Below are 222,279 nucleotides of genomic sequence, written 5' to 3'. Positions count from 1 at the left end.
TCTTCCAGACGACGAGCCGGGACCTCGACCCGCAGCTCCACATCCACAACGCCGTCCTGAACCGGGTGGTGTGCGTCGACGGTGAGGTGCGGACCCTCGACAGTCAGGCCATCCACCGGCACAAGCAGGGCGCCGGGACGATCGGCGAGCGGGTCATGGAGGAGGCGCTGACCCGGAAGCTCGGGGTGAAGTGGCGGATGCGCGCTGACGGGGTCGCCCGGGAGGTGGTCGGCGTCGACCAGGAGATCATGGACATGTTCTCCTCCCGCACCTCGAAGATCACGAAGAAGTTGGCCGAGAAGATCAGCCGCTTCCGTGAGCAGGTCGGCCGCGACCCGAACCCGCTGGAAGTGGACCGGCTGCGCCGCCAGTCGAGCATGGCGACCCGCCGGGCGAAGTCCCACGAGGCGGAGTCGAAGGAAGAACAGTTGGACCGGTGGGCGGACAAGCTTCACGAGAAGGTGGTGGGCGGTCTGCACAAGGTGGCCCGCACGGTCGGCGGTCACGCCGCCGGCCCGGCCGCCGAGGAGTGGTCGCCGTCCGGGGTGATCGCCGAAGCGGTCGCCGCGTGCCAGCAGGCGCAGCCGACGTTCTCCCGGTCCGAGCTGATCCGGCAGGTGCTGCTGGCGCTGCCCGACAACCTGGGCGGGCTGACCGGCGCGCAGGTGACCGCGCTGGCGGAGAAGCTGGCCGACGAGGCGCTGGCCAACGACGACCTGGTGGTGCCGGTGACCGGCCGGCAGGTGACCGCCGAGGTGCCCGACGACCTGAAGGTGGCCAGCGGGCGCAGCTCGTACGCCTCCCCGTCGGGAACCCGATACGCCACCCGCGGTCATGTTGTCGCCGAGCAGGCGTTGCGGCGGGCCGCGGTGAAGCGCGGCGCCCACCAGCTCGACGCCGTTGACGTCGACTTGTGGCTGGCCACCGACGAGATGGGGCGGATGCTCGGCGACGACCAGGCCGCCGCGGTGCGCGGACTGCTCACCTCCGGCGCGCGGGTGTCGGTGCTGTCCGCGCCGGCCGGCACCGGCAAGTCGTTCACCGTCGGCGCCGCCGCCAAGGCGCTAGCCGACATCGACGGCGGGCGGGTGTTCGGGTTGGCCACCTCGCAGATCGCTACGGAGGTGCTGGCCGACGACGGGGTGACCGCGATGAACACCACCCGCTGGCTGGCCGCGCAGGATCGGCTGGCCTCCGGGAAGGCTACGGCCGATGACATGCGGTGGGCGCTCAACGACAACGACATCGTGGTGGTCGACGAGGCCAGCATGGTGGACACGGCCGACATGGACCGGATCCGGGAGTACGTGGAACACCGGAAGGCACGGCTGCTGCTCGCCGGTGACCCGCACCAGCTCGCATCCGTTGGGGCGGGCGGTGCGATGGGGATGCTGGCCGAGGGTGTCGCGGAGACGTACACGCTGACGGAGGTTCGCCGGTTCGCCGCCGGGTGGGAGGCGCGGGCGTCGCTGCGGCTGCGCGACGGTGACGCGTCGGTTCTCGACGAGTACGACCGGCACGGCCGGATCCTGGACTGCGGAACCATGGAGGCGGCCACCAACTCGGCGGCCCGCGCCTACCTGGGTGACACGCTGGCCGGGCTGCGGTCGCTGGTGGTGTGCCCGACGAACGAGGCGGCATCGGTGGCGTCGGCGACGGTACGGGACCACCTGGTCGCGTTGGGCCGGGTCGCCGCGGACGGGGTGGCGTTGGCCCGGGATGGCGGCAACCTCGCCGGGGTCGGCGATGTGGTGATGGCCCGCCGCAACAACTGGTCGCGGGGGGTGGTGAACCGCCGCCGCTACATCGTGGAGCAGGTGCACGCCGACGGGTCGATGGTCGTCGTCGAGGAGGGCGGCGACACCCGCCGCACGCTGCCGGCCGAGTACGTGCAGGAGCATGTGGTGCTCGGCTACGCGGGCACCGTCCACGCGGCGCAGGGCGTCACGGTCGACACCTGCCACGGCGTCACCGACGGGTCGATGTCGCTGGAGGCGCAATACGTGGCGATGACCCGAGGCAAGCAGGGCAACACGATGCACGTGGCCACGTACGCGGAGGGAGGCGACAAGTCCACCGGCGAGGTTCACGAGGACGGCCGGCGGGACGCCACGGCGGTGCTGGGTGACGCGTTCGAGCGGGACGCCGCCGACGAGCGGGCCGCCCTGTCGCAGAACCGCGACGACGCCGACCGGGTGAAGTCGATGCACGCGATTCACGCCCAGCGGGAAGAGGCGATCCGGCTGGTGGGGCGCACCCGCGTGGAGGGGTGGTTGGACGAGCTGGCCGCCGACGACGTGATCACGGCGGAGGAGCGGGCCGCGTTCGCCGCCGACCAGGGGACCGAGCAGTTGTCGCGGCTGCTGCGGGTGGTGGAGCAGGCCGGCCGTGACCCGCGGGCCGCGCTGCGGGAGGCGGTGGAGGGTAAGCCGCTGGCCGGTGCCCGGTCGGTCGCGCAGGTGGTTCACCACCGGGTTGACACCGCGCACCGGGCGGACGGGCTGTCGCCGGTGCCGGGTGCGGCGGACATGGTGCCCGACGGGCTGTCGGAGCAGTGGCAGACGTACCTGGGTGAACTGTCGGAGGCGGCGGAGGATCGGCGCCGGGAGTTGGGTGGGATCGTCGCCGAGGAGCAGCCGCAGTGGGCGGTGGAGGCGTTCGGCCCGGTGCCGGACGACCTGGTCGAGCGGATGGAGTGGGAGCACCGGGCCGGCCAGGTGGCCGCCTACCGGGAGGCGTGCCAGTTCGAGGAGGAGGCGGTGCTGCTGCCCCCGTCGCCGGGGATCTCGTCGACGGAGAAGCGGGCCGCCTGGCATGAGGCGTGGCGCGCTGCCGGCCGGCCGGAGGCGGGGAAGGAGGAGCAGGATCTGTCGGACGGTGCGCTGCGGATCCGGGTGAAGGCGTGGCAGCGGGAGCAGGAGTGGGCGCCGCAGTACGTGGACGCGGAGCTGCGGTCGACCGGGCAGGAGGCGGCCCGGCATCGGCAGGACGCGGCGCTGCTGAAGGCGCAGGCTGAGGCTGCTGTCGACGAGGTGGAGCGGGCGCGGCTGCTGGCCGAGGCGGAGGAGAAGCAGGCGCTTGCCGAGGTGCTGGCCGACGTTGAGCAGGGCCTGGAGGAGGCAGCGGACGCGCGGGCGGAGTGGTTCCTGGAGGTCGCGGCCACGCGGGAGGCCGCGGAGCGGGCCGAGGCGGAGTTGGCCGCGCGAGGTCGGGACGTCGGCGGCGAGGAGGACCGGGTGACGGCTGAGGAGTGGCTGGCCGTGCACGCGGAGGCGATGGCGGCGGAGGATCCGCACCGGGAGGTAACGGAGCGGGACCTGGTTGAGGAGCCGGCGGTCGAGCACGTCGACCAGGCGGAGACGGGGCAGATGGTCGACGAGGTGGCCGAGGTCGAGCCGGCGGTGGAGATGCCGCGCGGTGTGCCGACCCCGGCGGAGACGGCAGCCGCGGTCGCCGCCGCCCGGCTGGCGATGGCGGAGATGGCGGAGCGGCGAAGCGCCGAAGCCGCCCACGCCGAGGCCACCCGGCAGGCCGACGCCGAACGTGCCGCACGCGAGGCGGCGTGGCTGGCCGAGCAGCGGGACACCGAGCAGACCCGCACCGCCGAGGCGGGCGCCGCCCTCAAGATCAGATAGTGATAATATCATTATCTGATCTTGAGCTAGGAAACCCTGGCCCCGGCACACAGCAAACCGCCCCCGGACCGTGAAGGCCGGGGGCGGTTTCGTGTCTGCGGTCAGGACGCGGCGCGCATCCGACCTGTCGGCTCCAGCGGCAGTTCGTCGGTGTAGCCGATCGCGTAGCGCAGCATCCGGTACACGCCCCGCGCCCACTCCCCTTCCGGGGTGCCCGCACGGCGCATCACCGTACCGGCGCGCATCATGTCCTCGGCGATCTGCACCCGGGTTGCCGTGGCCTCCACGTCGGGGCGCATCGGTGGGTGCGGGGTGTGGCCGCACACCCACCAGCCGGCGGCGACCATGCCACCCACCCACGCGTGCCCGGGGTCGCGGCGCCACTCTTCGGCGCACACGTCGACTGCGGCCAAGAATTCGGCGACTGGCCGGCCGAGCGCACCGGCAGGAATGTTGGCGGCCATTCTCTGAGGGTCGCACAGCGGTGTGACATCGTTCAACGTCGACAGGCCGACAGGAGGCGACGGCTACTCGCCTTCGACCGGGCCGGTGACGTACACGCCTTTGCCCTGGTGGCCCTCGACGATGCCTTCCGAACGGAGCACCAGCATGGCGTTACGAACGGCGGTGACGCTGACCCCGTACTGGGCCTGAAGTTGGCTCATGCTGGGCAGTTGATCACCGGGTGACAGTTCACCGGCGGTGATCTTCGCTTTGATGTCGGCGATGATCCGGGTGTACAGCGGTTCTCGGGGCACGGCGTTCTCCCTGCTTGGCGGCACGCCGATCAGACCATGCGGGTTCTCACCGATCAAGCTCATGGGGTCCATAGTGCCCTTAGTCGTTGACTGAGGGCACCTAGTGCCCTACGTTGCGTTTTGAGGGTCCTGCTTGGCGGCGGGCTCTCGTCCCCGGGCAGACCGGGAACAGGCCGGGGTGGACGTCCACCCCGGCCTGCCGCGTTTTACGCCGACGCACGGAGGACCGAACCGAGATGGAAACCCCTGTCGCCTCGACAACGACACCCACCCCCCAGTCCCTGCTCGCCGACCTCGACATCGTCAACGACGCCCTGTGGTTGCTCGTCGACGGAAGCGACGGTGACGGCTGGAACCGCGACGGCCTCGCCTACCTGCGCGAGCACGACCTGCCAGCGGACACGACCCGCCAGCAGGTTGAGGACCGGCACGACGCGGCGATCACCCGGCTGCGCGACTACATGCTGGGGCTGCGGTGATGGGCCGGCTGTTGTCCCTGTTGTGGCCGCCGTACCGGCGTCGAGTGGAGGCACGCCGCCGACTGATACGCATGGTGGGTGACGCCCAGCAGCGACGCGAACAGGAATGGGCGCGGCGCCGTTTGCTCGCCGCGGCGACCCCGGCGTCTCTCGCGGCGCATCAGGCGGCGGCCCGCCGGGCGTTGGCCGACCAGCAGGCGCGTCCCTGGACTGAGCTGTGACCGCGCCGACCGCCCAGCAGATCAGCGCATGGCAGCAGCGCCTCACCGAACACACCTCGGTCAACGGCCGATGCCCGAAGTGCGAGACGGCAGGCCGGTGTTGGACGTGGGCGCAGGCGTTCGCGGACCTCGTCACCCACGGGCAAGCCCCGGCCACGCCGCCAGCCGCCGACCGGTAGACGCAAGAAACCGCCCCGCCTGCCTCCCGGGGAGTTGGGAGGTAGGCGGGGCGTTGGCTTTACCGCAAGGCCAGGTAGGGCGCGCTACGCGATCCGGCGCATCTGCAACGTCGAACCGGCCTTGATCGTGGCCGACGTGCCCGCCGCCGCAGTGCCCTGCGCAAAGTTGATGTAGAGCGTTCCGGCGCTAGCACCCATTATCAGGGTGCCGCGGAAGAGGGCGAGTAGCTGGTTAGCGCCCGCCCCACCGATGATGAAATTGTTGTTGTAGACCGGATTCGCATACGCAGTCGGGCGAAGGTCGCCGTAAACACTCGTCGCCGCCGTATCAAGCGCGATCATGCCCCAGGTCATAGTCGCGCCCGCAGGAAAGTTGAGGCCGCAGCGGAAGTCGCCCGCCGCCGTCGCCTCGTAGATGAGCATGAGTTCGACGTCGTACTCGGCCCCGGCCAGCGCGGGCAGGGAAAGCTGCGAGTCGATGACCAAGGTCGTGGAATTGGTCACCGACTGGTCGGAAGTCTTACGCACAATCATCGGGGAAAGCGCGTTGAGGCGGGCCGGGGTCAACCGCATACCCGACTGGATCAAGTTCGCCATTCGGGACCTCCTTCACAACGAGACAATGGCGGGCTGCCACACGTCCACTTCGACACCGGACGGCCATGAACGGGCCACGTTGTTGACCGCCCGGCCGCCCGCAGCAACCGTGGCGCTCTGCGGTGAGGTGGTGCCGCTGATCGCGGACAGGCGCACCCGTTCGCCGCCCACCCGAATGTCCAGCGGAAAGTCGGCCGGGTCGGTCGTCCACAACCCGTTGGCGGACGTGCTGGCGATCTGCAGCGTGGTGGCCGTCGCCGTGATCGACGCCGCCAGGGTGGAGCCGTCAGCAGCGGCCCGCTGGTCGCCGTCAGCCACCGCCACATCCCACGGCTCTGCGCGGCCAGGCACCACCTGCACCAGCCACTGGCGTGGGCCGATCGTCTCCGTCCAACCCTCCACCAGCCGGTCGATCGGATCCGGGCGGTGCTGAGCCGGCGGGTTGGTGCGGACGATCCGGGATCCGACCCGGCAGGACAGCCACCCGTCGACCAGGTCCGGGTTCGCCGCCAAGTCGATGGGGAACGTCGACTCTTGCAGGTCAAGATCCTTGGTGAGGTGCACCTGCCAGCCGGCCCGGTCGAGCAGGTCGGAGTCGTCGAGCAGGTTCAACTCCAGCGAGTCTTCGTACACGCCGCGGCGTTGGCTGTCGGCGTCGTCGGCGGTGGCGGAGGAACCACCGCGGCGGGCGACCGTCCACCGGTTGCGGATCGTCTCGTCGTCGTATGACGGTTTCAGTACGCCGCCACCAGCCCCGGTGACCCGGTACGTGGCCAGGTCGACGGTGAGGGCAACGGGCGGGTTGTAGCGGGCCGCCCGCGGCTTGTAGGCGACGCCGAACCCGTACTCCGTCAGCAGGCCCTGGTCGGCTTCGGCGCACTCCTGCACCAGGTTCATCCACGTCGCTGTCGGCTGGGGGCCCATCCTGGTGATGGAGTCGGCGGGCAGGCTGAGGGTCGACGTCTGGAAGTCGATGCCGTCCTCGGCGCACAGCCGCGCCAGCCGCAGGTGCGCGGCCTCACGGTTCCAGGGCAGGACGTCCGGGCCGGACAGGGTTGTCCCGTACACGTCGACGTTGTCGACCCACTGCTGGGCCGCCGGGGTGGCGGTAGGCCACAAGGTGAGGTGACCCATGGGTACGGGTTCGGTGGCGGTGACGCCGGTGGAGTTGCCGATGATGGCCGTCGGCCCGCCGACCGTGCCCGCGACGGAGGCGGTGGCGGCGAGGGACCGGCCGAAGTACATCTTGACGGTGATGTTGCTGCCGGCCTGGGCGACGGTGACACCCCACGCGCCGAACCGCTGCCCGGAGCCGCCGTTGATGTACGTCTCGGTGCCGGCGGCGTTGTACGCCTTCAGGTTCCAGTTCAGGGTGCCGCCGACGTTGAAGAAGATGTACCGCCAGCGCACGAAGCTGCCGCCGGGAGTCAGCCACTCCAGCAGGATCAGGTCGCCGAGGTGCGTCGCCTGCGTCACCGAGGCGGTGAAGCCGATGGCGTACTGCCCAGAGGTGGTGCACAGCGCCGTCGCGGCCGGCGGCACGGACGCGGTGAGCCGGCCACCGCCGGACAGGTCCGGCAGCGGGTAGCTGCCGATCGCCGCGTTACCGCCGGACGTGCCCACCGCCAGCTCCGCGAACTTCACCACCCCGTCGGCGACCATCGGCAGGTGGCCGGGGACAGCCGACGCGGCCTGGTTGGCGTCGCCGCCGTCCTCCCCCGGCCAGTAGGCGGCCGGGCTGCTCGTCAGCGTCGACCGGTACATGGCCGACCGGGCCGGCTGGACGCCCTGGGTGCGGCGCCGCAGGATCCCCGACGCGGTGACCCGGATGATGGAGTCGGAGCCGCCGCTGCTGCTGGTGATGTAGTCCGGCTGCCACTGGTCGGCGAACCCCGCGAACCGGTCCACCCGGGCGGCGTAGTTGCGGTGGTAGGCGTAGACGGGCAGCGTGTTCGTGTTGCCCGGGACCACCCACGACTGCGTTCCGGTCGCCCCGGCGGTGGTGATGTTGTCGTCGACGGCGGTGAGCTGCCAGCCGGGCGGTTCGGCGCCTGCCGGGTTCCACACCTTCAGCGCCAGTTTCGTGCCGACCACCTGGGCGCGGATTCGCAGGTAGCTGTTTGCGGCGTAGGTGACCCCGGGCAGCGGGTCGAGCACCGCCAGGTCGGTGAACGTCGACCCGGCGCAGCGGCTGATCTTCAGCATGACGGCTGTGCCGCCCGACTTCATTTCGGCGCGCAGCCAGTAGTAGTCGGTGCCGTTGAACCGGAACATCAGGCCCGTCACCAGCGCCGCCCCGGTGAGCAGCGCCGACGGGGCGACGTCGACGACCTGCTCGCAGTCGATCAGGGACACGCCGAGGGTGGTGCGGCGGATCACGTTGGTGGCCGCATGCGTATGCCGGCCAGCCCCACCTGTCACCGCATAGTTGGACACGGCGCCGGAGCCGGTGGTCCACGCCTGCCCGCTGTCCGCGCTGCCCCACCCGTTGGACGCCGACCGGCCGAACGTGTCCTCCGCCCACCGCAGGCGCACCCGCAGCGGGGTTCCCAGGTCCACGTTCGGCCAGTACGGCGACAGGGGGTGCAGCGGCGTCAACGCGGCGTCGGTGTTGAGCAGGTCAACCGAGCAGGTGCCCGGTGACACCTGCCCGGTCGGGGAGGTTTTCCCGGCCCGCAAGGTGATCGGTTCGCTGGTGAGCCGGTCGGACAGGTTCGCCCACGACCAGGTCCCCGGGTCGGCGGCGAGGTTCGCGCCGAACGCCGCCTCCACCTCGACCGGCAGGTCACGGTCATCCGGCCACACCGGCGCTCACCTCACCTTCCTGCCGCGAGCGCCGGTGTGGCCGCCCGCCCGAACGCGGCATTGGCGTCTCCGCCGTGGTAGACGCGCACGTTGTCCCGCAGCCAGCGGATGAACGAGTCGGGGGCGTCGCCGCCGAACACCACCGTCGGCGCGGCCGGCGCCGGGGTGGCGGCGGCGGTCCGCGCCCACGCTCCGGAAGCCGGGTCGAGGGCGACGCTCGCCGAGGTGCCGGCGATGACGTCGGTGACCTCGCCGAGCTGCCCGCGCAGCAGCGGCACCTGGTCGGAGATGCCGGCCACCAGGCCGGTCATGATGGCCTGGCCGGCGGGACGCAGCAGCACCTTGTCTCGGTCGTACGGGCCCTTCCAGTCGGGGATCTTGTCCGACACGAACTGGAGAAGACCCTCCAACTGGGGGACCTTCTCCCGGATGCCGCGGATCAGCCCGTCGATCAGGGCGCGGCCGGCCCGCAGCAGCGTCGACCCGAGGTCGCCGAGCGCGCGGACGGCCTTTCCGGGCAGCTCGTGCACCATGCGGATCGCGGTGGCGATCAGCGCGGAAACCGCCGTCATCACGACCGGCTGGGCGCGGCGCCACACTGCGGCCAGCATGTCGGGCAGCGCCCGCAGCGCGGCGACCGCCCGGCCCGGGAAGGTGATCAGGTTGTTGATCCACGCGCCGATCGCCTGACCGAGCGCGTAACCGACCTTCCCGGCCATCTCCACGAACTTGCCCTGTACCTTGCCGGGCAGCTCGGTCAGGGCGGTGGCGAACCGCTCCGGCAGCCCGGCGAAGTAGATGATGACCTCGTCCCACCGCTGCTGCGCGGTGGCCTTGATCTGCTCCCACGCAGCCGACAGGGCCTGCTTCCAGGCGCTGATCTTGTCGATCCAGCCTTGGACCTTGTCCACCCAGCCGGCCACCGTCATGACCGTGTCGCCGAGCTGAACGGCGGCGTCCTTGACTCCTTCGATGAAGTCGCGGATCTTCTGCTGGTTCTGCGGGTCCTTGAACCAGGCGGCCAGGTCGTCGAGACCGGCCTTCAACGCCTCCCACGGGCTGTTCGTGGTGTCCTGCTCCCCGAACAGGATCGTCATGACGGAGCCGAAGATGCTGAAAATGTCGCGGCCCATGTCGATCAGGTCGCTGAAGATTTCCCCGGCCCGGTTGAAGAAGCTGTCCAGCTCACCGGACTTGTCGAGGCGGGCAATCCACGCCGAGAAGTCTTCGATCAGCTTGCCCAGCTCGTCGCCCACCCGCTCGATGAACGGGCCGGCGGCGCGAGCCAGCCGACCGAACGCGTCGATCAGCGGACCCGACACGGCCTCACCGATACGGCTGAGCGCCTTGCGGGCGGACTCCGCCCCGGCGGCGATGTTGTCGATGAACGACTTCTGCGACAGGGAACTCGCGGCCCGCTTCGCCAGCGAGTTGAACGTGTCCGCGTACGACCCGAGAGTCGCCTTCAACTGCGGGAACCACACGGTGGCCAGCCGCTTGACGGTGTCCCCGAGCCCGGCGAACAGCCGCTGCTGCACCGACAGCCGCAGATCCTCGAACGCCGGCTTCAGGCTCTTGACCTTGTCGACGAAATCCTGCGCGGCCGGCGCCAGCCGCATCAGCTCCTGCGCGGCACCGCCACCGCCCCCGCCGGCCGGCTTCTCCTGCGCGGCCTGCAACGCCTCCTGCGCCGACAGCAACTGCTCCTGCGCGGCGGTGACACCCTCGATGGCGTCCCGCTGACGCTTCATCGCGTCCTGGACCTGCTCGGACCCGTCCACGCCGACCTTCGCCGACTTGGCCTGCTCGGCGGTCAGATCCTCGGTGGCGTCCTTGGCGTCCTCCACACCGAGCAGGGCCTGCCGGTAGGCGAGGTCGGCGCGCTCGATCTCGGCGACGTTGCCCTTGCGGCGAGCCTCACTCAGGTCAGCCTCCGCGTCGCGGACGCGGAGAGCCGCCTCTTCCTCGTCGAGGCGTGCCCGCTTCACCGACCGGTTCAGGTCCTGAAGCCGCTCCACCTCGGAAGCGCGGGCGCGGGTGACGGCGTTCTGCGCCTCCACAACCTCCCGCTGGGCGCGGGCCAGGGACCGCTGGGCGGACTCCACCCCGCGGGTGGCCTGCGCGACCTGACGCGCCTGCGCGGCCAGGTTGACGCCGGCACCGCCACCGGACGAGCCGGCCTCTTGGAACGCGTCGGAAATACCCATGAAGCCGATGGCCAGGGCGCCGATGGCGGCGGCGGCACCGGCGGCGATTCCGGGCAGCGATCCGAGGATGCCGCCGAGCAGGTACACCCCGGACACGGAGAAGCTGGCCGCCGCCGCCAGGCCGAGCAGCGCGGTAACGAGCCCGGAAATGCTGCTGAGCATGCTGCTCGCGGCGCCGGTGACCGTGGACGCGCCGCTGGCGAGCGTGGACAGGATCCCGCCGATGCCCTTCAGCGCCCCGGTGGCGAGCCGGCTGCCGTCGACGTCGACCTTCAGCTTGATCGGCGGGGCTGCCCGCTCGGCGACGCGGGCCGCCGTGCGGGCTTCGCTCGCCGCCTCGGCCGGGTCAACGTCAACCTTGATGTTGGCCTTGACCTGGTCGGAGGCTTGCTGCACGAGGGCACGCAGGTTGGTCTCGTACTGGGCGCGGCCGGCCGGTTCCGTCGGAATGTCGGCGCTGATCTGCGACTCGATCGACGCGATTTGCGCGGCCAGCTCGGAACGGAGAACGGCGGTGTCCGCGCCGACGGGGATCTCCGCGTTGATCTGCTTGGCCAGCGCGCCCAGGTCCCGCTTGACCTGCTGCTGGAAGTCCGCCATCAGCGGGTCCAGCTTGGTCTTCACCTTCGGTCGCCGGTTCTCCGGCACGGGCACCTCGTCCGGGATCGACTTCTCGTCGAAGTCCGGTCGCACCGGCAGCTTGATCGGCCGGTTGCCGAGAGCGGCGGCGATCTCCTTGTCGAGGTTGGAAGACGCGAACTCCTTCGCGATCTCCTTCTGAAGGTTGCGGGCGAACCCCTTCGCGGAGGGGATGACCGCCACGTACGCGGTGCCGACCTCAGTGGACACGGCGATCACCCCCCGCGGTTCAGCAGGCCCAGTCGTTGCAGTCGGCCCACGTACTCGCGGCGCCGCTTCTCGGCGCGCGGGTCGGGACGTTTGATCGGCTTCGGTTTCGGGCCCTTACCGCCGCCGCGCTGCCAGTTCGCCCCGGCGAGCAGGTCGACGACCACGGCCAGCAGGTGATCGGTGATCGACCACCTGGCGGCGTCGCCGTTCACCGCCAGGCCGAACGGCGAGCTGGCCGGCAGATGCCGGATGTAGACCAGTAGCTGCCGTGCGCTCAGCGCGCCCGTGAAGAGGTGCGCGATCCGGACCCCCGGGTAGTGCGCTGCGAGGGCGGCTTCGACGGCCCCGCCGTGCTCCCGGAGGAGGCGGGCGAGGCCGCGGATTCCCCCTCGGTCAGCCCGTTGAACTTCAGCCACCGGGTGAACAGGGCGGTCATCGCGGCGATCGGCTGCGGCAGCTCGTCGAACTCGTCGGCCTGCTCGTCGCCCATGCCCATGCGGAACGCCTTGCGGATGGCCTGAAGGTCACCTTCGTTGGCCAGCTCGACGACCCGCCAGTCCACGCCGGTCATGTGCGCGAGGGTCCATTCGCGGCCCTGGTAGGTGAACCGCATCGGTTCGTGTGTCGCCTCCGCGGCGACCGCGTCGAGGTCGAAAACCTCAGTCATGGTTGGTGCTCCTTGCGTGCGGGCTTGGCGGGCTTGAAGCACCGGCGGACCCGAAGCCCGTACACGGGTCCGCCGGTGCAGTCACAGGGTTAGGGCGTCTTCAGGTCCTCGTCGGCGTAGTACCGGTAAGCGACGACCCCGGAGTTGTCGACGTAGGCCGAGAGGGTCCACTCGTAGACCGTCACGTTCTCCGCCGACCACACGACCTCGCCCCGCTCGGTGATCTCCGCCTTCGGCAGGTAGATGCGCTGCACCCGGTCCGTGCCGTCGGTGCCGTGCAGCACCCACGCGCGCACGTCCGTCGCCGGCGGCTTCTCGGCGACCGTGGCGCCCTCGGCGGTGCGGGTGATCGTGGAGCCGGGGAACTGAAGCCCCAGCGTCATCAGGTTCGTCTCGGCGGCGGCGAACGTGAACGTCTTCGTGAACTGGCCGGGGATCCGGCGGGCCAGGGCGTTGCCCTGCCAGATGAAGATGTCGGTCCGGTCCTGGCTGGTGGCCTCGGTGATGCCGTCGGACGAGATGGCACCCACCGCGAGGAACCCGGCGGCCAGGGCGGTGGTCGCGTTCGTGGGGGCGGTGATGGTGCCCGGCGTGGTCCGGTCGTGGGTGTAGACGCCGCCGTCGGTGTAGGCGCGGATCAGGTCGATATCGACCGCCATGGTGAACTCCTTCGGGCATGGTGACGGCCCGGCGGTCGATCGCCGGGTGGACTGGTGCGGGCTTAGTCAGGTGGCGCGGCCACGCATGCCGACCTCAACGGCCAGTTGCGTGATGACCCGGGCCGTGTCGGCGGGATCGGGCACGTTCGCGGGGCCGCCGAACGTGGCAACCCGGTAGCAGGCGACCGGGGTCGGCCAGCCGGGGATCGTCACCGCCTGGCCGCGCATGGCGCGCAGCAGCGCCCACACCACCTGGGCGAGCGCCTGCCTGTTCAACTCGTCGCCGGTGCTGCCGGTCGAATACCACACCTGCGCTTGCAGGCGGGGCGCGTCGGCCACCTGGTGCAGTTCGGTACCGCCCAGTCGGCGGATCCGCACGTACCGGCCGGGGCTGGTTCCCGGCGGCACCTTCGTTCCAACGGTCACACCGGAGGCGTAAGGCTCCGGCCGTTCGGCGAGGCGGGCGCGCAGCCACGTCACCGCCACCAGTTCGGCGTCCGGGTACAGGGCAACGGCGTCCATCAGGCGTCCTTGGCGGCGTCGATGGACGAGGTGAGCACCCCATGCTTGGCCTCAACCGCAGCCCCGGAAGGGTGGTCGAGGGTGACGTACGTGCGGGCGCGGGTGCCCTTGCCGGTGGTGTTGACCGTGACCGGCAGTTCAACGTCACCGGGTACACCGTCGACGCGGATACCGGCGGCGCGGACCTTCTCGGCGACAGCCTCACCCTTGGCGTGCAAAACCTCCTGCACGCCGACGGAGCGCAGCACCTCGCCGATACCTTCCCGGCTGTGCTTGAAGCGGACGCGGATGGCCACCGGGTTACCCCTCCGTCCGGCGCAGCAGCGCCTCCACATGCCTCAGCCGGCCGGTCGGCGACGGCCACCGCTGCGGATCGCCGTCGACGTCGTACACAGCCCCGGCGTGTTCCACCCGGTCGGTGGCCCGCAGGTCAATGCCGTGCGGGGCGAACAGCCGCCAGCGGGTGGTGACGGCCTCCCGGTCGAGGACGTAATCCTCGGCCGGGATCGGCTGGAGTCGGCAGCCGCCCACATCGGTGCGCGTCGGGCTGGCCCAGTCGGGCGTCTCATTGCCGTACCCGTCGTCGACGAGCTGGGCGCGCAGCACGGTGATGGTGTCGCGGTGGTAGCTGATCATGCCGGGTTCGCGATCCGGTACCGGCGGTCGAGCAGCCGCAACTCCAGGTCGGTCAGCGCCAAGGTGAGCGGGGCGCCGTTCTGCGTCGCGTACGACACGGACTCGCCGCCGGACGCCTCCCGGGCCACACCGGACGGGTTGGCCATGGCGCGAGCCGCCGCCCCGCACACCACCGCGGCAAGTTCCGGCGGGGTGGCGGCGTAGCCGTGGCTGATCTGCACCTCGACACCGCGCAGCGCGGACGTCCACGGGGCGGCCCGCCACAGGTAGCCGGCCTCCGACCACTGCACGCCGGCCACGTCCACGTCGACGCCGCGCTCTTTCAGGGACACCACGTCTAGCAGACGCATCGTCGGTAGTGCCAGAACCTGACTACCAGAACCGTCGACCGTGACGGTGTCGTCAGCGATCGGGGTGATGTGCCAGCCGCAGTGACTGCGGATCTCGGCGCTGACCATGTCGATCAGCAGTTGCGCGGTGGCCGCGTCCTCGGCGTTCAGGTCGGCTTGCCGCCAGGCGGCGAATTGCTCCAAGGTCACCAGCGGCACCGCGTCACCTCACAAGCTCGGTCGGGTCACCGCGACGGCCACCGGCCGGGGCGTGGACACGGCAGTCGGTCGGACGGCCGGGGTGGTGAAGGGCCGGTGGATGATCTGCCCTGGCATGCCTGTGGTTGGGCTACTGAGGGCAACGGACACGGCCAGGCCGTCGACGGTGGCGGCGGTAGCCCATGCTGCGGTCGGATCGCCGACCTCGACGGGGATGAGAACCGCGTCTGGGGTCACCGCCGCAGCCCCGACTGCGGGGCTTCCGGTCTGCACGGCGGCGGTCAGGCCGCCCGGGGCGAGCGTCGTCGACCAGCCAACGGCCGGGGCGCCGATGTTGACCGGCAACGCCACACCGTCGGGTGCCAGCGGCAGCGCCCACCCGGCGGCCGGTGAGCCGACCGATATCGGCACCGTCAGGCCATCCGGTGACGGCACCACACCCAGCAGCGACGGGCTACCTGGCGCCACCGGCACGGTGAGGCCGGCCGGCGCCACGGTGGCCGACCACCCCACGGAGGGGCTGCCAGCAGCAGCAGGCACGGTCAGCCCGGCCGGGGCCGCCGATCCCGCCCAGCCGGCGGCCGGGCTGCCGGGAGCGACCGGAACGGACAGCCCCGGCGGGGCGGCCGAGGTTGCCCACGACGCGCCGGGCGAGCCGACCGCCACCGGCACGGTCACACCGGCCGGGCCGGCAACCAGCGCGCCACTGACGGCAGGGGCGCCGACTGTGGCGGGAACACTCACCCCGGCCGGTGCTGAGGTCAGCGCGGCGGAGACGGCAGGCGACCCGACAGCGGCCGGAACAGGCAAGCCCGACGGCGCCACCGTGGCGCCGACCGATGCTGCGGTCAACTCGACCAGCACACCGACCATCGACCCGGTCACGTCCGAACCGACCGTCTCGCCGCCGTAGCTACCGGCCGAGCCGATCAGGCGGTATGCGGCGTGCATCCGCACATTCGCGGATCCCGTCGAGCGGGACGTCGCGTGATCGATTACCTCGGTGTACGCGACGTTCGGGGACAGGTTGGTGGGGATCGTCCCGGACGCCACCCGGACGTGTGCGGCCTCCACCAGCGCCGAGCCGGCCGCCACGCCGGTCAGGGTCGGCAGGGTCACCGACGTGCCCGAGGCGGTCGCGGTCGCGGCCTGGGCGACGCCGGACGCGTCCCGGTAGGCCGTCATCGTCCAGCCGCCGGTCATCGCCCCGTTGATGGAGATCGTGGGGGCGGTGTCCCCGGCTTGCAGCACCCGATACCAGCCGTAGGCGCGGCTGTTCGCGCCCTCCGTCACCGGCCACGACACCCCAGGTAGCAGCGTCCAGCCTGCCGGCGTCGACATGTTCAACGACCCACCGGACAGGTGACCCACCAGCACCGCCAGGTCACCGGCAGCCCACCCGGACGGCAGCGTGGTCACGAGACTGTTCGAGGTGCCGGCAGCCGTATTGCCCGGGGTGGAGACGCCGACAAAGGAGACCGCCACGACGACCCCCCCGGACCCGTCAACCGACCTTGAGAATCTTCGGGTTGCTGGCAGGCCAGGTGACCGTCACCGTGCCGGTGCCCGGCTGGATCGGCAGACCGGTGCCCGAGTCGAACCAGGCGATCAGCCGCTGCGAGCCGGCCGCCACGTCGGCGCCGCCCGCAGCCGCGCTCGACTGGTAGACGAGCAGACCGTGGTCGTTCGCGTTGGCAGTGGCCGAGATGGTGGTGTCATCGGCGTCGAACACGCCGCCCGTCACCGTCTTCCCGGTCAGGGCGGCCGACGTGCCGTTGATGGTGCCGCCCGCCCCGGTCACGTCGGAGACGTGCCGGTGAGTGGCAGTGAACGTGTAGCCGCGCACCAAAGCGACCTTGACGGTGGCCGTGTCGAGGTCGATCGACCCGTCCAGGATGCCCTCCGTGAACGGCGTGTAGTAGCCGTTCGCCATCAGGCTTCCCGGGACTTGTTGGCCGGGGTGCGACCCTTGTTGGCGGCGGTGCGGGACTTCCCGGCGGGCTGCTCGCTGCCCTGCTCGGCGTCGGCCTGGTCGTCGACCAGCTCGGCATCCGGGTACAGCTTGGCGTCGGCGTCGGCCTGGTCGTCGACCAGCTCGGCATCCGGGTACAGCTTGGCGTCGGCGTCGTTCAGCTTCAGCACGGTCGGGTAGCCGTTCTGGACGACGTTGTACTTGCGGACCTGGCCCATGGCTTGGTCCCTCCTGTTCGGAATGTCGACGGGGTTGCAGGTGGCCGGCGGGCCGCAGGCGGCATGGTTGGCGCCGCAGATTGGGCAGCCGCCGGCCACCGCGCGGAGGAGCATCAGGGGGCGATGACGCCAGCGGTGCGCAGCGCAGCCAGCGCGGCGTTGAGCTTCGTCCGCAGCGCCGACACGTCGGCGCGCAGCGCGTCGTACTCCGCCTTCGTCGGCGCCGAGCCGGCCGCCACCACGGAGGTGAGCGCGGCGGCGTCGGCGACAGCGGCGGCCCGCTTGCCCGCCCGCTGCCCGCCCTTCGCCGGATCGAGGTATGCCATGGTCAGCCCCCTATCAGGCGGTCAGGTCGATCTCGACGAACGCGTTCGGCTGGAGCACACCGAACGCGGCGCGCATCTCGCCGAGGATCGCCACCAGGTTCCGGATGAAGAAGTCGGCGTGGGAGTCGGTGACGCTGATGTTCGCCTGCTCCCGGTCCCACAGGACCGCCTTGCGCCAGTCGCCGACGTACGCGACACCGGACGGCACCGCCTCGCACTCCACGACCGGCAGACCCCACAGGGTCGGCTGGCCGAGACGCTGCGGGCCACCGAAGTAGTAGCGGTTCTCGTTGTCCTGGAGCAGGTCGATGGCCTCCCAGTCCGCCGGGTTCATCACGTAGGCGGTCGGGATGCTGCGGCCGACGGTCCGAACCTTCGTCCGGGCCTTGCGGGTGGTGGTAAGCAGGTCGCTGTCCCACGCCTGAGACTGGGTGCCGGACACGTTGGCGATGCCGTCGAAGTTTTCGCCGGTGCCGTCGCCGTTCATGATCTGGTCTTCCAGCTCCTCCTCCAGGCCGTAGCGGAGGAACTGGTCGATCAGCGTGCGGACCTGCCCGGCGTCGGCGAGCGCCCGCTTGGTGGCCGGCAGCCAGTGGGCGATCGTCTTCACCGACGTGGTGACCTTCGCCAGCGTCATCGCCGACTCCGGCTTGTACCCGCCGCCGGCCGCGTTGACGAGCGCGCCCGCGCCGCCCGGGGCGGTCGGGGCCGCCGAGCTGGTGGCCTCCGCGACCGGGGCCGCGTTGTTGGTCGTCGACGCGACCCGCACGTACTCGACGGTGTCCGACGTGGTGTTGCCGGTCGTGACGAGCTGCCGCAGGGTCAGCGGACGCTGGAAGGCGTCCAGGCCGACCTGAAGGCCGATGTTGTCGTTGACGACCATCGCGCCGGCCGACGAGTCGGACACGCCGGTGACGAGAGCCTTCGCGCCGAACGGGTCCGACTGGATCCGCTGACGGTCCGAGAATCGGCCGTTCGTCGCCTGGGAGAGCAGGCTCTTGTACGACGCCGACTTGACGAACGCCTGGCCCACCGTCTCGCCCTTGCGGGGAGTCCACAGACCCTCGGTCGGCCGGTCGGCGCCCTTGGCCGCGCCCGGCTCGAAGCTGATGCCGTCGCCCAGCGCGCCGAGCTGCGCCGTCAGGTCACTGTCGGCCTGCGCCTGGTCGATGCGACTCTTGATGCCGTTGGCCTTGGTCACCGCGTCGGTGACCGCGGCCCGCTCGTCGTCGTTGAGGTCGCGGCCCTCGGCCTGCGCCTTCGCGGCGAGGTCCCGCGCCGGGGTCAGGGTGTCGGCCAGCTCCTTACGGAGCCGCTCCATCAGTGCGGTGCTCATGATGTGGTGTTCCTCCGCAGTAGGTCAGTCGAGGCCGTACGCGAGCGCGTCGACCTGGAGTGACAGCAGGACGGAGGCGGGGCTCAGGGTGGGCTCGATCGACTTGGCCTGCGCCGGCACGGTGGCGGGCGGGGGCTCCTCGTCGACGGCGGCCGGACCAGGCTTGGCCTTGACGCTGTCGTTGGCGTGCCCGCAGGTCGGGCACAGACCGCTCTTGGCGGCCACCAGGTCGGTGGCCGCGTTCATGCCGAGCAGCGTCGGCCCCACCTCGAAGAGGTCGAGGTCGCGCAGCTCCAACACCTTCTCGCCGTCACGCTCACCCCAGGCGGCGTCAACGACGTCGTACGAGAAGCTGAATTGCTTGACCCGGCGGCCCTTCAGCAGCCGGTGAACCTTCCCGGCGCGGGGCTCATCCATGTCGAGCTGCCCGCGCACCCACAGACCGCCGTGGCCGCGCAGCTTCTCCGGCAGCCGCTCATCGCCGGCCAGCAGCTCCACCGCGTCGAGCAGGTAACCGATGTGCGAGTCCGGGTCGCCGATCTGGTGCGACCAGATCACCGGGATGGGGTCGCCGCTGGCCTTCCACGCCGCGAGGGAGCGGGAGAACGCGCCCGGCATCACCACGTCGCCGCCGTGGTCGACGTTGCCGAACACGGACACGATCGCCTCGAACTGGCCGGGCTCCAGGCCGTCCTGCTCGCCGGCAGCCTTGATGTGCGCTGCGAACGCCTTAGTCTTCATCGTCGTCCTCCACCGCAATCTCCAGCTCGCACTGGCATCCGGCCACCTCGTCGACACTGAGAGCCGCGTCCGCGGGCCACTTCGCGCCGTTGCTGAACTTCGCCTCCAGCTCGACGGTCTGCTCATGCATGACCGCGTGCGTGGGCCGCGGGTTGTCGCTGGTCACCAGCCACGTCTTCGTGGCGCGGCGGCCGGTCTGCTTGACCGCCTCCTCCGACGCGAACCCGGAAGCGGCGGTCACCGCGGCGGTGGCCACCTCCGGGGCGCGGTGCGACTGGGCGACGTCGAACACGTGGGTGACTTCGGCGGCCGGGTCGTCGGCGTCCAGGGCGTCGACGAGCTGCCGGCGGGTCACCTCGTTCACCGAGGCGGCGACCCGCTCGGCGACGGCACGCTGAAACGGCACGGTGCGCGGCTCGTCGTAGTCGACGGTCAGGCCGAGCGCCCGCAGGATCTTCTCCGCGACCGCGCGGGCTGCGTCCAACGCCAGCGTCAGCAGTTCCGCCGCCAGCTCCCGGTTCCACCGGTCGGCATCCCACACGTCGCCGATGGACGCCTTCGCCCCGCGCGCCTTCGCCGCACCCAGCCGGGAGCGCACCGCCGCCGACTGCCGGCCGAAGAACACCCGCAGCGTTTCGGCGCCTTCGTTGTCGTACACGGTCGGGGCGCGGCCCTTGACCCGCACCGGCCGAGCCTTGCTGCCCCGCAGCGCGGGAAGCAGCGCCGACTTCGGCGGCGGGGCGGTGTCGCGCGGGCTGGCCAGGCCACCGGTGATGACGTTCAGCGGCACGATCAGCTCGTCCGCGCCGTCGATGTGCGGCAGGTTGCTCCGCGCCCGAGCCTCGTCGCGGGTCATCCACGGACCACCCACCGCGGCCTGAAGCTGCGCCGCCTGCTCCTCGAACGAGCCTTGCAGCTTCTCCCCGATGTTGAACTCGACGTACACCGTGCGGCCGGCGGCGAGATCCGGGGCGAGCTGAAGGCCGATCTCCTGCTCGATCTCCGCGCACCACGGGCCGAGCGTGTCCTGGTACAGGCCCTTGTGCTGCTCCCGGATGTTGGAGAACGTGGCGTGGTCGAGGATCCCGACCAGCGGCGGCGCGATGTGATATGCCGCCGCCACCTCCTCCCGCGTCAACTTCCGGGACTCCACATACTGGGCGTCACGCGGGTTGATGCCGGCCTGAACGAACGTCATGCCGTCTTCCAGGATCGGCGTGCCGCCGGCCTGCGGGCCGTCACCCGTGTACTGGGCCTGCCACTCCGACTTGAACCGGCTCCGGGCCGTGTCACCCCAGGGGGCCGCGTCGGCGGGCCGCTGCAAATACCCGGAGATCCGGGCACCGTTCGACCACATCTGCTCTCGCCAGTGCGCCGCCGCGTACTCGTCGGCGAGTACCTGCCGCAGCGACTCGATCGGCGAGCAGCCGTTGTGTGCGTCATCCGGGTTGTAGCCGCGGAAGTGCACGATCTCCGTGCGGTCAACGTCGAGGTAGCCGCGCGACCCGTGGATCCGGTACTGGTCCGGGTCGCTCCACTCCGGGCCGATCGGTTCCACCCGCCACGGCTGCAACCTCCGCAGCCCGACCGGCTCGCCGCCCTCCGCCCGCAGCTTCACCCAGTAGGCGTCGTCGTACACCGCCTTGTCTGACACCAGCGCGTTGATCAGCCGGTACGTCGTCGTCGACGGGTTCGGGCGGGCCAGGATCCGCGCCAACGGGTGATCGGCGATCCGACGCCGGTCGTTGTCGCCCATCCGCTCGAACGTGTGCAGGCCGAGCTGCGCAAGGTTCCGGGCCAGGAAACTGATCACCGTGCGGACCGCCGGCTGCGTCCGGTACAGGGCGCCGTACGTCAGCGTCGTGGACCGGTTGAGGGCGGTGCCGTACGACGGCCACCCCGACCGCAGGTCACCCTGCCCCTCGATGGCGCGCAGAGAGCCGCCGGAGACGACGAACGCCACGTCAGCCCACCACCTGAATGAAGTCGATGCGGTGCCGCGGCACGATCACCCGGCCGTCGACGGCCACCGGCTCCTGACCCTGCCGGGCCAGATGCGCCCCGGACAGGACGACCTGCCACGGCCACGACAGCCGGCGCTCGCCCATCAGGGCCCGCCCGTCGAGCAGGTTGACGACCACCTTGCGGCGGCGCACAGCGAACACCACGCACCCCCGTCAGGGTTAGACGACCATCAGGCCGCGGTCGGAGTCTTCGTAGGCGGACCGGCGCGGCTTCGGCCGGTTGTTGGCCCGGTCCAGCGCCTGCACGGCGGCCACCACGCCGTCGATCTTTTCCCCGGAGCGCGCCTTGTCGGGCTTGACGTTGCCGGCCGCGTCCATGGACACCGTCAGGTTGTCGATGCACCAGCGGGTAAGCGGGTTGCCGCCGTGCCGGTACTTGCCCTCCCGCAGCACCCGCAGCAGTTCCTTCGTAGGCGGCGACATGGAGATGAACCCCTGCCGCATCTTCACCATCTCGGCGCCGTCGTCGGTGAGCTGGTTGACCAACTGGGTGGCGTTCCACGGGTCGTACGCGATCTCCCGCACACCGAACCGGGCACGGTCCTCGTTGATCTGGTGCCGGATGAAGTCGTAGTCCACGACATCCCCGGGGGTGGTGCGTAGCCACCCCTGACGCACCCACACGCTGGCCAGGCCGGCGGTGCGCTCGTCGAGACGGCGAATGTTGTCCTCCGGCGTCCAGTACCGCCAGATCACGTCGTGCGACCCGTCGGCCGCGGGGAAGTCCAGCGCCAGCGCGCACAGGTCGCTCGTCGCCGCCAGGTCCAGGCCGCCGTAACACTCCCGGCCGCGCATCGCGTCCTCGCTGACGTGCGTGGCGTTGACCGGCCGGTCCCACACGTCTAGCTCGATGTACTTGGTGGTCTGCTTGGTGCGGATACCGAGGTGCAGACGCTGGAAGCTCGCCAGATCGGCCGGGGATTCCTTCGCGGTGGCCGCCTTCGACGCCAGGTAGGCGCGGGACACCGACAGCCCGTAGCCCGGGTTCGCGGCCTTCCACGTCTTCTCGTCGAACGGGTCCGCGTCGCGGGACACACCGAACACAACCCCGTACATCGTCGGGTTCCGCCTGCTGGTGCCCTTCGCCTGCTTCTCGATCAGTTCCCGTCGCTGGGCGTAGACGGTGTCCTGCCGGCCGTCGTCGGCGGTGGTGATGATCAGCACCAGCGGTTGCGTGCGGGCGCCCGTGCCCGTCTCGACCGCCTCCAGCACGTCCTTCGTCCGGTGCACGTGCAGCTCGTCGACGTTCGCGGCGTGCACGTTCGCGCCGTGCAGCAGGTCACCCACCGACGCGACAACCTGAAGATACGAGCCGGTCGCGGGCTGCTCGATGATGTCCCGCTTCGCGACCACACCGCCGCGGTGCAACGCCGTCGACGCCTGGGCGATCTGCTTCAGCGGGCCGAACGCGTGCCGGGCCTGATCCTTCGACGCCGCCACGGTGAACACCTGGGCGCCGGCTTCACCGTCGGCGAACGCCAAATACATCATCAGCCGCGCGCCGAGACTGGTTTTCCCGTTCTTGCGGGGCAGCTCGACGAACACGTACTGCGCGATCCGGCTCAACTCGCCGTCGTCGTTCGGCGCCACCCACCCGAACACCGGGGCGATGATGTACGCCACCTGCCAGGCGTCCGGCTCGAACGGGCGGCCCGCCCACTTGCCCTGCGTGTGAGGCAGCAGCCGCAACGCCCGGATCACCTTGTCGACCCGCTCCGGGTCGAACAGGGCACCCTTCACGGTGCGCGGCTCCGGCGTGCGAACCAGCGGCCGGCACTCCGGGATCTCGTACCCGCGCTCCCGCAGGTACCACTGCACCTCCGGAGAGAGGTCAGCCGACGTTCGTCTGGAACGGGTTCGCGTCGCCGTCACTGTCGGGCTCCTTCGCCACTGGCGTCCTGGCCCGCGCGACGAACGACATGCCCAACTGGGCGGCGTACTTCAAGAACAGGTCCGACTGGGACCGGAACTCCGCGCCCGCCGGGTTCTTCTTCACGCCCCCATGCGCCGGGTCCTCCACCACCACCCGGCCGCCCGACAGCGCATCCGACGCCTGCCGAGCCGCCAGGAAATGCCGCAACGCCAACTCGATCGTCGGGCCGTCCACCTGGGCGAGCAGCCCCGCCTCATCGAGCTTCGGCACCAGCTCATCCCACAACGCCCGCAAATCCGGGTCGTCCGGGAAACCGGCCGGCGGCGTCGGCGCCACCGGCGCGACCGTCTCCGCCGCGGTGCCAGCAACCTCACCGTCACGCACCGGCCGCAGATGCGACGGGATCTTCAGCGGGCCACGAACACCCATCACGCCACCTCACAAACGGTCGAAACGGACAGCGGGGTGCGCTTCACCACCGGCGCGGTGTCCCCCCGGGGTGGGGTGAGGGATTGCGACTCCCCCTCCCCCGGGGGCGGAGCAGCGCGACAGCGCCTTGCGCGATGAACACCGCGGCGAGGGCGATGAGGACGATGGCGCCGTCGTGGGTCCACGCGTCGGCGGCTGCGGCCAGGGCCAGGATGGTGGCGACTCCGGCGAGGAACGCGGCGGCGAGGGCGGTGGGCAGCGGCCGGGTGATGCGGGCTAGCCAGGTCACTGCTGTTCCCCTCGGCGGGCGGCCTGGGATTGGGCGGCGGTCTGGTCGGCGTGGCAGGGCGGGCAGAGGGCGCGGAGCCGGTGCCAGTCGTACCGTTCGGCGTCGGTGGTGAAGCCGCCTTCATGGTGCACTTCGGCTGCCAGGCGTCCGCATCCGTGCTCGCAGAGGCCACCGTTGCGGTCGAGGTTGGCGTCGAGCTTGGACTGTCGCAGGCGTCGCCAGCGTCGGGTGGAGCCGCCGGCCCACGAGTCGGGTTTGCGGGTCCACGCTTGGTCGCAGGTGGGGCAGGGGCCGGGTGGGATGGTTTGCCGGCAGCGGGTGCAGATGCGTTTGGTTCGGGTGGGCATGGTCACCGTCCCCTGGTGCGCGGACACCCCGGGAGCCGTGGGGCTCGACCGGGGTGTGGACGCAGTTCACCTAACGCATCAGTGTGTGATCATCGTACCTCGCGTCGGGTCGGGTGGCTAGCTCGACGGTTGCCCCGTCAACTACCCGGTAGTAGGTGGTTCCGGTTCGGGGTCCGGGCACCCGTAGGGCGGGCAGCATGCCGTGGAGCCGGTCGCGGGGGTTGCGGGAGCGACGGGCCCAGTCGCGTACCCGGTCGGCGGTGATGGGCCGTTCCGGGCTGGTGAGTAGGGCGGCGAGCTGCCCGGCGGTACCGTACTGGTTGCCGTACTGGTCGCGGGGCAGCGCGGCGGCGAGGCTCACGCGCATGTGGCGTCCACTTCCGTGGCGGTGAGGTCGAGGGTGTTTCGCGCCCAGGCGGCCGGCCAGATGTGGACGGTCCGCTTCACCCGGATGTCCATGCCGCAGCCGCACGTGTCGCCGAGGCAGACGCAGCCGGCGGCGCAGATAACCGGCCACGCCGAGCTGTCGGGCGCGCTGGTGCGCGCGCGCAGCATTCGCACCCCGCAGCCGGGGCAGGGCGGGTTTCCGGGGATGGGCCAGTGGTCGTCGCCGAGGCGGAGCGTGCGGCGGAGCGCCCGGTCGGCGCGGTCGAGGTAGCCGGCCACCTCGTCGGCGGTGTTCGGGTCAGCGGCGGGGACCAGCCGGCTAATGACGGCCAGGGCGGGGCCGGTGGGCATGGGCGTGTTGCGGGTGGCGGAGGCGAGCAGCCACCACGCCTGGTCGACGTTCGCGCGAACTTCGTCGATGGTGCGGGCGGTGTGCGCGTGGTGGTCGACGTCGGCGGTGACGGTGTCGCCGATGGGGTCGCCGTGTCCTCCGGCGGATGTGCGGTTGCCCCAGATCGGGGAGCGGATGCCGTCGCGGGTGTCGTCGCCGGTGTTGGTGTCGCGGGCGGCGGCCCAGGCGCGGCGCAGCGACCAGCAGTTGGCGGCGGCCCACAGGTTGGAGGGGTGGTGGTTCATCGCGTCTCCCGGCGGTGCGGTGGGGCTGCTGGAAGGGCACCCACACTGTGGGTATCCCGGCGGACCGCGTCTCCCGGCGGTGGGGCCGGCGAGTGTTGTTCCGGTCGTGGGGCGGTAGGGTGTCGGCACCCTTCCTGCGTAGGGGCACCGGTCGGCCAGGCACTGTGGTGTCTGGCCGACCGTCGTTTCAGGCCCCGCGTGGTGAAGACCCTGGGGCGCTGCCCCAGACCCCGGCCAACGCTGCTGCGAGGGGTGGAAGTGCGGTGGGGTTCCCGCATTACGCCGGCACCCAAGGGCAACCACACAGACACCAGGGCCGCAAGGGACACCCCACCCTTGCAACCCTGGCGCCTGCGCGGTCGGGTTTCACCTGCCGGCGCAACGCGAGAACCAAGGTTGGTGGGTGGTGGCGTGCCGCCACGCGGCACGGACCGGGTCACGGTGCCGTCACGGCGTGACGGGCAGCCAACTCCTGAGGGGTGAAGCCGAGGTCGGCGGCGCAGTCGGGGCCGATGCCCGCGGCTTTCGACGCGGCGGTGGTGAGCTTGCGTCCGCACCAGCCGCACCGGCCGGCAATGAGGCCGTGTTCGCGGCGCCACCGTCGGGATCTGCGGCGAGCTGGTCAACGTCGCGGCGCATCTGCTCGGAGTCGAGGTAGGCGTGCGGTCCGGGCTGGCGGGCGATGGCGTCGTCGTGGCCGGGCTGCGGGGTGAGGGTGGCGAACGCCAACGTCTGTTTGCCGCGCTTGCTGTCGCGGTGGAACAGCCGGTGTCCAATGTGCTGCCCGTCGTGCCGGATGGGCAGGGCGTAGTAGCCGGCGGGCAGGTCGGTCCACTGGGTCACGGCGTCACCGTCTGGGTGTCACGGTCGGCCTGGTGGTCGGCGTGTTTGGCGTTGATGGCGTCGACGAGGACGGCGGCGAGCCGGTACATGTGCGCCAGGCCGGGGTCGTACCAGCAGGCGGTGTCGATCACCTGGGGGACGAGGCTGAGGGCGGCGGAGGTGGAGAAGCAGCCGGGGCTGCGCGTGCACTGCCGGAAGGTGCCGCGGTCGAGCTGCCCGATTTCGCGGCGGAGCCGTTCCCGGTTCTTGATTTCCTCGTGGGCGATGGCCTGGTCGGCGTCGTTGGCGGTGGTGAGCTGGTGGCGGCGTGCCTCGATCCAGCGGGTGAGGGCGGCCCGCATGTGGGGGTAGGCGGTGTTCCAGTGGTGGGCGATGGTGTGGGCGGTGTCGGTGTCGATGCGGGTGTCGTGGCTGCGGATGTCGGCGACGGTGAGCATCGGTTCCTCCGGTTCGGTTCTCGTGCTACGGGGGGTTAGTTCGCGGGTTTGTTCGCGGGTTTGTTCGCGGTTAGTTCGCGGTTGGTGCGTAGCGCCGGAAGGGGTGCCGGCCTGCGGGTTTGCGTCTCGGGTGGGGGGTTAGTTCGCTAGTTCGCTTAGTTCGCGGGTTGGTCGGCTGAAGGGGCACCCCGAGGGAAGAAGGTATAGATATCTATCTATATTTAGTTCCTACGTGTTAGGGACCTCCTCCCTCTCTCTCGACCCCTGGCCTGCGAACTAAGCGAACTAAGCGAAGTAACCCCGCCCCATTCGGTGAATCCGCAGGTCAGCCGCCGTTCCGTGCCCCCCTGCCGGCTGCGAACTATCGGCGAACTAACGCGCGAACTAACCCCCCGTCCGGTAGTAGTGGGTCGCCGGGCGGCCACCATTCGGTCCGGGCACCTGCTTCACCCCGTAGCCGCCGTGCGCCAGCAACTTCTCCAGCAGTTGGTCAAGCTCGGTCTTGGTCTTGTGCCGCTGGAACAGCTCCACCGAGATGGCCTTGCGGGGGCGGCCGGTGCCCTCCGCCTCGTTGATGAACTCCATGAGCCGGCCGAGGTCCCGGTCGCCGGACGCGGACCCGAACACGTACCGAGTGCCGGCCTCGACGTAGTCCCACGCGGCCAGCGCCGCCTCGACGTGTTCGACGTCGACGGTGAGCATCCCGTCCAGCAGGGCATAGATGACCGACAGCCGGGCGCTGTTGGCATGCCAACGGGCGAGCAGCGACTTCACCGGCGACTCGGCCTGGCCGCGGCGCTCATCGAACCGGCGGTGGTACTCGGCCACCCACAGGTCCCGTGCTGCCGCCGTCCGGGTCAGTTCCGCCTTCCCCTGGCAGTGCCGGTGCAGGCCGGTGGTGACCTCGTGGAGGCGGTCGCCGAACGCCCGGACCTCGCCGTCGGGTGGCGCCGACCCCTCCGGGAGCACCTTGCTCATCTTGGAGGCGACGACCATGAACCGGTTGGCCAAGCCGTTCGCCACGTCGGTGGCGGTCAGCTTGGCGACCAGTTCGGCGGGGGTGACCTGCGGGGTGATGACGACGTGCGCCCCGGTGGCCTTGACGGGCGACCCGGAAGTCATCGACTGGAGGACGCCGTCGTCGTACGCCTCCCGCAGGGTGCCGGAGAGGCTGTTGCCCTCCCGCCGGGACTTCTCCAGCACGGAAGCGAACTCCGGGGCGTCGACCCACAGCCGCTTGTCGTGGACGCCTTCGTCGTAGCCGGGCTCGTCGGGGTTGTCGCCGTTGGCGTCGCGGACGGCTCGGATTAACCCCTCGCCGGTGGACAGGCCGGTGGCCGTGTTGTTCTCCAGGAAGTGGTTGTCGAAGTCGCGCCAGAACGACTTGATGACTGCAAGGGCGGTGCCCTTGGCACCGGTGGCGGTCTCGCCGGTGATGACGGGCCACACCTTGGGGGCGTGGCGGGTGTTGCCTCCGGCGATCCAGTAGCCGGGGCCGAACCGGCAGCCAGCGGTGGCGAGGAAGACGTGGAGGACGGCGGCGGGGTCGGCCTCGGTGTGCGGGTCGTACATGGCGACGAACTGCCCGGGGAGCCCCTGGAGGGCGGCGGAGTCCAGGGTGGGCCAGGTGGGGCCGTTCGTCTTGCTGCTGCCGTTCATGTCGCCCTCTGCGCTTCCCGGCTGCCGGCCGGCGGGGTTGGTGTGCGTGGTCTGCTCGCCGGCCGCCGCGGGGATGGCCAGGGGCGGCCAGTGCGGGTTGTCGACGTTGGCGCCGGGCCACGCGCGGGTGTCGTACTGGTTGTTCACGCAACGCTCCAGAGGTGCCGCCGCGGCTTGGCGGGCTGCGCCCAGTAGTTGGGGTCGCCGTTCGGCGGGTTCACGTGGCTGCCGTCGGAGGTGCGCGGGCAGGGGCACGGCCAGATGCCCTGGACAGCCTTCGGGTCGGTGACGGTGCCGGGTGCGTTGACGGGCGGCCACGTCGGGTCGTCGAGGCGCAGCGGGTACGGCTGCCGGTTCTCTTCCCGGAACCGGTCGTGTGCCCGGCGGGCGAGGTCGGCCTGCGCGATCTGCACTGCCTCACGCATGGTCCCCGCCTCGGAGCCGCCGAGCGCATACCGCAGGTGGGCGTGCACTTCGGCGTAGGCGGCCTCCTCACCGGCGTCGTACCCGGCGGCGTGACCGGCCCGGTAGGCGAGGTCGACGGCCACCTGGTCGTCGTGCTGCCCGCCGGTGTCGACATTGAGGGCGAGAGCGAGCAGGTAGGCGACCTGCCCGGCGGTGTACGTCTCCTGCCCGCTGGTGAGGGCGGTGATGGCGCGGGCGGTGACGTCCGGGTCGAGATGGGTCACCGGACACCCCCGGCGGTGAGGAGGCTGCCGCGGATCTCGTCGACCAGGCGGAGCGCGGCGGCGAGGTGTCCGGTGCAGAGGACCAGTTCGGCGTTGGGGTCGGCGGCCTCACCGGTGCACCGGTTGACGCCGCGGTGCGCGTGGACGTCGAGGTAGCGGCAGCGGACGGCCCGGGTGGTGTTCACGCCGCCTCCCGCAGGGTGTTCGCCACGGTGAGGCCGGTGCGGGCGGCGTAGTCGGGCAGCCACTCGTCGGCCTCCGGCGACCGGCGCGTCTCGAACTTGCCGGCCAGGTCGGGTTCCTGCGCCATCAGCAGCCGGCTGTAGTACGGCCGCCAGTTGTTGTTCAGGACCCAGGTGTCGCCGTCGGTGCGCAGGCCAAGTTCCCAGCGGGCGCGCTCGTAGAGGGCGGGGAAGCCGATCTTCCGGCCGGAGGTGCGGCGGTCCCAGTCGCGAGCGAGCCACCGCAGCGTCTTGTAGACGGCCGGGTTCGCGTCGTGGAACCGCTCGAACTGCTCGGCGACGGTGGCGCCCTGGTCGATGCTGTCGGGCTGCTCGGCGGCGCGGGCGGCGATGGTGTCGAGCAGGTCGAACAGGTTGTCCGGCTGCTCGTCGGGGGTGTGCTGTACGTTCATAGTGCGGTTCCTTCGGATGGGCCGGCCGGGGCTTTGGGGGTGCTGGCCGGGTCGTTCGTCTTTTTGCTGCTGCTGTCGGTCAGGACGCGCGGCTGTCCAGCCAGGCGTCCACGTCGGTCCACCGCCAGCGGAGGCTGCGGCCGACCTTCGACGCCTTCGGGGCGCGGCCCATGTGGCGCATCTGAAGCAGTGCGGGCACGGACACCTGGAGGTAATCGGCGACCTCCTCCGTGGTGGCCAGGCGCCGACGCTCCTTCACCTCGATCATGGTTCTCCCTTGTCGAACTTGGGTCAGTGGTGACCCAAACGGGGGCATGGTGACCCACGCATCCGATCATGCCACTTCATGGATCTGGGGCGCAAGTGACTTGATGTGAGCTTTCGTGATGCGTATGGTTCGCTCATGACCCAGCCCGCAGAACGCGTCGGCCAAGCCGTCGCCGAACTCCGTCGCCTACGCGGCTACACCACCCGCAGCCTGTCCGACCGCCTCGCCGAGCTGGGCTGCCGTATCCCCGCGTCCAGCATCTCCAAGGTGGAGGTCGGCAAGCGCACCGTTGACCCGAACGAGCTGGTGGCGCTGGCCATCGCGTTGAGGACCACCCCGAACCGGCTGCTGTTCGGCCCGCACGCCGGCATCAACGCCGTCGCCCTCACCCCCGAGGTCGCCACCACCGGGCACCGGGCGTGGGCGTGGGCGAACGCCGAATTCCCTCTCACGAGCACCTACCCGCGCGACATGCCCGCCATCGAGGTGTCCGAAGACTTCGCGCGTCACGCGCTGCCGGTCGACTTCCGGCTCCGGCGGTCACATCCCGCCGCCCGCGCAGCCCGCAGGCTCGCCGCGTTGGTCGACAACCTGGTCATGTTCCTCACCACCGACGGCGCGGACACCCCGTGGGACTTCCTGCCCGTGCCCGGCGACACCACCACGTTCCGGCGCCGCGACCCGGCGCTCGGCCGCGACCAGTTGGAGCTGGTCGACGTCGACCCGGCTGCGGTCGTCGCCCAGGCGCTCACCCGCACGGAGCGGGAAGTGCACGACCTGCTGGAGGAGGCCGGTGGAGTGTCGGGTGAGACGGCGGAGGACGGGAAGGCGTAACCTCACCGGTGGTTCGGTGACCCTGGGGCGCGCGGCCTGCTACGGCGGGCAGCGCGCCCCAGCTTCGTCTACCAGGGGGAGCACGTGGCGACGGTGAGCAAGGACCCATCCAGGGTGAAGACTCCGTGGGTCTGCCGGTGGCGTGATGAGGCGGGCGTCCAGCGGAAGCACGGATTCACCCGCAAGGTGGACGCCGACCGGTTCCGCGCCGAGATCGAGCACAAGCTGAACACCGGGCAGTACGTCGACCCGCAGGCCGGCAGGGTCACCTTCCGGGTGTACGCCGAGCGGTGGCGGGAGTCCGCGGTGCACCGGCCGAACACCGCGATCCGAACCAAGTCTCAGCTTCACCACCACGTGTATCCGCGCATCGGTGACCGGCCGATCGCCGCGGTCCGGTTCGGGGAGCTTCAGGCGCTGGTGACGAGTCTCCCCCTGGCGCCGTCGTCAGTACGGCCGGTGTGGGGCACGGTGCGGGCCATCTTCAAGGCGGCCATGCGGGACCGGGCGATCGGCCACGACCCGTGCGTGGGGGTGAAGCTGCCTGAGCTGCCGCACGACGAGGTGGTGCCGCTGACCCTCGACCAGGTGGACGCGCTCGCCGCCGCGCTGCCGGGCCGGTACCGCCGGCTCATCGAAGCGGACGCGGCGACCGGGCTGCGGCAGGGCGAGATGTTCGGGCTGGAGGTGCGGGCGCTGCGGGTGGCCGATCAGGAGCTGGTCGTCGACCAGCAGGTGCAGCCGGCCGCCGGCCGCGAGGTGGTGGTGTGCCCGGTGAAGAACCGGCACAGCCGGCGGACGGTGCCGATCGGCCAGGTGGGTGTCGACATCTTCACGGCTCACCTGAAGGCGTACCCGCCGCAGGAGGTTGAGGTGCTGGACACGACGGGGAAGCGTCCGGTGCGCCGGAAGGCGAGGTTCATCTTCGCGGATGAGGAGGGCGGGCCGTTGCACCGGAACACCTTCAACGACGAGGTGTTGGGGCCGGCGCGGCGGGCGGCGGGGATGCCGGAGGTGACGTTTCACGATCTGCGGCACTGCTTCGCGTCGCTGCTGATCCGGAACGGTCTGAGTCCGAAGGTGGTGGCGCAGATGTTGGGTCACGCCGACGCGTCGCGGACACTGAAGGTGTACGCGCACCTCTGGCCGGATGACGATGACCGGGCGCGCGGGGCGATCGACGAGGCTTTCCGCGCACACCGCCAACCACCGGCATAGCTTCCCGCATAACTTCCCGCTTGACTTCCAGCATCACCCCGGGTACGGTCTATTCATGAGCAACGACGACAAGGTGCGGGAGAACCGGCTTCGCCGGGCTGCCGCGCGGCAGGGCCTGGCCCTGTCACGGTCCCGGAGGCGCGACCCTCGCGCCCTGGACTTCGGCCGGTACTGGCTTTCCCGCGACGGGGTCATGGAGTCCGACCCCGCCGGGATCAGTCTCGACGAGGTCGAGACGTTCCTTCTGGGCACGCCGACGGCTGGTGTGCCCACGTAGTGCCCAATCTGGGGCGAGCGATCAACAAAACAGGAGGTCAAAGGCCATATAGCCTCACCACTAGCTATTTGGCGTTGAAGTAGTTCGCCTCCGGGTGGTGCACCACGATCGCGTCGGTGGCCTGCTCCGGCACGAGCTGGAACTCCTCCGACAACTGCACGCCGATCCGCTCCGCGCCGAGCAACTGCACCACCTTCGCCCGGTCCTCCAGGTCCGGGCAGGCCGGATAGCCGAACGCGTACCGGCAGCCGCGGTAGTCGTTGCGCAGCAGGCCGGCCAGGTCGGCCGGGTCGTCGTCGGCGACCGTGCCACCGCCCGGCAGCACCAGCTCCGACCGGACACGCCGGTGCCAGTATTCCGCGAGCGCCTCGGTGAGCTGCACCGACAGGCCGTGCACCTCCAGGTAGTCGCGGTACTCGTTCGCGGCGAACATCTTCGCCGTGTACTCACTGATCGGCTGCCCCACGGTGACCAACTGCAACGCCACCACGTCCAACTGGTCCCCCTTCGGGCGGAAGAAGTCCGCCAGGCACAGCCGACGCTCCTGCCGCTGCCGCGGGAAGGAGAACCGGGCCCGCTCGCTGTGCCCGTTCTCGTCCAGCACCACCAGGTCGTTGCCCTCGGCGTACGCCGGGAAGTAGCCGTACACCACGGCCGCCTCCAACACCTGGTCGGCGATCAGCCGATCCAGCCAGTACCGCAAGCGGGGCCGACCCTCGGTCTCCACCAACTCCTCGTACGTCGGGCCGGTGCCGCCCCGGGCACCGCGCAGCCCCCACTGCCCCAGGAACGTGGCCCGCTCGTCGAGCAGCGCCGCGTAGTCGGCCAGCGGCACGCCCTTGACCACCCGGGTGCCGAGGAACGGCGGCGTGGGCACCGCCACCTCCACCGCCACGTCCGAGCGGACCGAGGCGTCGTCCAGCTCGGGCAACGCCTCACGCACCTGCGCGCGCTGCCGCTCCCGACGCTCCCGGCGGGCCGCCAGCGCGGCCTCCCGCTCCGGGTCCACCACCGGCGCGCCGCCCCGCTTCGCGGTCATCACCCGGTCCATCAGCGACAGACCCTCGAACGCGTCCCGGGCGTAGTGCACCTGACCCGGGTAGATCGACCGCAGGTCGTCCTCGACGTACGCCCGGGTCAGCGCCGCCCCGCCGAGCAGCACCGGCCAGCGCTCGGCGACGCCGCGCGACGCCATCTCGGCCAGGTTCTCCTTCATGATGACCGTGCTCTTGACCAGCAGCCCGGACATGCCGATGGCGTCGGCCCGGTGCTCCTCGGCCGCGTCGAGGATCGCGTTGATCGGCTGCTTGATGCCGATGTTGACCACGTCGTAGCCGTTGTTGGACAGGATGATGTCGACCAGGTTCTTGCCGATGTCGTGCACGTCGCCCTTCACGGTGGCGAGCACGATCCGGCCCTTGCCGTCGTCGTCGGCCTTCTCCATGTGCGGCTCCAGGTAGGCCACCGCGGTCTTCATCACCTCGGCGGACTGGAGCACGAACGGCAACTGCATCTGGCCCGAGCCGAACAGTTCGCCGACCACCTTCATGCCGTCCAGCAGCAGGTCGTTGATGATGGACAGCGGCGTGCGACCCTCGGCCATCGCGGTGTCCAGGTCGGCCTCCAGGCCGTTGCGCTCGCCGTCGATGATGCGCCGCTTGAGGCGCTCCTCCAACGGCAGCGCGGCCAGCTCCTCGGCCCGGGTGGCGCGCGCCGACGCGGCGTCGACGCCCTCGAACGCCTCGATGAACCGCTGCACCGGGTCGTAGCCCTCGCGGCGGCGGTCGTAGACCAGGTCCAGCGCCACCTCGCGCTGCTCGTCCGGGATCCGCGACATCGGCAGGATCTTGCTGGCGTGCACGATGGCCGAACTCAGACCGGCCTGGACGCACTCGTGCAGGAACACCGAGTTGAGCACCTGCCGGGCCGCCGGGTTGAGCCCGAACGAGACGTTCGAGATGCCGGCGGTGAAGTTCACCCCCGGGTACCGGGCGACGATCTCCCGGATCGCCTCGATCGTCTCGATGCCGTCGCGGCGCGTCTCCTCCTGCCCGGTGGCGATCGGGAACGTCAGCGCGTCGATGAGGATGTCCTCCCGGCGCATCCCCCAGCGGCCGGTCAGGTCGTCGATCAGCCGGCTGGCCACCCGGACCTTCCACTCCCGGGTACGCGCCTGGCCCTCCTCGTCGATGAGCAGCGCCACCACGGCGGCGCCGTGCTCCTTCACCACCGGCATGACCCGCGCGTAGCGGGAGTCGGGGCCGTCGCCGTCCTCGAAGTTGACGGAGTTGACCACGCACCGGCCGCCGAGCATCTCCAGCCCTGCCTCGATCACCGCCGGCTCGGTGGAGTCCAGCACGATCGGCAGCGTGGACGCGGTGGCGAACCGGCCGGCCAGCTCCCGCATGTCCTGCGTGCCGTCCCGGCCGACGTAGTCGACGCAGAGGTCGAGCAGGTGGGAACCGTCGCGGGCCTGGTTGCGGGCGATCTCCACGCAGGCCTGCCAGTCGCCGGCGAGCATCGCCTCGCGGAACGCCTTCGAGCCGTTGGCGTTGGTCCGCTCCCCCACCATCAGGACGCTGGCGTCCTGCGCGAACGGCACGTGGTGGTAGATCGAGGAGACGCCCGCCTCCGGCTCCGGCGCCCGGGCCGAGGGGCGCCGCCCGCCGAGCCGCTCCACCAGCACCCGGATGTGCTCCGGCGTGGTGCCGCAGCAGCCGCCGATCAGGCCCACGCCGTAGTCGTCGACGAACTGCTCCAGCGCGTCGGCCATCTCCTCCGGGCCGAGCGGGAAGTACGCCCCGTCGGCGGTCAGCACCGGCAGGCCGGCGTTCGGCATCACGGACACCGGGATGCGCGAGTGCCGGGACAGGTAGCGCAGGTGCTCACCCATCTCGGCCGGGCCGGTGGAGCAGTTGAGGCCGATCAGGTCGACGCCGAGCGGCTCGATCGCGGTGAGCGCCGCGCCGATCTCGCTGCCCAGCAGCATGGTGCCGGTGGTCTCCACGGCCACCTGGCAGATGATCGGCACGTCCCGGCCGGCGGCGTCGCGGGCCCGCTTCGAGCCGACCACCGCGGCCTTGACCTGGAGCAGGTCCTGACAGGTCTCGATGATCAACGCGTCGGCCCCGCCGGCGATCAGACCGGCGGCGTTCTCCTGGTACGCGTCGCGCAGCGAGGCGTACGGCGCGTGCCCCAGCGTGGGCAGCTTGGTGCCGGGGCCCATCGAGCCGAGCACGAACCGGGGCCGCTCCGGCGTCGTGTACGCGTCGGCGGCCTCACGCGCGATCCGCGCGGCGGCCTCGGACAGCTCCCGGATTCGCTCGGCGATGCCGTACTCGGCGAGGTTCGGCAGGTTCGCGCCGAACGTGTTGGTCTCCACGCAGTCCGCGCCGGCCGCCAGGTACGCCTCGTGCACGCCACGGACCACGTCCGGCCGGGTGACGTTGAGGATCTCGTTGCAGCCCTCGAGGCCGTCGAAGTCGTCGATGGTGAGGTCGGCGGCCTGGAGCATCGTCCCCATGGCCCCGTCGGCGATGAGGATCCGGTCCGCCAGCAGGTCGCGCAACGAAGTAGCCACCCGGTCAGGCTAGTGCGCCGAGCGACGCCATAGTCACTCCCATCACGCCATCCCACATAATGTCGGCCGGATCACCGCGTACCTTTCATCCGGTTCGGCCGGGTGGTCCGGCCGAGTGACCGGCGCGGCCGACGGGCCGGCTCCAGCGGCGACACGTAGGCTGGCGGACGTGAAGGACATCAGGGACGCGACCGTGCGACGGGGCGGCACCGCTCCCGACGAGCAGGGTGAGGTGACGGCGTGACCGAGTTCGACGGGCTGCCGGTTCTGCGCTCACCGGTCGCGATCGCGGCCTTCGAGGGCTGGAACGACGCCGCGGACGCCTCCACCGCCGCCGTGGAGCACCTCGAACAGGTCTGGCAGGCCCGGCAGGTGACCGAGTTGGACCCGGAGGACTTCTACGACTTCCAGGTGAGCCGGCCGACCATCACCATGGCCGACGGGGAGACCCGCCGGGTCGAGTGGCCCACCACCCGGTTCATGGTGGCCAGCCCGGAGGGCACCGAGCGGGACGTGGTGCTGATCCGCGGCATCGAGCCGAGCATGCGCTGGCGCACGTTCTGCGAACAGGTGCTGGAGATCTGCCACAGCCTGGAGGTCGAGCGGGTGGTGCTGCTCGGCGCGTTGCTGGCCGACGTGCCGTACACCCGGCCGTTGCCGATCAGCGGCAGCGCGTCCGACGCCGACGCGGCCAAGCGCTACCAGCTCACCCCCACCCGCTACGACGGGCCGACCGGCATCGTCGGGGTGCTGCACGACGCGTGCACCCGGGCCGAGGTCGACGCCGTGTCGTTCTGGGTGCACGTGCCGCACTACGCCAACAACCCGCCGTGCCCGAAGGCGACGCTGGCGCTGCTGCACCGCGTCGAGGAGGTGCTCGACCTGCCGGTGCCGATGGCCGACCTGGCCGAGGAGGCCGCCGAGTGGGAGCAGCGGGTGCGCAGCGCCGCCGAACAGGACGCCGAGCTCGGTGAGTACGTGCGTGAGCTGGAGGAACGCGTCGGCGACGCGGGCATCACGCCGTTGACCGGGGACGAGATCGCGCAGGAGTTCGAGAAGTACCTGCGCCGTCGGGGCGGTTCCGCCGGGCCCACCGCGGGTTCCTGGTAGCGGGTTCGTTCGAAGGCCGGGTCCCCCGTGGGCCCGGCCTTTTCGTGTGTTCGGGGTGGCGGCGTCACGTCCGGTAGGGCATCCTAGGAACCTAGCTGTTCTGAGGAGGCGGACATGCAGATCAACCCCGGCGCGGCCGAGTTCCCGCACCGGCAGATCGCCGCGCAGCTCAAGGACCGGGTGCGGCGCGGCGACTGGGCGCCGGGCGAGCGACTGCCGTCCATCCCGGCCATCGCCGAGCTGTTCGGCGTGGCCAAGCAGACCGTCCAGCGCGCCGTCGACCAGCTCCGGGTCGAGGGCATCCTGATCACCAAACCGGGCTCCGGCACGTACGTCCGGGGCACCCGCCGCCGGCTCAACCGCCTGGCCCGGGGCCGGTACGGCGGCTTCCGCGGCTACCACACCGACCTGGCCGCCCGGTACCGCCAGCAGCTCGTCTCCGTCGGTCGCGCCGCCGCCCCGCCGGAGGTCGCCGACGCGTTCGGCGTCGCCGACGGCACCGAGCTGCTCTGCCGGCGGCACCTGGTCCGCACCGAGGACTCCCCGGTCGAGGTCGGCGCGTCCTGGTTCCTGCCCGCCGACGCCGCCGGCAGCTCACTGGAACGGGCCGAGGCGTTCGGCCGGCCGCTCTACCAGGAGGCCGAGGAGGCCACCGGCCGCCGCTACGTCACCGCGACGGACACCATCAGCGCCCGCCAGCCCAGCCGGGAGGAGGCGGAGATCCTCCAGATCCGCCCGGACACGCCGGTGCTGCACCTGCTGCACGTCGCGTACGACGAGCGGCGCAAACCGATCGAGGTCGCCCAGGCCACCTGGCCGGGCCCGATGACCACGCTCACCGAGGAGTACAAGATCCCCGCCCCGGTCCCCGACCCCAGCCCCGACCCGGGCCTCGTCCTCGGCTGATCCGCCCGATGGGGTGGTGAGAAGGGGCCCTGTCTATACCGGAGGCGTTAACCGGGGGCCCCTCCTTACACGCGGATGCCGAGGAGGGCGTCGAGCGCGTCGGCGAACAGGGCGGGGGCGGACGGGTCGTCGGGGGCGCCGGCCAGCGTCCGGGCGGCCCAGGTGTCGGCTGTGGCCAGTGCGCCCGGGGTGTCGAGGTCGTCGGCGAGGCGGGCGCGTAGCTCGGTCAGGAACGCCTCGCCCGACGGGCCGGACGGCGCGGCGGCGGCCCGCCGCCAGCGGGCCAGCCGCTCGTGCGCCTCGACGAGCAGCTCGTCGGTCCAGGACCGGTCGGTGCGGTAGTGGCCGGCGAGCAGGGCCAGCCGCACCGCCATCGGGTCGACCCGGTCGGCGCGCAGCCGGGACACGAAGACCAGGTTGCCCTTGGACTTCGACATCTTCTCGCCGTCCAGGCCGATCATGCCGGCGTGCACGTAGTGGTCGGCGAACGGCGCCGCGCCGGTCAGCCGCTCGGCGTGCGCCGCGGAGCACTCGTGGTGCGGGAAGATCAGGTCGTTGCCGCCGCCCTGCACGGAGATCCGGTCGCCGAGCAGGTTCAGCGCGATGACGGCGCACTCGATGTGCCAACCGGGACGGCCGGGGCCGAGGTCGCCGCCGGGCCAGGACGGCTCGCCCTCGCGGGCGCCGCGCCACAGCAGCGGGTCGAGCGGGTCCCGCTTGCCGGCGCGGTCCGGGTCGCCGCCACGCTCCGGGAAGATCTCCCGCATCTGCGCCCGGGACAGGTTGGACTCGTAGCCGAACGTGCCGGTGGCGGAGATGTCGAAGTAGACGTCGCCGGTGCCGTCGTCGAGCCGGTAGGCCGCGCCGTCCTTGAGCAGCACGAGCACCCGGTCGGCGATGTCCGGGATCGACTCGACCGCGCCGACGTAGTGCGCCGGCGGGATGATGCGCAGCGACTCCATGTCCTCGCGGAACAGCGCCGTCTCCCGCATGGCCAGGACCTTCCAGTCCTCGCCGTCGCGCTCGGCGCGCTCCAGCAGCGGGTCGTCGATGTCGGTGACGTTCTGCACGTACCGCACGGTCAGGCCGGCGTCGCGCCACATCCGCTGCACCAGATCGAACGTGATCATGGTGGCGGCGTGCCCGAGGTGGGTGGCGTCGTACGGGGTGATGCCACAGACGTACAGCGTGGCGACGCCGTCGGGCCGGGAGGGGTGGACGCCCTGCCGCGCCGAGTCGTACAACCTCAGCGGCACGCCTTCACCGGGCAGCCGTGGCACCTCGTGTCCCGTCCAAGACTCCATGACCGCCAGCCTAACGATCCGTCAGGCGCTCGGGTGCCACCCCTCGGGTGATCAACACGACACCGGTTCACATCGGCGGCCAGGGCATGGCCGGCCACTCCTCCGGCGGCAGCGGGAACCGGCCGTCGGCCCGCAGACGCTCCACCCGGGCCGCGACCGCCGCGACCTCGCCGAGCGTGAGGTGCTCGGCCAGCTCCTCGCCGAGCGCGCCGTCGAGCCGGCCGGCCAGCGCGTCGAGCATCTCCACCGCGTCCGGCGGGAGCAGGCGGCCCGCCCACCCCCAGAGCACCGTGCGCAGCTTCTCCTCGACGTGGAAGCTGACGCCGTGGTCCACGCCGTAGATGCGGTCGTCGGCGCCGACGAGCACGTGCCCGCCCTTGCGGTCGGCGTTGTTGATCACCGCGTCGAGCACGGCCAGCCGGGCCAGCCGCGGGTCGTCGGCGTGCGCCAGCGCGTACGCCGCCCCGTCGTCGTCACGGGCCGCGGCGATCGGGAACCAGCGCGGCGGCACCGACTCGGCCGGGACGAAGCCGACAAGCGGCTCGGCGTCCGCCGGCTCGTCGATCCAGAGCTGGCAGGAGCCGGGGCCGAACGGGCCGTCGCGCAGCACGGTCGGCGGCACCAGGTCCCACCCGGTGGCCCGGGAGACCAGGTAGGCGGCCACTTCCCGGCCGGCGAGCGTGCCGTCCGGGAAATCCCAGAGCGGGCGCTCGCCACGGACCGGCTTGTAGACACAGTGCGCGGTGGTCTCGCCGAGCGCGACCGCGCCGCGCAGCGTGGCGTTGGAGGCGTCGACCAGCCGCCCCTCCAGGGTCAGCTCGCCGTCGGTCAGCAGCCGCAGCGCCTGCGCGACGTCCTGTCGGGGTTGCAGCTCCGACGAGGTCACCGGTGATAGCCGTTGTGCCGGGGGCAGAGGTGACCGGCCGGGTCGAGCGGCTGGCCGCAGAGCGGGCAGGGCGGCCGGCCGGCGTTGACCACCCGCTTGGCGCGCTCGATGAACTCGCGGGTCGCCTCGGGGGTCAGCCGCACCCGGAGCCGGTCGAGGTCGTCGTCGGGCTCGTCCGGCTCCTCGTCGATCTCGACCTCGTCGGTCTCCGCGTCGCCCAGCTCGACCTCGGCCTCCGCCTCGCCCACGGCGATCGCCTCGATCACCACGGTGGCGGTGTCCACGTCGAACGCCAGGCCGAGCGTGCCGACCCGGAACTCCTCGTCGACCGGGGTGTCGAGCGGTTCGTTGTCGCCCAGCACCACCGGAGCGGCCTCCGGCAGCTTCACCCCGAACCGGCGTTGCGCCTCGGAGAGCAGCTCCTCCAGCTTCTCGGCGAGCAGCGACACCTGGACCTTCTCCAGCGCGACGCTGACCAGCCGGCCGCCGCCACGCGCCTGGAGGAAGAAGGTGCGCTCCCCCGGCGGGCCGACCGTTCCGGCGACGAACCGCTCCGGCGGCTCGAACGCGTGCACCTGGTGCGTCATACCCACGACCCTATCCGGAGCGCGGAAGCACCGCGCAGCCCACCGACGCCGAATCCGCCCAGAGCGCAACACGCCGGGCCGCCGCGGCCGGCCGGCTCACCGCGCTGCCCCCGCGCCGCCGCCCACCGCCGCGTCCGACCCGGTCGCCCGCACCGCCCGCCGGCGCCGCTTGCGCGGCGGCGGGACCAGCGTCGACAGGTCGCCGCCGGTGTCGTTGAGCCGCACCAGGAACGGCCGCAGCGGCGTGTAGCGGATCGCCGTGACCGACGCCGGGTCGGCCACGATCCGCTGGAAGAGATCCAGGTGTACGCCGAGCGCGTCGGCCACGATCGCCTTGATCACGTCGCCGTGGCTGCACGCCAGCCAGACCGCCTCGGGCCCGTGCTCCGCCGTGACGCGCGCGTCCCACGCTCGCACCGCCGCGACCGCCCGCGCGGACATCGCCGCCATCGACTCGCCCTCCGGGAAGGCGGCGGCGCTGGGGTGCTGCTGCACCACCGGCCAGAGCGGCTCCTTCGCCAGCTTCTTCAGCGCCTGCCCCTCCCAGGCGCCGTAGCCGCACTCGATCAGGCCCTCCTCGACCACCGGCTCGACGCCGGGCAACGCCAGGTCGAGGGTCTGCCGGCAGCGGATCAGCGGGCTGCTCACCACCGCCGCGAGCGGCAACCCGGCGAGGCGCCCGCCGACGGCCGCGGCCTGGGCCCGGCCGGTGTCGTCCAGCTCGACCGGTTGCCGGCCGGCCAGGCCGCCGTCGGCGTTCGCGGTGGTCCGGCCGTGTCGCAAGAGCAGAAGGGTCGCCACGCTGACCACCCTAGGCCGTACCCACCCCCAACAGCCGACCCACCACCGCCCCACCCACCCACCCACCGCCGCCGCCGCGGTGATCATGAGGTTGACGGTGACGAAACGGACACCGCGCGCCGCCAACCTCATGGTCACCGGGGCGGATGGGGCGTTTGGGGTGGGTGTCCGGTTCGGGGGTGGTGGGTGACACCCGTCGGGCGGAATCGGCGGGGGGTGGGGGGCGTTGTAACCGGGTGAACGGCCGCGCAGCTGTCCCGCCCCGGGCAGACCCCGGGAATGACGGTGGGGCGCCGGTCGTTGCACCCGGTTCGGCAGCCACGACGAGGCCCCCGCCCCGTGGCCCGGCCGGATCCCCCGAGACGAGCGCCTGACGGTGCCACGCACCCCACCCGGTGCGTCGACCCCCGAACGGAGCCCCCATGAACACCATGCTGCGCAAGAGCATCCTCGGTATCGCCGGTCTGACCGTCGCCGGTGGCCTGGCCGCCGGCCCGCTGAACCACCAGGACACCACGCCCACCCCGCGCGAGAGCGCCGTGGCCGTGCAGACGAAGCTCGACACCGCCGCGCTCATCCCGCACGGCGTGCAGGGCGCCCAGTCCCGCATCGACCTCGACGACGAGCAGACCGCCAACGTCAAGGCGATCATCGCCGCCACCAAGAAGGCCGGCATGGACGAGCGCGCCGCGGTCGTCTCCATCGCCACCGCCCTGCAGGAGTCGAAGCTGGAGAACCTCGGCCACCTCGGCGACCGCAACGACCACGACTCGCAGGGCCTGTTCCAGCAGCGCCCGTCCTCCGGGTGGGGCACGGTCGAGCAGATCACCGACCCCGAGTACGCCACCCTGGCCTTCCTCAAGGGCCTCAAGCAGGTCGACGGTTGGCAGGACATGCCGCTGACCCAGGCGGCGCAGACCGTCCAGGTCAGCGCCTACCCCGACCACTACGCGCAGTGGGAGCAGCAGGCCGCCGACCTCGTCGCCGCGCACTGGAACAGCTGACACCGCGAAGGCCGGCACCCCGGGCGGGGTGCCGGCCTTCGGCGTCCGTCGGAATCAGGTGGCGCTGATCGTGTCGGTGAGCAGCAGGCAGAGCACCAGCGTGCCGAGCGCCACCCGGTAGATCACGAACAGGTAGAGCGTGTGGTGCGCGACATAGCGCAGCAGCCAGGCGATGGCCGCGTACCCGATGGCGAACGCGATCAGCGTGGCCACCACCATCTGGGCCACGCTCGGCGCGGCGGTGCCCGGCGCGGACGGCTCGAAGACGTCCGGCAGGCTGAACACGCCGGAGATCACCACGGCGGGAATGGCCAGCAGGAACGAGTAGCGGGCCGCGGTCTCCCGGGTGAGGTTGAGGAACAGGCCGACGGTCAGCGTGCCACCGGACCGGGAGACGCCGGGGATGAGCGCCATCGCCTGCCCCAGCCCCATCGCCACGCCGTCACGCATCCGGAAGTTCTCCAGCGTGCGGGTCTGCCGCCCCCAGTACTCGGCGAACGCGAGCACCAGGGCGAAGAAGATCAACGTGAAGGAGATGAGGTAGAGGTTGCGGCCGGCGGTGCGGATCTGGTCCTTGAAGAGCAGCCCGAGGATCCCGATCGGGATCGTGCCGACGATGACGTACCAGCCCATCCGGTAGTCGAGGCTGGAGCGCACCGAACGGTCCACCAGGCCCAGGCACCAGGTCCGGACGATCCGCCAGATGTCCTTGAAGAAGTAGATCAGCACCGCGGCCTCGGTGCCGAGCTGGGTCACCGCGGTGAACGACGCGCCCGCGTCGCGGCCGAAGAAGATCGCCGAGGTGATCCGCAGGTGGCCGGAGGACGACACCGGCAGGAACTCCGTCAGCCCCTGGACGACGCCCAGGACGATGGCCTCGATCCAGGTCACTCGCCGACCCCGGACAGGTCGAGGGCCTCGGCGACGGTACGCAGCGTCTGCACGCCGCTGTCCCGGTCGGCCACGAACAGCGTCACCGACAGCGTGGTCACGCCGGCGGCGGCGTACTCCCGCATCCGCTCGGCGATGCGCTCCTTCGGGCCGAGCAGCGACGTCCGGTCGATGAACTCCATCGGCACCGCGGCGGCGGCGTCGCGCTGCCGCTTGGCCAGGTAGAGATCCTGCACCTCGCGGGCCGCGTCGCCGTAGCCCATCCGGGTGGCGAGCTGGTTGTAGAAGTTCTGCTTCCGGCTGCCCATCCCGCCCACGTAGAGCGCGGCGTACCAGCGGACCAGCTCGGCGCAGGTGGCGACGTCGTCGCCGACCACCACCGGCACGGACGGCACCACGTCGAAGCCGGCCAGCTCCTTGCCGGCGGCGGCCCGCCCGGCCCGGACCGAGGCGAGCTGCTCCTCGGCGAACTCCGGGGCGTAGAAGACGGCCAGCCAGCCGTCGGCGATCTCGCCGGCCAGCTCCAGGTTCTTCGGACCGACCGCGGCCAGGTAGATCGGGATGTGCGCGCGCGGCGGATGGAAGCCCAGCCGCAGCGCCTTGCCCGGGCCGTCCGGCAGCGGCAGCGTGTAGTGCTCGCCGTCGTAGGCGACCTCCTTGCGGGCCACCGCGAGCTTGACGATGTCGACGTACTCCCGGGTGCGGGCCAGCGGCTTGGCGAACCGCACGCCGTGCCAGCCCTCGGAGACCTGCGGGCCGGAGACGCCCAGGCCGAGCCGGAACCGGCCGCCGGAGAGCGCGTCGATGGTGGTCGCGGTCATCGCGGTCATCGCCGGGGTGCGGGCCGGGATCTGCATGACCGCGGAGCCCAGGTCGATCCGCTCCGTCTGCCCGGCCATCCAGGCCAGCATGCTCGGCGAGTCGGAGCCGTACGCCTCCGCGGTCCACACCACCGAGTAGCCGAGGCGGTCCGCCTCCTGGGCGAGCGCCAGGTGGTCGGCGGGCGTGCTCCACGCCGTCTGGTATCCGAGGCTGAGCCCGAGTCGCATGATCCTCCCACCGTCCGCACCACAGGTCGCATCAGGTTACGCAATGCCGGTGGGGCCACCGACGACCGGCTCGCCCGAACACGTCACACCCGCCTGCGGTCGCGCGGGAAGTTGACTGCGGCGAGGATATCCGTGACGCCGGCTTCGAAATAAGGTTCACGCATGCAACAGCGACCGCTCGGCCGAAGCGGGCTGGCGGTTTCGCGGCTCGCGCTCGGCACCATGACCTGGGGACGGGACACCGACGCCGACGACGCGGCCGCCCAGCTGAAGAGCTACCTCGACGCGGGTGGCAACCTCGTCGACACCGCCGACGTGTTCGCCGACGGCGACGCCGAGTCGGTGATCGGCTCCCTGCTGGGCAGCCTGGTGGACCGCGACGAGCTGCTCATCGCCACCAAGGCGGGGCTGCGGCCGGGCAGCGGCCGACGCCGGGACGGCTCGCGCGGGCACCTGCTGCGCACGCTCGACGCGTCGCTGCGCCGGCTCGGCACCGACCACGTGGACCTGTGGCAGGCGCACGGGTACGACCCGGACACGCCCCTGGAGGAGACGCTCGCCGCGCTGGACCACGCGGTGTCCAGCGGCCGGGCCCGGTACGTCGGTGTGTCGAACTTCTCCGGCTGGCAGACCGCCCGGGCCGCCGCCTGGCAGGCCGCCTGGCCGGGGCGCGCCCCGGTGGTCGCCGCCCAGGTGGAGTATTCGCTCCTGGAGCGCGGCATCGAGCGCGAGGTGCTGCCGGCCTGCGCCGAGATGGGGCTGGGCGTGCTGCCCTGGTCGCCGCTGGGCCGGGGGGTGCTCACCGGCAAGTACCGCAACGGCCGCCCGGCGGACTCGCGGGCGGTGTCGCCGCACTTCGACCGGTTCGTCGGCAGGTACCTGGAACCCCGCTGCTCCAGCATCGTGGAGGCGGTGGCGATCGCCGCCGGCGGGCTCGGCGTGTCGCCGCTGGAGGTGGCGCTGGCCTGGATCCGGGACCGGCCGGGCGTGACCGCGCCGATCCTCGGCGCGCGCACGGTCGGGCAGCTCCTCGGCGCGCTCCAGGTGGAACGGATGACGCTGCCGGACGAGATCGTCACGGCGTTGGACGACGTCTCCGCGGTGCCGATCGGGTATCCGGAGCGGGACGGCTGACCGGTCGCCGGCGGCGGCGGGCGACCGGGGTCACCGTCCGGGGGTGGCGGAGCGCCGCCGGGCTGGGCAGCATGGATGCCATGGACTACGAGTACGCGCCGCTGCGGTTGCCTTCGAATGTCGATCGGTTGACCGCCGCGGCGCAACTGGCGATCCAGGCGGAGTTCTCCGGTTGGGAGTTGGCCCGGGTGCGGCTCTACCGGGACGGCACCCGGCAGGTGATGCTGCGACGCCGGGTGGTGAACAAGCCGCAGCCCGGCCTGTCGTACTGAGCCGGGCCGCCCCCGAGGCCGCGCCGTGCGGTGCGGCCCCGGGGCGAACACGGCCTAGTGGGCGTGGTCGTGCTCCTCGTCGACCTCCAGGAACGGGTGCTCGTCGAGCCGGCCGACCAGCCGGTCGTCGACGGCCGGCTGGAACGGGCCGACCGGGTCGTCGTCGTCGAACGACTCCAGGTCGACCGGGGTGCCGACCTCGCTGACCATGACCACGCCGTCGAGCGGCTCCAGTTCCGGCACGTCGAGCGCGGACAGCGAGCCGTCGCCGCTCTGCAACAGCTCCAGCACCGCCTCGCCGACGCCCTCGACCGGCGCCGGCTCGTCCTCCTCCGGGGTGCCCTCCCGGCGGGCCGCCTCGGCGACCCGGAGCAGCGCCGCGACGCTGGGGACCCGGTAGTCGCGGCGCTGCCGCACCGAGATCACCCGGGGGTGCGGGTCGGTGGGCTCGCCGCCCTCGACCGCGCCGAAGCGCTCGTCGGCCTCGTCCGGGTCGATCGACTCGACGTCCCAGGGCGTCACCTCGCCGAACGCGTCGAGCAACCGCTCGTCGTAGGCGAAGGAGGCGTTGTTCAACGCGACGTACGCCTGCCAGACGGCGTCGTCGTCGATCCGGCCCTGGGCGGCCCGGACGGCGGCCAGGTGGGCGCGGGCCGCGTCGATCACCCGCTCGAGGGCGGCGTCCAGCTCACCGTGCTGGTCGGTCATGTGAGGCAGTCCCTTCGCGATGGGGGCAGGTTCCGCGCCGACGGCGCCGCGGCGGGCGCGGTCAGCAGTTGCGGAGGAAGCGGTCGAGAACCCGCACGCCGAACTGTAGTCCGTCCAGCGGAACCCGCTCGTCGATGCCGTGGAACAGGCCGGAGAAATTGAGGTCGGCCGGCAGCCGCAGCGGCGCGAACCCGAAGCAGCGGATGCCGAGTTGGGAGAACGCCTTGGCGTCGGTGCCGCCGGAGAGCATGTACGGCACCGGGTGCGCGCCCGGGTCCTCGGCGCGCAGCGCGGCGGACATCTGCGCCACCAGGTCCCCGTCGAACGTGGTCTCCAGGGCCGGCTGGCGCTGCACGTACTCGATCGCGATGTCCGGCCCGACCAGCTCCCGCAACTGCCGTTCCAGCTCCTCGCTCTGCCCGGGCAGGCTGCGGCAGTCGATGGTGGCGGTGGCCCGGCCGGGGATGACGTTGTCCTTGTAGCCGGCGGCCAGCCGGGTCGGGTTGGCGGTGTTGCGGATCGTCGCGCCGATGATGTTCGCGATCGGGCCGAGCTTGGCGATCGCGGTCTCCGGGTCGTCCGGGTCGATCTCGATGCCGAGCACGTCGGAGACCTCGGCCAGGAACGCGCGTACGGTGTCGGTCATCACCACCGGGAAGCGGTGCCGGCCGATCCGGGCGACCGCCTCGGCGAGCGCGGTCACCGCGTTGTCGTCGTGCATCATCGAGCCGTGGCCGGGCCGCCCCCGGGCGTGCAGGCGCAGCCAGTCGATGCCCTTCTCGGCGGTCTCGATCAGGTAGAGCCGGCGCTGCTCGTCGACCGAGTAGGAGAAGCCGCCCACCTCGCCGATCGCCTCGGTGCAGCCGTCGAACAGGCCCCGGTGGCGCTGGGCCAGGAAGTGCGCGCCGTAGTCGCTGCCGGCCTCCTCGTCGGCGGTGAGGGCGAGCACGATGTCGCGGCGGGGCCGGACGCCGGCGCGCTGCCAGTCGCGCACCACGGCCAGCACCATGGCGTCGAAGTCCTTCATGTCGATCGCGCCGCGGCCCCACAGGTAGCCGTCGCGGATCTCGCCGGAGAACGGGTGCACCGACCACTCGTCGGGGTCGGCGGGCACCACGTCGAGGTGGCCGTGCACCAGCAGCGCGTCCCGGTCGGGCTCGGTGCCGGGGATGCGGGCGACCAGGTTGGCCCGCCCGGGCGCCGACTCGTGGATCTCGGCGGCCACGCCGACCTCGGCGAGCTTCTCCGCGACGTACTCCGCCGCGCGCCGCTCCCCCACGCTGGTGTCGTTGTCCCCGGTGTTGGTGGTGTCGATGCGCAGCAGGTCCCGGCAGAGGTCCACGACCTCGTCGGTGGGCTCGGGTGAGGCGGAGGTCGTCATCGCTTCCTTATACCAGTCGGACCGGTCGCGTCGGCCGGCGCGGTGCGGCCCGGTTTCGCCCGACGCGCGGCAGGGTAACGCCGAACATCGATTCCGGCCACCACGATTCCGGCCACCCACGAGGAGGGCACCATGACCGTCCCCCTGCCGCCGCTCCCACCCGCCGCCGACGACCGGTACCGGCCGGGTGGGCGGAGCCTGGCCGACCTCGTGGACGCCGAGCACCGCACGCTGCTCGACCTGGCCGACCGGGTGACCGACGCCGGGCTGGACCCGGCCGACCGCGCTCGGGTGCTGGACGTGCTGACCGCCGCGGTGTCGCGGCACCTCTCCGCCGAGGAGCAGTACCTCTTCCCCGCCGCCCGGGCCGCGGTGCCGGAGAGCGCCGAGCTGGTCACCCGGGAGATCGAGGCGGACGCCGCGCTGCTGACCGCGTTGAAAGGGCTGTCCGGTCCGGACGACGCGGCGCTGGCCGACGTGGCGGAGCGGGTCCGCCGGCACGTCAGCCGGGTGGCCGCGCTGGTCACGCCGCTGCGCGAGGTGGCCAGCGACGCCGAGTTGATCCGGTTGGGCAACCGGTGGGAGATCGCGGAGGAGGCGGCGCCCACCCGGCCGCACCCGGGCACCCCGGCCACGCCGCCGTGGAACAAGATCGTCGAGCCGGCGGTGGGGGTGCTGGACAAGGTGCGCGACGCGGTCAGCGGACGGCGGACCCGCCTGGCCGACCTGGAGCCCCGCCGGGAGGCCTGAGCCGATCCGCCCCTTCCCGGACACCCGTTCGTGGTCCTACCGTCACCGTATGAATCTGGAGCTGCGACACCTGCGGGTGGTCTGCGCGATCGCCGAGACGGGGAGCGTCACCAAGGCGGCGTCCCTACTCGGGTTGGCCCAGCCGGCGCTGACCGCCCAGCTCCAGCGGATCGAGCGGGTCCTCGGCGGGCCGCTGTTCGAACGGGACCGCCGGGGCGCCCGGCCCACCGCGCTGGGTGAGCTGGTGCTGGACCGGGCCCGGGTGCTGCTGCCGGCGATGAAGGGCCTGCAGGACGAGGCGGCCCGGCTGGCCGGCGCGGGCGACCCGCTGCGCCGCTACCGGTTCGGCGGGGTGAACAGCCCGATCCTGGGCCGGCTGGTGCACCGGCTCGCCGCCGAGCGCTCCGACGCGCAGATCTCCACGTACGCGTCGTGGTCGGTGGACGAGCTGGCCCAGTTGGTGGCCGGGGGTCGGCTCGACTTCGCCCTGGCCGGGGTGTGCGGGGACGCCACGCCGTCGCCGGTGTTCGGGTTGAGCTGGCGGGAGGTGGCCGTCGACCCGGTCTTCGTGCTGCTGCCGCAGACCCATCCGCTGGCCGCCCGCGACGAGATCGACCTGCTCGACCTGCGCCGGGAGCAGTGGGTGGCCGCGCCGGGCGACGGCTGCTTCGGCGACTGCTTCGCCGCCGCGTGCGCGCGCGCCGGCTTCACCCCCCGCAAGGTGTACGAGGCGGACGTGCGGGCCGCGCTGGACCTGGTGGACGCGGGCACCGCGGTGGCGCTGTGCCAGGCCACCTTCCGTCCGGTGGCGGGGCTGGTGACCCGCCGGCTGGCCGGGGTGCCGCTGCGTTGGCGGTTGCTGTTCGGCTGGCATCCGGAGGCGCCGGCCGCGGTGGTGGCCGAGCCGGTGCTGGAGCAGGCGGTGGCGGCGTACACCGACGCGTTGGCCAACCATCCGGACTATCTGGGCTGGCTGTTGGGCCATCCGGACTTCGGCGTGCAGCCCACCGGCACCGGTGGGGTGCGAACCGCCTGAACGCGGGTATCACCGGCGGCATGACTGATCTGTATCCGGCCGCCGACCAGCGGGAACTGCTGCGTCAGGCGGCTGCCGCGCACACCGCCGCCGCCGCCGACGTCGAGGCGTTCCTGCGCCGGCTGCCCGAGGTGCCGGACCCGGCGGACGTCACCGAGTACGCCACCCTGCTCAGCCGGGAGGAGCGGGCGCGGACGGACCGGCAGGCCGCGGCCGACGCCGCCGGCCTGGAACTGCCCAGCATGGAGTCCGAGTAGGCCGTACCCGGTCGGCCCGGGCGGGCGGGGTGTCCGCCCGGGCATCCGGCGACGGGTCAGCGTTCCACCAGCACGTCGTGGCCGAGGTCGAGCAGCGCGTGCCGCCACTCGTCGTCGGCGGCGCCCCGGTCCGGCCGGTCGGCGGCGAGTTCCCGGATCCGGGTGATCGCCTCGCGCATCACCTCGATGTCCTCCGGGGTCAGGTCCACCTTGCGCTTGCGCAGCACGGCGAGGATCTGCCGGCCGGGTTCGGGCAGGTCCAGGTCGGGGTCCGGGCCGAACGCCTCCTCCCCCGACCCGCGGGTCAACAGCCACTGCCGTAGCTGTTCGGAGGGAACGTTCACCTCGGCGTGGAAGTCGTCCCAGATGATCTCGACCTCGGGGTCGAGTCGCGCCTCGCGTACCATCACGCCTCCTCTCCCGGCGGCGGCCCGGACGGTTCCGGCTCGCCCTCGCCGCTCGGTGTCTGCGGGGTCAGTCCCTCCGGTGGCACCCGGACCCGGGACGGGTTCGCCGTCGGCGGCGCCTCGATCGGTTCACCGGCCGCGGCGTCCTCCCGGGTCTCCTCGGGTTCGGTCATGTCCGCCCTCCGATCCTTGCGCCCGTCCCCTCACCGGGGATGGGAGGTGGTGGCGGCCGAGTAGCCGCGCTCACCGGCGGACACGTCGAGGACGAGCTGGTCGTCGCGGGCGTCGACGGTGACCTTCTGCCCCGGCGAGATCTCGTTCTCCAGCAGCATCCGGGACAGCCGGTTGTCGAGTTCGCGCTGGATCACCCGGCGCAGCGGACGGGCCCCGAACTCCGGCTGGTAGCCGTGCTCGGCGAGCCAGTCGACGCCGGCGGTGCTGATCTCGACCTGGATGTCCTGGGCGTGCAGCCGGCGGCGGGTCTCCTCCAGCAGCAGGCCGGTGATCTCCCGGAGCTGCTCGGCCTCCAGCCGCTGGAAGATGATCACCTCGTCGATCCGGTTGAGGAACTCCGGGCGGAAGTTCTCCTGGAGCCGGCGCATCAGCCGGTCCCGCAGCTCGGTGGACTCCTGCTCGCCCGGCTCGCCGGTGGCGAACCCGACCGTGCGCTGGGTGCCGGTGATCAGCTCGGAACCGAGGTTGCTGGTCATGATCAGGACGGTGTTCTTGAAGTTCACGGTGCGGCCCTGGCTGTCGGTGAGCCGGCCGTCGTCGAGCACCTGGAGCAGGATGTTGAACACATCGGGGTGCGCCTTCTCGATCTCGTCGAGCAGCACCACCGCGTACGGGCGACGGCGGACCGCCTCGGTGAGCTGGCCGGCCTCCTCGTAGCCGACGTAGCCGGGCGGGGCGCCGACCAGCCGGCTGACGGTGTGCCGCTCCTGGAACTCGCTCATGTCCACCCGGACCATCCGGTCCGCCTCGCCGAACAGCGCCTCGGCGAGCGCGCGGGCCAGCTCGGTCTTGCCGACACCGGTGGGGCCGAGGAACAGGAAGCTGCCCATCGGCCGGTTCGGGTCGGCCAGGCCGGTACGCGAGCGCCGGACCGCCTCGGCGACCGCGCCGACCGCGTCGTCCTGCCCGATCACCTTCTGGTGCAGGTGCCCCTCCAGGCGCAGCAGCCGGTCGCGTTCCTCCTCGGTGAGCTGGGTGACCGGGATGCCGGTGGCGCGGGACACCACCTCGGCGATCTCCTTCGGCCCGACCTCCGGCACGTGGTTGGGCCCCTCGTCGCCGCGGGCGCGACGGATCTGGTCCTCCAGCTCGGCGAGCCTGTCGCGCAGCGAGGAGGCCCGTTCGTACTGCTCGTCGGAGACCGCCTGCTCCTTGTCCCGGCGCACCTCGTCGAGCTGCTGTTCCAGGTCGCGGACGTCGGAGGCGGGGGTGCGGGTGCGCAGCCGTACCCGGGCGCCGGCCTGGTCGATCAGGTCGATCGCCTTGTCCGGCAGGAACCGGTCGGTGACGTACCGGTCGGAGAGCTCGGCGGCGGCGACCAGCGCCTCGTCGGTGAACCGGACCTGGTGGTGCGCCTCGTAGCGGTCGCGCAGGCCGCGCAGGATGGCGACGGTGTCCTCGACGCCCGGCTCGGGCACCAGCACCGGCTGGAAGCGGCGGGCCAGGGCGGCGTCCTTCTCGATGGTGCGCCGGTACTCGTCGAGCGTGGTCGCGCCGATCACCCGCAGCTCGCCGCGGGCGAGCGCCGGCTTGAGCATGTTGGACGCGTCCATCCCGCCCTCGCTGCCGGCGCCGCCGGCCCCGACCAGCGTGTGGATCTCGTCCAGGAAGATGATCAGTTCCTCGCGGTGGGCCCGGATCTCGTCGATCACCTTCTTCAGGCGTTCCTCGAAGTCGCCCCGGTAGCGGGTGCCGGCGACCAGGCCGGAGAGGTCGAGCTGGATGACCCGCTTGCCGATCAGGGTCTGCGGCACGTCGCCGTCGCAGATCCGCTCCGCGAGGCCCTCCACGATGGCGGTCTTGCCGACGCCGGCCTCACCGATCAGCACCGGGTTGTTCTTGGTGCGCCGGGACAGGATCTCCACCGCCTGCTCGATCTCGTCGGCGCGGCCGATCACCGGGTCGATCTGGTCCAGCCGGGCCAGCTCGGTGAGGTCCTGCCCGTACTGGTCGAGGGTGGGCGTGCCGCGGTCCGGACGCGGGCCGCCGGCGGCACCGCGCTCGGCGCTGGCCGCCTGCAACGACTCCGGCTGGATCCGGCCGGCGGCCAGCATCCGGCCGGCCGGCGACTCCGGGTTGAGCGGCAGCGCCATCAGGATGTGCTCGGGGCCGATGTAGTTGGCGCCCATCGCGCGGGAGAGCTGGTGGGCGTCGAGCAGCGCCCGTTTCGCGGCCGGGGTGAGCGACAGGTTCGGTGGCACCTCGCCGCCGGGCGCGCCCCCCTCGGCGCGTCCGCCCAGCGCGTTGACCAGCGCGTCCGGGTCGGCGCCGGCGCGGCGGACCAGGTCCCGCAGCGGCTCACGCTGCAACGCGGCCCAGAGCAGGTGGTCGGTGTCCAGGTCGTTGCTGTGCTTCTGGGCGGCCCGCCGGGCCGCGTCGGCCAGCATCTCCCGGGCGTCGGCGGTCATCAGGCGGGTGATGTCCACCCGGTGGGCCGGCCGGCGACCGCCCTCGCCCCGACCGAAGTACCGGGCCAGGAACTCGTCCCACGGGTCGTTGCCGAAGTCGCCGGGTCCCATCATGTTTCGTCCTCCGCAGTCGGTCGGCACGACCGGGACGCGGCACGCGCGGCACGGTCGGCGGTGGCTACCCGGCGGTGTGCGCGACAAACGCCCGCGGATGGCAGGCTGGGCGGATGGAGAGCAGACCGCTGCTGGTGGTGGACGGCGCGAACGTGGTGGGCTCCCGGCCGGACGGCTGGTGGCGCGACCGGGCCGGCGCGGCGGTGCGGCTGCGCGACGCGCTGGCCCCGCTGGCCGGCGTCGGCGTGCCGCCGGAGCTGCCGCCGCCGGTGCAGGTGGTGCTGGTGGTGGAGGGCGCGGCCCGGCACGTGGCGCCGACGCCCGGGGTCGACGTGGTGTCCGCGGCCGGGTCCGGCGACGACACCGTGGTGGAGCTGGTCGCCGCCGCGCCGCAGCGCCGGCGGGTGGTGGTCACCGCGGACCGGGAGCTGCGGGCCCGGGTCAGCGCGCTGGGGGCGGAGGTACGCGGCCCGCGCTGGCTGGGCCGCTGACGCCCCGAGTCCCGTCAACGGGACCAGGCCGACCGCCGGCGGGACCGCCGACCCGGCCCCTGCCCGGCCTTCCCGCACGTCAGGGCCGCAATCGGACACCCGGGCAGGAACGGCGCGAGGGTGGATGTTCGCCCACCGGATGGGATGGGTTGTAATGGAGATCTCCCCTGCCCCCAGGAGGTCCTTGTGGCGAGCGTCGCCGAGCTGAAGGCCGCCATCGATGTCGCTCTCCAGCAGATCGGTGACGGCCAGACAGCGGTGCAGGCGGCCGGCGAGAAGCTGGCCGAGGCGCAGCAGACCCTGGCCGGCGCGCTGGAGGGCAGCGGCCACGAGACCGTCGAGGCGGCCCAGGCCTCGCTGACCCAGGCCAGCCAGGAGCTGGAGGAGTGCCTCGCCGCGACACTGGTGGCGGTGGAGCAGGCACAGCTCTACGTCGCGACGCTCTGAAGGGCCGGCCGTGTCCATCGTCGAGGACATCGGCGCGCAGGTCCGCGCCGCCGCCGAGGAGCTGCCGCTGGCGCAGCTCGCCGCCGCGCTGGAGAAGCTCGGCCAGGCGCAGGAACGGCTGCGCTGGGTGCGCCAGGAGTCGGCCGACCCGATGGGCGTGCCGGAGCTGACCGCCGCCACCGAGCACGCCGAGACCGCCGGCTACGCGCTGCGCGTGGCCCAGGAGCAGCTCAGCGCGTACCTGGCCGCGATCGGGCTGGCCGCCGACGGCGCGCCGGCCGCGACGTCGGGCGAGCGGCGGCCCCGGCACGACGCGCCACGCGGCGAGGCGACGCCCGCGCCCGGCCCGGCGCCCGACCCGGGCGAGCAACCGGCGGTACGCCGCTGGTGGGCGGTGCGGGTGGCGGAGCTGACCGGCGGGCGGGAGGGCGCGCCGGACGAGCCGGACGAGCGCGTCGAGAACGCCCACGAGCTGCTGCGCCGGGTGGTGGTCGGCATCCGCTCCGGCGACCGGGACCGGCTGCACGCCGAACTGCGGCGGGCCCACGCCGACGTCGGGCTGGGGCTGGCCGCGATCGCCCCGCCGATGCTGCGCGACCTGGCCGGCGAGCTGCTCGGCCACCCGCCCCGCGCGGACGACCTGGCCCGGCTGCGCCGCGAGCTGGACGGGCGGGTCCACGACCTGCTGCCCGGGCTGCCGCCGGCGGTGCTGGACACGCTGCTGACCCGGATCTGCCGGATGCCCCCGCCGCGCCGCGACGACGGGCAGGAGCAGCCGCACGCGGCCGACCCGGCGGTCACCGCCGGGGTGCTCACCGGCGTACTGCTCGACCGGCTCGGCCGGGACCTGCCGAAGGACACCGAGGAACGGGAGCCGTCGCGTGGCTGACGTCCGCGCCCAACTGGTGACGCGGGTCCGGGGCATGCTCTCCGAGGCCCTGGGCGCCACCCGGAACCGGCTCACCGCCGCCGAGGCGGAGCTGGCCGCCGGCCGGGAACGACTGGCCCGCACCCGGCGCGCCGCCGCGGCGGTGCCCGGCCGGGTCGGCGCGGCCCGCGACCGGCGGCTCGCCGAGATCGACGCCCGGCACACCGCCCGCCTGGCCGAGCTGGCACGCCGCGCCGCCGCCGCGGCCCAGCGGGAGGCGCCCGGCGCGGCGTCCGCGCCCTGGGACCGGTGGACGGTCACCCCCGCCGGCCGGGCCGAGCCGCCGGGCGCGGTCCGGATCGGCACGGTACGCATCACCGGCGCCGAACCGGTGCCGGCGCTGGTCCCACTGCTCGACGCCGGGCACGCGCACCTGGCCGGCGGCGACCGGGACGGCCTCGCCGCGGTGGTGCCCGCGCTGCTGCTGCGCTCCGTCGGCCGGGCCGACCCGGGCGCGGTCCGGCTGCACGGGTACGACCCGGAGCACCTGGGCGGCGGCCTGGCCGGGTTCGCGCCCCTGGGCACCGCCGGCCTGCTCACGTTCGTCGGCCCGGGTGGGCTGGGCCGGCTGCTGGACGACCTGGTGGAGCAGATCCGCCGGATCAACGCCACGGTGCTGGCCGGCGAGTACGCGTCCCTGCGGGAGCTGGCCGCCGCCACCGGCCGGCGACCGGAGCCGTGGCGGGTGGCGGTGCTGCTCGGCGGCGACGAGCTGTCCCGGCACGAGCGCGGCCAGCTCGACCGGGTGGTCCGTACCGGGGCCGCGTGCGGGGTGCACCTGGTGGTCCGCGGCATCGACCTGCCCGACGACCCGACCGTCACCCGGATCGTGGTGGACCCGGACGACGCCCGCATCGCCGGGCTGCCGGTGGTGCTCGACGCCCCGCCACCGCCCACGCTGGTCACCGAGACCTGCCGGACGGTCGCCTCCCGGGTCGCCGCCGGCCCGCCGCCGACGCCGTTCACCGATCTGCTGCCCCCGCCGGACGACTACTGGCGGGAGGACTCGGCGCACGGGCTCACCGCGCCGATCGGCGAGGGCCCGCACGGACGGCCGGTGCTGCTGACGCTCGGCGACTACCCGCCGCACGCGTTGATCGGCGGCCCGTCCGGCACCGGCAAGACGAACCTGATCTTCGCGTGGATCGGCGCGCTCGCCGCCCGCTACTCCCCCGCCGAGCTGGAGTTCTATCTGCTCGACTTCAAGGAGGGGGTGTCCTTCGCCCGGTTCGCCCAGGGTCGGCGCGACCCGAGCTGGCTGCCGCACATGCGGCTGGTCGGCATCAACGTCAACACCGACCGGGAGTTCGGCCTGGCGCTGCTGCGGTTCCTCGCCGAGGAGCTGCGCCGGCGGGCCGACGCGGCGAAGAAGCACGAGGTCACCAAGCTGGCCGAGCTGCGGGCGGTGGACCCGACCGGGCACTGGCCGCGGATCGTCGCGGTGGTCGACGAGTTCCAGGCGCTGCTCGCCGGCCGGGACGTGGTCGCCCGGGAGGCCGCCGACCTGCTGGAGGACCTGGCCCGGCGGGGTCGCTCGCAGGGCATCCACCTGGTGCTCGCCTCTCAGGACGTGCGCGGCATCGAGGCGCTCTGGGGCCGGCCCGCGCTGGTCGCCCAGTTCACCCTCCGGATCGCGCTGCCGAAGGCGCTGCGCATCCTGGCCGAACGCAACGACGCCGCGCAGTCGCTGCCCCGACACCACGCCGTGGTCAACGCCGAGTCCGGCCTGACCGAGGGCAACGAGGTGGCCCGCATCCCGTCGGCGAGCGACTGGGAGACCTGGAGCGAGCTGCAACACCGGCTGTGGCGGATGCGCCCGCAGGACGCCGCGCCGGCCCGGCTCTTCGACGGCGACGCGATCCCCCGGCTGGCCGAGGCGCCGGACTTCCGTGCCCTGACCGCGCCGGAGCAGGGCGCGCCGCGCAGTCCGGTGGCGCTGCTCGGCGAGATCATCGACGTGCAGTCGCGCTCGGCGGCGCTGCGGCTGCCCCGCGCGCCGGGCCGTAACCTGGCCGTGCTGGGCACCCGGGTGGACGAGGCGTGCGCGGTGCTCGACGCCGCCGCCCGCTCGTTGGCCCGGCAGCACCCGCCCGGCGCCGCCCGGTTCTCCATCGCCTGCCTCGACCCGGACGCCGACCCGGCCGCCCGCGCGCTCTACGAGGACCTGGCCGGCGACGCCTCCTGGTACGACGAGGAGACGGTCGCCGAGCTGATGGCCGAGGTGGGTGACGGGCTGGGCGCGCCGGGCACCCCGCGTACCCCGCACTTCCTGCTGCTGTACGCGGTGGACGCGGCGGCCGGCGCGCTGGCCGGCAAGGCCGGCGCCCGGACCGGGCTGGAGCAGCTGCGCCGCATCCTGCACGACGGGCCGGAGCGGCGGACCCACGTGCTGGCCTGGTGGCGCGGCGTGGCCCGGATGCGGGCCGACCTGGGCGGCGCCGGCGCGCGCACGGACCAGATCGGCGCGTGGGTGGCGCTCGACGTGCAGGGCGGCGAGCTGGGCTCGTCGCTCTACCCGGGCAGCGGCGGGCCGGACTGGTATCCCCGACCGTGGCGCGGTCTCTACTTCGACCGCGCGGTGCACCGCACCGGACAGGTGATCATCCCTTATGGTCCCTCCCGATGAACGAACCGGTCTCCAGTGAGACGTACCCTGCCCAGATCCGCCGACTCGCCGAGTTGACCGCCCGGGTGGCCGCCCAGCGGGCCGAGGCGCACACCTGGTACGCCCAACAGGTCGCCGCCGCCGAGCGGGCGGTGGCCGAGGCGGCCGAGCAGGTCCGGCTCGCCGAGGCGGAGCTGGCCGACGCCCAGCGGATGGTGGACCGGGTGGACGGCGAGGTGACCCACCTGTGGGCGCAGCTACGGGCCCGGCTCGGCGGCGGCACGCGGCGGCTGGGCGACCCGCCCGGCCCGGTACGGGACGCCGCCGGTGACCCGGTGCCGCTGCTGCGCGGCGTACGGGAGCTGCTGGACCGCACCGGGACGCCGGGCGAGTTGCCCGGCTCGGTGAACCCGCTGCTGATCGCGTGCGGGGTCGGCGGCGCGCTGGTGGCGTTCCTGCTGGGGACCGGGGCGCGGGCGCTGGGCGCCGGCTCGGGCGGTGACCTGGCGGTCGGCCTGCCGGTGCTGGCGTTGGTGGTGACGCTGCTCGGCCCGCTGGTGGGGCTGGCGCCGGCCCGCCTGCTGGCCGACCGCCGGCACGCGGTGCTGACCCCCCGCCCGATGATCCTGGTGGCCGCCAGCGGCCTGGCCACCACGCTGCTCCTGCTGACGGTCACCTACACCCGCTGACCGCCCACCTCGGTGATCATGAGGTTGGCGGCGCGACACGCCGTCGCGGGGCCGGCCAACCTCATGATCACCGAGGTGGGTCAGGCCGGGACCAGGACCGCTTCCTTGAGCAGGCGGCGGGTGAGGACCAGGCGGTCGGCGTCGTCGTCCAGGCCGGGCAGGTCGCGCACCCGGGTGGGTGCGCCGGTGAGCAGCGCGCGCAGCGCCGGCTCGCAGGTGCCGGGCAGCGTGAGCGTGCGGTCGGTCAGGCGCAGCGCGACCGTGCCGGCGTCGGTCCGGGTGAGCTGCCAGCGCAGGCCCTCCCGGAGCGCGACCCGGCTGTCCGGGACGAGCCGGGCCAGCGCGTCGGCCTGCGCGAGAGGGCGGATCGGGGCCGGTCGGGCGGCCGGCCACACCCGCGAGCGCAGCCGCGCGGCCACCGCCGCCGGGTCGGCCCGCAGCAGCCAGTCGCGCAGCGCCTCGACGGTCTCGGTGAGTTCCGGCTCGATCGCGTCCGGGTCGGCCAGGTCGAGACCGAACGGCAGGCCGGCGCGCAGCCGGGCGTCCTCGGCGGCCAGGGCCAGCAGCTCCTCCACCATGGCGTACCGGGTCAGCGCCCGGATGCCCACGGTCAGGTGCAGCGAACTGGACTCCTGCGCCTGGGCGCTGTGCAGCCAGCCGCGCGGCAGGTAGAGCGCGTCGCCCGGCTCCAGCACCACGTCCAGCGCGGGTCGGCCGTCGGCGGTGGCGGCGACCTCGTCGGCCCGGCCGCCCCACGGCTGGCGCTCCAGCGGGTCGGCGAGCACCGGCGGGTGGATGCGCCAGTGCTTGCGGCCGTCGACCTGGAGCACGAACACGTCGTGGGTGTCGTAGTGGGTGGCGAAGCCCTGGCTGCCGGCCGGCGTCAGGTAGGCGTTTACCTGCAACGGCTGGGCCAGCGCCGCGCCCAGGTCGCGGGCCAGGTCGACGATCGCCGGCCAGGTGCGGTGCAGGCCCTGGAGCACCAGCGTGGCGCCGTCGGCGTAGAGCGCCAGCACCTTCTCGTCCAGCACCTGGTCGCCGATCTCGGCGCCGGCGCCACCGCCGCCGGTGTACCGCGCCGCCGGCACGAGCTGGCCGTCCTTGGCGACCCGCAGGAACGGGGTACGCAGGCCGCGGCGGCTGAGCAGCTCGTCGGCGTCGGCGGGGCTGAGCAGGTCGGTGAAGCCGTCCGGGTTGGGCAGGTCGGCGGCCCGGGAGAGCAGCGGGCTGCGCCCCCAGTGGTCGGCGGCGAACTTGGCCGGCTCGACCGCCACGCAGCGGGCCAACGCCGCGTCGGCGGAGGACGAACCCGCCGGGTGGCCGTGGCCACCCGGCGGGTCGACGTGCGTGCGGCTCATCGGTCAGGCGCTGCCGTCGGCGCCACCGTCGTGCTGACCCGGGGTCGCGCCGCCGTCGGCCGGACCCTCCGCGCCACCGTCCGCGCCACCGTCGTGCTGACCCGGAGTGGCACCGCCGTCGGCCGGACCCTCCGCGCCACCGTCCGCGCCACCGTCGTGCTGACCCGGGGTCGCACCGCCGTCGGCCGGACCCTCCGCGCCACCGTCCGCGCCACCGTCGTGCTGACCCGGAGTCGCACCGCCGTCGGCCGGGCCCTCCAGGCCGCTGCCGCCGCTGGTCTGGATGTCGTCGTCGTTCAAAGCCATGGGTGCTCCCTCGGTGTGCCGCCCCGCGTGTTCCCGGGGTCCGTGTGCAGCGGGTGGTACCCCACGTCCGATCGTCTCTAACCCCACCGTAGACGCCCGAACCCGGGCGCACGGACGGTTCGCGTTCAAGGCGTCGCCCCGGACGCCGACGGCCCGCCCCGCCGAGGGGGCGGAACGGACCGGGGTGGGGCCGGCTCAGGGAATGAGCTGAGCCAGGTCCCGCGGCATGGCGGACTTCACGTCCTGCCACTCGCCCTGCGTGACGTGCCGGCGCAGCGTGTCCAGCACCACCTGCACCACCCGCTGCGGGCCGCCCGACACGTCGTACGGGAAGCCCTGCCGGACCTCGTAGAGGAAGTCGTCGCGGTTGAGTTTGATCGGCACGTTCTCCGGCTGCCAGCCGTCGAAGTAGATGCCGCGCAGCAGCACCGGCAACTGCTGGGCGAACTCGGCGCTCTCCGGCACCGGCAACCGGTCGCGCAGCAGGTGCAGCACGGTGCGCAGGGCCGCGTACGACTGGTTGCGGCGCTCCGGCGGCCAGCCGTACGCCGACTCGATCTCCTTCAGGATCACGTTCGTCTTGTCCAGCGAGGACTCGAACGCGGACATCAGCTGCTCAGCCATCGGGCTCACCCCCGGGTGTCGGTCTCCCAGCGTCGGTCGTCGGCGCGTCGCGGTGGACCGCTGGGCCCTCGCCACAGCCGGGTCGGGCTGAACCGGCCGGGCCGCCCACCCCGCTCCGGCGGCACGTCGGCTTTGCCGACCACGTGCAGGACGCCGCCGCGGCGTCGATCCGCCACCACCCGTACCGTCATGACCCCACCTCCTCGTCGGGGCGCGCGGGCCGGTGCGTCCGCGCGCACCGTCCATGCTGTGCGGCGGCCGGGTGAGCCGTCCTCACCCGGAGCGGGTGAGTGCGCGGAACCTCAGGCCGCGCGTCGCTCGCGGGTCTGCTTGCAGGCCACGCAGGAGGTGGCCGACGGGAAGATCTCCAGCCGTTCCACCGGGATCGGCGCGGCGCAGCCCTCGCAGAAGCCGTACGTGCCCTCGTCGAGTCGGGCCAACGCGCGCTCGAACTGGGCCCGCCGGTCCAGGATGGTGCGCAGCAGCGACTGTGCGGTGTCCCGCTCGGCGGTCTTGGTGCCGCTGTCGGCCTGGTCGTCGCCGGCGGTGTCGCCGACCTCGACCAGCCGCAGCACCTGACTCTGCATCACGGCCTGGTCGTACTCCGCGGTCAGCTCGTCGTACCGGGACCGCAGGGACTGCCGGATCTGGTCGGCCTCCGCCTGGGAGCGGCCCGTGGCTGTCGTGTCGTGGACGAGCATCGCTGCCTGCCTTTCCTGCGGCTCGACCCGGCCCTGCGGCGATGCCGACGGCCCGGTCCGAACGGGAACGCACGGGCGAGGTCGCCCGTGCTCTGTGAGCCGGGCGATTACCCCTGCCTCCGGCGGGCCAAACCGGAGATTTCCTGGCACTTTCCCGTGAGTTCGAACCGCCTGGTCAGGCCCGTTCCACGAGCGCCGGGTGGCGCGGGTCGTCGGCGCGGACCACCACGTCGGCGAAGGAAGCCGGGTCGACCTCGTCGGCGTAGCGGGCGAACGCCGGCAGCGTCCAGCGCCACGCCGGGTCGGTGCGCCGGGCCAGCGCCGCCGGGGAGAGCACCAGGTGCACGGCGACGTCGAACGCCAGCGTGCCGCCGAGCAGCAACGCGCCACTGACCAGGACCACCCCGCCGGCCGGCAGATCCTGGTACGCGGCCCGGCTGGCCCGGTCCGCGTCGGCGTCCCAGAGCGACGGCAGCACCCGGCCGGTGCCGTCCGGGCCGGCCGGGTCGAGCACCTCGCGGCGCAGGCCCGGCTCGTCGAGCCACCCCTCGTAGTACGCGTCCGGGTTGGTGCGGCCCTGCTCCAGGCGGACCGAGGCGGGGCGGAGGAAGTCGGCGGCGCGGACGTGCAGGGCTGGCCGGCCGGCGGCGCGCAGCGGGTCGACGAGCGCGGCGGCGAGCGCGTCCGGCCCGGCGGCGGGCGGCCCGTCGACGGCCACCCGCAACCGGCCGGACGCCTCGGTGCGGGCGAGGCGGCCGGTCAGCTCGGCGACGAGCCGGTCGGGGCTGATCGGGCGGACGCGCATCCGTCCATCCTGCCCGGCTGGCGGCGTCGGTCCACCACCGGTTCGCGTCCGGGCGGTCGGGGCTCCGTCCGGTGCGCGGTCGACGGTGGCGGGCGCGGTGGTCAGCCGGTGCGGTCGATGGTCACCCGGGCGTCGTCGGCGAGCCGGTAGCCGACGCCGTAGACGGTGGTGACCAGCGGGACGTCCACCCCGACCTTGCCGCGCAGCCGACGCACGTGCACGTCGACGGTGCGGACGCCGGCGTGCTCGTACCCCCAGACCGCGTTGAGCAGTTGCAGCCGGGTGAACACCCGGCGCGGGTGGGCGACCAGGTGCAGCAGCAGGTCGAACTCCAGGCGGGTCAGCGGCAGCGGCTCGCCGTCGCGCAGCACCGACCGGGAGGACGCCAGGATGTGCAGCGTCGTGATGGTCGGGGCCAGCGGACGGGCCGGGCTGCGCCCGGCCGGCACGTCGGGTCGGCGGTCCGCGCCGGCGGGGCCGGTGCTGACCACCGCGTCGCCGCGTTCGAGCAGCTCGCGGGCCGCGTCGAGGAGCCTGCGGGCGGCCGGGGTGAGCGACTCCTCGCAGGCCAGCGGGATGTTGAGGGTGACGGTGAGCACGGGGGTGGCGGCGGCGTTGGCGGGGCGACGCTGGCCGCCGGGCGGACGGCCGGGGACCGCGGGTTGGGACGTATGCCATCCGGCGCGCGACGAGGCGGGGCTGACCGACATGGTCCTCCTTGGCTGGTCCGGGTATCTCCCCACGGCCCGGGACGCCGCTTCATCGATGCTTCCCGGCGCTTGTGCGAGGGTCAAGGGGCCACTGCGTTGCATGAATGTGACAATTGGCGAACACATCGGAGCCGAGTGCTCGCTCTGCGTACGAGGTCCGTTGATTACAGCAGAGCGACGACACGCGCCGGTACGGGGGGTCCCCGGCCCGTTCACAATGGCGGGTGCGACGGCGACGTGAACGCGGCGCACCCGGATTCCGGGTGCGCCGCGGGTCGGTCCGGGCCGGTTCAGGCGTCGCGGTCCACCTCGATCGGGGCGTCGTCGGCGAGCCGGTACCCGACGCCGTAGACGGTGGTCACCAGCGGCGTGTCCGGGCCGAACTTGGCCCGTAGACGCCGGACGTGGACGTCCACGGTGCGGGCCACCGCGTGCTCGTAGCCCCAGACGTTGCTGAGCAGTTGCAGCCGGGTGAAGACCCGGCGCGGGTGCTCGGCGAGGAAGAGCAGCAGATCGAACTCGATCCGGGTCAGGCCGACCTCGACGCCGCCGTGCCGGACCCGGCGGGTGCCGGTGAGCAGGCGTATCCCGTCCGACCCGGTGGCCGGCGACGCCGGCGTCGGCTCGGCCGGTGGCGCGGGGACGCGACGCAGGTCGAGCACGGCCCGGGCGGCCCGGTGCTCGTCCGGCCGGACCAGCCCTTCCCCGGAGGCGGCCAGCTCGTCCAGCAGGTCGGCCAGCCGGGCCAGGCCGGGCGTGAGCGGGCCGGCGCTCAGGTCGAGCGTGATGGTCAGGGTCGGTGCGGTACGCGGCCTGGGCGCCGGCGCCCGGTCGGGGCGGCCGGTGCGGGCCGGACGGGTGTTGAGGGCGACGACGGACATGGGAGCCTCCTGTGCGGGCGGTCGCCCCGCCCCGCCGGGTGCGGCGGGACGGTCAGCGGAGCGCCCGGCCGGCGGTGACCGGGGGCGCGGTGGACGAGGGTCGGGGCGGCGGGGTGGGGCCGAGGGTGGGCAGGCCGGCGATGCGCCAGGCCGCGAAGCCACCGGCCACGTCGGTGGCGCGGTGCAGGCCGAGGTCCTGGAGGGCGGCGGCGGCCAGCGACGAGGTGTAGCCCTCCTGGCAGAGGACGACCACCGGTACGTCGTAGTCGACCGCCTGCGGCAGCCGGGCCGCGCACCGCGGGTCGAAGCGCCACTCCAGGACGTTGCGCTCGACGGTGAGCGCGCCGGGCACGGTGCCGTGCGCGGCCCGCTGGCCGGCCGGGCGGATGTCGACGAGCAGCGCGCCGCCCCGGTGGGCGAGGTGCGCCTGCTCGGGGTCGAGGCGACGCAGCCGGGCGCGGGCGGCGGCGAGGATCTCGTCGATGCCGCGCGAGCCGGACGGAGGGACCGGACAGCTCTCGGCGGGGGCGGGGTTCTGCGCCATGGTGGCGTCCTTCCGTTCGGCGGGAATCGGGGGCGGGGTCGCCGGGCTCACCAGGCGACGCCGGCCTCGGCCACCTCGGCGACCCGGAGCCGGCCGGCGTCGAGGTGGTAGCGGGTCATCCGGCTCAGCGCGGGCCGGTAGACGTGCACGCTGACCGCCGGCTCGGCGGAGCGGTTGGTGACCTGGTGCACGTGCCGGGCGCCGAAGCGCCGGCCGGCGCCGGCGGCGAGGCGGTGCGGACGCAGCCGGCCACCGCTGACCGTCTCCTCGACGAGCACGCCGGCGACGACCAGGAAGGCGCCGGACGAACCACCGTGGTCGTGCAGGTCGGTGCCCTGTCCGGGCAGCCAGCTCAGCGCCCACACCTCGTACGCGGCGTCGGCGTGCAGCCGCGCGTACCACCGTTCGGACCGGTCGAAGCACAGCGGCACCGGCCAGCCGGTCGGGTCGACCCAACGGGCGGCGACGGTGAGCAGGTCGGTCGGGTCGGAGCTGGTCATCGGCGGAGCGTCCTCACGGTGCGAAGCGGAGCGTGCTCACACACTTTAGACGGCAAACCCTATAGGTTTAGTAGGTAATACCACATGGCGGGACGCGGTCAGCGCAGCACCGGCGGCTCCACCCGGTAGCTCCCCCGCCGGGTGCGGCTTGAAGTGCCCCAGCAGCCACCCCGCGTCGGTCGCCCCGTCCACCGCCGCGTTGCCCACGTACACCCGATCGTCCATGTCGCCCTCCCGTGCCGGCTGGGCAAGCTACCAGGCGACGCCGGCCGCGACGCCCTAACCTGGGCGGGTGCCCGACGAACTGGACGCCGAGACCGTCGCCTTCGCCCACCGGATGTTCGACCTGGCCCGCGCCGGCGAGACCGCGGAACTGGCGGCCAACGTGGACGCGGGACTGCCGGTCAACCTGACCAACGCCAAGGGCGACACGCTGCTGATCCTGGCCGCCTACCATGCCCGGCCGGAGACCGTGGCCGCGTTGCTCGACCGTGGCGCCGACCCGGACCGGGTCAACGACCGGGGGCAGACCGCGTTGGCCGCGGCCGTGTTCCGGCAGAACGCGGCGGCGGTCCGGGCGCTGCTCGACGCCGGTGCCGACCCGGACCACGGCGCCCCCTCGGCGGTGGAGACCGCCCGGTTCTTCACGCTGCCGGAGATGCTGACGCAGCTCGGGCGCGACTGAGCACCCGGGCCCGCCGCGCGGGGCGTATACAGGTGCGGTGGAGGATCCCGTACCCGAGCAGATGCGCACCGCGGCCACGGCGCTGCTGGCGGCGCTGGACGAGCCGGCCCGGCGACGCGCCCGGCACGAGTTCGACGACGAGCCGGCCCGCCGATGGCTGGAGTACCGGCCCCGGCCCCGGCCCGGCGTCCCGGTCGCCGACCTCGACGTCGCCGCCCGCAAGGCCGCCCACCGGCTGCTCGCCACCGCGCTCAGCCCCGCCGCGTACGCGCAGGCCATGGCCGTGGTGGCGCTCGAAGAGGTGCTGGACCGGGCGGAGGGCTGGCGGCGCGGCCGGCACAGCGGTGACTACTGGGTGGCGATCTTCGGCGACCCGGCCCGCGATGACCGCTGGGCGTGGCGGTTCGAGGGGCACCACCTGTCGGTGAGCATGACGGTCGCCGACGACCGGGTCTCCCCCGCCCCGATCTTCCTCGGCGCGAACCCGGCCACCGTGCGGCACGCCGGCCGCCCGGTCTCCCGGCCGCTGGGCCCGGAGGAGGACCTGGCCCGCGAGCTGCTGGACGCGCTCGGTCCCGGCGGACGGGCCGCCGCGGTGATCGCCGAGGAGGCCCCGGCCGACATCATCAGCGCCACCCGGGCCACCGCGCCCGGCCGGCTCGACCCGCTCGGCGTGCCCCGGGGCCGGCTCGGGCCGACCGGGCGCGCGTTGCTCGACCGCCTGGTCGCGCTCTACCTCGACCGGCTCCCGGCCGACCTGGCCGCCCGGGAGGCGGCCCGGCTCGACGGCGGCGAGCTGCACTTCGCCTGGGCCGGGCCGGTGGAGCCGGGCCGGCGGCACTACTACCGGGTGCAGGGCGACGACCTGCTGATCGAGTACGACAACACCACCGACGACGGCAACCACGCGCACACCGTGCTGCGCCGCCCGGCCGGTGACTTCGGCGCCGACGTGCTGGCCGCGCACCACGCCGCCGCGCACCGCCCGGTCACCGGCGACACGCCTCGATGAGGAACCGCCGGGCGTGGGCCACGAACGGCCCCTCGGTCCGGATCCGCTCGTCCAGCCGGCGCAGCGCGGCCCGGTGCCGGTCGACGGTGAAGCCGGGCACGGTCCAGACCACCTTGCGCAGGAACCAGGCCACCGCGCCGATGTCCTGGAAGACGGTACGCAGCGTGGCGGTCCGCAGGTCCACCACGGTCAGTCCGGCGGCCTCGGCGGAGGCGACCGCGTGCTCCGGATGGCGGTGCTCCGGTGGCGGCAGCGGCCCGAGGATCGCCTCGCTGAGTTCCCGGACCGTGCCGGGGCCGATCTGCTGGGAGAGGAAGCTGCCGCCGGGGCGCAGCACCCGGGCCACCTCGTCCCACCGGGTGTCCACCGGGTGCCGGCTGACCACCAGGTCGAACGCCGCGTCGCGGAACGGCAGCGGCGGCCGGTCGCCGACCCGGACGACGTGACCACCGACGCGGCTCAGGTTGCGCCGGGCCACCGGCACGTTCGGCGGCCAGGCCTCGGTGGCGACCAGCAGCGGTGGCGGCGCGGACGCCGCCTCGGCCAGCACCTCGCCGCCGCCGGTGTCGATGTCCAGGGCGGCGTCGACGGCCGCCAGCCGGGCCCCGACGAGACGGGCGTAGCCCCACGGCGGGCGCTCCTCGGTGGCCCGCCCGGCCAGCCAGGAGAAGCCCCATCCCTCGATCGGCGCCGCTTCGGCCTCGGCGACCAGTTCGTCGAACCCGCGTTCGGAAACCATGGGCCCGAGCCTGCCGCCGATCGACGACGGCCGGCAACGCGATTTCCGTGCCCGGCTCCGATCTCCGGAGGCCCGCCTGTTCGGATTCGCGCCGCCCGACGCCCGCAATCGTGACGGCGCTGCCGGCGGCGCTGTTACACAGCGTCACAGCCCAGGAAAGACAAGACCCTGTGCACGGTATGCCTCCTGGTCATATTTATGACCAGGAGGCATACCGGTTTCGCCTCGTCCACTCTCCCCGCCGCGACACGCCCGGGAGCGCCCCACCGAAATCATGGAGGCGAGGGCTCGGCGGTGGTCAGAAGGGGCGCGGACGGACGATCTCGACGGTGGCCCCGGGGATCGTCTCCAGGCCGGTCGGCTCGGCGGCTCGGCCCCGGTCGGACTGCTGCATCAGCCGCGCGCCCAGGCCCACCCCGACCGCGCCCACCGCCAGCGCCACCAGCTCGGTGGCGAGCTGGCCACCTGTCGCGCCGCGCTGCGGCGCGTGCGCCCGGATCAGGCAGGTGAGCAGGAACATCGCCGCCATCACGGCGTTGACCAGGTTGAACGTGATGGCGGTCCGGTTGGCGCGGCCGATCCGCACGTCCCACAGGTCGACCAGCCCGGCGACCGTGGCGAGCCCGGCGGCGACCAGCGCGGCGACCGCCGTCCAGTAGCCCACCTCGCCGAGGAAGGCCGGACCGCCCGCCACGTCGGCCAGGTCGAACACCGCGGCGCTGACGAAGAGCCCGAACGGGAACGTCACCAGCATCGGTTGAATGGGGTGCCCCTGCACCCGAAGTCGGCTCTCCATCGCGTCCTCCCCACGTCGGCGCGGCTCACCAGTCCAGGGTGCTACCCGACCCCCCGTGGGGCGAAACGACTGTCGGTCAGTTGTCCCGGGGACGGGAGACGGTGAGCACCAGCCGCTCGGCCACCTCGCGCAGCGGGATGTCCAACGAGGAGGCGGCGCTGCGGAGCACACCCAGCGCCTCCGCGGCGGGACAGCCGCGTTGCGTCATGATCACGCCGACGGCCTGCCCGATCACGCCCTCGGCCAGCAACGCGCCGTCGAGCTGGCCGGCCCGGGCGACCGCCCGCTCGCGGTCGCGGACCGCGGCGAGCAGCAGGCCGGCGTGCTCGGCGAGCAGCATCGCGGTGAGCTGGTGACTCGGCGTGAGCGCGCCGGGCGCCGACGCGTACAGGTTGATCGCGCCGATGACCTGCTCGTCCACGTCGACCGGCGCGGAGATCACGCCGTGCACGCCGAGCGCGCGGGCGCGGATGCTCCAGGTCGGCCAGCGCGACTCCTCCGCCAGCCCGCCCGCGATGATCATCTCACGGCGGCGGATCGCGGTCAGGGCCGGCGTGTCCGGGCCGTGCCGCAGGTCGTCCAGCTCGGCGTACCGCGGGTCGGAGGCGGCCACCCCGGCGGGCTCGCCGGCGCGCAGCGCGGTGAAGCCGCAGCAGTCCACGCCGGGCACCGCGTCCCGGGCGATCCGGACCAGGCGGTCCAGCGCCTCGTCGAACTCCGCGACACCGATCAGGCCGGCGGTCAGCTCGCGCAGCAGCGCGGCGGTCTCCAGCACGCCCAGGTCGTCGGTCATGGGTAGACGGGTGTCGAGGTTCACCGCACCACGGCCCCCACCGCCCCCGCGTCCGTCCACGCGGTGTTCCCGTCCGGCGCCGTTGCCTGTGCCATGTTCGTCCTCTCGTCGACCGAGCCTCGGCCTACTACCCCCGCCGGCCGACCTCGAAACCGCGCAAAAGGGCCCCTTCCGGCCGTACCCGACCGGAGGGGCCCTGCGCACCGGGTCAGCGGGACCCGGAGATGAGCCGCCGGCCCACCGAGGCGATCAGCCGGTCCAGCTCCGAGCCGAACGGGTTGTCGTGCACGAGGTACGTCCAGGTGGCGCTCGGCCGCACCAGCTTCGACGCGTCCGGCTCCCACCCCTCGTCGAACTCGGTCTCCTCGAACGTGGCGATGGTGCGCGTCTCGATCTCCGGCATCAACGCGTTGAACGCCGGCACCGCGCTGCGGTGGAACTCGTCGAGCGGGTCGAGCCGGCCCAGCGCCCGCAGGTGCACGCCCTCCCGCACCTCGGACAGCTCGGCCAGGTGCTCGGCCCAGAGCCGGTCCAGGTGGTAGAGCGCGATCGAACGGGACACCTCGGCGAGCAGGTCCTCGTCCATCTCGCCGGCCTTCTCCGGCACCCGCTCCAACAGCATCAGCGCGGCGATGTCGGTGGTCAGCAGCCGCTCCCGCCGCTCGGCGAGCGCCTTGCGCTGCTGCTCGATCACGTGGCTGTAGCGCCAGGTGTTGCGGTGGATCTCGTGGTTGACGCCCTCGGCGACCCGCTGGGCGTGCTCGACCGCGTAGTCCACCTGCGGGTCGGTGACCAGGCCGTCGGCGTTCATCCGGGGCGACGCCGGCACGGTGTCGCCGGCGTGCCGGACGACCAGGTCGTCCTCCAGGCTGACGAAGAAGACCGACCCGCCCGGGTCGCCCTGCCGGCCGGCCCGGCCGCGGAGCTGGTCGTCGACCCGGCGACTGTCGTGCCGGCCGCTGCCGATCACGTAGAGGCCGCCCAACTCGGCGACCCGCTCCTGGTCGGACTGGTCGCTGCCGCCGAGCCGGATGTCGACACCCCGGCCGGCCATCTGGGTGGAGACCGTCACCGCGCCGTACGCGCCGGCCTCGGCGATGATGCCGGCCTCCTCGTCGTCGTTCTTGGCGTTGAGCACCACGCACGGCACGTCGGCGGCGCGCAGCGCGGCGGCCAGCCCCTCGGACTCCTTCACGTCGAGCGTGCCGACCAGCACCGGCCGCCCCGCTCGGTGGCAGCGCGTGATCTCGTCGACCAGCGCCTCCTCCTTCTCGGCGCGGGTGGCGTAGATCCGGTCCGGCTCGTCCTCCCGGACGCACGGGGTGTTCGGCGGGATCACCGCCACCTCGAGGCCGAAGAACTCCCGGAGCTGGTCGCCGACGAGCACCGCGGTCGCGGTCATCCCGCAGACGGTCGGGTAGAGCGCGATGTACGCCTGCACGGTGACGGTGCCCAACACCTCGCCCTCGGCGCTGGCGTCCAGCCCCTCCTTCGCCTCGACCGCGGCCTGGAGCCCGTCCGGCCAACGGCGGCGCTGCGCGACCCGGCCGCGCATCTCGTCGATCAGCTCGACCGAGTCGTCCCGCACGATGTAGTCGACGTCGCGGTGCAGCAGCGCGTGCGCGTGCAGCGCCACGTTCACCGCGGAAAGCTGCCCGACGTGCTCCTCGTCGTACAGGTCGATGCCGCCGAGCTTCGCCTCGACCGTGGCCAGGCCGACCGAGGTGAAGGCGACGCTGCGGCCGTCCTCGGCCACCGTGTAGTGCCTGCCCTTGCGCAGGCCGCGCACCAGCGCCGCGGCGGCGTGCACCGGGTCCTGCTCGCCGGGGACCGCGCCGGCGAGCACCATCGGCACCCGCGCCTCGTCGATCAGGATCGAGTCGGCCTCGTCCACGATCGCGGTCTTCAGCGGCGGCTGCACCCGCTCGGCCACGTCGGTGGCGAGCTGGTCGCGCAGGTAGTCGAAGCCGGCCTCGCTGACCGACACGTAGGTGACGTCGCAGCGGTACGCGGCGCGGCGCTCCTCCGGGGTGGACGCCTCGTTGACCCACCCGACGGTGAGCCCGAGCAGCGTGTAGACCGGCTGCATCCACTCGGCGTCGCGGCGGGCCAGGTAGTCGTTGACGGTGAGCACGTGCACCGGGCCGTTGCCGAGCCGGACATGCCCGTACGCGGCGACGGTCGCGGTGAGCGTCTTGCCCTCACCGGTGGCCATCTCGGCGACCTTGCCGGAGAGCAACGCCATGGCGCCGAGCAGCTGCACGTCGTAGGGGCGCTGATCGAGCCCGCGGCGGGCCGCCTCGCGGCCGATCGCGCAGATCTCCTCGTACTTCTCGGCCCGACCGGCGGCCTCGGTCAGCTCGGCGTCGGAGAGCTGCTCCAGCTCCGCCTCGCGGGACTCGATCGCCGGCAGCAGCTTCTCCAGCGGGGCCAGGTCGACCGTCGTCCCCGGGCGCTGGAGAAACCGGCGGAACCTGGTCTTGAACCGTTGCGACACACCCATGAGCCGCAACGGTACGCGAACCGGAGCCGATTGTGAGCCCCGCCCACCGCCGGAGCCGGACCGTGTCCGAAAATCACCGGCCCGACCGGTTCCCGACCGTCCGGGCGGATCAGGCCACGAGCAGTTGGTGGGTGGCCAGCTCCCGGTAGAGCGGGCTGGTGGTGGTCAACTCGTCGTGGGTGCCGACCGCCACCACCCGGCCGCCGTCGAGCACCACGATCTGGTCGGCGTCCACCACCGTGGAGAGCCGGTGCGCCACGATCAGCAGAGTACGGCGCACCGCCACCGCGTCGATCGCCCGCCGCAGCGCCGCCTCGTTGCGGGCGTCGAGGTTGCTGGTCGGCTCGTCGAGCAGCAGCACCGGCGGCCCGGCCAGCAGCGCCCGGGCGATGGCCAGCCGCTGCCGCTCCCCGCCGGAGAGCAGCACGCCGCCCTCCCCCACCTGCACGTCCAGCCCGTCCGCGGTCCGGTCGGCGAGGTGGCCCAGGTTGACCTCGTCGAGCACCGCGCGCAGCCGGTCGTCGGTGGCGCCGGGCGTGGAGATCAGCAGGTTGTCCCGTAGCGTGCCGGCGAGCACCGGCGCCTCCTGCTCCACGTAGCCGAGCCGGGCGCGCAGCGCGTCCCGGGGCAGCTCCCGCACGTCCACGCCGTCCAGGCGCACCGCGCCCTCGCCCGCCTCGTAGAAACGCTCGACGAGCGCCAGCAGGGTGGACTTACCGGCGCCGGACGGACCCACCAGGGCGGTGCGGGTGCCGGCCGGCACCGTGAAGCTCACCTCGTGCAGCACCGGCGGGCCACCGGGATAACCGAAGCCGACCCGGTCGAACTCCACCCGGGCCGGCGCGGCGGCGGCCGGCACGTCCACCCGCCCGGGCCGGTCGCCGGCGCTCTCGCCCGGCACGGTGAGGATCTCCTCGATCCGGGCCAGCGCGCCCAGCCCGCTCTGCAACTGGGTGTACGCGTGCACCGCCTGGCCCAGCGGCAGCACCAGGAAGAACAGGAACATCACGAACGCGACCAGGTCGCCCACGCTGATCGCCCCGGCCGCCACGCGCGCCCCGCCCACCGCCAGCACCAGCAGGAACGCGCCCTGCACGGTGACCGCGCTGACCGGTCCCACCACCGCCTGGGCGCGGGCCACCCGCTGCCCGGCGTCGTACGCCGCGGTCGCGCTCGCCACCACCGTGCCGGTCTCCCGCTCCTCGGCGCGGCTGGCCCGGATGGTCCGGGCCGCGGAGATGGCCCGCTCGACGGCGGAGGTCATCTCGCCGACCCGTTCCTGGGCGTGGCGGGACAGCCCGCGCACCCGGCGGGCGACCGTGACGGCGAAGCCCACGCCGACCGCGACCGACGCCAGCGTCACCCCGAACAGCAGCGGGTCCAGCAGCACCATGGCGGTGCCGGCGCCGAGGACCATCACCGCCCCGGTGACGGTCTCGAAGAGGCCGGACGTGACCACCGCCCGCAGCAACGTGGTGTCGGCGCCCACCCGGGACAGCAGGTCGCCGGTGCGGCGCCGGTCGTACTCGGCGATCGGCAGGCGCAGCAGGTGGCCGGCGAGCCGCCGCCGGAGGCCCAGCACGAGCCCTTCGGCGGTGCGTTGCAACAGGTAGTCGCGGAGCCCACCGAGCATCGCGCCGACCAGCACCAGCGCGACCAGTGCCACCACCAGCGTGGTGGCCGGGCGGTCGGCGGTGATCCGGTCCAGCACGGTGCGGGTGAGCAGCGGTTGGGCCAGCGCGGCGGCGGCCCCGGTGAGCGACAACGCGCCCACCGCGACGAGGGTGCCGCGGTGGGCGCGCAGGTAGGGCAGCAGAGCGGCGAGTCCCGGCGTCGGGCCGGCGTCGGCGGTCATCACCGAACGGTAGCCGGGCACCGCACCGGGTTCGGCCGGGGTCGTGCCCCGGGGTCAGCCGGTCAGCACCACCTGGAGCTCCGAGCGGCGACGCTCGGCCAGGTCGGTGAGCAGCGCCGGCGCCTCGTCCAGCGGCACCACCGCGGAGACGAGATGCTTGCGGATCTGGTCGCCGTACTGGCGCAGCAGCTCCACCGTCTCCGCGGAGAGCCGCTCCCGGTCCCAGGTCGGGGCCAGCCCGCGCGGCACCCGGCCGATCTGCGCGCAGCGCAGCGACAGTCCGTTGTGGTGGAACTCCTCGCCGAGCCGGACCGCGTCCGCGCCGCCCTGGTAGAACGCCAGGTCGATCACCGTGCCCTGGGGCCGCAGCAGCCGCAGCGCGAGCTGCAACGCCCAGTCCTGGCCGCGGCACTGGAAGACCACGTCCGCGCCGCGGTCCCCGGCGGCGTGGTTCCACCGCGTCTTGAGCACCATGGCCGGGTCGTCCGCCTCCGGGTCGAGCGTCTCCAGGCCGAGCGCCTCGGCCACCTGCCGGCGGGCCGGGGTGGGGTCCACCACGACCACCGAGGCGGCCCCGTGGCGGCGCGCGAACAGCGCGGTGAGCAGCGCGACCACGCCGCTGCCGACCACCGCCACCCGGCGGCCACGGACCCCGTCGCCAAGCGTCCGGACGTCGGTGCCGCACAGGTCGGCGGCGGCGTGCAGCAGGCCGTTGGCGCAGATCGGCCCCATGTGCGCCACGTAGACGCCGAGCAGCGGATCGAGGTCGTCGGGCAGCGGCACGAACCGTTCGGCGACCGGATCGGCCACCCAGCCGCTGCGGTGCCCGTACGTCATCGCGCCGACCGTGCCCACCGCGACCGCCGGGGTCCGGCTCTCCACCACGCGGCCGACCTGCATGTAGCCGAGCCGGGTCACCGGGTACGGGGTGCTCGCCCCGCCCGGCTGGAACAGGCCGAGACCGGCGTTCCAGGTGACGTGCAGGTACGGGTTGGTGCCCTTGACGTAGCTCAGCTCGGTGCCGGCGGAGACGCCGCTGTAGAGCGTCTCCACCCGGAACGTGCCCTCGCGCAGCTCGGGCGCGTCCTGCTCGACCAGCTCGACCCGGCCCGGGCCGCTGACCACCACCACCCGGTCACGCATCGACTGTCACCCCCGCGTCGGCCACCGCGGCGGTGAGCCGGGTCGCCGGGCCGGTCGGCAGCGCCACCGGCCGGCCGGTCCGCGCCGACTCGGCCACCGCGAGTGCCAGCCGTTGGGTGCGCAGCGCCTCGGCGTACGGGACGCGGACGTCGTCGCCGACGCCGCGGACCGCGTCGACGAACGCCCGGTCGACGGCGACCCGCGCGTCGTCCGGGTCGGCGGGCACGTGCCGCTCGCCGTCCGCGTCCCGGATCGTCAGGCCGTCCTCGGCCAGCGACAGCGCCAGCCCGTCGGCGAGGATCTCCAGGCCGGCCCGGTGCTTCCAGGTGAGCACGCAGGCCGCGGCGAGCGTGCCGACCGCGCCGGAGGCGAACCGCAGCGTGGCCGCGGTCACCGAGTCGATGTCGGCGCCGTCGACCGGCGGCGGGGTGCCGTCGCCGTACGCGGTCACCTCGGTGACCTCGCCGACCAGCACCCGGATCAGGTCGAGCACGTGCGCGGCCTGCTCCACCACCGGACCACCGGACCGCTCCCGCCGCGCCCACCAGGCCACCGGCGGCACCTTGTCCAGCCAGGCCCCGTTGACCATCCGCACCGGACGGTCGGCGAGCAGCCGCCGGGCCTCCTCCACCACGCGCAGGTAGCGCCAGTGGTGGCCGACGCCGGTGCGCAGCCCGCGCTGCTCCACCAGCGCGGCGACCCGCTCGGCCGTCTCCAGGTCGACCGCGACCGGCTTCTCCACGAACATCGGCACGCCGGCGGCGATCACCGCCTCCTCGGCCGGGCCGTGCGCGAACGGCGGCACGCAGACGTACACCGCGTCCGGGCCGGCGGCGAGCAGCTCGGCCACGTCGGCGAAGACCCGGCCGCCGTACGTGCCGGCGAGCGCCTCCGCCGCCTCCGGCGCGACATCCGTCACGCCGAGTAGTTCCACGTCCTCGAAGCCCGTGAGCACCCGGGCATGGCGTTGCGCCACCCCACCGGCCCCGACCAGTCCCACCCGCATCCTGCCGCCCTCTCGCCGTGACTGAAAGACTGCGGACAGCACTCCCCCCGGCGCCGACGCGGCAAACGCGACCTCGCGCGCAACGTGACGTTCATCCCCGTGATCACACCATTGGGCAGGATCGGTTAGCGCGGGTTCAGAACTGGGAAACACATACTTGCGATTCCGCAACCAATGGGGGGTGCCCGTGCGGGAATCAGATTCGATCGTCTCACCTGTGGTGGAGGCGTGGGCCACGTACCGCACCAGTGCGGCCGACGACTGGCCGGCCGACCGGCTGGTCCGGGCCAAGGGAACCAGCCGGGTCAGCGTGGTGCTGCCGGCGCGCAACGAGGAGGCCACGGTCGGCGCGATCGTGTCGACCATCCGCGAGCACCTGATGGACCGCGTGCCGCTCGTCGACGAGCTGATCGTGGTCGACTCCCGGTCCACCGACCGGACCGCCCAGGTGGCCCGCGCGGCCGGCGCCGAGGTGGTGGGGCAGGACGCGATGACGCGCGGGTTGCCGCGGCTCACCGGCAAGGGCGACGCGCTGTGGGCCGGGCTGGCCGCGGCCGAGGGGGACGTGGTCGCGTTCGTCGACGCCGACCTGCGCGAGTTCCGGCCGCACTTCGTCACCGGGCTGCTCGGGCCGCTGCTCACCGACCCCAGCGTGGAGTTCGTCAAGGGCTTCTACCACCGGCCGCTGATCGGTGCCACCGGGGTCGAGCCCGACGGTGGCGGCCGGGTGACGGAGCTGATGGCCCGGCCGCTGCTCAACCTGTTCTGGCCGGATCTGGCCGGCTTCGTACAGCCGTTGGCCGGCGAGTACGCGGGCCGCCGCACCGTGCTGGAGCGGGTGCCGTTCGTCACCGGGTACGGCGTCGAGACGGCGATGCTCATCGACCTGCTGGAGCTGGTCGGGCTGGACGCGCTGGCCCAGGTCGACCTGGGCGAGCGCAAGCACCGGCACCAGGACACCGCCGCGCTGGGCCGGATGTCGGCGCAGATCATGCTGACCGCCTGGTCCCGGCTCCAGCGGCGCGGCTGGGCGGCGCCCGGGACGATGCCGACCCCGCAGCTCACCCAGTTCCGTCGGGGCGGCTCGGAGGCGCTGCCCAACCTGGACCGGGAGATCGTGGTCAACGACGTCTCGGTCGAGGAACGCCCGCCGCTGGCCCAGTTGCGGCACCGCGTCCCGCGCCGCCGGGTCGCCGCGTGAATCCGACAGCCGAGAGAAGAGGCAGCGCATGACGCTCACCGTGCTGATGAACGCCGGGCCGTGGCTGTCCGTGCCGCCGCCCGGGTACGGCGGGATCGAGAACGTGGTGGCCACGCTGGTGCCGGAGCTGCGCCGCCTCGGCGTACGGGTGGTGCTCGCCTCGGTGGAGAGCAGCACGCTGCCGGTCGACGAGAAGATCGCGGTCTTCCCGGACGGGCAGTTCCACGCGTTGCAGCGGCCGTACAACCAGGTCTGCGGCGTGTCCCAGGCGCACCTGGCGCACGTGGTGCGGGCGGTGCACGCCCGCGACGACATCGACCTGGTGCACGACCACGTGGAGGCGGTCGGGCTGGCCACGCTGGCCGCGATGGGCCCGGACGCGCCGCCGGTGCTGCACACCCTGCACTGGGACCTGGCCAAGCATCCGGAGCTGTACGGCAACCTCGACGGCGGTGACCGGGTGCGGGTCAACGGGGTGTCGGCCTCGCAGCTCGCCCGCGCTCCCCGCGCGCTGCGGGAGCACTCGGTCGGCCACGTGCACCTGTCCACCCCGCTGGCGGTCGACGCGGACCGCCGTCCGGCGACGCCCAAGGGCGACCACGTGGTGATCCTCGGCCGGATCAACCCGGGGAAGGGACAGGACCTGGGCGCCCGGCTGGCCCGGGAGGCCGGCTTCCGGCTGGTGCTGGCCGGCCCGGTCGGGCCGTACCACCGCCCGGAGGACCTCGCCGCGGCCGGCGACGAGGCGCGGCAGAACCCGGACGTGCGGTTCTTCCACGACCACGTCGCCCCGTACGTCGACGGTGACCGGGTGCGCTGGGTCGGCACGGTGGCCGGGCAGGAGCGCGACGACCTGGTCGCCTCCGCGCGCGCGTCGTTGTTCCCGCTGCGCTGGGAGGAGCCGGGCGGCACCGCGGTGGTCGAGTCCCTGTCGCTGGGCACGCCCGTGGTGGCCACCTCGCGGGGCTGCCTGCCGGAGCTGATCGAGCACGGCCGCACCGGCCTGCTCACCGCCGACGAGGACGAGCTGGGCGACCTGGTGCTCGCCGCCGGCCGGCTCGACGCCGACGAGTGCCGGCGCGAGGCGGCCGACCGGTTCACCCCGGCCCGGATGGCCGAGCGTTACGTCGCGCTCTACGACCGGGTCCGCCAGGGCGCCGCACGACCGTTGCAGCCCGCCTGATCGGCGTCACCCCGCCGGCCCGGCCGCCCTCCCGTGGCCGGGCCGGCGTTTTGCCACCGGTGGGCCGGCGTGGCCCGGCCTTCGGCGCGGGTGGCCTGGCGTTCGGCGCGGGGCGTCGGCGTTTGCCGCCGGTGGGCGGGGGAAACCGTCGGCTTCCCCGCGGTGGCGAGGAGGCCGGCGTGACGAACTCGATGGCGCACTCCCGGGCGCGGCGCAACCCGGCCGACGGCCGGGCGCCGGTGCGCCGGGCCGCCTCCGGCGTCGCGGTGCTCCTGCTGCTGCTCGGCGTGCTGGGCTTCGTGCCCGGCGTCACCAGTTCCTTCGCCGACCTGCGGTTCGCCGGTCCGGCGTCCGGCGCCCGACTGCTCGGGCTGTTCCAGGTGTCGGTGGTGCAGAACGTCGTCCACCTGGCGTTCGGCGTCGCCGGCCTGCTGCTGTCCCGGACGGTCCCCGGCGCCCGCGCGTTCCTGCTCGGCGGCGGCGCGGTCTACCTGGTGCTCTGGCTGTTCGGCCTGGCCGTCGACCGGCGGACCGAGGCGAACGTGCTGGCGGTGAACGGCGCCGACACCTGGCTGCACCTGCTGCTCGGCGCCGCCATGCTGACGCTGGCCCTGCTCGCCCGCCGCCGCACCCACCGCTGACCCCGCGCCCGTCCCGCCGCGGCTGCGGTCCCCACCCACCCCCGACACCCCCACGCAGATTCACGGAAAGAGGGGCTATCCGGCGTCGGATAGCCCCTCTTTCCGTGAATCTGCAGCCCGCTGAGGGCGGGCGGGGGCGGGCGGCGGCGGGCCGGATGGCCGGTTTCGGTGGTTCGGACGGCGGGTACGTCGGTAGCCTCCCGACGAGTTGGAAACGAGGGCCCGATGTCGACCCGGATCAGGTGCGAGGTCCGCGACGAGTCCCCGGTCACCGTCGTACGGCTGGCCGGGCTGCTCGACCTGGGCACGATGCGTGCGGTGCACGAGGTGCTGGACCGCTGCCTCGTCGCGCAACCGGACGCGCTCGTGGTCGACCTGGAGGAGATCGACGTCACCGACCCGCTGGCGCTGTCCGTGTTCGCGGCGGCGGCCCGGCGGGCGGCCGACTGGCCGGCGGTGCCGATGGTGCTCTCCGCCCCGCCCCGGGAGACCGCCGCCTGGCTGAACGAGACCACCGCCTGCCGGGTGGTGCCGGTGCGCCGGGACTGTGCGGAGGCGACGGCGCTGGCCGGCACCGCGGCGGCACCCCGGCTGCGGGCCCGGCTGGAGCCGGTCGCCGGGGCCTGCCGGCGGGCCCGGGAGCTGGTCACCGAGGCGTGCGGCCGGTGGAACGTGCCGGAGCTGGCCGGGCCGGCCTCGCTGGTGCTCAGCGAGCTGGTCGGCAACGTGGTCCGGCACGCCGGCACGCCGATGCACGTCACGCTGACGCTGCGCCGACCGTACCTGCGGGTGGCGGTGATGGACGGCAGTCCCGCCGAGGCGTACGCGGCGACCGGCCGTGATCCCCGCGCGGAGGGCGGCCGGGGGCTGATGCTGGTGCGGGAGCTGACCCAGCGTTGGGGCAGCACGCCGGTCGGCGCCGGCAAGGTCGTCTGGGCCATGCTCCCGGCGAACTGACCGAATTCTCCGCTCTCGCCTGGTTTCATGGGTAGCGGGGACGGGTACGCGCGCCCGTCCTGTCTGTCGTCACCTGGGGTGAGATGCCATGCCCAAGCGAGTAGTCACGGATCCGGCACACGACCGCGGGCCGGCGATCCTCGCGCCGGCCCGGTTCGGCGGATATCCCGGCCCGGTCCGGGAGGCGGTGAAGGGCAACTCGCTGTGGCGGTTGCTGCGCACCACCGACGCCAAGTTGATCGGCCTGCTCTACCTGGGCACGTCGTTCGCGTACTTCATCATCGGCGGCTTCATGGCGATGCTGATCCGCGCCGAGCTGGCCCGGCCGGGGATGCAACTGCTCTCCCCCGAGCAGTACAACCAGATGTTCACCATGCACGGCACGATCATGCTGCTGCTGTTCGCGACGCCGATGGTGTTCGGGTTCGGCAACTACCTGGTGCCGTTGCAGATCGGCGCGCCGGACGTGGCGTTCCCCCGGCTCAACGCGTTCGCGTACTGGCTCTACTTCTTCGGCGCGGCCATCACGGTGGGCGGGTTCTTCACGCCGCAGGGCTCGGCGGACTTCGGCTGGACCGCGTACACGCCGCTGAGCACCGCGCAGCACTCGCCCGGGGTCGGCGCGAACATGTGGGTGGTCGGGCTGGCCGTCTCCGGTCTGGGCACGATCCTCGGCGCGGTCAACATGATCACCACGATCCTGACCCTGCGCGCGCCCGGCATGACCATGTTCCGGATGCCGATCTTCACCTGGAACCTGCTGCTCACCAGCGTGCTGGTGATCTTCGTGTTCCCGCTGCTGGCGGCCGCGCTGTTCGCGCTCGCCTCGGACCGGATCCTGCACTCGCACGTCTACGATCCGACCACCGGCGGGCCGATGCTGTGGCAGCACCTGTTCTGGTTCTTCGGGCACCCCGAGGTCTACATCATCGCGCTGCCGTTCTTCGGCATCATCACCGAGATCATCCCGGTCTTCTCCCGCAAGCCGATCTTCGGCTACACCGGGCTGGTGCTCGCCACGCTCGCCATCACGGTGCTGTCGATGGCGGTCTGGGCGCACCACATGTTCGCCACCGGCCAGGTGCTGCTGCCGTTCTTCAGCATCCTGAGCTACCTGATCGCGGTGCCGACCGGGGTGAAGTTCTTCAACTGGATCGGCACCATGTGGAAGGGACAGCTCACGTTCGAGACGCCGATGCTGTTCGCCGTCGGCTTCCTGGTCACGTTCCTGCTCGGCGGCCTGACCGGCGTGCTGCTGGCCAGCCCGCCGGTCGACTTCCACGTCACCGACTCGTACTTCGTGGTGGCGCACTTCCACTACGTGCTCTTCGGCACCATCGTGTTCGCCGCGTTCGGCGGCATCTACTTCTGGTTCCCGAAGATGACCGGCCGGCTGCTCGACGAGCGGCTGGGCAAGATGCACTTCTGGACCATGTTCCTCGGCTTCCACGCCACGTTCCTGGTGCAGCACTGGCTCGGCAACGAGGGCATGCCCCGCCGGTACGCCGACTACCTGCCCACCGACGGCTTCACCGGGCTCAACGAGATCTCCACCGTCGGGTCGTTCGTGCTCGGCGCGTCCACGCTGTTCTTCATCTACAACGTCTGGAAGTCCTGGCGGTACGGCGCGTTGGTCACCGTGGACGACCCGTGGGGGTTCGGCAACTCGCTGGAGTGGGCCACCACCTGCCCGCCGCCGCTGCGCAACTTCGACCGGATGCCCCGGATCCGCTCGGAACGGCCGGCGTTCGACGCCAAGTACGGCCCGCTCGTCTCCGACCTCGGCCGCGACCTGCCGCAGCGGACCACCAAGCCGCCGCAGAGTCTCGCCGAGGAGTTCCACCACGTGCGGTACGCGAAGGAGTCGCCGGCCGCCGAGGGCGCGCACGGGGCCCGGGAGGCCGTCGAGTACCAGCCCGCGCCGCAGTCCGGCGCCCGGCCGGTGGTGGTGCCGGAGCCCGAGGACGTACGCCGCCCCAGCTTCGAGGAGACCGACGAGCCGGAGGAGACGATCCTCGGCGCCCCGCGCGAGGACCAGCCGAACGAGAGGTGGCGGCACCCGCGCGGCCACGGCGACACCCCCGACAACTGAAAGGAGGGGCCCCCTGTTGACGCCTCCGGCAGAGCAGGGGCCCCGCTCAACACCACGGATGCCGCGCACCGTGCCGGCCCGTCGTCGTCGACGGGCCGGCATGTGGCGTGCGGCAGCTCAGTCGGCGGCGGGCAGGCCGGCGGCGGTGAGCGAGCGGCGTACCGCGGGCTGCACCCGGGTCAGCCGCAACGGCACCCCGGTCCGGGCGGCGGCGTCCCGGCCGGCCATCAGCGCGGCGATCCCGCCGGCGTCGAAGCCGCCCGCGCCCACCAGGTCGACCACCACCTCGCGGGGTTGCCCGGTGACCGCCTCCAGCACCGCCCGGCGCAACTGGTCCGCGCCGGCCCGGTCCACCTCGCCGCCGACCTCGACGACCACCCGGTCGCCGTTCTGCCGCACCGAGATCCGGGACCTGGCCGGCTCCGCCTCGGCCGTGCCGTTCTGCCAGGGCTGCGGGGCGTCGGCGAGCATCGCCTGGCGCAGCCAGGTCAGCGCCCGGGACAGCAGCCGGGACACGTGCATCTGGGAGATGCCGAACCGGGCCGCGATCTCGGCCTGGGTCTGGTTGCCGTAGAAGCGCATGGCGAGGATCCGCCGCTCCCGCCAGGGCAGTCGGTGCAGCAGGCCGCTGACCGTGACCCGGTCGTCGACCGACTCCAGCGCGTTGTCGGACTCGCCGACCAGGTCACCGAACTCGGCCGAGCTCTCGCCGCCGACCGGCGCGTTGAGCGAGGCCGGGCTGTAGCCGGCCGCCGACTCCAGCGCGGCGAGGATCTCCTCCTCCGGCGTCTCCAGCCGCTCGGCCAGTTCGGCGACCGACGGGGCCCGGGACAGCTCGCTGGTCAGCGTCGCGGTCGCCTGCCCCACCTCGAGGATCAGGTCGCGCAGCCGGCGTGGCACGTGCACGCCCCAGGTGCGGTCACGGAAGTGTCGTTTGATCTCACCGACGATGGTGATCGCCGCGTACGCGGTGAACGAGCCGCGCTCCGGGTCGTACCGGTCGACGGCGTTGACCAGGCCGAGGCGGGCGACCTGTTCCAGGTCCTCCAACGGCTCCCCGCGACCCCGGTACCGGCGGGCCAGCCGCCCGGCGAACGGCAACGCGAAGCGGACCAGGTCGTCCCGTGCCTCCTGCCGCCGCTCGGGTGGCAGCCCCTCGATCCGGGCCGCGTACGCGAGCGCCGCCGCGTCGAGGTCCTCCAGACCCCGGTCGGTGGTCGGTGGGGTGGGTGTGGTGGTCTGTCCGAACATCCGCGCCTCCCTCGCCGAAGATCCCCCGCCCGGCCGGAACCGGTTGCGCACGTGGTCAAGCCACGTCCCGGGTGAGGAAGTTGGTTACGTGACGGATACGTCGGAAGCGGTGGCTGCCCGCCGCGCGGCGTCGTGGCCGGGTCGCGGCGAGCGGTCTTCCCGCTCCGTAGGTACTCAATCACGGACCGTCGGTTCGCGAGGATGTTTCGCCAGGTTGGCCGGCGGGCCGTGCCCGTCGGCGTGGTGGCCCGCGCTCAGCAGACCAGCAGGCCCTGGTGGGCGCCCGCGTCCCGGAGCGCGGCGAGCGCCTCCGCCATCGGCATCGGCGGCGGCGCGGGCAGGTCGCAGGGCTGGTTGCGCAACACCTCCGTGGCACGTCGGGTCGGTACCGAGGTGACCGGGTAACCGCGGGCCGTGCCCCGGTCCAGGGCGCGCCGCCGGCGCCCGAAGCCGGCCACCGCCAGCCACTGGGACAGGCCGGCGAGCGCCGGCGAACGCAGGCCGGGCGGTTCCGGCAGCACGTCCACCGAGCTGAACGGCTCACTGCCGGCGAGCCACCACTCGGCGCCCTGCACCCGGCGCCGGGTGGCGTTCTCGCACCAGTAGGGCACCAGGCCGGCGCGCAGCACCTGTCCCGGGTCGAGCAGCCGGCCGCACTCCACCACCAGCCGGTCCCCGGTCTTGCCGGCCCGGCGCAGCCAGCGTCGGTAGAGGTCCGCGGTGGCCGCGCTCAGCGCGTCCGGCTGCGGCACGACCACCCGGTGCAGCGGGTGGCCCCGGGTGTCGCCCCACTCCCGGGCGCCGTGCTCGAAACCGGACTCCACGCCGTGTTCGGCGAACGCCGCCGACGCCGTGACCTCCGGGGCGCGCCAGCGTGTCTCGTCACCGCCGGCCGCGCGCAGCACGTGGCGCAGCGCCGGGGCGTCCGGGTGGAAGTCGACCGGGTCGAGGCCGCTGGCCGGGCAGCCGGCCTGGAAGCTGTGGCCGCCGCCGTCGTCCCGCACCGGCCACGTACGCGCGTCGTGCAACAGCAGCACCGGCGCGGCCGGCTCCAGCCGGTCGGCCAGGAACCGCGCGTACGCCTCGGGCAGAGTCCGCCAGCGGACCGCGAGCGTGACCGCGGCGCCGACCGCCACGCCCCGGCTGGCCGGGCAGTGCACCTGCCGCACGTGCACCCGGGGGTTGCCGCCGAGCAGCCGGCCGGCCAGCGCGGCACCGTGGTCGAGCGCGGCGTCCGGGCGGTCCACCGCGCCCCGGCCCCACTGCCCGGCGAGTTCGAAGCCGGCGGGCAGCCAGGGCACGCCGAGCGCCACCGCGAGGTGGGCCGCGGCCCCGTGCGGCGAGCCGAGCACCGCCCCGGGCCAGCGCCGGCCCGGGTACTGGGCGACGAACCAGTCGGCCACCCGCTCGGCGTCGACGCGGGCGACCTGGGCGGCGGTGAGCGCCGCCCGACCGGCCGCGCGGCCGGCGGCGACGCGCCGTACCGCCTCCGGGGCCCCGCCGAGCCGGGACAGCGAGCCGGCGTGACCGAGGTCGCCGCAGTCGTCGCCGCGCAGCGCCCGGGCCGTCGCGGCGACCAGGATCCGGGCCGCGCTGCCCGCCGCGACCGCCCGGTCACCGGGCAACGTGGTCCCGGCCGCCGGTCCGCGCTCGACTCGTTCGCTCACCACGCGGGCCGGCTTCCCGTCCGTCTGGGGTCTAAACGGGTCATCTCCCCACGCGCCGGACCAATCCCCGGTCGGGTGCCGTCGCGCCGCTCCCCCGCCGCCACGGGCGCAACGGCACGCCGGGTGCGGGTTTGGGCCGCGGCGGGACGGGCACTGCACCGCGCATGCCCGACGACCAGAGCGCCCCGGCGGCGACCATCACCCCGTACCGGGACGGACCGCTGCTGGTGCGCGGCGACTTCGCACTGGTCACGCCGGAGGGCGAGCCGATCGAGGCACGCCGGGGCACGGTGGCGCTGTGCCGCTGCGGCAAGAGCGCGATCAAGCCGTTCTGCGACGGCACCCACAAGGTCGCCGACTTCCGCGCCCCCTGATCCACCGCGGATGGCTCAGGGTCGCAGTGCCCCACCCGGGTCCGGCTAGACGAGGTCCTCGGCGGCGATGGCCTCGGTCTGGATCACCCGGTCCCGCACCCGCCGGGCCGCGTCGCCGTCCGTCATCAGGCCGCGCAGGTCGGCCAGCGCCGGCTCGGGCACGTTCAGCGGCACGGCCGGGTCCACCACCGCCTCCAGCACGCTGGGCCGGTCCGCGGCGAGCACCTCGTCCCAGGCCGGTCCGATCAGGTCCGGCCGGTCCACCCGGACGCCGTGCAGCCCGAGCAGCCGGGCCCATCCGGCGTACGGCACGTCGGGTCGCCGGTCGCCCGGCGTACGCCCGCCGCCCACGCCGGACTGGTCACGGTTGTTCAGCACCAGCACGACCAGCCGGGGGTCCGGCCACTCCGTCCAGTGGTGCGCCACGGTGATCAGCTCGGCCAGGCCGTTGAGCTGCATCGCGCCGTCGCCGAGCAGCGCCAGCACCGGCTGGTCCGGCCAGGCCAGCTTGGCGGCCACCGCGTACGGCAACGCGCATCCCATCGAGCCGAGCGTGCCGCAGAGCCGGGCCTGCACCCCCGGCGGCAGTTCCAGGTGGCGGGCGTACCAGTAGATGACCGAGCCGACGTCGACGGCGACCGCCGCGCGCTGCGGCAGCCGGGCGGACAGCTCCCGGAGCACGAGCTGCGGGTTGAGCGGCTCGGCCGGGGCGGCGGCGCGGTCGGCGGCGACCACCCGCCAGCGGTCCACCGCGCTCTCCACCACGCCGCGCCACTGCGCGTGGGGCCGTTCCGCCACCCGGGACAGCAGCGCCCGCAGCGTCTCGGCGGCGTCGCCTACCAGGGGCACGTCGACCGGGTAGCGGGCGCCGATTCGCCGGCCGTCGATGTCGATCTGGATGGTGCGCACCTGGCCGGGCAGCGGGAACCAGTCGGTCCACGGATCGTTCGTGCCGACCAGCAGCAGCGTGTCGCAGCCGCCCATGAGCTGGGCGGCGGCGGTGGTGCCGACCTCGCCGAGCACGCCGGTGTGGAACGGCAGCCGCTCGTCCAGCACCGGCTTGCCGAGCAGCGACGTGGCCACGCCCGCGCCGAGCCGGTCGGCGAGCGCGACGACCTCGCCGGCCGCGCCGTGCGCCCCCTGGCCGACCAGCACGGCCACCCGCTGGCCGGTGCTGAGCAGCGAGGCGGCGGCGTCCAGGTCGGCGTCGTGCGGCAGCACCCGGGCCAGCGGCTCGCCGGGCGTCGCGGTGATGACGCCGGCGGTCGGTGGCAGCCGGTCGGGCACGGGCGTCACCTGCAACGCCCGGGGCAGCACCACGCAGGTCGGGCTGCGGGTCGCCGCCGCGGTCCGGAACGCCTGGTCCAGCAGCGCCGGCACCTGGTCGGGCGTGCGGCCGTACCGGACGAACTGGTTGCACACGTCGCCGAAGAGGCGGCTCAGCCCGATCTCCTCGTGCGCCCCGCCGAGCGGGCCGCTGACGTCCTCCCCGATGATCGCCACCACCGGCTTGCTGTCCAGCTTCGCGTCGTAGAGGCCGTTGAGCAGGTGCACCGCGCTGGGCCCCTGGGTGGCCAGGCACACCCCGATCCCGCCGGTGAACTTGGCGTGGCCGGTGGCCATGAACGCGGCGGTCTCCTCGTGCCGGGCCGGCACGAACGCCGGATCGCCGCCGGCGTCGTCGAGCGCGGCCAGCAGCGGGTCGAGCGCCGCGCCGGCATAGCCGAAGACGCGCGGCACCCGCCAGGCCCGTAGCCGCTCGACCACCAGGTCGGCGACGGTACGGTCAGCCATCGTCCCGCCCCGGGGTGCCGGCGTCGACGTACCGCAGCACCGCGCCGACCCCGTCGGTCAGTTCCGGCGCCTCCTCCGGCGCGAGCACGGTCAGCTCCGCGTCGGTGCCGATCAGCGCGCGCAGCAGCGCGGCGTCGGCGCGTACCTTCTGCGGGTCGGCCACCGACATGTCGGCCAGCTGTGCCGGGTCGGTGGCGATCTCGGTCGGCTCGGGGCCGACCCACAGCTCGCCGTCGGCGGACGCGTCGTCGACGATCAGCATGGTGTCGACCTGGTTGCGTTGCAGCGCGGCGACCACCGCGTCGAGCCCGGCGCCGACGTCCTCCTGCACGCCGAACCGGTCCAGCGCGGCGGCGATCCGCCGGTCGGCGACCTCGGCGACGGTCTGCACGGTGAGGTCGTCCATCAGCGTGTCCTCGGCGCCACCGGCCCGGGAGCCGGCGTCGGTGCGGACCAGCACGTCCTGCCAGCGTTCCGGGAGCTGAGCGGCGATCATGCCGGTGGCCCGGATGTCGCCGGCCACCACGACCACGTCGGCGCCGACGCGGTCGGCCAGCTCGGCGGTGGCCGCGGCGGCGTCGCCGGCGTTGTGGTGCCACGCCTCCATGGCGGCCCGCTGGTAGCGGGACTGTGACCAGCCGCCGGGCTGCACCCGGCGCACCTGGCGGCTCTGTCGGCCCGTCACCTGGGCCCGCCGGGGCACCCCGCCTGCGCTGACCGCCATCGCGTCGGCGCCGGTGCGGTCGGCCAGCACCCGCACCCAGGCGACCTGCTCGCCGCGCTGGGCGACAAGCGGCATGGTGTGCGGCAGCGCGGCCCAGGTGGCCAGGTCGCGCAGCGGCGGCGCGGAGAGGTACTCGGTGAGCACCACCCGGCCCCGGCTGGCGAAGACCGCGATGCCGTAGTCGCCGGGCATCGGCTGGTGCCGGCGGACCACCTCCTCCACCGCCTCGACGGTGACCTGATCGGCGCCCTGGGCCAGCAGGTCCCCCTTCAGGGCCCGCCAGCGCAGGTCGACCTGTGGGCGCGAGTCGTGGGTGTCCCGGGAGGCGTCCAGATACACCGAACACCAGGGCCCGGGACGGTCGTAGAGCGGGCGCAGGAAGGACAGCTGCATGCTCGACCCCTTTCCAGCTCGGCCGCACGGATACCCGCGCCCCGGCCGATGTCACCTTCCGGTCCGCCGGGCGTGACCGTTCGTTCATTCACGTCGTTCAACCTGAAGGGCCGATACCATCTGTGCACGGAACGGAACTCTCGGTGGTGAACATGGACACGGAGCTACACACCCGACGCGTCGTCCGTCCGACGGAGCGCATCGTCACCGGGCGGCTGGTCCGGCTGATGGAGGGGTACGCCCGCGAGGTACGCGTCGGCCAGCCGGTGCTGGTCACGGTGTTGACCGCGGCGGGGGTGGTGGGGCTGCTGCTACGGGTGGTCCGCGCGTTGCTCAGCAGCGGCGGTGGCGGCGCGAAGCGCAGCTTCAAGGACCTGAAGAAGGGGCCCGAGTTCCTGGTCACCCCGGTCCGGGTGCGCGACGCCGCGGACCGGCTGGTCGAGGTCGAACTGCACGGCCACCTGCCGCAGAGCGCGCTGCACCCCGGCGACCACGTGCAGCTCACGCTGCGCCCGCAGCGCGACGCGGACCTGCCGCCCCGGATCGAGCGGATCGTCAACCTGACCACCGGTCAGCTGCTCACCCCGCGTACCGCGACGCTCTGGTCGCACCTGGGCCCGGCGCTGCTGCTCCAGGCCACCCTCGGCCTGGTCCTGGTGCTCGGCGTCGCCGCCTGCTCCGCCCTGACGTGAAAGGAGGGGCCCCCTCTTAACGTCTGCGGTAGAGGCGGGGCCCCCTCTTAACCACCGACATTCGCGAGCGGACGCTCGGCGGGAGCGGGGGCGTCGAGCAACCCGCGGCGGCGCGCCCAGCGCTCGAACAGCACGGTGGCGAACGGCGGCACCGCGCTGGCCAGCGCCAGCCCGGTCCACACCAGCGACCAACGTCGCCGTCGGGCCACCACGAGGACCAGCAGCCCGTACGCGACGAAGAGCGCGCCGTGGATCGGGCCGAACACCTGCACGCCGAGTTCGTTGCGCGGCGGCCCGTACTTGACCGCCATGCCGGCCAGCAGCGCCGCCCAGGAGCACGCCTCGGCGATCGCCGCCCACACGAACGCCCGGATCCACCCGTCGCGCATCACTCAACTCCTTCTCCGTCGCGGCGGCCATGGTAGCCGGCCCGCCTGGCGACGAACTGTTAAGCGGGGCCCCCGCCTATGCAGAAGGCGTTAAAAGGGGGCCCGTCCTTCACTCCGCAGGATGAGTGGGGGTGGTTCGGGGTACAGAAAAGGTTCCTTAGACCTTTTCCTGACCCGTCACTCCGTGCGAGGTTGGGAAGACCAACGGTGACAAGGTGGTGACCATGGGCGAAGACGTCGGCGCACGCACCTTCAGCCGGGAGGATCGGGCCCGCTACCGGGAGAAGGTCCGGCGCTGTCTGGACGTCTTCGCCGAGATGCTGCGCGAGTCCCGGTTCGACGTGGAGCGGCCGATGACCGGCCTGGAGATCGAGCTGAACCTGGTCGACGAACGCTTCGACCCGGCGATGCGCAACGCCGACGTACTGGCGGCGATCGCCGACGAGGCGTTCCAGACCGAGCTGGGCCAGTTCAACGTGGAGATCAACGTGGCGCCGCGCCGGCTCACCGGCACCGGCACCGCCCAGTTCGAGGAGCACGTGCGGGCCAGCCTCAACGCCGCCGAGGAGAAGGCCCGGACGGTCGGCGCGCACATGGTGATGATCGGTGTCCTGCCGACGCTGCGCCCGGAGCACCTGACCGCCGACTCGCTCTCCGCCAACCCCCGGTACGCGTTGCTCAACGAGCAGATCTTCGCCGCCCGTGGGGAGGACCTGCCGATCGCGATCAGCGGGGTGGAGCGGCTGGCCACCACCGCCGACACCATCACGCCGGAGGCGGCCTGCACCAGCACCCAGTTCCACCTCCAGGTCAGCCCGGCGCAGTTCGCCGACTACTGGAACGCCGCCCAGGCGATCGCCGGCATCCAGGTGGCACTCGGCGCGAACTCCCCGCTGTTCTTCGGCCGGGAGCTGTGGCGGGAGACCCGCATCCCGCTGTTCCAACAGGCCACCGACACCCGGGCGGAAGAGATAAAAGCCCAGGGGGTACGCCCGCGGGTGTGGTTCGGGGAGCGCTGGATCACCTCGGTGTTCGACCTGTTCGAGGAGAACGTGCGCTACTTCCCGGCGCTGCTGCCGGTGTGCGACCCGGAGGACCCGGCGGCGACGCTGGCCAGCGGCGGCGTGCCGAAACTCGCCGAGTTGCGCCTGCACAACGGCACCATCTACCGCTGGAACCGGCCGGTCTACGACGTGTCGCGCGGGCGTCCGCACCTGCGGGTGGAGAACCGGGTGCTGCCGGCCGGCCCGACCGTGCTGGACACGGTGGCCAACGGCGCCTTCTACTTCGGACTGGTCCGGGCGCTGGCCGAGTCGGACCGTCCGCTCTGGTCGCAGATGTCGTTCAGCGCCGCCGAGGAGAACTTCAACGCCTGCGCCCGGCACGGCATCGACGCCCAGGTGTTCTGGCCGGGCCTGGGCTACCTGCCGGTGACCGAGCTGGTGCTGCGCAGGCTGCTGCCGATCGCCCATCACGGCCTGGACCGGTGGGGCCTCGACCCGGCCGAGCGGGACCGGCTGCTCGGCATCGTCGAGCAGCGCTGCCTGACCGGCCGCAACGGCGCGACCTGGCAGGTGGAGACGCTGCACCGGCTGGAGTCCGCCGACCACCTGGACCGGCCGGCCGCGCTGCGCGAGGTGGTCCGCCACTACGTCGACCTGATGCACAGCAACCGCCCGGTGCACGAGTGGCCGATCCCCTGACGGGGTTCGGAGCCGTCCCCCGGTCACCGGGGGACGGCCCGCAGGCGGCCTACGCGGTCGCGCAGATCGCGTACGACGTCAGGTTCCAGGTGCCGGCGAACGCGTCCTCCTCGTAGGCGCCGGACGGCCTCAGCCGGAGACAGCGACGAAGACCAGCGCGCCGAGCGCGGCCAGCGGCAACGCCACCGTCGCCGCGAGCAACCGGGTCCGGGCGGCGCGGGCGACGAACAGGACCACGAGCGCGGCGAGCACGAGGTCGATGGCCACGTTCCACCAGGCGCCGGGGTAGTAGCCGGTGCGGGCCCGGTCGGCGAAGCGCAGCGCCTCCTCGACGAACACGGCCGCCGGCAGCGCGGTCGCCACCACCCGCCGCCACCCGGACGACCGGGCCCAGACACCGGCGACGCCGAACACCACGCCCGCGAGCACCCCGGACGCCATCCAGAGCAACGAGGTGGGCGCGGTGATCACAGCCAGGTCGTCACCCTGGAGCAGCGCCGCCGCCAGGTAGTAGCTGGGCACGGCGACGACCAGCAGGACCACGCCCGCCACGGCCGCCCGCAGCTCGCCCGCCCGGACCCACCAGCCGAGCGCGAACGCGGCGACCGCCCAGGTGGCGGTGGAGTTGCCGAGTTCGGCGAGCGGATACGGCACCCTCGTGATCCAGACGAAGTCGAGGAAGCCGAGCAGGAAACCGGCGAGGGGGGCGACGAGCGCCAGGATGCGACGGGTGGGCGGCATGCCGGCGAGCATACTCGGTATGCAGTCAGCGTATCGCGGCCAGGGTCGCCGCCGCGGCACCGGCCACCAGCGCGTCGTCCGGCGTCGCGTTCCGGTCGGCCCGGGTGGTGAGCACCGCCAGCACGATCGGCGCGGCGTTCGGCGGCCACACCACGGCGATGTCGTTTCGGGTGCCGTACCCGCCGGTGCCGCTCTTGTCCGCGACCCGCCATCCGGCCGGCGCGCCGGCCCGGACCAGGGCCGCCCCGGTGGTGCTGCTCCGCATCCAGTCGAGCAGCACCGCCCGGTCCGGCGGCGGCAGCACGTCGCCCAGCGCGTACGCCCGCAGGGAACCGACCAGCGCGCGGGGGGTGCTGGTGTCGCGGACGTCGCCCGGCGCGGCCTCGTTGAGGTCCGGCTCCGTGCGGGCGGGGTCGGTGACCCGGTCGCCGACGCCCCGCAACGCACGCTCGAACCCGGCCGGGCCGCCGAGTTCGGCGAACATCAGGTTGCCGGCGGTGTTGTCGCTGTGCCGCACCGCCGCCTCGGCGACCGCCCGCAGCGTCATCCCGGACCCGACGTGCCGCTCGGTGACCGGCGAGTACGACACCAGGTCCGCCCGCCGGTAACGCACCACCCGGTCCAGGTCGGCGTCGGACGCGGCGGCCAGCAACGCGCCGGCCGCGAGCGCCTTGCACGTCGACGCGTACGCGAACCGTTCGTCGGCCCGGTGGGCCAGCGTGCGGCCGGTGCCGGTGTCGACCGCGTAGACGCCGATCCGCGCGCCGAACCGCCGTTCCAGCGCGGCGAGTTCCCCGGGCACCGGAACCGGGGCACCCGTCGACGCGCCGGGAGCCGTGCTGGCGGCGGGAGCCGTGCTGGCGCGGGGCGCGGGCGGGGTGGACGTGCAGCCGGCCAGGAGGACGATCGCGAGCGCCGCCGCTGCCCGCCGAACGTGCTTCATGGTGCTCCTCTCCACGCCGGCACACCGGCGGCGTCGACCGTCCTCAGGCGGGGGCGCACCGCTGACGCAGCGTGGGCACGCCGGGCCCGGTCAGGTCATCGCAGTATGCCGCCCGGCCGGCCATCGCCATGGTCAGTGCCAGCGTGGTGCCGCTGACCAGTGGGCCGGCGCCGGCGGCGAACGGTCCGTCGGTGGCCGCCACCCGCAGCCCTCGGATGGCGCTGCGTCCGCTCACGGTGAAGTCCCGACCGGCGAAGAAACGGGCGACCGGCGTCACGGCCTCGACCGGCGGCGTACGGCCGAGCCCGAGCGGTCGCCGGATGTCCTGGGCGTGCACGACCACCTCACCGAGCCACGCCTCGGTCGGGCCGAACGTGGACGTGGTGCTGCGGATGATCCGACGGAACCGGTCGAGCGTCTCCGCCGGGTCGGCGCCCCGGTGCTCGGCCAGGCGACGGTCGTTGTGCTTGTCGAAGTCGAAGCGCGCGCCCAGCACGCTGGCCACCCAGCGGGCCCGGCCGACGCTCGCCGCCGCGGTCAGGTGCGCGACCACCTGCTCCACCGTCCACCGGCCGCACAGCGAACGGTGCGCCCACCGCGCCGCGTCGAGCCCGGCCAGGTCGTCGGCGAGGGCGGCCCGCTCGGCGTGCGCGAGCGCCCACAACTCGTCCCGGCTCAGCGTGTCGGACATGAAAACCCCCAGTTGTCGGCCCCGTCCCCGCTCAGACCGCCCCCGTCCGGCGAACTCATCGCTCCGCCGCCTCGCCGCCGCCTCGCCCTCTCATCGATCTTGGAGTTGTGGTGCCAGGAAAAGCGTCGCATGTCGGCTTTGCGAACCACCACAACTCCAAGATCGGCGCGAACCCGTTCACCGGGTCAGGGTGGCGGTGCGCCCGGGCGTCACGCGCCCCCGCCTACCTCGCCGACGGCTCACCGCCGCCGGGCCGCGCGGGCCGGACGGGAGCCGACCTCGGGCGGGGCGTCTGAGTCGAATCTGCTCTCAGCTCCACAGGGCCGCGGGCGGCAAAGTCATGCCTCCCGCTGCCGTGAGCCGGTCGGACCACGCTCGGGCGCGCGACCGCCAACGGGCACCACGCCGACAGACGTCAGAGCGCGACGATCGCCGCGCTCTCCGCCGGCAGCTCGATGCCGCCGCGCATCACCGTGGCGCCCTCGGAGGAGGCGAGCAGCACCCGGCGTACCGCCCCGGGCAGGTTCACCCGCTGCGGTCGCTCCGCCAGGTTGGCCACCACCAGCGTGTCGCCACGTCGCACCACCAGGAACTGGTCGCCGTGGCGCACCTCGACCCGGTGCAGCCGCGGGTCGGACAGGTCCGGGCAGGACTTGCGCAACGCGATCAGCCGCCGATGGAACTCGTACATCTCGCGGTGGTCGGGCTTGTCCAGCTCGGCCCAGTCCAGCCGGGACCGCAGGAACGTCTGCGGGTCCTGCGGGTCGGGCACGTCGTCGGTGGCCCATCCGTGGTCGGCGAACTCGCGTCGGCGGCCGGTGGCGACCGCGACCGCCAGCTCCGGCTCGGGGTGGCTGGTGAAGAACTGCCACGGCGTGGTCGCGGCCCACTCCTCGCCCATGAAGAGCATCGGGGTGAACGGCGCGGTCATCAGCAGCGTGGCGCCGACCCGCAGCATCCCGGTCGAGAGCGTGGCGGAGATCCGGTCGCCGGTGGCCCGGTTGCCGATCTGGTCGTGGTTCTGCAGGTAGGCGACGAACCGGTGGCCGGGCGTGCGCTGCCGGTCGACCGGACGGCCGTGGCTGCGGTTGCGGAAGCTGGACCAGGTGCCGGCGTGGAAGAACGCGCCGGTCAGCACGTCGGTGAGGCACTCCAGCGAGCCGAAGTCGCCGTAGTAGCCCTGCCGCTCGCCGGTGAGCAGCGTGTGCAGCGCGTGGTGGGCGTCGTCGTTCCACTGGGCGTGCAGGCCGTAGCCGCCGGACTCGCGCGGCGTGATCAGCGTCGGGTCGTTCAGGTCGGACTCGGCGATCAGCGACAGCGGCCGGCCCAGCGCGGTCGACAGCGACTCGACCTCGACCGCCACCTCCTCCAGCCAGTGGGTGGCCCGGCCGTCCGGCATCGCGTGCACGGCGTCCAGCCGCAGCCCGTCGACGTGGTAGTCGCGCAGCCACATCAGCACGCTGTCGACGATGTAGCGGCGCACACCGTCGGAGTGCGGGCCGTCCAGGTTGACCGTGCGGCCCCAGGTGTTGCTCTGCTCGGTGAGGTACGGCGCGAAGCGCGGCGCGTAGGCCCCGGAGGGCCCGAAATGGTTGTAGACGACGTCGAGGATCACCCCCAGCCCTCGGGCGTGGGCGGCGTCCACGAACCGTTTCAGGCCGTCCGGCCCGCCGTAGGGCTCGTGCGGGGCGTACCAGCAGACGCCGTCGTAACCCCAGTTGTGCTCGCCGTTGAACGCGTTCACCGGCAGCAGCTCGACCAGGTCGACGCCGAGCTCCACCAGGTGGTCGAGCCGGGCGATGGCGCCGTCGAACGTGCCCTCCGGGGTGAACGTGCCGATGTGCAGCTCGTACAGCACGCTGCCGGGCAACTGCCGGCCGGTCCACGCGGTGTCGGTCCAGGGGAACGCCGCGTGGTCGTACACCCGGCTGGGGCCGTGCACACCGGCCGGCTGCCAGGCCGACCTCGGGTCCGGCAGCGCCTGCTCGTCGTCGTCGAGCAGGAACGCGTAGTCGGCGCCCGGCCCGGCGTCGGGCGCCTCGACCCGCCACCAGCCGTCCGGCCCTGGACGCATGTCGTGGTCGGCCACGCCGGGCAGACGCAACCGCACCCGGGCGGCCTCGGGCGCCCACACCGTGAACTCGGTCATGCGGCGGCCTCCGCTGGGTCGGTGGGTGCGAGGAGGGCGACGGGACAGGTGCTCAACAGATCTTCCAGGAGCACCTCCTCACCACTGTAGACCCGGCCGGTGAACACGTCGGTCACCTGATGAACGGGAAGTGACAACGTCGTGCCCCGCCAGCCGCCGTCGCGGACCAGCCGCACCGGCAGCCGGGTGGCCACCGCGATCGCGCCGCCCCGGTCGAACGCCACCGCGTGCGCGGCGGCCGGGCCACGCGCCGGCACCGGCCGGTAGCCGGTGAACAGCTCCGGCCGGTCGCGGCGCAGCCGCAGCGTGCGGGAGACCACGAGCAGCTTGGCCGCGCCGTCCGCGGCCACCGTCGGCTGCCAGCCGGCGTCGAGCCGGGCCAGCAGCTCCCGACGTACGGCGAAGTCGACCGGGCGGCGGTTGTCCGGGTCGACCAGGGAGTTCTCCCACAGCTCGGTGCCCTGGTAGGTGTCCGGCACGCCGGGCATGGCGAGCTGCACCAGCTTCTGCCCGAGCGCGTTGGACCAGCCGGCCGGCGTGATCTCGTCGACGAACGCGGTGATCTGGGCGTGCAGCTCCGGGTCGTCGTACATCCGGTCGACCAGGGCGTGCATCTCGTGCTCGAAGGCCGGGTCGGGGTCGGCCCAGCTCGTGCTGACCGACGCCTCGCGGGCGGCCTTCTCGGCGTACCCGTGCAGTCGGTCCCGGTCGAGCGGCCAGGCCCCGACGGCGGTCTGCCAGAGCAGGTGGGCCAGCGCCGGGTCGGCCAGCGGCGCCCGGGACATCCAGTCGGTGACCCGGTCGGCCCACCGGCCGGGCAGCTCGCTGAGCACCGCGAGCCGGGCGCGGACGTCCTCGCCGCGCTTGGTGTCGTGGGTGGAGAGCGCGGTCATGCTCGCCGGCCAGCGCACCTGGCGGGCGGCGGCGAACCGGTGCAGCTCGGCCGGCGGCACGCCGAAGTGGGCCGGGCTGCCGCCCACCTCGTTGAGCGCGACGAACCGGCTCCACCGGTAGTAGGCGGTGTCCTCCACGCCCTTGGCCATCACCGCGCCGGTCAGCTGCGGGAACCGGGCGGCCAGCTCGTGGCCGGGGTCCCGGAGCCGGGCGGTGACCTGGTCCAGCACGGCGGTCAGGTCGGGCCGGCGGCGGCCGGCCTCGCTGCGGGCGGCGGCCAGGTGCCGGGCCCCCTCCGGCGGATAGCCGCGGTAGACCGGGAAGCAGGCGGCCAGCTCCGCGAGGGCGTCCCGGACCTGCTGGCGGGGCAACTCGGGCACGAGTGCGGCGAGGCGGGTCAGCTCGGCGGCGAGCAGCCGGGTGGCGGCCTCCAGCTTGGTGCCGTGGGTCAGGTCCTCCCAGGAGGTGTGCCGGCCGGTGAGCCGCCCGTCGAGCGCGGTGAAGTCCGGCTCGGCGGCCGGGTCGACGAAGAGGCCGGACACGGCGGCCAGCGCGTCGTAGCCGGTGGTGCCGTCGACCGGCCAGTCCGGCAGGTCCTCGCCGTACTCCAGGATCTTCTCCACCACCAGCCAGCGGTCCGGCGCGGCGGCGCGCAACCGGGCCAGGTAGCCGGCCGGGTCGCGCAGCCCGTCCGGGTGGTCCACCCGGATGCCGTCGACGTCCCCGGCGTCGGACCAGCGCAGGATCTCCGCGTGGGTGGCGTCGAAGACCGCCGGGTCCTCCACCCGCAGGCCGGCCAGGTCGGAGACGGCGAAGAACCGGCGGTACGTCAGCTCGGTGTCGCCGCGCCGCCAGTCCACCAGCTCGTAGTGCTGCCGGTCGTGCACCTCGCGGGGCGTGCCGTCGCCGGTGCCGTCCGCGATCGGGAAGCGGTGCTCGTGGTAGCGCAGCTCCCCGTCGACCAGCTTGAGGTCGTCCAGCGCGTCGGGGGCGTCGGCGAGCACCGGCAGCAGCAGCCGGCCGCGGTCCCAGTCGATGTCGAACCAGTCCGCGTACGCCGAGTCCCGCCCGGCCCGCAGCACGTCCCACCAGGCCGGGTTGGCCGCCGGCCGGGCCACCCCGGCGTGGTTCGGCACGATGTCCACGACCAGGCCCAGCCCGGCCGCGCGCAGCGCCCGGACCAGGCGTTGCCGACCGGCCTCGCCGCCCAGCTCCGGGTTGACCGCCCGGTGGTCGACCACGTCGTAGCCGTGCTGCGAGCCGGGGGTGGCGGTGAGCAGCGGCGCGGTGTAGAGGTGGGTGACGCCGAGCGTGGCCAGGTAGTCGACCAGCTCGGCGGTGGCGTCCAGGTCGAAGCCGGGCCGCACCTGGACGCGGTAGGTCGAACGGGGGGTGTCGGGCATGGTCAGGGCGTCCTCTCCAGGACCAGCAGCGAGCGGTCCGGCACGCACACCGTGCCACCCGCCTCGACCACTGTCGTCTTCTCCGGATCCGGTTCCGCGGTGCTGATCACCAGCTCCCACCGGGGCCCGAACTCCTCCCCGGGCATCGTGAAGTCCAACGCCGCGTCGTGCGCGTTGAACAGCAGCAGGAAGGAGCTGTCCCGGTGGCGTTGGCCGTACTGGCCGCGCTCCGGGATGCCGTCGCCGTTGACGAACAGGGCCACCGAGCGGCCGAAGTCGTTGCCCCAGTCCTCGCCGGTCATCTCCCGGCCGTCCGGGGTGTACCAGGCCAGGTCGGGCAGGCCGGAGCCGGCGGCCCGACCGCCGACCGGCAGCCCGGTGAAGAACCGCCGACGGCGGAACACCTGGTGGCGGTTGCGGAAGTCGGTGAGCCGCCGCACGAACGTGAGCAGCTCGTCGTCGGCCCGTGCCCAGTCCACCCAGGCCAGCTCGCTGTCCTGGCAGTAGGCGTTGTTGTTGCCGTGCTGGGTGCGGCCCAGCTCGTCGCCGTGGCCGAGCATCGGCACGCCCTGGGACAGGATCAGCGTGGCCAGGAAGTTGCGCCGCTGCCGCTCCCGCAGCGCGCGTACGCCCGGGTCGTCGGTGTCGCCCTCGACGCCGCAGTTCCAGGAGCGGTTGTGGCTCTCCCCGTCCCGGTTCTCCTCGCCGTTGGCCTCGTTGTGCTTGTCGTTGTACGACACCAGGTCGGTGAGCGTGAACCCGTCGTGGCAGGTGACGAAGTTGATGCTGTGGAACGGGCGGCGGCCGTCGTCCTGGTAGAGGTCGGCGGAGCCGGAGATGCGGGACGCGAACTCGGCGAGCGTGGCCGGCTCGCCGCGCCAGAAGTCGCGGACCGTGTCGCGGTACTTTCCGTTCCACTCGGTCCACTGCGGCGGGAAGTTGCCCACCTGGTAGCCGCCGGGGCCGATGTCCCACGGCTCGGCGATCAGCTTGACCCGGCCGACCACCGGGTCCTGCTGCACCACCTCGAAGAACGTGGAGAGGCGGTCCACCTCGTAGAACTCGCGGGCCAGCGTGGCGGCCAGGTCGAAGCGGAAGCCGTCGACGTGCATCTCGGTGACCCAGTAGCGCAGCGAATCCATGATCAGTTGCAGCGAGTGCGGGCTGCGCACGTTCAGGCTGTTGCCGGTGCCGGTGTAGTCGACGAAGTAGCGCCGATCCTCCTCGGACAGCCGGTAGTAGCTCGGCGTGTCGATGCCCTTGAAGCTCAGCGACGGCCCGAGGTGGTTGCCCTCGGCGGTGTGGTTGTAGACCACGTCGAGGATGACCTCGATGCCGGCGGCGTGCAGCGCCTTGACCATGCCGCGGAACTCCTGCACCTGCTGGCCGAGCCGGCCCAGCGCGGAGTAGCCGTGGTGCGGGGCGAAGAAGCCGATGGTGTTGTAGCCCCAGTAGTTGCGCAGCCCCAGGTCGGCCAGGCGGTGGTCGTGCACGAACTCGTGCACCGGCATCAGCTCGACCGCGGTCACCCCGAGTTGCTTGAAGTGCTCGATCATCACCGGCGAGGCGATCGCCGCGTACGTGCCGCGCAGCTCCTCCGGGATGTCCGGGTGGCGCATGGTCAGCCCGCGCACGTGCGCCTCGTAGATGACCGAGTGGTGGTACGGGGTGCGCGGCGGCTTGTCGTTGCCCCAGTCGAAGTACGGGTTCACCACCACCGACTTCGGCATGAACGGCGCCGAGTCGGTGGTGTTCATCCGGTCCGGGTCGCCGCCCACCTCGTAGTCGTAGACCGCCGGGTCCCAGGAGACCTCGCCGTCGACCGCCTTCGCGTACGGGTCGAGCAGCAGCTTGTGCGGGTTGCACCGCACCCCGTCGGCCGGGTCCCACCGGCCGTGCACCCGGAAGCCGTACCGCTGGCCGGGCTCGACGCCGGGAATGTAGGCGTGCCAGACGTACGCGTCGACCTCGCGCAGCTCGACCCGGCGCTCGGTGCCGATGTCCCACTCGTCGAACAGACAGAGCTCGACCCGCTCCGCCACCTCGGAGAAGATCGCGAAGTTGGTGCCCATTCCGTCGTAGGTGGCGCCGAGGGGGTAGCTCTCGCCCGGCCAGACCTGCATGTCGCTCCTTCGGCCCATGATCGTCAGCGCGCCGGACGGGCGGCCGGCGCGCACGCCGTTGATGCCCCGCCGTACCCGCCGCCAATCCACCCGTTCGGACGGTAACCGAAAGGTTCTGGTGTCGTCCGTCACGATCGACCGTTTCGAGGTGCGGGTTCGCGCCGGATGGACTTTCCTTGACCGCGGACGCGCGCCCGCGCGTGTCCACCCGGCCGCTCGGCCATCCCCCACCACCGCCCCACCGCCGCCACCGATGCCGGCGTGTCCCACCCTGCATGGACGGAGAACGACACGTGACCACTCTGCGGGTCGGCGCGCCTACCGCCACCGCGACGGACCGGCTCCACCGGCCCACCCTCACCTCCCGCCCGACCGTGCCGCCGCAATCCGGCGCCGCGTCCCGGAAGCGGCGCATCCTGATGCTGTCGTGGGAGTACCCGCCGGTGCTCGTCGGTGGCCTCGGCCGCCACGTGCACGCGCTCTCCGTCGCCCTGGCCGCCGCCGGGCACGAGGTCACCGTGGTCACCCGGCACGCCGAGGGCGCGCCGCTGGAGGAGTACGCCGACGGCGTGCGCGTCGTCCGCGCCGCCGAGGACCCGGTCACCTTCCCGCTCGCCACCGGGTCGCTGCTGGCCTGGACCATGGCGTTCAACCACACGCTCACCCGGGCCGCGCTGCGCGCCGCCGAGTCCGGCGCGTACGACGTGATCCACGCCCACGACTGGCTGGTCGCGCACACCGCCATGACGCTGCGCGAGCACCTGGACGTGCCGCTGGTGACCACCATCCACGCCACCGAGGCGGGCCGGCACCAGGGCTGGCTGCCCGAGGAGATGAACCGCACCATCCACGGCGTCGAGCAGTGGCTGGCCAGCGAGTCCGGCCGGGTGATCGTCTGCTCCGGCTACATGCGCGACGAGGTCGGCGCGCTGTTCGGCGTGGACCCGGCCCGGGTCGACGTGGTGCCCAACGGCGTCGAGCCGCACCGCTGGCGGGTGCCCGCCTCGGCGGTCGCCGCCGCCCGGACCCGCTTCGCCGCCGACGGGCCGCTTGTCACGTTCGCCGGTCGGCTGGTCTACGAGAAGGGCGTGCAGCACCTGCTGGCCGGGCTGCCCCGGCTGCGGGACCGGCACCCCGGGCTGCGCGCGGTGATCGTCGGCGACGGGCCGTACAAGGCGGAGCTGGAGTCCGAGGTGCACCGGCTCGGGCTGGGCGACACGGTCAGCATGCCCGGGTTCCTCGGCGGCACCGACCTGCCCGCGGTGATGGCCGCCTCGGACTGCTTCGCGGTGCCCAGCATCTACGAGCCGTTCGGCATGGTCGCGCTGGAGGGCGCCGCCGCGGGCGCGCCGCTGGCGGTGTCGCGTACCGGTGGGCTGGCCGAGATCGTCGAACCGGGCGTCACCGGGATGACGTTCGCCCCGCAGGACCCGGACGGGCTGGCCGAGGCGGTGCACGCGCTGCTCTCCGACACCGACCGGGCCCGCGCGCTGGCCCGCCGGGCCCGCGCCATGGTGCACGAGCGGTACGGCTGGTCGGCGATCGCGTCCCGCACGGCCGCCGCGTACGCCGCCGCGATCGCCGGCGACCCGGCGTTCACCGCCGCCCGCACCGAGCAGCGGATGGCCGCCGGCCGCACCCTCCCCCCTCTCCCCGCCGGCAACCTCCTCACCGCCGCCGGCCTGAGGTGAAAGGCGGGGGCCCCGCTTAACGCTTTTGGTAGAGGCGGGGGCCCCGCTTAACAGCCGCGCCCACCCGAGCACGCGAAAGGCCGCCGACCCGTGCGGGTCGGCGGCCTCACTCGTCGACGGTGTTAAGCAGGGGCCCCGCCTATACCAAAAGCGTTAAGCGGGGCCCCCTCCTTACACCGTCAGCGGTTGGCGGCGGGGACGTAGTCGCGCTCCGGGGCGCCGGTGTAGATCTGCCGCGGGCGACCGATCTTGGTCTCCGGGTCGTTGATCATCTCGCGCCACTGGGCGATCCAGCCGGGCAGCCGGCCCAGCGCGAACAGCACCGTGAACATCTTCGTCGGGAAACCCATGGCCTTGTAGATCAGGCCGGTGTAGAAGTCCACGTTCGGGTAGAGCCGCCGGGAGACGAAGAAGTCGTCGGCGAGCGCGATCTCCTCCAGCTGCATCGCGAGGTCCAGCAGCGGGTCCGGCTTGGCCATCCGGCCGAGCACGTCCTGGGCGGCCTTCTTCACGATCGCGGCGCGCGGGTCGTAGTTCTTGTAGACCCGGTGGCCGAAGCCCATCAGCTTCACGCCGTCCTGCTTGTCCTTCACCTTCTGCACGAAGGAGCGGACGTCGCCGCCGTCGGCCTGGATCTTCTGGAGCATCTCCAGCACGGCCTGGTTGGCGCCGCCGTGCAGCGGGCCGAACAGCGCGTTCACGCCGGCCGAGACGGAGGCGAACAGGTTGGCGTTGCTGGAGCCGACCAGCCGCACGGTCGAGGTGGAGCAGTTCTGCTCGTGGTCGGCGTGCAGGACGAACAGCATGTCCAGCACGCGGGCGACGACCGGGTCGACCTCGTACTGCTCGGCGGGCACGCCGAACGTCATCCGGAGGAAGTTCTCGACGTAGCCGAGCGAGTTGTCCGGGTACAGCAGCGGCTGGCCGATCGACTTCTTGTAGGCGTACGAGGCGATGGTGGGGACCTTCGCCATCAGCCGCACCATGGACATCTCGACGTGCTCGGAGTCGAACGGGTCCAGGCTGTCCTGGTAGAACGTCGAGATGGCGCTGACGGCCGAGGAGAGCACCGCCATCGGGTGCGCGTCGCGGGGGAAACCGTCGAAGAAGCGACGCATCTCCTCGTGCAGCAGCGAGTGCCGCCGGATCCGCTCGCTGAACTCGGTGAGCTCCGTCTGGGACGGCAGCTCGCCGTAGATCAGCAGGTAGGAGACCTCCAGGAAGGAGGACTTCTCGGCCAACTGGTCGATCGGGTAGCCGCGGTACCGCAGGATGCCCGCGTCACCGTCGATGTAGGTGATCGCGGACGAGCAGGACGCGGTGTTGACGAAACCGGGGTCGTACGTGGTCATCCCGGTTTCCTTGAGCAGCTTGCTCACCCCGATCCCGGCGGGGCCCTCGACCGCGGACTGCACCGGCATCGACAGCTGCCCACCGGGGTGGTCGAGCTTGACTTCCGTCATCTGTTCCTCGCTTCGCCGGCAAGATCTTCGTTGAATTGCCTTCGCTTCTACCGTAATCACGGTATGGGGGACAACGCTCGGCATGGTTTCGCAGGTGAGGTATGCGTCACTGATTCCCGACTTGCCGGGGCGGAAACCGGCCTCGGGGCCGGTCAGGACAGGTCGAGCCGCCGCGGCGTCCCGCCGGCGTCGAGGCGGTACAGGTCGAGCCGGTTGGCGCCGGCGGCGAAGATCCGGTCGTCGGGGAGGAACGCGGCGAACCGCCGGCCGCCGGCGTCCCGGGGCACCACCGGCACCACGGCGCCGACCGTGCCGTTGACCGCCACCGCGAGCCGGGTGCCGTCCGGCACGGTGTCGGGCACGGTGCCCCAGACCAGCGCCGGCAGCCCCCGCGCCGGGTCGACCGCGGCGAACGCGGCCCGGTTCGCGACCGTGGCCGTGCCGCCGGGGGGCGCGCCGGAGAGCCGCGTGCCGACCAACGGGTCGACGGCCGGCAGCGGCACCGGTGCGGGCACCCCGCCGGTGATCGTCACCGGCTGGCCGGGCCGGTCGTAGAAGCGCTTGTCGGCCCGCGCGCGGGGGGCGGCCCTGGCCGGGACGCCGTCCATCCGCCAGGGCACCCGGACGTGGGTCTCGTCGGCGATGGTGGGCAGCAGGTCGACGTGTTCCCAGTTGCGGTCGTCGACCCGGCCGGCCCGCTGGCCGGGCTCCTTGACGAACATCGGCACCCAGGCCACCTCGTTCGCGGCGTGGGTGATGGCGTCCATCCCCCGGCCCTGCCAGTCCCGGCGGAAGCTCACCCCGTGGTCCGCGGTGACCAGCACCAGCGCCTGGTCGTAGAGGCCGGTGGCGCGCAGCGTGCGCAGCGTCTCGCCGATCAGCCGGTCGGTGTAGCCGAGCTGGGCCAGGTGCCGGGCGCGGGCCACGTCCACCCAGCCGACGCCGTCGTTGGGCAGGTCCTCCGGCGCGTCGTAGTGCGCCCCGGACGGCAGGTACGCCCACGGTGAGTGCGGCATCAGCAGGTGCAGGAAGTGCAGCGTGGGACGGTCGGCGGGGCGCAGCCCGGCGAGGAACGAGGTGAACCGGGCCGGCTGGTTGTCGTCGAGCGTGTCCCAGCGGAACTTCGGGTCGTCGGGCACCGGTTCGGCGGCGTCCAGCCCGGCCTCGGCCGCGGTCTGCTCCCGGTACGAGTCCTCCGGGTCGACCCGGCTGTCCACCGGCGCGGTGAGCTGGCGCAGCAGCTTGCCGCTCTCCCGGGTCAGCACGCCGATCCCCTGCTGCGGGCTGGCCGGCTGCTCGCAGCGGCTGGGCGGGCAGAGCCGGGTGATGCTCTCCTCGGCCTTGATCTGGTAGAGGCCGCCGAGCGCGGTGAACAGGTTGTCCGGATACTGCGAGTAGTGCGGCGCCACGGCCCGGTCCGGGTAGCGGCCGGTGAGCATGGCCGGCAGCGCGTAGGGCGTCCAGCCGCTGACGCCGGTGGCGTTGCGGTACCACGTCGACCCGGCGGCCAGCGCGGCGAAGTTCGGGTAGCGGGCGGCGTCGATCCGCCCGTCCGGGCCGAGCAGCGAGACCAGCGGCAGCTCGTCCAGCACGATCATGACCACCGGCGGGTGGCTGCCCGCGCCGGCCGTGCCGGCGGCGCCACCGTCGCCGCGGGGCAGCACCACCGCCGAGGCCGGCGACGCGAACAGGAACAGTCCGACGAAGACCACCGGGCCGGCCGCGGCCACCCGCAGCACCCGGCGCAGCGCCCGCCACCGCCGGTGCGCGACCGCCGCGAGCGCGCCGGCCCCGCCGGCCACCACCAGCAGCGGTACGCCCCGAAGCGGCGTCAGGTGGCGGCCCACCTGGATCGCGAGCGCGGCGAGCAGCAGCCCGACCAGCACGGTGTGCACCGCCGACCGGGTGACCCGGCCGCCGAGCAGCGCCAGTGCGCCGAGCGCCGCGAACGGCAGCGTGGGCGCCAGCGCGACCAGCGCGACCAGGAGCAGCACGTCGGCCCGGGAGGCGCGGTGGAACAGGAAGAAGTCGGGGCTGCGACCGAGCACGTCCAGCAGCGGCTGGGTGACCACGAGGCCGACCAGCGCCGTCACCTCGGCCAGTCGCGCCGCCTCGGCCCGCCACGGGCCCCGCCGCCGGGGCGCGTCGATGCCGGCCGGACGGTCCCGTGGTGGGGCGAGGGTGTCCTCAGCCACCCACCACCACCTGGTAGAGCGTGCGGGTGCCGGAGGGCAGCTCGGCGCGCGCCACCACCCGCCCGCGCCGGGCCAGCAGCGCCTCGAACGCGTCCCGCCGGTAGTCGGGGAAGAGGCCGTCCGGCTTGTTGGCCAGCAGCCGGCGGGCCATCGGGTCGTCCGGGTGGACGAACTCCACCACCAGGCTGCCGCCGGGCTCGGTGAGCGCGGCGAGCTGGTCGAGCACGTCGGGCAGCGGCACGTTCCGGCCGATCGCCAGGTGGTGCACCAGGGCCAGGGCGAGCACCAGGTCGGCGCGCGCCCGGTCGACGAACGCGCCCCGCTCGACGCCGCGCCAGCCGCCGCCCGGCGACGGATCGGCCAGGTCCATCACCAGCGGCAGGATCCGCCCCTCGCCCTCGTCGCGCAGCGCGCGGTAGAGCGCGTCGACCACGCCCGGGTCCTGCTCGACGGCGACCACGTACGCGGCGTGTCGGGCCGCGATGCGGGCGTACCGGCCGTCGTTGGCGCCCAGGTCCAACGCCGAGTGCGGGGCGGTGGCGGACACCGCCCGGTCGACGAAGTCCTCCTTGGCCTGCCGGTCCGGCACCGAGTACGCGCAGGTGCGCTGGTAGTCCGCCCAGTGGCTGTCGCCGGGCCGGTGGTCGAGCCGGCGGACCAGTCGGGTCAGCCCGCGTACGGTGGCCAGGGCCAGCTCGCGGGAGAACCCGGCGGCGCGGAGCTGGGCGCGGACGTCGCTGCTGCTGGCGTCCGCGTGGCGGGCCTGCATCGCGCCGTGCAGGTGCACGTGGGTGGGCACCCCGGCCCGCCAGCGGCGGGTGCCGGCGAACAGGCGGCGCATCTGGTCCGGCTCGACGCCGTCGATCCGGGCCCGCAGGAACGGCTGGAAGTCCAGCCCGAGGTGGGCCTGGATGAGCAGCGGGTAGAGCAGCGTCTGGCAGAACTGCCGGTAGCCGGCCCAGGGTTCGCCGTCGCGCAGCGCCTCGAACGAGCCGACGTCGATGAACACCGGCCGGGCGCCGCGCCACTGCACGTTGTAGGCCGACCCGTCCTTGGTGGTGAAGCCGGCCGCCAGCGCGGCGCGCAGCACGTCCAGGTGCAGCAACGCCGCGTCGCGCAGCATCGCGTACGACCACTCGTAGGGGTGGGAGACGAACGGGATGCGGTCGTGCCGCAGCACCGCGGCCCAGGGCACGTCGACCGGGGTCGGGACGAGTTCCTCGGTGCCGACCAGGTGGCCGGCGGCGGTGAGGTCGCGGAAGAGGTCGCTGGCGGACAGCGCCCGCCAGTCCCGGGCGGACCGCTCGTCGAGGCCGCGCAGCACCTCCCCGGCCCGGTGGAAGACCCGGTTGCCGGGGTCCCGGAAGGAGCCGGGTTCGACACGGACGCCGGTGTCGGGAACCGTCATGCCCGTCAGCCCTGGTCGGTGGGCTGGCGACGGAACCGGGTCACCAGGCGCCGCCAGTAGAGCTTGGCGGCCACGGCCACTCCGGCCACCCCGCCGACCACCGCCTGCACGATGAGACTGCCGGATCCCGCGTCCAGGTAGGCCAGGTGCGTCACGGCTGCTTTCCTTCCCTCGCCGGTCATCGGAGCACCGCCCGGAACGCGAGCTTTACTCCTCAACGCCGGGCTTGTTCCCTACGGTACGCGCCTGTCCGGACACGCGCGGCCACACCGGGCACTCCTCCCCCGTCCGATCCGTTCAAGACGGGCCGGCCCGGGGCCGCCTACCGTGGCGGCATGACACCGCAGTTCGATCTCGTCGGGACCGTCGTCACCGACATGGCCCGCACCCTCGACTTCTACCGCCGGCTGGGGCTGCCGATCCCGGCCGACGCCGAGACGGAACCGCACGTCGAGGTCACCCTCCCCACCGGGGTACGGCTGGCCTGGGACACCGTCGACACCATCCGCGGCTTCCATCCCGGCTTCACGCCGCCCGCCGGCAGCCCGCGGATGAGCCTGGCCTTCCGCTGCGCCGACCCGGCCGAGGTGGACCGCTGGTACGCCGAGCTGACCGCCGCCGGCCACCACGGGGAACTGCCGCCGTGGGACGCGGTCTGGGGCCAGCGGTACGCGGTCCTGCACGATCCGGACGGCAACGGCGTGGACCTGTTCGCACCGCTGCCGACCGGCTGACCGCACGCGCCCGCCGTCGCCGGACGACGGTGCGGCGACCCGGTCGGGCCGCGCGTCGGCGCGCTCCGGAACCGCCGCTCAGTCGGGAGGCGGGGTGAGCAGCACGGTCCGGAACCGCCGCTCAGTCGGGAGGTGCTGTGAGCAGCCGGGTCGGTGGGACTCCGGTCAGCTCGCGCACGTCGCGGGTGAGGTGGGCCTGGTCGGCGTACCCGGATCGCGCGGCGACCTCGGCGAGCGGCACGCCGCGCCGGGCCAGGTCCAGCGCGCGGCGCATGCGCAGGATGCGGGCCAGCGTCTTCGGGCCGTACCCGAAGAGGGCCCGGCTGCGCCGGTGCAGCGCCCGCGCGCCGAGGCCGACCTCGGCGGCGGTCGCCGCGACCGTGGCCCCGGCGGCCAGCCGGGCGGCCACGTGCGCGCCGAGCGGGTCGGGCCCACCGGCCGCCCGCAGCCGCGCCCGCGCCACCTCCTCCAGGATCGCGGCGCCGGCGTCCGACCAGTCGGCGGCGCACCGCGCACCGCCCGGGTCGATGGCCGCCCGGATCCGTTCGGCCGGCTCCACGGCGGCGCGGCCCCACAGGTCGGCGAGCGGGACGCGGCGGTCCCGCACCTCCTCGGCGGGCACCCCGAACACGGCCGGGCCGACGCCCGGCGGCAGGCGCAGCCCGATCCACCGCTCCCCCGGCGCCGACCACGACACCTGGGCCACCCGGTCCGGCCCGGCCACCAGCAGCCCGGCCCGACTGGACCAGAGCAGGTCCAGACACCCGTCCGGCAGCACGCGGACCGGCCCGGTGCCGGACGAGTCACTCACCCACCGTACCGCCGCCGGAATCCCCACCGCCGCCCGTTCCCGGTACATCCGTCCACCCTGCCACCCACCGTCGATCATGAGGTTGGCGGCAGGCACCGCGGCGTGTCGCGGCGGCCAACCTCATGATCGACGAGGTGCGGGTCAGGGGCGGTGGTGCAGCGCCAGGCGGAGCAGGAGGAATCGCAGCGCGGTGGCGGCCAGGTTGGCCGCCACCAGGACGGCCAGCTCGACGGCGCGCGGCGGGACCGTGACGGCGTGCAGGACGGCCAGCGAGCCGCTGGTCAGGGCCAGGCCGAGCGCGAACGCGAGCAGCCCCTGGAGGTGGTGCCGGCCGGCGTGGCGGCGGCCGGTGACGCCGAACGTGATCCGGCGGTTGGCCGCCGTGTTCGCCACCGCGGTCAGCAGCAACGCCAGCAGGTTCGCCGGTTGCGCGCCGAGCGGGCCGCGGGCCAGCAGGAAGAGCACCAGGTACGCGAGCGTGCTGGCCACCCCCACCGCGGCGAAGCGGACGAGCTGGCCGGGCAGCCCGACCGGCACCTGGGCCGGGGGCGCCGGCAGCGGCGCCCGGCCGAGCTGGGCGCGCAGCCGGGCCAGCGGCAACGCGCCGGTGACCAGCGCCCGGACCAGCCGCCCGATGCCGCGCAGGTCGGCCAGGGCGGTGGCGACGATGTCGACCCGGCTGTCCGGGTCGTCCACCCAGTCCACCGGCACCTCGTGGATCCGCAGCCCGGCCCGCTGGGCGAGCACCAGCAGCTCGGTGTCGAAGAACCAGCCGGTGTCCTGGACCAGCGGCAGCAGCTCGGCCGCCACGTCGGCGCGGATCGCCTTGAACCCGCACTGCGCGTCGGAGAAACGCACCGCCAGCGTGCCGCGCAGCAGCAGGTTGTAGCCGCGGGAGATCACCTCCCGCTTGGCGCCCCGGACCACCCGGCTGGTGCGGGCCAGCCGGGTGCCGATGGCCAGATCGGAGTGGCCGGACAGCAGTGGCGCGACGAGCGGCAGCAGCGCGGCCAGGTCGGTCGAGAGGTCCACGTCCAGGTACGCCAGCACCGGCGCCGGCGACACCGACCAGGCGGCCCGCAGCGCCCGGCCCCGGCCCTTCTCCGCCAGGTGCAGCACACCGACCTCGGGCAGCTCGGCGGCGAGCGCCTCGGCCACCGCCAGGGTGCCGTCGGAGCTGGCGTTGTCGGCCACCGTGATCCGGAACGGGTACGGGAACTGGGCGGTCAGGTACGCGTGCAGCCGCCGGACGCAGGGGCCGAGGTCGACCTCCTCGTTGTGGACCGGGACCACCACGTCCAGCACCGCGCCCTCGGCGGTGGGCCGGGCCTGCACGGCGGCCCGGGGCTCCGGCATGAGGATCATGGATCAGCCCTGCTTTCCGCTGCTCAGGTCGTACACGGTCACCCCGTCGACGGTGGTCGCGGTGAAGTTCTCGGCGACCCAGGCGGCGATCTCGGTCGACGCGCTGCTGCCGCCGTTGGCCCGGAACCCGCCGCCGCCGAGGAACCAGTGGATCCGGCCGTCGGCCACGTACCGCTGGAACTCGGCGAGCGTCGGCGACGGGTCGCTGCCGTTGAAGCCGCCGATCGGCATCACCGGCTCGCCGGTGGCGAGCTGGTAGCCGGAGGCGTTGTTCGAGCCGATCGTGGCCGCGACCCAGGTGTAGTCCTCGGCGTCGGCCTTGAGCAGCGCCGTCATCTCGGCGCTCGGCTCGCGCGCGTCGAGCAGTCCGCCCATGCCGCCGCCGCGTTGCCCGCGCCCGCCGCGCTGACCGGTACCGCCGTCCGGACCGGTCCCACCGTCCGGACCGGTCCCGCCGTCCGGACCGGTCCCGCTGTTCGGTCCGGCACCGCTGTTCGGTCCGCCGGGAGTGCCGGGCGCCTGGCCGCCGTCGGGGAAACCCGGGAACGCGCCGTTCTGGCCGCCCGGGAAACCCGGGAACTGACCGTTCCCGCCGCCCGGGAAGCCGGGGAACGCGCCGCCGGGGAACTCCCCGCCGCCCGGCATCCGCCCGCCGGGGAAGCCGCCCCGGCCGCCCGGCCCGAAGCCACCCGCCACCTCGGGGCCCGCGCTCGGGATCGAGCCGGTGTGCGGGGTCGCCGCGGTCTGCACCGCGTACGCGGCCGGCCCGGCCACTCCCACCGCCATCCCCAGCGCCGCCACCCCGGTCACCACCCCGCGCGTCCACCACCGGCCCGCCCGGCCCGAGGTGACCAAGGAGTTCGCGTCATCGTGCGGCGCCCTGGCCGACCCGAAGTCCTTGATCACCGGGAGGTCGAGGAGCGCCAGGAGGACGGCGGCGGTCAGGCCGGTCGCCAGCACGGTCGGGCGCAGCCAGGGCTGCCAGTCGGGGCTGCGGCCGAGCAGGCGCCAGGACCACCAGGCGGTGACCGCCAACGCGCCGGCCAGCACCAGCGTGGCGGCGTATCCGCGCCAGCGGGCCCAGGCCGGGACGCGCCCGGCCGGGGCGTGGCCGGCGGCGGACCGGGTGGGCGTCGTGCGGGCCTGCCAGAGCTGGGTGACCCCGATGCCGACCAGGGCGCCGACGGCGGGCGCCAGCGCGACCGTGTAGTAGGCGTGGAAGATGCCGGACATGAAGCTGAAGATCAACCCGGTGACCAGCAACCAGCCGCCCCAGAGCAGCAGGCCGGCCCGCCGCCGGTCGGTACGCGCCGCCCGCCCGGCCAGCCACAGGCCGGCCACCAGCAGGATCAGCGCGGCCGGCAGCAGCCAGGAGATCTGCCCGCCGACCTCGGTGTCGAACATCCGCAGCAGACCCGTCTGGCCGGAGAACGGTCCGCCGCCCCCACCGCCCGGCCGGCCGCCCCCGCCGACGCTGCCCACCTCGTCGCCGGTGATCCGGCCCAGGCCGTTGTACCCGAGCGTCAGCTCCAGGATGCTGTTGTGCTGCGAGCCGCCGATGTACGGGCGGGCGCTCGCCGGCACCAGCTCCACGACCGCCACCCACCAGCCGGCGGAGACCAGCACCGCCAGCCCGGCCAGCAGCAGTTGCCGGATCCGCCGGCCGAGTCCGGTCGGCGCGGCCAGCAGGTGGACGACGGCGAACACCGGGATCACCAGGAACGCCTGGAGCATCTTGGTGAGGAAGCCGAGGCCGACCAGCACGCCGGCCAGCGCGATCCACCGGGTGCTCGCGGTCTCCACCGCCCGGACCGTGGCGTACGCGGCGGCCAGCAGCAGGAACACCAGCAACGCGTCGGGGTTGTTGAACCGGTACATCAACGTGGCCACCGGCGTGAGCGCCAGCACCGCGCCGGCGAGCAGGCCGGCCGCCGGGCCGTACCAGCGGCGGACGGTCGCGTACAGCACGGCGACCGAGGCGACGCCGAGCAGCGCCTGCGGCACCAGGATCGACCAGCTGCTCAGCCCGAAGACGCGTACCGACAGCGCCATCAGCCAGAGCGAGGCCGGCGTCTTGTCCACGGTGATCGAGTTGGCCGCGTCCGAGGAGCCGTAGAAGAACGCCTGCCAGCTCTCCGAGCCGGCCTGCGCGGCGGCCGAGTAGAACGCGTTGCCCCAGCCGGAGGCGCCCAGTCCCCACAGGTAGAGCAGGCCGGTGGCAACCAGCAGGCCGAACAGGGCCGGACGCGCCCAGCGCGGGTCGTGGCCGGGCGGGTCCGCCGCGGTGGGGGCCGACTCCGGTACGGGGGTGGGGGCCGGCCCGGTCGCGGACGGTCCACCCGTCGGCGCGGTCAGCAGGCTCTCGGTTCTGTCCATGCCGGCAAGCCTCGAAGGGCCCGCTGACCCACCCCCGTGAACGACCTATGCGTCCGCTGTGGATCCCGGCAGCCAGACGGTGAACGCGGTGTGGCCGGGGCGGCTGGCCACCTCGACCCGGCCGTGGTGAGCCTCCACCACGGCGGCGACGATGGCCAGCCCCAGGCCGGTGCTGCCGTGCGCGCGGGAGCGGGAGCTGTCGCCGCGGGCGAACCGTTCGAACACCTCCGGTTGCAGCTCGGCCGGGACGCCCGGCCCGTCGTCGGTGACCCGCAGCTCCACGCCGCCCGGGGCGGGGGACAGCCGGGTGGTGACGGTGGTGCCGGCCGGGGTGTGCACCCGCGCGTTGGCGAGCAGGTTCGTCAGCACCTGGTGCAGGCGGTGGCCGTCGCCGGTGACGGTGAGCGGCTCGTCCGGCAGGTCGAGCTGCCAGTGGTGCTCCGGGCCGGCCACGTGCGCGTCGCTGACCGCGTTGACCGCCATGGCGGTCAGGTCGACCGGCTCGGCGGCCAGCGGTCGGCCGGAGTCCAGCCGGGCGAGCAGCAGCAGGTCGTCCACGAGGCTGGTCATCCGGGTGCTCTCCGACTCGACCCGGCGCAACGCGTGCGCCACGTCCGGTGGCACCTCCTGCCGGCCGCGCCGGGCCACCTCCGCGTACCCCCGGATGGCGGCCAGCGGCGTCCGCAGCTCGTGGCTGGCGTCGGCGACGAACTGGCGTACCCGGGTCTCGCTGGCCTGCCGGGCGGCGAGCGCGGCGGCGACGTGGCCGAGCATCCGGTTGAGCGCGCCCCCGACCTGCCCGACCTCGGTGCGCGGGTCGGTGTCGGCGGCCGGCACCCGGACCGACAGCGCCACCTCGCCCCGGTCCAGCGGCAGCTCGGCGACCCGGGCCGCGGTGGCCGCGACCCGGTTCAGCGGCCGCAACGTGCCCCGGACGATCAGCGCGCCGAGGCCACCGGCGATGACCAGGCCGGCGCCGATCACCCCGGCCTGGGCGACGGCCATCCACATGACCGTCTCGTCGACCTCGGACAGCGGGATGGCGAAGACGAGGACGTCGCCGTCGGGCATCTGCCGGGCCACCGCCCGGTAGTCACCGCGCCCGGCGAGCGCGACCGTGCGCGGCGCGTCGTCGGGGCGGAGCCGGGCCAGCGGCGCCACCTCCCCCACCGGCACCGCGGCCGGTTGCGTGGCCGCCTGCCGGAACGCCAGGTCGACCTGCCCGTCGACGACCCGCGCCGCCACGGACTCGGCCGGGTAGCCGGGCGGGAACCCCGGACGGAAGGTGCTCGGTCGCTCCTGCGGCAGCTCGAACGGCGAGGGTTGCCGCACGTGCCGGCGGGACTCGCCGCCGGTGAGCTGGTCGTCGATCCGCCCGACCAGGAAGTGTCGCAGCGCGACCGTGGTCAGGCCGCCGATGCCGACGCTGACCAGCGCCAGCAGCGCCACCACGGAGAGCACCAGGCGGCGGCGCAGCGACCAGCCGGCCAGCCGGCGACGCAGCCGACCGCCGTGGTCACTCCGCGGGCTTGAGGACATAGCCCGCGCCGCGCAGCGTATGGATCATGGGCGCGCGACCCGCGTCGATCTTCTTGCGCAGGTACGAGATGTACAGCTCGACCACGTTGGCCTGGCCGCCGAAATCGTAGTTCCAGACCCGGTCGAGGATCTGCGCCTTGCTGAGCACCCGGCGCGGGTTGCGCATCAGGTAGCGCAGCAGCTCGAACTCGGTGGCGGTGAGCGTGATCAGGGCGTCGCCGCGGCGCACCTCGTGGCTGTCCTCGTCGAGGCTGAGGTCACCGACGGTCAGCACCGCCTCCTCCCGGGCGGCGACCGCGAACCCGGAGCGGCGCAGCAGGGCGCGCAGCCGGGCGATCACCTCCTCCAGGCTGAACGGCTTGGTGACGTAGTCGTCGCCGCCGACGGTGAGCCCGGCGACGCGCTCCTCCACCGCGTCCCGGGCGGTCAGGAACAGCACCGGCACGCTCGGCGACTGCTCGCGCAGGCGGCGCAGCACCTGGAAGCCGTCCAGGTCGGGCAGCATCACGTCGAGCACCACGGCGTCCGGCCGGAACTGGCGGGCCGCGCTGATCGCCGACATCCCGTTGCCGGCGGTGGTGACCTGCCAGCCCTCGTAGCGCAGGGCCATCGAGAGCAGGTCGGTGAGCGTCGGCTCGTCGTCCACCACCAGCACGCGCACCGGCTCGCCGTCCGGTCGGCGTAGCTCGATCCGGCCCTGCGCGGCCTGCCCGTTCATGACCATGCTCCCCATCGTGGGCGCGCCGACTGTACCGGCGCTGTCCCGTTCCTGTGTACCAGCTGTGCGGGGCTCCCGGTGGTCGATCGAGGCTTCCCCGGCGGGCTACCCGGTGGTAACTTGCCGGCATGTCCATCGACGGTGGTCCCACCGGCCGGTTGGCCGGCCGGGTGGTGCTGGTGACCGGGGCGGCCCGGGGCATCGGCGCGCACACCGCCCGGCTCGCCGCGGCCCGGGGCGCACGGCTCTCGCTGGTCGGGCTGGAACCCGACCGGCTCGCCGCGCTCGCCGCCGAGCTGGGCCCCGGGCACGCCTGGTTCACCGCCGACGTCACCGACCAGGCCGCCCTCGCCCGGGCGGTCGACGGGACGGTCGCCGCGCTCGGCGGGATCGACGCGGTGGTGGCCAACGCCGGGGTGGCGAACCGGGGCACCATCGCCGTCGGCGACGTCGAGGCGCTGGTGCACACCGTCCAGGTCAACCTGGTGGGCGTGATGCGGACGGCGGCGGCGACGGTGCCGGCCCTGATCGACCGCGGCGGCTACCTGCTGATCGTCTCGTCGGCGGCGGCGTTCGCCGCGCTGCCGGGCATGGCCGCCTACTGCGCCTCCAAGGCCGGCGTCGAACACTTCGGCACCGCGATCCGGCTGGAGCTGGCGCACCGCGGGGTGGCCGTGGGCACCGCCCATCCGTCCTGGGTGGACACCGACCTGGTCCGGGAGGCGCGCGCCGACCTGCCGGCGTTCGACACCGCACTGGCGAAACTGCCCTGGCCGATGCGGCGCACCACCACGGTGGCCGAGTGCGCCGAGGCGTTCGTCCGGGCGATCGAGCGCCGCAGCCGCCGCGTCTACGTGCCGCGGGCGGTCGGCGCGGTGCAGGCGGTGCGGTCGCTGCTGGTCAGCCCGCTGGCCGACCGCCTGGTGGGGCGCACCGCCCGGGTCACCGTGCCGTTGATCGAGGAGCAGGCCCGGGCGCTCGGCCGGGGTTTCGGGGTGAGCACGCCGCAGGTCCGGCCGTGACCGCCCCGGTGGAGGTGGTCTTCGAGCGGCGCGGCGCCGGGCCGGCGCTGGTGCTGCTGCACGGCATCGGCCACCACGGCGGCGCCTGGCTGCCGGTGCTGGACCGGCTCGCCGGGACGCACGACGTGATCGCCGTCGACCTGCCCGGCTTCGGCCGCTCCCCGGTGCCCGCCGCCGGCCTGCCCGCCGACATGCCCGGGCTGGTGGCCGGCATGGTGGAACTCTTCGCCGCGCTCGGGCTGGACCGGCCGCACGTGGCCGGCAACAGCCTCGGTGGGGCGATCGCGCTGGAGCTGGCCGCCACCGGCGCGGTCGCCTCGGCCACCGCGCTGTCGCCGGCCGGCTTCTGCACCGCACGCGAGCTGCGCTGGGCGCTCACCGTGCTCAGCCTGCACCGCAGCGCGGCCCGGCTGCCCGAGCCGGTGCTGCGTCACCTGTTCGCCGCGCCGGCGCTGCGGGCCCTGGCGATGGGCATGATCCTGGCCCGGCCGGACCGGTTGACGCCCGACGTGGCGCTCGCGGACGCCCGCGCGCTGCGCCGGGCACGCGCGTTCCGCGCCGTCGCCCGGGCCGGCCGGGGGTACGCGTTCGCCGGCACACCCGCCGTCCCGGTGACGGTGGCGTGGGGCACCCGGGACCGGATCCTGCCCTACCGACAGGCGGCGCTGGCCCGCACCCGACTGCCCGCCGCCCGGCACCTGGACCTGCCCGGCTGCGGGCACGTGCCGATGCACGACGACCCGGAGCTGGTCGCCTCGGTCATCCTCGGCACCACCGGCGTCCGGCCGGGCTGAACCCGTCCGCGCCGCCGCCTCCGGCACGTCGCCGCCTCACTCGGTGGCGCCGAACGGGTCGGTGCGCACGTAGCGCATCGTCCAGCCCTCCGGGCCGGCCCGGTCACCCCGCTCGTAGAGATGGTCCGCCACGTCGGTGGGCGGCTGCTCGGGGAGGCGCAGGATCCACCGGCGCGGCGGCGCGCCGTCGGGATCCGCCGGCAGGTCCCGGGCCACGTCGTCGGCCGGACCGCCGATGAACCGTACGCGCACCAGCGCCACCGCTCACTCTCCGTTCCCGCGTCGACACTCCCGCTCGCGAAGCTACCCCGCCGACCGGGCCGCTCCCGGCGGTTTGCACAGCTCGGAGCCCGGGTAGCGGGTCCGGGGGGACCGGACGAGAACAGGGAGTGGTCGATGAGGACGCTGGGCGGGCGGTACGAGCTCGAACAGCGCGCGGCCGTGGGCGGCATGTCGGAGGTGTGGCGGGCACACGACCGGGTGCTGGACCGGACCGTCGCGATCAAGCTGATCTCGCCGGGGCTGGACGGCGACGCCGGTTCGGTGGAACGGATCCAGGCCGAGGCCCGCTCGGCGGCGCGACTGGTCCACCCGAACGTGGCCAGCGTGCACGACTTCGGCACCGCCACGCTGCCGGACGGCCGGCCGGTGCCCTACATCGTGATGGAGCTGGCCGAGGGCGAGACGCTCGCCGCGCACCTGCGCGCCGGCCCGCTGGACTGGCGTATCGCGGTGCGGGTCTGCGCCGAGGTGTGCGCCGCGCTGGCCGCCGCGCACGGGCACGGCATCGTGCACCGGGACGTGAAGCCGGCGAACGTGATCCTCACCCCGTCCGGCGTGAAGGTGCTCGACTTCGGCATCGCCACCCCGGCCGGCGCCCCCGACCACACCCCGGAGGGGGTCGTGGTGGGCACCCCGGCGTACCTCGCCCCGGAGCAGCTCGACCGGCAGCCGGCCACCCCGGCCGCCGACATGTACGCGCTCGGCGTGCTGCTCTACTACTGCCTGAGCGGCCGGCTGCCGTACGACGCCGCCAGCACCAGCCAACTGCTCGGCGCGCGTCGCCGCCTGCCGCCCCGGCCGCTGCCGGAGGTCCCCGGGCTGCCGGCCGAGGTGGCCGAGCTGTGCGAGCGTTGCCTGGACTCCGACCCCGCCGCGCGGCCGACCAGCCCGATGGCCGCGCTGCTGCTGGCCGAGGCGGTCGACGCCCGCATCTACGTGCCGATGACCGTGGTGCTGCCCCGGCAGCGGATCGGCGAGACCTCGCCGTGGACCGGGCGGGCCGCCGCCGAGGCGACCGAGGCGATGGCCCTGGACGCCGCCACGAGCGGGCGGATCCGCTGAGCGTACTGCGGTTTCGCCCGTCGGCGGCCGGGAACGCGGGCCGGTGAGTGACGGGAGGAACGCGATGCCGGATCCGAGTTCCTGGCTGGCCGAGACGGCCACGGCGACCGCGGCGGGCGGTCACGTACGCACCGACGACGGCGGTCTGTCCTCCGCCCTGGCGTCCCCGCTGGCGCCGCACTGCTCCGGCCTGACGCCGGAGCAGTTGTTGGCCGCCGCGTTCGCCTCCTGCCTGCACCACGCCGCGGTGGAGGCGGCCGGCGAGATCACCGACGAGGCGCACACCGTGCAGGTGACCGCCGAGGCGAAGCTGGGTCGCGACGACGACGGCCGCTACCGGGCCGACGTGCACGCCGAGATCTCCTCGGCCGGGCTCAGCCGGGACCAGTTGGCCGAGTTGGTCGCGTACGCCGACCGGCTCTGGCCGTTCTCCAGCGGTGACCCGAGCCGGCACCGGCTCACGGTCACCCCGGCCGAGAACGGCCGCCACTGAGCGCCCGGCTCACCATCGGAAGCCGGCGGTCACCGCGCGGTGGTCGGTGTCCGGCGTGTGCACCACGCCGGCGGCGGTCGGGGTGAGCCCCCGGTAGAGCACGTGGTCCGGGCGGGTCACCGGCACCTCCGCCGGCCAGGTGAAGCCGAAGCCCTGCCCGGCCTCGGCCTGCGCGTTGCCGAGCAGTCGGGTCAGCGGGTCGAAGACCCGGTCGGTGGTGGCGGTGTTCAGGTCGCCGAGCACCACCAGTCGATCGGCCGGGTCGGCACGGACGGCGCGGGCCAGCGCCGCCACCGTCTCGTCGCGGGTGGTGGTGTGGCCGGCGCGGGCGGAGCCGAGGTGGACGACGTACACGGTCAGGTCGCCCTGCGGGGCGGCCACCACGGCGCGCAGCGCGCGGTCCCAGCCCAGGCCGGTGTCCACGCCGCGCGTCTCGCGGATCGGCCAGCGGCTCCACAGCGCCACGGTGGAGACGGCCGTCCGGTGCGGGTAGCGGCCGGCCAGCACGGGCGCGATCCGCTCCCCGTCGGCGACCTCCTGCAACCCGATCAGGTCCGGGGCGTCGGCGGCCAGCGCGCCGACGGTGGCGGCCGGGTCGGGGTTGCCGGCCCGCAGGTTCTGGCTGGCCACCCGCACCGCGGTCCCGTCGGCGCCGGCCGCCGGGGGCAGCCAGGCCCGGCCGAAGAGCCCGGCCCAGACCAGCGCCGGCACCAGCACGGCGAGCAGCGCGCGGCGGGAGCGGCGCAGCAGCGCCGCGAGCCCGAGCAGGGGTACGCCGAGACCGAGCAGCGGGGTGGCGCTGTCCACCAGGCTGCCCAGGCCGTGCACGTTGGGCACCGCCCGGTGCCCGACCAGGAGCACGGTGAGCAGCACGGCGCAGGAAACGATGATCAGGCCCCGCCGTCCCCGCCGGCCGGCGGGCTCACCGGCGGCCCGGTCGTCGACCATCTGCTCCGTCACCGTCGGAATCGTATCGAGCGCCCGGGCGACCGGTGCGCCGGATTCCGGTACCCGCACCGGCCCCGGGACGGTGGTGGGTGGAGACGGCCGGCCTCGGCGGGTCGGAGTCGATCACGTGGCCGGGCGACCGGCGGCTCCTCCCCCGATCGGAGGAGGTCGCCACGACACGACGCGCTGGCCGCCGCGCGCCCGGATCATCCCGTCGAATCCGTCACGACCGACTTGACGGAGACCAGAGGTTCGACAGTTTGGTGATCCACTGACGGTTATGCCGCAGCGGATTCCGGCAAACTGTGGCGCATGCCACCAACCACCCCGATGGCAAGCGCCGAGAAGCTGCCTAGCCTCGGCGGGTGCATCCCGACCACCGCGCCCCCCAGTCATCGCCCGCGAACCGCCCGGTTGGCCGAACGATCGACCCGGCATCGGCCGAACGGCGAGTGGGACGGCACCGCGCCCCGGAGCCGCCCCGGCGCGGCGCGGCCCGCTCCGTCCCCGGCCGGATCGCGGTGGCCACCGGCGTCACCTGCTGCCTCGGCCTGATCGGCGTGGCCGGCGTCGGCGAGGCCGCCCCGCCGACCGTGGAGGTACGCGAGGCGCTCGCCGACCGGGTCGCCGTCGAGCAGCGCGCCTCCCGCGACTTCACCCGGGCGGCGCCGCCCGCCGTCGTCCCGGCCTCGCCCGTCCCGGTCGCCACGCCGAGCCCGACGCCGGCCCGGAAGCAGCCACCGCGGAAGGTGGTCCGCCCGAAGCACCCGCGTCCCGTCGCCGGCCTGGACCAGCGGCAGATGGACAACGCGAAGGCCATCGTCGACGTCGGCCGGGACATGCGCCTGCCGCGCCGGGCGATGGTGGTGGCGGTGGCCACCGCCATGCAGGAGAGCGACCTGTACAACCTGGCCAGCGACGTGCTGCCCGAGTCGTTCGGCCAGCCGCACCAGGGCAGCGGCTCCGACCACGACTCGGTCGGACTGTTCCAGCAGCGCCCGAGCAGCGGGTGGGGCACGGTCGCCGAACTCATGCGACCGGCGTACGCGGCCCGGGCGTTCTACGCCGCGCTGGCCGACGTGCCGGGCTGGGCGGACATGAGCGTCACCGGCGCGGCCCAGGCGGTGCAGATCTCCGCGTTCCCCGACGCGTACGCGAAGCACGAGAAGCGGGCCACCACGGTGGTGGCGGCGCTGTCCTGAGGCCCGGAGCGTCGTCTCACCGGCCGGCGGCGGCGGTGGGGGTGTCGGCGGGCACCCGGGCGCCGGAGAGGATCTCGTCGACCCGGGCCTCGCGGCGGCGGCGGGCCAGCAGCGCGGCCTCGAACTCGCGGCGTGCCCGCAGCGCCTCCGCGTACGCCTCCTCCCGCACCAGGCGGGCCTCCTCGCGGGCGGCGTCCAGCTCGGCGCGCGCCCGGGCCACCAGGTCGGCGGCCTCCCGTTCGGCGGCTTCCCGCTCAGCGGCCGACGGGCCGGCCGGGACGTCGGCGTCCGACGGGCCGGCCGGACCAGGCCGGTCGGCCGGCGCGGCGCGGCGGCGCAGATAGTCGCAGAGGTGCCCGGCGTCCAGCCGGATCCGGTCCCACTCCCGGCCTGCCCCCGCGACGCCCTCCGCACGCGCCGCCAGCCGGCGCAGCCGGAGATCCAGCTCGTCCAGGCAGGCATCCACCTGACGCCGGTCGTAACCGGCCTCCACCACCGAGAACCTCATGCTGTCGCCCCCCAGGCAGCCGGCGTGCGTCCCCCACCTGACGATCCTGCGGGGCGGGCCGGACCGCCGGCGGCCGTTCACCGGAAATGTTCAGCATCCGGACACCGGGACGCGCGGGTTGTCAGGAGTGCTTGGGGAGCACGACCACCCGGCCGAAGAACTCGTCGATGCGGCGCACCACGTCGTTGAAGTCGTCCAGGTCGATCGGCTTGGTCACGTACGCGTTGGCCTGGAGCGTGTAGCTGCTCACCACGTCCGTGTCGGCGTTCGAGGTGGTCAGCACCACGATCGGGATGCTCCGGAGGTTCTCGTCCCGCTTGACCTCGCCGAGCACCTGCCGCCCGTCCATCCGGGGCATGTTGAGGTCGAGCAGGATGACGTCCGGTCGCTGCGCCCCGGTGTGCCGGCCCTCGCGACGGAGGAACTCCATCGCCTCCTCGCCGTCGGCGACCACGTCGATGACCTTCTCGACGTCCGACTCCTCGAGGGCCTCCTCGATCATCAGGACGTCGCCCGGGTCGTCGTCCACCACCAGGATGCGGACCGGGCTCGGACTGGGCTGACCCATGGGGCTACCTGCTTCGTCTCGGGGAGGGCACCGGCCGCGCGGCCGGACGCTGGGCGGGAAATCTATCCGATCAGGAGCCGGCCGACCGCGTCGGGTCGGCCGTGTCACGGTCGTGGCGCAGCACCTCGGCCAGCCCGGTCACCTGAAGCACCCGGGCCACCCGGCCGGTCGCCCCGGTGAGCCGAAGCCAACCACCGTCGGCGGCGACGAGATTGTCTCCACGGACGAAGGCAGCGATGCCCGTCGAGTCGCAGAACGTCAGCTCGGTGAGGTCGAGCAGCAACTCGCGGCGGCCGTCGGCGACCAGCCGGTCGATCTCGGCGGTCAACTCCCCGGCCGTGCTCAGGTCCAGTTCACCGGCGAGCCGGAGGCAGGTGACGCCCTGGTCCCAACGGGCGGACGTGACGGTGAACGTCACCGTGGCCCCTCTCTCGCTCCCACCGCAGGCGAATCCTTGCAGTGCAGCAAGTATAGGGGGCGTTCGGCCCGATCCGGATCAGCGGCCCGCCGTCGCCGCCACCCGGCCGCCCACCACGGCCCGCCCCCGCTCCAGGAAACCGGCCGCGCGGGGGAAGTCCCGCAGTTGCTGTCCATAGTGGTCGAGCGTGACGCCGACCGCGTTCGCCGGCACACCGCGGCTGACCAGGATCTCCACCAACCACTCGACGAACTCGGCGAACAGCGTCCCGTCGTCCACGTAGAGCGCGGCGGCCAGGAAGTCGACGATGTAGCCCAGGTCGCCCACGGTCGAGTCGAGCTGCGCCGGCGTGTAGTCGACCACCGCCGGCACCCGCTCGCGCAGGTCGGCGAGCGCGCTGTCGATCAGCTCGCCCCGCCGCTTGACCAGGCTGGCGTACTCGTCGTCGGCGAGGTGGTCCAGCTGTGCGGGCGGCGTCGCGCGCAGCGCCCGGTCGTCGGCGACCAGGTCGGCCGCGGCCGGCGCGTCCGGCGCCCACGCCACGCCGAGCACCCGCGCCCAGCGGCCGTCCACGCCGAACCCGCGCCCGCCCACCACCACCGGCACGTCGGACCGGCGGCACGCCTCGATCATCCGGTGCGCGTGCGGCAGTCGCATCGGCAGCGCGCAGGCCAGGGCCACCGCGTCGGCGTCGTACCGGTGCAGGTAGGACACCAGGTGCGCGGCCGGCACGCTGGCCCCGAGAAAGACCACCTGCCAGCCGCGCAGCCGCAGCACCTCGGCGACCAGCCGGGCCGGCAACGCGTGCCACTCACCGTCCATGCAGGCCATCACGATCCGGCCGCGGGTCACGCGCGGATCGGCGTACGCGGCGACCGCCGCCACCACCCGCTCGCTGATGTGGGTGGCGGCGTGCTCCTGCGCCACGCTCCACTCGTTGCGCGCCCACCGCTCGCCCACCTCGGCCTGCGCCGGGGCGACCAGGTCGAGCAGCACCCGCTCGGCCGGCACGCCCGCCTCCAGCAGCCCTCGGGCGACCGCCACCGCACCCTGTTCGTCGGCCTCGGCCAGGCACTCCAGATAGCCGGCGAACGCGTGCGCCGGGCCGGCTGCGGTGGTCGTCGCGGTCACTCGGGCAGCTCCCTCGTCGGTTCGGCGCTCGTCGGGCCGGGCACCGCGTGCAGGTGGCGGGACGCGCGGCCGGCCGCACCGGTCGCCCGCAGCGCCAGCACCGCGATGTCGTCGTGGTCGCCGTGGGCGAGCCAGTCGCAGGTCACCTGCTCGACCCGCTCGGCCAGCGCCGGGGCGGGCATCCGGTGACAGCCGGTCACGGCGGTGAGCAGCCGGTCCGCGCCGAACTGCTCGTCGCCGCGCCACCCGCCCCGCGCCTCGGTCACGCCGTCGCTGTAGAGCAGGCAGGTCTCGCCCGGCGCCAGGTGCACGGTGGCCTCGCCGATCCGCGGGTCCGGCACCACGCCGATCAGCATGCCGCTCAACGGCACCACCTCGACCTCGCCGGAGGCGCGCAACACCAGCGGCGGCAGGTGACCGCCCCCGGCCAGCGTCAGCGTCAGCCCGCCGTCGCGGTGCGGCCGGGCCACCCCGAGCACCATGGTGGCGAACCGGCCCTGCCCGTGGGCCTGGGTGGTCTCCAGCAACGCGTCGTTGAGCAGCTTCAGCAACCGCCCCGGCTGCGTCTCCACCCGGTGCAACGCGTGCAGGCACTGACGGAGCTGGCCGGTGAAGACGGCCGCCTCCACGCCCTTGCCCGACACGTCGCCGAGAAAGAAGACCGAGCCACCGTCGGGCAGCCGGTGCGAGCCGTAGAAGTCGCCGCCGATGCGCAGACCGGCCTGCGCCGGCCGGTACGCCGTGCCCCACTGCACGCCCGAGGCCTCCGCCGGCTCGACCGGCACCAGACTGGCCTGCAACGTGTCGGCGACCTCGGCCTGGTCGCGGTACAGCATGGCGGTGGTCAGCGCCGCGCCGGCCCGGGCCGCGAACGCGCGCACCAGGTCGATGTCGGCCTCGTCGTACCAGCGGCCGGCCCGGCGCGCCACCAGCAGCACGCCGACCGGTTCGTCCCGGCCCGGCAGCGGCACCACCCGGGCGGTGGCGCCGGTCACGTCCAGGCCGGGTAGCCAGCCCGCCTCGGCGGCCTGCTCGACGAGCCAGTCCAGCGCGTGCGGCTCGGTCCCGGCGAGACCGGCCTCGATGGCCGCGGGCAGTGCGGCGGCGGGCAGCACACCGCTGTCCACGGCGGGTACCTCGTCCTCGGCGCGTACCGCCCGCCACCAGCGGGCCCGGCCGGAACGCGGGGCCAGCACCAGCACCGCCACGTCGGCCACCGTGGGCACCGCCAGCCGCGCCACCGCGGCGGCGGCCCGGTCGGGGTGCAACGGATTGCCGAGCTTCTCGCCGACCACGGCGAGGAACAACGAGCGGGCCCGCTCGGCGAGCAGGGCGTCGGCCCGGCTGACGCTCTCGGTGACGTCCTCCACGTACCAGCAACGCCGGGCGTGGGAGAGCGCGACCGGGCGCAGTCGCAGCCGCCGGTCGTGGTGGGTGAACTCGACCCGACCGTCGCCGCCCAGCGCCGCGACGCCGGCGGCGGCGAGCACCTCGCCCGGCACGACCTCGGGCACCAGCCGCTCCGCGACCGGGCTCACGTGCCGCACCACGCCGTCGGCGTCGCAGACGATGAGACCCTCACGGAAGTGCTCCACGACCTCGGACCAGTCGGGGACGACCGGCGCGTCGTGGTCGGGGGCCAGCGGTGGGAGCGCAGACGTCGTGGGAGCGTCGGCGGACCACACCCGAGCCCGGTCGGCACTCGGCGTGGAGATCCGTCCGTCGCCCGGGTCGGAACCCCTGACGTCGGCAGCAGTCACCAGCTGAGCCCACTCTCCTCGTCGACATCGGCGGAGCGCCGCAAGTGGCGCGTGTGGTCATATCTCGCCTCCCCACCCTACGCCGGTATGCCCGCGGCGCCACTCGACGACGGCCCTGGCCCGCGAGCACACGACGAGCGCCCCGGCGGTGGGGTTGTTACGATCCGGGCGTCCCTGCCAGACCGGCAGCCTGCGGAAAGGCGTGATGGTGGTTCCTCAACGGAGAAAGCCCGAAGCGACGCCGCTGAGCATCTCCGTGGACCGTTCCGACCCGGACGCCCCGGTCGTCCGCGTCGGCGGTGACCTGGCCTACGCCACCGCGACGCCGCTGCGCGCCGAGATCGACCGCCTGCTCGCCGCGGGTCCCGCCCGGCTGGTGCTGGACTTCGGTGACCTGGTCTTCCTGGACAGCACCGGCCTGTCGGTGATCGTGCACGCCTGGCGCGAGGGGCAGCAGGCCGGCACCGGCATCGAGCTCCGGGCGGTCCCGCGCTTCCTGGCGACCATCCTCGACATGACCGGCGTGACGGGTCTGCTGGACCGCCGGCCGGCCGACGGCCGGGCATCCGGTTCCACCGCGTCCGCCTGACCCCGGAGGTTTCCCGACCACCGGCGGCTGGGAACATGGTCCTGTGCTCTCCCCGCTGTTGACCATCGAGGTGGACCGGCCCGACGCCGGCTCCGCCCGCCTCCGGCTGGCCGGCGAGCTGGACTTCGACACCGCGCCGGAACTCGTCGAGGCCGCCGCCCGGCTGCGCCGCGACGGCCACCAGGAGCTGTGGCTCGACTTCACCGACGTGACGCTCTGCGACTCCTCCGGCCTGAGCGCGCTGGTGCTGATCCACCGCGCCGGCACCGGCGCGATCCACCTGCGCGGCGTGAACGCGCAGATCCGACAGCTGCTGGACCGCACCGGGCTGGCCGAGCTGCTCACCGCCCCGCCGCAAACGGCGGCCGGCGGCGCCCGCGAGGTGGGCTGACCGACCCGCGTCGCGCCCCGGGCAGGGGGCGGCCCCCGACCCTGGGACCAGGGGCCGGGGGCCTGGAGGAAAGCTCAGACGACGGGCACCACGGCCGGCCGGCGGGGAGCGCCGTCACGCGGCTCCCCCACCGCCGACGAGTCGACGTCCTCCGGCACACCGGAATCAGGCGTCTGGAACAGGTAACGGACGAAATCTCCGGCGCCGTCGTCGTCCGCGCCGGGCCACTGCCCGACGCAGTCGACGCCGACCACCTCGCGTCCACCGCCGTCCGCGCCCTCCAGCAGCGCCCAGAGGGTCACCGGATAGCAGCGGGTGACCTCCGGGCCGACGCGCCAGCGGGCGTACCAACCGGGACGAGCGGGGACGATCTCCACGATCCGTTTCATGACGACCTGCCCTTCCGCGTGCGTCGGAAGTTGTCCGGTCCGCCCCGATCGTGCGACGCCATCGGGTGACCGCCCCTCACCCGCAGCGAATGAAGCTCCTCGCCCCGCCGGACGTCGTTAGCTTCCCGGCGGCACCGGGAAGGCGACCGGCGCAAGCGCAACCGACCAGGAACGAGGTGCGACGATGCGCAAGCAGATGGAGGGCGACAACCAGCGCCGCCGGGCCCTCGCCCGCCAGGCCCGGGAGCAGGGCCGGCGACCCAGCCAGACCGGCGCCAGCCTGAGCGCGTCCAAGCAGGTCACCTCGCTGGACCAGCACGAGCGGTCCGGCCCGCCGCCGGCCGGTCGACACAAGCCGGACAGCACGCGGGGTGGGCCGGCGCCGCCCGCGGTCGGGGTGGCGGAGCGACCGCGACCGCTGCCGGACCCGCCGTCCGGCCGGGGTGTCCCACGGGGCTACCGGGACCTCGTCGACGACGTGAGCCGGCGCGCCGGCGTCGACTTCGCCGAGGCGAAGGTCGCGGCGGAGGCCACCGTGCTGGCCCTGGCCTGGGCGCTCGACGAGGCGGAGCGGGAACGGCTGCTCGCGGCCGTGCCGGTGAAGCTGCACGACGTGGTCCCGGTGGACGGCATCGAACGGCGGCAGGACCTGCCGGGCTTCCTGGCCGAGGTCGGGCGGCGCAGCCGGCTCACCCCGGAACAGGCGCGCTACCAGGCGGAGGCGACCCTGGCCGCGCTCGCGGACGCGGACGCCGAACTGGTCGGGTCGTTGCGCGTACCCGACGGGTTGCGGGACCTGCTCGGACCGGCCGACTACGGCGGCGGTCTGGTGGGCGCCAGCTCCGCCACCGCCCCGCTGACCGAGTCGGAGCTACGCGACGCGCTCGCCACGCTGCCGTACTGGTCCAGTGACCGGCGCTCGCTGGTGCGCACCATCGAGTTGCCCGGCGGCAACCTGGACCGGGTGCTGGACCGGCTGGACCGGCTCCGGGCCGAGGGCGGGCGCGGCCCGCAGATCGGCCGGCCGGACCCGGACAACGCGGTGCTCACCGTCCGGACCCAGCAGACCGACGGCGTCACCACCGCGGACGTGGCCCTGGCCCACCGCGTCGACGACGCCATCGACGAGGCCGGCGCCGGCATGGCCGCCGGCTGACCCGCAAGGAGGGGCCCCCGCTTAACGCCTCCGGTAGAGGCGGGGGCCCCGCCCAACACGGCACGCGCGCCGGTAGCGTGCCGAAGGTGGAGAGCGACACCGAGGTGTTGGAGATCGTCGTCGACCCGGCCCGCCCCACCGGGCGTACGCTGCTCGCCGACGGGGTCGAACAGTCCTACGTGGACGTCGCCGACGCTCGTCACCTGCACTTCGAGTACGTGCGGCGGATCGCCACGGTGATCGACCTGAGCGCCCCGCCCGGGCAGCCGGTGACCGCCCTGCACCTGGGCGGCGGCGCGCTCACGCTGCCCCGCTGGCTGGCCGCCACCCGGCCCGGTTCGGCGCAGCGGGTGGTCGAACGCGATCCCGGCGTGGTCGAGCTGGTCCGCCGGAAGCTGCCGCCGCTGCCGCCCGAGGTGGTGGTCACGCTGGGCGACGCCCGCGACGCGGTGACCGGGGCGCCGGACGCCGCCTACGACGTGGTGGTGGGCGACGTCTACCGGGCGGCCCGGATGCCCGCGCACGTGGCGGCCCTCGAGTTCGCCGCCGAGGTGGCCCGGGTACTCCGTCCGGACGGCGTCTACCTGGTGAACCTGACCGACCTGCCGCCGCTGGCGCACACCAGGGCGCAGGTGGCCACGCTGCGCGCCGTCTTCGCCGAGGTGTGCCTGCTCACCGACCGGCGGATGCTGCGCGGCCGGCGCTACGGCAACGTGGTGCTCGCCGGCGTGCTCCGGCCGGGGCGACTGCCGGTACGCCGGCTCGCCGCGCGGGTCGCCGGTGACCCGGTGCCCGGCACCGTGCTGCACGCGGCGGCACTCGACACGTTCGCCGCGGACGCCTGGCCGGTCACCGACGCCGACCTGGGGTGAGCCCTCGGGCCTTCCCACCGGCAGGGCGGAGCCGCGCCGGATGACCGACCCGACCCGGGGTGAGCCCCGGGTTTCTCCACCGGCAGGGCGGGTAGCCGCGCCGGATGAGCGTCGCCGACGACCGGTCCACCGCCCGCCGGACGGTGATCGTGATCGGTCTGGTGCTGGCCACCGTGGTCGGGTTGGCGCTGGTCTGGGCGACCCGTCGGGTGCTCGTCTGGGGCCTGGTCGCGGCGTTCCTCGCGGTCGCGCTCAAGCCGCTCGTCGACCGGCTGGAGCGTCGGGTGCACCGGCGGGCGCTGGCCACCCTGCTGGTTTTCCTGGCCACGTTCGTGCTGCTCGCGGCGTTGGGCACGATGATCGTCCTGCCGTTGGTGGACGAGCTGGGCCGGCTCGCCGACCGGGTGCCGGAGCTGGTGCACGACGCCCAGGCCGGGCGGGGACCGATCGGCCGGCTGCTGGACCGCCTGCACCTGCTCCGGTACGCCGAACCCGGACAGTTGCGCCGCTACGGCTCCCGGCTCGGCGAGCCGACCGTCGGGCTGGTCCGGGGCGTGGCGCAGGCCGTCGCCGCGTTGGTCACGGTGGTGGTGCTGGCGTACCTGATGGTGCTGGAGGCGCCGCGGATCGTGGCGACGACGCTGCGGCTGGTCGGGGACGGCCCGGCCGAGCGGCTGCGGCGCATCGGGCGGGACTCCTCCCGGATCGTCACCGGCTACCTGAGCGGGAACCTGGTGATCAGCCTGATCTGCGGCGGCCTGACCTTCGTGGTGCTGCTCCTGCTCGGGGTGCCGTTCGCCGCGGTGATCGCGCTGGTGGTCGCCGTGTTCGACCTGATCCCGCTGGTCGGGGCCACGTTGGGCGCGATCGTCGCGGCCGGCGCGGGCTTCGCGAAATCCCCCACCGCCGGCGTCGTGGTGCTGGTCTTCTTCGTGGTCTACCAGCAGGTGGAGAACCATCTGCTGCAACCGGTGATCATGGCCCGCGCGGTCCGGCTGAACCCGTTGACGGTGCTGGTCAGCGTGCTGCTGGCGGCCGAACTGGCCGGTCTGGTCGGCGCGTTGCTGGCGATCCCGGCGGCCGGCGTCGTGCAGGTGCTGCTGCGCGAGTTCGTCCCGGCCGGGCGGCTGGCACTGGGCACCCCGGCCGACGGCACGGGCGCCGCCGACGGCACGGGCGCCGCCGACGGCACGGGCGCCGCCGACGGCACGGGCGCCGCCGAGGGCATGGCCCAGGCCGACGGTGCGCCGGGCGAGCACAAGGAGCCGGCCGGCGGGCCGGATCCCGTGGCGCGGGACCGGCCGCCGGCCGGCGGATGAGCTTGCGGGTGTCAGGGCCGGCGGACCAGCTCCGGCGACTCGCTCTCCAGCGGCACCGCGTTGGCCGGTACGAGGCCGAGCTGCACGGCCGGCCGGGGCAGCGTCGCGTCGAGCGCCCAGTCCGCGGCGACGCGGGGCCGGTTGCCGGGCATCGCCAACAGGTGGTAGCCGCGGGTGACCGCCTTGGCCGGCAGGCCGGACAGCGGCACGTGCAGCGGGTTGGCCGCCGCGTCCTTGCCGCCCAGGTCCACCACCCAGCCCAGGTCGTGGTGCTGGTAGGACTTGCGGGTGCCCTGCCCGTACGAGGCGGCGATGTTGTGCGCGGCCAGCTTGCCCTGCCGCTGGGCGTGCTGCGCGGTCATCGCGCACACCTGCCCGGGGCGGGTCGGGTCCGGGACGGCGGCGGCGTCGCCGCAGGCGAACACCTCCGGGTACCCGGGGACGTTGAGGAACTCGTCCACCACCAACCGCCCCTTCTCGGTGCGCAGGCCCAGTTCGGCCACGAACGGGTCCGGGCGCACCCCGACGCACCAGATGAGGCTGCACGTGGGCACGTACTCGCCGTCGGTGAGCATCACGCCGTCCGGGGTGGCCTCACCGACCGAGGTGCCCATCCGCACGTCCACGCCACGGCGGCGCAGCACCCGGTCGGCGGTGACGGACATCCGCCGGTCCAGTTCGGGCAGCACGCGCGGGGCGACGTCGAGCAGCATCCAGCGGGGCCGGACCTTCAGGTGCGGGCGCTGGGCCACCAGCCGGTCGGTGAACAACTGGCCGTGGGCGGCGACCTCGGTGCCGGTGTAGCCGGCGCCGACCACCACGAACGTGGTGCGGGCCCGCTGCTCGGCCGGGTCGTCGGTCAGCTCGGCCAGCTCGACCTGCCGGACCACGTGGTCGTGCAGGTAGAGCGCCTCGGGCAGGCCACGGAAGCCGTGCGCGTACTCGGTGACCCCGGGGATGGGCAGCAGCTTGTTGACGCTGCCGACGGAGAGGATCAGCCGGTCGTACGCGAGCTGGCCGTGCTCGCCCTCGGCGGAGCGGTAGCCGACCCAGCGGTTCTGGAGATCCACCCGGTCGGCCTCGCCGACCACCACCCGGACGCCGTCGAGCGTGCCGGCGAGCGGCACCGAGATCCGGGTCGGCTCGACCACGCCGGCCGCGACCTCGGGCAGCAGCGGCAGGTAGAGGAAGTAGTCGGTCGTGTTCAGCAGGACGATCTCGGCCCGGTCGCGGGCCAGCCGGCGCAACGTCTTGGCCGCGTGGTACCCGGCGAACCCGGCCCCCACGATCACCACACGTGGTTTCGTCATGTCTGCTGCCGTTCCCGGGCAGACCTCCGACAAACGTCCCGGTCAATCCATCCACGGTGAACGATATGGACATTCCTCGTGATCGGCGCGAGGATGCCGGGATGGGAAACCACGAGACCGCCGAGGGCCGACCCACGAGGTCGAGCCGGCGTACCTTCCTCACCGCCTCGGCCGCGGCCACCGCCGCCGCCGTCGCGACGCCGCTCGCCGCGAGCCCGGCGGTAGCGGGGACCGACGCGCCGCGTGGTCCGGGGCGGCCGGCCCGGCCGCAGCCGCCGGACCGCGAGCTGACCGCGCTGCTGCGCGAGATCGACCGGGCCCGGATCGAGGCCACCGTCCGCCGTCTGGCCGCGTTCGGCACCCGGCACACGCTCTCCAGCCAGACCGATCCGGTACGCGGCATCGGCGCCGCCCGGGACTGGATCCACGCCCAACTGACCGGGTACGCCGCCGCCTCCGCCGGCCGGATGACCGTGGCACTCCAGTCGTACGTGCAGGAGCCCGCCTCCCGGATCCCGACCGCCACCACCATCACCAACGTGGTGGCCACGCTGCGCGGCGACGTCACGCCCGAGCGGGTGTACGTGATCACCGGCCACTACGACTCCCGCGCCACCGACGTGATGGACGCGGTCAGCGACGCGCCGGGCGCCGACGACGACGCGTCCGGCGTGGCCGTGGTGCTGGAGCTGGCCCGGGTGCTGGCGAGCCGGCGCACCGAGGCGACGATCGTGCTCGCCGCCGTCGCCGGCGAGGAGCAGGGCCTGTACGGCTCGGCGTACCTGGCCGGCCGGTTGAAGGCGGCCGGCGTGGACGTGCAGGGCATGTTCAGCAACGACATCGTCGGCAGCAGCACCGCCGACGACGGCACCCGTGACCCGCGGACCGTGCGGCTGTTCGCCGAGGGCGTGCCGACCGCCGAGACGCCGGCCGAGGCGAGCGTGCGGCAGTCCGTCGGCGGCGAGAACGACTCCCCGTCCCGGCAGCTCGCCCGGTTCGTCACCGACGTGGCGGACCACGGCGTGACCGGGATGGACGTCCGGGTGATCTACCGGCGGGACCGCTACCTGCGCGGCAGCGACCACATCTCGTTCCTGCGGGAGGGCTGGCCGGCCGGCCGGTTCACCGAGCCCGCCGAGGACTTCGCCCACCAGCACCAGGACGTCCGGGTGGTCGACGGTGTGCAGTACGGCGACCTGCCGGAGTTCTGCGACTTCGACTACATCACCCGGGTGGCCCGGGTGAACGGCGCGGCGCTGTGGTCGCTCGCCCAGGCCCCGGGCACGCCGAAGGGCGTCACCGTGGTCACCACGAACCTGACCAACGACACCACGCTGCGCTGGCAGCGCGGCCCCGAACCGGACCTGGCCGGCTACGAGGTGGTGTGGCGGGAGACCACGGCCGCCGAGTGGCAGAAGGTGCTGGCGGTCGGTGACGTCACCGAGGTGACGATCGACCTGTCCAAGGACAACGTGTTCTTCGGCGTACGCGCGGTGGACCGGGCCGGGCACCGCAGCCCGGTCGCGTTCCCGAAGCCGGGAAGCTGAGACGCCGTCCGGTCAGGGTGTCGGCGGGGCCGTGATCGCCCAGCGCTCGTGGTCCCGCCACGCGCCGTCCACGAACAGGTAGTCCGGGGAGAACCCCTCCAGCCGGAACCCGAGGCGGCGGGCCAGTCGCTTCGACGGCGCGTTGCCGGGCTGGATGTTCGCCTCCAACCGGTGCAGCCCGAGCGCGCCGAACGCGTGCGCGATCACCAGCCGCACCCCGGCCGAGGCGTGCCCGGTGCCCGCGTACGGGCGGAATGCGGCGTAGCCGAGGTAGCCGCCGCGCAGCGCGCCCCGCACGATGCCGCCGATGTTCGCGTACCCGGCGATCGCACCGCTGGCCCGGTCGCAGAACAGGAAGCCGGAGGTGTCCTGCCGGCGGATCCGGCGCAGGTACGCGGCGTACCGTTCGGCGTCGTCCGGTGCGGTCAGCCACGGGTGGTGCAGGTCGCGGCTGCGCCGGGCGGCGGCCACGAACTCCGCCTCGTCGCCGGGCCGGGGGCGGCGGATCGCGACGCGGCCGTCACTACGCAGGTATCTCACGAGGCACCACTCTCACCCATCCGCCACCCACATCCCCACCCGGTGTCTGATTTGTGGGGATATGGGGTGGCGGGGGTCACCGGCGCGGCGGAATCGGGGCCGGGGGGGCGGGCGTTGTACCGGGCAGACCGCGGGCCAACCGGCCACCCCGTGGCCCCGCCCGTGCCGGCATCCGGGCCCCGCGCAGGCACCCTCGTCCGCCGGCCGGGCCTGTCCCGAGACGTCCCCCGCACGCGGTACCCGCCGCGTCTTCCCCCTGGGAGGCAACCATCATGGCTACCACCCTGCTGCGCAAGACCGTGCTGACCGCTGCCGGCATCGCCGCGACCGCCGGTGGCGTCGCCGGCCCCGCCATCGCCGCCCACGCCGCCCCCACCGGCCCGACCAGCGCCGTGGTGACCGACCGCAAGGGTCACGGCGAGCGGGAACTGGACGTGCGTTACGAAGCCCAGCCCAACTTCTACTTCTGCGGCCCCGCCGCCGCCCGCAACGCGCTGTCCGTGCAGGGCAAGGACATCGACGTGCAGACCATGGCCGAGGAGATGGGCACCACCGAGGCCGGCACCAACAGCATCAACGACATCACCCCCGTGCTGAACAAGGAGACCGGCGCCAAGGACGCCTACAAGTCGGTCGAGATCAGCACGCCCAAGGCCGACGACAAGCAGACCGACAAGCTGCGCGCCGACGTCGTCCGCACCGTCGACGCCGGCCGGGCCGTGGTCGCCAACATCGCCGGCACCGCCACCGACACGGACGGCAACACCCACTCCTTCGAGGGCGGGCACTACATCAGCGTCATCGGCTACCGCGACGACGGCAGGACCGTCACCATCGCCGACAGCGCCGACCCGACCATGGCCTCCTACCGGATGAGCATCGACAACCTCGCCGACTGGATCGCCACCCGCGGCTACAGCACCAGCTGAGCAACACCCGAACGGGCCCGACCCCCACGCACCGGGGGTCGGGCCCGTTCGGCGTATCCAACGGCTGCCTGCCGGTCATCTGGCCGTCACGTCGGTGTCGTCACCCGGACCGGTCGCTCCACCACGCTCGGTCGCGTCGGACCAGCCGCGCGACCAACGGAGGATCAGCTGTGGCAGTCGAGGAGGCGACGGACCGCCCACCGACCACCCGACCCGACGTGAGCGTGGTCGTGCCGGTCTACAACACGCTCCGCTACCTGCGGCCCTGCCTCGACTCGCTGCTGCGGCAGACCATCGGGCCCGACCGGATGGAGATCGTGGCGGTGGACGACGGGTCCACCGACGGCAGCGGTCGCCTGCTGGACCGGCTCGCCGCCCGGCACCCCGGCACGCTGCGGGTGGTCCACCAGGCCAACTCGGGCGGCCCGGCCGCGCCCTGCAACCGAGGGCTGGAGCTGGCCACCGGCCGGTACGTCTTCTTCCTCGGCTCGGACGACCGGCTCGGCCCCGAGGCGCTGGAACGACTGGTCGCCGCCGCCGACCGGTACGGCTCCGACGTGGTGCTCGGCAAGGTCGTCGGCGTCAACGGCCGGCACGTCTTCGCCGACGTGTTCGCCGCCGGCAACGCGGTCGACGTGAGCCTGTTCGACTCGGCGCTGCCCTGGTCGCTGGCGAACACCAAGCTGTTCCGCCGCGACCTCGTCGACCGGCTCGGGCTGCGGTTCCCCGAGGACATGCCGGTCCTCAGCGACCAGCCGTTCACGCTGGCGGCCTGCTACCACGCCCGCCGGATCTCGGTGCTCGCCGACTACGACTACTACCACGCGGTACGCCGGCTGGACGCCCGCAACATCACCTACCACAGCCGGGTCGACCAGCGGCTGGTCAGCGTGGAACGGCTGTTCGCGTTCGTCGCCGACCTGATCCCGGCCGGCGAGCGTCGGGACGCCGTGCTGAGCCGGCACGTCGGGCTGGAGCTGGCCCACCTGGTCGGCGACGACTTCCGCCGGCTGGACCGGGCCACCCAGGAACGGGTCCACGCGACGGTCCGTCGGCTGGTCGACCAGCATGTCACCGACGGGGTCCGCAACCGGCTCGACATCGAGGCCCGGCTGCGTCTGGGCGCGGTGACCGGCGGCGGCGTCGACGAGTTGCTGGCGGTCATCGCGCAGGACACCGACCGGGGCGTACCGGCGACGGTGGTGGCGGCCGGGCGGTGGCACGCCGGCTACCCGGGTGCCCCGGCGGCGTGGACCGACGTCACCGACGTCCGCGCCGACTGGCTGGCCCGGCTGGACACCGTCGAGGTGAGCTGGGTCGACGGGCGCACCGTGACGGTGACCGCGCGCAGCCCGTACCCCCGGTTCGCCGCGGAGGCCGGGCCGGTCCGGCTGGTGGCGGGCCCGGTCGCCGGGACCACCCGGCTGGACGCCACCGACCCGACCGGGCGGACCGTGCGCACCGACTTCCCGGTCGACCGGCTCCTCGCCGCCAGCGCGGCCAGCGGCCAACGGCATCCGGTCCGCGCCGACGTGGACGGCGGGTACGGCCGCGGCGGCGCGCCGGTCCGGGCGCCCCGACTGGCCGCCGGCCGGCCCCGGCTGCTGCGGCACGGCGCCCGGCTGTACGGGGTGGCCGCGACCGTCGATCCGCGCAACGGGCAGCTCGTCCTGTCGGTGGTGCCGGTGACCGTGGGGCAGCTCGTCAGTCGGGTACGACGTCGCCTTACCGGCGCGACACGGCCGGCGGGCGCGCCGCCCCGGCCCGGGGTGGTCCCGGCGGGGAGCGTCCCCGAACGCGCGGGCCACCACGCCGAACCCGCGCCGGCGAAGCTGGACCACCTGACCGTCGCGTCCTGAGGCCGGCCGCGTCCGGTCAGGGGGCGGGGCGGAGGCGCTGCTCCAGCGGCATGGGAACCTGGAGGTACGTGGTGCCGCGCAGGTCCAGCCAGGCCCGCTCCGGCGCGCGGACCAGGCGCACCATCACGCCGGTGCACGCCGGGCACCGCCCGACCAGGCCGGGGGCGTGCGAGTAGACGTGCAGGCCGGCCATCGGACCGGTCATGCCGCAGGTGTCGCACCGCCCGGTGGTGGCGCTCAGGTCGACCGCGAGGAGTTCCCGCAGCGGTCCGTCGAGCATGTTGCCGTCCAGGTAGGACAGTTCCGTCATGCGCCCTCCTCGGGTCGTCAGCCGGTCGGGCCGAACCGTTCGGTCCGCACCCGCCGCGTCGGATGGCCGAGCCCCACCAGCAGGTCGGCCACGGTCTCCACGAATCCGGTCGGACCGCAGACGTAACAGAGCGGCTCCAACGCCGGCGGCCAGCCGTGACTGTTCACGTCGGCCAGCCCGATCCGGTGCGGCTCGCCCCGCCAGCCCTCGGGCGCCCGCCGGGTGTAGACGTACGCGACGTCCAGGCCCTGGTCGTCGCGGGCCCGGCGGCGCAGCTCGTCGGCGTAGATCACGTCGTCCGCGGTCCGTACCGAGTAGATGAGCCGGAACGGCGTCCGGCTGCCGGCCGCCCGGCGGGCCCGGATCATCGCCATCAACGGCACCACCCCGGAACCGCCGGCCACCAGCAGCACCGGCGCGGCCCCGTCGGTCCGCCAGACGAACCAACCGCCGACCGGGCCGCGGACCTCCACCGGGTCGCCCTCGGCGTACGTGTCGACCAGGTACGGCGACACCTCGCCGTCGGTCACCCGCTGCACGGTCACCTCGATCCGCCCGTCCTGCGCCGGGCCGGCGAGCGAGTACGAGCGGGCCGCCTGGTAGCCGTCGGCGGCGGTCAGCCGCAGGTCGACGTGCTGGCCGGGCAGGTGCCCGGGCCAACCGGGCACGTCCAGCACCAGTGTCTGGGCGGTCGCCGTCTCGACCCGCCGCTCGACCAGCCGGGCCACCCGCCAGGTCAGCGGCGCCGCCCGGCCGCCGGCGGTCGGCGCGGTCACCTCAGTCGCCCTGGTAGCGCTGCTCGCGCCACGGGTCGCCGTAGTCGTGGTAACCGGCCGTCTCCCAGAAACCGGGCCGGTCGTCGACGAGCAGCCGGATGCCGCGCACCCACTTGGCGGACTTCCACAGGTAGAGGTGCGGCACGAGCAGCCGGGCCGGGCCGCCGTGCTCGGCGGGCAGCGGGCGCCCGTCGTACGTGTGCACCACCCAGGCCCGCCCGCCGCGCAGGTCGTCCAGGGGCAGGTTGGTGGTGTAGCCGCCGTACGAGTGCGCCAGCGCGTGGCGCGCGTCGGTGTCCACGCCGTCGAGCAGCGTGTCCAGCGAGACGCCCTGCCAGGTGGTGCCGAGCTTGGACCAGCGGGTGACGCAGTGCAGGTCCACCGTCGGCGTGTCCTGCGGCAGGCGCATCAGCTCGTCCCAGGACCAGCGGTGTTCCGCGCCGGTCTCGCTGGTCAGCACGAACTCCCAGGTGTCGGGCGCCACGCGCGGCGTCGGGCCGGCGGAGAGCACCGGGAAGTCCTCGGTGAGGTACTGCCCCGGTGGCAGGTCCGGCGCGGACGAACGGGGCCGGCCCTGAAATCCCGGCGACACGATTCCCACCCGTCAGTCCTACCACCCCGGCCGCGACCGCACACCGCTTCCCGGGGCAACGCGTCAGGCGGGGCCACCGCCCTGCGTCTCGTGCACGACGGCGCGGTCGCCGTCGCCGCTGCCCCGGGTGGCGCGGAGGCTGGTGATGGTGACGATCACCAGGACTCCGATGATCACGCCGAGCGAGGCCAGCGTCGGGATCTCCGGCACGCCCTTCCAGATGCCGTGCGCCCAGTGCAGGCCGAGCTTGATCCCGATGAACGCCAGGATGACGGCGAGCCCGTAGCTGAGGTGCACCAGCCGGCTGAGCGCCGCGTGCAGCACGAAGTAGAGCGCGCGCAGGCCCAGCAGCGCGAACGCGTTGGTGGCGAAGACCAGGTACGGGTCCTCGGTGATGCCGTAGACGGCGGGCACCGAGTCGACCGCGAAGACGATGTCGGTGGCCAGCACCGCGACCACGACCAGCGCGAACGGGGTGAGCGCCCGCCGGCCGTGCTGCCGGATGGTCATCCGGGTGCCGTGGTATTCCTCGACCACCGGCATGACCTTGCGCAGCAGCCGCACGGACCGCATCTTGTTGATGTCGACCTCCTGCTCGTGCCCGGAGAGGGCGTCGCGCAGCAGCTTGACCGCGGTGGCGATCAGGATCAGCGCGAAGAGCAGGAAGGCGAAGTCGAGCGTCTGGAGGGCGGCGGCGCCGAGCGCGATGAAGATCGCGCGCAGCACCAGCGCGCCGGCGATGCCGTAGAGCAGCACCCGCTGGGCGAGCACGGCGGGCACCGCGAACGCGGCCAGCAGCAGCATGAAGACGAACAGGTTGTCGACCGAGAGCGACTTCTCGACCAGGTAACCGGTGAGGTACTCGACGCCCTGCTGGCTGCCGTAGCGGGACCAGATCCACGCGCCGAACGCCAGCGGCAGGGCGATGTAGAAGGCCGACCAGCCGAGCGCCTCCCGGATGGAGACCTCGTGCGGCTTGCGGGTGACCAGGAAGTCCAGCACCAGCAGCGCGAGCACGCCGGCGATCGTCACCGCCCACAGCGTGGGCGTGCCCACCGACGACAGGCCGGCGGCGGACAGGTAGGACACTTCGGTCATGGGGCCTCCTCGAACACCGTGTCATGTTCGAGGTCTCCTTCACCCACGGTTTCGTGGGCAACCACCCGAGGCTCGCCCCCGGGGCTCGCCGTACTGACCGGAATGGTTCGTGGGAAGTACTCCCCTCGCGGTTCCAAGGCTAGGCCACCCGGAGCCGGACGCCAAGTCGAGGCCCGGATGATTGCCCTGGTCAACCGCTGTACGGGCGGTCGGGGCCGTGGCGTGCCGGGGTCCGGAGCCCTAGGGTGACGCGGGTGACCAACACCGGACCGCTGACCGGCGTGCGGGTGATCGAGCTGGCCGGCATCGGCCCGGGGCCGTTCGCCGCCATGATGCTTGCCGACCTGGGCGCGGACGTGGTCCGGGTGGACCGGGTGGGCGGCGGCGGGTTCGGCGCGTTCCCCGGCGACCTGCTGAACCGCAACCGGCGCTCGATCGCGCTGGACCTCAAGCACCCGGACGGCCGGGAGCTGCTGCTGTCCCTGGTGGCCGGCGCGGACGCGCTGGTGGAGGGTTTCCGGCCGGGGGTGGCCGAGCGGCTCGGTCTCGGCCCGCAGGAGTGCCTCGCCGCCAACCCGCGCCTGGTGTACGGGCGGATGACCGGCTGGGGGCAGGACGGGCCGCTCGCCCGGACCGCCGGCCACGACATCGACTACCTGGCGCTGACCGGCGCGCTGCACGGGGTGGGCCGGGCCGGCGAGCGTCCGGTGCCGCCGATGAACCTGCTCGGCGACTTCGGCGGCGGCGGCATGATGCTGGCGCTGGGCGTGGTCGCGGCCGTGTACGCGGTCCGCGGCGGCGCGCCCGGCCAGGTGGTCGACGCGGCCATCGTGGACGGCGTCTCGGTGCTGGCCACCCAGATCCACGCGCTGCGCGGCCTCGGCCTGTGGCAGGACCCGCGAGGCGGAAACCTGCTCGACGGCGGCGCGCCGTTCTACGACACGTACGAGTGCGCCGACGGGCGCTACGTGGCGGTGGGCGCGTTGGAGCCGCAGTTCTACGCCGAACTGGTCCGGCTCACCGGTTTCCCGCTGGACGGCGACGACGCGCCGGACCGCGACGACCCGGCGAACTGGCCGGCGTTGCGGGCGGCCTGGGCGCGGCTGTTCCGGACCCGGACCCGGGACGAGTGGGCGGAGCTGCTGGCCGGCACGGACGCCTGCGTGGCGCCGGTGCTCGACTGGGCGGAGGCGCCCCGGCATCCGCATCTGGCCGCCCGGGACGTCTTCGTCGCGCCGGACGGCGTCGTGCAGCCGGCCCCGGCGCCACGCTTCTCGGCCACGCCGACCGCGGTCCGCCGCCCGCCGCCGCGACCGGGCGAGCACACCGACGAGGTGCTGGCCGACGCCGGCGTGGACCCCGCCCGGATCGCCGCGCTGCGCGCCGCCGGCGCGGTCGGCTGAGCAGGCGCCGCGCGAGCCGCGACGCCTCACTCTTCGCAACTGTCGCCGTGGTCACCCTCCGTTGCCCCGCGGCACGGGCGGCAGGTGCAGCCGCTGGCCCCTTTGCTCTGCAGCCATCAGCGCATCGGGGCCGTGAGCTGGTCGCGAAGTGTTCCCGTGCGGCGGACGATCGAGCCGGCGTGGTTACTCCAGGTGTGGGATGCGCCCATGGCTGCAGAGCAAAGGCGGTTCCGGGTGACCGCGCCGGCCCGGCCGTCGTGACGGACGGTATCCACCTTCGGCGCGGACCGGATCCAGCGTGGGCCCACGCCTGCCATTGCCGGCCAACGCCAGCCAACGCCAGCCAACGCCGGCCCCGGGACGGCGTCAGCGCCGGCGGGTGGTGGCGGGCGCGAGCGCCGGCTCCACCAGGTCCCGGTAGTCCCGGGGCAACTGCACCACCACGTCGGCGAACTCGCCACCGCTGATCGCCTCGCGCAGCGTGGCGAACACCGCCCGCGTCGCGCCCCGGGCGGTGTTCTCGTCGCAGCCGGCCCGGCGGGCGACCCGGGCGACGAACTCGACCGCCCCGAAGCGTTCGGCCGCCTCGGTGTGCGGCTGCGGGTTGAGCGCCCCCCGCAGCGGCTTCGGCAGTTGCGCGGCGAGGTCCAGCACCTCGCCGCCGGTCAGCCGCTCGGCCAGCGTCCCCAGCGTGGCGGCGGTGAGCGTCGCGGCCCGGTCCTCGGCGGTGCCGGTGCGTCCGGCGACCCGGGCCACGAACATGTGGTGGTCCATCGGTGGTACCCCCTTCGGTGCGCGCAGGGCGGCTACCCGTCCGGGCGCGACGGAAACCGCGGGAGATCGGGCGTGAGCCGCCACGTTGCGGGTAACCGCCGCGCGGTCACGACCCCGACGACTGGCGCGAGGAGCCCGACCCATGGCGAGCTATTCGGACGTCCTTGAGTACCTGTCCGCGCTGGACTACCCGGCCGGGAAGAACGACGTCATCCGCGAGGCGGAACGGGAGGGCGCGCCACCCGACGTGTTGCGGGCGTTGCGCGCGTTGCCGCCGGTGGACTACGCCAACGGCACCGAGGTGGCGCGGTCGGCCGGGATCGACGCGGCCCCCGAGGTCAGCCGGTCGCAGCGGGCCGCCCAGGCCCGGGACGACCATTCCCGCGTCTCGCAGCACGTGCGCCGCATCTGAGCCCGTCCGGCGCCGCCCGGTCGCGTCGCGGCCGGGCGCGACGCCGTGCGCGGCGGCGCGGCGGTTCACCGGGCAGCGGGGGTCCGGCGACAGGCGGGCGCCCCGGGTCACGAACCGCGACCTGGGGCGCCACGCAACACCTGGCCCTGACGGTGCGCGCCCGAACCGGGTCGCGATCACCAGGCGGTGGATGTTCGCCCGAACCGGGCGATCATCACTGCCACGATCATCATACGACGAGCCATCAGCCGAACGGGTGAGATTCCGGAAAGTGTGTCCGGGGGCACGTGCCTCAGCCGCGGACCCCGCCGCTGCGGTCGCGGGCCTTGAGCCGGGTGGTGGGCAGCGCGGGCGCGGGCAGCGGAGGGGCGGCGTCGTCGGCGACCGTGCCGAACCGGCGACCGGCCATCCAGTCCTCCCGCGCGGCGGCGACCTCCTCATGCGAGCGACCGACGAAGTTCCACCACATCACCAGCGGCTCGTCGAACGGCGCGCCGCCGAGCAGCAGCAGCCGGCTGCCCGGCGCGGCGCGTACCGTCAACGCCGTCCGGCCGGCGCCCAGGTAGAGCAGCGCCCCCGGGGCGAACGCCACCCCGTCGGCCTCGGCCGAGCCGGACATCGCCAGCAGCCCGTACTCGAAGTCGGGGCGCAACCGCAGCGTGGCCGCCGCCGGACCGCGCGCCTCGAGCTGCGCGCCGAGCAGCGGAGTGTGCGCGACGGCCGGTGAGCGTTCCCCGCCGAACTCCCCGACGAGCAGCGTCAGCTCCAGGTCGCCGTCGCGCCACCGGGGCAGCTCGGCGTGGTGGGCGAAGTCCGGGTCGCCGGCCCGGGCCGGGTCGGGCAGCGCGACCCAGAGCTGCACGCCGTGCATCAGCGGCGGGTGGACCAGCGGTGAGCGCTCCGAGTGGGCGATGCCCCGGCCGGAGGTCATCACGTTGAGCTGGCCGGGGCGGATCGGTTGCACGTTGCCGAGGCTGTCCCGGTGCAGGATCTCGCCGTCGAGCAGCCAGGTGACGGTCTGGAGGCCGGTGTGCGGGTGCGGCGGCACCTCCATGCCGGGCCGCTGCGCCACGTCGTCCGGGCCGAAGTGGTCGACGAAGCACCACGCGCCGATCATCCGCCGCTGGCGCTGCGGCAGCAGCCGACGAACCGTGGTGTAGCGGCCGAGCGGGACGTCGTGGCCGGGCAGCAGCACGCTGCCCGGGTCGGTGGCGCCGACGCCGGGTGGGAGCGTCTGCGCGGGCAACGATTCGGTACGGTCCACCGCCCGAACTGTACGCTCAGTCCGCGGTGACGCTCACCGCGTTCGCGCCGGCCACCAGGTCGAGGTAGAGCCGGTCCGCCGCCCGGTCCCAGCCCGGTGAGCTGACCACGTCCCCGGCGGCGATGCCGGCGCGGCGCTCGTCGTACACGGCCAGCGAGCCGGCGCCGGACGCCACCCGCACCCGGGCCGGTGGCCCACCCGGCACGGTCACCGTCAGCTCGCTGACCCCGCCGGTCATCCGCACGGTGAGCGTGCCGTCGAGCGGGGGCAACCGCAACCGGGTACGCGACGCGCCGCCGATCAGCTCGATCCCGGCGAGCCGGGCCGCGCCCAGGTCGAGCCGCTGCTCACGCACGCCGCCGACGAGTCGTACCCGCCAGGTCAGCCGGGCGTTGAGCACCACCTCGACGGCGGCCGGCCCGGCGCGGCCGTTCTCGACGATCCGCAGCCGGACCCGGTCGCCGTCCACCCGCGGGCGGGGCGTCACGCCGGCGTCGTCCGGCGCGCCGATCCGGTACAGGTCGTCGCCCAGGTCGGCGGCCCGCAGCGTGAAACTGGTGAGGCCGTCGACCAGCTCGAAGTCGGCCCGCCTTCGGTCCCCGCGCGGCGCGGTGAGCGTCTCGGTGGCGGCCACCTCGGCGCCGCCGACACCGCCGGAGCCGCCCGGGTCGGCGGCCGGCGAGGGCGGCGGGCCGCCGGAGAAGACCACCCCGAGACGGGCCGGATTGGACAGCGTCACCGCGACCGCCACCGCGCCCAGCACGACCACCAGCACGGCGGCGGCGGACAGCCAGCGGGCGGCGCCGGACCACCGTGTGTCGGGCAGGTCAGCGTCGTCCCCGGATGCCGTCATGGTCGTCCCCTCTCGCCGGTCCCCACCGGGTCATACGTCTCCGTTTCCGCCACGGTTCATTCCGGCGGCCACGGTGGCGGGACGGGTCGACCGAGCGACCGGTCAGTGATTGACAGTCCTCAACCTCGGGCCTAGGTTCAGGTCGCTACCGGCCGGTAGGCATCCGTCCCGCCCGCCGCCCCGCGCTCCGGGGCGGCACCCGTCCCCGGGGAGCAGCGATGCAGACCTCACCCACCCGCCGGCTGCTCGCCGCCGGCGCCGCGCTCGCGCTCGCGCTCGGTCTGGTCGGCGCGGCGCCCGCGCACGCCGCCGGCCACGACGACGGCAGCCAGCCGCTGCCCGGCTACACCATCGTCAACCCGCCGCTGCCGCCGCTGGTCGTGGACGGCGCCGCCACCACCGTCCGGCAGGGCGTGCACGCGCACGCCGGCTACGTCGTCGAGGTCCCGGCGAAGTGGAACGGCGACCTGGTGATGTGGGCGCACGGCTACCGCGGCCAGGGCACCGAACTCTCCCCCGAGCCGCCCGCGTTCGACCTGCGGCAGCGCCTGCTGTCCCAGGGGTACGCCTGGGCGTCCTCCTCGTACGACCGCAACGGCTACGACGTCCGCTCCGGCGTGCTCGGCACCCGGGCCCTCGCCGACCTGTTCGCCCGCACCGTGCGACGGCCGCACCGGGTGCTCATCGCCGGCGTCTCCCTCGGCGGGCACGTCATCGGCCGCTCGCTGGAGCAGTACCCGGGCTACTACGCCGGCGCGCTGCCGATGTGCGGGGTGCTCGGCGACCAGGAGCTGTTCGACTACCTGCTCGACTACAACCTGGTCGCGCAGGCGCTGACCGGCGTGCGCGCCTACCCACCGCCGGCCGACTACCTGACGAACGCGGTCCCCCGCATCCAGGTGGCGACCGGGCTGGCCGGCCTCACGCCCACCGGCCCGGACACCACCAACGCGCTCGGCAGGCAGCTGCGCGCGGTCACCGTGGCCCGCTCCGGCGGCGTCCGGCCGGGCGCCGACGCGGCGTTCGCGGTGTGGAAGGACTTCCTGTTCGGCATCGCCACCACCAACGGCGGCGACTCCCCCGCCCAGCGGCCCGGCCAGCTCGCCACGAACCTGTTCACCAGGTACGCCCCGAACCAGCCAGTGGACCTGAACGCCACCGTGCAGCGGGTCGCGCCGGAGAACCTCCGGCAGCGGCTCTCCCCCGGGCTGACCGAGGTGCCCCGGATCGCCGGCCGCCCCACCGTGCCGGTGCTCAGCCTGCACGGCCTCGGTGACCTCTTCGTGCCGTTCCGGATGGAGCAGGCGTACGCCCGCGACGTGGCCCGGCACGGCCGGTCCCGGCTGCTGGTGCAACGGGCGGTCCGGAGCACGCAGCACTGCGAGTTCAGCCCCGCCGAGGCCGGCGCCGCCTGGGACGACCTGACCCGCTGGGTACGCACCGGCCAGCGCCCGGCCGGCGACCCGGTCACCGACCTCCGGGCGGTGGCGGCGCCGGGGTTCGGCTGCCGGTTCAGCGACCCGGCCGCCTGGACCGCCGGCACCGGCACCCGCCGCCTCTACCCGGCCTGCTGATCGTCGTCGGTGCCGTACCAGCCGCCCCGGTAGACCGTGCCCGACCGGGGCGGGGCCGCCGGGGCGTCCGGGGTGGACCGGCGGTTGCGCCGGACCCGGCTCACCACGAACCAGCCGACGCCGCCCACGACCGCCAGGATGACCACGTTCTGGAGCGTGCCGACGTACGCCTCGACCACGTGCCAGTTCTCGCCCAGCAGATAGCCGGCGAGCACGAACGCGGTGTTCCAGATCAGACTGCCCAGCGTGGTGAAGAGCAGGAACACCGGCACCGGCATCCGTTCCACGCCGGCCGGGATCGAGATCAGGCTCCGGAAGATCGGGATCATCCGGCCGAAGAACACGGCCTTGACGCCGTGCCGCAGGAACCACGCCTCGGTGCGGTCCACGTCCGCCAGCTTGATCAGTGGCAGCCGGCCGGCCAGGGCGCGCATCCGGTCCCGCCCGAGCGCCGCCCCGACGTAGTAGAGCGCCAGCGCGCCCAGCACCGACCCGAGCGTGGTCCAGGCGATCGCGCCGAACAGGCTCATCCGGCCCTGGCTGGCGGTGAACCCGGCCAGCGGCAGGATGACCTCGCTGGGAATGGGCGGGAACAGGTTCTCCAGCGCCACCGCGAGCCCGGCCCCCGGGCCGCCGAGGCGTTCCACCAGGCCGGTGACCCATCCGACGGGTCCTTCGCCGGCCGGCTCCGCGGCCCGCGCGGCACTCACCCGGGGGCCGGCGAGCAGCTGTGCGTTTCCGATCATCCGACCACGGTACGGGGCGACCCGGCCGGCGACCACGGAAAGCGGCACCGGTTACGGCCGAACCGCGGGCACCCGGCCGGGTCGCGGTTACCCGGCCGGACCGTCCGACGCCGGCCGGTCAGCCGCCGCCACGCAGCCGGTCGTAGGTGTCGAGCAGTCGGCGCAGCGCGGCGGCGGTGGCGCCGTCGAGCTTGTCGTCGTCGGCCGCGTCCTCGATCCGCTCGTGCAGGTCCTCGATCCGCTTGGCCCGGTCCCTGACCTTGCCCCGGTCCAGCTCGGCGGCCTTCTTCCGCAGGTCGTCGGCGGTCTTGCGGTCGATCAGCCGGGCCGCCTCGGCGCGGTCCAGCAGAGCGGTGAAGCGGTCCGCGAGCTGTCGGGCGGTGACCGGCTCGGCCGCCGCCGACGACGGCGCGACGCGCGTCGGCGCCGGGCGGGCGCTGCTCGACGCGGGCGCGGACGGCGGGGCCACGGCCGGCGGCGTGGCGGCCCGCGGCGTCCCGGAGCGGCTGTCGAAGACCAACGCGCCGACCAGCGCGAGCAGCAGCACCACCGCGCCGGCGACCAGCACGCCGGTGAGCCGGTTCGGCGGGACCTCCGGGCGGGGCGGCGGGACCGGGCGGGCCGCCCCGGCGGGCCGCTCGATCAGCGTGGCGGGGTGCGCCACCCGGGACACCGTGGGCAGGACCGCGGTCGGCGGGTCGACCGGGCGGCCGGCGCCGAGCCGGTCGGCGACCCGGGCGGCGGTGGGTCGCCGGGCCGGGTCGAGCGCCAGGCAGGCCAGCACCAGGTCGGCGACGTCGGCGGGCAGCCCGGGCACCCGCAGCGGCGGCACCGGGGGACGCCGGTCCCGCAGGTCGACCACGTCGTCCCAGGTCCGCACCGGCAGCGGGGGCCGGCCGGTGAGGCTGCGGTAGAGCAGCGCGCCGAGCGCGTACACGTCGCCGGCCGGGTGGGTGGGCCCGGGATCGAGTCGTTCCGGGGCGAAGTAGGCCGGGGTGCCGGCCAGCGGTTCGCCGGCCGGCCCGGCAGCCGGTTGGTGCGGGCCGGCCGGCGCGGCGATGCCGAAGTCGAGCACCTTCGCGCCGGTCTCGGTGAGCATCACGTTGGCCGGCTTCACGTCCCGGTGCACCACGCCGATCCGGTGCGCGGCGGCCAGCGCGGCGGCCACCTGACCGGCCGTGCGGAGCGCGTCCGGCCAGGCCAGCGGCCCACCGGCCAGCCGGTCGGCAAGTGTCTGACCGGCCACCAGCTCCATCACCAGGTACGGCGTGACCACCCCGCCGGGCAGCGTGGCCTCGCCGTAGTCGTACACCTGGGTCACGTGCGGGTGGGTGAGCCGCGCGGCGGCGCGGGCCTCACGCTGGATGGTGGCGCGCAGCTGCGGGTCGGCGGCGAGCCGGCCGGCGAGCGCCTTGACCGCGACCGGGCGGTGCAGCACCTCGTCGTCGGCGCGCCACACCTCGGACATCCCACCGAGCCCGATGCGCTCGCGCAGGACGTACCGGTCGTGCAGCCGGAGGTCGGGCGTGAACGGCGACATGATCCCCCAGTCTGCCCGGCCACCCCCGGGCCGCACCAACCCGTATCCGGCTCGGGCCGGGCGGCGCGTCGGTCAGGGCTTGCGGGCCACCCCGCCGTACATGCTGACGTCGGCCGCCGAGGGCCGCGGCTCGGGCTCGCCGTCGGCGCGCCACTCGGCCACCGAGCAGACGCCCGGCTCGACCATGTCGAGGCCGTCGAAGAAGCGCGCGAACTCGTCCCGGCCTCGCAGGTTGATGGTGCCGTGCGGGCCGCCGCGGGCCGCCGCCCTCGCCTCGTTCGCGAGCGGGACCGGCAGGTGGTCGTGGGTGGCGTGCGAGGCGACCAGGTAGCTGCCGGCCGGCAGCGCGTCCAGCAGCCGGGTGACCGTGGCGTAGGGGTCGTCCGGGTCCGGCACGAAGTGCAGCACCGCGATGAGCATCAACGCGACCGGCTCGGACAGGTCCAGCGTGCGGCGCAGGTCGGGGTGGGCCAGGATCTTCTCCGGGTCGCGCAGGTCCGCGTCGAGGTAGGCGGTGGCGCCCTCGGGTGAGCTGGTGAGCAGCGCCCGGGCGTGGGCCAGCACGATCGGGTCGTTGTCGACGTAGACCACCCGGGCGCGCGGGTCGGCGGCCTGGGCCACCTCGTGCGTGTTGTCCGCGGTCGGGATGCCGGTGCCGATGTCCAGGAACTGCCGGATGCCCGCCTCGGCGGCCAGGTGCCGGACCGCGCGCCGCAGGAACCGCCGGTTCTCCAGCGCGCTGAGCCGGATCGTCGGGAAGGCGGCGGCCATCGCGTCGCCGGACTCCCGGTCGGCCTGGAAGTTGTCCTTGCCGCCGAGCCAGTAGTTGTACCGCCGGGCCGGGTGGGCCACCGAGGTGTCGATCCGGTCGGCCGGGTGGCCCGGCGCGGTCGCCGTGCCGCTCGTCTCGCTGGTCAAGGCCGCCTCCACGACTCGCACGCCACCGTTGCGGGGCGGACGTGCGTCCACTGTCTCCGGTCATGGTATAGCCCGCCCGGGCGGGGGTCAGGCCGGGTAGAGCTCGTCGCGGACCCGGGCCAGCAGCTCCGGGGTGCGCTCCGGCGGCGCGGCCTCGACGCACAGCCGCTCCATCGCCTCGGCGTAGTAGTCGAGGTCGTCGCGCTTGTCGAGGTAGATGGCGCTTGTCAACTGCTCGATGTAGACGATGTCCGGCAGGTCCTCGTCGCCGAAGCGCAGGATGCTGAAGGCGCCGCTGGCGGCCGCGTGCCCGCCGGCGGTGAACGGGACGATCTGGAGCCGCACGTGCGGCGCGGCGGTCGCCTCGATCAGCGCGTCCAGCTGCTCGCGCATCACCGCGGCGCCGCCGATCGGCCGACGCAGCACCGCCTCGTCCAGCACCGCCCACAGCTGCGGCGGGTTGGCGCGACGCAGCAGCTCCTGGCGCTCCATCCGCAGGTCGACGCGTCGGTCCAGCTCCATCGGCGCGGCGCCGCGGTGCCCGAGCAGGATCACCTCCCGCGCGTACGCGGCGGTCTGCAGCAGGCCCGGCACGAACTGCACCTCGTACGTGCGGATCAGCGCGGCGGCGGCCTCCAGCCCGAGGTAGGACTGGAACCAGGCGGGCAGCACGTCGCCGTAGCGGTGCCACCAGCCCGGGCTGTTCGCGTCCCGGGCCAGCTTGAGCAGCGCGGCGCGCTCGTCCGGCGCGGTGACGCCGTAGAGCGTGAGCAGGTCGGCGACATCGCGTTCCTTGAACCCGACCCGACCCAGCTCCATCCGGCTGATCTTCGACTCGGAGGAGCGGATCTCCCAACCGGCGCCCTCCCGGCTGACCCCGGCGCCCTCCCGCAGGCGGCGCAGCTGCGCGCCGAGCAGCATGCGCAGCACCGTGGGACCACTTGTCGGTCCACCCTCGACGGGCACCGTGACCACCTGACCGCCCTCGCATCCCGGCTGCTCCCCGACCGGGTGCCCTCCCGGCCGACGAGTAAGCATGCCATGAACCGACAGTGAGGTGAACTCCTCCGGACGGTGGAATCAGTCCCGTCCACGGGACGGCGGGATCAGGTGGTCGAAATCCCCGTCCCGGGCGCCGAGCACGAACGCCTCGATCTCGTCCACCGTATAGATCAACGCCGGCCCGTCGGGATGGCGGGAGTTGCGTACCGCGATGCCGCTGCCGCCGGGCAGCTCGGCCAGCTCCACACAGTTGCCGCTGGGATTGCTGCGGCGACTCTTCAACCACTGCATCGGGGGCAACTCGGTCACGGGTACGCCGTTCGGGGGCGATTGCATGGGCGTCCTTCGGGAAGAGCCAGCCGAGGCCGCGGGGAGGGGCGGTGGGTGGCGACGTCTGTCGACTGAGGTTCGGAATGCACGTGCATCTGCTATTGCATCTGCAATGGACAGCGAGCATGATAACCGAACTACGGTGTGCCGGGTCGCTCACTTTCGGTGACCTGAACCCGGCCCTCGAAAGCCGCTACGCGCGGCCCGGGACTGGTGAGGAGGGCGCGTGCCGGATCCGATGACCGTCGCCTCCGGCCTCTCCGCCGCCGGCGCGCTGCTCTCCGCCTGGCAGCTCCGCCGCCGGGCCGTACGCGCCGAGGCCGAGCTGGAACTGCTCCAGGCGGAGCTGGCCGCCGAGCGGCACGCCGCCAGCCACGACCCGCTCACCGGGCTGCCCAACCGCCGCGCCTTCTTCCGGCTGGCCGCCACCCTGCTCACCGATCCCGCCGGGCAGCCCCTGGTCGCGGTGGTGCTCGACCTGAACGGCTTCAAACAGATCAACGACCGCTACGGGCACGCCGCCGGGGACCAGGTCCTGGTCAGCGTGGCCCAACGACTGGCCGCCTTCGCCGGCAACAACCTGGTGGCCCGACTCGGCGGTGACGAGTTCGCCGGCCTGCTGGCCAGCCCCACCGCCGACCGGCGCTGGATCGAGCACGCCACCCGCCGGCTCTGCGAGGCGCTGGCCGCGCCGATCCCGCTCGGCGCGCGCAGCATCCGGGTCACCGCCTCGGTCGGGCTCGCCCCGGTGCACGGCCCCGCCCAGCTCGCGGACGCGCTGTGCCGCGCCGACGCCGCCATGTACGAGGCGAAGACGCTCGGCGCCGTCCGCCCACCACGCCAACTCGTCGCCGAGCACTGACCCGCCCCACGGTCAGCGCCGGCCGGTCCTCCGGGCGAGCGTGGACTCCGGGCGGGCGTGGACTCCGGGCCGGTGGCTCAGCGCCAGCCGTAGCCGGTGCGCAGCGCCTGGCCGACCCGGTCGAACCGGGGCCGGTCCAGCACCGCGCCCTCCCGGCGGATGCTGTCCTCGCGCATGGTGAGCACCCGGTCCAGGCGCACCCAGCTCGGCCGTCGGTCCCGGTCCCACTCCCCCGGGCCGAGCGACAGCCAGTGCCGCTGGCCGTCCCGCTCGCCCTGACTGGACAACATCAGCCCGAACAGCGTGCGGCTCTGCCGGCCCACCACCAGCACCGGCCGGTCCTTGCCCTGCCGGGGGTCGTCCTCGTAGGGCACCCAGGTCCAGACGATCTCGCCCGGGTCGGCCTGCCCGTCCGGCTCCGGCGCGTACGACAGCTCGCGGCGCTGCAACACGCTGACCTGGCGCCGGCGCGCGACCTGCGCCGGGATCGGGCCGCCCGGGCGGGCCGGCGCGGCGGCGCCCCCGGTGATCCGACCGAGCCGGGACGCCACGTTCCTCAACAGACCTGCCACGGCCGGCAGCCTAGCGGGTCGGCGCGCGGGGGAAACCGGTGGCGGCCCACCGCCCGGTTCGCCACCATGCAGCGGTGACCGTTCCCCGCCACCAGATCCGGGCCGTCTTCACCGACGGCACCGTCACCGTCTACCAGGCGTACCCGGCGGAGATCGCCGACGTGGCGCTGGCCGCCGGCCGGTTCGTGCCGCCGTTCAAGCGGGAGCGGATGACCTGGATCAAGCCGTCGTTCCGCTGGATGATGTACCGCTGCGGCTGGGCGCTCAAGCCCGGCCAGGAACGGGTGCTCGCGGTCGAGATCAGCCGCGCCGGGTTCGAGTGGGCGCTTCGGCACGCCTGCCTCAGCGACCACGACCCGCGGCTGCACCCGGACCGGGACGCCTGGCGTCGGGCCCTGCGGGCCAGCCCGGTCCGCGTGCAGTGGGACCCGGAACGGTCGCTGCGGCTGGCCCCGCTGTCCCACCGGTCGGTGCAGGTGGGACTCTCCGGCGAGGCGGTCCGGCGGTACGTCGACGAGTGGCTGGTCGGCCTCACCGACGTCACCGCGCTGGCCCGGTCGGTGCACGGTCGGCTCACCGCCGGCGACGAGGCCGGCGCGGCGGCGCTGCTCCCGCGGGAACGGCCGTACCCGTTGCCGCCGGAGGTGGCCCGGGTGATCGACGCCGACTGACCGTCCGGGCCGGGCCGGCGACACCCCGACGGCGGGCCGGGTGGCGGGCCCGGCGGGCGGTCAGCCCGGGCGGCGGGCCAGGACGAGCGTGGTGCGCAGGTCCAGCAGGACCGTGCCGCCGAAGCCGTCGACCGCGGCGCCGACCGCGGCGCGGACCCGCTCGCGCAGCTCCGGCGGGCGGCGCAACTGCGGTGAGAACGTGTCGACAAGCCGCAGGTAGGCGGCGGTGTCCAGCGGCACGGACCGGCGGAACCGGGACAGTCGCAGGTCGGTGAAGCAGCCGCTGTCGGCGATGTCGTCGTGGAACCAGCCGTCGGCCCGGTCGCCCCGGTCGTCCGGGTCGGTGGCGGTGAACGCGGCCCGGATCGCCTCGGCCTGCGCCGCCTCGACGTAGGCGTAGCGGTGGCTGAGGACGGCGAGCGTGCCGCCGGGACGCAACGCGTCGTGCGCGCGCCGGTTGCGGGTGGCCGGGTCGAGCCAGTGCCAGGCCATGGCGCAGGCCAGCACGTCGACGCCGCCGTCCGGCGGCGACCACTGCTCGAAGCTCGCGGTCACCACGTGGACGCCCGGGAACCGCTCGGCGAGCACGCCGGCCATCCGCGCGTCCGGCTCGACGCAGGTCGTGGTCGCGCCGAGACCGAGCAGCACGGCGGTGGCCAGCCCGGTGCCGGCGCCGATCTCGACAAGGGTGCCGGGCGGGCCGTCGTGGTAGGCGCGGATCGCGTCCGCGAGCGCGGTCGGGTAGCCCGGTCGGGCCTCGTGGTACGTGCCGGCCGTCTCCCCGAACAGTTGCGACATGGCCGCCATCCTCCCAGATCCGGATGGTGTCGGATGCCCGTCACGCGCCACGCTCGGTCCACCCGCCTCCGGTCGCCACGATGGCAGAGGGGTGAGGGGGACGACCGTGGGTGGATTCCTTCAGGCGCTTGTCACGAAGTTGGCCGAGGAGCTGATGAAGCTGCTTCTCGGGTGGCTCGCCCCGAGGGTGCTGCGGTCCGTGCCGCATCCGGCCCCGCCGGACTGTCCGCGCTGCGGTGGGTACGGCGTGGCACGGTGGGCGCCGCGGCGGGCCACGACGGTGTTCGTGCTCGGCGTGATCGTGTTCGGGTGGGGATTCACCGCGACCGTGCTCGGCGTACCCGTGGTCGTGCTGCTCGTCGCGGTCGGGGTGCGTACCGCGTGGGCGGGCGATCCGGCGGCGGCGCTGCCGGCCCTGGCCGCGCCGCTGGGCCTCGCGGTGTCCGGGGCGGTGATGCTCGCGGGCGCCGCCGCGATGGCCTGGTACCACAGCTTTCCGCCGCGGCTGTGCCGGCGCTGCCACGGCCGGTGGCCCCGGCGGGACCGGGCGGAGTACCTGCGGATGGTGCGGTCGGTGGTGTTCGCCTGCCGGTGCGGCCAGCGCCTGCGCGCGCCGGAACGGCCGCCCGGGGTGCGCGTGCGCTGTCCCCGTTGCGGCGCCGAACAGGCCGCGCCCACCGTGGCGGCACGGGTCACGAGGGCCCCCTTCCGCTCCCGGAAGCGCTGAGCGGGGCCCTGTCTACGCTGCCCGGCATGGAGTTGCCACGCGATCTGCCGCTGTTCGAGCGCCGCGCCGTGCGGCTGGTGGTGCTCGACGCCGCCGACCGGCTGCTGCTGTTCCACACCCGCGACCCGGAGCATCCCGACCTGGGCGTGTGGTGGGAACTGCCGGGCGGTGGGCTGGACCCGGGTGAGACGTACCGGGAGGCGGCGGTGCGCGAGCTGCGCGAGGAGACGGGCATCGTGGTCGCGCCGGGTGAGATCGGCGCGCCCACCTGGCGGCGGCGGGCCAGTTTCCGGCACCGGCAGCGTCGGCACCTCCAGGACGAGGTGGTGGTGCCGGTGCGGCTGCCCGGGCCGGGGCCGGACGTGGACGGCGCCCAGCGGATGGACTACGAGGTGGAGGACTACTTCGGATTCCGCTGGTGGCCGGTGGCCGAGGTGCTCGCGGAGCGCCCGCGCTGCTATCCCGGCCGACTGCCGGAGCTGCTGCCGACGTTCCTGGCCGGAGAGGAGATCGACGAGCCGTTCGAGCTGTGGTCCTGAGCCGGCGTGCCGACGGGCGCGTCAACCGGCAGAGTGGGACGGGTGAATCCACTCCACACCCCCCTGGCCCGGTACGCCGAGCGGCTGCACACCGCCGCCGGCGACACCCACCACGTCGCGTCGCCGCTGGGCGCCTGGCTGCTGCTGGCGCTCACCGGTCCGGCCGCCACCGGGCAGGCCCGGGCGACGCTCGGCGAGGCGCTCGGGGTCGACCCGGACGACGCCGCCGCGTCGGCCCGGGCGCTGCTGGCCGCGCCGCACCCGATGGTCGCCGCGGCCACCGCGCTGTGGGAGCGGACACCGTTCGAGGAGTTGACCCGGTGGCGGGCCGGCCTGCCCGAGCGGACCGAGCGCGGACCACTGCCCGACCAGGCGGCGCTGGACGCGTGGGCCCGGGAACGCACCGGCGGCCTGGTGCGGCGGTTCCCGGTCGACGTCACGCCGGAGACGCTGCTCGTCCTGGCGAGCGCGCTGGCCACCCGGGTGTCCTGGGCCGACCCGTTCGAGCTGGCGCCGGCCGGGGAGCTGGGCGCGGGCAGCGCGTGGGCCGACCGGCTGCGGCAGGTGCTGCGGACGCCCCCGGTCGGGCACCGCTGCGCGGTGGTGGGCACCGAGCGGGCCGGTGACGTCGCGGTGCACGTGGCGCCGGCGCGCGCGGGCGACGACGGCGCCGGGATGCTTGTGGTGTCCGTGGCCGCCGCGCCGCAGGTGCCGTCCGACGTGGTGCTGGCCGCCGCGCAGCAGGTGGCCGTGACCGTCGCCGACGTGCCGGACGGGCCGGTGCCCGGGCAGCGGTCGTTGTTCGACCTGCCGCTGGGCGAGAGCCCGCTCTGGACGGTGCGTGAGCAGCCGACCCGGACGTTCGCCCGGGACGGCCGGGAGGAGCGCGCCACCGCCGTGCTGCCGTGCTGGGCGGCGGAGAGCCGGCACGACCTGACCTCGGCCGGGTTCGGCTTCGACGCGGCGGCGCGGGCGCTGGGCGGACTGCTCGGGTTGGCCGAGCCGCCGTTCTCCGCGGCGCAGTCGGCGGTGGCCCGGTTCGGGCGCTACGGTTTCGAGGCCGCCGCGGTGACCGCGTTCGGGATGGTGGCCGGGCTGCCTCCGGAGGGCGTGGCCCGGGTCGCCGACCTGCGCTTCGGCCACCCGTACGCGGTGGTGGCGGTGGCCACGGACGCCGCCGGCGGTCCGTGGCACGCCCTGCCCGTCTACTCCGCGTGGGTCACGGACCCGGCGGAGGTCCCCGCCGACGAGGCCGGGTGAGGCTGACCGTCAGGCGCGCGGGCCCAGGAACAGGCCGCCGCTCGCGTCGATGACCTGCCCGGTGACCCAGCGCGCGGCGTCCGAGGCGAGGAAGGCGACCACGTCGGCGACGTCGTCGGGCTCGCCCAGCCGGTCGAGCGCCGTCATGCCGATGATCAGCTCGACCAGGCCGGGCGTGGAGAACGCGGGGCCGTTGGTGGCGGTCCGGGTGGCGCCGGGCGCGACCGCGTTCACCGTGATGCCCCGCGCGCCGAGTTGGTTGGCCAGGGTCCGGGTCATCGTCTCGACCGCGCCCTTGGTCATGGCGAACGAGGTCTGGGTGGCGTTCGCCATCCGGGTCGCCGCGGACGAGACCGTGACGATCCGCCCGCCGCCGTCGCGGAACAGCGGCAACGCCCGCTCGATGATGAAGTACGGCGCGCGGACGTTGACCGCGAACAGGCGGTCGAAGGCGGCCGGGGTGGTGGCGCCGAGCGGCCCCGCCGGTGGCGCCGCCGCGTTGTTGACGAGGATGTCGAGCGGCCGGCCGGCCAGGGCGGCCTCGACGCCGGTGAACAGCGTCTCGACGTCGCCGTCCACGCCGAGTTCCGCGCGCACGGCGTACGCCGTGCCGCCGGCCCGGGTGATCCGCTCGACCGTCGTCTCGGCGCCGCCGCGGTCCGTGCCGTAGTGCGCCACGACGGCCGCTCCGCGCGCGGCCAGCCGGGTCGCGACGACCTGCCCGATGCCGCGTGACGCGCCGGTCACCAGCGCGGTCCGGCCCCTCAGCTCAGTCATGATGTTAGCCGCTCCCAATATGGTAGTCACTATCAGTACGTTAGTGTCTACCACATGAGAGAGCGGCACTCCACGCTGCGCGCGCAGCGGCGGGCGGAGACGCAGCGGATGATCCAGGCGCACGCGGTGCGCTTGTTCGCGGAGCGCGGGTACGACGGCACGACGGTCAACGACGTCGCGGACGCGGCGGGCGTGTCGCCGATGACGGTGTACCGGCACTTCCCCACGAAGGAGGATCTCGTCCTCGTCGACCAGAACGGCCCGCTGGTGGCGGCCCGGATCGCCGCCACGCCGGCCGGCCAGCCGCTCGTGCGTCGCATCGGCAGCGCGCTCATCGACTCGGCGCGGGCGCTGGTCACGGAGGACGACCGGTTCCTGCTGGCCCGCCTGCGGCTGATGATCTCGACGCCCGCGCTGCGGGCCCGGCACCTGGACAACCACCACGCGTTGCAACAGGCCATCGTGGCCGGCCTCGGGGACGAGGCCGGCGAGCCGGAGGCGGCGTTCCGGGCCGCGGCGGCGGCCGGCGCCGCGCTGGCCGCCATGCACATCGCGCTGGTGCGGTGGGCGCAGGACGACGGCCGCAGCGACCTGCCCGACCTGATCGCGACCGCGCTGGCGGCGGCCTTCGGCGACGACACCCTCCGGACCGGCGACTCCTGACCACCGGCCTGGCCGACGGGACGCGGCTGGTCCGGGATCGGCCTGGGCGTTCGCCCCGAGCCGCACGTCGGAACGGCCACGCGGCCGGCGGGGCCGCGACGCCCGACCGGGAGCCGTCAGCCGGAGGTCGTGGCCCGGGGCCCGTACCGCTCGGCGGCACGCGCCCTGGCTTTCGTGGCCTCCACCTCGCGATCCTTGGACGGCGCCGTCGTCACGAGGCTGTCCAGCAGGGTGCGGGTGGCCGCCGTGACGGCACGGACCGCCTCGTCGAACGCCGCCTGGTTGGCCGCGGACGGCCGGGTGGCGCCGCTGACCTTGCGCACGTACTGCACGGCGGCGGCTTCGATCTCGTCATCGGTCGCGGGCGGCTCGAAGTTGTGGAGCACGCGAATGTTCCGGCACATGCCTCCACCATGCCAGCCCGCACCGACACCCGCACCGACCGAGGCTTGACAGGCCGCCGCCGGGTGCGGCACCGTTGCCCCGACCACGCGATCGGCGTGGCACTGCGCATGAGGGAATGACGCCTGTGATCCAGGTAGGCCGAGCGGCCGCCTGAGTGTCGACCGCGCGACGGATGACCCGTCGCGCCGTACGGCAACGGTTCGGCGGTCCGACGCATGTCCGTCCACCGTCGTTTCTCTCCTGCATCGAGGTGCTACGTTGATCATGGATGCTCGCGTCCAACAGAGCGTCGTCGCCACCCTGTCGACGCGACCCGCGGCCCTGGAAGTGGGGCCGTTCGTGGTGGGTATCGACCCGACCACGGTCAGCCCGCACATCAACTACGCCACGCCGCGTCCCGGCGAGGCCGTCACCGCGGCCGACGTCACCGCGCTGATCGACGCCTTCCGGGCGGCGGGTCGTCGCCCCCGCCTGGAGTACGTCGCCAGTTGCGCCCCCGCCCTGGAGTCGCTGCTGCTCGCCGCCGGGTTCGTCCCGGAAGCCCGGCACACCTACCTGCTCTGTGTGCCGGACACCCTGCGGACACCACCCACGCCCCACGACGTCGCCCTGATCGAACCGGGCGACGACGAGCAGCGTGCCGCGCTGATCGGCGCGCAGAACGACGCCTTCGGGGAGGCCGCGGCGGCCTCCGCCGCGGACGTCGCCCGGCTCCGGCGCCAGCAGCGGGCCGGCGGCGTGGCCGTCATGGCGGTCGCCGGGTCCGGCGCCTGCCTGGGTGGCGGTGGGGCGGCCCGGCCCACCGACGGGGTGAGCGAGGTGGCCGGCATCGCCGTCCGCGAGCCCTACCGCCGCCGGGGGCTGGCCGGCGCGATCACCGCCGAGACGACCCGGCGGCTCTTCGCCGCGGGGGCCGAGGTCGCCTGGCTGGAGGCCGGCGGCCCCGAGTCGTGGCGGGTGTACCAGCGCGTCGGCTACCGGCCCGCCGGCGAGCGCCTCTACCTCGCCATGAACTGACAACCTGGACGATCAAGGAGTTGGCGTCGGCCCCGGGCTCGGGAACCGACGCGAACTCCTTGATCAACCGCGTGGGGTGGGAACAGGCCCGGTCAGACCGGGACGGCCTCCCGGGTCTCCGCCTTGGCGGCCAGGCGCTTCTCCCGCTCCTGGGCGCCGATCAGGTCGTCCGGCAGGGAGTCCTCGACCTCCAGGTCGAAGCGACGCAGCAACCGGATCCCGAAGCCACCCAGGGTGATCAGGATCAGGATCACCCCGAAGCAGACGTACGCGAAGCCGATGCCCCGGCCCGGACCGGTGCCGATCACCTCGCCCACGCTGCCGGCCAGCGACCCGCCCGGGGCGAGCATCGGCTCGAACAGCGCGGTGGCGGCCGGCGCCAGCAGCGCGAACCCGATCGGCAGCGTGGACCACGAGATGGTCTGGTTCAGGCTGAACACCCGACCGTGGAAACGCTGCGGCACCTTCACCTGGACGATGGTCGCGTAGATCGACTGCGCGGTGGTCATCGCCATGGCCAGCCAGCAGAAGCCCACGCAGATCATCACGATCGAGGCGTCCAACCCGATCAGCACGCAGCCGATCGCGGTGCCCAGGTTGCCGATCAGCACGCCGATCATCCGGCGCTTGCGCGGCCCGCCCCACAGCGACATCAGCACGCCGCCGAGCACCGCGCCCACCGCCTCGGCGAGCGCGACCTGCGCCACCTGCGTCGGGCTGCCGAACGACAGCACCAGCGGGGTGGTCAGCACCAGCGCCGGGGCCAGGAAGATGTTGCCCAGCGCGAAGTAGCCGAGCATCAGCCGGAACCCGCGGTGCTGCCACGAGTAGCGCATGCCGTTCGCGATGGCCACCAGCAGCCGTTCCCGGGGCCGCCAGCCGAGCAGGTCCGGGAAGCGGACCACGGCCAGCGTGAGCACCGCGACCACGTAGCTGGCCACGTCGACGATCAGGATGCCCTTGAGTTCGATGGCGGCGAGCAGGCCGGCGGCGAACGCCGGCATGAGCAGCGTGGCCACACCGGTGGAGAGCTGGGTGATGCCCATCGCGTGCCCGAGGTAGCGCTTCGGCACGAGCTGCGGCACCGCCGACTGGAACGCGATCCGTTGGAACGACCCGGCCACCGAACTGAACGCCACCAGCAGGTAGATGTGCCAGAGCACCAGGTTGTCGGTCCACAGCAGGGCGGCCAGCACCAGTTGCACCGAACCGGCCACGGAACTCGCCAGCATCATGATCCGGCGCCGGCTGACCCGGTCGACCAGCGCGCCGGCCACCGGCAGCATGAGCACGCCGCAGATCAGCGCCAACGCCCAGAGCAGGCCCAGGTCGGCCACCGAGCCGGTGCGGTTGAACAGCCAGATCGGCAACGCGAACGCGGTCAGCGCCGACCCGGTGCTGGAGACGAGCTGCCCGATCGTGACCGCCAGGAACCGGCCCATGCTCGGCTTGACCGTGGTGGTCGGCTTGCGGTCCGCGCCGACCCGGAGCATGTCGTGCACCGCCCAGCCGGCGTCCTCGCCCCGGGCCGCCGGATCCAGGCCGGTGAGGTCACCGGCCACCACCGCGGGGTGGGTACGGGTGACGATCTCGGCCAGCTCCTCGGCGCGGTACTTGAGGAAGAAGTGCCCGGCCTGGTCCAGCACCACCAACCCCAGCGTGTCGCTGAGGAACTGCCACTCGGCGTACCGCTCGCGGTAGTAGTCGGTGACCGGGTCCTCGGAGCCGACCACCGAGATGATCGGCGCGCGCAGCTTCGTCGCCTGCCGGTCCAGCAGCCGGGTGAAGTACTCCTCCGAGGCGCGGGAGTCGGCCCGCATGTTGCTGATGATCCGGTCGGCCTGCTCCGGGTCCAGCTCGTCGGTGTCCACGCCCATCGACTTCAGCCAGCTCGCGTAGTGCTTGTTGCTGCGGAGCTGCTCCAGCCGGTTGCGCGCGGCGGCGAACGGGCCCTTCGGGCGGGCGAACGGGAACATCGCGCCGATGTAGACGGCGGTCAGGTCCCGGCCGGCCGCCTCCACCTTGCGGGCCACCTCGGCGACGATCGCGCTGCCCACGCCGCAGTGGCCGTAGAGCGCGATCGGGCCCTCGACCCGCTCCACGATCTCGTCCGCGACCCGGGTGGTCAGCTCGTCGAACGGCAGCGCGTCCTCGCTGAGACCGACGTCGTGGCCGGGGATGGCGAGCGACCACAGCCCGTACCCGGCCGGCAGCGCGTCCGCGAGCGGCTGGTAGACGATGGCGCTGCCGCCGCCGTACGGGACGCAGACGTACGTCAGCACCCGCTTGGCCACCGGGATCGGCTTGGTCAGCTCGTAGAGCAGCCGGCGCGGCCCCTCCTGGGTGGCGTCACCGGAGATGAACGCGGCCAGGTCCCGGATGGTGCGCTTCTGGAACAGGTCCATCACGCCGACCGCCCGGCCACCCAGCTCCGCCTTGCGGATCTTGGCGACCACCTGGGTGGCGAGCATGGAGTGCCCGCCCAGGTCGAAGAAGTCGTCGTCGATGCCGAGCGTCTCCACGCCCAGCACCTCCGACCAGATCGCCGCGAGGGCCCGCTCGGTGTCGTCCCGCGGCTCGACGAGCGCCACCGACGCCTCGCGGGTGACCACCGGCGCGGGCAGCGCCTTGCGGTCGAGCTTGCCGTTCGGGGTCAGCGGCAGCGCGTCGAGCGTGACGAACGCGGCCGGCACCATGTACTCCGGCAGCGTGTCCTTGAGCGCCGCCTTCAGCGCGGCGTGTTCGGCCGCCCCCACCAGGTACGCGGTGAGCCGCTTGTCGCCCGGGCTGTCCTCGCGGACGATCACCGTGGCCTCGGTGACGTCGGGCTGCTCGCGCAGCGCGCTCTCGATCTCGCCCAGCTCGATGCGCAGGCCGCGCAGCTTGACCTGGTGGTCGATCCGGCCGAGGAACTCGATCACCCCGGCGCCGTCCGGCCCGACCACCCAGCGGGCCAGGTCGCCGGTGCGGTAGAGCCGGGCTCCCGGCTCGCCGCAGAACGGGTCGGGAACGAACTTCTCCGCGGTCAGCGCCGGCCGCCGGTGGTAGCCGCGGGCCAGGCCGACGCCGCCGATGTGCAGCTCACCGGCGACGCCGACCGGGCACTGCGCCCCGGACGCGTCGAGCACGTGCAGCCGCAGGTTCGCGATCGGCGCGCCGATCGGCACGCTCGTCACCTGCGCCAGCCGGTCCGGCTCACACGCCCAGGAGGTGACGTCGATGGCCGCCTCGGTCGGGCCGTACAGGTTGTGCAGGCCGCACCAGGGCAGCCGGGCGGTGAAGTCGACCGCCGAGGTCAGCGGCAGCTCCTCGCCGGAGCAGATCACCCGCCGCAGCGCGGTGGCCGCCTCCACGCCCTCCTCGGCCAGGAACACGGTCAGCATCGACGGCACGAAGTGGGTGGTGGTGATCCGCTCGGACACCAGCAGGTCGCGCAGGTAGCCGGCGTCCTTGTGCCCACCCGGCTTGGCCAGCACCAGCCGGGCGCCGGTGCGCAGCGGCCAGAAGAACTCCCAGACCGACACGTCGAAGCTGGCCGGCGTCTTCTGGAGCACCGCGTCGTCGGCGCCGAGACCGTACGTCCGCTGCATCCAGTCGAGCCGGTTGACGATGCCCCGGTGGGTGTTCGGCACCCCCTTCGGGCGGCCGGTGGAACCGGAGGTGTAGATGACGTACGCCAGGTGTCCCGGCCCGGCCAGCGGCGTCGGGTCGGTGGTCGGCTGGTCGGCCCAGACCGCCGCGTCGTCGAGGTCGAGCACGGTGGCGGTGGTGGCCGGCAGCACGTCGCGCAGGTGCGACTGGACCAGCACCACCGGCGCGTCCGCGTCGGTGACCATGAAGGCCAGCCGGTCCGCCGGGTACTCCGGGTCCAGCGGCAGGTAGGCGCCGCCGGCCTTGAGCACGCCGAGCAGGCCGGCGACCAGCTCCACCGAGCGTTCCGCGCACACCCCGACCAGCGTCTCCGGGCCCACGCCGGCCGCGCGCAGCCGGTGCGCGATCCGGTTGGCCTCGGCGTTCAGCTCCGCGTACGTGCGGCTGGTCCCGTCGATGGTGACCGCGACCGCGTCCGGGGTGGTGGCGGCGCGCTCCTCGACCGGGCCGTGCAGCGTCTCGTCGCGGGGGAAGTCCGCCGCGGTGTCGTTCCAGCCGGCGAGCAGCTCCCGCTCGACGTCGGACAGCAGCGGCAGCCGGGACACCGGAGTGTCCGGCGCGGCGACGATCGCGTCCAGCAGCGCGGTCCACCGCCGGGCCATCCGCTCGACCGTGGCCCGGTCGAACAGGTCCGTGTTGAAGACCAGCTTGCCCCAGAGCCCGTCGACGGTCTCCACCGCGTGCAGCTCGAAGTCGAACCGGGTGGCCTGCAACTCCATCGGGGTCCACTCGAACGTGACCTCGTCGGAGCGGGACACGCCGCGGAACCGGCCCATCTCGTAGTTCTGGAGCACGAACATGGTCTGGAACACCGGCGAGCGGCTCACGTCGCGCGGCAGGCCCAGCTCGTGCACCACCTTGGCGAACGGCACCTCGGCGTGCTCGAAGCCGTCGAGCACGTTGCGCCGGGTGCGGGCCAGCAGCTCGGTGAAGGTCGGGTCCCCGGCCAGCTCGGCCCGCAGCGGCAGCATGTTGATGAACATGCCGACCACGTTCTCCAGCTCCGGCGCGGACCGGCCGGCCACCGACGCGCCGACCGCGAAGTCGTCCTGGCCGGCGTGCCGGGCCAGCAGCACCTGGTACGCCGACAGCAGCGTCATGAACAGCGTGCCGCCGCTGTCCCGGGTGAGCGCGTTGAGCGCCTCGGTGGCCGCCGGGTCGAGCTGGAACTCGACGAAGTCGCCCCGGTAGGTCTGGGTGGCCGGGCGGGGCCGGTCCAGCGGCAGTTCCAGCGGGGTGATGCCGGCGAGGCGCTGCTGCCAGTAGTCGACGTGCGCCCGGGCCTGCGGACCGTCCAGCTCCTGGGCCTCCCAGACGGCGAAGTCGCCGTACTGGATCGGCAGGGCCGGCGGCTCGCCGCCCCGGTACAGCGTGATCAGGTCGCGCAGCAGCACGTCCACCGACCAGCCGTCACCGACGATGTGGTGCTGCCCGAGGAACAGCACATGGTCCTCGACGGTCAGCCGGATCAGCAGCGCGCGCAGCAGCGGGCCGTGCGCCAGGTCGAACGGCTCGGCCGCCGCGGCGTCGACGAGCGCCTGTGCGGCGGTCTCGTCGGCGGCCTCCACCACGGTCAGCGGCACGTCCGGGGTGTCGGCGACCACCACCGTGGGGCGGCCGTCGGCGTCGGCCGGGAAGCGGGTGCGCTGCGACTCGTGCCGGGCGGCGAGCGCGGTCAGGGCCGCGCGCAGCGCGTCGACGTCGAGCGGTCCACGCACCCGCAGCGGCACCGCGATGTGGTACGCGGCCTCGCCCGGGGCGATCTGGTCCATGAACCAGACCCGCTCCTGGGCGTAGGACAGCGGCACCGGCGCGCCGTCGGGCCGGGGGGTGATCCGGGCCGCCGGGGCGGACTGGCGGGCGCGCAACCGCTTGGCGATCAGCGCCTGCCGGGCCGCCTCGCGGGCCGGATCCTTCAGGTCGGTCATCAGTTGGTTCCCTCTTCCGCCGCGAGCAGCGCGGCGACCTCGGAGTCGGAGAGGCCGTCGAGTTCGGCCGCGATCCGCTGTTCGATCTGGCCGGCCAGGTCGGCCACCACGGGGCTGGAGAACAGCGCCCGCATGGGCAGGTCGACGTCCACCTCGGCGCGGATCCGGGCCATCGCCCGCATGCCGCGCAGCGAGTTGCCGCCGAGCGCGAAGAAGTCGTCCAGCGCGCCGACCTTCTCCACCTGGAGGATGTCGGCGTACACCTCGGCGACCAGCGCCTCGGCCTCGGTACGCGGGGCGACGTAGCTGTCCTCGGCCGGTTCGGTGGCCGCCGGGGCGGGCAGCGCGGCGCGGTCCAGCTTGCCGTTGGGCGTCAACGGCAACGTGTCCAGCCGGACCAGGGCGGCCGGCACCAGGTGCGCCGGCAGCTCGCGGGCCAGCTCGGCGCGGACCGAGTCCTCATGGGCGGGCCCGACCAGGTAGCCGACCAGCGTCGGCTCGCCACCGTCGGTGCGCACCGCCGCGGCGGCGGCCCGTACGTCCGGGTGGGCGAGCAGCGCGGCCTCGACCTCGCCCAGCTCGATCCGCATGCCCCGCACCTTGACCTGGTCGTCGCGGCGGCCCAGGTAGTCGAGCGTCCCGTCGGGACGCCAGCGGGCCAGGTCGCCGGTGGCGTACATGCGCGCGCCGGGCGGGCCGTACGGGCAGGGCAGGAAGCGCTCGGCGGTGAGGCCGGGCCGGTCGTGGTAGCCGCGGGCGAGCTGCGCGCCGGTGACGTACAGCTCGCCGACCACGCCCGGTGGGACCGGCTGGCCCGCGGCGTCGAGCAGCAGCGCGCCCGTGTTCCAGGTGGGCGTGCCGATCGGCACCGGGCCGGGCGGGACCGGTTCGCCGGGGGCGATCCGGGCCGCGACGCAGCCGACGGTGGCCTCGGTCGGGCCGTACTCGTTGACCACCGCCACGTCGGGGTGCGCGGACCGCCAGCCGGCGAGCTGCTCGCCGCTGAGCGCCTCGCCGCCGATCACCAGGTCGACCGTCGGCGACAGCTCGCCGTCGAGCAGCGGCAGGTGGCTCGGGGTGACCTTGAGGAAGGACGGCCGGCCACCGGCCCGCGCGGCCGGGGAGTCGATCGCGGCGAGCCGGACCGTGCCGCCGGCGGTGAGCGTGCCGAGCAGGCCGGTGACGGTGAGGTCGAACGAGACCGGCGAGTGCAGCAACGCGGTGCCGGCCAGCCCCGGGTAGGTCGCCCGGGCCCAGGCCAGGTAGGCGGTCACCGCCCGGTGCTCGACCACCACGCCCTTCGGCCGGCCGGTGGAGCCGGAGGTGTACAGCACGTACGCCGGGTGGTCGGGACGCAGCGCGGCGACCCGGTCGGCGTCGGTGAGGTCGTCGCCGGGCTGGTCCGCGCCGATCTCCCCGTCGAGCACCAGCGCGTCGCCGGGCACCGACGCGGCGGTGTCCGCGGTGGCCACCACCAGCGCCGGAGCGGCGTCGGCCAGCAGGTAGGCGATCCGCCCGGCCGGGTACGCGGTGTCCACCGGCACGTACGCGGCGCCGGACTTGAGCACCGCGAGCATCGCCACCACCAGCTCGCAGGAGCGGGGCAGGGCGAGCGCGACCCGGGTCTCCGGGCCGGCGCCGCGCGCCACCAGCAGCCGGGCCAGCCGGTTCGCGGCGGTGTTCAGCTCGGCGTAGCTGAGCGTCACGCCGTCGCAGACCAACGCCGGCGCGTCCGGGGTGGCGGCGGCCTGCCGCTGCACCTCGTCGGTGACGGTGGCCGCCGGCAGGTCGTGCGTGGCGCCGGCCCCGGCGCGCAGCACCAGGTCCCGCTCGTCGTCGGTGAGCAGCGGCAGCGCGCCGACCGGGCGCTCCGGCTCGGCCACCGCGGCGGTGAGCAGCCGCACGTAGCGCCGCGCCACCGTCTCGGCGCTGGCGTGGTCGAACAGCGCGGTCCGGTAGACCAGCCGGCACTCACCGGTGGTGATGTCGAACGCCAGGTCGTCCTTGGTGGTGCCCAGCTCGATCGGGTCGAGGCCGGAGTCCGGGATCCAGTTCAGCGCGGTCTGGAAGATCGGCTGCACGGACGGGTCGCGCTGCGGGTCCACCGCCTCGACGATCTTCTGGAACGGGGTCTGCCCGTGTTCCATGGCGTCGATCAGACCGTTGCGCACCCGGCCGAGCAGGTCGGCGAAGGTCGGGTCGCCGGAGACGTCGCAGCGCAGCGCCACCGGGTTGACGAACATCCCGATCAGCGACGCCAGCTCCGGGTTGTCGCGGCCCGCGGTGGAGACGCCGACCACCACGTCGGTCTCACCGGAGATCCGCGACAGCAGCGCCGCGAAGCCGGCCAGCAGCACCATGTACGGGGTGGCCTGCGCGCCGAGCGCCAGCGTGCCGACCCGGTCGAGCAGCCCGTCGGGCAGCGTGAAGCGCACCTCGTCACCGGCGAAGCCGAGCTGGGCCGGGCGGGGCCGGTCCAGCGGCAGGGCGGTGACCGCCGGGGCGCCGGCCAGGTGGCCGGTCCAGAACGCGAGCTGCCGGTCCAGTTCCGCGCCGGTGAGCTGCTGGCGCTGCCAGACCGCGAAGTCGGCGTACTGGATCGGCAGCTCCGGCACGGCGGGCTCGGCGCCGGTGCGCGCGGCCTCGCAGAACGCGGCGAGTTCGGCGTGGAACAGCACCGCCGAGTGGCTGTCGAAGACCGCGTGGTGGGCCACGAACGCCAGCGCCCAGGCGTCGTCGAGGCGGATCAGCCGGGCCCGCCACGGCGGCGGCGCGTCCAGCGGGATCGGGGTGCGGGCCAGGTCGGTGCGGAGCCGCTCGAACTCGGCCAGCCGCTCGTCGGCCGGCAGGTGGCTCAGGTCGGTGGTGGGCAGCGGCACCGGCTCGTGGGCGCGCACCACCTGCACCAGCGCGCCGTCGTCGACCCGCAGGTGGGTCCGGAGCGCCTCGTGCCGGGCCACGATCCGGTTGACCACGTCGCTCGCCGCCTCGGCGTCCACGCCGGCCGGGAAGGCCCACGGGATGGAGACGTTGAACACCGGCGAGCGGGCGTCGAGCTGGTTGGCCATCCACACCCGCTCCTGGGCGTACGAGGCCGGGAACGTCCACTCCTGCTGACTCATGAGAGCGCCTCGCGTACCGAGCGGGGACGCATGTCGGTCCAGACCTCGTCCACGTGGGCCAGGCACTCCTCGCGGCTGCCGGCGAAGCCGGTGTCGTGCCAGCCGGCGGGCAGCTCCCGGTCGGCCGACCAGATCGAGTACTGCTCCTCGTCGTTGCGGACGACCAGGAATCGGGATTCGGCCATGTCAGTTCGCTCCAGCGGTGTCGGGGGTGTACGCCTCGGCCATCGCCACGGCGATCTTGCGGGGGCCGGTGAACGGCTCCCGGCCGTGCGCGGCGGTCATGTTGTCGACCACCAGCACGTCGTCGCGCTGGTAGTCGAAGCGGACCGTGGCCGCCCGGTAGGCGGCCCGCAGGTGGTCCATGACGTCGGCGGGGATCTCGCCGCCGTCGCCGTAGTAGGTGTTCGACGGCAGCCCGTCGGCGCCGAACATGGCCAGCAGCCCCTCCTGGTAGTCCGCCGGCAGCGTGCTCAGGTGGAAGAAGGTGGCGTGGTTGAACCAGCGCGGCGTGTCCGAGCCGGGCCGGTGGTGCACCGCGTTCCGGACCGCGCGGGTGCGCAGGCCGTCCTTGCCGACCCACTCCACGGTGATGCCGTTGGCCGCCGCGTACGCCTCCACCTCGGCGCGGCTCTCCGTGTTGAACACCTCCTGCCAGCGGGTGCCGAAGTCGCCGTGGAAGTTACGCATCAGCATCCAGCGACGCCTGACGAACTCCTCCCGGACCGCGGGGTCGATCAGCTCGTACACCCGGCGCACGTCGGCCAGCGGGGTGGCGCCCCGGGTCTCCGGCGGGGTGACGCAGTAGAAGAACAACGTCAACGGCCACCGCGCCTGGTACGAGTTCTCGTTGTGCAGGAAGATCTCCTCGTCCGGCGGGTAGTCGGTCGAGGTGTAGACCCGGCCCTTGATGGAGTGCCGGGGCGAGGAACGCTCGGTGTAGGTCAGCGGCTCGCCGGCCAGCGCGCGCACGGCGGCGTCGAAGCCGTCCACGCCGCCGAGGTCGAAGCCGCGGAACAGCAGCCCGCCGCTGGCGACGAGCGTGTCCCGCAGCTCGGCGCGCCGGGCCGCGATCAGGTCGGTCAGCGCCCGGCCGTCGTTCTCGACGACCACCGGGAGCGTGGCGGTTGTCTCGCTCATGGTGCGGTGTCTCCTTGTTCCGTCGGGGGGATGTCAGCCGCGGGGCAGCCGCGGAATGGCCGGGATCGCCGCCGGGGCGGCCGGTTGGTCGGCGGGCGCCTCGGCGCGCAGCTCCTCGATCCGGGCCGCCAGGCCGGCCACGGTGGGGGTCTCGAAGAGGCTGCGCATCGGCAGCCGCACCCCGGTCGCCTTGCGCATCGCGGCGATGAGCTGCACGGCGACCAGCGAGTTGCCGCCGAGGGCGAAGAAGTCGTCGTCCACGCCGACGTCGGTGACGCCGAGGCCGTCCTGCCACACCTGGGCGACGGTCTTCTCCAGCTCGGTACGCGGGGCGGCCGAGCCGCCGCCGGTGGCGGCCGACGCGACGACCGGGGCGTCGGTCTCCTCCGCCAGGCTGTCCGTGGTGACCCGGGCGGCCCGACGCCGGATGTCGGCGACCGTGCGGGTGGCGATCACCACCTGGGCGCCGAGGCCCGCGCCGAGGCTGCGGCGGAACGCCTCCGCGCCGTCGACCGGCCGGATGTCCTCGGTGACCGCGTCCGGCGCGTCGGCCGCCGCCGGGGCCTCGGCGAGGTTGCCGGTGACCGCGCTCTGGTCGACCCGGCGCAGCACGAAGTCGCTGATCGCGACCAGTTCCCGACCGTCCGGGTCGCGCAGCGACAGGTCGGCGGCGACCACCTCGTCGGTGGCGGCCGGCCGGTGCCGCAGGTGACTGTGGAACGTCGCCGGCAGCGTCCCGCGCACCGTGATCCGGCCGTACGACAGCGGCAGGTACGTGCCGTCGCCCTGCCCCCGGCCGAACGCGGTGGCCACGTCGAGCAGCGCCGGGTGCATCCCCCAGGACGGCAGGTCGGCCAGCGCCGCGGCGGGCGCCTCCACCCGGGCCAGCTCCTCGCCGTCGGCGAGGTGGTGCTCGGCCAGCGCCGCCCAGCGCGGCCCGAACGTGAGCATGCTGGTGCGGCCCCGGCCGAACGAGGCGTCGTCGTCGACCCGCCGGCCGGCCACCTCGGCCGGGACGGCCGGCGGCGCGGGCTCGGTGGTCCAGCCGGCCGTGCCCCGCACGTGGGCGCGCAGCCGCCCGGCGGCGAGGCTGGCCACGGTGAAGTCCACGCCCTCCTCGGTCGGGGCCAGCTCCACCCGGTACTGCGCGACGGTGCCGTCCGGCACCGAGAACGGCTCCAGGAAGACCACGTCACGCAGCTCCACCGCGGCGTCCGGGGCCGGCGCGGGCAGCGCGGCGACCACGGCGGCGCGCACCGCCTCCAGGTGGGCGGTGCCCGGCACCACCGGCACCCCGCCGATCCGGTGCTCGTCGAGCAGCCAGTGGGTGTCGGCCGCGACCAGGCCGTGCAGCACGACGCCGTCCGGGCCGGTGACCATGGTGGTCAGCACCGGGTGGGTGACCGGGCTGGTCAGGGTGTCCCGACCGGCGGCCCGGAACGCGGCCGGCGCGGCCGTCTCCACGGCCATGCCGACCTCGGCCCAGCCGCCCCAGTTCTGCGACACCACCGGCGCGCGGAACCCGGCGCCGGAGCGCGCGAACGCGTCCAGCACGTTGTTCGCGGCGCAGTAGTCGACCTGACCGAAGCCGCCGATCACCGCCGTGATCGACGAGCAGAGCACCACGAAGTCCAGCGGCAGGTCGCCGAAGACCTGGGCCAGGGCCAGCGTGCCGGCCAGCTTCGGGGCGAGCACCCGCTCCGCCTCGGCCCGCTCCTTGACCTCGGCCATGCCGCCGCCGGGCAGGCCGGCGGCGTGCACGATGCCGTCCAGCCCGCCGAACCGGCGCTCTGCCTCCGCGCGTACCCGACGCAGGTCGTCCGCGTCGGTGACGTCCGCGGCGAGCACCAGCACCTCGGCGCCGGCCGCCTCCATCCGGCGGATCGCCGCGATGGCCCGGCCGGCCCGGTCGGCGCCACCGTGCACCGCCAGGTGCGCGTCCCAGTCGTCGCGCTCGGGCAGACCGGAGCGGGCCAGCAGCACCAGCTTGGCGCGGGCCCGGCGGGCGAAGTCCTCGGCCAACGTGACGCCGATGCCGCCGAGACCGCCGGTGATCAGGTAGCGGCCCTCCTCGCGCAGCACGCCCGGCTCGTCCTCGGCGGCCACTGTCACCTGCTCGTAGCCGCCCACCCAGCGCCGGTCGCGGCGCAGCGCCACCTCCGGGTGCTCCGGGTCGACCGGGCTGCGCAGCTCCACCGCGAGGGCGGCCACGCCGCGCGCGGCCGGGTCGGCGTCGAGCAGCCGGACGGTCAGGCCGGGCAGCTCGGCCGGCAGCACCCGGGCCAGGCCGGCCAGCGCGGCGTGCTCCGGCCGGACCAGGTCGTCGCCGCGCACGTCACCGATGCCGGCGGTGACCAGGTCGAGCCGGACGCCCGCCTCGTCGCTGGTCAGGCCGGCGCCGGCGAGCGCCTGCACCAGGTGCAGCGCGCCGAAGAAGCCGCGCTCCTGGGCGGCCCAGGCGGCGGGGATGTCGGTGCCGGCCGGCTCGCCGTCCAGCGCGAACGCGTGCACGATCCGCCGGGGCAGGTCCGCGCCGAGCGCGGCGACAAGCGCCTCGGCGTCCTCGCGGGCGCCGGGGCGCAGCCGGAAGCCGTTGGCGGTGGCGGCGAACACGCCGCCGACGCGTACCTCGACCGGGTCGTCGCCGGCGGCCCGCAACGCCGCGACGAGCGCCTCGCCGCGCGGGCCGTCGGCCAGCACCAGGCACCGGCCCAGCGGCTCGACGGTCCGGGCCGGCGCGGCCTGCCGCCACACCGGCACCGCGAACCACTCCGGCAGCGGACGGGGGCCGGTCTCGGCCGGGGCCGCCGCCACCTGCTCCACCGGGTCCGGCTCGACCCAGTAGCGGCGACGCTCGAACGGGTACGTGGGCAGCGGCACCCGCCGCGCGTCGGGGTCGACGGCGAGCGTCACCGGCACGCCGGCACACCAGAGCGCGCCGGCGGTGCCGAGCAGCGTGGCCAGGTCACCGACCGGCTCCCCCGGGCCGGGCAGGCTGCCCAGCGGGGTGAGCGCGCGCTGCGCCTCGCCGGCCTTCGCGACCTGCATCCGGGCCAGGTTGGCCAGTTGCCGGCCGGGGCCGCACTCGACGAGCGCCCAGGTGCCCTCGGCGAGCAGCGTGGCCACGCACGCGCCGAAGCGGACCGGCCGGCGCAGGTGCGCGGCCCAGTACGCCGGGTCGGTGGCCTCCGCCTCGGTGATCCAGGTGCCGGTCACGTTTGACACGAACGGCACCGCCGGCGCGCGCAGCGGCACGCTCGCCATCAACGCGGTGAACTCGTCCAGGATCGGGTCCATCATCGGCGAGTGGAACGCGTGCGAGGTGCGCAGCAGCTTCGACTTCTGCTTGCTGCCCAGGCTCTCCGCGAACGCCTCGACCAGCGCGGTCTCGCCGGCCACCACGCAGGTGCCGGGGCCGTTCACGGTCGCCACCGACAGGCCCTCGGGCAGCCGCTCGGCCACCGCCGACTCGTCGAGCGTGACGGCCAGCATGGACCCGGCCGGCAGCGCGTGCATGAGCCGGCCCCGGGCGGCCACCACCTTCAGCGCGTCGGCCAGGTCGAGCACGCCGGCGAGCGTGGCGGCGACGTACTCGCCGATCGAGTGGCCGACCATCGCGGCCGGGGTGACGCCGGCGGCCCGCCAGGCGGCGGCCAGGGCGTACTCGACGGTGAACAGGGCCGGCTGGGTCCAGCGGGTCTCGGTGAGCTTCGTCGCCGCCTCCGGGTCCCGGCCCAGGATCAGGTCCCGGATGTCCAGGCCCAGCTCACCGCGGAGCAGCTCGGCGCACTCGTCCACGGCGGCGGCGAACGCCGGGTCCTCGGCATACAGCTCGGCGCCCATGCCGGCGTACTGCGAGCCCTGCCCGCTGAACAGGAAGGCCACCCGGGGGGCGGGGCCGTCGGCGACGCCCCGGTGCGCCTTGCGGCGGTCGCGCAGCGCGGCGGCGGCGGTCTGCGGGTCGCCGGCGACCACGGCGGCGCGGTGGGCGTACCGCTGCCGGCCGACGCGCAGCGTGTGCGCGACGTCGGCGAGCAGGTCGGGGCCGCCGGCGGTGGCGCGCTCCAGGTGGTCGGCGAGGTCGCGCACGGCGGTGTCCAGCGCGGTCGGGGTCTTCGCCGACACCTGGAGCAGGTGCGCCGGGCGCACCCGCCGCTCGGCCCGGTACGCGGCCGGCGCCTCCTCCAGCACCACGTGCGCGTTGGTGCCGCCGATGCCGAACGAGCTGACCCCGGCCCGGCGCGGCCCGCCGTCGGCGTCCCACTTGGTCAGCGTGTTCGCCACGTAGAACGGGGTGTCGGCGAAGTCGATGGCCGGGTTCGGCGACTCGTAGTTGATGGTCGGCGGGATCAGCCCGTGTTCCATGGCGAGCACCGCCTTGATCACGCTGACGATGCCGGAGGGCTGGCTGAGGTGGCCGATGTTGGACTTCACCGAGCCGATGCCGCACCAGCCCCGGTCGTCGGTGTCCTTGGTGTAGACGGCGGAGAGCGCGGCGACCTCGATCGGGTCGCCCAGCGCGGTGCCGGTGCCGTGCGCCTCGACGTAGCTGATGGTGCGCGGGTCGATCCCGGCCAGCCCGACGGCCTGGGCGACGGCCTCCATCTGCCCGTCGATGCTGGGGGCGGTGAAGCCGACCTTCCCGGCGCCGTCGTTGTTGATCGCGTTGCCGAGCACCACCGCGCGGATCGTGTCGCCGTCGGCGATCGCGTCGGAGAGACGCTTGAGCAGCGTGACGCCGACACCGCTGCCCCACACCGTGCCGTTGGCGTCGGCGTCGAACGGCCGGCACCGGCCGTCCGGCGAGGTGAAGCCGTCCATGCCCAGGTAGCCGGCGTGCGGCAGCTCGATGTTGACGCCGCCCGCGAGCGCCATGTCGCACTCGCCGTTGCGCAGCGCCTCGCAGGCCAGGTGGAACGCGACGAGCGAGGTCGAGCAGGCGGTGTGCACGGTCATGCTCGGGCCGCGCAGGTCCAGCCGGTACGACACGTTGGTGGCCACGTAGTTCGGCGAGTTGCCGGTGGCGATGGAGACCGCGCCGTGCGGGTTGCCGCCGACGCGCTTGTTGCGCAGCACGTAGCGGTTGAGGTAGGTGGTGCCGCCGCTGCCGGCGTAGACGCCGACCGCGCCGTCGTAGCGACCCGGGTCGTAGCCGGCGTCCTGCAACGCGGTGTAGCAGGTCTCCAGGAACAGCCGGTGCTGCGGGTCGGTGGTCTCGGCCTCGCGGGCGGTCATCCCGAACAGGCCGGCGTCGAACTCGTCGTAGCCGTCGACGAGCGGGGCCCGGTTCACCCAGCTCGGGTCGTCGACCTCGTCGGCGCTGACGCCCCGGGCGAGCTGCTCCTCGCGGGTCAGCTCGGTCGTCGACTCCACGCCGTCGACCAGGTTGCGCCAGAACTCGTCGATGTCGGCCGCGCCGGGCAGGCGGGCGGCCAGCCCGACGATCGCGATGGGCTCGATGCCGTCGTCGGCGGCGGCGGAAATGTCGTTCTGCATGGGAGGTCCTTCATTCACAAGGGGTTGCGGCATCACGGCTGGTGCGGTCGGCGGGGTGGCGGGGTACGGCGGGCGCGGCCCCGCCGGGCGGCCGCGCGCATCGCGGCGCGGGCCAGCTCGGGCCGGTCGGCGGCGCCGTCGAGGCTGGCGGCGAGCGCCCGCACGGTCGGGTGGCGGAACAGGTCGAGCATGGTGATCGAGCGGCCGGTGGCCTCGACGAGCCGGGCGTGCACGGCGGCGAGCGCCATCGAGTGACCGCCGATGTCGAAGAAGTTGTCCGTGACGCCGACCGTCTCCCGGTCGAGCACGTCCCGCCAGATGCCGGCGATCAGCTCCTCGGTCCCGGTGAGCGCGTCCGACCCGACCGGCAGCGGCGCCCGGGCCGGCTCGGCGGCGGCCACCGTCATCGCGCCCAGCGCGGCCACCCGGACCGCCGGGCGGGGCAGCTCGGGGGCCACCTCGCCGGCCGGCGCGTCCGGGTCGGCGGCGAGCGCGCCGACCAGGGCGGCCAGGTCGGCCAGCAGCGCGGTGATCCGGTCGCCGTCGAACAGGTCCGGGTTGTAGACCACCTCGACGCCGGCCCGCCCGTCCCGCTCCACCACGTAGACGGTCAGGTCGAACGGCGAGCCGGGCTTCGGCACCGGCACCGGCTCGACGGTCAGGTCGGCCAGCGCCAGCCGGGGCGGGACGAAGTTGAGCACGTTGAACAGCACCTGCACCAGCGGGGCGCGGGAGGTGTCCCGGCCGACGCCGAGCGCCTCGACGAGGCGTTCCAGCGGCGCGCCCGGATGCGCGGTGACCTCGTGCAGCTCGACGGCGCACCGGTCGACCTGCGCGGCGAAGCTGCCGCCGGCGCGCACCCGCACCGGCACGGTGTCGATGAAGAAGCCGATCACCTCGTCGAACGCGGCCAGCCGCCGGTCCGCGACGATCGCGCCGAGCACGTGGTCGTCGCCGCCGGTGAGCCGGCGCAGCAGCTCACCGAAGCCGGCCAGCAGCACCGCCGCGACGGTCGTGCCGCGCCGGGCGGCCAGGTCGCGTACCGACCGGTCGGCGGCGGCGTCCAGCCGGACCGCGGCCTCCGCGCCGGCGTACGTCTGCACGGCCGGGCGGGGCCGGTCGCGGGGCAGCTCCAGCACGGTCGGCGCGCCGGCCAGGTGCCCGGTCCACCAGGCCAGGTCGGCCTCGCCCCGACGCCTGTCGCGTTCTTCGCGCCAGACCGCGTAGTCGGCGTACGTGGCGGGCAGCGGCGGGCGGCCCGGCGTCGGCCGGCCGAGCGCGCGGGCGTACGCGGCGGCCAGCTCGTCGTAGAGCAGCGCCTCGGACCAGCCGTCGAAGACCGCGTGGTGCACGGTCACCGCCAGCACGTGCTCCTCGGCCGCGAGCCGGTAGGCGGTGACCTGCCAGGGCGGGCCGGTGGCCAGGTCGAACGCGTGCCCGGCGCCGGCCGTGAGCATGGTGGCCAGCTCGGTGTCCGGGTCGGCGGCGGTGGTCAGGTCGACCACCGGCACGGCCACGTCGGTCGGTTCCTCGCGGACCGCGTACGGCACGCCGCCCTGCTGCGGGATGCGCCAGCGCAGCACGTCGTGGCGCTCGGCCACGGCGCGCAGCGCGGCGCCGAGCGCGCCGGTGTCGAGCGGCCCGCGCAGCCGGTGCGCGACCGCGATGTTGTAGGGCGCGCTGGAGGGCGCGAGCTGGTCCATGAACCACAGCCGCCGCTGCGGCGGCGACAGCGTGGGCGGGTTACCGGTGGTCAGCCCGTCGCCGCCGGCCGGGTCGGCGGCCCGGACCCGGTCCACCAGCGCGGCGAACGTGCGGTCGGTGAACAGCACCCGGGTGTCCACCTGCCGGCCGGTCTCCGCGCGCAGCGCGGCGACCAGCCGCATCGCGGCGACCGAGTTGCCGCCGGCGGCGAGGAAGTCGGCGTCCGGGGTGGGGACCGCGCCGAGCAGCCGGGTCCAGACCCGCCGGACCGCCGCCGCCACCGGGTCGCCGCCGTCGGGCAGGTCGTCGGGCACGTCGTGGACCGGCGCGGCGGCCGTGGCCAGCTCGCGCAGCGCGGACCGGTCCAGCTTGCCGGTGACCGGGCTGGCCGGCAGCGCGGCCAGCCGCACCGTCCGGGCCGGCAGCATCGCGGTGGTCAACCGCTGCTCGGCGTACGCCCGCAGCGCGTCGTCGTCCGGCGCGCCGGCCGGAGCGAGGAACGCGACCAGCTCGGTGCCGGCCGGGCCGGGCAGCGCCTCCACGGCGGCCCGCTCGACGCCGGGGTGGTCGGCCAGCACCGCCTCGATCTCGCCCAGCTCGATGCGCTGGCCGCGCACCTTGACCTGCCGGTCGGCCCGGCCGAGGTAGACGATCCGGCCGTCCGGCGCCTGCCGGACCAGGTCGCCGGTGCGGTAGAGCCGCTCGCCGGGGACCGCGCCGAACTCATCGGGCACGAACCGCTCGGCGGTCAGGCCGGGCCGGTTGAGGTAGCCGTCGGCCAGGCCCGGGCCGCCGATCAGCAGCTCACCGGTCTCCCCCGGCGGCACCGGCCGCAGGTCGGCGTCGACCACGTACGCGCGGTGGTTGGCCAGCGGCCGGCCGATCGGCGCCGGGTCGGCGTCGGCCGGGGTGAGGTCGCCGAGGACCACCAGCACGGTGGTCTCGGTCGGGCCGTAGCCGTTGAGGAACCGCCGGCCCGGCGCCCAGCGGGCGGCCAGTTCGGCCGGGACCGCCTCGCCGCCGCAGAGCAGCACCCGCCACGACGGCAGGTCCGCCGGGTCGAGCAGGGCCAGCACGGTGGGGGTGACGAACCCCCAGTTCACCTCGTGCGCGGCGACGAACCGGGCGAGCCGCACCGGGTCGGCCCGGTCGTCGGTGCCGAGCAGCTGCACCGTGCCGCCGAGGATCAGCGGCACGAACAGGTCCATGGTGGCCGCGTCGAAGCCGAGCGAGGCGATGCCGAGGCTGCGCGTGGTCGCGTCCGCGCCGGTCAGCGCCGTGACGCCGGTGACGAACTGGACCGCGTTGCGGTGCGTGGTGAGCACGCCCTTGGGGCGGCCGGTGGAGCCGGAGGTGAACAGCACGTACGCCGGGTCGCCGGGGCGGGCCGGGCAGGGCGCGAGCGGGGCGGGACCGGGCAGGCCGAGCGCCTCGACGCCGGGCTCGGCGCCGAACTCGGTCGCCGCCGCGTCGCCGACCACCACCCGGATGTCCGCGTCGCGGACGATCTCCCGCAGCCGGTCGCGCGGGCCGCCCGGCTCCAGCGGCACGTACGCGGCGCCGGCCAGCAGCACGCCGACCACGGTGACCACCAGGTCGGGGGTACGCGCGCCGCACACCCCGACCCGGTCGCCGCGGCCGACACCGTGCGCGCGCAGCGCGGCGGCCACCCCGGCGGCCCGGTCGACGAGCTGCCGGTAGGTGAGCCGGGTGTCCCACTGGCGCACCGCCACCGCGTCCGGGACGCGGGCCGCCCGGTCGGTGATCAGGTCGGCGAGGGTGGCGTCCGGCCAGGGCAGGTCCGGCCCGGAGACGGCGCTGACGGTCAGGGTGTGGGTCACCGGTGTGCTCCCAGGTGCTCGGCCGGATCGGTGATCTGGAGGCGGAGTTCGCTGACGTAGCCGCGGCCCCGGGCGTCGGGCACCCACGCCTCGTCGGGGGCCGGCAGCAGCTCGGAGACCACCACCGGCACGTCCGGGCCGGTGCGCAGCGCGGCGTCCACCATGGCGCAGAGCGACTGCGCGTACAGCGGGCCGGTCAGGTCCACGTAGCAGGGTTTGATCTCGGTGCCGATCTTGACGAACACCCGCTCGGGCAGGTCGGTGGCCGCCCGCCAACGGCGTACCGCCAGGTAGCGGGCGGTCTCGTCGGCGTGACCGCCGAGCCCGCACGCGCCGGCCGTGGTGCGCCAGGTGCGCCGCGCCACCACCAGCCGGTCGATGGTGATCCGGGGCGTGTGCGCCGCGGCGCCGAACAGCTTGAACGCGTCCAGCAGCAGCGAGCCGAGCAGCGTGGCGAAGACCTCCATCAGCGGCCAGCGGGCGCCGTCGGGGAAGACCGCGGTGAGCCGGTCGCCGGCGCGCTCCACCAGCACCGCGGTGGCCGGGACCAGGCGGTCGGCGTCGGCGCCGTGCGCGGTGTCGATGCCGAGCTGGCGGTCCGCCGGGCCGGTCAGCGCGTACGTGGTGCGGGTGGTCCGCCGGGGGAAGCTCTCCGGCCAGAGCACCCGCAGCCGTACCGGGCCCAGGTCGGCGTCGAGGTCGGCGCGCAACGCCGCCGGGTCGCTGTGGAACGGGCTGAGCACCGCGCTGTCGAACGCGACGGTGGCCGGGTGCAGCTCACCGAGCACGAGCAGGAAGTCGCCCCGCGCGACCGCCTCCGGGGACGCGGCGCTGAGCTGGACGTCCGGGTTGTGCAGCCGGGCCGACGGCCAGCCGGGCCCCGACGCCGGGAACAGCTCCGCCACCCGCCCGGCCAGGTCCGCCGCGCGGACCCGCAGCTCCGCCTGGTCGGCGGGCAGGTCACGCAGGTCGAACAGCTCGGCCCACCGGCGGGTGAGTTCCGCGCCGGCCCCGGCGATCGGGCCGTCCGACGCGATCAGCGTGCCCTGGGCCAGCAGCCACAGGTCGGCCAGCCGCACCGGCTCGCCGCCGGTCGCCAGTTCCTCGTGCAGCTCGGTGAAGAGCCCGGCGCAGCGCTCGGCGACCTCGACGGTGAACCAGCGGGCCGTGCGCAGCACCACCGCGAGCGGCTCGGCGAGCGCCTCGGTGACCGCGGCGCCGACCTGGAAGTCCAGGTCACGGGCGGTCTCCTCGTAGCAGATGGTGCGGCCGGCGTACATCTGTCCGCTGTTGCGGGTGGCCGGACGGCCGGTGACGGCGGTGAACCCGGCGTTGAGCGCGGCGAGCGCGGCACCGAGCCGGTCCGGGTCGCCGGCCGCGGCGGCCACCTCGTCGCGGGCGGCGCGGAGCCGGTCGAACTCGGCCGCCGTGGCGGCGCGCACCGGCTCGTCACCGATCGCGGCGATCCGCGCGGCGAGCACGTCCTCCGCGTCCGGGGCGACCGGCAGGTTCGCGCCCCAGCTCAACTGGCCGCGTTCCACCCACCGGTCGAGCAGCAGGTAGACGTCGTCGACGCCGTGCACCACACCCTCGGCGCACAGCCGCTCGGCCAGCTCGACCGCCGGGGTACGCCCGTCGGCGGCGGCGAGCAGCCGGGCCTCGACCGGCGTCAGCGCGATCGGCGGGTGCAGCGGCCAGCGCAGCTCCCGCCCGACCACGGTCAGGTGCGGTTGCCGCGCCGGCGCCCACCAGCGGCGCACCGCCAGGTCGTCGGCGAGCCGGTCGGCGTACGCGATGAGCGCCCACGCCTCGAAGAACACCCGGCGGCGGCGCACCAGCGCGGCGCCCGGCACGGTCCGTACCCCGGGCACGGCCGGGTCGAACGTGCCCCAGCAGACCGGGCCGAAGAAGCCGATGGTCTCCGCCTTGCCGCAGTACCGCTGCCAGTAGCGCAACAGGCTCAGCTCCCGCTTGCGCCGGCGCACGTTGCGCACCTGCGGGTCGGTGCGCAGCAGACCGTCCAACGCGATGAGCATGTCCGGGTTCTGCCAGGTGACCGCCTCGCGCAGCAGCGGGTCGGCGGCGAGTTCGCCGGCCACCGCGGACGACTCGGCGAACGCCTCACCCAGCGTCTTGTCGAACACCTCGGCGCTGCTCGCGCCCGCCAGCAGCGCGTCCGCGGCGACCGCGCAGCCGGGCGCGGCGAACCGGTCCAGACCGGCGGCCGGGAACCCGGCGGTCCGCAGCACCACGTCCCGCCACACCGACCAGCCGGTCGCGCCCAGGGGCAGCAGATGGCTCATCGTGCCTCCTCCACTCGGGTGTCGGTGCCGAGCGCTCCGGCGTCGGTGAGGTGCAGGCGCAGCTCGCTGAAGTAGCGGCGCCCCGCGCCGTCGGGCACCCACGCCTGCTCCGGGTCGGGCAGCATCTCGCTGACCGTGAGCGAGACGTCGTCGCCGCCGTCGACCCGGGCGGCGCGCACCAACGCGCAGAGCATCGCGGCGAACCCCGGCGCGGCCAGGTCCACGAAGCAGGGCTTGGTCTCGGTGCCGAGCTTGACGTAGACCCGCTCGGGCAGCCCGAGCCGGCGACGCCAGGCGCGCACGGCCAGGAACCGCTGCCGTTCGCCGGTGACGGCGGCCAGGCCGCTCTCCCCGACCGTGGTCCGCCAGGTCTGCCGCGCCACCACCAGCCGGTCCACCGTGATCCGTGGCGTGTACGGCGCGGCGGCGACCAGTTTGAAGCCGTCCACGGCGTGCGCGCTGAACGGCTCGGCGAAGATCTCCGCGAGTGGCCAGCGCTGCCCGTCCGAGGCGGTGGCGACCAGCTCGCCGTCCACGTCGTCGACGGTGAGGTCCACCGTCGGCAGGACCCGGGCCGGGTCCGTGCCGGGCGCGTCGAGAAAGGCGAGCTGCCGGTCGGTCGGGCCGGTCAGCGACTCGGCGGTGCGGCTGGTGCGGCGCGGCCAGTCGGCCGGGAACAGCAGCCGGACGCGCCGCTCACCGAGGTCCGCCGCCAGCGCGTCGCGCAGCCGCTCGACGTCCGGATGCGACGGGGTGAAGACCGCGCAGTCGAACGAGGACCAGGCGGCGTGCAGCTCGCCGAGCACCACGGTGTAGTCGCCGCGCCGCAGCGCCGCCTCGTCGGTGGCGCAGATCTGCAGGTCGGGGCTGTGCATGGCGGCGTTCGACCAGGTCGGCCGGGTGCCCGGGAAGACCGCGTCGATCTTCTCGGCCAGGTCGGCCGCGCGCAGCCGCACGTCGGTGGTGCCGGCGGGCAGCGTGTCCAGGCCGAACAGGCCGGCCCACCGGGCGGCGAAGTCGGCGGCGACCGCGTCGACGGGCCGTTCGCCGCCGCCCCAGAACAGGCCCTGGGCCAGGAACCACAGGTCGGCCAGCGCCACCGGGCCACCGGACTCGGCGCGCAGCTCGTCGTGCAGGCCGCGCAGCACCGCCAGGTACGCGTCGGCGAGCGCGTTGGCCAGCCAGCGGGCGGCGCGCAGCAGCACGTCGAGCGGGGCGGCCAGCTCGGCCAGCAGCGGGGCGCCGAAGACCACGTCCAGGTCGCGGGCGGTGTCCTCGTAGCAGATGGTGCGGCCGGCGTACATCTGGCCGGCGCGGCGCACCGCCGGCACGCCGGTCAGCTCGGTGAACGTGGCGTCGAGGGCGTCCAGCGCGGCACGCAGCGAGTCCGGGTCGCCGGCCGCCGTGGCCACCGCGTCGCGGGCGGCGCACAGCCGGTCGAAGCCGGCGCGGGCGGCGGCGCGGGCCGGCTCGTCACCGATCGCATCGATCCGCTCGGCCAGCACCCGCTCGGCGTCCGGGCTCACCGGCAGCGCCGCGTCCCAGGTGATCAGCTCCCGCTCCACCAGCCGGTCGAGCAGCGCGTAGCCGTCCTCGGGCCGGCGCAGCCCGATCGCCGGGTCGGTGACCAGGGCGGCGGCGTGGCGGCGGCCGTCGGCGGCCCGCAGCAGCGCCGCCTCGACCGGGGTCAGCGTCAGCGGCGGGCGGCCGGGCCGGAGCACGTCCCGGTCCCGGATCGCCAGGTGCGGCCGGAGCATCGGCGGCCACCAGCGGCGGACCGCCAGGTCCGCGCCGACCCGGTCGGCGTACGCGGCCAGCGCCCAGGACTCGAACCACACCCACCGTCGCCCGGTCAGCCCTTCCCCGGGGTTGACCAGGGCAACCTCCGGCTGGTCGGGGTCGACGGTGACCCAGCAGGCCGGCCCGAAGAACCCGACCGTCTCGTTCTTGCCGCAGTAACGCTGCCAGTACTTCAGCAGCGCCCGTTCCCGGTCCCGTCGCCGCACGTTGCGGGGCGCGTCGGCGCCGCCGCGGGCCAGCCCGTCCAACGCGACCAGCGCGCCCCGGTTCTGCCAGGTGACCGCCTCGCGCAGCAGCGGGTCGGTGGCCAACGCGCTGAGCCGGGCGGCGCCGGCGCGCACCGCCTCGTCGAACTCCGTGTCGAACCGTTCCTCGCCGGTGCCGGTGGCCAGCAGCGCGTCGGCGGCGGCGGCGGCCCGGGGCGCGCTCAGCGCCACCAGCCCGTCGGCGGGGAACCCGGTGGTCCGCAGCATCGCGTCGCGCCACACGGACCATCCGGTGTCCCCGAGCGGCACCCGGTGCGCACCGCCGGCGGTCCCGCGGCCGACGGCGCGCACCGGGCCCGGACCCGCGTCCGGAGTTCCGGCGCGGGCGGTCGAGGTGCCGGGCCCGGCGGCGGCGACGCCGGGCCCGGTGGTCGAGGTGCCGGTAGCGGCGGTCAGGCCGCCGGACGCGGCGGTCGTGGCGCCGGGCGCGGCGGCCAGGTCGGCCCGGATCAGCGCGGCCATCTCGGCGAGCCGGTCGTGCAGGAAGAAGTGCCCGCCGGACAGCTCGTGCATGGTGAACCCGGCCGCCGTGTGCTCGCCCCAGGCGGCGGTCTGGGCGCGGGTGACCGCCGCGTCCGCGTCGCCGCCGAACGCGATGATCGGCACCGGCAGCGGATCCTCCGGGACGTGGCGGTAGTCGTCGACCCGGCCGAAGTCGGCGCGCAGCAGCGGCAGCATCAGCTCCAGCAGCTCCGGGTGGTTGAACGCCTCGGCGGGGAGGCCGCCGCCGTCGCTGAGGCGGCGCAGCAGCTCGTCGTCGCTGACCCGGGACAGCCCGATGAAGCCGCCCGGCTCGGTGATGTGCGGCGCGCGGGCGCCCCCGACGTAGAGCCGCAGCGGCAGCGGACGGCCGGTACGGCGCAGCTCGCGGACCACGTCGAACCCGAGCCGGCCGCCCATCGAGTGGCCGTAGATCGCGTACGGGCGGTCGGCCCGGGCGGCGATGGCGTCGGTGACCTCGGCGACGGTGAAGTGCGGGTCCTCGCTGATCCGCTTCTCCCGGCCGGGCAACTGCACCGGCAGCACCTCGACGTCGGGACCGAACGCGGCCGGCCAGTGCCGGAACGCGCTGGCGCCCGCGCCGGCGTAGGGCAGGCAGAACAACTGCACCGGCGCCTCGGGGCGGCTTCCGGTGGAGGCGAACCAGTTCACCGCGGACCTCTCTGCACGGGATCGATCCAGTGCCGGCGGCGCTGGAACGGGTAGGTGGGCAGCCCGGTACGCCGGACCGTGCCCTCGGGGTGCAGGGCGTCCCAGTCGATGTCGTGGCCGGCCACCCAGTCGGCGGCCGTCTCGCGCAGCGGCCCGGCGTCACCGGCGAGCCGGGCGTCGGTGTCGAGCAGCACGTCCAGCGCGGACAACGCGGCGGGCAGGTCGGCGGCGACCACCGCCGCCCGGTGCGCGAACGGCCGACGGCCGAGCGCCAGCGTGGCGGCCACCTCGGGCAGCGCCGGCGCGGTGCCGGCCAGGTGGGTGCGCAGCCGGACCAGCGCGGCCCGCAACGCCGCCGGCGTACGCGCGGAGACCGGCAGCAGCCACGGCCCCTCCCCCGGTGGGTCGGCCGGCTCGACCGGCGGCGGCTGTTCCACCACCACGTGCGCGTTCGTGCCGCCCAGGCCGAACGCGCTCACCCCGGCCACCCGGCGTCCGCCGTCCGGCCAGTCCCGGGCCTTGGTGGGCACGTAGAACGGGCCGGCGGCCAGGTCGATCTCCGGGTGCGGGCGGGTGAAGTGCAGGTTCGGCGGGATCACGCCGTGCCGGACGGCCAGCACGGTCTTGATCAGCCCGGCGACGCCGGCGGCGGCGTCGAGGTGGCCGATGTTCGTCTTCACCGAGCCGAGCGCGCACGTCTCGGCCGGCGCGGCGCCGGCGTACACCTCGTGCAGCGCGGCCACCTCGATGGCGTCACCGAGCGGCGTGCCGCTGCCGTGCCCCTCGACGAGGCGGACCTCGCCCGGGGCGACCTCGGCGGTGGCGAGCGCGTTGGCCACGGCGGCGGCCTGCCCGGCCGGGCCGGGCACCGCGAAACCGGCCCGGTCCGGGCCGTCGTTGGTGACCGCCCACCCGGGCAGGATCGCGTAGATCCGGTCGCCGTCGGCCTGCGCGTCGGCGAGCCGGCGCAACGCGACGACGCCCGCGCCGGAGCCGAACCCGGAGCCCTCCGCGGCCTCGTCGAAGGCACGGCACCGGCCGTCCGGGGAGGCGAGCCCGCCCGGCGTGGCCCGGTGCCGGGGCCACATGACCGTGGACCCGCCGGCCAGCGCCAGGTCGCACTGGTAGTCGGCGAGGCTCTGCGCGGCCAGGCAGACCGCGACCAGCGAGCTGGAGCAGGCGCTCTGCACGGCCAGCGCCGGCCCGGTCAGGCCGAGCCGGTAGGCGACCTGGCCGGGCAGGTGGTCGGGGAACTGCCGGCCGACGAGCCGCGCCTCCCAGTCGTCCGGGTCGACGTCGCCGACCACCGCCGGGTTGTCCATCAGGTGGAACAGGAAGTACCGGTTGGCGGAGGTGGCCGCGTAGACGCCGACCAGCCCGGGGAAGCGCTGCGGATCGTGCCCGGCGTCCTCCAGCGCCTCCCACGCGGTTTCCAGGAAGAGCCGGTGCTGCGGATCGGTGCGGGCGGCCTCGTCGGCGCCGAAGGAGAAGAACTCGGCGTCGAAGTCGGCCACCCCGTCGAGCCGGCCGGCGGCGCGGACGTGCCGGGGGTCGGCGCGCAGCCGGGGCCCGATGCCGAGCGCGGCCAGCTCCTCGTCGGTGTGGTCGTGCACCGAGTCGACCCCGGTGCACAGGTTCCACCAGAACGTCGCCACGTCCGGCGCGCCGGGGAACCGGCCGGCGATCCCGACCACGGCGATCTCGTCGCCGGTGTACTCGCGGGACGCGCTGACCGGCGCGGCGGGCGCGGGCAGCACCGGGGCGCGGACCGCCTCCGGCGGCGCGTCGAGCAGCGCCGCCTGGGTGGCCACGGTCGGGTGGTCGAACAGGCGCAGCATCGGCAGCCGGACGCCGAACCGCTCGGCGATCTGCTGCTGCACCCGGCCCAGCAGCAGCGACTGCCCGCCCACGTCGAAGAAGCTGTCGGTGCGGCCGACCGCCGGGCGGCCCAGCACCGCGCACCAGATGTCGTGCACGACGCGTTCGGTGTCGGTGGCCGGCGCCGCCCCGGCGGGCACCTCGACGACCGGGTCGGGCAGCGCCCGCTCGTCGACCTTCCCGCTGACGGTGAGCGGGAACTCGTCCACCACGACCACCGCGCGCGGCACGGCGTAGTCGGGCAGCGCGGCGGCGAGCGCCGCGCGCAGCGCCGCCGGGTCGGGGCGGGCGCCGGCCGGGCGGGCGTACGCGAGCAGCTCGCCGTCGCGGGCGATGGCGCGGACCCCGGCGACGCCGGGCTGGGCGGCGAGCACGGTCTCGATCTCGGTCAGCTCCACCCGGTGCCCGCGCACCTTGACCTGCCGGTCGAGCCGGCCCAGGCAGACCAGTTCCCCGCCGGGCAGCCGCGCGCCGAGGTCGCCGGTGCGGTACGACCGCGTCCCGTCGGCGTCCACGCCGAACCGGTCGCTGTCCTGGTTGAGGTAGCCGGGGGCGAGGTGCCGGCTGCGGACCACGATCTCGCCGGTGCCCGGGGCGAGGTCGAGGTGGTAGCCGGGGAACGCGTGGCCGACCGGCAGCGGCCCGACGGTGGCCGGGTCCACCTCGGACAGCGGCAGCACGTGCCGGGCGGCGAACGTCATCTCGGTGGCGCCGTAGCCGTTGACCAGCACACAGTCGCCGGCGAACCGGTCCCGGCCGCGGGCCGCGTCGGCCCAGGTGGCCTGTTCCCCGCCGAGCAGCACCGCGCGCACGGTGGCCAGCCGCCGGTCGTCGAGCGTGTCGAGCAGGAAGCGGTAGACGGTCGGCGTGCAGTGCAGCACGGTGACGCCGTGCCGGTCGAGCTGCTCCACCGCGTACGCGAGGCCGTGCCGGCGCAGGTCGACCGGGACGACGGCGGCGCCGGTGAGCAGCGCCGGGTAGAGGTCCGGGATGGCGGCGTCGAAGCTGAACGAGGCGAGCAGGCTGAGCCGGTCGGCCGGGCCGACGGCGAGCGCGTCGATCTGGTTGTCGACGACGTGCGCCAGGTTGCGGTGGGTCTGCCCGACCGCCTTGGGCACGCCGGTGGAGCCGGAGGTGAACAGCACGTACGCCAGCGCGTCCGGGTCGACCGGCACCGGACGCAGCGGGGCCGGCGGCACCTCGTCCAGGGGCACCACGGCACGACCGTCGGCCACCGTCAGGGCCAGTTCACGGTGTTCGGCGGCGCAGGCCACGGCGGTGACGTCGGCGGCGGCGACCATGTGCCGCAGCCGGGCGACCGGGAAACCCGGGTCCAGCGGCACGTACGCGCAGCCGGCGGCCAGCGTACCGAGCAGCGCGGCGACGGTCGGCGCGCCGTGCGCGGTGAGCAGCGCGATGCGGTCGCCGGGCCGGAAACCGGCGGCGACGAGCACGGCAGCGTACCCCCCGGCCGTCTCGGCCAACTCGGCGTAACCGACCTCGTGGGTCTCGCCGAGCAGGGCCGGACGGCCACCGTGGACCGCTGCGACCGCGCTGAAACGATTGATGATCATCGTCTCTGCCATCAGGAAACGGAATGTGCTCCACTGACGGCGGGCGCGCAGCAGCAATCGACGAATGTGACCATTGATCCCCCCCAGGACTTCACATTGGAAGCAGAATAAAGCTCAATCTCTCGACCGGAAGAGGATCGATCCGGGTCGAGCCGAAGGGGGGACGACCCCTGGTACCTGGGACGGAGGAATTCGTCCGATCATCCCTCTAGCGCGTAGACGATTTTCAGCGTAGATGGCTACTCGCGAGTTATTTTACGGTGAAAGTACTTCTGAGCGGTGAAATCTTCGCCTCATGGGCGGCCGCGCCGCAGCTCGACCCGGGTCGCGGGGAGCCTGCTCAGACATCGTACGGCGGACGCGGAAGCGGGTCCACCATCGCGTCGAACCCCCGGGGTAGCTGCGCCACCAGATCCTGGAACTCGCCGACCGTGACCGTCTCCCGAAGCGTGGCGAGCACCGCACGCGTCCCCACCTCGGCCAGCGCCGGGTCCACCGCGGCCCGGTCGGCCACCCGGTAGAGGAAGTCCACCGCGGCCCCGGTCGCCGGCGGCCCGGTCGTCGCGAGGTAGCCGCCGACGTCGTCGGGGAGCTGGGCGGCCAGGTCGGCCGACTCGTCGGCGGTGATCCGCTCGGCGAGGGTCTGCAACACCGCGCGGGAGATCGTCGCCGCGTCGTCGGTGGGCAGCTCGGCACGACGCGCCACCGCGTCGACGAACAGCGGAAACCGCATCCCGCCTCCCCTGGCAGCCGGTCGCCGACATCCCGGGAACCCCCACCCCGCCGGCCCCCGCGAGTACCCACCCCCCACCCCCACAAACCCCCCGTGCCCCGACCTCGCACCCCCGCCCGCGATCTTGCACTTGCCGCCCCGGCAAAAGCCACCGATCCGACGTCTCACGGGCCGCAACTGCAAGATCGTCGAGGAAGGGTGGGACCCGGGGAGGGAGGGGACCTAGGGCCTGGTGGGTGGGGTCCGGGCGGCCCTGCTCGGGTCGGTCGCGGCGGCTTAGCGTCGGAGACGGGTGGCTCCGGGGCGCGGCGGGAGACGTGCCGGGCGGGAGTCACCGGAGGCGCCGGAGCGCGGCGTCGCGGACACCGGGAGGTCGACAATGCGGACGTGGCAGGTGCAGGACGTGATGACCACCGACGTGGCGACGGTACGGGAGGGCACGGCGTACCGGGAGATCGTCGACCTGCTGACCGACCGGCACGTCACGGCGGCGCCGGTGGTGGACGGCGGCCGGCGGGTACTCGGGGTGGTCTCCGAGGCGGACCTGATGTACAAGGTGGAGCTGTCCGGGCAGCCCCACGAACGGCGGCTCCGGCCCGACCGGCACCGCCGGGAGGCGCGGGCGAAGGCCGGCGCGACGCTCGCGGCCGACCTGATGACCGCTCCCCCGGTCACCGTCGCACCGGACGCCACGCTCGTCGAGGCGGCCCGGCTGCTGGACACGCGCGGCGTCAAGCGACTGCCGGTGGTCGACGACCTGGGCCGGCTGGTCGGCATCGTGACCCGCGGCGACCTGCTCAAGGTGCACCTGCGCCCGGATGCGGACATCCGGCGGGACGTGGTCGACGAGGTGCTGCGCCGGACGCTCGGCGTGCGCGACGGCGTGGTGGACGTGGCCGTGCACGGCGGCGTGGTGACGCTCACCGGGCAGGTGGAGCGCTGGTCCACGGTGCACCTGGCGCTGCGGTTGACCCGGCAGGTCAGCGGCGTGGTCGAGGTGGTCGACGCGCTCGGCTACGCGATCGACGACGCGCCGATGTCGGCGCTGCGGCTCGGCGGCGGCATGCCCGCCGGCATCGCCTGACCACCGGGGGCCGGCGGCGGCCCGGGGAGGACGCCGCGGCCCGGGAGGAGCGGGCCCGGCGGCCGGACCGGGGCGGTCAGCCCTCGGCGAGCACGTCCAGCACCAGCGCGGCGGTCCAACTGAACGCCGGCGAGCCGAGGCCGGCGCCGGTGTCCGGGTGGAAGTACTCGTGGCAGCCGGCGCCGTCGACCAGGTCGAGCAGGGAGTCCCGCAGCCCGGCGGCCAGGTCGGCCCGGCGGTGGGTCCGCAGGCCCTGCCAGAGCAGCCAGCCGGTGTTCACCCAGCTCGGCCCGCGCCAGTACCGCAGCGGTTCGAAGTCCGCCGCGGTGCGGTCGTAGGTGGGCAGCGGCCGGTCCATCCGGGCGGCCAGGCCGAACCGGGACGAGCACGCCTCGGCCAGCACGGCCCGCACCTGCGGTTCCGGCAGGTCGGGCAGGGCCAGCGGCAGCAGCCCGAGCACGGTACGCGGGCCGACGAGCCGGTCGGTGCGGACGTCACGCGGCCGGAACGTGCCGGTGACCGGGTCCCAGAGGCGGGTCACCAGCGCCTCGGTGAGGCGGGCGGCCCGGTCCCGGTGCGGGCACGGGTCGGCGCCGATGACCGTCGCGATCCGGGCCAGCGCGTACTCGGCGACCCCGAGCGCGGCGTTGACCAGCGGGCACTCCACCAGGAACGGGTGCCGCCCGAGCAGCCCCTCGTCCCGGTAGCGGCCGGCCCGGTAGCTGTCCACGAGCGCGACGTACCGCGCGTAGTCCAGGTCGGTGGGCCGGTGCGTGGCGTCGGCGTGCGCGGTGTCGTGCCGGCGGTACGCGCGCATCACCGCCTCGTCGGCCGGCACCGCGGCCAGCGGGGTGTCCCAGGCGGGGCTGTTGTCCAGGCCGGACTCCCACGGGTGCACGATGGCGGCCAGGCCGCCGCCGCCGACGTCCCGCCGCCCGGTCAGGTAGCGCTGCTGGGCGACCAGCCGGGGATAGAGCCGGCGCAGCGCGGCCACCGACGCCTCGGAGGGGGCGCGGCGGTGCACCAGCCAGGCGGCCGGCGCGTGCACCGGTGGCTGGACGATGCCGGAGGTGGCCACCGACGGCGCGCCGTCGGCGCACGCCGAGTCCCAGAACGTCGGCCCGGGGAAGTACGGGCCGAGGTGCGGCGCCGGGTTGAACACGATGTGCGGCACCCGCCCGTCGACCCACTGGGCGGCGAACAGCGTGCGCAGCTCACGCCAGGCCCGGTCCGGTCGCACGTGCGCCAGCCCGACCGCGATGAACGCCGAGTCCCAGCTCCACTGGTGCGGGTAGAGCGTGCGGGACGGGACGGTGTGGTCGTGTTCCCAGTTGGCGTCCAACGTGGCCAGCGCGAGCCGACGCAGTCGGGCGTCCCGTTCTGCGCCGGCCCGTACGCCGGCCGCCAGGCTGCCGGTCACGCGGCGGCCCGCCGGGGCCGGGCGGAGGTCAGCACGGCGGCGGCCTGGCGCAGCGCGGCGACCGGCTCACCGCGCAGCCGGCACTCCAGCGCCAGCCAGCCGGGGTAGCCGATCCCGGCGAGCGTGTCCCGCAGCGCGACCCAGTCCAGGTGCCCGGCGCCGGGCTGGTGCCGGTTGGAGTCGCTGACCTGCACGTGCCCGAGGTACGGCGCGGCGGCGCGCAGCGCGGCGCACGGGTCATCCTCCTCGATGTTCATGTGGTAGGTGTCGGCGACCACCCGTACCGCGGGCGACCCGACCGCCCGGCACAGCTCGACCGCCTGGTCGAGCCGGTTGACCATGTGGTCCTCGTACCGGTTGAGCGGTTCCAGGAACAGGGTGACCCCCTCGGACCGGGCGTGCTCGCCCAGCTCGCCCAGGGCGTCGACGAGCACCCGCCGGTCGGCCTCGGGCGACCGGGGCGGCTCGTGCGGCGGCAGCCGACGGGAGAACATGCCCCAGGCGGCCGGCGTCATCGCGCCGACGCCGCCCAGCTCGGCGATGACGGAGAGCTGGGAGCGCAGGTTGCGCACCGCGTCCCGGGAGCGGGCCGGGTCGAAGTCGCCGATGAAGTGGTCCATCTCGACGCAGACGGTCGGCGTCACCACCCCGGCGGCGCGGGCCCGGCGCAGCTCGGGCAGCCGCCTGGCGAACGCCAGGTCCCCCCGCCCGCGCAGCTCGATGCCCCGGTAGCCGAGGGAGACGGCGAGGGCGTACTTGTCGATCAGGTCGGCGCCGGGGAGCAACTGCTCCTGGCAGGCCAGTGGGATGTCCATGTCAGAACCTCAGCACCACTTGGAGGACGTCAGCGTCACCGCGGTCGAGCAACGCCAGCGCGTCGGCCACCGCGCCCGCGTCGACGACGTGGCTCACCAGCGGCAGCGGGTCGACGCTGCCCTCCGCCACCAGGTCCATGAAGGTGTGCGCGATCCGCGTCCCGGACCACCGGCCGGCCGTGCCGGGGGCCGGGTCGGGGCCGGAGACCTGGGCGGCCACCAGCTGGATCCGGTTGTGGTGGAACTCCTCGCCGAGTTCCAGCCCGTGGGCGTACCCCTGGTAGAAGCCGGCGGCGACGACGCGGCCGGCGTGCGCAGTGGCCCGGATCGCCTCGTGCAGCGCCGGGTACGCGCCGGACAGCTCCAGGCAGACGTCGGCGCCGCGACCGTCGGTGGCCGCCCGCATCGCGGCGGCGGCCGAGTCGCCGGCGACGTCGACGACCCGGCGGGCGCCGAGGCGGGTGGCGTGCGCGAGCCGTCCGGGCACCCGGTCGACGGCCACCACCCGGCTGCCGGACAGCACCGCGAGCCGGGTGCCGAGCAGCCCGATCACGCCCTGGCCGAAGACGCCGACCCAGTCGCCGAGGTGCAGGTCACCGGCGAGCACCGCGGTCAGCGCGATGGCCCCGGGACGGGCGAAGACGGCGGCGAGCGGGTCGAGGCCGGGGGCGAGCGGGTGCGTCGCGGCGGCGGCGAGCACGGCCTCCGCACGGTGCCCCCAGATGCCCCAGACGAGCTGGCCGGCGCGGCGGTCGGCGACGTCCGGGGCGACCTCGACGATCTCGCCGACCTCCTCGTAGCCGAAGCCGACCACCGGGTACGCGGGCGCGGCCTGCCGGGGCACGAACATCCGGGCGGTGGCGTCCCAGTCCTTGTGGAGCCGGGGGTTGCTGCCCCGGTAGAGGGTCAGCTCGGTGCCGGCGGAGATGCCGGAGTAGCAGGTGCGGACGCGGACCTGACCCGGGCCGAGCCGGTCCGGGGGGCAGGGCTCCAGGCGGATGCTCCGGGGCCCGGCGAGCGAGACAACCCAGTTGGCCATGGCGTCGCTCCGAGGAAAGTGCCGGCCTCAATCCTAACCCAAAAAATGGGCATATGTGATTAGATTGATGAATCTGCGGGTATTGATGGCGTGCCGTGTATTTTCGAGAAGGAGTGCCGCCGATGCCATCACCCTCCACACGGCTGCTCGCTTCGAGCCTGATCCTGGCACTGGCCGGGGTCGGCGCGACCGCCTGCAGCGACGACGAGCAGAAATCCGACAGTTCCCAGATCACCGTCTGGAGCCTGGAGGACGTGGCCGACCGGGTCACCGCCACCAAGGCGATCATCGCCGACTACACCGCGAAGACCGGCGTGAAGGTCAACCTGGTCACCGTCAACGAGGACCAGTTCCCGTCACTGATCGCGTCCAGCGCCGCCGCCGGCGACCTGCCCGACGTGGTCGGCTCGGTGTCGCTCGCCGGCGTCCGCACGCTCGCCGCCAACGAGCTGCTGGAGCCGGACGCCAACAAGGCCGTGGTGGACAAGCTCGGGCGGGACACGTTCTCCCCCCGCGCGCTGGAGCTGACCAGCGACGGCGGCACCCAGCTCGCGGTGCCCAGCGACGGCTGGGGCCAACTGCTCGTCTACCGCAAGGACCTGTTCGACGCCGCCGGCCTGCCCGCCCCCGACACGTACGAGAAGATCGCCGCCGCGGCGGCGAAGCTGAACACCGGCGGCGTCGCCGGCATCACCGCGGCGACCGCCCCCGGCGACGTGTTCACCCAGCAGACCTTCGAGCACCTCGCGCTGGCCAACAACTGCCAGCTCACCGACGACGCCGGCAAGGTCACGCTCGACTCGCCGGAGTGCGTGGAGGCGTTCCGGTTCTACGGCGACCTGATGCGGAACAATTCGGTCAAGGGCGCGCAGGACGTCGACACCACCCGGGCCACCTACTTCGCCGGCAGGGCGGCCATGCTGATCTGGTCGCCGTTCGTCCTCGACGAACTGGCCGGCCTGCGCAGCGACGCGCGGCCCACCTGCCCGCAGTGCCAGTCCGACCCGGCGTGGCTGGCGAAGAACAGCGGCTTCGTCACCGCGATCAAGGGCCCGAACGGCACCGAGCCGGCCCAGTACGGCGAGGTCAGTTCCTGGGCGGTGCTCGACGGCGCGGCCGACCCGGCGACGTCCTTCGTGGAGTACATGCTCTCCGACGGCTACCCGCGCTGGTTCGGCATGTCCCCCGAGGGGCGGTTCCCGGTGCGCACCGGGACGCCGGAGGACAAGCAGAAGTTCCGCACGCTGTGGAACACCAGCCCGGCCGGGGTGGACACCAGGAAGCCGCTCGCCGACGTCTACGGCGACGACGTGCTGGCCACGCTGCGCAAGAGCCCGGACACGTTCCAGCGCTGGGGGCTGACCCAGGGTCAGGGCAAGCTGGTCGGCGCCATCCTCGGCGAGCTGCCGGTGCCGAAGGCGCTCGCGGACGTGGTCGGCGGCAAGTCCGACGCCCGGGCCGCCGCCGAGCGCGCCAAGAAGGACGTCGAGGCCATCGCCAAGGGCGTCAATTGACCACCGTCGCGCCGGAGGCCGGCCGCTCCCCCACCCCGGAGCGGCCCCGCCGGCCCGGCCGCCGCCCGCTGACGCTGCGCCGCCGGGAGTCCCGCGCCGGGCTCGCGCTGGTCGCGCCGACGCTGCTCGTCGTGCTCGCGGTGATCGGCATACCCATCGTCTGGACCGTGGTGCTGGCCTTCCAGCGGGTACGCCTGGCGACGCTGCGCAAGACCGGCCTGTTCGGCGAGCTGACGCTGGACAACATCGACCGGGTGCTGCACACCCCCGGGTTCGCCGACACGCTCTGGACCACAGTGGTCTACAGCGTCGGCGGCACCGCCGGCTCGATCGTGGTCGGCCTGGTCGCGGCGCTGGCCGTCCGGGGGCCGTTCCGGGGCCGTACGCTGGTGCGCGCGTCGATGCTGCTGCCGTACGTGGCGCCGGTGGTCGCCATGACGTTCGTCTGGCAGGTGATGCTCGACCCGCAGCTCGGCATCGTCAACGACTGGGGGCGGCGCTTCCTCGGCTGGGACGCCCCGGTGGCGTTCCTGTCCCAGGAGTCCACCGCGCTGTGGACGGTGATCGCGTTCGAAGCGTGGCGCTACTTCCCGTTCGCGTTCCTGTTCCTGCTGGCCCGGCTCCAGGCCGTGCCGGCGGAGCTGGAGGAGGCCGCCCGGGTCGACGGCGCCACCCCGACCCAGCGCTTCCGGCACATCCTGCTGCCGCAGCTCATGCCCGTGATCGCGCTGCTCGGCGTGCTGCGGTTCATCATGACGTTCAACAAGTTCGACGACGTCTACCTGCTGACCGGCGGCTCGGCCGGCACCGAGGTGGTAAGCGTCCGGGTCTACCAGTTCCTCACCGCGCGTACCGACATCGGCGCCGCCGCCGCCCAGGCCGTCGTGCTGGCCGTGGTGCTGCTCGTGTTCGTGGCCATCTACCTGCGCTTCTTCGGCGCGAAACGGGAGGCGTGATGGACCGGGACCGGATCGAGACGGTCAGCCTGCGCTGGCTGCGCCGGCTGGTGATCGCCGGCTTCCTGCTGGTCACGCTGCTGCCGTTCTGGTACATGCTGGTGCTGTCGGTACGCCCGATCGAGCGCCTGCTGCTCGACCCCGGCTCGCTCTGGGTGCCGTTCGGCGAGCTGACCGTCGCCACGTACGCCGAGGTGTTGAAGTCGGTGGAGAGCGGCGGCCAGGGTTTCCTCACGTTCATCCGCAACAGCGGCCTGGTGGCGCTGGCCGCGACCGCGCTCACGCTGGTGGTCGCCATCCCCGGCGCGTACGCGGTCTCCCGGCTGCGGTTCTTCGGCCGCCGGCAGGTCAGCGCGTTGTTCCTGGCGGTCTACCTGTTCCCGTCGATCGTCATCGCGATCCCGTTGTTCGTGGTCTTCAGCCGCGCCGGGCTGCGCGGGTCGTTGTTCGGGCTGGTGCTGGTCTACATCTCGCAGACGCTGCCGGTCTCGGTCTACATGCTCAAGAACTACTTCGAGACCATCCCGGTCAGCCTGGAGGAGTCGGCGGCGATCGACGGCGCCGGCCGGCTCGGCATCATCCGCCGGGTCAGTCTGCCGCTCGCCGCGCCGTCGGTGATGGCGGTCGCGCTCTACGACTTCATGATCGCCTGGAACGAGTTCCTGTTCGCGCTGCTGTTCCTGGTCGACCGGCCGGACCGGTGGACCGTCTCGTTGGGGCTGTCGTTGCTCGCCGACGGCGTCGAGGTGCCCAAGACGGTGCTGATGGCCGGCTCGGTCATCCTCACCCTGCCGATCGTGGTGCTGTTCTTCGCCGGCGAACGGCTGCTCACCGAGGGCCTCACCAGTGGGGCCGAGAAGGGCTGAGCAGGGGCGGCGGCATGCCAGGATGACCCGGTGCGATCACCACGGGAGCGCCCGGCCGGCGCGCGGCTGGCCCGGCTGCTCACCGAGGTGCTCGCACCGGGCGTCCTGGTGACCGCGTTGCCGCTGGTGGCCGCCGCCCGGGTCAGCCGCTCCCCGGCCCAGTTCCTGCTCTGGGGCGGCACCGCGCTGCTGTGCTGCGCGATCATCCCGGTCGGGGTGATCGTCCACGGCGTACGCCGGGGTCGGCTCACCGACCGGCACGTCGGCGACCACCGGCAGCGGGCCCGGCCGCTGTCGATCGGTCTGGCCTCGGTGGCGGTCGGGTTGCTGCTGCTGGCGGCGCTGGACGCGCCGGCCGAGCTGTTCGCGGTGCTCGTGGTCATCTTCGTGGTGGGCGCGGCCTGCACGCTCGTCAACCACTGGTGGAAGCTGAGCATCCACGCGGCGGTGGCCGCCGCCACGGTGACCGTGCTGGTGCTGCTGTTCGGGCCGGTGGCGCACCTGGGCTGGCCGCTGGCGGCGGCGGTCGGCTGGTCCCGGGTGCGGCTGCGCGACCACACCGGGCCGCAGGTGCTGGCCGGCGCCGCGCTCGGCGCGCCGCTGGCCGCCGCCACGTTCCTCGCGCTGACCTGAACAAGATCAGTTACGGTTGGACCCATGAGCAAGCCGACCCGCTGGGTGACCGACACCAAGCCCGGCCACTCGCAGTGGTACGTCGACCGGTTCCGCCGCCTCGCCGCCGAGGGGGCGGACCTGGCCGGCGAGGCCCGCCTGGTGGACGCGTTGGTGCCGCCCGGCGCGCGGATCCTCGACGCCGGCTGCGGCACCGGCCGGGTCGCCGCCGTGCTGGCCGACCGCGGCCACACCGTCGTCGGCGTCGACGCCGACCCGACGCTCGTCGAGGCCGCCCACGCCGACCACCCCGGTCCCCGGTTCCTGGTCGCCGACCTGGCCGAGCTGGACCTGCCCGCACAGGGCGAGCCCGAGCCGTTCGACGCGGCCGTGGTGGCCGGCAACGTGATGACCTTCGTCGCCCCCGGCACCGAGCGTGCCGTGCTGGCCCGGATCGCCGCGCACGTGCGTCCCGACGGCGTCGTGGTGGTCGGCTTCGGCACGGACCGGGGTTACCCGGTCGCCGAGCTGGACGCCGACGCGGTCGCCGCCGGCCTGCGCCGGGAGCACCGCTTCGCCACCTGGGACCTGCGCCCCTGGCAGGACGACGCCGGGTTCGCGGTGACCGTGCTGCGCCGCCCGGCCTGAGCCGACCCGCCCGGCCCGGACCACACCGGCCTCGGTCACGCCCGGCCTCGGTCACGCCCGGCCTCGGTCACGCCGGCCTGACTCGTGCCGGGCTCGGCCGCGCCCGGGTTGTGCCCGGTCAGGCCGGGGCGGCCACGGCGCGGGCCGCGGCCGGATCGAGCGGGCTGCCGGCCGGCAGCAGGTCCACCAGGCCCGCCGGCAGCCGCACCGGCCGCACCCCGGCGTAGCCGAGCATGCCCGGCACGTCCGCGCCGGCCAGCGCGTACCGCCGGCCCAGGTCGGTGACCACGCACACCGTGCCGCCGGTCGCGCCCGGGGCGGCCACCGCCTCCACCAGCGCGCCGCGCCCCGGCTCCACCACGACCTGGTCGGCGAGCCCACCCCGACCCCCGGCGGTACGCGTGGCCGCGGCCGGGTCCGGTGCGGTGACGCCGAGCCGGATCTCGCGTACGCCGGTGTCGTCACCGGCCCGCGCGCAGAGCGCGCCCGGATCGGCGGTGGCGAGCCGGGGCGGTACGGCGGGCGGCGCGTCCGGCCCGGCCGGCACCAGGTCGGGCAGCTTCGGCAGCGCCGCGAACCGGCCGAGCGTGATCGGCGCCGGCTCGCCCTGCCCGGTGCGGGCCAGCAGCAGCGCGGCCTGCAACTCGGTGATGCCGGCCAGCCCGTCGCGCGCCACCACCGCGTACTGGCGGCCGCCACCGGAGTTGCGCACCAGGTAGACGTCGCCGACGGTGGCGTCGGGGACCCGCGCCGAGGGAGCGCCGAGCGCGCCCACCGGCGGTGGGACCAGATCGGCGCCGGCCGGCACGGTGTTGAGCAACGCCGCCGCGACCGGGACGGCCCGTTCCCGGGTGGCGGCCAGCGCGGCGAGCACCCGGTCGGTGTCGCGCAGCAGGTAGCGCCGGTCGTGCCAGAGCAGGTGCAGGCCGCCGTCCGGGTGGCGGACCAGCAGGCCCTGGTCGCCGAGCGTCCGCCCACCGGTCGCGGCCCGCCCGATCAGCAGCGCCGAGCGGGCCTCGGGCCGCCCCGCCTCCACGGTCACCGACGAGCAGAGCGTCCAGCCGTCGCCGACCAGCCGGTTCGGCGCGGGCAACGAATCCGGCGCGTCGGCGATGCCGAGCGGCAGCCCACGGGGCACCCCGTCGATGGCCCGGCGGGTGACCAGCACCGTCTTCGGCCGCTCCGCACCGATGATCAGCAGGGCCGAGGCGTAGTTGAGCACCGGGTGCAGCTTCTCGTCGCGGTAGACGAACCGGGCGCCGGACTCCTTCTCCACGATCACCGCGCCGGTGTCCCGCCAGGAGCTGCCGCCGCCGGTGAACAGGCCGTACAACGCCACCCCGCCGAGCGCGATCACCGCGACCAGCACGCTGGCCAGGCCGGCGCCGGCCAACCGGCGGAACGGCGACTGCGCCGGATCGGTCTCCCGCATCACCAGTGCGGCGACCGCCCGCTGCACGGTGAACTGGTACGAGTGCAGCTGGTCCTGCCGCGACGCCATCGGGCCCCTCCACCGGGATAGTCGCCGCACAGGATAAGCGCTCCGTCGATCCCCCGCCCACCCTGCGTCGCCCCCAACCCCACCCCGCCCCCACCCCGCCCCCACCCCCACCCCGCCCGGCGTCGTTGATCATGAAGTTGGCGGCACGAAACGCCGGGCGGGACGACCGCTAACTTCATGATCAACCAGGCGGGCGGCGGGGTGGGTGGCGGGCGGGGTACCCCCGGGGGTATGGTGGGGGCAGGAGGTGGGACGTGAAGCTTCGACCCGAGATGACCAGCGACGCGCTGACCCGACTCAAGCGGGCCCGCGGGCAGCTCAACGCCGTGATCGAGATGATGGAGAACGGCGAGGACTGCCGCGCCGCGCTGACCCAGCTCGCCGCCGTCTCCAAGGCCATCGACCGGGCCGGCTTCAAGATCATCGCCTCCGGCATGCGCCACTGCGGCGCCGCCCGCCGGGCGGGCGAGGAACCGGAGATGACCGAGGAGGAGCTGGAGAAGCTCTTCCTCGCCCTGGCCTGACCCACCGACTTCCGCCCGCGCCGCCTGATCGCGACGCGGGCGGGTAATCCGCGCCCGGAACCGGGCCGGAGTCTGCCTCCCGTATACCCCCGGGGGTATATGGGACGAGGAGAGGAGAACGCACGTGAGCACCGAGGTGACAGTCATCGCGACGTCCTCGCTCGGCGACCGCAGCTATCTGGCGTCCGACGGCCGGGTGGCGGTCGTGGTCGACCCGCAGCGCGACATCGACCGCGTCCTGCACCTGGCCGGCGCGCAGGGGGTGCGGATCACCCACGTGGTGGAGACGCACCTGCACAACGACTACGTCTCCGGTGGCCTGGAGCTGGCCCGGATCACCGGCGCCCACTACCTGGTGGCCGCCGCCGACGAGGTCGGCTTCGACCGGATGCCGGTGACCGACGGCGACGTGGTGCCGGTGTCGGACGGCCTGCGGCTGCGGGTGGTCGGCACCCCCGGCCACACCTTCCACCACCTGTCGTTCGTGCTGGACGAGGCGGGCGACGGCGGCTGGACCCCGGTCGGCGTGTTCACCGGCGGGTCGCTGCTGTTCGGCACCACCGGCCGCACCGACCTGCTCGGCCAGCGGCACGCCCACGAACTGGCCCACCACCAGCACACCTCCGCCCGCAAGCTGGTCGACCTGCTGCCCGACGGCGCGCAGGTGTGGCCGACGCACGGCTTCGGCAGCTTCTGCTCGGCCAGCCAGGCCGACGCCCCGGAGTCCACCATCGGCCGGGAGAAGGCGGCCAACCCGGTGCTGCGGCTGGCCGCCGACCGGTTCGTCACCGAGACGCTCGCCGGCCTGGACGCCTACCCGGCCTACTACGCGCACATGGGCGTGGCCAACGCCGCCGGCCCCGCCCCGGTCGACCTCACGCCGGTGGCCCGCGCCGACGCCGGTGAGCTGCGCCGCCGGATCGCCGCCGGCGAGTGGGTGGTCGACCTGCGGCACCGCAAGGCGTACGCGGCCTCGCACCTGGCCGGCACCGTCAGCCTGGGCCTGGACGGGCCGATGTCGACCTGGCTCGGCTGGCTGATCGAGTGGGGCGTGCCGATCACGCTCCTGGCGGAGACGCCGGAGCAGGTCGCCGACGCCCAGCGGGAGCTGGTCCGGATCGGCATCGACCGGCCGGCCGCGCAGGCCACCGGCGACCCCGGACGGTGGGCCGGCGACCGCACGGAATTGCGCGAGCTGACCGTGGCCGACTTCGCGGCGCTGGCCGCCGCGCAGGCCGGCGACACCCCGGCCGGACTGCCCGCCCCGCAGGTCGTGCTCGACGTCCGGATGACCAACGAGTGGCGGGCCGGGCACGTCGACGGCGCGGTGCACGTCCCCCTGCCCGACCTGCCCGGCCGGCTCACCGACGTACCCGCCGGGACGGTCTGGGTGCACTGCGGCTCCGGCTACCGGGCCACCGCCGCCGCGTCCCTGCTGGCCAACGCCGGCCGCGACGTGGTGCTGATCGACGACGCGTTCGGCCGCGCCGCGTCCGCCGGCGTCCGGATGGCCCCGACCGGCTGACCCGCCCTGCCAACCCGCCCGGCCGGCGCCCGACGCGCCGGCCGGCGACGCCCCCTGCCCGCAAACCACCGAAGGAGAACAGACATGACCACCACCAACCCGTCGACCGTCGACGCGGCGACGCTGGGCGAGCTGATCGCCGCCGGCCGCGCGCCCCGGCTGCTGGACGTCCGCACCCCGGGCGAGTTCGAGGCCACGCACATCCCCGGCGCCTACAACGTGCCGCTGGACCTGCTCCGGGAACACCGCGCGGAGCTGCGCGCCCACCTGGACGAGGACGTGGTGCTGATCTGCCGCTCCGGCGCCCGCGCCGGCCAGGCGGAGCGGGCGCTGGCCACCGTCGGCCTGCCCAACCTCCGGGTGCTCGACGGCGGCATGCTGGCCTGGCAGGCCGCGAGCGCCCCGGTCGTCCAGGGCCGGCCGCGCTGGGAGCTGGAGCGTCAGGTCCGCCTGGTCGCCGGTTCGATCGTGCTGGCCGGCGTGCTCGGCTCGGTGTTCGTGCCGGGCCTGAAGTGGGTCGCGGGCGCCATCGGCGCCGGTCTCACCGTCGCGGCGGTCTCGAACACCTGCGCCATGGGCATGCTGCTCGGCCGGCTGCCGTACAACCGGGGCGCGAGCTGCGACCTGGACACCGTCGTCGGCCGGCTCCGCGACGACGCCGCCGGGCGGCGGTCGTGACCGCGCTGGTGCTCACGCTGGCCGGCGCGGTGCTGATCGGCGTGAGCCTGGGCCTGCTCGGCGGCGGCGGGTCGATCCTCGCCGTGCCGTTGCTGGTCTACGTCGCCGGCCTGCCGGCCAAGGAGGCGATCGCCACCTCGCTGCTCGTCGTGGGCGCCACCAGCGCGGTCGGCGTGCTGCCGCACGCCCGCGCCCACCGGGTCCGCTGGCGCACCGGACTGATCTTCGGCGCGGCCGGCATGACCGGCGCGTACGCCGGCGGCCGGCTGGCCGGGTTCGTCCCGGCGGGCGTGCTGCTCACCGCGTTCGCGCTGATGATGCTCGCCACCGCCGCGGCGATGATCCGGGGGCGACGCCCGGTCGAGGGGCGGCCCACGCCGCGCGAGCTGCCGACGCTGCGGGTGATCTTCGACGGCGTGGTCGTCGGGCTGGTCACGGGCCTGGTCGGCGCCGGCGGCGGGTTCCTGGTCGTGCCCGCGCTGGCGCTGCTCGGCGGCCTGCCGATGCCGGTGGCGGTGGGCACGTCGCTGGTGGTCATCGCGATGAAGTCGTTCGCCGGCCTGGCCGGCTACCTGTCCAGCGTGCAGATCGACTGGGCGCTGGCCGCCGCCGTCACCGTCGCCGCGATCGTCGGCAGCCTGCTCGGTGGGCGGCTCGCCGGCCGGATCCCGGAGCACGTGCTCCGCCTGTCGTTCGGCTGGTTCGTGGTGGCGATGGGCGGGTTCGTGCTGGCCCGGCAGTTGCCGCCGCTCGCGGGACTCGGGCTGGTCATTCTTGTCGCAGCCGGTACGGTCACGGTGGCGGTGTGGGGCCGCCGAAGGAGGGGACACAGTGGACAGCAGCGCCTGGGACGAGCGGTACGCCAACGCGTCGGGACTGGTGTGGAGCGCTGAACCCAATCGTTTCGTGGTCGAGTCGGTGTCCGGGCTGAGTCCCGGCTCCGCGCTTGACGTCGCCGCCGGCGAGGGGCGCAACGCGGTGTGGCTGGCCGGGCAGGGCTGGCGGGTCAACGCGGTCGACTTCTCGGCGGTGGCCGTCGAGCGGGGGCGTGAGCTGGCCGCCGCGCGGGGCGTCACGGTCGACTGGCGGGTCGCCGACGTGACCGCGTACCGGCCGGTGCCGGGCAGCTACGACCTGGTGCTGATCAGCTATCTGCACCTGCCCGCCGCCGACTTCGCCGGGGTGCTCGCGGCGGCCCGGTCGGCGCTGCGCCCGGGCGGCACGCTGGTGGTGGTCGGTCACGACCTGGCCAACCTCGACGCCGGCACCGGGGGTCCGCAGGACCCGAGCGTGCTGCTCACCCCGGAGGCGGTGGTCGACGGGCTGGCCGGGTTGCGCATCGGGCGCGCCGAGACGGCCCGCCGGCCGGTGCCGACCGCCGACGGCGGCACGGTCGACGCGCTGGACACCGTGGTGGTGGCCATCCGACCCGCCGACTGAGGCGGACCCGCCGACCGACGCGGCCGGACCGGCCCGTTCCCGCCGGCCGGGTCGCGGGCGGCCGGTAGCATCCGGGAACGGATCGGCGGAGGGGACACCGGGTGGGCACGCGTTTCGAGGAACTGGCCTGGCGAGAGACGCCGATCGGGGAGATCAGCCTGCGCCGGCGTCGCGACCCGGCGCTGGACGCCGACGTGTACGAGGTGAAGCTCGGCGACGAGTACCTCATGTCCAGCGCGTTCCCGGTCGCGGAGATCGAGCTGGCCCGGCTGGGGCTGGCGCCGCTGCCCGGGGAGGAACTGGACGTGGTGGTCGGCGGGCTCGGGCTCGGCTACACCGCGCGCACCGCGCTGGCCGACCCCCGGGTGCGCTCGATGCTGGTGGTCGAGGCGATCGAGGACGTGATCGACTGGCACCGGCAGGAGCTGTTGCCGTTCGCCGCCGGGCTGGCCGCGGATCCGCGTACCCGGTTCGTGCGGGCCGACTTCTTCGCCGCGGTGGCCGGCGGCGGCTTCGACCCGGACGAGCCCGGGCGGCGGTTCCACGCGGTGCTGCTCGACGTGGACCACTCCCCCCGGCACGTGCTGCACCCCGACCACGCGCCGTTCTACACGGTCGACGGGCTGCGCCGGCTGGCCGCGCTGCTGCACCCGGAGGGCGTCTTCGCGCTCTGGTCGAACGACCCGCCGGATTCGGCGTTCCAGCGGACGCTGACCGAGGTGTTCCCGACCTCGGTCGCGCACGTCGTCCGGTTCCCCAACCCGTTGCAGGGGCGGGAGGCCGCGAACACCGTCTACGTGGCCCGGCGCTGACCGTCCGCCGGCGACAGGTCCGGCCGGGCATGTCGGGCCGGGGAGCGGGAAAGCGCGCGGCCGACCGGAGGAGACGGGAGGCACCGACATGCGCGCGTTGCTCTGGGTGGTCGGCGTGGTCGCCGGCGTGCTCATCCTGCTCGGGCTGCTGCTGGAGGCGGTCCGCTGGCTCATCATCATCGGCGTGATCGCGCTGGCCGCGGTCGTCATCTTCGCGATCGTGAAGACCCGGCGAATAGCGCACCGGCACTCGGCGTCGCACCGCTGATGTGACGAACCCGGCAACTTACGCCAACGTAGGTTACCGGCCGGTCAAGTTAGGCTGGGGCCGTCATCCGCGCAGCGAGGAGAGACGGCGATGGACGCGACCGACCGGCGGCCCTGGACCCGCAGCTACGCGCCGGGCGTGCCGGCCGAGGTCCCGGAACCGGACGGCTCCCTCGTCGACCTGCTCACCGACGCGGCCGGCCGGTTCGGGCCCCGGGTGGCGCTCGACTTCTACGGCGCCACCATCACCTTCACCGAACTCGCCGACCAGGTGGCCCGCGCCGCCGAGGTGTTGCGCCGACTCGGCGTCCGGCCGGGTGACCGGGTCGCGCTGGTGCTGCCGAACTGCCCGCAGCACGTGGTCGCGTTCTACGCGGTGCTGCGCCTCGGCGCGGTGGTCGTCGAGCACAACCCGCTCTACACGGCCGACGAGCTGGACCGGCAGCTCACCGACCACGGCGCCGCCGTCGCGATCGCGTGGGACAAGGTCGCGCCGCTGGTGGCGGGACGCGGCGCCGTGCGTACCGTGGTGTCGGTCGACCTGACCGCGGCGCTGCCCCGGCTCAAGCGGTGGGCGCTGCGGCTGCCGCTGCCGAAGGTCCGGGCCGCCCGCGCGGCCATGACCGGCCCGGCGCCCGGCGCGCGGGCCTGGTCGGAGCTGGTCGCCGCCGCCGCACCGCTGCCCGCCGCGCACCCCGGCCCGGGCGTCGACGACGTGGCGCTGCTCCAGTACACCGGCGGCACCACCGGCGTGCCGAAGGGCGCCGTGCTCACCCACCGCAACCTGCGGGCCAACGCCGCGCAGGGCCGGGCCTGGGTGCCCGGCCTGCGCGACGGCGCGGAGACCGTGTACGCGGTGCTGCCGCTGTTCCACGCCTACGGCCTGACGCTCTGCCTCACCTTCGCCGTCGGCATCGGGGCGACGCTGGTGCTGTTCCCCCGCTTCGACGCCGACCAGGTGCTCGACGCGGCCCGTCGGCGCCCGCCGACGTTCCTGCCCGCCGTGCCGCCGGTCTACGCGCGGCTGGCCACCGCCGCCCGCGAGCGCGGCGTCGACCTCACCTCGATCCGGTACGCCATCTCCGGCGCGATGGCGTTGCCGCCGACCACCGTGGAGCTGTGGGAGTCGGTGACCGGCGGACTGCTGGTCGAGGGCTACGGCATGACCGAGACGTCCCCGATCACGCTGGGCAACCCGGTCGCGCCGGCCCGCCGGCCCGGCACGGTCGGGGTGCCGTTCCCGTCCACCGACGTGCGCATCGTCGACCCCGAGGACCCGGGCCGCGACCGCGCCCCCGGCGAGGCCGGTGAGCTGCTGGTACGCGGCCCGCAGGTGTTCTCCGGCTACTGGAACCGGCCCGAGGAGACGGCGAAGGTGCTGCTGCCCGGCGGCTGGCTGCGCACCGGCGACATCGTCACCATGGACGCCGACGGCTTCGTGACAGTGGTCGACCGGATCAAGGAACTCATCATCACCGGCGGCTTCAACGTCTACCCGTCCGAGGTGGAGGACGCGCTGCGCCGCATCCCCGGCGTGGTCGAGGCCGCCGCCGTGGGCGTGCCCACCGCCGACGGCGAGGAGGTCGTCGCGGCGGTGGTGCTGGACGCCGCCGTGGCCGGCACGCCGGAGGCGATCCGCACCGCCTGCCGCACCCACCTGGCCGGCTACAAGGTGCCCCGCCGGATCGTGGTGGTCGAGGACCTGCCCCGCTCCCAGATCGGCAAGATCCTGCGCCGCGAGGTCCGCGACCGGCTCCTCGCCGACGGTTGAGGTCCTGGCCGGCACGGCGTCGACCGACGTTCTGCCCAGCGCGAAGTCGCCGGCCGCAACCGGTCCGCGCGGGCCACACTCGGGGGATGACGACCCTCGGATCCGACCCGGCACAGGCCCGCCTCACGGCGCTCTACGCGGCGTTCAACGAACGCGACGTGCCGACCCTGCTGGCGTCCATGACGCCGGACGTCTCCTGGCCCAACGGTTGGGAGGGCGGGGTGCTCCGGGGCCGGGCCGAGGTGGGCGACTACTGGCGGCGGCAGTGGGCCGAACTCGACCCGTCGGTGACGCCGACCGCCTTCACGGTGGAACCCGACGGCCGGATCGCCGTGTCGGTCCGCCAGGCGGTGCGGGACCGGGCCGGCGTCGAGCTGGCGGACCACACCGTCACGCACGTCTACCGCCTCGTCGACGGCCTGGTGGCCGAGATGGAGATCCGCCCGCAGCCCTGACCACCCGTCAGAGCCAGCCGTTCGCCCGCGCGGCACGGGCCGCCTCGATCCGGTTGCGGGTACCGGTCTTGCCGATCGCGGCCGACAGATAGTTGCGGACCGTGCTCTCCGACAGGTGCAGCTCGGCGGCGATGTCGGCGACGGTCGCGCCGTCCTCGGCGGTGGCCAGCACCGCGCGTTCCCGGTCGGTCAGCGGGTCGGGGCCCGCCGACAGGGCCGCCGCCGCCAAGGCCGGGTCGATCACCCGCTCGCCGGCCAGCACCCGCCGGACCGCCACCGCCAGCTCCGCCACCGGCCCGTCCTTGACCAGGAAGCCGCGCGCGCCGGCTTCCATCGCCCGGCGGAGGTAGCCGGGCCGGCCGAACGTGGTGAGGATGAGCACCCGACAGGCAGGCACCTCGGTGCGCAGCGCGGCGGCGGCGTCCAGACCGGTGCCGTCGGGCATCTCGATGTCGAGCAGCGCCACGTCCGGCCGGGTGTGCCGGGCCGCCTCCACCGCGTCGGCGCCGGTGCCCACCTCGGCCACCACCTCGACGTCGGGTTCCAGGTTCAGCAGCAGGGCCAGCGCGCCCCGCATCATGCCCTGGTCCTCGGCGAGGAGCAGCCGGATCACGACGGCACCGCCGCGACCGGCCGACGCTGGATCCGGGCGGTGAGCCGCAGGCCGCCACCGGGTGCCGGGCCGACGTCCAGCGTGCCCCGGGCCCGCCCCAGTCGCTCGGCGAGACCACGCAGCCCGTTGCCGAACTCGGGCCGGCCGCCGACGCCGTCGTCCCGCACGGTCAGCACCGACCCGTCGGCGCCGGTGTGGAGCGCGATCTCGCACCGGGACGCCCGGCTGTGCCGCAGCACGTTCGTCACCGCCTCGCGGAGCACCCAGCCGAACGCGTCGTCGGCGGCCACGTCGAGCGGGTCACCGCTGCGGCGTACCGTCACCGCGATGCCCGCGTCGGCCAGGGCGACCCGGGCGTTGGCCAGCTCCCGGCCGAAACTGTGGTCCCGGTAGCCGGTGACCGCCTCGCGGACCTCCGCCAGCGCGGTCCGGCCGATCCGCTCGATGTCCGCGGCCTCCGCCGCCGCCCGGTCCGGGTCGGTCCCGACCAGCCGGCGCGCCACCTCCGCCTTCACCACGACCAGCGACAGCGTGTGCCCGAGCAGGTCGTGCAGGTCGCGGGCGAACCGCAGCCGCTCCTGCCGCACGGCCGCGCGGGCCAGTTCCCGCTGGGTCCGGCGTAGCTCGTCGACGAGCTGCGCCATCCGGGCGAACGCCAGCGTCATGGCCCCGGCGAGTAACGTGATCAGCGCGGTCTGTGCGGCGTCGGCGGCCGGCGCGCCCCGAGCCGCGCCGACCGCCGGGACGGCCACGACCACCACGCCGACCCAGCCGAAGCCCCACGCCGGCCGGGCCACCGTCACGGCGCCCGCCGCCGCCACGTACATCAGCAGGATCAGCCAGCCGCCCGGACCGCCGGCGTACGCGGCGGCCAGGCCGACGCCGAGCAGCGCGAACAGCGACAGCCCGAGGTGCCGGAGGGCCGGCGGGACCGGCAGGGACGCCACCGGCACGGCCACCAGCGCGAGGTAGAGCACGGCGAACGCGGCCAGTCCGACGGCTGCCGGCGCGGCGGGCCGCACCCGGCCCTCGGCGATCGCGGCGGCCGGCGGGACCAGCAGCCAGAACCACAGCATGTGGGCCGCGACCAGCGCGATGCCGCGCCGCCGCCGGGTGGCGTGCGGGTCGGTGACGGCCATGGCAGACACCGTACGGCCGTCAGCGGCGGCCGGTCGAGCGACGGTACGCGCCGGTCGCCAACCCGGCGAACGCCACCGTCCAGGCGAGCAGCACCGTCAACCCGACCGGGCTGGGCGCCCGACCGTCGACCGTCCGCCAGCCCAGTTCGGCGAACCGGTACGTGGGCAGCGCGTGCGCCAGGTGCCGCAGCGCGTCCGGGAAGTAGGCCACCGGCACGAGCAGGCCACCGAGCACGGACAGGGTGAGGAAGGCGAGGAAGACGGCCGGCTGGGCGAGGTGCGGCGCGAGTCCGTACCCGATGGCGAGCCCGAGCAGCGCGAACGGCGCGGTGCCGACCCACAGCAGCGCCACCAGCGCGGCCCACCGGCCGGCGGAGAGCGTGACGTGGTGCTGGAGCACGCCGGTGAGGCCCACCGCGACGACCGCCGGCACGCCGCTGAGCATGCTGGTGAGGGCCTTGGCGGCCAGCACCCGGCCGGGTGGCAGCGGGGTGACGCGGAGCTGACGCAGCCAGCCCGAGGCGCGCTCCTGGGCGACCGACCCGGCCACCGTGAGCGCGCCGGCCACCGCGCCGTAGCCGGCCAGGCCGACCATCAGCGCGGTCGCGGCGTCGAGGCCGGACAACCGGTCGTCGCCGGCCAGCGGCGAGAAGATCAGGTACGTGATGACCGGCCCCAGGACGGTGAACATCGTCAGCCGGGGGTCACGGACCAGCCGCCGCAGCTCGAATCGCAGGTAGGCACGCATGTCAGGACTCCGTCCCGGTCGAGGTGAGCGCGAGGAAGGCGGCCTCCAGGCCAGGGGCGGCGACCTCCAGGCCCCGGAAGCCCCGACCGGTCGCGAGCGCGAGCACCGTCGCGTCGGCGTCGGTGGTGGTGAGGACCACCCGCTCGCCCCGCACCTCCACCGAGCGCACCGCGGGCAGCTCCGCCAGACCATCGACCGGCCCGCCGGCGAGATCGAAGGCGACGGTACGGGCGCCGGCCAGCGCGCGGATCCGCGCGGGCGGCCCGTCCGCCACCACCCGGCCGGCGGCGAGCACCACCACGCGGTCGGCGTACTCGTCGGCCTCGTGCAGCTGGTGGGTGCTGAACAGCACGGTGTGGCCGTCGTCGGCGTACCGCCGGATGGCCGTCCAGAACGCCCGCCGGGCGTCGACGTCGAGCGCGGTGGTGGGCTCGTCGAGGACCAGCAGGTCCGGCTCGCCGGCCAGCGCGAACGCGAACCGGACACGCTGCGCCTCACCGCCGGAGAGGCGGTCCGCCCGGCGCGCGGCCAGGTCGGTGAGGCCGGCCAGGTCGAGGATCCGGTCGGTGTCCAGCGGGCGGGCGTGCAGCGCCCGGGCCAGCCCGACCAGGTCCCCGACGGTGGCGCCGGGCACGAAGCCGGCGTGCTGGAGCATCGCGCCGACCCGGCCGGCCCGCACCGCCTCGGCGGGCTTCCGGCCGAACACCGTCGCCGTGCCGGCGTCGGCCGGGAGAAGTCCCAGCAGGATCTCCAGCGTGGTGGTCTTGCCGGCGCCGTTGGGGCCGAGCAGGGCGACCGTGCTCCCCGGCGGGATGGTCAGGTCGAGTGCGTCGACGGCCCGCACCGGGCCGTAGCGCCGGGTGAGCCCGGCCAGTCGTACCGCGTCGTCGTCCACACCGGAGACGGTAGGAGCCGGCGGTGGTGGGGCGGCAGGGCCGGCGATACCCGACCGGCCGGTACAAATGTCACGTCGGCGGCACGACCGTCCGATGGGCCGTTTGACGCGCCGGCCCCGGGGGTAGCCGACGGTCCATGATGGATTCACGGGGCAAGGCGGTCGGGCGTTACCTTCTACGGCTCGTCGGCGGGGTGTCGGTGATCATCGGTCTGCTCATGGCGTTCAGCAGTCTCACCGAAGGCAACCTCTTCGGGATCGTGCTCAGCGCCGTGCTCATCGGCGGCGGGGTGTTCGCGCTCAAGCGTTCCGGTGGTCCCCGCGAGAGCGCGACCTCCGCGCCGCTCACCGGTCAGCGCGCGCACTGACCGGGCCGGCCGCCGATCGGGCGGTCGCTGGTGGCCACACCGACACCGGCCGCGCCTGGCGGTCGGTGTCGGTGCCGACGCCTAGGCTGGGGTGATGGTCGACCGGCGTCAGGTGATGAGCTTCCGCGTACGGGCCCAGCAACTCGACCGCGTCGAGGGCACGCTCGTCGACACCGCCGTGCTCGACCTGGGCGTGCAGGACACCGGCCCGGACGGCGCCCGGTGGGCGCTGGCCCTGCGCGGGGTCGACGCGTCGGCGCTCTCCGACGACGAGGTGGTCCTGCTGTGGACCGTGCGCGGCGCGCCCCACCTCTACCGCCGCGCCGACGTCGGCCGGGTGGCGGCCGCGGTCGAGCCGTTCACCGACGCCGACGCCGGCAAGCGCATCTACGACGCCGCCAAACCGTTGAAGGCGGCCGGCATCGGCATCGTGGCCGCGCTCGACGAGGTAGCCGGGCGGATGCGCGCGATCGTCACCGAGCCGACCGTCAAGGGCGACGTCTCGGCCCGCCTCGCCGCGTTGCTCCCCGAGCCCTATCTGCGGTTCTGCCGGCCGTGCCAGGCCACCCACCTCTTCGAGATGCCGTTCCGGCTGGCCGCCGTACGCGCCGGGCTGGAGCTGACGCCCGGCACGTCACCACCGGTGCTGCGCCGCATCCCGGCGTTCCACCGGGCGGCGGACCCCGGCGACCGGTTCGACCTGGTCCGCGCCTACCTCCGGCTGCTCGGCCCGGCCACCCCGAAGCACGTGGCCGACTACCTCGACGCCCCGGTCAAGGACGTCCGGGCGCGCTGGCCGCAGGACGCCGTCGAGGTGCCGGTCGACGGCGAGACGCGCTGGCTCCTGGCCGAGGACGAGACGGCAACGGCGACGGCCGGGGGCACGGTGACCCGGCTGCTCGGCCCGTACGACCTGTTCCTCCAGGCGAAGGACCGCGCGACGCTGGTGCCGGACCCGGCCCGGGCCAAGGAGTTGTGGCCGGTGCTGGGCCGTCCCGGCGCCGTCCTGGTCGACGGTGACCTGGTCGGCACCTGGCGGCCCCGCAAGTCCGGCGCGAAGCTGACGGTCGCCGTGCAGCCGTGGCAGAAGCTCCCCGCCAGCCGCCGCCGGGCGGTCGTCGAGCAGGCCGAACGCCTCGCCGCGCACCGCTCGGCCGCGCTCGCCGGGGTCGAGTTCGCCGACTGACGGGAGCCGTGGCGGGTGTGGTCAGGCGAAGCACTCGATCGTCGCCGGCACCAGGCCGTGGCGGCGGACCACGTCGGTGAGCCGGCGGAGCAGCGGACGCAGCGCGTCCGGTTGCGCCGGCTCGGCGGTCACGTCCAGGCACCACGCCACCCCGCCGGCGACGCGGCGCAGGTCCCAGCGGAAGGTGGTGTCGTCGACGCGCAGTCGCCCGCTGCCGGCGACCCCCGGGCCGGTGCCGGTCGACAGCCGCAGGGCCGCCCCGAGGTCGGCCAGCCGCCCGTTGTCGAGTTCACCGGCGAACAGCACCCGCCACACCGGCGGTCCGCCGCCGAGCCGCAGCGGCGCCACGGTCGCCAGCGGCACGTCGTCCCGGAAGTGGCCGCGCAGCACGTCCTCGCCCGGCAGCGTCCCGCCGCCCGACCGGAGGTAGACCTCCTCGGCGTCGGCCCGGGTGACCGCCCGCAGCCGGCCCCGGACGCCGGGGTCGGCGCGGACCGCGCGGGCGAACGCGGCGGAACTCCACCAGCCGCCGTCCGCCGGCGTCCAACCGGCGGTCCGCAGGCGCGTCGCCGCGAGGTCGTCGGCGAGCACGAACTCCTCGACCAGCAGCCCGAGCGGCGCGACCGGCGCACCGGCCGGGCAGAGCAGGTAGTAGTCGAACGCGGACGTGACGGCGGACGACGTCACCGAGGTGGCGGACACCAGGGCACGGTACCGCCGTCACCGGTGGGCGAAGACGAACCCGCCCTCGACACCCGGGGCCGGACGGTGCGTCAGCTCCGCCTCGACGGTGAAGCCGGCGGCGTCCAGCCAGGCGGCGACCCGCTGCGGTGGGCGACGGTGCACGTGGACGCGCATCGGCAGACCGCCGTACCCCTCGGTCTTGAGCCGGCTGCCGTCGCCGGCGTGGAACCCGAGCAGCACGACGCCGCCGGGCCGCAGCACGCGGCGGAACTCGGCGAGCACCGTGGGCACCTCGTCGTCGGGGACGTGGATCAGCGAGAACCAGGCGAGCAGCCCGGTCAGGCACTCGTCGGCCAGGTCGAGGCGGGTCATCGAGCCCACCTCGAAGCGCAGCCCGGGGTGGTCCCGGCGGGCCACCTCGATCATTTCCGGTGACAGGTCAACGCCGAACGCGCCCAGGCCGAGCCCGTGCAGATGGCCGGTGATCCGGCCGGGGCCGCAGCCGACGTCGGCGACCGGCCCGCTGCCCCGGGCCCGTACCAGCTCGGTGAAGAGCGCCAGGATGCCCCGCTGGAACGGTTCCTCGGCGAGCGCGTCCCGCAGCAGGTCGGCGTAGCTGACCGCCACCGTGTCGTAGGAGGCACGGGTGTCGGCGAGCCAGTCGGAGACGTCCACGGGCCGCAGGGTAACCGGCGCCCGCCGGGGCCGGGTCAGCGCCGGCCCGCCGCCGGGGTGACGGCGGCCCAGGACGGTCGCCACACCGGGTCGGGCGGCGGGGTCAGGGTCGCGAGGTGGTCGACGATCGCCCGGAGGCCCGGGTGCGGGTTCGTCGTGGGCAACATCAGCGAGATCGGGTACGCGAGCGTCGGGTTCCGGATCGGGATGCGGCGCAGGTCGTGGCTCGCCGGCCACAGGTACCTGTCGCGCGCGCCGACCACTGTGGCCACGTCGGCGGCGTCGGCCAGCGTGTCGAGGAGCACCTCGTCGCCGAAGTTCGGACCGGCCGCGTCGATGCGGAGGTCGAAGGCGGTGGCGAGCTGGTCGTAGAACTCCGACCATTCGCTGTGCGCCACGATGCCGGGCACCCAGATACGCAGCCCGCGCAGGTGGGCCGGGGTGAGGGTACGCGCGGCGGCGAGCGGGTGCCGGGGACCGACGAGCAGTTCCAGCGGCGAGTCGAACGCGTGGACCATCCGGACGTCGGGCGGCAACGTGGCGGGGTCGGTGACGGAGCGGAACGCGGCGTCCAGGTCGCCGGCCCGGACGGCGGCGGCCACCCGGTGCGGGTCGTCGACCCGGAGCGTGACCACGTCCAGGCGGGTGCCGGGGTGGGCACGCCAGTAGTCGTGCAGGACGACGGCCTGCGCGCTGCGCAGGCCGAGCACGTCGATCCGGAGGGCCCGGGAGCCGGGCCGGAGCGCGGCGACGGCCCGGTCGGCGTTCGCCACGATGCCGCGGGCGTGCGGGAGGAACGCCCGGCCGTCGGGGGTCAGGTCGACGCCGCGGGCGGTCCGGGTGAACAGGCGGACCGCCAGCTCACGTTCCAGCGCGGCGACCCGTTTGGAGACGGCCTGCTGGGTGACGCCCAGCTCGTCGGCGGCATGTTGGAACTGCCCGACGTCGGCGGCCCGGACGAACGATCGCACTGCCTCGGAGTCCACCGGCCCAGCCTATGGCCGTCCAACCGCTGGTTGTGGCTCGCCCGAGCGCGGTTGTTTGATCACGCGCGCGGGCGACCGGTCTGATGCGGCGGTGGCACGGGATCAGGACTTCAGCCGGCTGTGGTCGGCGTACGCGGTCAGCACGTACGGCACGTGGCTCGCGTTCGGCGCGTTCCCGCTGCTCGCGGTGCGGGAGCTGCACTCGTCGGCGTTCGCGGTGTCGCTGCTGGAGGCGGCCGGCCTCGCGGTCGCGGCGGTGGTGGCGTTTCCGCTCGGGCCGTGGGTGGAGCACCGGCCGAAGCGCCCGGTGATGATCGGGACGGATCTGGTCCGGTTCGCCGCGACGGCGAGCGTGCCGGTCGCGTACGTGCTCGGGGTGTTGACCTTCGGCCACCTGCTGGTCGTCGCGGTGGTCTGCGGGAGCGCGGGGATCGCGTTCACGGCCGCGTCCGGCGCGTACCTGAAGCATCTCGTGCCCGCCGACCGGCTGCTGGTCGCGAACGGTCGCCTGGAGGGCACAGCCTGGGTGGCGACGGCGGCCGGCCCGCCGCTGGGCGGCGCGCTGGTCGGGTTGCTCGGCCCGGTCGTCACCGTCGCCGCCGACGCGCTGAGCTACCTGTTGTCGGCGCTCGCGGTCCACCGGATCTCCGGCGGCGACGTGGCGACGGCCCGGGCGGCGACGCCGCGCGGCGCGGATCTGCTCGGCGGATGGCGGTTCCTCCGCCGCGATCCGGTCCTGCGGCGACTGTTCCTCAACTCGGTGCTGGTCGGCGGCCTGATCACGGCCACCGTCCCGTTGCTGGCCGTGCTCCTGCTCGGTGAGTACGCGTTCCCGGCCTGGCAGTACGGTCTCGCGTTCGGGGTGCCGGCGCTGGGCGGCTTCGTGGGCGCGCGCCTCTCCCCCCGCCTGGTGCGGCGGTACGGCGGGCAGCGGGTGCTGACCGTCAGCGGTTGGCTGCGGTCGGTCTTCCCGCTCGGGCTGGCGTTCGTCCGACCCGGCGTCGGCGGGCTCGTCACCGTGATCGTGGTCGAGGGCCTGCTGATCGTCGCGATGGGCGTGTTCAACCCGATCTACGCCACCGAGCGGCTGCGGCGGACCCCCACCGACCACGTCGCCCGGGTGCTCGGCGCGTGGAGCGTCGGCAGCCGGCTCACATCGGCCACGCTGACGGTGGTCTGGGGAGGTCTCGCCTCGCTCACCGGCCCGCTCGCCGCGATCACCGTCTCCGGCGTGCTGCTGCTCGGCACCCCGCTGCTGCTGCCGGGCGGGACTTCCGTCCGGGCCCGGCTCAGGAGGCGGCGGCGGGCTTCCGGGTGGGGTCGCCCGGCGTGGCGGCGTCGGTGGGACGGCGGGTGAGAACCTGCGGGCCGGACTCGGTGACGGCGACGGTGTGTTCGGAGTGGGCGGTGCGGGAACCGTCGGCGGAGCGGATCGTCCAGCCGTCCTCGTCGACCCTGATCTTGTCGGTGGTGCGGCACAGCCAGGGCTCGATCGCGATGGTGAGGCCGGGGGTGAGCTTCATGCCGCGGCGGGCGCGCCCGCTGTTGGCCACGTGCGGGGCCTCGTGCATGGTGCGGCCGATGCCGTGGCCGCCGAACTCGCCGTTGACGCCGTAGCCGTAGGCGTGGGCGACCTCGCCGATCGCGGCGGAGACGTCGCCGAGGCGACCGCCGGGCCGGGCGGCGGCGATGCCGGCCTCCAGCGCGACCTCGGTGGCCTCGATCAGCTTCAGGTCGGCCGGGTCGGGGGTGCCGACGACGAACGAGAGCGCGGAGTCGGCGACCCAGCCGTCGATGCCGACCGCCATGTCGATGCTGAGCAGGTCGCCGTCGCGCAGCACGTAGTCGTGCGGCAGGCCGTGCAGCACCGCGTCGTTGACCGACAGGCACAGCACGTTGCGGAACGGGCCCCGGCCGAACGACGGGGCGTAGTCCCAGTAGCAGGACTCGGCGCCGCGCTCGGCGATCCGACGGCGGGCGTGGTGCTCGATGTCCATCAGGTTGACGCCGACCGCGGCGACGCCCTTCAGCTCGGCGAGCAGTTCACCGACGAACTGGCCGGTCACCGCCATCCGGCCGATCTCCTCGGCGGACTTGAGCTCGATCACGACAGCCTCCCTCTCCCGGTCCGGTATTTTTATACCACGCCCGCCACGGGCGTCCCGAGGGGATATCCTGCTGCCATGGTTCGCCAGCCACTCACCGCCGAACAGATCGCCGCCGGCCGACGCCTCGGCGTCGCCCTGCGATCCGCGCGAGCCGGCCGCAGCCTCGGCGAGGTGGCCCTGGCGGCCGGCATCTCCCCGGAGACGCTCCGCAAGATCGAGGCGGGCCGGCTGCCCGCGCCGGCGTTCGGCACCGTGGTCTGCCTCAGTCAGGCGCTCGACGTCCCGCTCGCCGAGCTGGCCGACACCTGGCTCGCCGACACGCCCGTCCGCCAGGCGTCCTGACCGCCCGGCCCGCGCCGACGGAGGTCCGCGTGATGCTGGCCGAACTGCTGCGCATCGTCGACGACGACCCGGACGACGACCCCGACGGCAGCCGGGACGACGATCCGTGGCCGCTCCTGCGGGAGCTGGCCGCGGCGGGCGACCCTGCCACCGCGGCATCGGCCCGGACCGAGCTGGAACGCTACGTGCACGAGCGCAACGGGTACGGCCGGAACCTGATGGCCCACCTGCTGGCCCGGCTGTCCGGCGCCGACGTGCTCCCCCGCTTGCTGCGGCTCTACGCCGACGCGCTGCGCGACGGTGACGACGACGGCGAACAGTTGGGGATGGCGGTGGGCCTGGCCACCCGCGCGGACCCGCCCGCCTGCCGGGCGGTCGTCCTGCCGCTGCTCGACGACGGCGACCCGTACCTCCGGCGGGCCGCGTTGGAGACGCTCGGGCACATGTTCGAGGCGCCGGACCTGGAGCCGCTACGCGCGGCGGCGGCCGACCCCGACCCGGAGATCCGGCGGACCGCGCTCGGCGCGCTGCCGGCGGTCCACCTCGACCCGCGGGCGTACGCGCTGGTCGTCACCGCGCTGCGCGACCCGGACGCCTGGGTCCGTGATCAGGCCGTGCTGCTGCTGGCCTGGTCCGCCCCGCCGGCGGTGGTGGACCATCTGGTCGAGTTGACGGCGGACCCGGCCTGGCCGGTCCGGACCGTGCTGGGCGAGGCGATCGGCCGCCGCGCCGCGCACTCCGACCGCGTCCCGGTGGCGGCAGCCGCGCTGGGCGTGCTCCTCGACGATCCCGAGTCCTCGGTACGCGCCGGGGCGGTGCGCGGCCTCGGCCTGCTCGGCGTGCCACCGGACGCGCTGCGGTCCCGGGTCGACGATCCGGACTGGTGGGTGCGGGCGGCCGTCGCCGACGTCCTCGCCGCCGCGCTGCCACGCTGGCCACCGGCCCGGCCGCTGCTCGCCCGCCTGAGCGAGGACAGCAACCCGACCGTACGGGCGACGGCGTCGGCGGCGCTCCGGAACTCCGGGCCGGCGTCCTGACGGCGGGGTGGCTCGTCGTTGGGGCGGGCGGCACCCGGCTGACGACGGGCGGCTCAGCCGGCAGCGACCGCCGCGACGGCGGCGTGCGGCCGGCGGCCGGCGTCACCGGGCCGGTGCAGGCGCTCCACCTCGGTGAAGCCGGCCCGGGCCAGCCGCTCGGCGAACGCGTCGACCGGCCAGCGGTAGGCGGTGACGACCTTGTGGTCGAACGCCGCGACCTCGTCGCCGACGAAGATCCCGAGCACCACGGTCGCGCCCGGCGCGGCCACCCGACGGAATTCGGCAAGCACCCGGTCCAGGTCGGGCGGGGGCAGGTGGATCACCGAACCCCAGGCCAGGATGCCGGCGACCCGCCGGTCGGCGACGGGAAGATCCGCCATCGACCCGAGCAGGTAACGGCCGGCCGGATGGGCGGCCCGCGCGTGGGCGATGAACTCGCCGACGATGTCGACCCCGGTCGCGTCGGCGCCGTGGGCGCGGAGGAAGTCGGTGAGGTGGCCGGGCCCGCAGCCCAGGTCGAGCACCGGGCCGGGCCGGCCGGTCAGGTGCCGCCGGAGGAACGCGAGGTCGTCGGCGTGCACCTGGCCACTCGTGCCGAACAACGCGATGTAGCGGTCCGCCATGGCCGCGTACGCCCGGCGGACCTGTTCGGTCGTCATGCGCCGACCCTAAGGCCGGGCCACGCCGGGACGTCGGCACCGACCCGGCGGGAGTTCGGCGTTCCCACCACGCGCCGCCCCACGCGCCTGTTTCAAGGAAAGAGTGGCCTTCGGGGCCCAGTTAGCCACTATTTCCGTGAAACAGGGCGCCGGGGCCGGCGCGGCGTGCACCCAGCGGTGTTCCTTGCGCAGCAACGCGTCCGCGGTGGCGGTGGCGGTCGCCCAGGGAAGCCGGACGGTCAGGTCGTCACCGAGCCGCCACACCTGGTTGTCCCATCCCCGCGCACCCGGCCGGAGCGGTCGATCGGCGAGATCGGGATGCTGGTCGTGGAGCAGTTCCCGGACCAGGTCGGCGGTGATCTCGTGTGTCATACCGAGGGGTTAGCCTTCCGTCATGCCGGGCATCGAGCTGAAAGAGTTGGTCGTCGCGGACGCCGAGGCGCTGCGGGCGTGGTTGTCGGCCCACCATGCCACCTCACCCGGCGTCTGGCTCGCCCTGACCCGCAAGGGCGGCACGGTCACCACGCTGACCTGGCAGCAGGCGGTCGACGAGGCGCTGTGCTTCGGCTGGATCGACGGGCAGGCCCGCAAGCGCGACCAGGAGAGCTCCTGGATCCGGTTCACCCCGCGCCGGCCCCGCAGCTCCTGGTCCCGACGCAACGTCGAGCACGTGGCCCGGCTGGAGGCGGCGGGGCGCATGCGACCCTCGGGTCGAGCGGCGGTGGAGGCCGCGCAGGCGGACGGGCGCTGGGCCGCCGCCTACGCCCCGCCCTCCGAGGCCGAGGTGCCGGCCGACCTGCTCGCCGCCGTCGCCGCCGACCCGGCCGCCCAGGCCATGTTCGACGTCCTCACCAGCACCAACCGGTTCGCGCTCATTCACCGGCTGAACGCGGTCAAACGGGCCGAGACCCGGGAGCGGAAGATCCGCGAGTTCGTCGCCATGCTGGCCCGCCACGAGACGCCCCATCCGCAGAAGGCGAAACCTCCGACCACCGGCTGATCCGACGGTCGACGTGTCAGCCCGCCCGCGGGGCCACGTCGTCGACTCCGGCTCCGGCGAGCTGCTGGGCGAGCCGGGCGTAGCTGTCGCCGCCGTGGCCGGCCGCGACCGCCCGCTCGATGATGCGGTGGACGGCCTCCAGCGGGGCGGCGTCGATTCCGTGCACGGCGGCGGCGGCCCGCACGTGCGACAGCGCGGAGGCCGCCGACGCGACACTGGAGACGTCGGCCGGAAACTGGCCGGCGGCAAGCTGAGCGGCGAACCGGTCGGTGAGATCGGGCAGCAGGCCGCCGATCCCCTTGGCGAAGCGGGCGAATGCGGCTGGTGCGATGCCCTCGGCGACGGCCAGGGCGAAGGCGTGCGCAAGCCCACCGACGGACATGGCGAACAGGTCGAGCAGCGCCGTCTCGTACGCCGCCGCGCCGCCGACGTCGTCGCCGAGGTGGATGCCGGTGCCGCCGAACGCATCCAGCAGGGCTCGGTGCCGCTGGTAGAGCGCGTGCCGGCCGCTGTAGAGGATCGTCGCGGCGGGTGTGCCGATCGTGGGCGCCGGGGTCAGGATGGCGCCGTCCAGGTAGTCGACGCCACGCCGTGCGGCGAGGTCGGCCATGGCGCGGGCTTCTGCGGCGTGCCCGCTGCTCAGGTTGACAAGCGTGCCTCCGGGCCGGTCGGTGAGGTCGGACGTGCTCGCGCGGACCGCGGCATAGTCGATCATGCAGGCGATCGTGACCGGGGCCGCCCGTACCGCGTCGCCCACCGTGGGCGCGAGCACGGCTCCCTGCGCCACGAGCGGGTCGGCCCGGCCCGGCGTACGGTTCCACACCACCGTCGGGTGCCCGGCGGCGAGCGCGGCGGTGGCGAGTGCCCGGCCCATCGGGCCGAGGCCCAGGACGGCGACGGTGGACCGCTGGTTGATGGGGATGTCATGGTCTGTCACAGCAGCGACGGTAAACCTTCACGTTGACGTGAAGGTCAAGTCCTGTTTGGCTCCGGACATGCGGATCAGTGAACTGGCCCGGCAGACCGGCACCACCCCCCGCGCCCTGCGCTACTACGAGGAACAGGGGCTGCTGCGGCCCGACCGGCACGCGAGCGGGTACCGGGACTACGACGAACAGGCCGTACGCGTCGTGGGGCACATCCAACTGCTGCTCTCCGCCGGCCTGGGCACCACCGCCATCGCCGAGATCCTGCCCTGCATCCCCGACGACCGGACGGTGCTGGCACCCACCTGCCCCGAACTTCTCGATGCCCTGGCCGAGGAACGCCACCGCCTCACCGGGTCCATCGAGAAGCTCACGACGGCACGCGCCATCCTGGACCGCATCATCCAGGGCGCCCCCGACCGTCACTGACCGCGCGTCGGCCAGGGGCCAACCGGGTATCCGTCGAGTCCGCGCCAGCGGGCCGGCGGCTGGCTACCGTGGGTGACGTGGAGCTTCTGGGGCTTGACCACCTCGTCCTCACGGTCGGCTCGATCGACCGCAGCACCGCCTTCTACGGTGGAGTGCTCGGCCTGCGGGTCGTCCGGCGCGACGACCGGGCCGCGCTGCACGCGGGCCACCAGATGATCAACCTGCACCAGGTGGACCATTCCGTCGACCCCCGGGCGGCAGCGCCGACGCCGGGCGCCGGCGACCTCTGCCTCGTCAGCGCCGAGCCGATCGACGCGGTGCTCGACGACCTGCGTCGCGCCGGAGTCACCGTGGTGGCCGGGCCGGTCGCCCGGGACGGTGCTCTGGGCGCCATGACCAGCGTCTACGTCCGGGACCCGGACGGGAACCTCGTCGAGATCGCCCACTACCCGGGGGAACCCGGAACGCGGGTGCCGAACTGAGGACGCCGGGGCGCCATCCGACCACGGACGGCACCCCGGTCACTGGCTGGAGCAGGAACAACGGGCTCAGGCGTCGGCGGCGACCGCCAGGTTGAACCGGTCGAGTGCCTCCTTCTTCTCCGGCGGAAGGTCGTCGATGTTGATCGGCTCGTCAGCGTTCGTGTCGCCGTGCAGGTTGTCGCCCGCCAGCAGGGCCTTGACGATGGCGTCCGCCTCGTCGGTCGTGAAACCCGCGTCGGTCAGGATGTGCGTGGGAAGTTCAGCCATGCGTCGGCAGTACCCCGCGCTCCGCGTCCTCTACCCGCGCCGCGCGGCGTTTCCGGGGTCTGGGTACCCCTATCTCTCCGGGATGCGGGCGGCGGCTGCGGCGACGGTGGCCAGGTCCTCGCCCGAGAAGCCGGCGCGGCTCAGCACCGCCAGGGACTTGTTCGTCGCGAGCGTGCACAACGCCAGCTCCGCCGCGGCGTGCTCATCGGCGCCGGCCGCCCGCAACGACTGCTCCAGCATCGCCCGCAGACTGTCGATCATGGCGCGGACCGTCGCCTGCCCCGCCGCGTCCAGGGCCGGGAACTGCGCCGCCGACATGGTGAGCAGGCAGCCGTCCGGGACGGTCGGGTCGGCGATGCGGTTCAGGGTGACCTCGAGGTAGGCGGCCACGACCGCGCTCGGGGTCGGGTGGGGGCCGGCAAGCGCCTGCTGGTACCGCGGGTGGTAGGTCTGCGCGTACCGGTGCAGGCTTTTCCGGAACAGGGTGCTCTTGTCGCCGAAGGTGCCGTAGAGCGAGCTGCGGCCCAGGCCGGTGCCCTCGGCCAGGCGGTCGATCGAGGTCTCCGAATAGCCCCAGCGCCAGAAGACGTGCATCGCACGCCGTAGCGCCTCGTCCACGTCGAACTGCTTGCGTCCGGCCATGTCGTCAGCCTACCCGATCTTGCACCGATCGTTTCAACATGCGTATGGTCTCGGCATGACAACTTGGACCGATCATTCCATGATGACGACGACCGACCGCACGACCAGCCTGCCCGCGCTGCGGCTGCCCGACGGGTTCACCGACGTGTTCACCAGCCGGCTCGTGGAACTGGACGGGCTACGGCTGCACGCCGTCACCGGCGGGGACGGCCCGCCGCTGCTGCTGGTCGGCGGATGGCCCCAGACCTGGTACGCGTGGCGGAAGGTGATGCCCGCGCTCGCCCGCACGCACACCGTGGTCGTCGTCGACCAGCGCGGGGCCGGGCTCTCCGACAAGCCCGACGACGGCTACGACGCCGGCACGCTGGCCGCCGACCTGGTCGCGTTGATGACCGCGCTCGGGCACGACCGCTTCGACGTGGTCGGCCACGACATCGGCACGTGGACCGCGTACGCCCTCGCGGCCGACCGCCCCGAGCGGGTGGGTCGACTCGCCGTCGTCGAAGCCCTGATCCCCGGCGTCGTGCCGTCCCCGCCGGCCTTCAGCCCGGCCGCGGTCAACCAGAAGCTCTGGCAGTTCGGCTTCAACCGGCTCACCGACCTCAACGAGGACCTCGTCCGGGGGCGGGAGCGGCTCTTCTTCGGCTGGCAGTTCGCCACCAAGGCCGCCACCCCGACCACGATCCCCGCGTACGCCGTCGACGTCTACGTCGACGCGATCACCGCGGATCCGCGCGCGCTGCGGGCGAGCTTCGCGTACTACCGGGCGCTGGACGAGACGATCGCGCAGAACGAGCGGCGCAGCAGGACCCGCCTGACGCTGCCGGTGCTCGCCGTCGGCGGCGGGCTGTGGAGCGGCGCCGGTGCCGCCCAGACGATGCGGCTGGCGGCCGACGACGTCACCGGCGTGGTCCTGGACGACTGCGGCCACTACCCGGCCGAGGAACAGCCGGCGCGGTTCACCGAGATCCTGGCGACCTTCCTCGACGGCAGACCGCCGGCAGTCCTCCCGGCTAGCCCACCGCTCGACCGGGTGGGTGACGACTCGCCCTGCGAGCGATATGACACCAAGTCATAAATATGACAGGAGGGTATATCGCTCTCCACCCCAAGTCCTCGGGGGAGCGTCACGCAGTGTGACGCCGCAACGGGCAGCCGGGCCGGCACCGTACCGCCGGCGGATCAGAACCAGCTCTCCCGCATGTCCAGTGTGGTGCGGTCCAGGCTCTCCAACAGGTCGAACTGGGCCGCCACCTTCGGCAGCTCCCACCGGTAGAAGTACCGAGCCGCCGCCCGCTTCCCGGCGAAGAACTCCCCCTCCGGCGACCCCAGTGCCTCCACCGCCAGCACCTGCTCCAGCCACATCCAGGCGATCACCACGTGCCCGACCGCCTCCAGATAGACCGAGGCGTTCGCCAGCGCCAGCTCCGGGTCGCCCGCCGCCCACAGTCGCCGGGTCACCACCGCGATCCGGTCCACCGCCGCCCCGAGCCGCCCGGCCATCTCGGCGGCCGGCCCGTCCGCCTTCCAGGCCCGGTTCACCGTGGCGCGCATGGTCTCCAGCAGCAGTTCCAGCGCCGCGCCGTCGCGCATGGTGACCTTGCGGCCGAGCAGGTCGAGCGCCTGGATGCCGTGGGTGCCCTCGTGGATGGCGTTGAGCCGGTTGTCCCGCCAGTGCTGCTCGACGTCGTAGTCGCGGGTGTAGCCGTAACCGCCGTGCACCTGGATGGCCAGGTCGTTGGCGGCCAGGCACCACTGGGACGGCCAGCTCTTGGCGATCGGGGTGAGCAGTTCCAGCAGCAGGTGCGCCCGCTCCCGGTCCGCCCCGTCGGGCGCGGTCTTCTCCTCGTCGAGCAGCCGTCCGCAGTAGAGGACCAGCGCGAGCGCGCCCTCCACGTAGCTCTTCTGGGCCAGCAGCATCCGGCGTACGTCGGGGTGGGCGACGATCGGCACCTGCGGCGCGGTGGGGTCCTTGTCGGCGACCGGCCGGCCCTGCGGCCGTTGCCGGGCGTACGCGACGGACTTCAGGTAGCCGGTGTAGCCGAGCGCGGTGGCACCGGCCCCGATGCCGATGCGCGCCTCGTTCATCATGTGGAACATCAGCGCCAGCCCTCGGTGCGGCTGGCCGACCAGGTAGCCGACCGCGCCGGCCCGTCCGTACGGGCGGTGCACGCCCTCGCCGAAGTTGAGCAGCGTGTTGGTGGTGCCCCGGTAGCCGAGCTTGTGGTTGAGCCCGACCAGCACCACGTCGTTGCGCGGGCCGAGCGAGCCGTCGTCGTCGAGCAGCACCTTCGGCACGATGAACAGCGACAGGCCCTTCACGCCGGGCGGCCCGCCGGGGATGCGGGCGAGCACCAGGTGGACGATGTTCTCGGCGAGTTCGTGGTCCCCGGCGGAGATCCACATCTTGGTGCCGGTGAGCCGGTAGGTGCCGTCGTCCTGCGGCTCGGCGCGGGTGGTGAGGTCGGCCAGCGAGCTGCCGGCCTGCGGCTCGGACAGGCACATGGTGCCGAAGAACCGGCCCTCCACCATCGGCCGGACCCAGGTGTCGACTTGTTCCGGACCGGCGTGGGCGAGCAGCAGGTTGGCGTTGCCGAGCGTGAGGAACGGGTACGCCGAGGTGCCCACGTTGGCGGCCTGGAACCAGGCGAACGCGGCGGCGGCCACCGCGTGCGGGAGTTGCATGCCGCCCACCGACTCGTCCAGGGTGGCGGCGAACAGCCCGGTCTCGGCGAACGCGTCCAGCGCGGCCTTGACCTGGGGAATGGTGCGCACGTGCCCACCCTCGACGGTGGGTTCGGCGGTGTCGGCGGCGCGGTTGTGCGGGGCGAACCGTTCGGCGGCGACCCGCGCGGCGAGGTCGAGCACCGCGTCGAACGTCTCCCGGGAGTGCTCGGCGTAGCGGGGCCGCTCGGTCAGCCGGGACACGTCCAGCCAGTCATACAGCAGGAACGCCAGGTCACGGCGGGACAGCAGCAGGTCGGACGAGGACACGAGCGACTCCTTCCGGTCAGCCGCGGCGCAGCCCGGCGACGGCCTCCCGCAGGTCATCCTGGCCGATCGGGGCCGGCCGCGCACCCTCCACCGCCTCGCGTCGCGGCGCCCGCCGAGTACGGGATGGGTCCTGGAAGCGTCGCGCCAGCCTGCCGTCAGCAGGCTCCGCGAGTCTCTGGGCACCGCCCGGTCGACGGAACCGGGCCGGTCCTCGGACCCTCGGCGATTGGATCATCACTGGTGAGAAGAACTTCCTCCACGGCGGTAGCCCTCGGCGTCACCGCCGCCCTGACCACATCCGCGCTGCTGGGTGCGTCGCCCGCCCTGGGCGCGGAGTCGGGACCGGATCTGCCACCGGCCCTCGCTCCGCTGACCGCCCAGTACCAGACGGCCGCGTGCGATCCCGCCGGTCCCACCACGAGCGACGGGACGCTCGCCACCCAACTGAACTCGCGGCTGAACTCGGACATGCGGGGTTACCTGACGGCGTACCGCGTGTCCTGTGCGCGGGAGGTGGTCGAGGCGGTGCGGGCCCGGGGGTTGGCGTCGCGCGCGGCGGTCATCGCGATCACCACCGTGATCGTCGAGACCCACCTGCAGAACATCAGCGAGGAGGTGGACCACACCAGCCTCGGCCTGTTCCAGCAGCAGGAGTGGTGGGGCACCCGGGCCGAGCGGCTCAACCCGGCCTCGGCCACGAACGCCTTCCTCGACGCGATGGTGCGGAAGTATCCCAACGGCAGTTGGGCCAGCGCCCCGATCGGCGAGGTCTGCCAGGCGGTGCAGGTGTCGGCCTACCCGGACCGCTACCAGCTCCAGGCGCCGGACGCGCAGATCATCGTCGATGCGCTCTGGGACGCCGCCGGCCCTCGCACCGAGGACGTGCCGATCTCGGGTGACTGGAACGGCGACGGCATCGACACCATCGGCGTCTTCCGACCCAGCAACTCCACCTTCTACCTCCGCGACACCAACAGCGGCGACGCCACCCGCATCTTCAAATTCGGCCACGGCCCCTCCGGCGACATCCCCATCGCCGGCGACTGGAACAACGACGGCAAAGACTCCGTCGGCGTCTTCCGCCCCACCAACTCCACCTGGTACCTCACCAACGGCACCACCACCGCCACCAACACCACCGACCACGAATTCATCTTCGGACACGGCC

213 protein-coding genes and 1 pseudogene (1 of these 214 only partly in view) are annotated in these 222,279 nt (G+C 74.2%); 78 read left to right on the top strand and 136 right to left on the bottom strand.

Features of this window, described 5'->3' with window-relative positions; all coding sequences use genetic code 11:
* On the top strand, positions 1 to 3,635 hold the 3' portion of the coding sequence (gene mobF, locus ACLQ2W_RS28485) for a MobF family relaxase (RefSeq protein WP_425790256.1). The gene continues 751 nt to the left of window position 1, outside the view; only the last 3,635 of its 4,386 coding nucleotides appear in the window; its start codon lies off the left edge, out of view; the stop codon is at positions 3,633 to 3,635.
* Positions 3,636 to 3,736: 101 nt separating this feature from the next.
* Here mobF and ACLQ2W_RS28480 read toward each other — a convergent pair whose 3' ends face one another.
* A complete protein-coding gene (locus ACLQ2W_RS28480; RefSeq protein ID WP_425790254.1) occupies positions 3,737 to 4,099 on the bottom strand; it encodes a hypothetical protein in 363 nt (120 codons plus the stop codon).
* 63 nt (positions 4,100 to 4,162) lie between these two features.
* Positions 4,163 to 4,456, bottom strand: a complete 294-nt coding sequence (locus ACLQ2W_RS28475; RefSeq protein WP_425790252.1) for a winged helix-turn-helix domain-containing protein — start codon at positions 4,454 to 4,456, stop codon at positions 4,163 to 4,165.
* A 173-nt stretch (positions 4,457 to 4,629) separates the two neighbouring features.
* Between ACLQ2W_RS28475 and ACLQ2W_RS28470 the strand changes: the two genes are divergently transcribed.
* The gene (locus ACLQ2W_RS28470; protein WP_425790250.1) at positions 4,630 to 4,872 is read left to right on the top strand and encodes a hypothetical protein; all 243 of its coding nucleotides are present in this window, start codon (positions 4,630 to 4,632) and stop codon (positions 4,870 to 4,872) included.
* 484 nt (positions 4,873 to 5,356) lie between these two features.
* On the opposite strand, the gene ACLQ2W_RS28465 is transcribed toward ACLQ2W_RS28470, so the two are convergent.
* The 31 genes from ACLQ2W_RS28465 to ACLQ2W_RS28315 all read right to left on the bottom strand — a co-directional run bounded on the left by ACLQ2W_RS28465 (position 5,357) and on the right by ACLQ2W_RS28315 (position 29,870).
* Positions 5,357 to 5,869: a hypothetical protein gene (locus tag ACLQ2W_RS28465; protein ID WP_425790248.1), complete on the bottom strand. Its 513-nt coding sequence runs from the start codon at positions 5,867 to 5,869 to the stop codon at positions 5,357 to 5,359.
* Between the two features lie 12 nt (positions 5,870 to 5,881).
* Positions 5,882 to 8,674, bottom strand: a complete 2,793-nt coding sequence (locus ACLQ2W_RS28460) for a hypothetical protein (RefSeq protein ID WP_425790246.1) — start codon at positions 8,672 to 8,674, stop codon at positions 5,882 to 5,884.
* A gap of 11 nt (positions 8,675 to 8,685) precedes the next feature.
* The gene (locus tag ACLQ2W_RS28455; protein WP_425790244.1) at positions 8,686 to 11,730 is read right to left on the bottom strand and encodes a phage tail protein; all 3,045 of its coding nucleotides are present in this window, start codon (positions 11,728 to 11,730) and stop codon (positions 8,686 to 8,688) included.
* 5 nt (positions 11,731 to 11,735) lie between these two features.
* On the bottom strand, positions 11,736 to 11,942 hold the full coding sequence (locus ACLQ2W_RS28450; RefSeq protein WP_425790242.1) for a hypothetical protein: 207 nt from the start codon (positions 11,940 to 11,942) through the stop codon (positions 11,736 to 11,738).
* Positions 11,943 to 12,004: 62 nt separating this feature from the next.
* Positions 12,005 to 12,397, bottom strand: a complete 393-nt coding sequence (locus tag ACLQ2W_RS28445; RefSeq protein WP_425790240.1) for a hypothetical protein — start codon at positions 12,395 to 12,397, stop codon at positions 12,005 to 12,007.
* An 89-nt stretch (positions 12,398 to 12,486) separates the two neighbouring features.
* Complete coding sequence (locus ACLQ2W_RS28440; protein ID WP_425790238.1) at positions 12,487 to 13,056, bottom strand: hypothetical protein; 570 nt, start codon at positions 13,054 to 13,056, stop codon at positions 12,487 to 12,489.
* A 66-nt stretch (positions 13,057 to 13,122) separates the two neighbouring features.
* On the bottom strand, positions 13,123 to 13,578 hold the full coding sequence (locus ACLQ2W_RS28435; protein ID WP_425790236.1) for a hypothetical protein: 456 nt from the start codon (positions 13,576 to 13,578) through the stop codon (positions 13,123 to 13,125).
* Positions 13,578 to 13,874 carry a hypothetical protein gene (locus tag ACLQ2W_RS28430; RefSeq protein ID WP_425790234.1) on the bottom strand — a complete coding sequence of 99 codons (297 nt, stop codon included), beginning with the start codon at positions 13,872 to 13,874 and terminating at the stop codon, positions 13,578 to 13,580. The genes ACLQ2W_RS28435 and ACLQ2W_RS28430 overlap by 1 nt, the downstream gene beginning before the upstream one ends.
* 4 nt (positions 13,875 to 13,878) lie before the next feature.
* Positions 13,879 to 14,214: a phage head completion protein gene (locus ACLQ2W_RS28425; protein ID WP_425790232.1), complete on the bottom strand. Its 336-nt coding sequence runs from the start codon at positions 14,212 to 14,214 to the stop codon at positions 13,879 to 13,881.
* Positions 14,211 to 14,753: a hypothetical protein gene (locus tag ACLQ2W_RS28420; RefSeq protein WP_425790230.1), complete on the bottom strand. Its 543-nt coding sequence runs from the start codon at positions 14,751 to 14,753 to the stop codon at positions 14,211 to 14,213. Before ACLQ2W_RS28420 ends, ACLQ2W_RS28425 begins: the two co-directional genes overlap by 4 nt.
* Positions 14,754 to 14,771: 18 nt before the next feature.
* A complete protein-coding gene (locus ACLQ2W_RS28415) occupies positions 14,772 to 15,857 on the bottom strand; it encodes a hypothetical protein (protein WP_425790228.1) in 1,086 nt (361 codons plus the stop codon).
* Between the two features lie 409 nt (positions 15,858 to 16,266).
* Entirely contained in the window at positions 16,267 to 16,695 is a 429-nt protein-coding gene (locus tag ACLQ2W_RS28410; protein WP_425790226.1) for a hypothetical protein, read from the bottom strand.
* Complete coding sequence (locus ACLQ2W_RS28405) at positions 16,695 to 16,952, bottom strand: hypothetical protein (protein ID WP_425790224.1); 258 nt, start codon at positions 16,950 to 16,952, stop codon at positions 16,695 to 16,697. The genes ACLQ2W_RS28410 and ACLQ2W_RS28405 overlap by 1 nt, the downstream gene beginning before the upstream one ends.
* Before the next feature lie 113 nt (positions 16,953 to 17,065).
* Positions 17,066 to 17,278, bottom strand: coding sequence for a hypothetical protein (locus ACLQ2W_RS28400; protein WP_425790222.1), 213 nt, complete (start codon positions 17,276 to 17,278; stop codon positions 17,066 to 17,068).
* Between the two features lie 13 nt (positions 17,279 to 17,291).
* Positions 17,292 to 18,614: a phage major capsid protein gene (locus ACLQ2W_RS28395; RefSeq protein ID WP_425790220.1), complete on the bottom strand. Its 1,323-nt coding sequence runs from the start codon at positions 18,612 to 18,614 to the stop codon at positions 17,292 to 17,294.
* 24 nt (positions 18,615 to 18,638) lie between these two features.
* Positions 18,639 to 19,355, bottom strand: coding sequence for an HK97 family phage prohead protease (locus ACLQ2W_RS28390; RefSeq protein ID WP_425790218.1), 717 nt, complete (start codon positions 19,353 to 19,355; stop codon positions 18,639 to 18,641).
* Positions 19,345 to 21,318, bottom strand: a complete 1,974-nt coding sequence (locus ACLQ2W_RS28385; RefSeq protein WP_425790216.1) for a phage portal protein — start codon at positions 21,316 to 21,318, stop codon at positions 19,345 to 19,347. The genes ACLQ2W_RS28390 and ACLQ2W_RS28385 overlap by 11 nt, the downstream gene beginning before the upstream one ends.
* Position 21,319: 1 nt before the next feature.
* Positions 21,320 to 21,520 (bottom strand): hypothetical protein, encoded by a 201-nt coding sequence (locus tag ACLQ2W_RS28380; RefSeq protein ID WP_425790214.1) that lies wholly within the window; start codon positions 21,518 to 21,520, stop codon positions 21,320 to 21,322.
* Between the two features lie 18 nt (positions 21,521 to 21,538).
* Positions 21,539 to 23,197 (bottom strand): terminase large subunit, encoded by a 1,659-nt coding sequence (locus ACLQ2W_RS28375; protein ID WP_425790212.1) that lies wholly within the window; start codon positions 23,195 to 23,197, stop codon positions 21,539 to 21,541.
* Positions 23,198 to 23,210: 13 nt separating this feature from the next.
* Positions 23,211 to 23,636: a P27 family phage terminase small subunit gene (locus ACLQ2W_RS28370; protein ID WP_425790210.1), complete on the bottom strand. Its 426-nt coding sequence runs from the start codon at positions 23,634 to 23,636 to the stop codon at positions 23,211 to 23,213.
* An 88-nt stretch (positions 23,637 to 23,724) separates the two neighbouring features.
* Positions 23,725 to 23,970 carry a hypothetical protein gene (locus tag ACLQ2W_RS28365; protein ID WP_425790208.1) on the bottom strand — a complete coding sequence of 82 codons (246 nt, stop codon included), beginning with the start codon at positions 23,968 to 23,970 and terminating at the stop codon, positions 23,725 to 23,727.
* A complete protein-coding gene (locus tag ACLQ2W_RS28360; RefSeq protein ID WP_425790206.1) occupies positions 23,967 to 24,317 on the bottom strand; it encodes a hypothetical protein in 351 nt (116 codons plus the stop codon). The genes ACLQ2W_RS28365 and ACLQ2W_RS28360 overlap by 4 nt, the downstream gene beginning before the upstream one ends.
* Before the next feature lie 70 nt (positions 24,318 to 24,387).
* Positions 24,388 to 24,684, bottom strand: a complete 297-nt coding sequence (locus tag ACLQ2W_RS28355; protein WP_425790204.1) for a hypothetical protein — start codon at positions 24,682 to 24,684, stop codon at positions 24,388 to 24,390.
* A complete protein-coding gene (locus ACLQ2W_RS28350; RefSeq protein WP_425790202.1) occupies positions 24,675 to 25,340 on the bottom strand; it encodes a hypothetical protein in 666 nt (221 codons plus the stop codon). The genes ACLQ2W_RS28355 and ACLQ2W_RS28350 overlap by 10 nt, the downstream gene beginning before the upstream one ends.
* 436 nt (positions 25,341 to 25,776) lie before the next feature.
* Positions 25,777 to 25,917 carry a DUF6011 domain-containing protein gene (locus ACLQ2W_RS28345; protein WP_425790370.1) on the bottom strand — a complete coding sequence of 47 codons (141 nt, stop codon included), beginning with the start codon at positions 25,915 to 25,917 and terminating at the stop codon, positions 25,777 to 25,779.
* Between the two features lie 262 nt (positions 25,918 to 26,179).
* Positions 26,180 to 26,620, bottom strand: a complete 441-nt coding sequence (locus tag ACLQ2W_RS28340) for a hypothetical protein (RefSeq protein ID WP_425790200.1) — start codon at positions 26,618 to 26,620, stop codon at positions 26,180 to 26,182.
* A 384-nt stretch (positions 26,621 to 27,004) separates the two neighbouring features.
* Positions 27,005 to 28,426, bottom strand: a complete 1,422-nt coding sequence (locus tag ACLQ2W_RS28335) for a hypothetical protein (RefSeq protein ID WP_425790198.1) — start codon at positions 28,424 to 28,426, stop codon at positions 27,005 to 27,007.
* Positions 28,423 to 28,968: a hypothetical protein gene (locus ACLQ2W_RS28330; RefSeq protein WP_425790196.1), complete on the bottom strand. Its 546-nt coding sequence runs from the start codon at positions 28,966 to 28,968 to the stop codon at positions 28,423 to 28,425. Before ACLQ2W_RS28330 ends, ACLQ2W_RS28335 begins: the two co-directional genes overlap by 4 nt.
* Positions 28,965 to 29,153 (bottom strand): hypothetical protein, encoded by a 189-nt coding sequence (locus tag ACLQ2W_RS28325; protein WP_425790194.1) that lies wholly within the window; start codon positions 29,151 to 29,153, stop codon positions 28,965 to 28,967. Before ACLQ2W_RS28325 ends, ACLQ2W_RS28330 begins: the two co-directional genes overlap by 4 nt.
* Entirely contained in the window at positions 29,150 to 29,602 is a 453-nt protein-coding gene (locus ACLQ2W_RS28320) for a hypothetical protein (RefSeq protein ID WP_425790192.1), read from the bottom strand. The genes ACLQ2W_RS28325 and ACLQ2W_RS28320 overlap by 4 nt, the downstream gene beginning before the upstream one ends.
* 79 nt (positions 29,603 to 29,681) lie before the next feature.
* Positions 29,682 to 29,870 carry a helix-turn-helix transcriptional regulator gene (locus ACLQ2W_RS28315; RefSeq protein ID WP_425790190.1) on the bottom strand — a complete coding sequence of 63 codons (189 nt, stop codon included), beginning with the start codon at positions 29,868 to 29,870 and terminating at the stop codon, positions 29,682 to 29,684.
* 135 nt (positions 29,871 to 30,005) lie between these two features.
* On the opposite strand from ACLQ2W_RS28315, the gene ACLQ2W_RS28310 reads away from it, so the two are divergent.
* The 3 genes from ACLQ2W_RS28310 to ACLQ2W_RS28300 all read left to right on the top strand — a co-directional run bounded on the left by ACLQ2W_RS28310 (position 30,006) and on the right by ACLQ2W_RS28300 (position 32,199).
* Positions 30,006 to 30,704 (top strand): helix-turn-helix domain-containing protein, encoded by a 699-nt coding sequence (locus ACLQ2W_RS28310; RefSeq protein WP_425790188.1) that lies wholly within the window; start codon positions 30,006 to 30,008, stop codon positions 30,702 to 30,704.
* Positions 30,705 to 30,818: 114 nt separating this feature from the next.
* The gene (locus ACLQ2W_RS28305) at positions 30,819 to 31,922 is read left to right on the top strand and encodes a tyrosine-type recombinase/integrase (protein ID WP_425790186.1); all 1,104 of its coding nucleotides are present in this window, start codon (positions 30,819 to 30,821) and stop codon (positions 31,920 to 31,922) included.
* 55 nt (positions 31,923 to 31,977) lie between these two features.
* Entirely contained in the window at positions 31,978 to 32,199 is a 222-nt protein-coding gene (locus ACLQ2W_RS28300) for a hypothetical protein (protein WP_425790184.1), read from the top strand.
* Between the two features lie 64 nt (positions 32,200 to 32,263).
* On the opposite strand, the gene metH is transcribed toward ACLQ2W_RS28300, so the two are convergent.
* Positions 32,264 to 35,767: a methionine synthase gene (gene metH, locus ACLQ2W_RS28295; RefSeq protein ID WP_425790368.1), complete on the bottom strand. Its 3,504-nt coding sequence runs from the start codon at positions 35,765 to 35,767 to the stop codon at positions 32,264 to 32,266.
* A 252-nt stretch (positions 35,768 to 36,019) separates the two neighbouring features.
* On the opposite strand from metH, the gene ACLQ2W_RS28290 reads away from it, so the two are divergent.
* Together ACLQ2W_RS28290 and ACLQ2W_RS28285 are read left to right on the top strand one after the other, a co-directional pair.
* Positions 36,020 to 36,889: a PAC2 family protein gene (locus ACLQ2W_RS28290; RefSeq protein WP_030504102.1), complete on the top strand. Its 870-nt coding sequence runs from the start codon at positions 36,020 to 36,022 to the stop codon at positions 36,887 to 36,889.
* A gap of 114 nt (positions 36,890 to 37,003) precedes the next feature.
* Positions 37,004 to 37,795 (top strand): GntR family transcriptional regulator, encoded by a 792-nt coding sequence (locus ACLQ2W_RS28285; RefSeq protein ID WP_425790182.1) that lies wholly within the window; start codon positions 37,004 to 37,006, stop codon positions 37,793 to 37,795.
* 65 nt (positions 37,796 to 37,860) lie between these two features.
* Here ACLQ2W_RS28285 and mshC read toward each other — a convergent pair whose 3' ends face one another.
* The 4 genes from mshC to ACLQ2W_RS28265 all read right to left on the bottom strand — a co-directional run bounded on the left by mshC (position 37,861) and on the right by ACLQ2W_RS28265 (position 41,382).
* Positions 37,861 to 39,099: a cysteine--1-D-myo-inosityl 2-amino-2-deoxy-alpha-D-glucopyranoside ligase gene (gene mshC, locus ACLQ2W_RS28280; protein ID WP_425790180.1), complete on the bottom strand. Its 1,239-nt coding sequence runs from the start codon at positions 39,097 to 39,099 to the stop codon at positions 37,861 to 37,863.
* Positions 39,100 to 39,166: 67 nt separating this feature from the next.
* Positions 39,167 to 39,985, bottom strand: a complete 819-nt coding sequence (locus tag ACLQ2W_RS28275; RefSeq protein ID WP_425790178.1) for an SCO1664 family protein — start codon at positions 39,983 to 39,985, stop codon at positions 39,167 to 39,169.
* Positions 39,982 to 40,572: a DUF3090 domain-containing protein gene (locus tag ACLQ2W_RS28270; RefSeq protein ID WP_405094023.1), complete on the bottom strand. Its 591-nt coding sequence runs from the start codon at positions 40,570 to 40,572 to the stop codon at positions 39,982 to 39,984. Before ACLQ2W_RS28270 ends, ACLQ2W_RS28275 begins: the two co-directional genes overlap by 4 nt.
* Positions 40,573 to 40,668: 96 nt before the next feature.
* Entirely contained in the window at positions 40,669 to 41,382 is a 714-nt protein-coding gene (locus ACLQ2W_RS28265) for a histidine phosphatase family protein (RefSeq protein ID WP_425790366.1), read from the bottom strand.
* Between the two features lie 413 nt (positions 41,383 to 41,795).
* On the opposite strand from ACLQ2W_RS28265, the gene ACLQ2W_RS28260 reads away from it, so the two are divergent.
* Positions 41,796 to 42,377 carry a hypothetical protein gene (locus ACLQ2W_RS28260; protein ID WP_425790176.1) on the top strand — a complete coding sequence of 194 codons (582 nt, stop codon included), beginning with the start codon at positions 41,796 to 41,798 and terminating at the stop codon, positions 42,375 to 42,377.
* Between the two features lie 54 nt (positions 42,378 to 42,431).
* Here the strand turns inward: ACLQ2W_RS28260 and ACLQ2W_RS28255 are convergent, their stop codons facing one another.
* Together ACLQ2W_RS28255 and ACLQ2W_RS28250 are read right to left on the bottom strand one after the other, a co-directional pair.
* Positions 42,432 to 43,268 carry an undecaprenyl-diphosphate phosphatase gene (locus tag ACLQ2W_RS28255; RefSeq protein ID WP_425790174.1) on the bottom strand — a complete coding sequence of 279 codons (837 nt, stop codon included), beginning with the start codon at positions 43,266 to 43,268 and terminating at the stop codon, positions 42,432 to 42,434.
* A complete protein-coding gene (locus tag ACLQ2W_RS28250; RefSeq protein WP_425790172.1) occupies positions 43,265 to 44,317 on the bottom strand; it encodes an LLM class F420-dependent oxidoreductase in 1,053 nt (350 codons plus the stop codon). Before ACLQ2W_RS28250 ends, ACLQ2W_RS28255 begins: the two co-directional genes overlap by 4 nt.
* 162 nt (positions 44,318 to 44,479) lie before the next feature.
* Here ACLQ2W_RS28250 and ACLQ2W_RS28245 point away from each other — a divergent pair, with 162 nt between their 5' ends.
* Both ACLQ2W_RS28245 and ACLQ2W_RS28240 read left to right on the top strand, forming a co-directional pair.
* Positions 44,480 to 45,451, top strand: coding sequence for an aldo/keto reductase (locus ACLQ2W_RS28245; protein ID WP_107155557.1), 972 nt, complete (start codon positions 44,480 to 44,482; stop codon positions 45,449 to 45,451).
* Positions 45,452 to 45,531: 80 nt separating this feature from the next.
* Positions 45,532 to 45,723, top strand: coding sequence for a DUF5703 family protein (locus ACLQ2W_RS28240; protein ID WP_107155556.1), 192 nt, complete (start codon positions 45,532 to 45,534; stop codon positions 45,721 to 45,723).
* Positions 45,724 to 45,777: 54 nt separating this feature from the next.
* Here ACLQ2W_RS28240 and ACLQ2W_RS28235 read toward each other — a convergent pair whose 3' ends face one another.
* The gene (locus ACLQ2W_RS28235; RefSeq protein ID WP_405094020.1) at positions 45,778 to 46,431 is read right to left on the bottom strand and encodes a hypothetical protein; all 654 of its coding nucleotides are present in this window, start codon (positions 46,429 to 46,431) and stop codon (positions 45,778 to 45,780) included.
* 61 nt (positions 46,432 to 46,492) lie between these two features.
* Positions 46,493 to 47,812, bottom strand: a complete 1,320-nt coding sequence (locus tag ACLQ2W_RS28230; protein ID WP_357303584.1) for a M20/M25/M40 family metallo-hydrolase — start codon at positions 47,810 to 47,812, stop codon at positions 46,493 to 46,495.
* Between the two features lie 132 nt (positions 47,813 to 47,944).
* Here ACLQ2W_RS28230 and ACLQ2W_RS28225 point away from each other — a divergent pair, with 132 nt between their 5' ends.
* From ACLQ2W_RS28225 to ACLQ2W_RS28215, 3 genes are read left to right on the top strand one after another with little or no spacing between them, the layout of a single operon-like run.
* Positions 47,945 to 48,562, top strand: a complete 618-nt coding sequence (locus ACLQ2W_RS28225; protein ID WP_405094018.1) for a hemerythrin domain-containing protein — start codon at positions 47,945 to 47,947, stop codon at positions 48,560 to 48,562.
* Positions 48,563 to 48,611: 49 nt separating this feature from the next.
* Complete coding sequence (locus tag ACLQ2W_RS28220; RefSeq protein ID WP_405094017.1) at positions 48,612 to 49,598, top strand: LysR substrate-binding domain-containing protein; 987 nt, start codon at positions 48,612 to 48,614, stop codon at positions 49,596 to 49,598.
* A 20-nt stretch (positions 49,599 to 49,618) separates the two neighbouring features.
* Positions 49,619 to 49,855, top strand: a complete 237-nt coding sequence (locus ACLQ2W_RS28215) for a hypothetical protein (RefSeq protein WP_405094016.1) — start codon at positions 49,619 to 49,621, stop codon at positions 49,853 to 49,855.
* A gap of 56 nt (positions 49,856 to 49,911) precedes the next feature.
* Here the strand turns inward: ACLQ2W_RS28215 and ACLQ2W_RS28210 are convergent, their stop codons facing one another.
* Genes ACLQ2W_RS28210 through ACLQ2W_RS28200 form a run of 3 tightly spaced genes read right to left on the bottom strand, consistent with a single transcriptional unit; the run spans position 49,912 to position 53,018 of the window.
* The gene (locus tag ACLQ2W_RS28210) at positions 49,912 to 50,262 is read right to left on the bottom strand and encodes a DUF3140 domain-containing protein (protein ID WP_281940699.1); all 351 of its coding nucleotides are present in this window, start codon (positions 50,260 to 50,262) and stop codon (positions 49,912 to 49,914) included.
* Positions 50,262 to 50,435, bottom strand: a complete 174-nt coding sequence (locus ACLQ2W_RS28205; protein ID WP_281940697.1) for a hypothetical protein — start codon at positions 50,433 to 50,435, stop codon at positions 50,262 to 50,264. The genes ACLQ2W_RS28210 and ACLQ2W_RS28205 overlap by 1 nt, the downstream gene beginning before the upstream one ends.
* 30 nt (positions 50,436 to 50,465) lie before the next feature.
* Positions 50,466 to 53,018, bottom strand: coding sequence for an ATP-dependent Clp protease ATP-binding subunit (locus tag ACLQ2W_RS28200; RefSeq protein ID WP_425790167.1), 2,553 nt, complete (start codon positions 53,016 to 53,018; stop codon positions 50,466 to 50,468).
* A gap of 113 nt (positions 53,019 to 53,131) precedes the next feature.
* Between ACLQ2W_RS28200 and ACLQ2W_RS28195 the strand changes: the two genes are divergently transcribed.
* The 5 genes from ACLQ2W_RS28195 (at position 53,132) to ACLQ2W_RS28175 (ending at position 58,178) form a co-directional block, all read left to right on the top strand.
* Positions 53,132 to 53,509 (top strand): hypothetical protein, encoded by a 378-nt coding sequence (locus ACLQ2W_RS28195; protein ID WP_425790165.1) that lies wholly within the window; start codon positions 53,132 to 53,134, stop codon positions 53,507 to 53,509.
* 186 nt (positions 53,510 to 53,695) lie between these two features.
* The gene (locus tag ACLQ2W_RS28190) at positions 53,696 to 53,956 is read left to right on the top strand and encodes a hypothetical protein (RefSeq protein ID WP_030504016.1); all 261 of its coding nucleotides are present in this window, start codon (positions 53,696 to 53,698) and stop codon (positions 53,954 to 53,956) included.
* Positions 53,957 to 53,966: 10 nt separating this feature from the next.
* Positions 53,967 to 54,845: a hypothetical protein gene (locus ACLQ2W_RS28185; RefSeq protein WP_425790163.1), complete on the top strand. Its 879-nt coding sequence runs from the start codon at positions 53,967 to 53,969 to the stop codon at positions 54,843 to 54,845.
* Complete coding sequence (locus ACLQ2W_RS28180) at positions 54,838 to 57,510, top strand: FtsK/SpoIIIE domain-containing protein (protein ID WP_425790161.1); 2,673 nt, start codon at positions 54,838 to 54,840, stop codon at positions 57,508 to 57,510. Before ACLQ2W_RS28185 ends, ACLQ2W_RS28180 begins: the two co-directional genes overlap by 8 nt.
* A complete protein-coding gene (locus ACLQ2W_RS28175) occupies positions 57,507 to 58,178 on the top strand; it encodes a hypothetical protein (RefSeq protein WP_425790159.1) in 672 nt (223 codons plus the stop codon). The genes ACLQ2W_RS28180 and ACLQ2W_RS28175 overlap by 4 nt, the downstream gene beginning before the upstream one ends.
* A gap of 80 nt (positions 58,179 to 58,258) precedes the next feature.
* On the opposite strand, the gene ACLQ2W_RS28170 is transcribed toward ACLQ2W_RS28175, so the two are convergent.
* The 10 genes from ACLQ2W_RS28170 to ACLQ2W_RS28125 form a co-directional block, all read right to left on the bottom strand.
* A complete protein-coding gene (locus ACLQ2W_RS28170; protein ID WP_425790157.1) occupies positions 58,259 to 59,536 on the bottom strand; it encodes a cupin domain-containing protein in 1,278 nt (425 codons plus the stop codon).
* Positions 59,537 to 59,539: 3 nt separating this feature from the next.
* Positions 59,540 to 59,842 carry a hypothetical protein gene (locus ACLQ2W_RS28165; RefSeq protein WP_107155543.1) on the bottom strand — a complete coding sequence of 101 codons (303 nt, stop codon included), beginning with the start codon at positions 59,840 to 59,842 and terminating at the stop codon, positions 59,540 to 59,542.
* 195 nt (positions 59,843 to 60,037) lie between these two features.
* Positions 60,038 to 60,466, bottom strand: coding sequence for a DUF2267 domain-containing protein (locus tag ACLQ2W_RS28160; RefSeq protein WP_405094010.1), 429 nt, complete (start codon positions 60,464 to 60,466; stop codon positions 60,038 to 60,040).
* A gap of 5 nt (positions 60,467 to 60,471) precedes the next feature.
* Positions 60,472 to 60,657: a hypothetical protein gene (locus tag ACLQ2W_RS28155; protein ID WP_425790154.1), complete on the bottom strand. Its 186-nt coding sequence runs from the start codon at positions 60,655 to 60,657 to the stop codon at positions 60,472 to 60,474.
* Between the two features lie 111 nt (positions 60,658 to 60,768).
* The gene (locus tag ACLQ2W_RS28150) at positions 60,769 to 61,167 is read right to left on the bottom strand and encodes a TraR/DksA family transcriptional regulator (RefSeq protein ID WP_405094008.1); all 399 of its coding nucleotides are present in this window, start codon (positions 61,165 to 61,167) and stop codon (positions 60,769 to 60,771) included.
* Positions 61,168 to 61,342: 175 nt separating this feature from the next.
* Complete coding sequence (locus ACLQ2W_RS28145; protein ID WP_281940680.1) at positions 61,343 to 61,972, bottom strand: uridine kinase; 630 nt, start codon at positions 61,970 to 61,972, stop codon at positions 61,343 to 61,345.
* A 101-nt stretch (positions 61,973 to 62,073) separates the two neighbouring features.
* Entirely contained in the window at positions 62,074 to 62,682 is a 609-nt protein-coding gene (locus ACLQ2W_RS28140; RefSeq protein WP_425790152.1) for a winged helix-turn-helix domain-containing protein, read from the bottom strand.
* Between the two features lie 290 nt (positions 62,683 to 62,972).
* Positions 62,973 to 63,563, bottom strand: a complete 591-nt coding sequence (locus tag ACLQ2W_RS28135; RefSeq protein ID WP_425790150.1) for a winged helix-turn-helix domain-containing protein — start codon at positions 63,561 to 63,563, stop codon at positions 62,973 to 62,975.
* A gap of 52 nt (positions 63,564 to 63,615) precedes the next feature.
* A complete protein-coding gene (locus ACLQ2W_RS28130; RefSeq protein WP_281940676.1) occupies positions 63,616 to 64,107 on the bottom strand; it encodes a rhodanese-like domain-containing protein in 492 nt (163 codons plus the stop codon).
* 47 nt (positions 64,108 to 64,154) lie between these two features.
* On the bottom strand, positions 64,155 to 64,607 hold the full coding sequence (locus tag ACLQ2W_RS28125; RefSeq protein WP_405094004.1) for a cysteine dioxygenase: 453 nt from the start codon (positions 64,605 to 64,607) through the stop codon (positions 64,155 to 64,157).
* A 292-nt stretch (positions 64,608 to 64,899) separates the two neighbouring features.
* Between ACLQ2W_RS28125 and ACLQ2W_RS28120 the strand changes: the two genes are divergently transcribed.
* On the top strand, positions 64,900 to 65,292 hold the full coding sequence (locus tag ACLQ2W_RS28120) for an ankyrin repeat domain-containing protein (RefSeq protein WP_107155535.1): 393 nt from the start codon (positions 64,900 to 64,902) through the stop codon (positions 65,290 to 65,292).
* Between the two features lie 37 nt (positions 65,293 to 65,329).
* Complete coding sequence (locus ACLQ2W_RS28115) at positions 65,330 to 66,304, top strand: DUF3500 domain-containing protein (protein WP_425790147.1); 975 nt, start codon at positions 65,330 to 65,332, stop codon at positions 66,302 to 66,304.
* Here ACLQ2W_RS28115 and ACLQ2W_RS28110 read toward each other — a convergent pair.
* The 7 genes from ACLQ2W_RS28110 to ACLQ2W_RS28080 form a co-directional block, all read right to left on the bottom strand.
* Positions 66,282 to 67,043 carry a class I SAM-dependent methyltransferase gene (locus ACLQ2W_RS28110; RefSeq protein ID WP_425790145.1) on the bottom strand — a complete coding sequence of 254 codons (762 nt, stop codon included), beginning with the start codon at positions 67,041 to 67,043 and terminating at the stop codon, positions 66,282 to 66,284. The genes ACLQ2W_RS28115 and ACLQ2W_RS28110 overlap by 23 nt on opposite strands.
* A 298-nt stretch (positions 67,044 to 67,341) precedes the next feature.
* Positions 67,342 to 67,839, bottom strand: a complete 498-nt coding sequence (locus ACLQ2W_RS28105) for a DUF2231 domain-containing protein (RefSeq protein ID WP_405094001.1) — start codon at positions 67,837 to 67,839, stop codon at positions 67,342 to 67,344.
* Between the two features lie 76 nt (positions 67,840 to 67,915).
* Positions 67,916 to 68,656, bottom strand: a complete 741-nt coding sequence (locus ACLQ2W_RS28100; protein WP_425790142.1) for a GAF and ANTAR domain-containing protein — start codon at positions 68,654 to 68,656, stop codon at positions 67,916 to 67,918.
* Positions 68,657 to 68,840: 184 nt separating this feature from the next.
* Complete coding sequence (gene secA2, locus ACLQ2W_RS28095; protein WP_425790140.1) at positions 68,841 to 71,135, bottom strand: accessory Sec system translocase SecA2; 2,295 nt, start codon at positions 71,133 to 71,135, stop codon at positions 68,841 to 68,843.
* A 109-nt stretch (positions 71,136 to 71,244) separates the two neighbouring features.
* Positions 71,245 to 72,990: an ABC transporter ATP-binding protein gene (locus ACLQ2W_RS28090; RefSeq protein WP_425790138.1), complete on the bottom strand. Its 1,746-nt coding sequence runs from the start codon at positions 72,988 to 72,990 to the stop codon at positions 71,245 to 71,247.
* A 54-nt stretch (positions 72,991 to 73,044) separates the two neighbouring features.
* A complete protein-coding gene (locus ACLQ2W_RS28085; protein WP_281940658.1) occupies positions 73,045 to 74,133 on the bottom strand; it encodes a zinc-binding dehydrogenase in 1,089 nt (362 codons plus the stop codon).
* Positions 74,126 to 75,139: a Gfo/Idh/MocA family protein gene (locus ACLQ2W_RS28080; RefSeq protein WP_425790136.1), complete on the bottom strand. Its 1,014-nt coding sequence runs from the start codon at positions 75,137 to 75,139 to the stop codon at positions 74,126 to 74,128. Before ACLQ2W_RS28080 ends, ACLQ2W_RS28085 begins: the two co-directional genes overlap by 8 nt.
* A gap of 220 nt (positions 75,140 to 75,359) precedes the next feature.
* Here ACLQ2W_RS28080 and ACLQ2W_RS28075 point away from each other — a divergent pair, with 220 nt between their 5' ends.
* The 5 genes from ACLQ2W_RS28075 (at position 75,360) to ctaD (ending at position 81,213) form a co-directional block, all read left to right on the top strand.
* On the top strand, positions 75,360 to 76,340 hold the full coding sequence (locus ACLQ2W_RS28075; RefSeq protein ID WP_425790364.1) for a glucosyl-3-phosphoglycerate synthase: 981 nt from the start codon (positions 75,360 to 75,362) through the stop codon (positions 76,338 to 76,340).
* Positions 76,341 to 76,368: 28 nt separating this feature from the next.
* Positions 76,369 to 77,523 (top strand): glycosyltransferase, encoded by a 1,155-nt coding sequence (locus ACLQ2W_RS28070; RefSeq protein ID WP_425790134.1) that lies wholly within the window; start codon positions 76,369 to 76,371, stop codon positions 77,521 to 77,523.
* Between the two features lie 191 nt (positions 77,524 to 77,714).
* Complete coding sequence (locus ACLQ2W_RS28065) at positions 77,715 to 78,164, top strand: DUF4383 domain-containing protein (RefSeq protein ID WP_425790362.1); 450 nt, start codon at positions 77,715 to 77,717, stop codon at positions 78,162 to 78,164.
* Between the two features lie 225 nt (positions 78,165 to 78,389).
* Entirely contained in the window at positions 78,390 to 79,121 is a 732-nt protein-coding gene (locus ACLQ2W_RS28060; protein WP_425790132.1) for an ATP-binding protein, read from the top strand.
* A gap of 88 nt (positions 79,122 to 79,209) precedes the next feature.
* On the top strand, positions 79,210 to 81,213 hold the full coding sequence (ctaD, locus tag ACLQ2W_RS28055; RefSeq protein WP_425790130.1) for a cytochrome c oxidase subunit I: 2,004 nt from the start codon (positions 79,210 to 79,212) through the stop codon (positions 81,211 to 81,213).
* Between the two features lie 117 nt (positions 81,214 to 81,330).
* On the opposite strand, the gene ACLQ2W_RS28050 is transcribed toward ctaD, so the two are convergent.
* Together ACLQ2W_RS28050 and ACLQ2W_RS28045 are read right to left on the bottom strand one after the other, a co-directional pair.
* The gene (locus ACLQ2W_RS28050) at positions 81,331 to 82,464 is read right to left on the bottom strand and encodes a SigB/SigF/SigG family RNA polymerase sigma factor (RefSeq protein WP_405093992.1); all 1,134 of its coding nucleotides are present in this window, start codon (positions 82,462 to 82,464) and stop codon (positions 81,331 to 81,333) included.
* A 254-nt stretch (positions 82,465 to 82,718) separates the two neighbouring features.
* Positions 82,719 to 84,134, bottom strand: a complete 1,416-nt coding sequence (locus tag ACLQ2W_RS28045) for a hypothetical protein (protein ID WP_425790127.1) — start codon at positions 84,132 to 84,134, stop codon at positions 82,719 to 82,721.
* Between the two features lie 161 nt (positions 84,135 to 84,295).
* Here ACLQ2W_RS28045 and ACLQ2W_RS28040 point away from each other — a divergent pair, with 161 nt between their 5' ends.
* Positions 84,296 to 84,505 (top strand): CDGSH iron-sulfur domain-containing protein, encoded by a 210-nt coding sequence (locus ACLQ2W_RS28040; RefSeq protein WP_425790125.1) that lies wholly within the window; start codon positions 84,296 to 84,298, stop codon positions 84,503 to 84,505.
* Between the two features lie 45 nt (positions 84,506 to 84,550).
* On the opposite strand, the gene ACLQ2W_RS28035 is transcribed toward ACLQ2W_RS28040, so the two are convergent.
* Both ACLQ2W_RS28035 and ACLQ2W_RS28030 read right to left on the bottom strand, forming a co-directional pair.
* A complete protein-coding gene (locus tag ACLQ2W_RS28035) occupies positions 84,551 to 86,299 on the bottom strand; it encodes a thiamine pyrophosphate-binding protein (RefSeq protein WP_425790123.1) in 1,749 nt (582 codons plus the stop codon).
* Positions 86,292 to 87,416 carry a Vms1/Ankzf1 family peptidyl-tRNA hydrolase gene (locus ACLQ2W_RS28030; RefSeq protein WP_281940640.1) on the bottom strand — a complete coding sequence of 375 codons (1,125 nt, stop codon included), beginning with the start codon at positions 87,414 to 87,416 and terminating at the stop codon, positions 86,292 to 86,294. Before ACLQ2W_RS28030 ends, ACLQ2W_RS28035 begins: the two co-directional genes overlap by 8 nt.
* A 143-nt stretch (positions 87,417 to 87,559) precedes the next feature.
* On the opposite strand from ACLQ2W_RS28030, the gene ACLQ2W_RS28025 reads away from it, so the two are divergent.
* Positions 87,560 to 88,108 carry a hypothetical protein gene (locus tag ACLQ2W_RS28025; protein WP_396774382.1) on the top strand — a complete coding sequence of 183 codons (549 nt, stop codon included), beginning with the start codon at positions 87,560 to 87,562 and terminating at the stop codon, positions 88,106 to 88,108.
* Between the two features lie 47 nt (positions 88,109 to 88,155).
* Here ACLQ2W_RS28025 and ACLQ2W_RS28020 read toward each other — a convergent pair whose 3' ends face one another.
* Positions 88,156 to 88,497: a DUF3817 domain-containing protein gene (locus tag ACLQ2W_RS28020; protein WP_405093985.1), complete on the bottom strand. Its 342-nt coding sequence runs from the start codon at positions 88,495 to 88,497 to the stop codon at positions 88,156 to 88,158.
* Positions 88,498 to 88,721: 224 nt separating this feature from the next.
* Between ACLQ2W_RS28020 and ACLQ2W_RS28015 the strand changes: the two genes are divergently transcribed.
* Entirely contained in the window at positions 88,722 to 90,200 is a 1,479-nt protein-coding gene (locus ACLQ2W_RS28015; RefSeq protein WP_405093984.1) for a glutamate--cysteine ligase, read from the top strand.
* 129 nt (positions 90,201 to 90,329) lie between these two features.
* Here the strand turns inward: ACLQ2W_RS28015 and ACLQ2W_RS28010 are convergent, their stop codons facing one another.
* The 6 genes from ACLQ2W_RS28010 to glgX form a co-directional block, all read right to left on the bottom strand.
* A complete protein-coding gene (locus ACLQ2W_RS28010; RefSeq protein ID WP_425790120.1) occupies positions 90,330 to 90,941 on the bottom strand; it encodes a DUF6518 family protein in 612 nt (203 codons plus the stop codon).
* Positions 90,942 to 90,966: 25 nt separating this feature from the next.
* Complete coding sequence (bla, locus tag ACLQ2W_RS28005; RefSeq protein WP_425790118.1) at positions 90,967 to 91,884, bottom strand: class A beta-lactamase; 918 nt, start codon at positions 91,882 to 91,884, stop codon at positions 90,967 to 90,969.
* Between the two features lie 43 nt (positions 91,885 to 91,927).
* The gene (locus ACLQ2W_RS28000; protein ID WP_405093979.1) at positions 91,928 to 92,575 is read right to left on the bottom strand and encodes a maleylpyruvate isomerase family mycothiol-dependent enzyme; all 648 of its coding nucleotides are present in this window, start codon (positions 92,573 to 92,575) and stop codon (positions 91,928 to 91,930) included.
* Positions 92,576 to 92,990: 415 nt separating this feature from the next.
* Positions 92,991 to 94,724, bottom strand: a complete 1,734-nt coding sequence (gene treZ / locus ACLQ2W_RS27995; RefSeq protein ID WP_425790116.1) for a malto-oligosyltrehalose trehalohydrolase — start codon at positions 94,722 to 94,724, stop codon at positions 92,991 to 92,993.
* Positions 94,721 to 97,021, bottom strand: coding sequence for a malto-oligosyltrehalose synthase (treY, locus tag ACLQ2W_RS27990; protein ID WP_425790114.1), 2,301 nt, complete (start codon positions 97,019 to 97,021; stop codon positions 94,721 to 94,723). The genes treZ and treY overlap by 4 nt, the downstream gene beginning before the upstream one ends.
* A 2-nt stretch (positions 97,022 to 97,023) precedes the next feature.
* Entirely contained in the window at positions 97,024 to 99,144 is a 2,121-nt protein-coding gene (glgX, locus tag ACLQ2W_RS27985; protein WP_425790360.1) for a glycogen debranching protein GlgX, read from the bottom strand.
* 293 nt (positions 99,145 to 99,437) lie between these two features.
* On the opposite strand from glgX, the gene ACLQ2W_RS27980 reads away from it, so the two are divergent.
* On the top strand, positions 99,438 to 100,835 hold the full coding sequence (locus ACLQ2W_RS27980; protein ID WP_425790112.1) for a glycosyltransferase family 4 protein: 1,398 nt from the start codon (positions 99,438 to 99,440) through the stop codon (positions 100,833 to 100,835).
* A 179-nt stretch (positions 100,836 to 101,014) separates the two neighbouring features.
* Here ACLQ2W_RS27980 and ACLQ2W_RS27975 read toward each other — a convergent pair whose 3' ends face one another.
* The 4 genes from ACLQ2W_RS27975 to ACLQ2W_RS27960 all read right to left on the bottom strand — a co-directional run bounded on the left by ACLQ2W_RS27975 (position 101,015) and on the right by ACLQ2W_RS27960 (position 106,056).
* On the bottom strand, positions 101,015 to 102,298 hold the full coding sequence (locus ACLQ2W_RS27975; RefSeq protein ID WP_425790110.1) for a citrate synthase: 1,284 nt from the start codon (positions 102,296 to 102,298) through the stop codon (positions 101,015 to 101,017).
* 152 nt (positions 102,299 to 102,450) lie between these two features.
* Positions 102,451 to 104,493, bottom strand: coding sequence for a sulfatase-like hydrolase/transferase (locus ACLQ2W_RS27970; protein ID WP_425790108.1), 2,043 nt, complete (start codon positions 104,491 to 104,493; stop codon positions 102,451 to 102,453).
* Positions 104,486 to 105,901 (bottom strand): class I SAM-dependent methyltransferase, encoded by a 1,416-nt coding sequence (locus ACLQ2W_RS27965; protein WP_425790106.1) that lies wholly within the window; start codon positions 105,899 to 105,901, stop codon positions 104,486 to 104,488. Before ACLQ2W_RS27965 ends, ACLQ2W_RS27970 begins: the two co-directional genes overlap by 8 nt.
* A gap of 5 nt (positions 105,902 to 105,906) precedes the next feature.
* Complete coding sequence (locus tag ACLQ2W_RS27960; RefSeq protein WP_343441732.1) at positions 105,907 to 106,056, bottom strand: hypothetical protein; 150 nt, start codon at positions 106,054 to 106,056, stop codon at positions 105,907 to 105,909.
* A 180-nt stretch (positions 106,057 to 106,236) separates the two neighbouring features.
* On the opposite strand from ACLQ2W_RS27960, the gene ACLQ2W_RS27955 reads away from it, so the two are divergent.
* A complete protein-coding gene (locus tag ACLQ2W_RS27955; RefSeq protein WP_425790103.1) occupies positions 106,237 to 106,635 on the top strand; it encodes a VOC family protein in 399 nt (132 codons plus the stop codon).
* Positions 106,636 to 106,756: 121 nt separating this feature from the next.
* Here ACLQ2W_RS27955 and ACLQ2W_RS27950 read toward each other — a convergent pair whose 3' ends face one another.
* From ACLQ2W_RS27950 to ACLQ2W_RS27930, 5 genes are all read right to left on the bottom strand, one after another.
* On the bottom strand, positions 106,757 to 107,494 hold the full coding sequence (locus ACLQ2W_RS27950) for a helix-turn-helix domain-containing protein (RefSeq protein ID WP_425790101.1): 738 nt from the start codon (positions 107,492 to 107,494) through the stop codon (positions 106,757 to 106,759).
* A 93-nt stretch (positions 107,495 to 107,587) separates the two neighbouring features.
* Positions 107,588 to 108,811, bottom strand: coding sequence for a glycosyltransferase (locus ACLQ2W_RS27945; protein ID WP_425790099.1), 1,224 nt, complete (start codon positions 108,809 to 108,811; stop codon positions 107,588 to 107,590).
* A 3-nt stretch (positions 108,812 to 108,814) separates the two neighbouring features.
* The gene (locus ACLQ2W_RS27940; protein WP_425790097.1) at positions 108,815 to 111,187 is read right to left on the bottom strand and encodes an ArnT family glycosyltransferase; all 2,373 of its coding nucleotides are present in this window, start codon (positions 111,185 to 111,187) and stop codon (positions 108,815 to 108,817) included.
* A 45-nt stretch (positions 111,188 to 111,232) separates the two neighbouring features.
* The gene (locus ACLQ2W_RS27935) at positions 111,233 to 112,726 is read right to left on the bottom strand and encodes a sensor histidine kinase (protein ID WP_425790095.1); all 1,494 of its coding nucleotides are present in this window, start codon (positions 112,724 to 112,726) and stop codon (positions 111,233 to 111,235) included.
* Entirely contained in the window at positions 112,704 to 113,450 is a 747-nt protein-coding gene (locus tag ACLQ2W_RS27930) for a response regulator transcription factor (RefSeq protein WP_425790358.1), read from the bottom strand. Before ACLQ2W_RS27930 ends, ACLQ2W_RS27935 begins: the two co-directional genes overlap by 23 nt.
* Positions 113,451 to 113,572: 122 nt before the next feature.
* Here ACLQ2W_RS27930 and ACLQ2W_RS27925 point away from each other — a divergent pair, with 122 nt between their 5' ends.
* Together ACLQ2W_RS27925 and ACLQ2W_RS27920 are read left to right on the top strand one after the other, a co-directional pair.
* Positions 113,573 to 114,466, top strand: a complete 894-nt coding sequence (locus ACLQ2W_RS27925; RefSeq protein WP_405093967.1) for an SDR family oxidoreductase — start codon at positions 113,573 to 113,575, stop codon at positions 114,464 to 114,466.
* Positions 114,463 to 115,260: an alpha/beta fold hydrolase gene (locus ACLQ2W_RS27920; protein WP_425790093.1), complete on the top strand. Its 798-nt coding sequence runs from the start codon at positions 114,463 to 114,465 to the stop codon at positions 115,258 to 115,260. Before ACLQ2W_RS27925 ends, ACLQ2W_RS27920 begins: the two co-directional genes overlap by 4 nt.
* A gap of 36 nt (positions 115,261 to 115,296) precedes the next feature.
* On the opposite strand, the gene ACLQ2W_RS27915 is transcribed toward ACLQ2W_RS27920, so the two are convergent.
* A complete protein-coding gene (locus tag ACLQ2W_RS27915) occupies positions 115,297 to 115,512 on the bottom strand; it encodes a hypothetical protein (protein ID WP_425790091.1) in 216 nt (71 codons plus the stop codon).
* A gap of 144 nt (positions 115,513 to 115,656) precedes the next feature.
* On the opposite strand from ACLQ2W_RS27915, the gene ACLQ2W_RS27910 reads away from it, so the two are divergent.
* Positions 115,657 to 116,604, top strand: coding sequence for a serine/threonine-protein kinase (locus ACLQ2W_RS27910; protein WP_425790089.1), 948 nt, complete (start codon positions 115,657 to 115,659; stop codon positions 116,602 to 116,604).
* A gap of 64 nt (positions 116,605 to 116,668) precedes the next feature.
* The gene (locus tag ACLQ2W_RS27905; protein WP_107155495.1) at positions 116,669 to 117,097 is read left to right on the top strand and encodes an OsmC family protein; all 429 of its coding nucleotides are present in this window, start codon (positions 116,669 to 116,671) and stop codon (positions 117,095 to 117,097) included.
* Between the two features lie 9 nt (positions 117,098 to 117,106).
* Here the strand turns inward: ACLQ2W_RS27905 and ACLQ2W_RS27900 are convergent, their stop codons facing one another.
* Positions 117,107 to 118,057, bottom strand: coding sequence for an endonuclease/exonuclease/phosphatase family protein (locus ACLQ2W_RS27900; protein ID WP_425790087.1), 951 nt, complete (start codon positions 118,055 to 118,057; stop codon positions 117,107 to 117,109).
* A 353-nt stretch (positions 118,058 to 118,410) separates the two neighbouring features.
* Here ACLQ2W_RS27900 and ACLQ2W_RS27895 point away from each other — a divergent pair, with 353 nt between their 5' ends.
* Complete coding sequence (locus ACLQ2W_RS27895; protein ID WP_425790085.1) at positions 118,411 to 119,247, top strand: hypothetical protein; 837 nt, start codon at positions 118,411 to 118,413, stop codon at positions 119,245 to 119,247.
* Positions 119,248 to 119,263: 16 nt separating this feature from the next.
* Here the strand turns inward: ACLQ2W_RS27895 and ACLQ2W_RS27890 are convergent, their stop codons facing one another.
* The 5 genes from ACLQ2W_RS27890 to ACLQ2W_RS27870 form a co-directional block, all read right to left on the bottom strand.
* Positions 119,264 to 119,755, bottom strand: coding sequence for an ATPase (locus ACLQ2W_RS27890; RefSeq protein ID WP_425790083.1), 492 nt, complete (start codon positions 119,753 to 119,755; stop codon positions 119,264 to 119,266).
* A gap of 121 nt (positions 119,756 to 119,876) precedes the next feature.
* Positions 119,877 to 120,323: a response regulator gene (locus ACLQ2W_RS27885; protein WP_425790081.1), complete on the bottom strand. Its 447-nt coding sequence runs from the start codon at positions 120,321 to 120,323 to the stop codon at positions 119,877 to 119,879.
* Positions 120,324 to 120,393: 70 nt separating this feature from the next.
* The gene (locus ACLQ2W_RS27880; RefSeq protein ID WP_405093959.1) at positions 120,394 to 120,741 is read right to left on the bottom strand and encodes an STAS domain-containing protein; all 348 of its coding nucleotides are present in this window, start codon (positions 120,739 to 120,741) and stop codon (positions 120,394 to 120,396) included.
* 78 nt (positions 120,742 to 120,819) lie between these two features.
* Entirely contained in the window at positions 120,820 to 121,872 is a 1,053-nt protein-coding gene (locus ACLQ2W_RS27875; RefSeq protein WP_425790078.1) for a cobalamin B12-binding domain-containing protein, read from the bottom strand.
* Positions 121,869 to 123,632 carry a PP2C family protein-serine/threonine phosphatase gene (locus ACLQ2W_RS27870; RefSeq protein WP_425790076.1) on the bottom strand — a complete coding sequence of 588 codons (1,764 nt, stop codon included), beginning with the start codon at positions 123,630 to 123,632 and terminating at the stop codon, positions 121,869 to 121,871. The genes ACLQ2W_RS27875 and ACLQ2W_RS27870 overlap by 4 nt, the downstream gene beginning before the upstream one ends.
* A gap of 256 nt (positions 123,633 to 123,888) precedes the next feature.
* Here ACLQ2W_RS27870 and ACLQ2W_RS27865 point away from each other — a divergent pair, with 256 nt between their 5' ends.
* Both ACLQ2W_RS27865 and ACLQ2W_RS27860 read left to right on the top strand, forming a co-directional pair.
* A complete protein-coding gene (locus ACLQ2W_RS27865; protein WP_425790074.1) occupies positions 123,889 to 124,221 on the top strand; it encodes an STAS domain-containing protein in 333 nt (110 codons plus the stop codon).
* A gap of 43 nt (positions 124,222 to 124,264) precedes the next feature.
* Positions 124,265 to 124,612, top strand: coding sequence for an STAS domain-containing protein (locus ACLQ2W_RS27860; RefSeq protein ID WP_425790072.1), 348 nt, complete (start codon positions 124,265 to 124,267; stop codon positions 124,610 to 124,612).
* Positions 124,613 to 124,686: 74 nt separating this feature from the next.
* On the opposite strand, the gene ACLQ2W_RS27855 is transcribed toward ACLQ2W_RS27860, so the two are convergent.
* Entirely contained in the window at positions 124,687 to 125,001 is a 315-nt protein-coding gene (locus tag ACLQ2W_RS27855) for a hypothetical protein (RefSeq protein WP_425790070.1), read from the bottom strand.
* 184 nt (positions 125,002 to 125,185) lie between these two features.
* Between ACLQ2W_RS27855 and ACLQ2W_RS27850 the strand changes: the two genes are divergently transcribed.
* From ACLQ2W_RS27850 to ACLQ2W_RS27840, 3 genes are all read left to right on the top strand, one after another.
* On the top strand, positions 125,186 to 126,157 hold the full coding sequence (locus ACLQ2W_RS27850) for a DUF2267 domain-containing protein (RefSeq protein ID WP_425790068.1): 972 nt from the start codon (positions 125,186 to 125,188) through the stop codon (positions 126,155 to 126,157).
* An 86-nt stretch (positions 126,158 to 126,243) separates the two neighbouring features.
* Positions 126,244 to 127,029, top strand: a complete 786-nt coding sequence (locus ACLQ2W_RS27845; protein WP_405093952.1) for a spermidine synthase — start codon at positions 126,244 to 126,246, stop codon at positions 127,027 to 127,029.
* Between the two features lie 104 nt (positions 127,030 to 127,133).
* The gene (locus tag ACLQ2W_RS27840; RefSeq protein ID WP_425790066.1) at positions 127,134 to 128,348 is read left to right on the top strand and encodes an AI-2E family transporter; all 1,215 of its coding nucleotides are present in this window, start codon (positions 127,134 to 127,136) and stop codon (positions 128,346 to 128,348) included.
* Between the two features lie 11 nt (positions 128,349 to 128,359).
* On the opposite strand, the gene ACLQ2W_RS27835 is transcribed toward ACLQ2W_RS27840, so the two are convergent.
* Positions 128,360 to 129,658: an NAD(P)/FAD-dependent oxidoreductase gene (locus ACLQ2W_RS27835; RefSeq protein ID WP_425790064.1), complete on the bottom strand. Its 1,299-nt coding sequence runs from the start codon at positions 129,656 to 129,658 to the stop codon at positions 128,360 to 128,362.
* 101 nt (positions 129,659 to 129,759) lie between these two features.
* On the opposite strand from ACLQ2W_RS27835, the gene ACLQ2W_RS27830 reads away from it, so the two are divergent.
* Positions 129,760 to 131,205, top strand: coding sequence for a M20/M25/M40 family metallo-hydrolase (locus tag ACLQ2W_RS27830; protein ID WP_425790062.1), 1,446 nt, complete (start codon positions 129,760 to 129,762; stop codon positions 131,203 to 131,205).
* Positions 131,206 to 131,217: 12 nt separating this feature from the next.
* Here ACLQ2W_RS27830 and ACLQ2W_RS27825 read toward each other — a convergent pair whose 3' ends face one another.
* Entirely contained in the window at positions 131,218 to 131,745 is a 528-nt protein-coding gene (locus ACLQ2W_RS27825; protein ID WP_405093948.1) for a GNAT family N-acetyltransferase, read from the bottom strand.
* Between the two features lie 272 nt (positions 131,746 to 132,017).
* On the opposite strand from ACLQ2W_RS27825, the gene ACLQ2W_RS27820 reads away from it, so the two are divergent.
* On the top strand, positions 132,018 to 132,674 hold the full coding sequence (locus ACLQ2W_RS27820; RefSeq protein WP_425790060.1) for a C39 family peptidase: 657 nt from the start codon (positions 132,018 to 132,020) through the stop codon (positions 132,672 to 132,674).
* A 170-nt stretch (positions 132,675 to 132,844) separates the two neighbouring features.
* Positions 132,845 to 134,533: a glycosyltransferase gene (locus tag ACLQ2W_RS27815; protein WP_425790058.1), complete on the top strand. Its 1,689-nt coding sequence runs from the start codon at positions 132,845 to 132,847 to the stop codon at positions 134,531 to 134,533.
* A gap of 16 nt (positions 134,534 to 134,549) precedes the next feature.
* Here the strand turns inward: ACLQ2W_RS27815 and ACLQ2W_RS27810 are convergent, their stop codons facing one another.
* The 4 genes from ACLQ2W_RS27810 to ACLQ2W_RS27795 all read right to left on the bottom strand — a co-directional run bounded on the left by ACLQ2W_RS27810 (position 134,550) and on the right by ACLQ2W_RS27795 (position 137,309).
* The gene (locus ACLQ2W_RS27810) at positions 134,550 to 134,843 is read right to left on the bottom strand and encodes a DUF6510 family protein (RefSeq protein WP_107155648.1); all 294 of its coding nucleotides are present in this window, start codon (positions 134,841 to 134,843) and stop codon (positions 134,550 to 134,552) included.
* Between the two features lie 17 nt (positions 134,844 to 134,860).
* Positions 134,861 to 135,619, bottom strand: a complete 759-nt coding sequence (locus tag ACLQ2W_RS27805; RefSeq protein ID WP_425790056.1) for a ferredoxin reductase — start codon at positions 135,617 to 135,619, stop codon at positions 134,861 to 134,863.
* Between the two features lies 1 nt (position 135,620).
* On the bottom strand, positions 135,621 to 136,211 hold the full coding sequence (locus tag ACLQ2W_RS27800) for a sulfite oxidase-like oxidoreductase (protein WP_425790054.1): 591 nt from the start codon (positions 136,209 to 136,211) through the stop codon (positions 135,621 to 135,623).
* Between the two features lie 63 nt (positions 136,212 to 136,274).
* Positions 136,275 to 137,309, bottom strand: a complete 1,035-nt coding sequence (locus ACLQ2W_RS27795; RefSeq protein ID WP_425790052.1) for a TerC family protein — start codon at positions 137,307 to 137,309, stop codon at positions 136,275 to 136,277.
* Positions 137,310 to 137,554: 245 nt separating this feature from the next.
* On the opposite strand from ACLQ2W_RS27795, the gene ACLQ2W_RS27790 reads away from it, so the two are divergent.
* Positions 137,555 to 138,712 carry a CaiB/BaiF CoA transferase family protein gene (locus ACLQ2W_RS27790; protein ID WP_425790050.1) on the top strand — a complete coding sequence of 386 codons (1,158 nt, stop codon included), beginning with the start codon at positions 137,555 to 137,557 and terminating at the stop codon, positions 138,710 to 138,712.
* A gap of 366 nt (positions 138,713 to 139,078) precedes the next feature.
* Here the strand turns inward: ACLQ2W_RS27790 and ACLQ2W_RS27785 are convergent, their stop codons facing one another.
* Positions 139,079 to 139,486 carry a DUF2267 domain-containing protein gene (locus ACLQ2W_RS27785; RefSeq protein WP_425790048.1) on the bottom strand — a complete coding sequence of 136 codons (408 nt, stop codon included), beginning with the start codon at positions 139,484 to 139,486 and terminating at the stop codon, positions 139,079 to 139,081.
* Between the two features lie 142 nt (positions 139,487 to 139,628).
* On the opposite strand from ACLQ2W_RS27785, the gene ACLQ2W_RS27780 reads away from it, so the two are divergent.
* Entirely contained in the window at positions 139,629 to 139,898 is a 270-nt protein-coding gene (locus ACLQ2W_RS27780) for a DUF2795 domain-containing protein (protein WP_107155473.1), read from the top strand.
* 292 nt (positions 139,899 to 140,190) lie between these two features.
* On the opposite strand, the gene ACLQ2W_RS27775 is transcribed toward ACLQ2W_RS27780, so the two are convergent.
* Together ACLQ2W_RS27775 and ACLQ2W_RS27770 are read right to left on the bottom strand one after the other, a co-directional pair.
* Positions 140,191 to 141,162, bottom strand: coding sequence for a pirin family protein (locus ACLQ2W_RS27775; RefSeq protein WP_425790046.1), 972 nt, complete (start codon positions 141,160 to 141,162; stop codon positions 140,191 to 140,193).
* A 16-nt stretch (positions 141,163 to 141,178) separates the two neighbouring features.
* Positions 141,179 to 142,015: a hypothetical protein gene (locus ACLQ2W_RS27770; RefSeq protein WP_425790044.1), complete on the bottom strand. Its 837-nt coding sequence runs from the start codon at positions 142,013 to 142,015 to the stop codon at positions 141,179 to 141,181.
* Positions 142,016 to 142,233: 218 nt separating this feature from the next.
* Between ACLQ2W_RS27770 and ACLQ2W_RS27765 the strand changes: the two genes are divergently transcribed.
* Positions 142,234 to 143,589 (top strand): alpha/beta hydrolase family protein, encoded by a 1,356-nt coding sequence (locus ACLQ2W_RS27765; protein WP_425790042.1) that lies wholly within the window; start codon positions 142,234 to 142,236, stop codon positions 143,587 to 143,589.
* Here the strand turns inward: ACLQ2W_RS27765 and ACLQ2W_RS27760 are convergent.
* The 5 genes from ACLQ2W_RS27760 to ACLQ2W_RS27740 all read right to left on the bottom strand — a co-directional run bounded on the left by ACLQ2W_RS27760 (position 143,574) and on the right by ACLQ2W_RS27740 (position 148,131).
* Positions 143,574 to 144,335 (bottom strand): DedA family protein, encoded by a 762-nt coding sequence (locus ACLQ2W_RS27760; RefSeq protein WP_425790040.1) that lies wholly within the window; start codon positions 144,333 to 144,335, stop codon positions 143,574 to 143,576. The two genes, ACLQ2W_RS27765 and ACLQ2W_RS27760, sit on opposite strands and share 16 nt — an antisense overlap.
* Positions 144,336 to 144,453: 118 nt before the next feature.
* On the bottom strand, positions 144,454 to 145,875 hold the full coding sequence (locus ACLQ2W_RS27755; RefSeq protein WP_425790038.1) for a protein kinase domain-containing protein: 1,422 nt from the start codon (positions 145,873 to 145,875) through the stop codon (positions 144,454 to 144,456).
* A 72-nt stretch (positions 145,876 to 145,947) separates the two neighbouring features.
* Positions 145,948 to 146,793, bottom strand: coding sequence for an SAM-dependent methyltransferase (locus ACLQ2W_RS27750; protein ID WP_425790036.1), 846 nt, complete (start codon positions 146,791 to 146,793; stop codon positions 145,948 to 145,950).
* Between the two features lie 87 nt (positions 146,794 to 146,880).
* Positions 146,881 to 147,768 (bottom strand): helix-turn-helix domain-containing protein, encoded by an 888-nt coding sequence (locus tag ACLQ2W_RS27745; protein ID WP_107155467.1) that lies wholly within the window; start codon positions 147,766 to 147,768, stop codon positions 146,881 to 146,883.
* Between the two features lie 105 nt (positions 147,769 to 147,873).
* Positions 147,874 to 148,131, bottom strand: a complete 258-nt coding sequence (locus ACLQ2W_RS27740) for a DUF397 domain-containing protein (protein WP_107155466.1) — start codon at positions 148,129 to 148,131, stop codon at positions 147,874 to 147,876.
* Positions 148,132 to 148,351: 220 nt separating this feature from the next.
* Between ACLQ2W_RS27740 and ACLQ2W_RS27735 the strand changes: the two genes are divergently transcribed.
* Positions 148,352 to 148,987, top strand: coding sequence for a GGDEF domain-containing protein (locus ACLQ2W_RS27735; RefSeq protein WP_425790033.1), 636 nt, complete (start codon positions 148,352 to 148,354; stop codon positions 148,985 to 148,987).
* A gap of 77 nt (positions 148,988 to 149,064) precedes the next feature.
* Here ACLQ2W_RS27735 and ACLQ2W_RS27730 read toward each other — a convergent pair whose 3' ends face one another.
* Positions 149,065 to 149,559: a type II toxin-antitoxin system PemK/MazF family toxin gene (locus ACLQ2W_RS27730; RefSeq protein ID WP_425790031.1), complete on the bottom strand. Its 495-nt coding sequence runs from the start codon at positions 149,557 to 149,559 to the stop codon at positions 149,065 to 149,067.
* Positions 149,560 to 149,633: 74 nt separating this feature from the next.
* On the opposite strand from ACLQ2W_RS27730, the gene ACLQ2W_RS27725 reads away from it, so the two are divergent.
* On the top strand, positions 149,634 to 150,230 hold the full coding sequence (locus tag ACLQ2W_RS27725; RefSeq protein WP_425790029.1) for a DUF4291 domain-containing protein: 597 nt from the start codon (positions 149,634 to 149,636) through the stop codon (positions 150,228 to 150,230).
* A gap of 60 nt (positions 150,231 to 150,290) precedes the next feature.
* Here the strand turns inward: ACLQ2W_RS27725 and ACLQ2W_RS27720 are convergent, their stop codons facing one another.
* Entirely contained in the window at positions 150,291 to 151,028 is a 738-nt protein-coding gene (locus ACLQ2W_RS27720) for a class I SAM-dependent methyltransferase (protein WP_425790027.1), read from the bottom strand.
* 106 nt (positions 151,029 to 151,134) lie between these two features.
* Between ACLQ2W_RS27720 and ACLQ2W_RS27715 the strand changes: the two genes are divergently transcribed.
* The 3 genes from ACLQ2W_RS27715 to ACLQ2W_RS27705 are packed head-to-tail and all read left to right on the top strand — an operon-like array spanning position 151,135 to position 153,554.
* Positions 151,135 to 151,755, top strand: coding sequence for a hypothetical protein (locus ACLQ2W_RS27715; RefSeq protein WP_425790025.1), 621 nt, complete (start codon positions 151,135 to 151,137; stop codon positions 151,753 to 151,755).
* Between the two features lie 26 nt (positions 151,756 to 151,781).
* Positions 151,782 to 152,294 carry an NUDIX hydrolase gene (locus ACLQ2W_RS27710; RefSeq protein ID WP_425790023.1) on the top strand — a complete coding sequence of 171 codons (513 nt, stop codon included), beginning with the start codon at positions 151,782 to 151,784 and terminating at the stop codon, positions 152,292 to 152,294.
* A gap of 42 nt (positions 152,295 to 152,336) precedes the next feature.
* Complete coding sequence (locus ACLQ2W_RS27705; RefSeq protein WP_425790021.1) at positions 152,337 to 153,554, top strand: hypothetical protein; 1,218 nt, start codon at positions 152,337 to 152,339, stop codon at positions 153,552 to 153,554.
* A gap of 9 nt (positions 153,555 to 153,563) precedes the next feature.
* Here the strand turns inward: ACLQ2W_RS27705 and ACLQ2W_RS27700 are convergent, their stop codons facing one another.
* Complete coding sequence (locus tag ACLQ2W_RS27700) at positions 153,564 to 154,331, bottom strand: SDR family NAD(P)-dependent oxidoreductase (protein ID WP_425790019.1); 768 nt, start codon at positions 154,329 to 154,331, stop codon at positions 153,564 to 153,566.
* A 54-nt stretch (positions 154,332 to 154,385) separates the two neighbouring features.
* Between ACLQ2W_RS27700 and ACLQ2W_RS27695 the strand changes: the two genes are divergently transcribed.
* Positions 154,386 to 154,994: a TetR/AcrR family transcriptional regulator gene (locus ACLQ2W_RS27695; protein WP_405093926.1), complete on the top strand. Its 609-nt coding sequence runs from the start codon at positions 154,386 to 154,388 to the stop codon at positions 154,992 to 154,994.
* A 116-nt stretch (positions 154,995 to 155,110) separates the two neighbouring features.
* On the opposite strand, the gene ACLQ2W_RS27690 is transcribed toward ACLQ2W_RS27695, so the two are convergent.
* Positions 155,111 to 155,398 (bottom strand): DUF2277 domain-containing protein, encoded by a 288-nt coding sequence (locus ACLQ2W_RS27690; protein ID WP_425790016.1) that lies wholly within the window; start codon positions 155,396 to 155,398, stop codon positions 155,111 to 155,113.
* A 265-nt stretch (positions 155,399 to 155,663) separates the two neighbouring features.
* Between ACLQ2W_RS27690 and ACLQ2W_RS27685 the strand changes: the two genes are divergently transcribed.
* Entirely contained in the window at positions 155,664 to 156,416 is a 753-nt protein-coding gene (locus ACLQ2W_RS27685; RefSeq protein WP_425790014.1) for a GNAT family N-acetyltransferase, read from the top strand.
* Between the two features lie 92 nt (positions 156,417 to 156,508).
* Here ACLQ2W_RS27685 and ACLQ2W_RS27680 read toward each other — a convergent pair whose 3' ends face one another.
* The 10 genes from ACLQ2W_RS27680 to ACLQ2W_RS27635 all read right to left on the bottom strand — a co-directional run bounded on the left by ACLQ2W_RS27680 (position 156,509) and on the right by ACLQ2W_RS27635 (position 185,004).
* Complete coding sequence (locus tag ACLQ2W_RS27680; protein WP_425790012.1) at positions 156,509 to 161,995, bottom strand: amino acid adenylation domain-containing protein; 5,487 nt, start codon at positions 161,993 to 161,995, stop codon at positions 156,509 to 156,511.
* Positions 161,995 to 165,117 carry a non-ribosomal peptide synthetase gene (locus ACLQ2W_RS27675; protein ID WP_425790010.1) on the bottom strand — a complete coding sequence of 1,041 codons (3,123 nt, stop codon included), beginning with the start codon at positions 165,115 to 165,117 and terminating at the stop codon, positions 161,995 to 161,997. Before ACLQ2W_RS27675 ends, ACLQ2W_RS27680 begins: the two co-directional genes overlap by 1 nt.
* Positions 165,114 to 165,302: an MbtH family protein gene (locus ACLQ2W_RS27670; protein ID WP_043324625.1), complete on the bottom strand. Its 189-nt coding sequence runs from the start codon at positions 165,300 to 165,302 to the stop codon at positions 165,114 to 165,116. The genes ACLQ2W_RS27675 and ACLQ2W_RS27670 overlap by 4 nt, the downstream gene beginning before the upstream one ends.
* Position 165,303: 1 nt before the next feature.
* Positions 165,304 to 166,257 carry a TauD/TfdA family dioxygenase gene (locus tag ACLQ2W_RS27665; protein ID WP_425790008.1) on the bottom strand — a complete coding sequence of 318 codons (954 nt, stop codon included), beginning with the start codon at positions 166,255 to 166,257 and terminating at the stop codon, positions 165,304 to 165,306.
* 33 nt (positions 166,258 to 166,290) lie between these two features.
* Positions 166,291 to 171,753 carry an SDR family NAD(P)-dependent oxidoreductase gene (locus ACLQ2W_RS27660; RefSeq protein WP_425790006.1) on the bottom strand — a complete coding sequence of 1,821 codons (5,463 nt, stop codon included), beginning with the start codon at positions 171,751 to 171,753 and terminating at the stop codon, positions 166,291 to 166,293.
* A gap of 32 nt (positions 171,754 to 171,785) precedes the next feature.
* A complete protein-coding gene (locus ACLQ2W_RS27655; protein ID WP_425790004.1) occupies positions 171,786 to 175,298 on the bottom strand; it encodes an amino acid adenylation domain-containing protein in 3,513 nt (1,170 codons plus the stop codon).
* A complete protein-coding gene (locus tag ACLQ2W_RS27650) occupies positions 175,295 to 177,601 on the bottom strand; it encodes a lantibiotic dehydratase (RefSeq protein ID WP_425790002.1) in 2,307 nt (768 codons plus the stop codon). Before ACLQ2W_RS27650 ends, ACLQ2W_RS27655 begins: the two co-directional genes overlap by 4 nt.
* The gene (locus ACLQ2W_RS27645) at positions 177,598 to 180,819 is read right to left on the bottom strand and encodes a thioesterase domain-containing protein (RefSeq protein WP_425790000.1); all 3,222 of its coding nucleotides are present in this window, start codon (positions 180,817 to 180,819) and stop codon (positions 177,598 to 177,600) included. The genes ACLQ2W_RS27650 and ACLQ2W_RS27645 overlap by 4 nt, the downstream gene beginning before the upstream one ends.
* The gene (locus ACLQ2W_RS27640) at positions 180,816 to 184,283 is read right to left on the bottom strand and encodes an AMP-binding protein (RefSeq protein WP_425789998.1); all 3,468 of its coding nucleotides are present in this window, start codon (positions 184,281 to 184,283) and stop codon (positions 180,816 to 180,818) included. Before ACLQ2W_RS27640 ends, ACLQ2W_RS27645 begins: the two co-directional genes overlap by 4 nt.
* Positions 184,284 to 184,611: 328 nt before the next feature.
* Positions 184,612 to 185,004, bottom strand: coding sequence for a DUF2267 domain-containing protein (locus ACLQ2W_RS27635; RefSeq protein ID WP_405093916.1), 393 nt, complete (start codon positions 185,002 to 185,004; stop codon positions 184,612 to 184,614).
* A gap of 379 nt (positions 185,005 to 185,383) precedes the next feature.
* Between ACLQ2W_RS27635 and ACLQ2W_RS27630 the strand changes: the two genes are divergently transcribed.
* The gene (locus tag ACLQ2W_RS27630) at positions 185,384 to 186,088 is read left to right on the top strand and encodes a CBS domain-containing protein (RefSeq protein WP_425789995.1); all 705 of its coding nucleotides are present in this window, start codon (positions 185,384 to 185,386) and stop codon (positions 186,086 to 186,088) included.
* A gap of 76 nt (positions 186,089 to 186,164) precedes the next feature.
* On the opposite strand, the gene ACLQ2W_RS27625 is transcribed toward ACLQ2W_RS27630, so the two are convergent.
* The 3 genes from ACLQ2W_RS27625 to ACLQ2W_RS27615 are packed head-to-tail and all read right to left on the bottom strand — an operon-like array spanning position 186,165 to position 189,362.
* Entirely contained in the window at positions 186,165 to 187,508 is a 1,344-nt protein-coding gene (locus ACLQ2W_RS27625) for an MGH1-like glycoside hydrolase domain-containing protein (RefSeq protein ID WP_425789993.1), read from the bottom strand.
* Positions 187,505 to 188,323, bottom strand: a complete 819-nt coding sequence (locus tag ACLQ2W_RS27620) for a sugar phosphate isomerase/epimerase family protein (RefSeq protein ID WP_425789991.1) — start codon at positions 188,321 to 188,323, stop codon at positions 187,505 to 187,507. The genes ACLQ2W_RS27625 and ACLQ2W_RS27620 overlap by 4 nt, the downstream gene beginning before the upstream one ends.
* 1 nt (position 188,324) lies before the next feature.
* Entirely contained in the window at positions 188,325 to 189,362 is a 1,038-nt protein-coding gene (locus ACLQ2W_RS27615; RefSeq protein ID WP_425789989.1) for a zinc-binding dehydrogenase, read from the bottom strand.
* A gap of 122 nt (positions 189,363 to 189,484) precedes the next feature.
* Between ACLQ2W_RS27615 and ACLQ2W_RS27610 the strand changes: the two genes are divergently transcribed.
* From ACLQ2W_RS27610 to ACLQ2W_RS27590, 5 genes are read left to right on the top strand one after another with little or no spacing between them, the layout of a single operon-like run.
* Complete coding sequence (locus ACLQ2W_RS27610; RefSeq protein ID WP_425789987.1) at positions 189,485 to 190,876, top strand: ABC transporter substrate-binding protein; 1,392 nt, start codon at positions 189,485 to 189,487, stop codon at positions 190,874 to 190,876.
* Complete coding sequence (locus ACLQ2W_RS27605) at positions 190,873 to 191,832, top strand: carbohydrate ABC transporter permease (protein ID WP_281940501.1); 960 nt, start codon at positions 190,873 to 190,875, stop codon at positions 191,830 to 191,832. The genes ACLQ2W_RS27610 and ACLQ2W_RS27605 overlap by 4 nt, the downstream gene beginning before the upstream one ends.
* Positions 191,832 to 192,698: a carbohydrate ABC transporter permease gene (locus ACLQ2W_RS27600; protein ID WP_405093908.1), complete on the top strand. Its 867-nt coding sequence runs from the start codon at positions 191,832 to 191,834 to the stop codon at positions 192,696 to 192,698. The genes ACLQ2W_RS27605 and ACLQ2W_RS27600 overlap by 1 nt, the downstream gene beginning before the upstream one ends.
* A gap of 30 nt (positions 192,699 to 192,728) precedes the next feature.
* The gene (locus tag ACLQ2W_RS27595; protein WP_425789984.1) at positions 192,729 to 193,331 is read left to right on the top strand and encodes a phosphatase PAP2 family protein; all 603 of its coding nucleotides are present in this window, start codon (positions 192,729 to 192,731) and stop codon (positions 193,329 to 193,331) included.
* A 24-nt stretch (positions 193,332 to 193,355) separates the two neighbouring features.
* On the top strand, positions 193,356 to 193,958 hold the full coding sequence (locus ACLQ2W_RS27590) for a class I SAM-dependent methyltransferase (protein ID WP_425789982.1): 603 nt from the start codon (positions 193,356 to 193,358) through the stop codon (positions 193,956 to 193,958).
* A gap of 118 nt (positions 193,959 to 194,076) precedes the next feature.
* Here ACLQ2W_RS27590 and eccB read toward each other — a convergent pair whose 3' ends face one another.
* Positions 194,077 to 195,459: a type VII secretion protein EccB gene (gene eccB, locus ACLQ2W_RS27585; RefSeq protein ID WP_425789980.1), complete on the bottom strand. Its 1,383-nt coding sequence runs from the start codon at positions 195,457 to 195,459 to the stop codon at positions 194,077 to 194,079.
* A gap of 254 nt (positions 195,460 to 195,713) precedes the next feature.
* Between eccB and ACLQ2W_RS27580 the strand changes: the two genes are divergently transcribed.
* The 9 genes from ACLQ2W_RS27580 (at position 195,714) to ACLQ2W_RS27540 (ending at position 202,931) form a co-directional block, all read left to right on the top strand.
* Positions 195,714 to 195,983, top strand: coding sequence for a metal-sensitive transcriptional regulator (locus ACLQ2W_RS27580; protein ID WP_281940493.1), 270 nt, complete (start codon positions 195,714 to 195,716; stop codon positions 195,981 to 195,983).
* 124 nt (positions 195,984 to 196,107) lie between these two features.
* A complete protein-coding gene (locus ACLQ2W_RS27575; protein ID WP_425789978.1) occupies positions 196,108 to 197,508 on the top strand; it encodes a rhodanese-like domain-containing protein in 1,401 nt (466 codons plus the stop codon).
* An 84-nt stretch (positions 197,509 to 197,592) separates the two neighbouring features.
* A complete protein-coding gene (locus ACLQ2W_RS27570) occupies positions 197,593 to 198,186 on the top strand; it encodes a rhodanese-like domain-containing protein (RefSeq protein ID WP_425789976.1) in 594 nt (197 codons plus the stop codon).
* The gene (locus ACLQ2W_RS27565; RefSeq protein ID WP_425789974.1) at positions 198,183 to 199,079 is read left to right on the top strand and encodes a sulfite exporter TauE/SafE family protein; all 897 of its coding nucleotides are present in this window, start codon (positions 198,183 to 198,185) and stop codon (positions 199,077 to 199,079) included. Before ACLQ2W_RS27570 ends, ACLQ2W_RS27565 begins: the two co-directional genes overlap by 4 nt.
* Positions 199,018 to 199,626 carry a class I SAM-dependent methyltransferase gene (locus ACLQ2W_RS27560; protein WP_425789972.1) on the top strand — a complete coding sequence of 203 codons (609 nt, stop codon included), beginning with the start codon at positions 199,018 to 199,020 and terminating at the stop codon, positions 199,624 to 199,626. The genes ACLQ2W_RS27565 and ACLQ2W_RS27560 overlap by 62 nt, the downstream gene beginning before the upstream one ends.
* Positions 199,627 to 199,727: 101 nt before the next feature.
* The gene (locus ACLQ2W_RS27555) at positions 199,728 to 200,438 is read left to right on the top strand and encodes a spermidine synthase (RefSeq protein ID WP_405093901.1); all 711 of its coding nucleotides are present in this window, start codon (positions 199,728 to 199,730) and stop codon (positions 200,436 to 200,438) included.
* An 88-nt stretch (positions 200,439 to 200,526) separates the two neighbouring features.
* The gene (locus ACLQ2W_RS27550) at positions 200,527 to 200,706 is read left to right on the top strand and encodes a hypothetical protein (protein WP_107162418.1); all 180 of its coding nucleotides are present in this window, start codon (positions 200,527 to 200,529) and stop codon (positions 200,704 to 200,706) included.
* Between the two features lie 90 nt (positions 200,707 to 200,796).
* A complete protein-coding gene (locus ACLQ2W_RS27545) occupies positions 200,797 to 202,476 on the top strand; it encodes a long-chain-fatty-acid--CoA ligase (protein WP_425789969.1) in 1,680 nt (559 codons plus the stop codon).
* 86 nt (positions 202,477 to 202,562) lie between these two features.
* On the top strand, positions 202,563 to 202,931 hold the full coding sequence (locus tag ACLQ2W_RS27540; protein ID WP_425789967.1) for a nuclear transport factor 2 family protein: 369 nt from the start codon (positions 202,563 to 202,565) through the stop codon (positions 202,929 to 202,931).
* 7 nt (positions 202,932 to 202,938) lie between these two features.
* On the opposite strand, the gene ACLQ2W_RS27535 is transcribed toward ACLQ2W_RS27540, so the two are convergent.
* From ACLQ2W_RS27535 to ACLQ2W_RS27520, 4 genes are read right to left on the bottom strand one after another with little or no spacing between them, the layout of a single operon-like run.
* A complete protein-coding gene (locus ACLQ2W_RS27535) occupies positions 202,939 to 203,544 on the bottom strand; it encodes a response regulator transcription factor (RefSeq protein ID WP_425789965.1) in 606 nt (201 codons plus the stop codon).
* Complete coding sequence (locus ACLQ2W_RS27530) at positions 203,541 to 204,683, bottom strand: sensor histidine kinase (protein WP_425789963.1); 1,143 nt, start codon at positions 204,681 to 204,683, stop codon at positions 203,541 to 203,543. The genes ACLQ2W_RS27535 and ACLQ2W_RS27530 overlap by 4 nt, the downstream gene beginning before the upstream one ends.
* Before the next feature lie 19 nt (positions 204,684 to 204,702).
* The gene (locus ACLQ2W_RS27525) at positions 204,703 to 205,431 is read right to left on the bottom strand and encodes an ABC transporter permease (RefSeq protein ID WP_425789961.1); all 729 of its coding nucleotides are present in this window, start codon (positions 205,429 to 205,431) and stop codon (positions 204,703 to 204,705) included.
* Between the two features lies 1 nt (position 205,432).
* Complete coding sequence (locus ACLQ2W_RS27520) at positions 205,433 to 206,326, bottom strand: ABC transporter ATP-binding protein (protein ID WP_425789959.1); 894 nt, start codon at positions 206,324 to 206,326, stop codon at positions 205,433 to 205,435.
* Positions 206,327 to 206,463: 137 nt separating this feature from the next.
* On the opposite strand from ACLQ2W_RS27520, the gene ACLQ2W_RS27515 reads away from it, so the two are divergent.
* Both ACLQ2W_RS27515 and ACLQ2W_RS27510 read left to right on the top strand, forming a co-directional pair.
* On the top strand, positions 206,464 to 206,694 hold the full coding sequence (locus ACLQ2W_RS27515; protein WP_425789957.1) for a hypothetical protein: 231 nt from the start codon (positions 206,464 to 206,466) through the stop codon (positions 206,692 to 206,694).
* A 94-nt stretch (positions 206,695 to 206,788) separates the two neighbouring features.
* A complete protein-coding gene (locus tag ACLQ2W_RS27510) occupies positions 206,789 to 207,880 on the top strand; it encodes a winged helix DNA-binding domain-containing protein (RefSeq protein WP_425789955.1) in 1,092 nt (363 codons plus the stop codon).
* Between the two features lie 21 nt (positions 207,881 to 207,901).
* Here the strand turns inward: ACLQ2W_RS27510 and ACLQ2W_RS27505 are convergent, their stop codons facing one another.
* Genes ACLQ2W_RS27505 through ACLQ2W_RS27495 form a run of 3 tightly spaced genes read right to left on the bottom strand, consistent with a single transcriptional unit; the run spans position 207,902 to position 210,225 of the window.
* Positions 207,902 to 208,582 (bottom strand): hypothetical protein, encoded by a 681-nt coding sequence (locus tag ACLQ2W_RS27505; RefSeq protein WP_425789953.1) that lies wholly within the window; start codon positions 208,580 to 208,582, stop codon positions 207,902 to 207,904.
* Positions 208,583 to 208,600: 18 nt separating this feature from the next.
* Positions 208,601 to 209,239, bottom strand: coding sequence for a methyltransferase domain-containing protein (locus ACLQ2W_RS27500; RefSeq protein ID WP_425789951.1), 639 nt, complete (start codon positions 209,237 to 209,239; stop codon positions 208,601 to 208,603).
* Between the two features lie 35 nt (positions 209,240 to 209,274).
* Positions 209,275 to 210,225, bottom strand: a complete 951-nt coding sequence (locus ACLQ2W_RS27495) for a LysR family transcriptional regulator (protein ID WP_425789949.1) — start codon at positions 210,223 to 210,225, stop codon at positions 209,275 to 209,277.
* 91 nt (positions 210,226 to 210,316) lie between these two features.
* Between ACLQ2W_RS27495 and ACLQ2W_RS27490 the strand changes: the two genes are divergently transcribed.
* Positions 210,317 to 211,582: an MFS transporter gene (locus ACLQ2W_RS27490; RefSeq protein WP_425789947.1), complete on the top strand. Its 1,266-nt coding sequence runs from the start codon at positions 210,317 to 210,319 to the stop codon at positions 211,580 to 211,582.
* On the opposite strand, the gene map is transcribed toward ACLQ2W_RS27490, so the two are convergent.
* Complete coding sequence (map, locus tag ACLQ2W_RS27485) at positions 211,515 to 212,333, bottom strand: type I methionyl aminopeptidase (RefSeq protein ID WP_405093892.1); 819 nt, start codon at positions 212,331 to 212,333, stop codon at positions 211,515 to 211,517. The genes ACLQ2W_RS27490 and map overlap by 68 nt on opposite strands.
* A 75-nt stretch (positions 212,334 to 212,408) precedes the next feature.
* On the opposite strand from map, the gene ACLQ2W_RS27480 reads away from it, so the two are divergent.
* The gene (locus tag ACLQ2W_RS27480) at positions 212,409 to 212,675 is read left to right on the top strand and encodes a helix-turn-helix domain-containing protein (protein ID WP_107162431.1); all 267 of its coding nucleotides are present in this window, start codon (positions 212,409 to 212,411) and stop codon (positions 212,673 to 212,675) included.
* Between the two features lie 32 nt (positions 212,676 to 212,707).
* A complete protein-coding gene (locus ACLQ2W_RS27475; RefSeq protein ID WP_425790356.1) occupies positions 212,708 to 213,712 on the top strand; it encodes a HEAT repeat domain-containing protein in 1,005 nt (334 codons plus the stop codon).
* 53 nt (positions 213,713 to 213,765) lie between these two features.
* Here ACLQ2W_RS27475 and ACLQ2W_RS27470 read toward each other — a convergent pair whose 3' ends face one another.
* Together ACLQ2W_RS27470 and ACLQ2W_RS27465 are read right to left on the bottom strand one after the other, a co-directional pair.
* Positions 213,766 to 214,371 (bottom strand): class I SAM-dependent DNA methyltransferase, encoded by a 606-nt coding sequence (locus ACLQ2W_RS27470; protein ID WP_425789944.1) that lies wholly within the window; start codon positions 214,369 to 214,371, stop codon positions 213,766 to 213,768.
* Between the two features lie 167 nt (positions 214,372 to 214,538).
* A pseudogene (locus ACLQ2W_RS27465) lies at positions 214,539 to 214,743 on the bottom strand (aminoglycoside phosphotransferase); the annotation flags it as partial.
* Between the two features lie 22 nt (positions 214,744 to 214,765).
* On the opposite strand from ACLQ2W_RS27465, the gene ACLQ2W_RS27460 reads away from it, so the two are divergent.
* Positions 214,766 to 215,371, top strand: a complete 606-nt coding sequence (locus ACLQ2W_RS27460) for a YdeI/OmpD-associated family protein (RefSeq protein ID WP_425789942.1) — start codon at positions 214,766 to 214,768, stop codon at positions 215,369 to 215,371.
* 16 nt (positions 215,372 to 215,387) lie between these two features.
* On the opposite strand, the gene ACLQ2W_RS27455 is transcribed toward ACLQ2W_RS27460, so the two are convergent.
* Complete coding sequence (locus tag ACLQ2W_RS27455) at positions 215,388 to 216,308, bottom strand: NAD(P)-dependent oxidoreductase (protein WP_425789940.1); 921 nt, start codon at positions 216,306 to 216,308, stop codon at positions 215,388 to 215,390.
* A 58-nt stretch (positions 216,309 to 216,366) separates the two neighbouring features.
* Here ACLQ2W_RS27455 and ACLQ2W_RS27450 point away from each other — a divergent pair, with 58 nt between their 5' ends.
* Both ACLQ2W_RS27450 and ACLQ2W_RS27445 read left to right on the top strand, forming a co-directional pair.
* Positions 216,367 to 216,726 carry a MerR family transcriptional regulator gene (locus tag ACLQ2W_RS27450; protein WP_405093886.1) on the top strand — a complete coding sequence of 120 codons (360 nt, stop codon included), beginning with the start codon at positions 216,367 to 216,369 and terminating at the stop codon, positions 216,724 to 216,726.
* A 77-nt stretch (positions 216,727 to 216,803) separates the two neighbouring features.
* Positions 216,804 to 217,208 carry a VOC family protein gene (locus ACLQ2W_RS27445; RefSeq protein WP_425789938.1) on the top strand — a complete coding sequence of 135 codons (405 nt, stop codon included), beginning with the start codon at positions 216,804 to 216,806 and terminating at the stop codon, positions 217,206 to 217,208.
* A 66-nt stretch (positions 217,209 to 217,274) separates the two neighbouring features.
* Here the strand turns inward: ACLQ2W_RS27445 and ACLQ2W_RS27440 are convergent, their stop codons facing one another.
* Both ACLQ2W_RS27440 and ACLQ2W_RS27435 read right to left on the bottom strand, forming a co-directional pair.
* Positions 217,275 to 217,475, bottom strand: a complete 201-nt coding sequence (locus ACLQ2W_RS27440; RefSeq protein WP_425789936.1) for a hypothetical protein — start codon at positions 217,473 to 217,475, stop codon at positions 217,275 to 217,277.
* 69 nt (positions 217,476 to 217,544) lie between these two features.
* Positions 217,545 to 218,117: a TetR/AcrR family transcriptional regulator gene (locus tag ACLQ2W_RS27435; protein WP_425789934.1), complete on the bottom strand. Its 573-nt coding sequence runs from the start codon at positions 218,115 to 218,117 to the stop codon at positions 217,545 to 217,547.
* 82 nt (positions 218,118 to 218,199) lie between these two features.
* Between ACLQ2W_RS27435 and ACLQ2W_RS27430 the strand changes: the two genes are divergently transcribed.
* Positions 218,200 to 219,195, top strand: coding sequence for an alpha/beta fold hydrolase (locus ACLQ2W_RS27430; protein WP_425789932.1), 996 nt, complete (start codon positions 218,200 to 218,202; stop codon positions 219,193 to 219,195).
* 104 nt (positions 219,196 to 219,299) lie between these two features.
* On the opposite strand, the gene ACLQ2W_RS27425 is transcribed toward ACLQ2W_RS27430, so the two are convergent.
* The gene (locus ACLQ2W_RS27425; RefSeq protein ID WP_425789930.1) at positions 219,300 to 221,111 is read right to left on the bottom strand and encodes an acyl-CoA dehydrogenase; all 1,812 of its coding nucleotides are present in this window, start codon (positions 221,109 to 221,111) and stop codon (positions 219,300 to 219,302) included.
* Positions 221,112 to 221,351: 240 nt separating this feature from the next.
* On the opposite strand from ACLQ2W_RS27425, the gene ACLQ2W_RS27420 reads away from it, so the two are divergent.
* The coding region (locus ACLQ2W_RS27420; protein WP_425789928.1) for an FG-GAP repeat domain-containing protein at positions 221,352 to 222,279 on the top strand (928 nt) is incomplete at its 3' end.

Origin of the sequence: Micromonospora sp. DT227, from assembly GCF_049841835.1 — a bacterium.
Classification (GTDB): Bacteria; Actinomycetota; Actinomycetes; order Mycobacteriales; family Micromonosporaceae; genus Micromonospora.
Note: the sequence above shows the minus strand (reverse complement) of the source record. Positions and strands in the feature narration are given on the sequence as shown.

Bases quoted from the DNA above. Each gene is read 5' to 3' on its own strand.
- ACLQ2W_RS28480 (WP_425790254.1), bottom strand. From the start codon at position 4,099: ATGGCCGCCAACATTCCTGCCGGTGCGCTCGGCCGGCCAGTCGCCGAA.
- ACLQ2W_RS28475 (WP_425790252.1), bottom strand. From the start codon at position 4,456: ATGAGCTTGATCGGTGAGAACCCGCATGGTCTGATCGGCGTGCCGCCA.
- ACLQ2W_RS28470 (WP_425790250.1), top strand. From the start codon at position 4,630: ATGGAAACCCCTGTCGCCTCGACAACGACACCCACCCCCCAGTCCCTG.
- ACLQ2W_RS28465 (WP_425790248.1), bottom strand. From the start codon at position 5,869: ATGGCGAACTTGATCCAGTCGGGTATGCGGTTGACCCCGGCCCGCCTC.
- ACLQ2W_RS28445 (WP_425790240.1), bottom strand. From the start codon at position 12,397: ATGACTGAGGTTTTCGACCTCGACGCGGTCGCCGCGGAGGCGACACAC.
- ACLQ2W_RS28440 (WP_425790238.1), bottom strand. From the start codon at position 13,056: ATGGCGGTCGATATCGACCTGATCCGCGCCTACACCGACGGCGGCGTC.
- ACLQ2W_RS28435 (WP_425790236.1), bottom strand. From the start codon at position 13,578: ATGGACGCCGTTGCCCTGTACCCGGACGCCGAACTGGTGGCGGTGACG.
- ACLQ2W_RS28425 (WP_425790232.1), bottom strand. From the start codon at position 14,214: ATGATCAGCTACCACCGCGACACCATCACCGTGCTGCGCGCCCAGCTC.
- ACLQ2W_RS28410 (WP_425790226.1), bottom strand. From the start codon at position 16,695: ATGGCGAACGGCTACTACACGCCGTTCACGGAGGGCATCCTGGACGGG.
- ACLQ2W_RS28405 (WP_425790224.1), bottom strand. From the start codon at position 16,952: ATGGGCCAGGTCCGCAAGTACAACGTCGTCCAGAACGGCTACCCGACC.
- ACLQ2W_RS28400 (WP_425790222.1), bottom strand. From the start codon at position 17,278: ATGGCATACCTCGATCCGGCGAAGGGCGGGCAGCGGGCGGGCAAGCGG.
- ACLQ2W_RS28395 (WP_425790220.1), bottom strand. From the start codon at position 18,614: ATGAGCACCGCACTGATGGAGCGGCTCCGTAAGGAGCTGGCCGACACC.
- ACLQ2W_RS28390 (WP_425790218.1), bottom strand. From the start codon at position 19,355: ATGAAGACTAAGGCGTTCGCAGCGCACATCAAGGCTGCCGGCGAGCAG.
- ACLQ2W_RS28360 (WP_425790206.1), bottom strand. From the start codon at position 24,317: ATGCCCACCCGAACCAAACGCATCTGCACCCGCTGCCGGCAAACCATC.
- ACLQ2W_RS28355 (WP_425790204.1), bottom strand. From the start codon at position 24,684: ATGCGCGTGAGCCTCGCCGCCGCGCTGCCCCGCGACCAGTACGGCAAC.
- ACLQ2W_RS28350 (WP_425790202.1), bottom strand. From the start codon at position 25,340: ATGAACCACCACCCCTCCAACCTGTGGGCCGCCGCCAACTGCTGGTCG.
- ACLQ2W_RS28340 (WP_425790200.1), bottom strand. From the start codon at position 26,620: ATGCTCACCGTCGCCGACATCCGCAGCCACGACACCCGCATCGACACC.
- ACLQ2W_RS28320 (WP_425790192.1), bottom strand. From the start codon at position 29,602: ATGAACGTACAGCACACCCCCGACGAGCAGCCGGACAACCTGTTCGAC.
- ACLQ2W_RS28315 (WP_425790190.1), bottom strand. From the start codon at position 29,870: ATGATCGAGGTGAAGGAGCGTCGGCGCCTGGCCACCACGGAGGAGGTC.
- ACLQ2W_RS28310 (WP_425790188.1), top strand. From the start codon at position 30,006: ATGACCCAGCCCGCAGAACGCGTCGGCCAAGCCGTCGCCGAACTCCGT.
- ACLQ2W_RS28300 (WP_425790184.1), top strand. From the start codon at position 31,978: ATGAGCAACGACGACAAGGTGCGGGAGAACCGGCTTCGCCGGGCTGCC.
- ACLQ2W_RS28285 (WP_425790182.1), top strand. From the start codon at position 37,004: ATGCAGATCAACCCCGGCGCGGCCGAGTTCCCGCACCGGCAGATCGCC.
- mshC (WP_425790180.1), bottom strand. From the start codon at position 39,099: ATGGAGTCTTGGACGGGACACGAGGTGCCACGGCTGCCCGGTGAAGGC.
- ACLQ2W_RS28270 (WP_405094023.1), bottom strand. From the start codon at position 40,572: ATGACGCACCAGGTGCACGCGTTCGAGCCGCCGGAGCGGTTCGTCGCC.
- ACLQ2W_RS28260 (WP_425790176.1), top strand. From the start codon at position 41,796: ATGAACACCATGCTGCGCAAGAGCATCCTCGGTATCGCCGGTCTGACC.
- ACLQ2W_RS28250 (WP_425790172.1), bottom strand. From the start codon at position 44,317: ATGCGACTCGGGCTCAGCCTCGGATACCAGACGGCGTGGAGCACGCCC.
- ACLQ2W_RS28245 (WP_107155557.1), top strand. From the start codon at position 44,480: ATGCAACAGCGACCGCTCGGCCGAAGCGGGCTGGCGGTTTCGCGGCTC.
- ACLQ2W_RS28240 (WP_107155556.1), top strand. From the start codon at position 45,532: ATGGACTACGAGTACGCGCCGCTGCGGTTGCCTTCGAATGTCGATCGG.
- ACLQ2W_RS28235 (WP_405094020.1), bottom strand. From the start codon at position 46,431: ATGACCGACCAGCACGGTGAGCTGGACGCCGCCCTCGAGCGGGTGATC.
- ACLQ2W_RS28230 (WP_357303584.1), bottom strand. From the start codon at position 47,812: ATGACGACCTCCGCCTCACCCGAGCCCACCGACGAGGTCGTGGACCTC.
- ACLQ2W_RS28225 (WP_405094018.1), top strand. From the start codon at position 47,945: ATGACCGTCCCCCTGCCGCCGCTCCCACCCGCCGCCGACGACCGGTAC.
- ACLQ2W_RS28220 (WP_405094017.1), top strand. From the start codon at position 48,612: ATGAATCTGGAGCTGCGACACCTGCGGGTGGTCTGCGCGATCGCCGAG.
- ACLQ2W_RS28215 (WP_405094016.1), top strand. From the start codon at position 49,619: ATGACTGATCTGTATCCGGCCGCCGACCAGCGGGAACTGCTGCGTCAG.
- ACLQ2W_RS28210 (WP_281940699.1), bottom strand. From the start codon at position 50,262: ATGGTACGCGAGGCGCGACTCGACCCCGAGGTCGAGATCATCTGGGAC.
- ACLQ2W_RS28205 (WP_281940697.1), bottom strand. From the start codon at position 50,435: ATGACCGAACCCGAGGAGACCCGGGAGGACGCCGCGGCCGGTGAACCG.
- ACLQ2W_RS28200 (WP_425790167.1), bottom strand. From the start codon at position 53,018: ATGATGGGACCCGGCGACTTCGGCAACGACCCGTGGGACGAGTTCCTG.
- ACLQ2W_RS28195 (WP_425790165.1), top strand. From the start codon at position 53,132: ATGGAGAGCAGACCGCTGCTGGTGGTGGACGGCGCGAACGTGGTGGGC.
- ACLQ2W_RS28175 (WP_425790159.1), top strand. From the start codon at position 57,507: ATGAACGAACCGGTCTCCAGTGAGACGTACCCTGCCCAGATCCGCCGA.
- ACLQ2W_RS28170 (WP_425790157.1), bottom strand. From the start codon at position 59,536: ATGAGCCGCACGCACGTCGACCCGCCGGGTGGCCACGGCCACCCGGCG.
- ACLQ2W_RS28165 (WP_107155543.1), bottom strand. From the start codon at position 59,842: ATGGCTTTGAACGACGACGACATCCAGACCAGCGGCGGCAGCGGCCTG.
- ACLQ2W_RS28160 (WP_405094010.1), bottom strand. From the start codon at position 60,466: ATGGCTGAGCAGCTGATGTCCGCGTTCGAGTCCTCGCTGGACAAGACG.
- ACLQ2W_RS28155 (WP_425790154.1), bottom strand. From the start codon at position 60,657: ATGACGGTACGGGTGGTGGCGGATCGACGCCGCGGCGGCGTCCTGCAC.
- ACLQ2W_RS28150 (WP_405094008.1), bottom strand. From the start codon at position 61,167: ATGCTCGTCCACGACACGACAGCCACGGGCCGCTCCCAGGCGGAGGCC.
- ACLQ2W_RS28145 (WP_281940680.1), bottom strand. From the start codon at position 61,972: ATGCGCGTCCGCCCGATCAGCCCCGACCGGCTCGTCGCCGAGCTGACC.
- ACLQ2W_RS28140 (WP_425790152.1), bottom strand. From the start codon at position 62,682: ATGTCGGTCAGCCCCGCCTCGTCGCGCGCCGGATGGCATACGTCCCAA.
- ACLQ2W_RS28135 (WP_425790150.1), bottom strand. From the start codon at position 63,563: ATGTCCGTCGTCGCCCTCAACACCCGTCCGGCCCGCACCGGCCGCCCC.
- ACLQ2W_RS28130 (WP_281940676.1), bottom strand. From the start codon at position 64,107: ATGGCGCAGAACCCCGCCCCCGCCGAGAGCTGTCCGGTCCCTCCGTCC.
- ACLQ2W_RS28125 (WP_405094004.1), bottom strand. From the start codon at position 64,607: ATGACCAGCTCCGACCCGACCGACCTGCTCACCGTCGCCGCCCGTTGG.
- ACLQ2W_RS28110 (WP_425790145.1), bottom strand. From the start codon at position 67,043: ATGGTTTCCGAACGCGGGTTCGACGAACTGGTCGCCGAGGCCGAAGCG.
- ACLQ2W_RS28105 (WP_405094001.1), bottom strand. From the start codon at position 67,839: ATGGAGAGCCGACTTCGGGTGCAGGGGCACCCCATTCAACCGATGCTG.
- secA2 (WP_425790140.1), bottom strand. From the start codon at position 71,135: ATGGGTGTGTCGCAACGGTTCAAGACCAGGTTCCGCCGGTTTCTCCAG.
- ACLQ2W_RS28090 (WP_425790138.1), bottom strand. From the start codon at position 72,990: ATGACCGCCGACGCCGGCCCGACGCCGGGACTCGCCGCTCTGCTGCCC.
- ACLQ2W_RS28085 (WP_281940658.1), bottom strand. From the start codon at position 74,133: ATGCGTGACCGGGTGGTGGTGGTCAGCGGCCCGGGCCGGGTCGAGCTG.
- ACLQ2W_RS28080 (WP_425790136.1), bottom strand. From the start codon at position 75,139: ATGCGGGTGGGACTGGTCGGGGCCGGTGGGGTGGCGCAACGCCATGCC.
- ACLQ2W_RS28070 (WP_425790134.1), top strand. From the start codon at position 76,369: ATGACGCTCACCGTGCTGATGAACGCCGGGCCGTGGCTGTCCGTGCCG.
- ACLQ2W_RS28065 (WP_425790362.1), top strand. From the start codon at position 77,715: ATGGCGCACTCCCGGGCGCGGCGCAACCCGGCCGACGGCCGGGCGCCG.
- ACLQ2W_RS28060 (WP_425790132.1), top strand. From the start codon at position 78,390: ATGTCGACCCGGATCAGGTGCGAGGTCCGCGACGAGTCCCCGGTCACC.
- ctaD (WP_425790130.1), top strand. From the start codon at position 79,210: ATGCCCAAGCGAGTAGTCACGGATCCGGCACACGACCGCGGGCCGGCG.
- ACLQ2W_RS28050 (WP_405093992.1), bottom strand. From the start codon at position 82,464: ATGTTCGGACAGACCACCACACCCACCCCACCGACCACCGACCGGGGT.
- ACLQ2W_RS28040 (WP_425790125.1), top strand. From the start codon at position 84,296: ATGCCCGACGACCAGAGCGCCCCGGCGGCGACCATCACCCCGTACCGG.
- ACLQ2W_RS28035 (WP_425790123.1), bottom strand. From the start codon at position 86,299: ATGGCTGACCGTACCGTCGCCGACCTGGTGGTCGAGCGGCTACGGGCC.
- ACLQ2W_RS28030 (WP_281940640.1), bottom strand. From the start codon at position 87,416: ATGCAGCTGTCCTTCCTGCGCCCGCTCTACGACCGTCCCGGGCCCTGG.
- ACLQ2W_RS28020 (WP_405093985.1), bottom strand. From the start codon at position 88,497: ATGCGCGACGGGTGGATCCGGGCGTTCGTGTGGGCGGCGATCGCCGAG.
- ACLQ2W_RS28015 (WP_405093984.1), top strand. From the start codon at position 88,722: ATGGGCGAAGACGTCGGCGCACGCACCTTCAGCCGGGAGGATCGGGCC.
- ACLQ2W_RS28010 (WP_425790120.1), bottom strand. From the start codon at position 90,941: ATGCCGCCCACCCGTCGCATCCTGGCGCTCGTCGCCCCCCTCGCCGGT.
- bla (WP_425790118.1), bottom strand. From the start codon at position 91,884: ATGAAGCACGTTCGGCGGGCAGCGGCGGCGCTCGCGATCGTCCTCCTG.
- ACLQ2W_RS28000 (WP_405093979.1), bottom strand. From the start codon at position 92,575: ATGTCCGACACGCTGAGCCGGGACGAGTTGTGGGCGCTCGCGCACGCC.
- treZ (WP_425790116.1), bottom strand. From the start codon at position 94,724: ATGACCGAGTTCACGGTGTGGGCGCCCGAGGCCGCCCGGGTGCGGTTG.
- treY (WP_425790114.1), bottom strand. From the start codon at position 97,021: ATGCCCGACACCCCCCGTTCGACCTACCGCGTCCAGGTGCGGCCCGGC.
- glgX (WP_425790360.1), bottom strand. From the start codon at position 99,144: ATGCAGGTCTGGCCGGGCGAGAGCTACCCCCTCGGCGCCACCTACGAC.
- ACLQ2W_RS27975 (WP_425790110.1), bottom strand. From the start codon at position 102,298: ATGACGGAAGTCAAGCTCGACCACCCCGGTGGGCAGCTGTCGATGCCG.
- ACLQ2W_RS27965 (WP_425790106.1), bottom strand. From the start codon at position 105,901: ATGACGGTTCCCGACACCGGCGTCCGTGTCGAACCCGGCTCCTTCCGG.
- ACLQ2W_RS27955 (WP_425790103.1), top strand. From the start codon at position 106,237: ATGACACCGCAGTTCGATCTCGTCGGGACCGTCGTCACCGACATGGCC.
- ACLQ2W_RS27950 (WP_425790101.1), bottom strand. From the start codon at position 107,494: ATGTACCGGGAACGGGCGGCGGTGGGGATTCCGGCGGCGGTACGGTGG.
- ACLQ2W_RS27945 (WP_425790099.1), bottom strand. From the start codon at position 108,811: ATGATCCTCATGCCGGAGCCCCGGGCCGCCGTGCAGGCCCGGCCCACC.
- ACLQ2W_RS27940 (WP_425790097.1), bottom strand. From the start codon at position 111,187: ATGGACAGAACCGAGAGCCTGCTGACCGCGCCGACGGGTGGACCGTCC.
- ACLQ2W_RS27935 (WP_425790095.1), bottom strand. From the start codon at position 112,726: ATGTCCTCAAGCCCGCGGAGTGACCACGGCGGTCGGCTGCGTCGCCGG.
- ACLQ2W_RS27930 (WP_425790358.1), bottom strand. From the start codon at position 113,450: ATGGTCATGAACGGGCAGGCCGCGCAGGGCCGGATCGAGCTACGCCGA.
- ACLQ2W_RS27925 (WP_405093967.1), top strand. From the start codon at position 113,573: ATGTCCATCGACGGTGGTCCCACCGGCCGGTTGGCCGGCCGGGTGGTG.
- ACLQ2W_RS27910 (WP_425790089.1), top strand. From the start codon at position 115,657: ATGAGGACGCTGGGCGGGCGGTACGAGCTCGAACAGCGCGCGGCCGTG.
- ACLQ2W_RS27905 (WP_107155495.1), top strand. From the start codon at position 116,669: ATGCCGGATCCGAGTTCCTGGCTGGCCGAGACGGCCACGGCGACCGCG.
- ACLQ2W_RS27890 (WP_425790083.1), bottom strand. From the start codon at position 119,755: ATGAGGTTCTCGGTGGTGGAGGCCGGTTACGACCGGCGTCAGGTGGAT.
- ACLQ2W_RS27885 (WP_425790081.1), bottom strand. From the start codon at position 120,323: ATGGGTCAGCCCAGTCCGAGCCCGGTCCGCATCCTGGTGGTGGACGAC.
- ACLQ2W_RS27855 (WP_425790070.1), bottom strand. From the start codon at position 125,001: ATGAAACGGATCGTGGAGATCGTCCCCGCTCGTCCCGGTTGGTACGCC.
- ACLQ2W_RS27850 (WP_425790068.1), top strand. From the start codon at position 125,186: ATGCGCAAGCAGATGGAGGGCGACAACCAGCGCCGCCGGGCCCTCGCC.
- ACLQ2W_RS27840 (WP_425790066.1), top strand. From the start codon at position 127,134: ATGAGCGTCGCCGACGACCGGTCCACCGCCCGCCGGACGGTGATCGTG.
- ACLQ2W_RS27835 (WP_425790064.1), bottom strand. From the start codon at position 129,658: ATGACGAAACCACGTGTGGTGATCGTGGGGGCCGGGTTCGCCGGGTAC.
- ACLQ2W_RS27830 (WP_425790062.1), top strand. From the start codon at position 129,760: ATGGGAAACCACGAGACCGCCGAGGGCCGACCCACGAGGTCGAGCCGG.
- ACLQ2W_RS27820 (WP_425790060.1), top strand. From the start codon at position 132,018: ATGGCTACCACCCTGCTGCGCAAGACCGTGCTGACCGCTGCCGGCATC.
- ACLQ2W_RS27810 (WP_107155648.1), bottom strand. From the start codon at position 134,843: ATGACGGAACTGTCCTACCTGGACGGCAACATGCTCGACGGACCGCTG.
- ACLQ2W_RS27795 (WP_425790052.1), bottom strand. From the start codon at position 137,309: ATGACCGAAGTGTCCTACCTGTCCGCCGCCGGCCTGTCGTCGGTGGGC.
- ACLQ2W_RS27785 (WP_425790048.1), bottom strand. From the start codon at position 139,486: ATGGACCACCACATGTTCGTGGCCCGGGTCGCCGGACGCACCGGCACC.
- ACLQ2W_RS27780 (WP_107155473.1), top strand. From the start codon at position 139,629: ATGGCGAGCTATTCGGACGTCCTTGAGTACCTGTCCGCGCTGGACTAC.
- ACLQ2W_RS27770 (WP_425790044.1), bottom strand. From the start codon at position 142,015: ATGACGGCATCCGGGGACGACGCTGACCTGCCCGACACACGGTGGTCC.
- ACLQ2W_RS27765 (WP_425790042.1), top strand. From the start codon at position 142,234: ATGCAGACCTCACCCACCCGCCGGCTGCTCGCCGCCGGCGCCGCGCTC.
- ACLQ2W_RS27760 (WP_425790040.1), bottom strand. From the start codon at position 144,335: ATGATCGGAAACGCACAGCTGCTCGCCGGCCCCCGGGTGAGTGCCGCG.
- ACLQ2W_RS27755 (WP_425790038.1), bottom strand. From the start codon at position 145,875: ATGTCGCCGTTCACGCCCGACCTCCGGCTGCACGACCGGTACGTCCTG.
- ACLQ2W_RS27740 (WP_107155466.1), bottom strand. From the start codon at position 148,131: ATGCAATCGCCCCCGAACGGCGTACCCGTGACCGAGTTGCCCCCGATG.
- ACLQ2W_RS27720 (WP_425790027.1), bottom strand. From the start codon at position 151,028: ATGTCGCAACTGTTCGGGGAGACGGCCGGCACGTACCACGAGGCCCGA.
- ACLQ2W_RS27710 (WP_425790023.1), top strand. From the start codon at position 151,782: ATGGAGTTGCCACGCGATCTGCCGCTGTTCGAGCGCCGCGCCGTGCGG.
- ACLQ2W_RS27700 (WP_425790019.1), bottom strand. From the start codon at position 154,331: ATGACTGAGCTGAGGGGCCGGACCGCGCTGGTGACCGGCGCGTCACGC.
- ACLQ2W_RS27695 (WP_405093926.1), top strand. From the start codon at position 154,386: ATGAGAGAGCGGCACTCCACGCTGCGCGCGCAGCGGCGGGCGGAGACG.
- ACLQ2W_RS27690 (WP_425790016.1), bottom strand. From the start codon at position 155,398: ATGTGCCGGAACATTCGCGTGCTCCACAACTTCGAGCCGCCCGCGACC.
- ACLQ2W_RS27685 (WP_425790014.1), top strand. From the start codon at position 155,664: ATGGATGCTCGCGTCCAACAGAGCGTCGTCGCCACCCTGTCGACGCGA.
- ACLQ2W_RS27680 (WP_425790012.1), bottom strand. From the start codon at position 161,995: ATGACCGACCTGAAGGATCCGGCCCGCGAGGCGGCCCGGCAGGCGCTG.
- ACLQ2W_RS27675 (WP_425790010.1), bottom strand. From the start codon at position 165,117: ATGAGTCAGCAGGAGTGGACGTTCCCGGCCTCGTACGCCCAGGAGCGG.
- ACLQ2W_RS27670 (WP_043324625.1), bottom strand. From the start codon at position 165,302: ATGGCCGAATCCCGATTCCTGGTCGTCCGCAACGACGAGGAGCAGTAC.
- ACLQ2W_RS27665 (WP_425790008.1), bottom strand. From the start codon at position 166,257: ATGAGCGAGACAACCGCCACGCTCCCGGTGGTCGTCGAGAACGACGGC.
- ACLQ2W_RS27660 (WP_425790006.1), bottom strand. From the start codon at position 171,753: ATGCAGAACGACATTTCCGCCGCCGCCGACGACGGCATCGAGCCCATC.
- ACLQ2W_RS27650 (WP_425790002.1), bottom strand. From the start codon at position 177,601: ATGAGCCATCTGCTGCCCCTGGGCGCGACCGGCTGGTCGGTGTGGCGG.
- ACLQ2W_RS27640 (WP_425789998.1), bottom strand. From the start codon at position 184,283: ATGGCAGAGACGATGATCATCAATCGTTTCAGCGCGGTCGCAGCGGTC.
- ACLQ2W_RS27635 (WP_405093916.1), bottom strand. From the start codon at position 185,004: ATGCGGTTTCCGCTGTTCGTCGACGCGGTGGCGCGTCGTGCCGAGCTG.
- ACLQ2W_RS27630 (WP_425789995.1), top strand. From the start codon at position 185,384: ATGCGGACGTGGCAGGTGCAGGACGTGATGACCACCGACGTGGCGACG.
- ACLQ2W_RS27620 (WP_425789991.1), bottom strand. From the start codon at position 188,323: ATGGACATCCCACTGGCCTGCCAGGAGCAGTTGCTCCCCGGCGCCGAC.
- ACLQ2W_RS27615 (WP_425789989.1), bottom strand. From the start codon at position 189,362: ATGGCCAACTGGGTTGTCTCGCTCGCCGGGCCCCGGAGCATCCGCCTG.
- ACLQ2W_RS27610 (WP_425789987.1), top strand. From the start codon at position 189,485: ATGCCATCACCCTCCACACGGCTGCTCGCTTCGAGCCTGATCCTGGCA.
- ACLQ2W_RS27600 (WP_405093908.1), top strand. From the start codon at position 191,832: ATGGACCGGGACCGGATCGAGACGGTCAGCCTGCGCTGGCTGCGCCGG.
- ACLQ2W_RS27590 (WP_425789982.1), top strand. From the start codon at position 193,356: ATGAGCAAGCCGACCCGCTGGGTGACCGACACCAAGCCCGGCCACTCG.
- eccB (WP_425789980.1), bottom strand. From the start codon at position 195,459: ATGGCGTCGCGGCAGGACCAGCTGCACTCGTACCAGTTCACCGTGCAG.
- ACLQ2W_RS27570 (WP_425789976.1), top strand. From the start codon at position 197,593: ATGACCACCACCAACCCGTCGACCGTCGACGCGGCGACGCTGGGCGAG.
- ACLQ2W_RS27550 (WP_107162418.1), top strand. From the start codon at position 200,527: ATGCGCGCGTTGCTCTGGGTGGTCGGCGTGGTCGCCGGCGTGCTCATC.
- ACLQ2W_RS27545 (WP_425789969.1), top strand. From the start codon at position 200,797: ATGGACGCGACCGACCGGCGGCCCTGGACCCGCAGCTACGCGCCGGGC.
- ACLQ2W_RS27540 (WP_425789967.1), top strand. From the start codon at position 202,563: ATGACGACCCTCGGATCCGACCCGGCACAGGCCCGCCTCACGGCGCTC.
- ACLQ2W_RS27530 (WP_425789963.1), bottom strand. From the start codon at position 204,683: ATGGCCGTCACCGACCCGCACGCCACCCGGCGGCGGCGCGGCATCGCG.
- ACLQ2W_RS27525 (WP_425789961.1), bottom strand. From the start codon at position 205,431: ATGCGTGCCTACCTGCGATTCGAGCTGCGGCGGCTGGTCCGTGACCCC.
- ACLQ2W_RS27515 (WP_425789957.1), top strand. From the start codon at position 206,464: ATGATGGATTCACGGGGCAAGGCGGTCGGGCGTTACCTTCTACGGCTC.
- ACLQ2W_RS27510 (WP_425789955.1), top strand. From the start codon at position 206,789: ATGGTCGACCGGCGTCAGGTGATGAGCTTCCGCGTACGGGCCCAGCAA.
- ACLQ2W_RS27480 (WP_107162431.1), top strand. From the start codon at position 212,409: ATGGTTCGCCAGCCACTCACCGCCGAACAGATCGCCGCCGGCCGACGC.
- ACLQ2W_RS27475 (WP_425790356.1), top strand. From the start codon at position 212,708: ATGCTGGCCGAACTGCTGCGCATCGTCGACGACGACCCGGACGACGAC.
- ACLQ2W_RS27470 (WP_425789944.1), bottom strand. From the start codon at position 214,371: ATGACGACCGAACAGGTCCGCCGGGCGTACGCGGCCATGGCGGACCGC.
- ACLQ2W_RS27460 (WP_425789942.1), top strand. From the start codon at position 214,766: ATGCCGGGCATCGAGCTGAAAGAGTTGGTCGTCGCGGACGCCGAGGCG.
- ACLQ2W_RS27450 (WP_405093886.1), top strand. From the start codon at position 216,367: ATGCGGATCAGTGAACTGGCCCGGCAGACCGGCACCACCCCCCGCGCC.
- ACLQ2W_RS27440 (WP_425789936.1), bottom strand. From the start codon at position 217,475: ATGGCTGAACTTCCCACGCACATCCTGACCGACGCGGGTTTCACGACC.
- ACLQ2W_RS27435 (WP_425789934.1), bottom strand. From the start codon at position 218,117: ATGGCCGGACGCAAGCAGTTCGACGTGGACGAGGCGCTACGGCGTGCG.
- ACLQ2W_RS27430 (WP_425789932.1), top strand. From the start codon at position 218,200: ATGACGACGACCGACCGCACGACCAGCCTGCCCGCGCTGCGGCTGCCC.